191 protein-coding genes and 1 tRNA gene (1 of these 192 running past the window's edge) are annotated in these 230,686 nt (G+C 45.9%); 111 read left to right on the forward strand and 81 right to left on the reverse strand.

Going from position 1 to position 230,686, the window contains the following annotated elements; genetic code table 11:
* Window positions 1-29: 29 nt before the first annotated feature.
* Window positions 30-701: a YceI family protein gene (locus tag V7S65_RS02605; RefSeq protein WP_079468364.1), complete on the forward strand. Its 672-nt coding sequence runs from the start codon at window positions 30-32 to the stop codon at window positions 699-701.
* Between the two features lie 161 nt (window positions 702-862).
* Here V7S65_RS02605 and V7S65_RS02610 read toward each other — a convergent pair whose 3' ends face one another.
* From V7S65_RS02610 to V7S65_RS02635, 6 genes are all read right to left on the reverse strand, one after another.
* Window positions 863-1,738: an AadS family aminoglycoside 6-adenylyltransferase gene (locus tag V7S65_RS02610; RefSeq protein WP_336386307.1), complete on the reverse strand. Its 876-nt coding sequence runs from the start codon at window positions 1,736-1,738 to the stop codon at window positions 863-865.
* A gap of 91 nt (window positions 1,739-1,829) precedes the next feature.
* Window positions 1,830-3,266: a DUF3526 domain-containing protein gene (locus V7S65_RS02615; RefSeq protein WP_336386306.1), complete on the reverse strand. Its 1,437-nt coding sequence runs from the start codon at window positions 3,264-3,266 to the stop codon at window positions 1,830-1,832.
* Window positions 3,263-4,696: a DUF3526 domain-containing protein gene (locus tag V7S65_RS02620; RefSeq protein WP_336386305.1), complete on the reverse strand. Its 1,434-nt coding sequence runs from the start codon at window positions 4,694-4,696 to the stop codon at window positions 3,263-3,265. Before V7S65_RS02620 ends, V7S65_RS02615 begins: the two co-directional genes overlap by 4 nt.
* Window positions 4,697-4,707: 11 nt before the next feature.
* Window positions 4,708-7,068: a TonB-dependent receptor gene (locus V7S65_RS02625; protein ID WP_336386304.1), complete on the reverse strand. Its 2,361-nt coding sequence runs from the start codon at window positions 7,066-7,068 to the stop codon at window positions 4,708-4,710.
* A 102-nt stretch (window positions 7,069-7,170) separates the two neighbouring features.
* A complete protein-coding gene (locus V7S65_RS02630) occupies window positions 7,171-7,506 on the reverse strand; it encodes a hypothetical protein (protein ID WP_336386303.1) in 336 nt (111 codons plus the stop codon).
* 53 nt (window positions 7,507-7,559) lie between these two features.
* Window positions 7,560-8,603: a succinylglutamate desuccinylase/aspartoacylase family protein gene (locus tag V7S65_RS02635; RefSeq protein ID WP_336386302.1), complete on the reverse strand. Its 1,044-nt coding sequence runs from the start codon at window positions 8,601-8,603 to the stop codon at window positions 7,560-7,562.
* A 185-nt stretch (window positions 8,604-8,788) separates the two neighbouring features.
* Here V7S65_RS02635 and V7S65_RS02640 point away from each other — a divergent pair, with 185 nt between their 5' ends.
* From V7S65_RS02640 to V7S65_RS02660, 5 genes are all read left to right on the forward strand, one after another.
* Window positions 8,789-9,112: an ArsR/SmtB family transcription factor gene (locus tag V7S65_RS02640; RefSeq protein ID WP_079468362.1), complete on the forward strand. Its 324-nt coding sequence runs from the start codon at window positions 8,789-8,791 to the stop codon at window positions 9,110-9,112.
* 7 nt (window positions 9,113-9,119) lie between these two features.
* Window positions 9,120-9,587 (forward strand): SRPBCC family protein, encoded by a 468-nt coding sequence (locus V7S65_RS02645; RefSeq protein WP_336386301.1) that lies wholly within the window; start codon window positions 9,120-9,122, stop codon window positions 9,585-9,587.
* A gap of 6 nt (window positions 9,588-9,593) precedes the next feature.
* Entirely contained in the window at window positions 9,594-9,974 is a 381-nt protein-coding gene (locus tag V7S65_RS02650; RefSeq protein ID WP_079468360.1) for a DoxX family protein, read from the forward strand.
* Between the two features lie 12 nt (window positions 9,975-9,986).
* A complete protein-coding gene (locus V7S65_RS02655; RefSeq protein WP_336386300.1) occupies window positions 9,987-10,565 on the forward strand; it encodes a YdeI/OmpD-associated family protein in 579 nt (192 codons plus the stop codon).
* 201 nt (window positions 10,566-10,766) lie between these two features.
* Entirely contained in the window at window positions 10,767-11,663 is an 897-nt protein-coding gene (locus tag V7S65_RS02660) for a hypothetical protein (protein ID WP_336386299.1), read from the forward strand.
* 79 nt (window positions 11,664-11,742) lie between these two features.
* On the opposite strand, the gene V7S65_RS02665 is transcribed toward V7S65_RS02660, so the two are convergent.
* From V7S65_RS02665 to V7S65_RS02700, 8 genes are all read right to left on the reverse strand, one after another.
* On the reverse strand, window positions 11,743-12,207 hold the full coding sequence (locus V7S65_RS02665) for a hypothetical protein (protein WP_336386298.1): 465 nt from the start codon (window positions 12,205-12,207) through the stop codon (window positions 11,743-11,745).
* Between the two features lie 102 nt (window positions 12,208-12,309).
* Window positions 12,310-13,308: a M12 family metallopeptidase gene (locus V7S65_RS02670; RefSeq protein WP_168771426.1), complete on the reverse strand. Its 999-nt coding sequence runs from the start codon at window positions 13,306-13,308 to the stop codon at window positions 12,310-12,312.
* 463 nt (window positions 13,309-13,771) lie between these two features.
* Entirely contained in the window at window positions 13,772-14,518 is a 747-nt protein-coding gene (locus V7S65_RS02675) for a LytR/AlgR family response regulator transcription factor (protein WP_336386297.1), read from the reverse strand.
* Window positions 14,518-17,382: a sensor histidine kinase gene (locus V7S65_RS02680; protein ID WP_336386296.1), complete on the reverse strand. Its 2,865-nt coding sequence runs from the start codon at window positions 17,380-17,382 to the stop codon at window positions 14,518-14,520. The genes V7S65_RS02675 and V7S65_RS02680 overlap by 1 nt, the downstream gene beginning before the upstream one ends.
* Window positions 17,383-17,545: 163 nt before the next feature.
* Window positions 17,546-18,664 (reverse strand): cellulase family glycosylhydrolase, encoded by a 1,119-nt coding sequence (locus tag V7S65_RS02685; RefSeq protein WP_336386295.1) that lies wholly within the window; start codon window positions 18,662-18,664, stop codon window positions 17,546-17,548.
* Window positions 18,665-18,709: 45 nt separating this feature from the next.
* The gene (locus V7S65_RS02690) at window positions 18,710-19,513 is read right to left on the reverse strand and encodes a hypothetical protein (protein ID WP_336386294.1); all 804 of its coding nucleotides are present in this window, start codon (window positions 19,511-19,513) and stop codon (window positions 18,710-18,712) included.
* Window positions 19,514-19,560: 47 nt separating this feature from the next.
* On the reverse strand, window positions 19,561-20,307 hold the full coding sequence (locus V7S65_RS02695; RefSeq protein ID WP_336386293.1) for a hypothetical protein: 747 nt from the start codon (window positions 20,305-20,307) through the stop codon (window positions 19,561-19,563).
* Between the two features lie 69 nt (window positions 20,308-20,376).
* Window positions 20,377-20,535 (reverse strand): hypothetical protein, encoded by a 159-nt coding sequence (locus V7S65_RS02700; RefSeq protein ID WP_336386292.1) that lies wholly within the window; start codon window positions 20,533-20,535, stop codon window positions 20,377-20,379.
* 48 nt (window positions 20,536-20,583) lie between these two features.
* Between V7S65_RS02700 and V7S65_RS02705 the strand changes: the two genes are divergently transcribed.
* Together V7S65_RS02705 and V7S65_RS02710 are read left to right on the forward strand one after the other, a co-directional pair.
* Window positions 20,584-21,492 carry an AraC family transcriptional regulator gene (locus V7S65_RS02705; protein ID WP_336386291.1) on the forward strand — a complete coding sequence of 303 codons (909 nt, stop codon included), beginning with the start codon at window positions 20,584-20,586 and terminating at the stop codon, window positions 21,490-21,492.
* 70 nt (window positions 21,493-21,562) lie between these two features.
* On the forward strand, window positions 21,563-22,459 hold the full coding sequence (locus V7S65_RS02710) for an alpha/beta hydrolase (protein WP_336386290.1): 897 nt from the start codon (window positions 21,563-21,565) through the stop codon (window positions 22,457-22,459).
* A 20-nt stretch (window positions 22,460-22,479) separates the two neighbouring features.
* Here V7S65_RS02710 and V7S65_RS02715 read toward each other — a convergent pair whose 3' ends face one another.
* A complete protein-coding gene (locus tag V7S65_RS02715) occupies window positions 22,480-23,337 on the reverse strand; it encodes a sulfite exporter TauE/SafE family protein (protein ID WP_336386289.1) in 858 nt (285 codons plus the stop codon).
* Between the two features lie 115 nt (window positions 23,338-23,452).
* Here V7S65_RS02715 and V7S65_RS02720 point away from each other — a divergent pair, with 115 nt between their 5' ends.
* From V7S65_RS02720 to V7S65_RS02735, 4 genes are all read left to right on the forward strand, one after another.
* A complete protein-coding gene (locus V7S65_RS02720; protein ID WP_336386287.1) occupies window positions 23,453-24,085 on the forward strand; it encodes a Crp/Fnr family transcriptional regulator in 633 nt (210 codons plus the stop codon).
* 82 nt (window positions 24,086-24,167) lie between these two features.
* Entirely contained in the window at window positions 24,168-25,568 is a 1,401-nt protein-coding gene (locus V7S65_RS02725) for an MBL fold metallo-hydrolase (protein WP_336386286.1), read from the forward strand.
* A 30-nt stretch (window positions 25,569-25,598) separates the two neighbouring features.
* Window positions 25,599-26,162 (forward strand): YeeE/YedE family protein, encoded by a 564-nt coding sequence (locus V7S65_RS02730; RefSeq protein WP_079468350.1) that lies wholly within the window; start codon window positions 25,599-25,601, stop codon window positions 26,160-26,162.
* 17 nt (window positions 26,163-26,179) lie between these two features.
* Window positions 26,180-26,698, forward strand: a complete 519-nt coding sequence (locus tag V7S65_RS02735) for a DUF6691 family protein (protein WP_336386285.1) — start codon at window positions 26,180-26,182, stop codon at window positions 26,696-26,698.
* On the opposite strand, the gene V7S65_RS02740 is transcribed toward V7S65_RS02735, so the two are convergent.
* The 3 genes from V7S65_RS02740 to V7S65_RS02750 are packed head-to-tail and all read right to left on the reverse strand — an operon-like array spanning window position 26,695 to window position 28,696.
* Window positions 26,695-27,300 (reverse strand): hypothetical protein, encoded by a 606-nt coding sequence (locus tag V7S65_RS02740; protein WP_079468348.1) that lies wholly within the window; start codon window positions 27,298-27,300, stop codon window positions 26,695-26,697. The genes V7S65_RS02735 and V7S65_RS02740 overlap by 4 nt on opposite strands.
* 50 nt (window positions 27,301-27,350) lie before the next feature.
* Complete coding sequence (locus tag V7S65_RS02745) at window positions 27,351-28,190, reverse strand: universal stress protein (RefSeq protein WP_336386284.1); 840 nt, start codon at window positions 28,188-28,190, stop codon at window positions 27,351-27,353.
* Entirely contained in the window at window positions 28,187-28,696 is a 510-nt protein-coding gene (locus V7S65_RS02750; protein WP_336386283.1) for a hypothetical protein, read from the reverse strand. Before V7S65_RS02750 ends, V7S65_RS02745 begins: the two co-directional genes overlap by 4 nt.
* A gap of 209 nt (window positions 28,697-28,905) precedes the next feature.
* Between V7S65_RS02750 and V7S65_RS02755 the strand changes: the two genes are divergently transcribed.
* Window positions 28,906-29,754: a universal stress protein gene (locus tag V7S65_RS02755; protein ID WP_336386282.1), complete on the forward strand. Its 849-nt coding sequence runs from the start codon at window positions 28,906-28,908 to the stop codon at window positions 29,752-29,754.
* A gap of 97 nt (window positions 29,755-29,851) precedes the next feature.
* Window positions 29,852-30,232: a hypothetical protein gene (locus V7S65_RS02760; protein WP_079468344.1), complete on the forward strand. Its 381-nt coding sequence runs from the start codon at window positions 29,852-29,854 to the stop codon at window positions 30,230-30,232.
* 26 nt (window positions 30,233-30,258) lie between these two features.
* On the opposite strand, the gene V7S65_RS02765 is transcribed toward V7S65_RS02760, so the two are convergent.
* On the reverse strand, window positions 30,259-31,023 hold the full coding sequence (locus tag V7S65_RS02765) for an LOG family protein (RefSeq protein WP_336386281.1): 765 nt from the start codon (window positions 31,021-31,023) through the stop codon (window positions 30,259-30,261).
* A 134-nt stretch (window positions 31,024-31,157) separates the two neighbouring features.
* Here V7S65_RS02765 and V7S65_RS02770 point away from each other — a divergent pair, with 134 nt between their 5' ends.
* The 5 genes from V7S65_RS02770 to V7S65_RS02790 all read left to right on the forward strand — a co-directional run bounded on the left by V7S65_RS02770 (window position 31,158) and on the right by V7S65_RS02790 (window position 34,737).
* Window positions 31,158-31,556 carry a hypothetical protein gene (locus V7S65_RS02770; RefSeq protein ID WP_336386280.1) on the forward strand — a complete coding sequence of 133 codons (399 nt, stop codon included), beginning with the start codon at window positions 31,158-31,160 and terminating at the stop codon, window positions 31,554-31,556.
* Between the two features lie 69 nt (window positions 31,557-31,625).
* Window positions 31,626-32,708: a hypothetical protein gene (locus tag V7S65_RS02775; protein ID WP_336386279.1), complete on the forward strand. Its 1,083-nt coding sequence runs from the start codon at window positions 31,626-31,628 to the stop codon at window positions 32,706-32,708.
* A 27-nt stretch (window positions 32,709-32,735) separates the two neighbouring features.
* A complete protein-coding gene (locus V7S65_RS02780) occupies window positions 32,736-33,461 on the forward strand; it encodes a polysaccharide deacetylase family protein (RefSeq protein ID WP_336386278.1) in 726 nt (241 codons plus the stop codon).
* Window positions 33,462-33,574: 113 nt separating this feature from the next.
* The gene (locus tag V7S65_RS02785) at window positions 33,575-33,853 is read left to right on the forward strand and encodes a zinc ribbon domain-containing protein (protein ID WP_336386277.1); all 279 of its coding nucleotides are present in this window, start codon (window positions 33,575-33,577) and stop codon (window positions 33,851-33,853) included.
* 65 nt (window positions 33,854-33,918) lie between these two features.
* Window positions 33,919-34,737: a universal stress protein gene (locus V7S65_RS02790; protein WP_336386276.1), complete on the forward strand. Its 819-nt coding sequence runs from the start codon at window positions 33,919-33,921 to the stop codon at window positions 34,735-34,737.
* A gap of 91 nt (window positions 34,738-34,828) precedes the next feature.
* Here the strand turns inward: V7S65_RS02790 and V7S65_RS02795 are convergent, their stop codons facing one another.
* The gene (locus V7S65_RS02795) at window positions 34,829-37,537 is read right to left on the reverse strand and encodes a cation-translocating P-type ATPase (protein WP_336386275.1); all 2,709 of its coding nucleotides are present in this window, start codon (window positions 37,535-37,537) and stop codon (window positions 34,829-34,831) included.
* A gap of 282 nt (window positions 37,538-37,819) precedes the next feature.
* On the opposite strand from V7S65_RS02795, the gene V7S65_RS02800 reads away from it, so the two are divergent.
* Genes V7S65_RS02800 through V7S65_RS02810 form a run of 3 tightly spaced genes read left to right on the forward strand, consistent with a single transcriptional unit; the run spans window position 37,820 to window position 41,076 of the window.
* Window positions 37,820-38,776: a 1-phosphofructokinase family hexose kinase gene (locus V7S65_RS02800; protein WP_336386274.1), complete on the forward strand. Its 957-nt coding sequence runs from the start codon at window positions 37,820-37,822 to the stop codon at window positions 38,774-38,776.
* Window positions 38,773-40,017: an NRAMP family divalent metal transporter gene (locus tag V7S65_RS02805; protein ID WP_336386273.1), complete on the forward strand. Its 1,245-nt coding sequence runs from the start codon at window positions 38,773-38,775 to the stop codon at window positions 40,015-40,017. Before V7S65_RS02800 ends, V7S65_RS02805 begins: the two co-directional genes overlap by 4 nt.
* Before the next feature lie 54 nt (window positions 40,018-40,071).
* Complete coding sequence (locus V7S65_RS02810) at window positions 40,072-41,076, forward strand: zinc-dependent alcohol dehydrogenase family protein (protein WP_336386272.1); 1,005 nt, start codon at window positions 40,072-40,074, stop codon at window positions 41,074-41,076.
* A gap of 12 nt (window positions 41,077-41,088) precedes the next feature.
* Here the strand turns inward: V7S65_RS02810 and V7S65_RS02815 are convergent, their stop codons facing one another.
* The gene (locus V7S65_RS02815) at window positions 41,089-42,219 is read right to left on the reverse strand and encodes a site-2 protease family protein (RefSeq protein WP_336386271.1); all 1,131 of its coding nucleotides are present in this window, start codon (window positions 42,217-42,219) and stop codon (window positions 41,089-41,091) included.
* A 55-nt stretch (window positions 42,220-42,274) separates the two neighbouring features.
* On the reverse strand, window positions 42,275-43,096 hold the full coding sequence (locus V7S65_RS02820; RefSeq protein WP_336386270.1) for a hypothetical protein: 822 nt from the start codon (window positions 43,094-43,096) through the stop codon (window positions 42,275-42,277).
* Between the two features lie 225 nt (window positions 43,097-43,321).
* Here V7S65_RS02820 and V7S65_RS02825 point away from each other — a divergent pair, with 225 nt between their 5' ends.
* Window positions 43,322-43,714 carry a hypothetical protein gene (locus V7S65_RS02825; RefSeq protein ID WP_336386269.1) on the forward strand — a complete coding sequence of 131 codons (393 nt, stop codon included), beginning with the start codon at window positions 43,322-43,324 and terminating at the stop codon, window positions 43,712-43,714.
* Here the strand turns inward: V7S65_RS02825 and V7S65_RS02830 are convergent.
* Together V7S65_RS02830 and V7S65_RS02835 are read right to left on the reverse strand one after the other, a co-directional pair.
* Window positions 43,694-44,752: a response regulator gene (locus V7S65_RS02830; protein WP_336386268.1), complete on the reverse strand. Its 1,059-nt coding sequence runs from the start codon at window positions 44,750-44,752 to the stop codon at window positions 43,694-43,696. The two genes, V7S65_RS02825 and V7S65_RS02830, sit on opposite strands and share 21 nt — an antisense overlap.
* Complete coding sequence (locus V7S65_RS02835; RefSeq protein WP_336386267.1) at window positions 44,749-46,344, reverse strand: sensor histidine kinase; 1,596 nt, start codon at window positions 46,342-46,344, stop codon at window positions 44,749-44,751. The genes V7S65_RS02830 and V7S65_RS02835 overlap by 4 nt, the downstream gene beginning before the upstream one ends.
* Before the next feature lie 170 nt (window positions 46,345-46,514).
* Between V7S65_RS02835 and V7S65_RS02840 the strand changes: the two genes are divergently transcribed.
* Window positions 46,515-46,913, forward strand: a complete 399-nt coding sequence (locus V7S65_RS02840) for a hypothetical protein (protein ID WP_336386266.1) — start codon at window positions 46,515-46,517, stop codon at window positions 46,911-46,913.
* Between the two features lie 24 nt (window positions 46,914-46,937).
* Window positions 46,938-49,352, forward strand: a complete 2,415-nt coding sequence (gene ppsA / locus V7S65_RS02845) for a phosphoenolpyruvate synthase (protein WP_336386265.1) — start codon at window positions 46,938-46,940, stop codon at window positions 49,350-49,352.
* Between the two features lie 21 nt (window positions 49,353-49,373).
* Here the strand turns inward: ppsA and V7S65_RS02850 are convergent, their stop codons facing one another.
* The 5 genes from V7S65_RS02850 to V7S65_RS02870 are packed head-to-tail and all read right to left on the reverse strand — an operon-like array spanning window position 49,374 to window position 58,328.
* Window positions 49,374-49,832 (reverse strand): pyridoxamine 5'-phosphate oxidase family protein, encoded by a 459-nt coding sequence (locus tag V7S65_RS02850; RefSeq protein ID WP_079468329.1) that lies wholly within the window; start codon window positions 49,830-49,832, stop codon window positions 49,374-49,376.
* A gap of 19 nt (window positions 49,833-49,851) precedes the next feature.
* Window positions 49,852-54,045, reverse strand: a complete 4,194-nt coding sequence (glgP, locus tag V7S65_RS02855) for an alpha-glucan family phosphorylase (protein ID WP_336386264.1) — start codon at window positions 54,043-54,045, stop codon at window positions 49,852-49,854.
* Window positions 54,008-55,054 carry a polysaccharide deacetylase family protein gene (locus tag V7S65_RS02860; RefSeq protein ID WP_336386263.1) on the reverse strand — a complete coding sequence of 349 codons (1,047 nt, stop codon included), beginning with the start codon at window positions 55,052-55,054 and terminating at the stop codon, window positions 54,008-54,010. Before V7S65_RS02860 ends, glgP begins: the two co-directional genes overlap by 38 nt.
* Before the next feature lie 17 nt (window positions 55,055-55,071).
* The gene (locus V7S65_RS02865) at window positions 55,072-56,358 is read right to left on the reverse strand and encodes a glycosyltransferase family 4 protein (protein WP_336386262.1); all 1,287 of its coding nucleotides are present in this window, start codon (window positions 56,356-56,358) and stop codon (window positions 55,072-55,074) included.
* Window positions 56,359-56,369: 11 nt separating this feature from the next.
* The gene (locus tag V7S65_RS02870; protein ID WP_336386261.1) at window positions 56,370-58,328 is read right to left on the reverse strand and encodes an amylo-alpha-1,6-glucosidase; all 1,959 of its coding nucleotides are present in this window, start codon (window positions 58,326-58,328) and stop codon (window positions 56,370-56,372) included.
* Between the two features lie 188 nt (window positions 58,329-58,516).
* On the opposite strand from V7S65_RS02870, the gene V7S65_RS02875 reads away from it, so the two are divergent.
* The gene (locus V7S65_RS02875; protein WP_336386260.1) at window positions 58,517-59,671 is read left to right on the forward strand and encodes a S1C family serine protease; all 1,155 of its coding nucleotides are present in this window, start codon (window positions 58,517-58,519) and stop codon (window positions 59,669-59,671) included.
* Between the two features lie 24 nt (window positions 59,672-59,695).
* Here the strand turns inward: V7S65_RS02875 and V7S65_RS02880 are convergent, their stop codons facing one another.
* Both V7S65_RS02880 and V7S65_RS02885 read right to left on the reverse strand, forming a co-directional pair.
* Complete coding sequence (locus tag V7S65_RS02880; protein WP_336386259.1) at window positions 59,696-59,869, reverse strand: hypothetical protein; 174 nt, start codon at window positions 59,867-59,869, stop codon at window positions 59,696-59,698.
* Window positions 59,870-59,889: 20 nt separating this feature from the next.
* A complete protein-coding gene (locus V7S65_RS02885; RefSeq protein WP_079468323.1) occupies window positions 59,890-60,726 on the reverse strand; it encodes a universal stress protein in 837 nt (278 codons plus the stop codon).
* A 191-nt stretch (window positions 60,727-60,917) separates the two neighbouring features.
* On the opposite strand from V7S65_RS02885, the gene V7S65_RS02890 reads away from it, so the two are divergent.
* The 5 genes from V7S65_RS02890 to V7S65_RS02910 all read left to right on the forward strand — a co-directional run bounded on the left by V7S65_RS02890 (window position 60,918) and on the right by V7S65_RS02910 (window position 65,144).
* The gene (locus tag V7S65_RS02890) at window positions 60,918-61,370 is read left to right on the forward strand and encodes an Hsp20/alpha crystallin family protein (RefSeq protein WP_079468322.1); all 453 of its coding nucleotides are present in this window, start codon (window positions 60,918-60,920) and stop codon (window positions 61,368-61,370) included.
* 64 nt (window positions 61,371-61,434) lie between these two features.
* On the forward strand, window positions 61,435-62,268 hold the full coding sequence (locus V7S65_RS02895) for a hypothetical protein (RefSeq protein WP_336386258.1): 834 nt from the start codon (window positions 61,435-61,437) through the stop codon (window positions 62,266-62,268).
* A 21-nt stretch (window positions 62,269-62,289) separates the two neighbouring features.
* Window positions 62,290-63,126, forward strand: coding sequence for a universal stress protein (locus tag V7S65_RS02900; protein WP_079468320.1), 837 nt, complete (start codon window positions 62,290-62,292; stop codon window positions 63,124-63,126).
* A 12-nt stretch (window positions 63,127-63,138) separates the two neighbouring features.
* Window positions 63,139-63,654 carry a flavodoxin domain-containing protein gene (locus V7S65_RS02905; protein ID WP_336386257.1) on the forward strand — a complete coding sequence of 172 codons (516 nt, stop codon included), beginning with the start codon at window positions 63,139-63,141 and terminating at the stop codon, window positions 63,652-63,654.
* Entirely contained in the window at window positions 63,654-65,144 is a 1,491-nt protein-coding gene (locus tag V7S65_RS02910) for a L,D-transpeptidase family protein (RefSeq protein ID WP_336386630.1), read from the forward strand. The genes V7S65_RS02905 and V7S65_RS02910 overlap by 1 nt, the downstream gene beginning before the upstream one ends.
* On the opposite strand, the gene V7S65_RS02915 is transcribed toward V7S65_RS02910, so the two are convergent.
* Window positions 65,145-66,647, reverse strand: a complete 1,503-nt coding sequence (locus tag V7S65_RS02915; protein ID WP_336386256.1) for a DNA polymerase III — start codon at window positions 66,645-66,647, stop codon at window positions 65,145-65,147.
* Between the two features lie 37 nt (window positions 66,648-66,684).
* Window positions 66,685-67,554 carry an ATP cone domain-containing protein gene (locus tag V7S65_RS02920; RefSeq protein ID WP_336386255.1) on the reverse strand — a complete coding sequence of 290 codons (870 nt, stop codon included), beginning with the start codon at window positions 67,552-67,554 and terminating at the stop codon, window positions 66,685-66,687.
* Between the two features lie 158 nt (window positions 67,555-67,712).
* Between V7S65_RS02920 and V7S65_RS02925 the strand changes: the two genes are divergently transcribed.
* Genes V7S65_RS02925 through V7S65_RS02930 form a run of 3 tightly spaced genes read left to right on the forward strand, consistent with a single transcriptional unit; the run spans window position 67,713 to window position 68,575 of the window.
* Window positions 67,713-68,165 (forward strand): DUF2267 domain-containing protein, encoded by a 453-nt coding sequence (locus V7S65_RS02925; protein WP_159454199.1) that lies wholly within the window; start codon window positions 67,713-67,715, stop codon window positions 68,163-68,165.
* A 1-nt stretch (window position 68,166) separates the two neighbouring features.
* A complete protein-coding gene (locus tag V7S65_RS32215; RefSeq protein ID WP_445223249.1) occupies window positions 68,167-68,385 on the forward strand; it encodes a DUF4256 domain-containing protein in 219 nt (72 codons plus the stop codon).
* A complete protein-coding gene (locus tag V7S65_RS02930; RefSeq protein WP_079468314.1) occupies window positions 68,363-68,575 on the forward strand; it encodes a hypothetical protein in 213 nt (70 codons plus the stop codon). The genes V7S65_RS32215 and V7S65_RS02930 overlap by 23 nt, the downstream gene beginning before the upstream one ends.
* 225 nt (window positions 68,576-68,800) lie before the next feature.
* On the opposite strand, the gene V7S65_RS02935 is transcribed toward V7S65_RS02930, so the two are convergent.
* Genes V7S65_RS02935 through V7S65_RS02955 form a run of 5 tightly spaced genes read right to left on the reverse strand, consistent with a single transcriptional unit; the run spans window position 68,801 to window position 76,811 of the window.
* Window positions 68,801-69,976 (reverse strand): IPT/TIG domain-containing protein, encoded by a 1,176-nt coding sequence (locus tag V7S65_RS02935; protein ID WP_336386254.1) that lies wholly within the window; start codon window positions 69,974-69,976, stop codon window positions 68,801-68,803.
* A 16-nt stretch (window positions 69,977-69,992) separates the two neighbouring features.
* Window positions 69,993-70,730 carry a DUF4397 domain-containing protein gene (locus V7S65_RS02940; RefSeq protein ID WP_336386253.1) on the reverse strand — a complete coding sequence of 246 codons (738 nt, stop codon included), beginning with the start codon at window positions 70,728-70,730 and terminating at the stop codon, window positions 69,993-69,995.
* Between the two features lie 19 nt (window positions 70,731-70,749).
* On the reverse strand, window positions 70,750-72,450 hold the full coding sequence (locus V7S65_RS02945) for a hypothetical protein (protein WP_336386252.1): 1,701 nt from the start codon (window positions 72,448-72,450) through the stop codon (window positions 70,750-70,752).
* A gap of 20 nt (window positions 72,451-72,470) precedes the next feature.
* Window positions 72,471-75,740 carry a TonB-dependent receptor domain-containing protein gene (locus V7S65_RS02950; protein WP_339545118.1) on the reverse strand — a complete coding sequence of 1,090 codons (3,270 nt, stop codon included), beginning with the start codon at window positions 75,738-75,740 and terminating at the stop codon, window positions 72,471-72,473.
* A gap of 60 nt (window positions 75,741-75,800) precedes the next feature.
* Window positions 75,801-76,811: a FecR family protein gene (locus V7S65_RS02955; protein ID WP_336386250.1), complete on the reverse strand. Its 1,011-nt coding sequence runs from the start codon at window positions 76,809-76,811 to the stop codon at window positions 75,801-75,803.
* Window positions 76,812-77,007: 196 nt separating this feature from the next.
* Here V7S65_RS02955 and V7S65_RS02960 point away from each other — a divergent pair, with 196 nt between their 5' ends.
* The 14 genes from V7S65_RS02960 to V7S65_RS03025 all read left to right on the forward strand — a co-directional run bounded on the left by V7S65_RS02960 (window position 77,008) and on the right by V7S65_RS03025 (window position 98,008).
* Window positions 77,008-77,568, forward strand: coding sequence for an RNA polymerase sigma factor (locus tag V7S65_RS02960; RefSeq protein ID WP_336386249.1), 561 nt, complete (start codon window positions 77,008-77,010; stop codon window positions 77,566-77,568).
* 221 nt (window positions 77,569-77,789) lie between these two features.
* On the forward strand, window positions 77,790-78,389 hold the full coding sequence (locus V7S65_RS02965; protein WP_168771423.1) for an RNA polymerase sigma factor: 600 nt from the start codon (window positions 77,790-77,792) through the stop codon (window positions 78,387-78,389).
* An 84-nt stretch (window positions 78,390-78,473) separates the two neighbouring features.
* Entirely contained in the window at window positions 78,474-79,685 is a 1,212-nt protein-coding gene (locus V7S65_RS02970; RefSeq protein ID WP_336386248.1) for a FecR family protein, read from the forward strand.
* 295 nt (window positions 79,686-79,980) lie between these two features.
* A complete protein-coding gene (locus tag V7S65_RS02975; protein ID WP_336386247.1) occupies window positions 79,981-83,361 on the forward strand; it encodes a SusC/RagA family TonB-linked outer membrane protein in 3,381 nt (1,126 codons plus the stop codon).
* Window positions 83,362-83,372: 11 nt separating this feature from the next.
* A complete protein-coding gene (locus V7S65_RS02980) occupies window positions 83,373-84,776 on the forward strand; it encodes a RagB/SusD family nutrient uptake outer membrane protein (RefSeq protein ID WP_336386246.1) in 1,404 nt (467 codons plus the stop codon).
* A gap of 24 nt (window positions 84,777-84,800) precedes the next feature.
* The gene (locus V7S65_RS02985; protein ID WP_336386245.1) at window positions 84,801-86,966 is read left to right on the forward strand and encodes a redoxin domain-containing protein; all 2,166 of its coding nucleotides are present in this window, start codon (window positions 84,801-84,803) and stop codon (window positions 86,964-86,966) included.
* A 247-nt stretch (window positions 86,967-87,213) separates the two neighbouring features.
* On the forward strand, window positions 87,214-87,801 hold the full coding sequence (locus tag V7S65_RS02990; protein WP_235015926.1) for an RNA polymerase sigma factor: 588 nt from the start codon (window positions 87,214-87,216) through the stop codon (window positions 87,799-87,801).
* 71 nt (window positions 87,802-87,872) lie between these two features.
* Window positions 87,873-89,063 (forward strand): FecR family protein, encoded by a 1,191-nt coding sequence (locus V7S65_RS02995; protein ID WP_336386244.1) that lies wholly within the window; start codon window positions 87,873-87,875, stop codon window positions 89,061-89,063.
* Between the two features lie 277 nt (window positions 89,064-89,340).
* The gene (locus V7S65_RS03000) at window positions 89,341-92,856 is read left to right on the forward strand and encodes a SusC/RagA family TonB-linked outer membrane protein (protein WP_336386243.1); all 3,516 of its coding nucleotides are present in this window, start codon (window positions 89,341-89,343) and stop codon (window positions 92,854-92,856) included.
* 20 nt (window positions 92,857-92,876) lie between these two features.
* Window positions 92,877-94,325 carry a RagB/SusD family nutrient uptake outer membrane protein gene (locus V7S65_RS03005; protein ID WP_336386242.1) on the forward strand — a complete coding sequence of 483 codons (1,449 nt, stop codon included), beginning with the start codon at window positions 92,877-92,879 and terminating at the stop codon, window positions 94,323-94,325.
* Window positions 94,326-94,383: 58 nt separating this feature from the next.
* Window positions 94,384-94,902, forward strand: coding sequence for a TlpA family protein disulfide reductase (locus V7S65_RS03010; RefSeq protein WP_336386241.1), 519 nt, complete (start codon window positions 94,384-94,386; stop codon window positions 94,900-94,902).
* Window positions 94,903-94,944: 42 nt separating this feature from the next.
* Window positions 94,945-95,658, forward strand: a complete 714-nt coding sequence (locus V7S65_RS03015; protein WP_336386240.1) for a DUF4369 domain-containing protein — start codon at window positions 94,945-94,947, stop codon at window positions 95,656-95,658.
* Window positions 95,659-95,782: 124 nt separating this feature from the next.
* Entirely contained in the window at window positions 95,783-96,793 is a 1,011-nt protein-coding gene (locus V7S65_RS03020; RefSeq protein WP_336386239.1) for a TlpA disulfide reductase family protein, read from the forward strand.
* A gap of 78 nt (window positions 96,794-96,871) precedes the next feature.
* Window positions 96,872-98,008 carry a TlpA family protein disulfide reductase gene (locus tag V7S65_RS03025; protein WP_336386238.1) on the forward strand — a complete coding sequence of 379 codons (1,137 nt, stop codon included), beginning with the start codon at window positions 96,872-96,874 and terminating at the stop codon, window positions 98,006-98,008.
* Between the two features lie 110 nt (window positions 98,009-98,118).
* Here V7S65_RS03025 and V7S65_RS03030 read toward each other — a convergent pair whose 3' ends face one another.
* Window positions 98,119-98,712: an alpha/beta fold hydrolase gene (locus V7S65_RS03030; RefSeq protein WP_133256218.1), complete on the reverse strand. Its 594-nt coding sequence runs from the start codon at window positions 98,710-98,712 to the stop codon at window positions 98,119-98,121.
* A gap of 403 nt (window positions 98,713-99,115) precedes the next feature.
* Here V7S65_RS03030 and V7S65_RS03035 point away from each other — a divergent pair, with 403 nt between their 5' ends.
* From V7S65_RS03035 to V7S65_RS03075, 9 genes are all read left to right on the forward strand, one after another.
* On the forward strand, window positions 99,116-99,388 hold the full coding sequence (locus tag V7S65_RS03035) for a DUF4242 domain-containing protein (RefSeq protein ID WP_079468299.1): 273 nt from the start codon (window positions 99,116-99,118) through the stop codon (window positions 99,386-99,388).
* 171 nt (window positions 99,389-99,559) lie between these two features.
* Entirely contained in the window at window positions 99,560-100,636 is a 1,077-nt protein-coding gene (locus V7S65_RS03040; RefSeq protein WP_336386237.1) for an alpha/beta hydrolase, read from the forward strand.
* 128 nt (window positions 100,637-100,764) lie between these two features.
* Window positions 100,765-101,571: a helix-turn-helix domain-containing protein gene (locus tag V7S65_RS03045; protein WP_336386236.1), complete on the forward strand. Its 807-nt coding sequence runs from the start codon at window positions 100,765-100,767 to the stop codon at window positions 101,569-101,571.
* Window positions 101,572-101,641: 70 nt separating this feature from the next.
* Window positions 101,642-103,045 (forward strand): S41 family peptidase, encoded by a 1,404-nt coding sequence (locus tag V7S65_RS03050; protein ID WP_336386235.1) that lies wholly within the window; start codon window positions 101,642-101,644, stop codon window positions 103,043-103,045.
* A 131-nt stretch (window positions 103,046-103,176) separates the two neighbouring features.
* Window positions 103,177-103,767, forward strand: a complete 591-nt coding sequence (locus V7S65_RS03055) for an RNA polymerase sigma factor (protein ID WP_079468295.1) — start codon at window positions 103,177-103,179, stop codon at window positions 103,765-103,767.
* Between the two features lie 78 nt (window positions 103,768-103,845).
* Window positions 103,846-105,021 (forward strand): FecR family protein, encoded by a 1,176-nt coding sequence (locus V7S65_RS03060; protein WP_336386234.1) that lies wholly within the window; start codon window positions 103,846-103,848, stop codon window positions 105,019-105,021.
* A gap of 405 nt (window positions 105,022-105,426) precedes the next feature.
* Window positions 105,427-108,741 carry a SusC/RagA family TonB-linked outer membrane protein gene (locus V7S65_RS03065; RefSeq protein WP_336386233.1) on the forward strand — a complete coding sequence of 1,105 codons (3,315 nt, stop codon included), beginning with the start codon at window positions 105,427-105,429 and terminating at the stop codon, window positions 108,739-108,741.
* A 10-nt stretch (window positions 108,742-108,751) separates the two neighbouring features.
* Window positions 108,752-110,155, forward strand: coding sequence for a RagB/SusD family nutrient uptake outer membrane protein (locus tag V7S65_RS03070; protein ID WP_336386232.1), 1,404 nt, complete (start codon window positions 108,752-108,754; stop codon window positions 110,153-110,155).
* A gap of 27 nt (window positions 110,156-110,182) precedes the next feature.
* Window positions 110,183-111,310, forward strand: coding sequence for a TlpA disulfide reductase family protein (locus V7S65_RS03075; RefSeq protein WP_336386231.1), 1,128 nt, complete (start codon window positions 110,183-110,185; stop codon window positions 111,308-111,310).
* Window positions 111,311-111,432: 122 nt separating this feature from the next.
* Here the strand turns inward: V7S65_RS03075 and V7S65_RS03080 are convergent, their stop codons facing one another.
* The 5 genes from V7S65_RS03080 to kynU all read right to left on the reverse strand — a co-directional run bounded on the left by V7S65_RS03080 (window position 111,433) and on the right by kynU (window position 116,390).
* A complete protein-coding gene (locus V7S65_RS03080) occupies window positions 111,433-112,200 on the reverse strand; it encodes an ABC transporter permease (RefSeq protein ID WP_336386230.1) in 768 nt (255 codons plus the stop codon).
* A 1-nt stretch (window position 112,201) separates the two neighbouring features.
* Window positions 112,202-112,957: an ABC transporter ATP-binding protein gene (locus tag V7S65_RS03085; protein ID WP_079468290.1), complete on the reverse strand. Its 756-nt coding sequence runs from the start codon at window positions 112,955-112,957 to the stop codon at window positions 112,202-112,204.
* Window positions 112,958-112,969: 12 nt separating this feature from the next.
* Window positions 112,970-113,908 (reverse strand): pentapeptide repeat-containing protein, encoded by a 939-nt coding sequence (locus V7S65_RS03090; protein WP_336386229.1) that lies wholly within the window; start codon window positions 113,906-113,908, stop codon window positions 112,970-112,972.
* 215 nt (window positions 113,909-114,123) lie between these two features.
* Window positions 114,124-115,083: a tryptophan 2,3-dioxygenase family protein gene (locus V7S65_RS03095; RefSeq protein ID WP_336386228.1), complete on the reverse strand. Its 960-nt coding sequence runs from the start codon at window positions 115,081-115,083 to the stop codon at window positions 114,124-114,126.
* An 8-nt stretch (window positions 115,084-115,091) separates the two neighbouring features.
* The gene (gene kynU, locus V7S65_RS03100; protein WP_079468287.1) at window positions 115,092-116,390 is read right to left on the reverse strand and encodes a kynureninase; all 1,299 of its coding nucleotides are present in this window, start codon (window positions 116,388-116,390) and stop codon (window positions 115,092-115,094) included.
* Window positions 116,391-116,793: 403 nt separating this feature from the next.
* Between kynU and V7S65_RS03105 the strand changes: the two genes are divergently transcribed.
* The 6 genes from V7S65_RS03105 to V7S65_RS03130 all read left to right on the forward strand — a co-directional run bounded on the left by V7S65_RS03105 (window position 116,794) and on the right by V7S65_RS03130 (window position 127,667).
* Window positions 116,794-117,369: an RNA polymerase sigma factor gene (locus V7S65_RS03105; RefSeq protein ID WP_159454192.1), complete on the forward strand. Its 576-nt coding sequence runs from the start codon at window positions 116,794-116,796 to the stop codon at window positions 117,367-117,369.
* A gap of 42 nt (window positions 117,370-117,411) precedes the next feature.
* On the forward strand, window positions 117,412-118,554 hold the full coding sequence (locus tag V7S65_RS03110; RefSeq protein ID WP_336386227.1) for a FecR domain-containing protein: 1,143 nt from the start codon (window positions 117,412-117,414) through the stop codon (window positions 118,552-118,554).
* A 272-nt stretch (window positions 118,555-118,826) separates the two neighbouring features.
* Window positions 118,827-122,087: a TonB-dependent receptor gene (locus V7S65_RS03115; RefSeq protein ID WP_336386226.1), complete on the forward strand. Its 3,261-nt coding sequence runs from the start codon at window positions 118,827-118,829 to the stop codon at window positions 122,085-122,087.
* 11 nt (window positions 122,088-122,098) lie between these two features.
* Entirely contained in the window at window positions 122,099-123,748 is a 1,650-nt protein-coding gene (locus V7S65_RS03120) for a RagB/SusD family nutrient uptake outer membrane protein (RefSeq protein WP_336386225.1), read from the forward strand.
* 65 nt (window positions 123,749-123,813) lie between these two features.
* A complete protein-coding gene (locus V7S65_RS03125) occupies window positions 123,814-126,513 on the forward strand; it encodes a glycoside hydrolase family 2 protein (protein ID WP_336386224.1) in 2,700 nt (899 codons plus the stop codon).
* Complete coding sequence (locus V7S65_RS03130; RefSeq protein WP_336386223.1) at window positions 126,510-127,667, forward strand: glycoside hydrolase family 130 protein; 1,158 nt, start codon at window positions 126,510-126,512, stop codon at window positions 127,665-127,667. The genes V7S65_RS03125 and V7S65_RS03130 overlap by 4 nt, the downstream gene beginning before the upstream one ends.
* 362 nt (window positions 127,668-128,029) lie before the next feature.
* Here V7S65_RS03130 and V7S65_RS03135 read toward each other — a convergent pair whose 3' ends face one another.
* From V7S65_RS03135 to V7S65_RS03180, 10 genes are all read right to left on the reverse strand, one after another.
* Window positions 128,030-128,584, reverse strand: coding sequence for an RNA polymerase sigma factor (locus tag V7S65_RS03135; protein ID WP_079468278.1), 555 nt, complete (start codon window positions 128,582-128,584; stop codon window positions 128,030-128,032).
* A gap of 164 nt (window positions 128,585-128,748) precedes the next feature.
* Entirely contained in the window at window positions 128,749-130,131 is a 1,383-nt protein-coding gene (locus V7S65_RS03140) for a SusD/RagB family nutrient-binding outer membrane lipoprotein (protein ID WP_079468277.1), read from the reverse strand.
* 28 nt (window positions 130,132-130,159) lie between these two features.
* Entirely contained in the window at window positions 130,160-133,201 is a 3,042-nt protein-coding gene (locus V7S65_RS03145) for a SusC/RagA family TonB-linked outer membrane protein (protein ID WP_336386222.1), read from the reverse strand.
* Window positions 133,202-133,498: 297 nt separating this feature from the next.
* The gene (locus V7S65_RS03150; protein WP_336386221.1) at window positions 133,499-134,416 is read right to left on the reverse strand and encodes a helix-turn-helix domain-containing protein; all 918 of its coding nucleotides are present in this window, start codon (window positions 134,414-134,416) and stop codon (window positions 133,499-133,501) included.
* Window positions 134,417-134,443: 27 nt separating this feature from the next.
* On the reverse strand, window positions 134,444-135,184 hold the full coding sequence (locus V7S65_RS03155; protein ID WP_336386220.1) for an SDR family oxidoreductase: 741 nt from the start codon (window positions 135,182-135,184) through the stop codon (window positions 134,444-134,446).
* A 245-nt stretch (window positions 135,185-135,429) separates the two neighbouring features.
* Window positions 135,430-135,930, reverse strand: coding sequence for a heme-binding domain-containing protein (locus tag V7S65_RS03160; RefSeq protein ID WP_336386219.1), 501 nt, complete (start codon window positions 135,928-135,930; stop codon window positions 135,430-135,432).
* A gap of 48 nt (window positions 135,931-135,978) precedes the next feature.
* Complete coding sequence (locus V7S65_RS03165) at window positions 135,979-137,199, reverse strand: DUF3570 domain-containing protein (RefSeq protein ID WP_336386218.1); 1,221 nt, start codon at window positions 137,197-137,199, stop codon at window positions 135,979-135,981.
* A 16-nt stretch (window positions 137,200-137,215) separates the two neighbouring features.
* On the reverse strand, window positions 137,216-137,437 hold the full coding sequence (locus tag V7S65_RS03170) for a DUF4266 domain-containing protein (protein ID WP_336386217.1): 222 nt from the start codon (window positions 137,435-137,437) through the stop codon (window positions 137,216-137,218).
* A gap of 1 nt (window position 137,438) precedes the next feature.
* Window positions 137,439-138,335 carry an FAD:protein FMN transferase gene (locus V7S65_RS03175; RefSeq protein WP_336386216.1) on the reverse strand — a complete coding sequence of 299 codons (897 nt, stop codon included), beginning with the start codon at window positions 138,333-138,335 and terminating at the stop codon, window positions 137,439-137,441.
* Window positions 138,336-138,381: 46 nt separating this feature from the next.
* Window positions 138,382-138,819, reverse strand: a complete 438-nt coding sequence (locus V7S65_RS03180; protein WP_079468270.1) for a thioredoxin family protein — start codon at window positions 138,817-138,819, stop codon at window positions 138,382-138,384.
* 108 nt (window positions 138,820-138,927) lie between these two features.
* Here V7S65_RS03180 and V7S65_RS03185 point away from each other — a divergent pair, with 108 nt between their 5' ends.
* The 3 genes from V7S65_RS03185 (at window position 138,928) to V7S65_RS03195 (ending at window position 140,532) form a co-directional block, all read left to right on the forward strand.
* Window positions 138,928-139,227: a hypothetical protein gene (locus tag V7S65_RS03185; protein ID WP_339545133.1), complete on the forward strand. Its 300-nt coding sequence runs from the start codon at window positions 138,928-138,930 to the stop codon at window positions 139,225-139,227.
* Between the two features lie 245 nt (window positions 139,228-139,472).
* Window positions 139,473-140,033, forward strand: coding sequence for a YybH family protein (locus V7S65_RS03190; protein WP_336386214.1), 561 nt, complete (start codon window positions 139,473-139,475; stop codon window positions 140,031-140,033).
* A 31-nt stretch (window positions 140,034-140,064) separates the two neighbouring features.
* The gene (locus V7S65_RS03195) at window positions 140,065-140,532 is read left to right on the forward strand and encodes a hypothetical protein (protein ID WP_336386213.1); all 468 of its coding nucleotides are present in this window, start codon (window positions 140,065-140,067) and stop codon (window positions 140,530-140,532) included.
* A gap of 124 nt (window positions 140,533-140,656) precedes the next feature.
* Here the strand turns inward: V7S65_RS03195 and V7S65_RS03200 are convergent, their stop codons facing one another.
* Complete coding sequence (locus V7S65_RS03200; protein ID WP_336386212.1) at window positions 140,657-140,953, reverse strand: hypothetical protein; 297 nt, start codon at window positions 140,951-140,953, stop codon at window positions 140,657-140,659.
* 320 nt (window positions 140,954-141,273) lie between these two features.
* On the reverse strand, window positions 141,274-142,152 hold the full coding sequence (locus V7S65_RS03205; protein WP_336386211.1) for a LysR substrate-binding domain-containing protein: 879 nt from the start codon (window positions 142,150-142,152) through the stop codon (window positions 141,274-141,276).
* Between the two features lie 126 nt (window positions 142,153-142,278).
* On the opposite strand from V7S65_RS03205, the gene V7S65_RS03210 reads away from it, so the two are divergent.
* Complete coding sequence (locus V7S65_RS03210) at window positions 142,279-142,836, forward strand: hypothetical protein (RefSeq protein ID WP_079468265.1); 558 nt, start codon at window positions 142,279-142,281, stop codon at window positions 142,834-142,836.
* Between the two features lie 227 nt (window positions 142,837-143,063).
* On the opposite strand, the gene V7S65_RS03215 is transcribed toward V7S65_RS03210, so the two are convergent.
* Complete coding sequence (locus tag V7S65_RS03215) at window positions 143,064-143,294, reverse strand: hypothetical protein (protein WP_339545136.1); 231 nt, start codon at window positions 143,292-143,294, stop codon at window positions 143,064-143,066.
* Between the two features lie 223 nt (window positions 143,295-143,517).
* On the opposite strand from V7S65_RS03215, the gene V7S65_RS03220 reads away from it, so the two are divergent.
* Together V7S65_RS03220 and V7S65_RS03225 are read left to right on the forward strand one after the other, a co-directional pair.
* Complete coding sequence (locus V7S65_RS03220) at window positions 143,518-143,967, forward strand: Hsp20/alpha crystallin family protein (protein ID WP_336386210.1); 450 nt, start codon at window positions 143,518-143,520, stop codon at window positions 143,965-143,967.
* 10 nt (window positions 143,968-143,977) lie between these two features.
* On the forward strand, window positions 143,978-144,268 hold the full coding sequence (locus V7S65_RS03225) for a hypothetical protein (protein WP_079468263.1): 291 nt from the start codon (window positions 143,978-143,980) through the stop codon (window positions 144,266-144,268).
* Window positions 144,269-144,686: 418 nt separating this feature from the next.
* Here V7S65_RS03225 and V7S65_RS03230 read toward each other — a convergent pair whose 3' ends face one another.
* The 6 genes from V7S65_RS03230 to V7S65_RS03255 form a co-directional block, all read right to left on the reverse strand.
* Window positions 144,687-145,490: a helix-turn-helix domain-containing protein gene (locus V7S65_RS03230; protein ID WP_336386209.1), complete on the reverse strand. Its 804-nt coding sequence runs from the start codon at window positions 145,488-145,490 to the stop codon at window positions 144,687-144,689.
* 14 nt (window positions 145,491-145,504) lie between these two features.
* Entirely contained in the window at window positions 145,505-146,407 is a 903-nt protein-coding gene (locus V7S65_RS03235) for an SDR family NAD(P)-dependent oxidoreductase (protein ID WP_336386208.1), read from the reverse strand.
* A gap of 758 nt (window positions 146,408-147,165) precedes the next feature.
* Complete coding sequence (locus V7S65_RS03240; RefSeq protein WP_336386207.1) at window positions 147,166-147,717, reverse strand: VOC family protein; 552 nt, start codon at window positions 147,715-147,717, stop codon at window positions 147,166-147,168.
* A 58-nt stretch (window positions 147,718-147,775) separates the two neighbouring features.
* The gene (locus tag V7S65_RS03245; protein ID WP_336386206.1) at window positions 147,776-148,498 is read right to left on the reverse strand and encodes a helix-turn-helix transcriptional regulator; all 723 of its coding nucleotides are present in this window, start codon (window positions 148,496-148,498) and stop codon (window positions 147,776-147,778) included.
* A 150-nt stretch (window positions 148,499-148,648) separates the two neighbouring features.
* Window positions 148,649-148,722 (reverse strand) — tRNA-Pro (locus V7S65_RS03250).
* A 77-nt stretch (window positions 148,723-148,799) separates the two neighbouring features.
* Window positions 148,800-149,339, reverse strand: a complete 540-nt coding sequence (locus tag V7S65_RS03255) for a sigma-70 family RNA polymerase sigma factor (protein ID WP_336386205.1) — start codon at window positions 149,337-149,339, stop codon at window positions 148,800-148,802.
* Window positions 149,340-149,537: 198 nt separating this feature from the next.
* Here V7S65_RS03255 and V7S65_RS03260 point away from each other — a divergent pair, with 198 nt between their 5' ends.
* Genes V7S65_RS03260 through V7S65_RS03270 form a run of 3 tightly spaced genes read left to right on the forward strand, consistent with a single transcriptional unit; the run spans window position 149,538 to window position 154,013 of the window.
* On the forward strand, window positions 149,538-150,230 hold the full coding sequence (locus tag V7S65_RS03260) for a hypothetical protein (RefSeq protein ID WP_336386204.1): 693 nt from the start codon (window positions 149,538-149,540) through the stop codon (window positions 150,228-150,230).
* A 43-nt stretch (window positions 150,231-150,273) separates the two neighbouring features.
* Window positions 150,274-152,736 carry a TonB-dependent receptor gene (locus tag V7S65_RS03265; protein ID WP_339545141.1) on the forward strand — a complete coding sequence of 821 codons (2,463 nt, stop codon included), beginning with the start codon at window positions 150,274-150,276 and terminating at the stop codon, window positions 152,734-152,736.
* A 26-nt stretch (window positions 152,737-152,762) separates the two neighbouring features.
* Complete coding sequence (locus tag V7S65_RS03270) at window positions 152,763-154,013, forward strand: hypothetical protein (RefSeq protein ID WP_079468241.1); 1,251 nt, start codon at window positions 152,763-152,765, stop codon at window positions 154,011-154,013.
* Between the two features lie 62 nt (window positions 154,014-154,075).
* On the opposite strand, the gene V7S65_RS03275 is transcribed toward V7S65_RS03270, so the two are convergent.
* Window positions 154,076-154,612 (reverse strand): class I SAM-dependent methyltransferase, encoded by a 537-nt coding sequence (locus V7S65_RS03275; RefSeq protein WP_336386202.1) that lies wholly within the window; start codon window positions 154,610-154,612, stop codon window positions 154,076-154,078.
* 335 nt (window positions 154,613-154,947) lie between these two features.
* Between V7S65_RS03275 and V7S65_RS03280 the strand changes: the two genes are divergently transcribed.
* Genes V7S65_RS03280 through V7S65_RS03295 form a run of 4 tightly spaced genes read left to right on the forward strand, consistent with a single transcriptional unit; the run spans window position 154,948 to window position 157,126 of the window.
* Window positions 154,948-155,229 carry a YHS domain-containing protein gene (locus V7S65_RS03280; RefSeq protein WP_336386201.1) on the forward strand — a complete coding sequence of 94 codons (282 nt, stop codon included), beginning with the start codon at window positions 154,948-154,950 and terminating at the stop codon, window positions 155,227-155,229.
* Entirely contained in the window at window positions 155,229-155,852 is a 624-nt protein-coding gene (locus V7S65_RS03285) for an SCO family protein (RefSeq protein WP_336386200.1), read from the forward strand. Before V7S65_RS03280 ends, V7S65_RS03285 begins: the two co-directional genes overlap by 1 nt.
* Before the next feature lie 32 nt (window positions 155,853-155,884).
* On the forward strand, window positions 155,885-156,220 hold the full coding sequence (locus V7S65_RS03290) for a hypothetical protein (RefSeq protein ID WP_079468237.1): 336 nt from the start codon (window positions 155,885-155,887) through the stop codon (window positions 156,218-156,220).
* A 36-nt stretch (window positions 156,221-156,256) separates the two neighbouring features.
* Window positions 156,257-157,126: an AraC family transcriptional regulator gene (locus V7S65_RS03295; RefSeq protein ID WP_336386199.1), complete on the forward strand. Its 870-nt coding sequence runs from the start codon at window positions 156,257-156,259 to the stop codon at window positions 157,124-157,126.
* A gap of 6 nt (window positions 157,127-157,132) precedes the next feature.
* Here the strand turns inward: V7S65_RS03295 and V7S65_RS03300 are convergent, their stop codons facing one another.
* Window positions 157,133-159,391, reverse strand: coding sequence for a M60 family metallopeptidase (locus V7S65_RS03300; protein WP_336386198.1), 2,259 nt, complete (start codon window positions 159,389-159,391; stop codon window positions 157,133-157,135).
* A gap of 172 nt (window positions 159,392-159,563) precedes the next feature.
* Between V7S65_RS03300 and V7S65_RS03305 the strand changes: the two genes are divergently transcribed.
* Both V7S65_RS03305 and V7S65_RS03310 read left to right on the forward strand, forming a co-directional pair.
* Window positions 159,564-160,124 (forward strand): flavin reductase family protein, encoded by a 561-nt coding sequence (locus V7S65_RS03305; RefSeq protein WP_336386197.1) that lies wholly within the window; start codon window positions 159,564-159,566, stop codon window positions 160,122-160,124.
* Window position 160,125: 1 nt separating this feature from the next.
* Window positions 160,126-161,721: a Na+/H+ antiporter gene (locus V7S65_RS03310; RefSeq protein ID WP_336386196.1), complete on the forward strand. Its 1,596-nt coding sequence runs from the start codon at window positions 160,126-160,128 to the stop codon at window positions 161,719-161,721.
* Between the two features lie 90 nt (window positions 161,722-161,811).
* Here V7S65_RS03310 and V7S65_RS03315 read toward each other — a convergent pair whose 3' ends face one another.
* Entirely contained in the window at window positions 161,812-162,237 is a 426-nt protein-coding gene (locus tag V7S65_RS03315; protein WP_336386195.1) for an SWIB/MDM2 domain-containing protein, read from the reverse strand.
* Window positions 162,238-162,411: 174 nt separating this feature from the next.
* Here V7S65_RS03315 and V7S65_RS03320 point away from each other — a divergent pair, with 174 nt between their 5' ends.
* The 5 genes from V7S65_RS03320 (at window position 162,412) to V7S65_RS03340 (ending at window position 169,125) form a co-directional block, all read left to right on the forward strand.
* Complete coding sequence (locus tag V7S65_RS03320) at window positions 162,412-162,927, forward strand: hypothetical protein (RefSeq protein WP_079468231.1); 516 nt, start codon at window positions 162,412-162,414, stop codon at window positions 162,925-162,927.
* A gap of 62 nt (window positions 162,928-162,989) precedes the next feature.
* Window positions 162,990-163,868 (forward strand): LytTR family DNA-binding domain-containing protein, encoded by an 879-nt coding sequence (locus V7S65_RS03325; protein ID WP_111578861.1) that lies wholly within the window; start codon window positions 162,990-162,992, stop codon window positions 163,866-163,868.
* Between the two features lie 137 nt (window positions 163,869-164,005).
* Window positions 164,006-166,756 carry a TonB-dependent receptor gene (locus tag V7S65_RS03330; protein WP_336386194.1) on the forward strand — a complete coding sequence of 917 codons (2,751 nt, stop codon included), beginning with the start codon at window positions 164,006-164,008 and terminating at the stop codon, window positions 166,754-166,756.
* A gap of 24 nt (window positions 166,757-166,780) precedes the next feature.
* Window positions 166,781-168,052: a parallel beta-helix domain-containing protein gene (locus tag V7S65_RS03335; RefSeq protein ID WP_336386193.1), complete on the forward strand. Its 1,272-nt coding sequence runs from the start codon at window positions 166,781-166,783 to the stop codon at window positions 168,050-168,052.
* A gap of 26 nt (window positions 168,053-168,078) precedes the next feature.
* The gene (locus V7S65_RS03340; RefSeq protein ID WP_336386192.1) at window positions 168,079-169,125 is read left to right on the forward strand and encodes an SO2930 family diheme c-type cytochrome; all 1,047 of its coding nucleotides are present in this window, start codon (window positions 168,079-168,081) and stop codon (window positions 169,123-169,125) included.
* A 13-nt stretch (window positions 169,126-169,138) separates the two neighbouring features.
* Here V7S65_RS03340 and V7S65_RS03345 read toward each other — a convergent pair whose 3' ends face one another.
* Window positions 169,139-169,609, reverse strand: a complete 471-nt coding sequence (locus V7S65_RS03345; RefSeq protein ID WP_133256216.1) for a hypothetical protein — start codon at window positions 169,607-169,609, stop codon at window positions 169,139-169,141.
* Between the two features lie 115 nt (window positions 169,610-169,724).
* Here V7S65_RS03345 and V7S65_RS03350 point away from each other — a divergent pair, with 115 nt between their 5' ends.
* The 7 genes from V7S65_RS03350 to V7S65_RS03380 all read left to right on the forward strand — a co-directional run bounded on the left by V7S65_RS03350 (window position 169,725) and on the right by V7S65_RS03380 (window position 179,008).
* Window positions 169,725-170,696 carry a DUF6528 family protein gene (locus V7S65_RS03350; protein ID WP_336386191.1) on the forward strand — a complete coding sequence of 324 codons (972 nt, stop codon included), beginning with the start codon at window positions 169,725-169,727 and terminating at the stop codon, window positions 170,694-170,696.
* A 29-nt stretch (window positions 170,697-170,725) separates the two neighbouring features.
* Window positions 170,726-172,057, forward strand: coding sequence for a DEAD/DEAH box helicase (locus V7S65_RS03355; protein WP_079468224.1), 1,332 nt, complete (start codon window positions 170,726-170,728; stop codon window positions 172,055-172,057).
* Window positions 172,058-172,186: 129 nt separating this feature from the next.
* The gene (locus V7S65_RS03360; RefSeq protein WP_111578856.1) at window positions 172,187-172,759 is read left to right on the forward strand and encodes an RNA polymerase sigma factor; all 573 of its coding nucleotides are present in this window, start codon (window positions 172,187-172,189) and stop codon (window positions 172,757-172,759) included.
* A gap of 91 nt (window positions 172,760-172,850) precedes the next feature.
* Window positions 172,851-173,864, forward strand: a complete 1,014-nt coding sequence (locus tag V7S65_RS03365) for a FecR family protein (protein ID WP_336386190.1) — start codon at window positions 172,851-172,853, stop codon at window positions 173,862-173,864.
* Between the two features lie 66 nt (window positions 173,865-173,930).
* Window positions 173,931-177,404: a TonB-dependent receptor domain-containing protein gene (locus V7S65_RS03370; protein ID WP_336386189.1), complete on the forward strand. Its 3,474-nt coding sequence runs from the start codon at window positions 173,931-173,933 to the stop codon at window positions 177,402-177,404.
* 23 nt (window positions 177,405-177,427) lie between these two features.
* Window positions 177,428-178,222 (forward strand): hypothetical protein, encoded by a 795-nt coding sequence (locus V7S65_RS03375; protein WP_336386188.1) that lies wholly within the window; start codon window positions 177,428-177,430, stop codon window positions 178,220-178,222.
* A 9-nt stretch (window positions 178,223-178,231) separates the two neighbouring features.
* Window positions 178,232-179,008 (forward strand): hypothetical protein, encoded by a 777-nt coding sequence (locus V7S65_RS03380; protein WP_336386187.1) that lies wholly within the window; start codon window positions 178,232-178,234, stop codon window positions 179,006-179,008.
* Between the two features lie 97 nt (window positions 179,009-179,105).
* Here V7S65_RS03380 and V7S65_RS03385 read toward each other — a convergent pair whose 3' ends face one another.
* The 4 genes from V7S65_RS03385 to V7S65_RS03400 form a co-directional block, all read right to left on the reverse strand.
* Window positions 179,106-179,759, reverse strand: a complete 654-nt coding sequence (locus tag V7S65_RS03385; protein WP_336386186.1) for a hypothetical protein — start codon at window positions 179,757-179,759, stop codon at window positions 179,106-179,108.
* 20 nt (window positions 179,760-179,779) lie between these two features.
* Window positions 179,780-180,286: a hypothetical protein gene (locus tag V7S65_RS03390; RefSeq protein ID WP_336386185.1), complete on the reverse strand. Its 507-nt coding sequence runs from the start codon at window positions 180,284-180,286 to the stop codon at window positions 179,780-179,782.
* Between the two features lie 138 nt (window positions 180,287-180,424).
* The gene (locus V7S65_RS03395; protein WP_336386184.1) at window positions 180,425-181,426 is read right to left on the reverse strand and encodes an NADP-dependent oxidoreductase; all 1,002 of its coding nucleotides are present in this window, start codon (window positions 181,424-181,426) and stop codon (window positions 180,425-180,427) included.
* A gap of 13 nt (window positions 181,427-181,439) precedes the next feature.
* Window positions 181,440-182,243, reverse strand: a complete 804-nt coding sequence (locus V7S65_RS03400) for an SDR family NAD(P)-dependent oxidoreductase (RefSeq protein WP_336386183.1) — start codon at window positions 182,241-182,243, stop codon at window positions 181,440-181,442.
* 86 nt (window positions 182,244-182,329) lie between these two features.
* Between V7S65_RS03400 and V7S65_RS03405 the strand changes: the two genes are divergently transcribed.
* Window positions 182,330-182,737: a winged helix-turn-helix transcriptional regulator gene (locus V7S65_RS03405; RefSeq protein WP_079468219.1), complete on the forward strand. Its 408-nt coding sequence runs from the start codon at window positions 182,330-182,332 to the stop codon at window positions 182,735-182,737.
* A gap of 360 nt (window positions 182,738-183,097) precedes the next feature.
* Here V7S65_RS03405 and V7S65_RS03410 read toward each other — a convergent pair whose 3' ends face one another.
* Complete coding sequence (locus V7S65_RS03410; protein WP_336386182.1) at window positions 183,098-183,451, reverse strand: ADP-ribosylation/crystallin J1; 354 nt, start codon at window positions 183,449-183,451, stop codon at window positions 183,098-183,100.
* Window positions 183,452-183,491: 40 nt separating this feature from the next.
* On the opposite strand from V7S65_RS03410, the gene V7S65_RS03415 reads away from it, so the two are divergent.
* Both V7S65_RS03415 and V7S65_RS03420 read left to right on the forward strand, forming a co-directional pair.
* Window positions 183,492-184,430: a helix-turn-helix domain-containing protein gene (locus V7S65_RS03415; RefSeq protein WP_336386181.1), complete on the forward strand. Its 939-nt coding sequence runs from the start codon at window positions 183,492-183,494 to the stop codon at window positions 184,428-184,430.
* A gap of 81 nt (window positions 184,431-184,511) precedes the next feature.
* Window positions 184,512-185,231: an SDR family oxidoreductase gene (locus V7S65_RS03420; protein WP_336386180.1), complete on the forward strand. Its 720-nt coding sequence runs from the start codon at window positions 184,512-184,514 to the stop codon at window positions 185,229-185,231.
* A gap of 5 nt (window positions 185,232-185,236) precedes the next feature.
* Here V7S65_RS03420 and V7S65_RS03425 read toward each other — a convergent pair whose 3' ends face one another.
* From V7S65_RS03425 to V7S65_RS03435, 3 genes are read right to left on the reverse strand one after another with little or no spacing between them, the layout of a single operon-like run.
* Window positions 185,237-185,827 (reverse strand): TetR/AcrR family transcriptional regulator, encoded by a 591-nt coding sequence (locus V7S65_RS03425; protein WP_336386179.1) that lies wholly within the window; start codon window positions 185,825-185,827, stop codon window positions 185,237-185,239.
* A gap of 49 nt (window positions 185,828-185,876) precedes the next feature.
* The gene (gene pepE / locus V7S65_RS03430) at window positions 185,877-186,584 is read right to left on the reverse strand and encodes a dipeptidase PepE (protein WP_336386178.1); all 708 of its coding nucleotides are present in this window, start codon (window positions 186,582-186,584) and stop codon (window positions 185,877-185,879) included.
* Window positions 186,585-186,623: 39 nt separating this feature from the next.
* On the reverse strand, window positions 186,624-187,157 hold the full coding sequence (locus V7S65_RS03435; protein WP_079468213.1) for a hypothetical protein: 534 nt from the start codon (window positions 187,155-187,157) through the stop codon (window positions 186,624-186,626).
* Between the two features lie 347 nt (window positions 187,158-187,504).
* On the opposite strand from V7S65_RS03435, the gene V7S65_RS03440 reads away from it, so the two are divergent.
* The 7 genes from V7S65_RS03440 (at window position 187,505) to V7S65_RS03470 (ending at window position 197,971) form a co-directional block, all read left to right on the forward strand.
* The gene (locus V7S65_RS03440; protein ID WP_336386177.1) at window positions 187,505-189,055 is read left to right on the forward strand and encodes an alpha-N-arabinofuranosidase; all 1,551 of its coding nucleotides are present in this window, start codon (window positions 187,505-187,507) and stop codon (window positions 189,053-189,055) included.
* 111 nt (window positions 189,056-189,166) lie between these two features.
* The gene (locus V7S65_RS03445) at window positions 189,167-190,840 is read left to right on the forward strand and encodes a ribulokinase (RefSeq protein ID WP_079468211.1); all 1,674 of its coding nucleotides are present in this window, start codon (window positions 189,167-189,169) and stop codon (window positions 190,838-190,840) included.
* Window positions 190,841-190,847: 7 nt separating this feature from the next.
* The gene (locus V7S65_RS03450) at window positions 190,848-191,546 is read left to right on the forward strand and encodes an L-ribulose-5-phosphate 4-epimerase (protein ID WP_079468210.1); all 699 of its coding nucleotides are present in this window, start codon (window positions 190,848-190,850) and stop codon (window positions 191,544-191,546) included.
* A 10-nt stretch (window positions 191,547-191,556) separates the two neighbouring features.
* The gene (gene araA, locus V7S65_RS03455; protein ID WP_079468209.1) at window positions 191,557-193,035 is read left to right on the forward strand and encodes an L-arabinose isomerase; all 1,479 of its coding nucleotides are present in this window, start codon (window positions 191,557-191,559) and stop codon (window positions 193,033-193,035) included.
* 92 nt (window positions 193,036-193,127) lie between these two features.
* Window positions 193,128-194,810 (forward strand): sodium:solute symporter family transporter, encoded by a 1,683-nt coding sequence (locus tag V7S65_RS03460; protein ID WP_079468208.1) that lies wholly within the window; start codon window positions 193,128-193,130, stop codon window positions 194,808-194,810.
* Window positions 194,811-194,900: 90 nt separating this feature from the next.
* Window positions 194,901-195,620 (forward strand): NUDIX hydrolase, encoded by a 720-nt coding sequence (locus tag V7S65_RS03465; RefSeq protein ID WP_079468207.1) that lies wholly within the window; start codon window positions 194,901-194,903, stop codon window positions 195,618-195,620.
* 368 nt (window positions 195,621-195,988) lie between these two features.
* On the forward strand, window positions 195,989-197,971 hold the full coding sequence (locus V7S65_RS03470; protein ID WP_336386176.1) for an alpha-L-arabinofuranosidase C-terminal domain-containing protein: 1,983 nt from the start codon (window positions 195,989-195,991) through the stop codon (window positions 197,969-197,971).
* 76 nt (window positions 197,972-198,047) lie between these two features.
* Here V7S65_RS03470 and V7S65_RS03475 read toward each other — a convergent pair whose 3' ends face one another.
* Entirely contained in the window at window positions 198,048-200,417 is a 2,370-nt protein-coding gene (locus tag V7S65_RS03475; protein WP_336386175.1) for a beta-L-arabinofuranosidase domain-containing protein, read from the reverse strand.
* A 197-nt stretch (window positions 200,418-200,614) separates the two neighbouring features.
* On the opposite strand from V7S65_RS03475, the gene V7S65_RS03480 reads away from it, so the two are divergent.
* On the forward strand, window positions 200,615-201,766 hold the full coding sequence (locus V7S65_RS03480; RefSeq protein ID WP_336386174.1) for an aldose epimerase family protein: 1,152 nt from the start codon (window positions 200,615-200,617) through the stop codon (window positions 201,764-201,766).
* 71 nt (window positions 201,767-201,837) lie between these two features.
* Here V7S65_RS03480 and V7S65_RS03485 read toward each other — a convergent pair whose 3' ends face one another.
* The 5 genes from V7S65_RS03485 to V7S65_RS03505 form a co-directional block, all read right to left on the reverse strand.
* Window positions 201,838-202,386: a hypothetical protein gene (locus tag V7S65_RS03485; protein WP_336386173.1), complete on the reverse strand. Its 549-nt coding sequence runs from the start codon at window positions 202,384-202,386 to the stop codon at window positions 201,838-201,840.
* Window positions 202,387-202,577: 191 nt separating this feature from the next.
* Window positions 202,578-204,041 carry a RagB/SusD family nutrient uptake outer membrane protein gene (locus tag V7S65_RS03490; RefSeq protein WP_111578840.1) on the reverse strand — a complete coding sequence of 488 codons (1,464 nt, stop codon included), beginning with the start codon at window positions 204,039-204,041 and terminating at the stop codon, window positions 202,578-202,580.
* Window positions 204,042-204,067: 26 nt separating this feature from the next.
* Complete coding sequence (locus V7S65_RS03495) at window positions 204,068-207,121, reverse strand: SusC/RagA family TonB-linked outer membrane protein (protein ID WP_159454183.1); 3,054 nt, start codon at window positions 207,119-207,121, stop codon at window positions 204,068-204,070.
* A 478-nt stretch (window positions 207,122-207,599) separates the two neighbouring features.
* Entirely contained in the window at window positions 207,600-209,057 is a 1,458-nt protein-coding gene (locus V7S65_RS03500; RefSeq protein WP_111578839.1) for an amino acid permease, read from the reverse strand.
* A 93-nt stretch (window positions 209,058-209,150) separates the two neighbouring features.
* Window positions 209,151-210,059, reverse strand: a complete 909-nt coding sequence (locus V7S65_RS03505; protein WP_079468200.1) for an AraC family transcriptional regulator — start codon at window positions 210,057-210,059, stop codon at window positions 209,151-209,153.
* A gap of 190 nt (window positions 210,060-210,249) precedes the next feature.
* Here V7S65_RS03505 and V7S65_RS03510 point away from each other — a divergent pair, with 190 nt between their 5' ends.
* From V7S65_RS03510 to V7S65_RS03555, 10 genes are all read left to right on the forward strand, one after another.
* Window positions 210,250-212,388 carry a S9 family peptidase gene (locus tag V7S65_RS03510; protein ID WP_079468199.1) on the forward strand — a complete coding sequence of 713 codons (2,139 nt, stop codon included), beginning with the start codon at window positions 210,250-210,252 and terminating at the stop codon, window positions 212,386-212,388.
* A 3-nt stretch (window positions 212,389-212,391) separates the two neighbouring features.
* Window positions 212,392-214,122, forward strand: coding sequence for a DUF885 family protein (locus tag V7S65_RS03515; RefSeq protein ID WP_445223248.1), 1,731 nt, complete (start codon window positions 212,392-212,394; stop codon window positions 214,120-214,122).
* A gap of 252 nt (window positions 214,123-214,374) precedes the next feature.
* Window positions 214,375-217,560 (forward strand): SusC/RagA family TonB-linked outer membrane protein, encoded by a 3,186-nt coding sequence (locus V7S65_RS03520; RefSeq protein WP_336386171.1) that lies wholly within the window; start codon window positions 214,375-214,377, stop codon window positions 217,558-217,560.
* A gap of 19 nt (window positions 217,561-217,579) precedes the next feature.
* Window positions 217,580-219,151: a RagB/SusD family nutrient uptake outer membrane protein gene (locus V7S65_RS03525; RefSeq protein ID WP_336386170.1), complete on the forward strand. Its 1,572-nt coding sequence runs from the start codon at window positions 217,580-217,582 to the stop codon at window positions 219,149-219,151.
* Window positions 219,152-219,172: 21 nt separating this feature from the next.
* Window positions 219,173-219,844 (forward strand): fasciclin domain-containing protein, encoded by a 672-nt coding sequence (locus V7S65_RS03530; protein WP_079468195.1) that lies wholly within the window; start codon window positions 219,173-219,175, stop codon window positions 219,842-219,844.
* Window positions 219,845-219,857: 13 nt separating this feature from the next.
* Window positions 219,858-220,817 (forward strand): hypothetical protein, encoded by a 960-nt coding sequence (locus tag V7S65_RS03535; RefSeq protein ID WP_336386169.1) that lies wholly within the window; start codon window positions 219,858-219,860, stop codon window positions 220,815-220,817.
* Between the two features lie 7 nt (window positions 220,818-220,824).
* On the forward strand, window positions 220,825-223,077 hold the full coding sequence (locus tag V7S65_RS03540) for a putative Ig domain-containing protein (RefSeq protein ID WP_336386168.1): 2,253 nt from the start codon (window positions 220,825-220,827) through the stop codon (window positions 223,075-223,077).
* A 360-nt stretch (window positions 223,078-223,437) separates the two neighbouring features.
* Entirely contained in the window at window positions 223,438-225,852 is a 2,415-nt protein-coding gene (locus V7S65_RS03545) for a glycoside hydrolase family 127 protein (RefSeq protein WP_336386167.1), read from the forward strand.
* Window positions 225,853-225,855: 3 nt separating this feature from the next.
* Window positions 225,856-229,821 (forward strand): M61 family metallopeptidase, encoded by a 3,966-nt coding sequence (locus V7S65_RS03550; RefSeq protein ID WP_336386166.1) that lies wholly within the window; start codon window positions 225,856-225,858, stop codon window positions 229,819-229,821.
* Window positions 229,822-229,922: 101 nt separating this feature from the next.
* A protein-coding gene (locus V7S65_RS03555; protein WP_336386165.1) for an XrtN system VIT domain-containing protein crosses the window boundary here: on the forward strand, window positions 229,923-230,686 show its beginning. Its footprint extends 1,753 nt past the window's final position; the window shows 764 of its 2,517 coding nt (coding positions 1-764); the start codon lies at window positions 229,923-229,925; its stop codon lies beyond the right edge, outside the window.

The raw sequence follows: 230,686 nt of genomic DNA on the forward strand, positions 1-230,686 counted from the left end.
AACTTATATATAATTTTAATTTGAAATTTATGAAGCAAACAGTACCTGCCTTTGCCCTGCTGCTTACACTTGCAGCATGTGGCGGTGCTTCGACTGATCAGGCGAAGACCGAAGAAAAGAAAGAAGCAGCTGTGACCGCCGGCGCAGCTTATACAATTGACACTGCCACTACAACTGTACAATGGCGTGCTACTCACAAAGGTGGATTTGCCCCCCGCTTTGGTACTATCAAAGTTGCAGATGGTAGTCTCAACGTTGAAAACGGAGCGGTTACCGGTGGTAGCTTTGATGTAAACCTGACTACCCTGTTGGCAGATCCGGCTTCTGTTACTGAACCGGATAAAAAGGCTTCCGATCTGGAAGGGCACCTGAAAAGCCCCGACTTTTTTGATGTAGCCAAATATCCATCAGCTAAATTTGTTATCACATCTGTAGCTCCTTTCGACAGCACCAAGCAGAAAAGCCTGCTTCCAGGCGCTACCAATCTTATTAGCGGCAACCTGACCCTGAAAGACAGCACCCTGAACATTACTTTCCCTGCACAAATCACTGTTGGCGAAAAGGACGTTACTGCTAATGCAAAATTCGTGATCGACAGATCTTCATGGGGTATCAACTACAAAACAGAAGGTAGCCCTGAAAACTGGATGATCAGTAAAGATGTTGAAATTGGTTTCAGCCTGAAAGCAGCAAAGAAATAAATTCTTTACTACGGCTTAAAGGCCTGATATATCAATATCAAAATAAAGCAGCCTGGCACGATCATGTGCCAGGCTGCTTTATTTTAGGTAGTTGCTACCAAAAACTCTTCTCCGTACTGACGAAGGATGTGGCGCTTTACCGGATCAGAAATTATAAATAGTTATCTGCTATCATTACACTTCGCTCTTATCTCTTCCAGATATTTCCTGATATTTTTTTCCAATTCCGCCGGGTAACTATATCCCAGCTTTTCAGACAGTTCAACGCCCAGGAGATGCACCAGGTCAGCGTAAGCAAACAGGGCATTCCAATTTTCCCCGATGTCACTTCCCGAAAATGTGGATTCGATTTTTTCCCACAAACCGGAGGGCAGGTATTTTTTGAACAGCCTGCCGTGTTTGTTGGTAGTGATATCCCAGTTGTGGCGACTGGCGATATACCACTCTATCATGGGAACTAAATAATCCGTTCTTATCATATTTTCGGTCATAAATTTGGCATAGAAAATTTCATCACGGGCGAGGCATTTAGCCACGTAGGTCATGTCCCACCAACAATCATTCATCACCTGGTTGAACTTTTGCACTGCAGGTTTTTTAATGATGACAGATTGGTAAGTGGGCGCTTTTAGTTGTTGAGTAAGATGGTGCTTGTCAACAAGAACTTTGTAACCCACGTCCCAATCCTCCGGTAAGGTGTCACTATGGATCTCTTTTATAAACTCAGATTTTTTATATAGCTTGAAATCTACTTTTACATAATCATCATACAGCACCATTTTCATAGCGTGTTTATTGTCAAATACGGTTTCATCTTCTTCAACCATTGAAACAGGTGTTCCAAAGGTATGCGTCCATTCATTGTTCAGCTGATAGGGTTCCATGTTTTCAAAAACCAGTTCAATATCAAGGTCGCTGAAGTCGTCGACCGGGGCCAGTGGGTTTACCAGGGAGCTGGTGAGGAGCATTACGCTGACATCTTTATTATCTTTAGCCCAATCAATAATTTGCTGTAGTTTTTCGTCTCTTACCTTCATCGGATGAAATTAGCTTTAGTACTAAAGATAATGCATTTTTAAACTTATTGGGGACAGCCCATAGCCTTATCCCGGTTGAGTATTACAGGTTTTACGATGTACGGTTTTTATGAGTGAAGATATAAACCCCGGCGCCTGTTAGTAGTAGTACCAGGCATAACAGGTATCCCGCCTGGATTATTAAACGGTGGACAGGCAACGCTGGTGCGTGGTATTGAAAAACCGGGAAGTTTTTATAATCTGCCGGCGTAAGGTGTTTCTCGGGGATATGAAAACCGTAGAGGAATGTTTTCCATTTTTGCTGATAGATATCAGACTGCCGGGAGAAATCCTGGTATGCTGTTAACTGGGTGCCGGCTAAGCTGTTGAGCCATTGTTGTACCAGGGAAGACGGGTTCCGGTCGGAAAGCGTTTCAAAATGAAGATTGCGTTGCTTTATCTTTTCCTGGAAGGGAGTAAGCACCCTGTTCATCCGTTTTTCCAGCAGATCGTAATAGCCGGCTATGTACCGTGTACTGAGCGGCAGCGTATCCCTGGCAGGGTTGATGCTGGCGGCGTACTGCGGATTATACCGGTTGAAGCTGTCGGCTAACACCCGGGCCGGCGTATTCCATATTTCTTCTCCCTGGTGGCGGCGATATGCGGCAATTTCATCTTTCATCGGCAGGGGATGTTTTTTTTGCACATAGGTATTGATGAGCGACGGCAGGATAATGAGTACTAACATCCAGCAACTCACCAGGTATAAACCCGTGCGGGTACCGCTGAACCGGAAGGCGAGCACAACATAGGTGACCGTGATCCAGAACAGGAGATATAACAGGGTGGCAGAACACCATAGCAGCATTGTGATGAAGGAAGGAAATGATTGTTTATAAGCCAGGATAAATCCCAGTGCGTTAACGGTGAGCAGGAGCGTAGCCAGCACCAGCAAGCGGAAAAGCAGCTTTAGTGCAATGATGCGGTGAATGCTGCCCGCATGGATCATGAGCATGGTTAATGTGCCGGTTTCTTTCTCGGAAGCATACAGGTTATAACAATATACCAGGACGAGCAGCGGCAGTAAATAGATGATCACGAATGCAAGATCGAAGTTACCTGCGAACAGCATCACCGGGTTGCTGACAGGTATATTGTTTGCTTCCTCAAAGCTTTTGGTGTACCTGATTTGCTGGTACCAGGGCTGGATATCGGTGAGGCCCAGTGAAAGGGCCGCCAGCGGGGCCGGCAAATTAACGGCATTTTGCGGCAGCCAGTAATTGACCATAACTGCCAGCCCCGCATTTTTCGCAGTTGCTTTGCCCTTATCAGTGAGGGTATCTGAAAACCGCTGTAGCGCAGTCACATAGTCGCGGTGGTATCCTTCCCTGATACTATCAGCCTGGATAAACCGGCTTTCAATAGTGCGATTGGAGGAGCGGATGGATAGTAAGCTGATCAACATAAACAGCAACAGGCTTACCAGCATCCATCGTTGCCGCAGTAATTGTTGCCATTCAAACAGGAAAATAGTTTTTAACAGCATCATAGCTTTATTTTAATAAGTTGTTTTGCAGTCAGGTTTATAAGTATCATCACCAACACACACCAGGCGCTCAGGGCAAGCCATGCCAGGTGATGCCAGGCAACGGCGCTTTTCGCCGGAGGAGGATTATAGGTGAAGTCTTTCATTCTCTTGAAAAAATCCGGCCCTGCTTTATAATCATAGGTAAGATATTGCGCCCCGCTGTTGGCCAGGTCCATATTCAGTATGCGGATGAACTCATCCCGGTACTTTTTCGCCTGGTGATGAAAGGAGCGGTGATGATAATAATCAGATCCGGAAAGTCCCATCGACACCTGCTGGATAGCGATGAACGGAGATCCCAGCCCGGCTTTTTCCAACTGCTCCTGCTGCAGTTCGATGATCTCTTCTACTTCACCGTTGTAGTGTTCATATACTTTGGTGTTGTAGTCTTCTCCATATTGCATGGAGAGGCCATCAAAGTTGACCGGCAACTGCTTCACAGAATCCACCCCGTATTTTTTCAGCGTGCTGTCGAGGTAGCGCTGGTGGCGTTGTATGCTGGTGCCATCGCCATTCATGCCTTTGCTGTATCCCTGCGATATCCGTTTGTTTAATTCATAGCGGGAGGGTAGCGGATGTCCTTCATCGATCAGGCGTGCCGTTAGCCTGGGCGCCAGTACCGACAGCAGGAACCATATGCCGATGCAGGCCACCATGGCGGCGCCGGAGCTACGGCTCCACGCCGATACCAGTGTTCCTATGCTGGTGAATACGAAAAAGTAAACCAGGTAGGCCATGGCAAACAGGCCGTAACGAACGGGGATATCCGGCTGACTGCCTTGTTGAAATACGGGTAAGCCCAATAGTATAAAGGCCGGGACAACAATCGTAAGAACGATCGCGTAGTTGCCGGCAATTTTCCCCCAGATAAGTTGCTTCGGCTGTATGCCCTGCATTAACAATAAGGGCAGGGTGTTGCCTTCCCGTTCACGGGTAATGGTACTGTAGGTGATGAGCAGGATGAGTAGAGGCATCAGCAGCTGTAAAACCATCGACACAGATAATTCCCCGAAGCGCAGCTGACTGTCGGTAGTCTGTGCTTCCGCCTGGTTTACCTCATGCTGAACATGCGCTTCCACCCGGTAGGTAACACCGAGGTAGCGGTTAAGTCCATAGTCATATATGCTGAGAAAGGTGTTGGGCTTAAACAGGTACGTGCCGAAATGAGCGGCTGAATGGGGATTGGCTTGTTGCTCTTCCCATTCATGACGGAACATGGCGGCGGCCCTGTTTTTTTGCAGCGCTGTCTGCTGCCCGCGCTCCCACCCGGTATACGCGGCAGCCGCCAGTAAAATCCAGGCGATCATCGCCAGCAGCAGCACGATCCTGTCTCTGTAAATCATCACATACTCATGAGCTGCAATAGTAAATAGCGGTGAGCGTTTTTTCATAGGGAGATGTTTTACCTGAATGAGCAATTCAATGATACCAGCAGATTTCTTGGTGCGCCGGGTGTATAGGAGTTGACAACTCCGCTGGCAGCATACCGTTTGTTAGCCAGGTTATTACCATTAACCTGGAGGCTGTATTGTTTATACCGGTACCCAATGAGGGCATTGAAAATAGTATAGGCAGGCATTTCCAGCACATCTGTACTGGTTTCTTTTTTATTACTGAAATAACGGGCATCCACATACTGGAAACCTGCACCTATGAAAAGTCCTTTCAGCGCGTTGGTAGTAAAAGTGTATTTAGCCCAGCCATTGGCTGAATTTTCGGGAGAGTTGGCAAAGAGCTGACCGATATCTTCCGGCTTTACACTTTTTGTAATTTTTGTTTTGTTGTAGTTGTAATTGACATTGAGGAAGAGATTGCCCAGTAACGTACCTTTTGCGCCTATCTCAATTCCCCGGCTCTGTACCTGCCCGATAGCCTCTCTCCAATAGGGCAGATCAGGTTTGGGAACCGACTGCAACACATTCTTCCGGTCGCTCTGGTAAATTGATATAAAAGGCTGAAACGTGTTTTGGAAGAATTCTCCCTTAGCGCCGAATTCATATTGCCTGGAGGTTTCAGGGGCAAAGGGTCCACCGTTTTCAACGTTATTGCTATAGTGGGGCGAAAAGCCTTCGTTATAATCCAGGTAAATGGAAACGGTGCTTACAGGCTGGTAAACAACTCCCAGTCGCGGTGAAAAGTTTTCCGTGCGTAAGGGGCGTTCATCATTCTGAACGGTACCATCCGGCTTATCAGCAAAATAGCGCCGGAAGTAGTTGTTATATCTCAGGCCGGCCAGTATTTTCCATTTGGAAGTAATTTCAACCTGGTCCTGCACATAGGCGCCGAATGTATTATAGGTGAATTTTTCTGTTCTTGATTTACCATAGAAGGTCATTCCTGTAGTATCGTAGCGGCTTTCCTGTTCTGTGTCGAATACCGGTAACCGTGTGGCGGCATACTGCAGGATGCCGTTGGGATAATTGTTGCGCGACAGCATGGCATCGCCACCGATGGTAACCTGGTGGATGATCTTCCAGGTTTTAACTTTTACGTTCGTGTAAATATTAACGGTGGTTTGTGGAGAATTGATCTGTTGCCAGCTATAGGAACGGCTCACGGTATTGTCGGTGGGCCGTACAAATCCGGAAGCGGTATATTGATTACGGTCGGCCCTGGATTCGCTGTAAGCTGCCAGCAGTCCGATTTTCCAGTTGCCGGAAATACGATGTTCCATCACGGATTGCAGCTGGTAATTATTGCCTTTATAACGGCTGTCGTAGCCCGGGTTAAAATCATAAGGCACCAGGAAGATGCTGTCTTTATCCTTGCTTTTGTAAATGGGAACGCGGGGCTGATAATTATTGCTGGCGTCTTCATTTACATAGTTACCATTTATCTGCCAGCTGGTTTTGGGATTTACTTCCCATTTCAGCGAGCCATATACCTGGATGCTGCGGCGGTCAAAATGCCGGGTAAAGCTGCCTCCGTTTTGCCATCCGGCGCCGGCGAGAAAGTAGAGGTTTTTCTTTTTATTAATGCTGCCGGTGATATCGGCCTGCGCCCTGATAAGGTCAAAAGAGCCCGCGGCAACAGTGGCGTTTACCACCCGGTATTTCTTCGGTTGTTTAGTGACCATATTGATATTGCCACCCATTCCGCCTTGTCCGTATAGGATAGCGGACGGACCGTGTATCACTTCCACGCTTTCAATATTGCCGAGTAAGGGAAGCTGACCTTCCGGGTAGGGCGAGCCGGTTATGCCATTGGTGGTAACTCCGCCAATGCCGGAAGTGTAACCCCTGGAACTGAAGCTGCCGTAATAGTCGGTGGAAGTGAAGCCTGCCACATTCCGGAGCGCTTCATCCAGCTGGAAAAGCTGCTGATCGTTGATAGTAGTGCGGTCTACCGACTGGATATTTTGCGGAATATCTCTCAGCGGAGTGTTGGTTCTGGTGAGCGCGCTGGATTGAGCGGATGGCCGTTTACCTGCAATATGTACCTCTCTTAACGTGGAGGTGGCGATATCAAGTTCCAGGCGAAGAAATATTGTTTTATTATTTTCTACTGTTATGCGGCTGCTTTTGGCTTTATATCCAACGCCGCTTGCAATCAGCACATAATTGCCGGGTTGCATACCCGTGAAGAAAAAGTTCCCGTTATCATCCGTTTGCGTAGCTTTTGGCCAGCCTTCCATACTGATGGTAATGCCCGCCAGTACTTTCTGATCGGGGCCGGAGATATTTCCCTGGATTTTGCCATGCTGGGCATAAATTATATTTGAAGCTACGCAGAGTAGCAGTATAAAACAGAAGCGCTGAATCATTGTTTGTAATTAATAAAGGATAAATGGAGATATTAATGTGGCATAGGTGTGCAACCAAACGCGCGGGCGCCGGCGGCATACATTGAAGTAGTGGACTCAGTATCAGGGAGCAGCAGGAGGGCCTTTATTGGAGCAGGCAAAAGAGGGTATTTCGCAGGTAGCCACAGCGGGGAAGGCGTAACGATGCGTGGCCGGCGTAAGCACAGGGCCTGCATACATATCCTGCTGATTATAATAAACTGTATACTGATGATCGCATACTTTACATCCGGCAGGAATATATTTGCAGGCTTTAGTAATGCCCGGATCAAAAGATGTTGCTGCTGTTTTTATCGTTTCCGGATGCGAATGCCAGTAGTGAACAGGCATGGCAATAAACGCATATAGCGCCAGCAATATGCTGGCGACCCATGACCGATATTTCTGTGGCAGTATCAATTTTGATGCAACAGGGTATAAAATTAATTGTTGTTTTTTAGCAGATATCCGGCTTACAATGCCCCAAAGCTGAACAGTATTTCTCCTTTATTTACCGGTGGCGTGGCGATCTGGTAAACGATAAAGCCATCAATGGGCGAATAGATATCGGTTAGCAGGTTCCCTTTAAAATCGGTGATGTAGCCTAACTTCATCCCCTTGCTGATCAGCTGTCCGCTTCTGCAATCGCTGTAAAAGATACCGGTGTATTCACTGTTAATGGAACTGCGTTTGGTGATTTCCAGCGGATGATTGGGCATTTCAACTTTGCCGGGTAAGAATTGCAGGCTTCGCATTAAATTCAGCAGGCCACTGTTTATTTTTGTTACTTCAGCTGTTGAAACGTTTCCGAGCCTGCCACATTCAATTGCAACAGTTGGTATCCCCTGCCGCACGGCTTCCTTTGAGCAATACAGCGTTGGCGCTCCATTTACAAAGCTGGCTTCAGATTTCATGATCCAGTCAAAGCCCAATGCTTCCGCCATCTGCCTGGCTTTGGCGGTTTGCCCGCCATATACATAGTATCCCACATAATCGTGCAGGTCTTCCGGGGCATCGCCTGCATGTATATCTACGAGGTAATTACATCTTGGTAATATCTTCTGTGATAGTACCCAGGCAATGCAGGGTGTTTGACTTCCTTTATTATCTCCCGGAAATTCCCGGTTAAGATTTTTCCCGTCAACCGGGTTATAGTATACGGACCTGCCGAGAAATGCATTTACGTTGGCTATATGAACAATGATGACCGTGCCGCTTAATACAGCGGGATTAAGCTCCCGTGCCATTTGTTGCATGGCCATAATGGGTGGGTATTCAAATCCATGAATGCCGGCTATCAGCCCGATTACAGGACCTGCATTTTTACCATGTATTATAGTAACGGGGATAAAGGTGCTGTCTTTTGAAGCCGTGATAACCGGTATATCAAACGAAGCTTTTTCTCCTGCCGCCACCTGGTGGCCTTCTATTCTAAATGGAGCCTGCCGGGCAAATATCTCCGGCGCCCGGAAACTTAACAACAAAGTAAAAATGTAGAAAGGAACAGATAATCGCATACAGTAAAGCCAGATTGTAAACATATCATTTGCAACAATGATGCAAATATATAGTATTTCCGGAATTACCAATATTTAAAGGATCACTGGTAAAACGGGATGTTGTGCTGCCAGGCAGAGCCGGGCAAAAATAAATTTGTGTAGTTAAATAACTACATTTATATTTGTAGTCAAATAGCTACACAATGAATTTACGACGAGATGTATTTCAAGCCATAGCGGACCCGACAAGACGGGCTATACTTCTATTGGTAGCTTCGCAGGCCATGACAGCAGGTGCAATAGCCTCAAACTTTGACACGGCGAGACCGACCGTTTCAAAGCACCTGCAGATACTCACGGAGTGTGAACTACTTGAACAAAAGCAAAACGGCAGGGAGATTTATTATCACATCAACGCAAAAAAAATGAAAGCAGTAGCAGACTTTATTGAGCCATTCCGCCAAATGTGGGATGACCGGTTTAACAAATTGGAAGCCATCATGAAAAAGTACAAATCAAAAAAATAACACCCATATGGAACGTAAAACAAAAGTTAATGCCGAAGACGGCAAACAGGAATTAGTAATAACGAGGGAGTTTGATTTGCCGGTGGATCTGCTTTTTAGAGCCTATGTAGAGCCCGAAATTGTGGAGCAATGGATGGGAACCAAAGTGCTGAAGCTGGAAAATAAGAAGCACGGCGGCTGGCATTTTGAAACAAGCGATGCCAGCGGAAAGGTAGTGTTTGAGGCCAGTGGCACCATCCACGAGTTTGTTCCGGATCAGAAAATTACCCGGACATTTGAAATGGAGAATGCGCCTTTTCCCGCCCAACTCGAATTCCTGGTATTTGAACCCCTTACAGACGACACCAGTAAACTCAGTATGCATATCGTATATAAATCTGTTGCACTCAGGGATCAGATGATACAAATGGGTTTTGCCCCAGGTCTGAATATGGCACATAACCGGTTACAAACTATTGTAAGCAAATTAAAATAACACATCATGTCAAAGAGAAATAAAATTATCTACTGGATTGCTACGCTCTGGCTTGCATTGGGAATGGTATCTACCGGAATAGTACAATTATTCAAAGTGAAGGCGGAAGTAGATTTTACAGAGAATTTAGGCTATCCCACCTATTTACTGACAATACTGGGTGTCTGGAAATTGTTGGGAGCTGTGGCAGTACTTATTCCTAAATTTCCTTTATTGAAGGAATGGGCGTATGCAGGCTTTTTCTTTGCCATGTCAGGAGCGGCCTTTTCACATCTGGCAACAGGCACCACGAACCATATATTTCCCTCGTTGTTATTACTTGCACTGACTGTAATATCCTGGTACTTCAGGCCGGCAGATAGGAAAACCATTTTAGTTAATCAATAAAAATGAAATAAAATGAATCCCAAGGTTGATTTTTATTTTGACAAAGCTAAAACGTGGAAGAAAGAAATAGAGAAGTTGAGAGCGATTGTGCTCGACTGTCACCTGAGTGAAGAATTGAAGTGGGGGTGTCCTTGTTACACCTTTGAGAAAAGTAACATCGTTTTAATACATGTTTTTAAAGAATACTGCGCAGTGTTATTTTTCAAAGGCGCGCTGTTAAAAGATCCTAAAGGTATCCTGATCCAGCAAACAGAAAATGTGCAGGCTGCGCGCCAGGTGCGGTTTACCAGCCTCCAGGAGATCACCAAACTGGCATCTACCCTGAAAGCCTACATTTACGAAGCCGTTGAACTGGAAGAAGCCGGCGTGAAAGTGGAGTTTAAAAAGACCAAAGAATACCCCGTTCCGGAAGAATTTCAAAAGCAACTGGATAAAACGCCTGCTTTGAAAACTGCTTTTTATGAACTGACACCAGGCCGGCAAAGAGGATACCTGCTTTATTTTTCTGCTCCTAAACAATCTAAAACACGGGAGTCGAGAGTGGAAAAATATATAGAACAAATTCTCGATGGTAGAGGATTAGATGATTAAGAAGAACAGCCTGTAGCAGCCAAAATAAATACCCGACCTGAATCACAGAACTTTGTGGATCTGATGCTGTAGATTTTTAACCTGGAGAGAAGAAATATTTTTTCCCTGAAACTTATGTTTTCATTTTCTTTTCCCGGAGAAGCATGTATCTTTAGTAAGCATGAAAACACAGATTTGCATCTGTTATCTAATCCCAATAACATGGCCAGTTTCAAACCCTCATGGTCGGGTGTTACCCTCATTATTATCACGCTGTTTAGTCAATTGCCGGTAAATGCACAGTCCCGCCAATTCTCGGTATCAGGCGGTGGCGCCCTAAACGTAAATAATTTCGACTGGTCCATTGCAGGCAATTCAGAGGGGCAATCCCCCAATGTTTTATCAGAGCTGCATTTTAACAGCATTACCTCTCCTGGTTTTTATTTAAATGGCGCCTACAGGCCGGTGAAATACCTGCGGTTTGATGCGTACTATCAAAGAAACGGTGTAGTCGGTGGTAGCGGGATGGACACGGATTATAAAGGCGATGACCGTACAGATCCTACGTTTCAGCAATCCTTTTCCAGCGACAGGGGCTATTTGGAGGTATTCAGGATAGGCGTCAGCGTTATATTTCTCCAACGTACAAAGTTCAGTTTGGGGGCCGGCGTATCCTATAAGAACACCCGGCAAAACTTTGTTATTCTCAGCCCGGAGTTAACAGACCTGCAAAGCACTTACACTGCAAGGTGGCGTGGACCAGCATTCTCCCTGGAAGGCAATTACCTGATCAGCCGGTCGCTGTCAGTTGGCGCCAATATAGCCTATACGTTGATCCGTTACCGGGGAGAGGCAGACTGGAACCTGATAGATATATTCATGCATCCATTGAGTTTTGAACAAACCTCAAAGGGGCACGGCATGGATTATGGTTTGAATTTCAGGTATGCTGTTAACGGTTTTCTTTCGTTTTCACTTGACGGAATGCTGGGGAATGCAAGGATTTCCAAAGGAACCGATATATCTTACCTGACAAACGGTACACAGATTTCCACACAGTTCAATGGTTCCGGTAATTACTTTTATGGCGCCCGCCTGGGAGCCATGGTACAGTTCTGATTAGCTTAAATGAACCGGCTATAAACACCTAAAGCCAGTTTTAATAACCGGCAGTTTATAATTTTTTAAGTAACAGTGCTTACTTTTCCAGTTTGTATTTTATCGTAATCGCCGGCGATACTGCTGTGTTGAGCACCACTAATGAAGTATCCGGGGAATAGGTTATTTTCCCTTTCAGATCTGTTCTTGGCTTGCCGTTTCCATCCATGAAATAGATACTGTCGGCAGTCAGCTTAATTGCAAATACAGAATCTTTCCGGATAGTATATACAAAATCCGTTTTGATATTTGTGCGAAGACCGTAAGCCGCGAAACTGGTGCTTTGCAGCGTGTTGTCTTTTGCCAGCCAGGAAAATACGTTGCCATTACTGATTTTTGTCCAGGCCCCTTCCTGTTGTGTCTTTATAGAATCTTCCCGCCAATCGAATTTAGCGCCATAGGTAAAAGGGTCTACCTGTAAATCATCATCCTTATCGTTCTTATCGCAGGATTGTAACAACAGCAACGTCACAATTGGACATAAAAAAAAGAAAAAGCTTTTCATCCGTCGATATTTTAGCTATGTTGAAAAGTAAATTACGTTTTTATCTTTTAAATGAGAAAGAAGCCCGTCGTTTGTGACAGGCTTCTTCCCGGTATTGTTAACTTAAGGACAAGTAAACTTTCCCAGATCATTGGCCAGCGTACAACAATTAGGAGGCGTTGGATTGCCGTTGTTCAGGTATGCCTGAAAATCGAGTCTTTCACTCGGCGTCATGATCGTGTTATCCGACTTGTACACCGTAGGCGCTAACTCAGCATACACATCTGTTCTTGCCATATACGGAATATAGAAGTAGTTTATCCAGGATCTGTCGCTGTTCGAAAGAAAACTACCCTGGTAAATATCTGTGCCGTCTGTTTTAGTGTACATCGGCAGGCTGGTGTTATGTACAATGGAGGTACTGCTTGTATAAGAGCTGTATCCCATTACAGAAGTGTAGTCGTAAGTACCTGTCTGGTAGTAATTGGTGGACGGGATATTAAATTGCGCCAGTCCGGATGAAGTAAGATTGGATGTATTCACAGTAACAAACGAGTTCCTGTCGAGGCGCGTATGTTCATGTCTTAAACCCAGTGCATGGCAGATTTCATGAATAATTACACTGTTATCCCATGAATTAAAGGCAAAATCAGCGAGGTTGATACGTTGTACACCGCCTGTTCTTCCGAGGTTTGATTCACTGACATCGGCGCCATCTGTAGACCAGAATTCGATGTTGGGGTAGGTAAATCCATAAGTGGGGTCAACGAGTGGTTCGCAGGTGGCATTGTAGAATCTTACGTTGGTATTGGACTGCATTTCAAGCAGTGCTGAACGTACTTTCTGTTTCTCTGCCAACGTTAAATTTGATCCGTATATAATCCTCACCATTGCCCATAAATTATAGGCGGTGGGGTATATACTGAATGCGCGTGGAATGGTGCGACCCTGAGCGGTGTTTTGAAAGGGCACGTTGTAAACCGGGTGTGCGTTCTTTTCAGCGCCTACATAGTCGGGCTTCTTCGACTGTAACTGACCATAGAGATCCAGGTTTTTGTATTGTTCTTTAGTAAGGCGGATGTCACCTTCCCAAAAATAATCAGCGCCCTTTTTTTCGACCATCACACCGGATTTTAAAGTGATGGGGCCGTCTTTCTGGTTATCTGATTCATTAGATTGCTTATCCTTACTACAGGATAAGAAAAACAATACTGCTAACAATGGGATTGTTTTCAAATAGTGGGTACGTTTCATGGGTAATTTTTATTGGTTGAAAAAATACTTGGGTTATTGTGAGACTATAGCAAAAAAATGAGAAATAGGTTAAGCAAATCAGTTTCGTGATACCTGAGGGTCAGTAGCACGTATAACGATATCTAAAGTAAAAGAATATTTCTAATTACAGGGAATTTATTTTTAAGCAGATGATCTGTAGTCCTAATAATAAGAAAGGTTCGTATTGAAATCGGCCTGTATATTTTTGATAATCAATTGTTTTCCTGCTGATTGATTTTTCCCGGGCCGGGTGTAAATAGTTTTGAGCCATGCCGGCGCTAATTTTATCAAGCAGGTAACATTGACTTATCTACTTCTTATACCTGAACTTTTTCAGCAGCTCTTCCTTTTTACGTCGCGATACGGTTACATACACTCCGTTTTCCAGTTCTATCTGCCCGCCTTCTCCGCGGATGTAGCGCTTGATGTAGTGCAGGTTGATAATATGTGAATGGTGCGTGCGAAAGAAGAGGTTTGTAGGCAACAATTCCTCAAAATCTTTCAGGGTGCGGCTGGCAAGCAGGCCGGGATGATTGGAGAAGTTGATAGCAGTGTAGTTGCTTTTCGCTTCCAGGGATACGATGTCGGATATATTGAAGAAAAGCAGTCCTTCTACGGTTGGGATGGCGATCTTGCCCTGCAGCGAGCCCGTGTCGAGGTTTTGTTGCAGTACCTGCAGCTTTTCTTCTGTATGTTCCTGCGACTGCCCGCTGACCCTTGCAATGGCCGATTTCAGTTCTTCAATATCAACTGGCTTGAGTAAGTAATCAAAGGCTGCGTAGCGGATAGCTTTGATTGCGTATTGGTCGTAAGCGGTGGTGAAAATAAGATGGAAATCTTTTTGCGGGAGCATGTGCAGCATTTCAAAACCACCCATACGCGGCATTTCAATGTCCAGGAAAACAATTTCAGGTTTTTGTTCCTGGATAAGTTTCAATCCTTCGGCGCCATCTGCCGCTTCGCCCAGCAGGCGTACTTCCGGGCAGTAGTCGCGTAGTTTTTCACGTAAGGCAAGGCGTCCTTTTTGTTCGTCGTCAATGATTATAGCTGATAGCATTACTGAATTTTTAATAGTACCTGAACCCTGGTGCCGGTGGGCTTTCCATTGTTCTTTAAATCTGTTACCACTACAGAGGCATACTCTTCGTTGTTAAAAAACTTAACCCGGTCGCCGCTCATTTGCATGCCATAAGAATAGTCATGTTTCCGGCTGCCGTTCCTGAGCGCATCTCTGCCTACTCCGTTATCTTCAATAACATATTCAATGTGTTCTTCGTTTTTGGTGACTGTAATCGTCAGCCTGCCATCGCTATCCGGGCGATGCCTCAGGCCATGCAGGATGGCATTTTCGATATAAGGTTGTACCACCAGTGGCGGCACCTGGTAGTCGTCCTGCAGCAGGGATTCATCCGCTTTGATGGAGGCGGTGAATTTATTTTCGTCCCTGAGCTGCTCCAGGTCGATATACAATTGCAGCGTTTCCAGGTCTTTTGCGAGGCTCACGGTATTTTGTTTTGAGCTGTCCAGCACATTGCGAAGCAGCTTGGCAAATTTGTTCAGGTAAACGGTTGCGGAGTATTTATCATTGCTTTGGATCAGCGCATCGATGCCGTTGATACAGTTGAAAATAAAATGAGGATTCATTTGCGCCCGCAGCGCCATCATTTCGGTTTCGGCTATGCGGTGTTTTAATTCCGCTTCCCGCCAGATGTTTCTGATCCTTCTTTTGATCAGGAATGCGACCAGTCCGATGAACAGGATCAGCGCCGCAATACGGAACCGCCAGGTTTGCCACCATGCCGGATGGGCTTTTACAAACAGCAGCAACGTTTGTTCCTGCCTGTTCGCCAGGTTGTCTGACACCTCTACGGTAATGTTATACTCTCCCGGGGTGATGTGATGAAGAGAGAGTTCCGGCCGGTGTCCCAGGTCATGCCAGTTATTTTCATCGCTATATTTATACCTGAAGTAAACCTTATGCGGATCCAGGTACGACAGGTCAGAGAAGTACAGGTAAAGGGAGGTTTCTTTCCTGGATAATTCGATACGGTTGGCATTTTCATTTCTGTAAACGCCGTTTACACTGGTTTGCGTAAGGCGCAGGCGGTTGGTTAACCGGGTTTGCAAAATCTTTTCAGGATCTATTAATACTATTCCGTTGGGAATACCCAGGGCAATTTTGCCGTTGAGTAATTTTTTATGGGCATTCACCAGGTAGTCTGTAGGCAAACCATCTATCTGTGAAAGCCGGACTACCTTGTCTTTTCCCTTCAGCCAAACATGCAGTCCTTCGCGGGTACCAAAAAAAACATTTCCGTGCCGGTCTTCAGAAATTCCCACCACATAAGTATCTGCAATATCGTATTCGTGCGTATCTACTTTCTGGATTATTTTCCCTTTCTCATCTGTACGGTTCCATCCGCCGTAGGCGGAAAACAAAAGGTTATCATCTGCAGCCAGCCCTATACTGTTGTAATAGTCTCCTACAAAAACGCCTAATGTTTTTTTATTGATGGTGGAATCGGATATCTCCACAAACGCATTTTTAGCGGCATCATAACGGGCAATACCCCACGCTTTGGGCATCCATCCTGCCAGCCAGATGGTGCCGTTGTTATCTGTCAGCATATCATTCCATGTATTGCCGGTCCAGAAAGTGCTGTCGTTGATAAATGCCCTGGAGAATTTTTCAAGACCTGGATAACTGTATCGTGCGATCTGCTGACCGGAGAAAACAACCCAGCACTCGTTTTGCGGTGTCACCAACACTTTTCGTATGGCGCTTTTTATTTGCAGCCCAGGCAAATGCAGCAGCTGAAACCGGTTGTCCTGCCACCGGAATATTCCTTTTTGGGTAGATAATATGATTTGATGATCCACTTCATCCAGCGTATAACAGGTATTATCCGTTTGTTTTGAAAAGCGCCTGTTCAGGGAACCGTTTTCATAAAACCAAACTTCTCCTGCACGGGTCAGCATCCACAGTCCGCCGGCTTTTTGTTCTACAATAGATATTACCGCATCATTTTTATCATTTGTTCCGGGAATCGGGATGGTTTCAATAGCTTCGGGGCCGGGTGTTAATTTTACCAATCCTTTTGTGGTGGCAATCCAGAACAGGTTGGTACGCGGATCAAAACTGGCGGAATTGATCACCGCATCATCGATGCTGCAAATTTCCCGGTAATCATTTTGTTCTTTCCGGTATATTTTCCGGGAAGTGTAAGGAAACAATCCCTTTTTGGTATGCAGGAATCCTTTCACCACATCGTGGGTGGGCAATGAAGGGAGATATTCAAATTGCCCGGTAACCGGGTTTACGCGGATCAACTTCCCATCTGTGGTGGCAAGGAGCACTTCCCCGGGACTCACCTGAACGGCGCTTTCATAACTCAACCGGTTGATGGCTGTTGCAGGGTGCAGCTTTAGCTTGTTGCCGGCTTCGCTCCAAACCCAGAGCCCTGATCTGGCGGGTACCCAGATGTTTCCTCCTGTAACTTCGAGTATATCTGTATTTATCTCCGCATCTTTATTGTCGGGTGCAATGAGGAATGAAGAGATCCTGCCATTTCCCGGCAGGTAGTATTTCACATAGTTAAAGTCTGTGGACCATATTCTCTTCTTTTTATCGATGAAAATATTCCTGTAGGCATCGTTATTGGGATCGGTATCCGTAAAGACATTTGCTGCCAGCAGTTCGGGGGCGGCCTGGAAACTTTGTAAGCGATTCAGTCCCCTGTCGTCATAAAAATAAAAGGTATGGTGATCCTGGTATAAATCACTGATTCCTCCTTGCAGGGACGGGTGATTGACGAACCGGTAACCATCATAAACTGACACTCCTTTTTGGGAAGCGATATACAAATATCCGGATGAATCAGGGATGGCGGCGTATACATAATCGGACGGAAGTCCGTCCATGTAGTTCAAAATTTGTTTTCTGTAATGATCCTGGCTGTGAAGGCTCCCTGTATAACAGCTACAGCATATCAACCCAAACAGGGTATGTGATATAGTACGTGGTAACGCCAAGGGTTTTTATTTAAATTTACAAACATTTATAGTTATCCTGTTGTATTCCTTTCTAATCCTCATTGGGCAAGGGCTGAGCTGCGCAGGCTCCTCCGGATAATAATCCGTATGCGCTGTTGTGAATGATATCACTACCATAGGGAGTTAACGTATTAAACTCTCCATTGGTGGTCATTTCGCGTGGTTTGCAACAATCCTGGCTAAAAGTCCAGGCGAGCCAGCCGATATTATGTTTACAGGCTTCGTTCAGCACAATGCGATAGAGGTTACTTATATCATAGGCACAACAGGTATTACCATCCTGCCAGTTACCTACTTCTCCAAAAACGAAGCATACGCCTGTTTTATCAATTTCGTCCAGTTTTGCTTTAATGGCGGCTTCGTTGCTGGCATAATCTGCCCAATAGGTATGTGCAGAGAAAATAATATTCTTTGCGGGATCGGCATTCAGAATGTCTTTCGCCACTTTGGCAAGCTCCGAAGAGGAGGTGCCGCAATCCGGCGCATCAATCATAAACGGGATGGTGATGCCTGCACTGCGGAGTCGCTGCACTGCCTGGGTGTAATTGTTTTTGAATGTTTCCTGTGCAGCCGCCGGATCTGCAGCCCACAACACGTTGCCGAATTCGCAGGCGATGTTGGCGATCAGGTATTTTTTATGTTTATTGATAAGGTCGAGTACCACTGGTTGCTGCCACCAGGCTACGGCTACATTGTTAAAATAATTCCAGTCGCTTTTGCACACGGTGTTCTGGACTACGAGGATAGGGATCATGCGTTTCTGGTGGCAATACCCGATGATATTACTCAGCGTTCCGTCATTGAGCAGGCCATCTACTGTTCCGGGTGTTCCGGACCCTGTTTTATCCAGCCAATGGGTGCCGTTGGTGTACCATTGAATGCGGATAGCGTTGGCGCCGGTTTTCGCAGCTTCATCAATCTTAAACTTGTATTGAGTGGGGTTGCCCAGGGTGGGCAGGCCCTCATCGATAATGGGGTAATTGATGCCGCGCAGGAGGAATGACTGGCCGCCAGGCAGCACCAGGTTTTTTCCTGATACGGTGATGGTGGGTGAGGAGTGCCCGACATCGACAGGATCTTTATCGCGGCAACCTGTTATGATGGCCAGTGCCACTATAAGAACGGTGAAGGTTTTCTTTGTCGTTTTCATTTTTTGGGTTTTTAGTTTTCATTAAGATATTCCGGATATGCTGATTCAATTACACGAGTATTGGAACCTCATTTCGCTGCTGTTTGCTGCGGTACTACCAGTAAGGGTTGTTGTTTTGATCTTTCCTGTTTCATCATACTCATAATTTATGTTTACAACGGTCGAGCCGTTTGATGATGATTTGACCAGGTTTTTATTTTTGAATGGATTGATACCAGTAATCACTAAGCTGTTAATGGCGATGGGATCTCCCTTTTGAACAGGTTTATCGGTATAGTACTCATAATTTGTTGTCACGCCGCCTGCTACTTCTTCTTTTATCATATTGCCATTGGCCCAGGTATAAGTAGTGGTACTGGTGGTATTACTGGCCGGTCTGCCGATATATTCGTTTTTTTGAGTGGTCAGTTGTAGTTCTCCCTGGCTATTGTATTCGTAAATATAGGTGGTAGTAGCGGTATGTTTGAGTGGTTGACCGGTGGGGGTATAGTCGTAACTCTTCCGGGTGATAAGTGTAGGTAGCCCCATACTGTTAAGTTCTGCCCGCAGTTCACTTGTTAGTTGTCCGTCCCAATGATCGAAGTAGCCATTGCGGGTGAGTAAACCCGGTGCATAGTTAAAATTGTAGCGGGTTTTGTAAAAGTCGTCCGTACCAATTTTACTTACCCTGCTGTCGTTGTCGTAACTGAGCGTATAGGAGACGGCGGTACTGCCGGACTTTGATGTGATGGCTGCTATACGGCAGCTTTTGTCAGGTGGCGGCGTTGGGCTGTTATCGTCTTTACTGCAGCTTGCCAGGATGAAGGCCGGTAGTAAAAGGGTACATTGGAGAAGCGATTTGATTTTCATGACATTAAATTTTGAATTTGTGATTATTGGGGTTGTTGATGATCAGGTTATGCTGCCAGCCAGGTTTGCATTTTTGTAAACAGCTGGTTTGTCCAGTTGCCCCCGCAATGGCTGTTACAGCCTGTATCGGTTATTCCTTCGCTGTTGAGCTTGAAAGGAGAACTGTTATTGATGGCGTCGTACAGAGCTTTACCAGCGAGCCCGCCGGGATCGGGTGAGCCGGAGCAGGTAATGGTATATATGGGCAGATGAAAATAGGTGGCGCCCTCTATAGCTCCGCAGGCCGCAAGTACGCCTTTGCAATAGGCCAGTTTAGCCGTCCATGCGGTATTGTTCAGGAGCATATAGGCCGCGTAGGAATAGCCTCCCACCACGGATCGGTTTTTATCCAGTCCGAATTTGCCCGCCAGTGTGGTTATACATTTGTCGTAATCCTCAGCTACTATGTTGGAGCTGGCGTCCCAGTCGGCAAGGCCGGGCGTTTTCCGGTATTGCACGATGGCGGCTATATAGTTATTTTCCGCTGCTTTGCGGCAAAGCGCTATCTCAGGGGCGCCATCCAAACTGCCCGGTCCGGGGTTTTCGGCGTCATTACCGCCGCCCATCACCAGGATGCCATAGGAACTTGTGGCGCCTTCTTTTACAAATAGCTTGTAGGTAACGCCATTGGTGGTTTCAACGGTGACTTTTATTCCGTCATTGGGCTTATTGTCAGATTCTTTGCTGCAGTACGAAATAAAGAAGGCCAGTAGCCCTGTGCAGCAGGCAAGCTTAAAAAAGAAAGGTGTTTTCATGATTTCACGATTTTAGTGTTATCTGCCATTTGCCGCGATCAGCTTCCCAAACCGGATATCCGGACGCCATTAGAGGAATGCCGGCTCAAAAATGCCATACAAACAGGAAGGCAGGAAGTGCCATTTAGCAGATGGGGGAAGTGAGTGAGCCGGCGGGGAATTATACCGGTAGCCGGCAGGTAAAAAAGGATGACCGCTTTTGAGCCCCGGTGTCAAAACAAATTTCACGGGGTTATAGATTTAATCGTAATATTAGATCATTGAACTACGCAGTATATGTATTTTACCAGTGTGCCTGATCATACGGAGCCAGGATTTGATGAAGCATTGTATTTCAGCAAATTCAAAAAGCATAATATTATTATTAATGCGGAAAGCAGTGGTAGTCGTTGCGATGATCATGTTGGATGTCTTTCCGTTAAAACGGTACTCAGCGGAGAGGAGTGGTATGGAATTGATCGTCGCAGGCTGGTTATAAGGCCGGGGCAATTCCTGGTATTGAATGACGACCAGCGTTATTCCTGTCGTACTGAAGGGAACGAAAAAGTGAAATGCTTATCCGTATTCTTTCAAAAAGAATTTGCTTCATCAGTGTTTGATGATATGCTTAACAGTGAGGAAACACTGTTGCAGTACCCATCTTCAGATAATAAAACCGCACCTGAATTTTTTCAAACACTTAATACTATCACACCTGATTTGCAGGCGCAGCTGACCGGGCTTATCACCACCATTGAAAACAGGGGATATGATGCTGCAATGGCAGATGAACGCCTGGTTTTTTTATTGCGGCACCTGATCGGGGTACATAAGTCCGAAATGGTTCGTGGGGATAAGGTAAATGCGGTGAAGGCAACCACGAGAAAGGAGATCTACAAACGGTTATGCATAGCCAGGGATGTCCTGCATTCTTCTTATACGGAAAATCTTGATTTATATAAGATCAGTCATCTGGCCTGTTTATCTGTACCTCAATTAATCAGGCAGTTCAAAGCGGCGTTTCATTGTACGCCTTATCAATACCTTATCCGCATCAGGCTGGAGCATGCTGCCCGGTTGCTGCAACACACCAACAAACCTGTGCAGGAAATCACTTGGATATGCGGGTTTGAAAATACGAGCGCTTTCTGCCGGGCATTCAAATCAGCTTATGGCATTCAGCCTATGATTTTCAGGAAAAAATAAAATTGAGCATTTCTGCACATCTCATCGGCTGGCGTATGTATAATTTGGGTGTTATATGATGTTTATAAAGATGAAAAGAATAATATCAGTATTGGCTTTTTTGTCATTTTTACAGTTGGCCCATGCGCAGGAAACAATGATACCGCTGTATGAGCAACATATTCCGAACTCCAGAAAGATACCGCCGGATTATATAGAAGAAACAGATACCTCGGGTTTAATAAGAAAAGTAACGCAACCGGGCCTGATACCTTTTTTCCCAAAGAAGGGAACCGCCACCGGCACGGCCGTACTTATTTTTCCCGGAGGAGGTTATTTTGTGCTGGCGCCGGCTACCTGCTATGAAATAGCCAAAGCGCTCACTGAAACGGGCGTCACTGCGTTTGTAGTGAAATACCGTTTACCGCATGATACGATCATGATTGATAAAACAATTGGCCCGTTACAGGACGCCCAGGCAGCCATCCAACTGGTACGTAAAAGAGCCGCGGAGTGGGGCATTGATCCTCACAAGGTGGGCACAATGGGACTTTCAGCGGGCGGTCACCTGGTGTCAACAGCAGGTACGCAGTTAAACAGGGTGGTTGTTGAAAATACGGAACGGGTCAATCTCCGGGCAGATTTTATGGCACTGCTGTATCCTGTTATCATCTATGATCCTGCTATTCCAAGAACCCGCGAAAACCTGATCGGTAAAAATCCGTCCGCAGCATTGCTGGATCTGTATAGCACCGATAAACAGGTTACCGCAAATACGCCGCCAACGTTCCTGGTGCATGCTGTTGACGACGATGTGATACCTGTCAGAAATTCACTCCTGTTTTTTAATGCGTTGCTGAATGCGCATGTAAAGGCCGAAATGCACATACTGCAATCCGGTGGTCATGGTTTTGGTTTAACAGATCTTAACAGCGGGAATAACTGGTTTAATTTGTTCAAAAGCTGGCTGGCAGAGAATGGGTTTTAGGAGCAATGTTTTTAGGCATGTTATAGCGCACCTGCAAATTCCTTAACCAGGATATAGATACCCATCGCCAGTACAAACCAGCCGAATCCCTTTTTTAGTCCGCCGGCAGGGATTTTCCGGTTAAGGTAGCTCCCCGCTAAAATACCTGCTATGGCCAGTGAAGTAACTGTTAACAGGAGCTGCCAGTCTATTCCCTTATCATACAGGTTGCCGGTAAATCCTATCAGGGAGTTTAAGGCAATCACCAGCAGGGAAGTACCAATAGCCTCTTTCATAGGAAGATGTAATAACAGTACCAGTGCAGGGATGAGCAGGAATCCACCGCCGGCTCCCAGTAAACCGGTTACTAACCCAATGCCTGCGCCAAACAGGATCATTTTCCCGGTACTGATTTTCCGGTCAGCTATTCCTGTTGAGGGAACAGATTTGTTGCGCATCATGGATACAGATGAGATAACCATCAGACAAGCAAACAAAATCATTGTAAGCCAGTTTTCTGTAATTACAAATCCATGTATAGTGGCGATGTGCTCCGGTATAGCCGGTACCAGCCATTTACGGGTGAGGAAAACAATTGCTGCAGAAATGGCGGCCAGCAACAAGGCTATCCTGATGTTCACAAATCCTTGTTTATACTGCTTTGCTGCGCCTACAAGACTGGCGGAGCCCACCACGAATAAAGAATAGGAAGTAGCGGTTACCGGAGACACGCCAAACAGGTAAACCATGAGGGGCATGGTTAGTATGGAGCCGCCGCCGCCAATCAATCCTAATGATACGCCGATCAGTAAAGAAGCTATATATCCGAGGAGGTGCATGTTATGTATTTTGACACAAAGGTCGCTGCCCCTGTTGTTGCTATCAGTGATAATAGTCACGCAGCGTTATTAAAGATTTTTCCCGTCAGTGTGACCAAAGTCACTGAAAACTTACCCATTAGGACAAGGAATAGCACCGTATTTTTAAAAGACCTAAAGTTGTAAATTTGAAACTATGCAGGAACAATATCCCATCCGGAAATTATTTCCCGGACTAGAAGAAGGTCTTTATGAAGAAATGATGCAATATGGCGACATCCGGGAAATCCCGGCAGGCACCGTTATGTTACGCAAAGGACAATCCATCAGATCTACTATGCTGATACTGCAAGGGATTGTTAAGCTTTACCAGGAAGATGAAGAGGGCAATGAGTTTTTCATGTATGATATAGAACCCGGAGAGGCCTGCGCAGTATCTATGGTATGCACTTACCGGCAGGAGAACAGCCAGGTAGTGGCTAAAGCATTGACAGATGTGACCGTGCTCACCATCCCACTTCAATACATGGATGAATGGCTGGGCAAATATAAAAGCTGGCACTACTTTGTGATAAGGACGTGGCGGGCCCGCTATGAGGAATTGCTGAATACCATCAACGAGATTGCATTCAAAAATATGGATGAGAGACTGGAATTTTATATTAAAGGGCAGGTTAAGAAAATGGGGCGGCAAATTAAACTCACGCACCAGGAAATAGCCACCGATCTCAATTCTTCACGTGAAGTGATCAGCCGCCTGATGAAAAAGATGGAAAAAAATGGCTGGGTTATTATTCACCGCAATTCTTTCGAATGGATTAAGCCGTAGATTTTTTTTTCTGTGTGACTGGTATCACCTATAGACTGAAATAGAGGGGGCATCTTTGTAGTCAACAGAAAAACAAAACACTATGTATTTTCAGCACATTTATGATAAGAGCCTGGCACAAGGCAGTTATTTCATCGGATGTCAGAAAGCGGGAGTAGCCGCTGTAATCGACCCTAAAAGGGATGTGGATACTTACCTGGAAATTGCACAGGAACAAAAAATGCAAATTACCCATATCCTGGAAACGCACATCCATGCGGATTTCCTCTCGGGATCACGGGAATTGGCCGCCCTTACAGGAGCCGGCATATACCTCTCTGATGAAGGCGGCCCTGAGTGGCAATACGAATTTGATCATATTGGCCTCCGGGACGGCAGCCGTATCCAGGTGGGCAATCTTGAACTGACAGTACTACATACGCCGGGACATACACCGGAAAGTATCAGCTTTTTATTAACTGACAAACCGGCCAGTGAAGTTCCCGTTATGTTATTTACAGGAGACTTTGTGTTTGTAGGTGATGTTGGCCGTCCTGATTTACTGGAAAAGGCTGCCGGTATGAAAGGCACGGAGATAACAGGGGCACACCAGTTATTTGCCTCTCTTAAAAAATTCAGCGCCCTGCCGGGCTTTGTACAGGTTTGGCCTGGACATGGCGCCGGTTCTGCCTGTGGAAAAGCGCTGGGTGCAGTGCCTTCCACCACTACCGGGTATGAGCTTATCAGGAACCCCGCTTTCCGTTTTGAACAGGATGAAGAGGGTTTTGTGCAGTACCTGTTGGCGGATCAACCCGAGCCACCGGCATATTTTGCGATGATGAAAAGGCTCAATAAAATAAACAGACCACTGCTTACCCAGGTACCGGAGCTTAAAGAAATTGGCAAAGACGAACTGAAAGCAGCTCTGGATAAAGGCTACAAACTGATCGATACACGTAATAAAGCAGCCTTCGCGGCGGGTTATATTCCCGGCAGTATTAATATACAAAACAATAACTCCTTCAATACCTGGGCCGGCTGGTTCCTGGATTATGAAACACCGTTTATTTTACTGGCAGACCCTTCTGAATTGAACGGACTTACCCGCAAACTGATGCGGATAGGTCTTGATAATATTCATGGTTACATTCCTTCCGTAAAAGTATGGGAAGACACCGGCGGCAAACTTGAAAAAGCCTCCGTCATTTCTATAGATGACTTCAAAAACCTCTATCAGAGTAATGGAATCCAGGTGGTGGATCTGCGCGGCGCCACGGAATATAGTTCCGGGCATATCAAGGGAGCTGATCATGTGTTTATAGGCACCCTGCTTAATAATCTCGACAAGATCAGCAAAGATAAAAAAGTAGTGATTCATTGCCAGGGCGGCGACCGTGCCACAATAGCCTATTCATTGCTTGCCCAAAAAGGGTATAATAATGTACTGAACTTTTCAGACGGTATGAACAAGTGGATACAGGAAGGGAATCCTGTAGTTCATTAATGAAATCAGTAGTTCAATAAATCAATACAAATGCTTCATATATTACAACAACCCTGGCCCTGGTATGTGGCGGGTGTGCTGATCGGGCTTATAGTGCCCGCACTTCTATTATTGGGGAACAAACATTTTGGAATATCAGCCAACCTGCGTCATGCCTGTGCGGCCTGTTTTCCTGCCGGAATAAGTTTTTTCCGGTATGATTGGAAAAAAGAGATCTGGAATTTCTTTTTTGTGGGTGGAATATTGGCAGGCGCTGTTATTGCCGCTCAATTATTACCAGACCCTAATCCGGTAGTGTTGCACCCGGCCCTTACCAAAGAACTGATGGCATACGGAATTACCGACCACAGCTCCTTATTACCGAAAGAATTGTTTTCCTGGAGTAGTCTTTTTTCCCTGCGTGGTTTGATCATGCTGGCAGGTGGTGGTTTCCTGGTAGGCTTTGGCGCCCGGTACGCGGGAGGTTGCACGTCGGGGCATGCCATTATGGGCCTCAGCGACCTGCAATGGCCTTCGCTGGTGGCTACTGTTATGTTCATGGCAGGTGGCTTTATAATGGCCAACCTGATACTTCCCTTTATTCTTCATTTATAATTTTACAGAACAACTATATGCAAACTACAACGCAAGGCATAAAGCAGTCACCGGAAAATACAGATTTTGAAGTCCGTTCACTGGATACGATTTGTGTCAATGAATCAAAACGGCAACATCCCTGGTGGTATAATTTCAAGTATATGGCAGTAGGTATCGTGTTCGGTGTGGTGTTTGTTAAAGCAGAGGTCATCAGCTGGTTCCGCATCCAGGAAATGTTCCGGCTGCAAAGCTTTCATATGTATGGTGTGATCGGTACTGCTGTAGTGGTGGGAATGATTTCCGTATGGCTTATCCGGAAGTTCAACATTAAAACCATTCATGGCGAAAAGATTGAATTCCATCCCAAGAAATTCAACAAGGGGCAAATTTACGGCGGCCTGATCTTTGGTTTAGGCTGGGCCCTTACCGGGGCCTGTCCCGGGCCTTTATTTGCGCAAATCGGCACCGGCGCACTGGTGGCGGTTGTTATACTGCTAAGCGCTATTGCAGGTACCTGGACCTATGGTTATTTCAGGGAGAAGTTGCCCCATTAGTTTCCAGGGTATTTATGTGGTTGAAGGATATTATTCCGGATGATGTTTTTTACAATAATACGGGCATAACCGCTACTCAGATCTTCCCGGGAGAGTGGATCGAAAGAGGCTGTTTGTACCGCGTAAACCAACGCCCCGCTGGTAACGTCATAGATATTGCTTTTCCAGAACCAGGCCGTATGTTCCTTGTAGTCTCCATAAAACGGATGATACTCATTCATCGCGGCGTAATACATCCAGAAATCATTCTCCCGGAAAGGATAAAGTGAAAACAGAACCTTTTCGGTGACGTCGTAGATTTCCCTGGATTTATCCCGGAGGTCAATAGTTAATACTACGTTTATACTATCCCGTTGAAGTATCTTTTTGATGGAATCAGCAGGCAGGGAAACAAAAGCGCCCTGTCCGTAATAGGAACAGGCGGAAACCGCCCTGCAACCATGCGCTGTCAGCTGGTTTACCATATGTTTTTCCATAATTTCCCGTAAGCTGCTGTCTGGTCCGTGTATTATCGCCAGGACGAGGATATTTTTATAATGTTCAGGATGGATGTCCGTTCCTTTCCAGGTTCCTGTAATCCGGGAGGTGGTACACTGACACATGAATATTGAAATACTGATATATAGAAGTAGCCTTGGCATCCTTTATTTTTCTATTTACAATGAGCTATAAACAAGGGGCATGCTAATGCCGACATCAGGGCATCTGCCATGCTGGGGTGAAACCACCTGGACAAACGGCTTCTATGATAAGCGCCTAAAACAACAATAGTACTGCTATGGCCTTTTTGTAAATACTCAGGGATCACTTCCCACGGAATTCCCTGTAATACGTGATAGCTGGCATCGGGATAGTGTCTTTTCATAAATTCCTTCATCAGCTTTCCGTCCGGCAAATGCAGATCGGACGACGGACTTTTTACAGAAACTACTTTAACCGGTTTATACTTTAAGCTGGGCAGGGTATAGTCAAACATCCTGATAGCATAAACTGATGACGGGGATCCGTCATACAGCATCACAGATTTATCAAGCCCTTTAAATGCTGATGGTACCAGCAATATGGGGCATACTGCCTCGGCAATCAGGTGTTTCAGGAAGTGGGAGGGCGGATCTTCTTTACGCCGGTTAAATGTTTCTTTTGACGATATTATCATCAGATCCGCATAAATGCTTTCATGTAATATGGCATCTAAAGCAATATCCTGGTCTTTGTGCACAGAGTAGTTAAGTCCCGCTTCCTGGCATGCCAGTTCAAACCGTTCTACGCTTCGCGCGCGTGTTTGCTTATCCTTATCTGCATAATCCCTTATCCGCTGATCTGATACGCCTGATTCATCTACGAGATCATAAAGTGCATAACTCCTGTAAGTTATATCTTCAGGGAAAACACCTACAAGATGGGCCATTTCCTGTTGGGCGATAAACACAGCATATTCAACAGCACTGCTGGAATAATTCAGTCCGTCTAAAACGGTAATCATTTTTTTCATATTTCATTCTTTTTGCCTGAAAGAAAATGATGGAACCCGAACCGTAAGGGGTGAGCGGAAAGATATCTTTCCTTAAAGAGCAGCACGACAGCTGCTGCCGTCAGCAAAAGCGTGGATGGAAAGGCGGAGCCGGCACCTAGTGGGGCTATCGCTATCAGGAACGTAGTGGCAGCAAGTAACCCCAGCTTCATCAGTGCGCCCCTGGCAGCGATAAAAACCCCTGCCGCCAGCTGGCATATTGAAATAGACACGACAATTGCGGTAATGTTATCCCGGAAAGCCCCATAAATGAATTGTTCGTAAACAGGTGAAACGGTCATTGCACCGTAGACCATAAACAGTTCTGGTTCCCGGATGGCCATAACAGCGTTAAAAAAGGCCGCCCCGATGAATATCAGCGCCAGGAGAAACCTGGCAATAAGAGGCCAGAAAATAGCTGCTATCAATACTACCAGGCTAATTACATTGGCTATCAGGTAGGCGGGGGAAAAGATATTAGCGTGCATGATATCAGGTTTTGAAGTATGAATGACCCGGAATAATTTTCTTCTTTCGATAATAAAATTATAAGAGTATTTACTGCGGGTGAATGATACCGGTCATACCCGTTCTTGATTCAGGTCATGACCCCAATGATGACGAAAATCAGGATCCGGACTAATCCGGGTCATAGGTCATTTTTCCTTCCGGCGCTACTTTTGAGCAAAACAATGCCATGCAAAAGATCGCAGCTATATTTGATGGCCTCAGATTTTCAGAAAGTACCCTTCATTATTCCATTTGGATAGCGAAACAACAGCACGCACATCTGACCGGAGTTTTTTCCGATGACCTGACTTATAATAGTTTTAACTTATACCAGTTATTGAAAGCAGGAACGGACGAGGCTACTCTCAGGAAACTTGAAGCCGCTGATGAGGAACGGCGGGAAGCTGCTGCCGGCATATTTGAAGCTGCCTGCCAGAAGGCGGAAATAGCCTACAGCGTTCACCGCAATAGAAATATTTCCCTTCAGAGTGCCCTGGAAGAAAGCATTTATGCAGATTTACTGATCGTAGACGGGCATGAAACATTTGTACACGATGTTATGAAGCCGCCTACCCGTTTTATCCGCGACTTGCTGACGGATGTGCAATGTCCTGTGCTGATTGTGCCCGCCCAGGTGCTGGTGCCGGCCGTTTTTAGCGATATCAGGAATGTAGTGCTGTTATACGACGGTGAACCATCTTCTGTATATGCGATAAAAATGTATAATTACCTGTTACCCTCCCTGCAAACATTGCCAACAACTATTGTATCTGTTAATCCCGAAGGAAACCACCTCGAAAATAAGCACCTGATCAAGGATTTCATTAAGAGGCATTTCCCCAAGGCGGGGTATAAAGTAATGGATGGCATACCCGAAGAGGAAATTGTGAGCTATATGCTTGAACAGCCGGAGGGGACCATCGTAGTATTGGGGGCTTACAGGAGAAGCGCAGTTTCCCGGTGGTTCAGGGAAAGCATGGCAGATGTACTGATGCAAACATTATCATCTCCCCTGTTTATAGCCCATAATAAATAATGACTATGATCATAAACAGCCAGATTACTGATCGTGGTCATGTTTTGTGGACCCGGCCCGTAATAATTTAGCGTATTAGATATTAAAAAATAAGATGATGCCAGATAGTTTGAACGGACATGTGCCAGCGCATGAATCCTGGAGATATATATTGAGAGTGATGGAAGATGAAACCATTCTTTTTAAAACAAAACTAGCACATATACTCTCTGATAATTTTGAAAGAAGTCACCTGAGACATCTCGAAGTTTTTCAGCAGAGGTTCCTGAAAATGGATGAACAGATAAGTTTACTCAGACATGAAGTAAGAGATCTGCAGGAAGCAATGCTATGTAGTAATGAACAAACCACCCGTCCGGCAAGTGTTACAATATTGCAGAAAATGTTAACCGAAAAAATGGACCGGATACAGAGCAGCTTTGACATACTAGCCTCAGACTTTCAGCTGTATTTAAAAGAACATTTTCCTTCCAACTGATACCTCATATTGGCTGGTTTTACCGGTTATTCGCCTAAAAGGGCAAACCGGCGAAACTCTTTCCTGCGTTTTACATGGTATTGGGCCACTGCGTATTTTTGAAGATGCTCCATGGCTTCTTCAACGGAATCTGTCAGTAAGATATATTTCAAATCTGCCGGTTCTATCATGTAGCTTTCAATCATTTTATGAAACAAAGGCATCAGTGGTTCCCAATAGCCGCGGTTCAGCAGCACCAATGGGAAGTTAAGGATCTTATGGGTTTGTATCAAAGTAAGCGCTTCAGAGAATTCGTCGAGGGTGCCGATCCCTCCCGGTAGTATTACAAACCCATAGGAATATTTGAACATTAATACTTTGCGGACGAAAAAGTACCTGCAATTAAATTGCAGGTCAAGGTATTTATTGGCGGCTTGTTCCCTGGGCAAACTGATATTACATCCCACTGATTTGCCACCGGCCTCTTTTGCTCCCCGGTTTGCAGCTTCCATAATACCAGGGCCTCCGCCTGTCATTACTGTAAAACCAAGTTTTGCAATACCGGCCCCGGTTTTCCTGCCAGTTTCGTAATAGTTGGATCCTGGCTGTACCCTCGCAGAGCCAAATACGGCTATACAAGGTCCTGCAAAATGTAATACCCTGAATCCCCGGATAAATTCAATCAACACTTTCACGGAAAAGAAAAATTCCTTTGCCCTCGAACGGGGACCTTCCAGGAAATATTTTTCTTCATGACCTGGCAATTCGGCCAGTGTAGCGGATGGTTGCTGGTTTATGTTTACTGCTTGCATAACTAAATATTGAACCATCAATTTCCGGATATCTTCTTTCCTGTTACGTGACCGCTGTCATATAGCAGGATGATTATCCTCATTTGCCGGTGACAGCAACAATGGTAAACTTGTATTAATTAAAACGCCTTTTTATGCAGATATATATTCGTGAAGACGCGATGGTAAAGGATATACAGGATAAATTTCAGACAGTATATCCGTACCTGAAACTGGAGTTTTACAGGAAGCCACACCGGAAAGGGGAGTATTCTTCTGAAGAAGAAAAAATATCTCCGGATACTCTACTTGAAAGCATAAGGATACGGAATGATTCCGGATGGCTGGACATCAGCTATTACCGGACAGCCGCTGCGGTGGAACATGATTTTAGCTACATTTTTGGATTGAGCGCACAGGTACTCCGCAAAGCAGGAACACTATGGCTGGAAACTACCAGCACCGATAGCTGGACGTTGGAAGAATTGAATAATGCGGGAAAACCGCCAAAGAGACGCGCTTTCCAGTTGCCGGAGCGTCCGGAGGACGATTGATTTCAATACCTCCGGTACTACAGCCAATCCCACTTAGCCATTGGCAGAAACTCTTTCAAAATTCTGTATATGAAACTGGTACTGAAATTTGTAAATGGAGTATTTATTACCGTCATTTTTTTATGGACAGGGGTGCTGATGTTGTATATTTTTGCTTCTATAGATCTGTTGTCTTTTAAGCAAGCGGATAATGTGAAGAAGGTAGGGCATTCGCATAGAGTAGATGTATCACCTGCCAGCGATGAAATGAGGGTTGAAAGCGATAAGGCTGAAGTTACAGATACAGCCCGGTATAATAAACTCCTGCTGCACCTGGTACATAACAAGCCATCCGTTAAATGGCCTGTGAATGCGGGCTATCCATTGCCGGGAGCATTATTACCCTATAATCGTATTGTTGCTTTTTATGGCAATCTGTATTCCACGCGCATGGGTATACTGGGTGCGTTGCCAGAGGCTGAACTATTAAAGCAGCTGGCAGAAGAAGCAGATAAATGGAGGCAGGCAGACACCTGTATGCCGGTGATTCCTGCTTTGCATTATATCGCCGTTACAGCCCAGAGAAATCCGGGGAAAGACAGGAAGTACCGGTTACATATGCCCGCGACGGAAATAGATAAAGTACTCCTTTTGGCTGAAAAGGCGCATGCCATTGTTTTCCTGGATATTCAGCCGGGATGGAGTTCATTGCAGGAAGAACTTCCGCTACTGGAAAAGTACCTGGCACGGCCGGATGTACACCTGGGTATTGATCCGGAATATTCCATGAAAAACAGACAGGTACCCTGTACCGCCATTGGCACCTTCGGTGCGGAAGATATTAATTATGCGATATCCTGGCTGGCAGCGCTGGTGCAGCAATACAACCTGCCGCCCAAGATGCTGGTAGTACACCGCTTCACGCAGGGAATGGTTACAAATTACAGCAACATTCGCATCAAACCTGAAGTACAGTTTGTGATGAATATGGATGGTTTTGGAGGTGTGGCAAAAAAACTGGACACCTACCGGTCCTGGATTTCGGGAGAGCCTGTGCAATTTACAGGATTCAAATTATTTTATAAAAATGATGTGGAAACCGGCGGACATCTGATGCAGCCGGCAGAAGTACTGGCATTATTTCCGAAGCCGGTATATATCCAGTATCAGTGATTGTTTTGTTGATGTTATAACCGCCATATGAAGTACTTTATTTTATTTTTTGTGATGGCCCTTGCCGCCAAAAATACATCAGCTCAGAATATACCCGTATTGTGCTATCATCAGATCTATACAGGAGGAAATCATAAGAATGATTTGCTGCATATCAGTTGGGAACAATTGAATAACCAGTTGAAGACCCTTGCAGATAGTGGCTATCATACTATATTACCAGATGAACTACTGATGTATTTAACTGAAAAGAAAACAATATCTCCCGGATCGTTCATAATCACATTTGATGATTCACATAAAGAACATTTTTCTATAGCCGATTCTTTACTGCGTCGTTACGGATTCAGGGGTGTTTTTTTTGTAATGACAGTTACCATTGAAAAACCAGGCTATATGACAGCCGCACAGATAAAGGCACTTGCCGGCCACGGACATATCGTTGCAGCCCATACCTGGGATCATCCGCATTTATATACTACCGGTAAAATGGATTGGGAGAAACAATTGATCCGCCCCCGGAAAGTACTGGAGAAAATTACCGGTAAACCAGTATGGTATTTTGCCTACCCTTTCGGTGAGTGGAATGATACCATCATCAGTTACCTGAAGAAAAATGGGTACAGGGCGGCATTTCAGCTAAACGGGCGGCGTGAAAATACAGTATATGCTATCCGGCGTATGATGGTAGACGGGCGCTGGTCAGGGACCAGGTTGCAGCAAGAGATGACCAGATTTAATAAAGGTGATTGATGTGGTAGTGCAGGACTGACAGAGAACGAAAATCAGGATGAAGAATGACGATGATCATTCCTGGTTTTTAAGATTGCTTCTAACTTTATCCGGACAAATAAAAAATGAAAATCATGGAAAACGATAAAATTTGCCAGAGTTGCAGTATGCCCCTGAACGAGGTGGCGCTTTTGGGAACAGAAAAGGACGGTTCCCCAAGCCAGGAATATTGCAAATATTGCTATCAGCAAGGTGAGTTCACCCATCCTGATTTGTCTCTTGAAGAGATGAAGGAACACATGACCAGGATGATGGATAAGGAAAAGTTGCCGGAAGATATATTGGAAGCGGCAATCAACCGTTTGCCGCATTTGAAGAGATGGGCCGGCAAAAAAGTGGATCATCTTTCGTGAAGCAGGGTACTATACAGATACGAGTTCGCTGTTACCATCATTAAGTATATTTTAATTAAAAAGTCATGAAAAAAATATTGCTGGCCTTAGATGGCTCCCATTTTTCTAAAGGCGCTTTTGACTTTGCCTGTCAGTTGAATGATATGCAACCACTGTTGCTGACCGGTACATTTTTGCCTAAAATGGATTTCTCTCCTTCCTGGAATTCTGCCCTTGTAACCGGTTCTGTATTTGAACCTTCGTTGGAAGAATATAGTGATGAACTGGTAAACGAAAATATAAAAACCTTTGAAGAAGCCTGTATCCGGCATCATATTGAATACAGGGTACATAAGGCGCCATACGACTTCACTTTAGCTGATCTGAAGAAGGAGACACGCTTTGCAGATCTGCTGATACTGGGCAATGAGAAATTCTACGAAAATCTGGGTACCGACATTCCCAACGATTATTTAAAAATGGCGTTACATAACGCAGAATGCCCGGTGCTGCTGATACCGGAAAATTGCCATTTCCCGGAAACAATTGTTATGGCCTATGATGGCAGCAGGGATGCCACGTTTGCTATTAAATCTTTCTGTTACCTGTTACCGGAGCTGTCAGCTAAAAAGGCTATCCTGGTATACGCCACCGATAAAGAGAAGGCTATCCCTGAAATGCAACTGATGGAAGAATTAGTAGCAAGACATTTTCCAGATCTCACCATTCAAAAGCTGGAAGGCGACCCCCGAAAATATTTTGATACCTGGCTTGCAGATGTTGATCACCCTATGTTGGTGTGTGGGTCTTTTGCCCGGTCGGATCTTTCAGAATTATTCAGGAAAAGCTTTGCCACCGAAGTTATGGGTGAACATAGGATGCCTGTTTTTATTGCACATTCTTAAATAATGAACGCCTCTTTTTAGAAAATGGAAATGGAAAAATGCGCTCTCCGGAATATGGAGAGCGCATTTTTTTATTTGTTGCCTATCGTTATCAGATGGTTATTTTCATTTTCTTAATGATCCTTATAATAGCTACCGTTAGTATGGAGTATAATAATATAATACACCAGTCTCCCTGGCTAATCGCAGTTATACCTAAAATTCTTTTTACCGGCATAATCCAATAAGCGGCTAATGACAGCCCAATGCAGCCTCCTATGGAGTACCATATGGCCGTATTGCGGAACACATCTGTTTTATGGAAAGGGATGTCTCTCTTAAAAGTCATATTAAGCACCTGGAACAACTGGGAGAAGATCAATGTATAAAAGAGGATATTATTGTATACCAGGTTATTCCATTTATCATTGTAGTGAAATATCAGATGACTGGTAGCTACTGCTCCTAAAGTAGTAGCCGTGATTACAAATGAGTAAACAAAAATGGCAGTCCATCTTTTTCTATCGATAATGAGGGTTTCAGGGGGATAAGGTTTTCGTTGCATAATTGAACCACCGCTGTTGCTGACTCCCAGCGCAAGTGCCGGCATTGAATCTGTTATGAAGTTAATGAACAGGATCTGCAGCGGGAAAAGCTGGAACGGCAGGTTAAACAGCGCACATATGGCAATTACAAGCAGTTCGCTTAAGTTACACGATAATAGAAAGATTACGAATTTCCGGATATTTTCGAAAATGATTCTTCCCTGCCTGATAGCGGAAACAATGGCGGTAAAGGCATCATCTTTCAGTACCATATCTGCTGCTTCCCTTGCCACCTGTGTTCCTCTCAGGCCCATAGCAATACCAATATCTGCTTTTTTCAGAGCCGGAGCATCATTTACACCATCACCGGTCATGGCTACTATCATTTTTTCATCCTGTAAAACACTGACCAGGTGTTGTTTTTGTTCCGGGCTAACCCTGGCAAATACGCTGGTTCTCAGCCATTGCGCCCTGTCTGATGCCGTTAACTGGTTATAGGGCTTCATGGAACTGCCCAGCATTACATCTTCTCCGGGAGTGGCTATTCCTAATTGCAGTGCAATATTTTTTGCGGTTTCCGGATGATCTCCCGTAATCATGATCACCCTTATCCCTGCATTTTTACATTCTTTGATTGCTTCTGTTACACCGGCTCTTGGAGGATCGCTGAAGCCAATAATTCCGGCCAGCGTCAAGTTATGCATGAAAGATGGCTCCTGCTTTGATGTTTCCCGGTAGGCAAATGCCAGCATACGGAATCCGGATTGCGCATGTTTAGTGGCAATAGCTTTCCATTCTTCTTTTTGTTTTTCACCCAAATGACTTTTACCGTTTTCATCAAGTACGGAAGAGCAATATTTCAGTATATCTTCCACAGCTCCCTTTGCAGCTATATAATAAAACGGATACTGCTCTTTGCTTTTGTGCAGGGTTGCCATAACCCTTGTTTCGGAAGAGAAAGGTATTTCATCTGTTTTGCTGAATTGTTGCTGATACTGCACTGGTTTCATCCCGGATGCGTGTATCATTTTAAGTAAAGCTATCTCCAGGGGATCACCGGAAGTACTTGCTTCATTACCATTGAGTTGATAGCTGGCTGTATTGCATAATGCGGATATACGGCATAAATGAGCGTAAGCGGCTGTTCCCGGGATGCTGTTATTTTCCATCCAATGCATTGCGGTACCTGCGGCATTGATCCGGACACGGGCGGAAAGGCTTCCCGCCTGAATAAGGGATACTTCAATTTTATTTTGTGTAAGCGTACCCGTTTTATCGGTGCAGATAACATTCGTTCCTCCCAGTGTTTCTACGGCAGACAACTTTTTTACAATGACATTATGCCTGGCCATCCGCAGCATGCCAAAGGACAAAGCAAGTGTAGTTACAACGGGCAGTCCTTCAGGAATGGCTGCAACGGACAATGCTATTGCTATTTTTAACACGGTTGTAACGGGCGTGCCGTAAAAGATGCTCCCGGTAAATATGGCGACAATCAATCCCAGGGTTATCCAGATCAGCTTTTTACTCAGGATCCGGACTTTTTTCTCTAACGGCGTAGCTACCTGTTCTGCCTGTTGAACGATACCGGCAAGTTTGCCGAGTTCTGTTTTCATGCCGGTATTCACAACAATAGCAAAGCAATTGCCTTTCGTAATAAAAGTACCTTTGTATAGCATGTTGCTTCTTTCAGATAGCGGGATCTTTTCCGGCAGGAGGTTGTGGCCTTTATCTACCGGAAAAGATTCGCCGGTAAGCGTTGATTCATCGACCTGAAGTTGATTGGCGTTGATAATCCTCGCGTCGGCAGTCACCATTTCCCCGCTTTCTGCAAACAGCAGGTCACCGGGTACCAGTAATTCAGATTTTATTTCCATCATCTCTCCGTCCCGGATAACTCTCGCCTGAACAACACTCATTTTTTTTAGCGCTTCCATGGAACGGTGTGCCTGGTATTCCATCCAGAAACCAATTGCGGTATTCAGGATCATCACCATCAGGATGGCAAAACCATCCAGCCATTCTTTAAAAAAGAAGGAAAGAATGGTAGAAACTCCCAGCAGCAGTATAAATGGACTGGTAAACTGCCGGAGTAATATTAGTAATGGTTGCGTGTTTTCAGATGTGGTGATGCTGTTATGACCGTGTTTGGCCAATCTTGTTGCAGCTTCTTCCTTTGTTAGCCCCCTGATAGGATCTGTGGAAGAAACTTTAGCAATAGTTTCACCCGATAAGGCCCAGTAATTACCAATTTTTTCTATGTGAGACAGCGGCATCTTTCTTGTTTTTCATCAGCAGACAGCGCCGGTACAGCAGCGCATCAATAGACATCAACTTTATTCACCGCAAATGTTCCTTAAAGATATCTGCACGGCAATGATACCCGTCAGAAGATCCGGTGATATCCGTCATATCAAAGATGACAGGGTCATTTCCTGTACTCCTGATGAAGATCAGCGCGATTACTAATTCCCGTCATTGCAGCCGGAGATGGCAGCGGGTATCTTTGAAGTACTGCTCCTAAAAGCAGATTGCTGTTTCATTTAAATTTAACTGGTATGTCCGCAATTGTCACCATTACATTAAATCCCGCAATAGATAAGAGTACAAGCGTTCCTGTACTGGTACCGGAAAGAAAGCTGAAATGCAGTGTGCCTCTTTTCGAACCCGGCGGCGGTGGCGTTAACGTAGCCAGGGCCATTATACGGCTGGGCGGCGACGCAAAGGCGGTGTACCTCGGGGGAGGGCACAGCGGTAGATTTTTCGAGTCACTGTTACGTGCAGAGGGTGTTCCGGGAATATCCGTTCCCATTGCAGGGCACACCCGGGAAAACCTGATCCTTACAGACAACAGCAACCATGCGCAATATCGTTTAGGCATGCCTGGGCCGGTGGTTGACACTTATGAGTGGCAGCACTTGCTGGAAGTGATCCGGCAGATGGAAGGGATAGAATATCTTGTTGCCAGTGGCAGCTTGTGTCCCGGTGTGCCGGCGGATATATTTGCCTCTTTCAGTGCTATAGCAGCCATCAAGGGGGCCCGTTTTATTGTAGATACTTCGGGCGATGCATTAAAGGAAGCCCTGCGGGAAGGAGCTTACCTGATTAAACCCAATATCAGGGAGCTGGCAGGCTTTGCAGGCGCAAACACCCTTAATGCATTGGAAATTGTGGATGTGGCCAGGGAGATCATCAGCAAGCATCGCTGTGAAGTAATAATAGTATCTATGGGAGAAGCGGGGGCAATGCTGGTAACAGCAGATCTTTCGATAAAGGTACCCGCGCCTGTGGTCCGCAGGGTGAGCACGGTTGGCGCCGGAGACAGCATGCTGGCCGGCATTGTTTATAGCCTGTTTGCCGGCAAGGATATCCTTGAGGCCGCGCAGTTTGGAGTTGCCTGTGGTACAGCAGCCACGTTAAATCCCGGTACAGCGCTATGTAAGAAGGAAGATGCGCTGATACTTTTTGAAGAGGTACGCAGGAAGCAATCATTAACCACGGGTATTAAAAGATGAAAATTGAAGGAATCAGAAAGGCATTTAAAACATTAGGTCCCGGTCTTATTACCGGTGCGAGTGACGACGACCCCTCAGGAATTGCCACCTATTCCCAGGCTGGTGCCGGTTTTGGTCTTTCCACATTATGGACGGCATTGTTCACATTTCCTTTGATGGCAGCCATGCAGGGAATGTGCGCGAGGATAGGTCTTGTAACCTCGCAGGGACTTACGGCCACTCTCAAACAGTATTATCCGAAGCCTATTCTTTATGGAATGCTGCTGTTCAGTTTTCCTGCTATTACGTTGAATATCGGGGCGAACATCCAGGCTATGGGAGCAGTTTGCCATATGATACTGCCGGCCGTTCCGGTATCTGTGTTCTGTGTGGCGATTACACTTTTGCTGATGGTGGTTATTATACATTATCCCTATCAGAAAATTGCGATGATCCTGAAATGGCTTTGTATTTCCCTGTTGCTATACATTATTGTTCCTTTCCTTTCAGATCAGAACTGGAAACTGATCGCAAGGGATACTTTTATTCCGGTGATCCGCTACGACAAAGAATTCTTCTCTATCATTGTAGCAATCCTGGGAACCACTATTTCTCCTTATCTCTTTTACTGGCAAGCAAGTATGGAGGCGGAAGACAGGCTGCATAACCATATAATTGTGGTGGATAAGAAGATATTAAATAGTATGAAGGCAGATGTCAATACAGGCATGCTGTTTTCCAATGTTGTGATGTTCTTCATTATTCTTACCACCGGTACGGTACTTTTCCCGGCAGGTATCCGGCAGATTGATACGGTAGATCAGGCTGCCAGGGCACTGCAGCCGCTTGCGGGCAACCTGACCTATCTCATTTTTGCGGCCGGGGTACTTGGAACCGGTTTGCTGGCAGTTCCGGTACTGGCGGGCGCGCAGTCTTATATGCTGGCAGAAACACTGGGCTGGGAGGAAGGACTGGATAAGAAATTTGCACAGGCAAAACCTTTTTATATATCCATTATTATTTCGCTGCTGGTAGGTTTGTTGCTCCAGTTTTCGGCTGTAAGTCCACTCAGGGCTCTGCTGTATACGGCTATTGCGTATGGTTTGACGGCCCCCGTTTTAATAGCGGTTGTTTTGCATATCGGCAATAATAAAAAGATTATGAAAAGCAATACTAATTCGTGGTTTTCTAACCTTTTAGGCACTATAGCGTTAATAATAATGACTGCAGCAGCAATAGCGCTAATCTATTTCCTGCTGTAGTAAAACTTAAATCACCGACCTGATAATCCCCGGTTGACAGTTAAAATTGCTACGATGAGTATCCAAAATATGCAGGCAATGGTGTTCATCCAGCCAGGTGCACCGCTTCAGCTTAAAACGCTTCCTGTTCCTGTTCCGGCTGCCGGTCAGGTGTTAATAAAAGTAATCGCCTGCGGGGTTTGCAGAACAGACCTGCATATACTTGACGGAGACCTGCCGCCGGTGCTGCTCCCGGTTATTCCCGGTCATGAAATAGTTGGAGAGGTGGTTGAATTGGGAGAAGGGGTTACGCTGCTGAAGCAGGGCGATAAGGTGGGGGTACCCTGGCTGGCCCACACATGTGGCCATTGTAAATATTGCATGCAGGGGCAGGAGAATCTTTGTGAAAATGCACTTTTTACAGGATATAGCGTGAACGGCGGCTATGCAGAATATACAGTCGCCTGGGAAGCATTCTGTGTTACACTGCCTGCTGTTTATGATAACGCAGCCGGTGCGCCGATGTTATGTGCCGGATTAATTGGTTTCCGTTCCTGGCGGATGATGAATGAACATGCGCAGCATATTGGGATGTATGGTTTTGGCGCAGCCGCGCACATTCTCACTCAAATTGCAACGTTCCAATATAAGTCGGTATATGCTTTCACAAAACCGGGCGATGGCGCCGGTCAGCAGTTTGCCCTGGAAATGGGTGCAACATGGGCCGGCAGTTCCCTGGAAGCGCCACCTGTAAAGCTGGACGCTGCCATTATTTTTGCGCCGGACGGCAGCCTGGTGCCTATTGCATTATCTCACCTGGATAAGGGCGGAACGGTGGTATGCGGAGGAATTCATATGAGCGGCATCCCGGGTTTCCCTTATAGTATGCTTTGGGAAGAAAGAGTTATTAAATCCGTAGCTAACCTTACACGGGAAGATGCAACGCTTTTTTTCAGGATAGCGCCACTGGTGCCTGTCACCACATCTACACAACTCTTCCCGCTGCACCAGGCAAATGAGGCACTGGAAAATCTGCGGGCCGGAAATATTAAAGGTGTAGCTGTATTGGTAATGCCATAGTTGTAAAAAATATTAGCCGGTCTGCAGGAATTTATACATGGCGCCACTGTGATTATGTTCTTTCAGATTTGTATCATGAACTGTCAGGTATTCTATAATATTTTGCATATTAACGGTCCCGGTTATCCGGCCCTCAGACACTACCGGTAATGCTGCTGCTCTATTTCCCGAAAGCTTGTCAATCACTTCCGTCACCAGACTTTCTGCATCAAGCTTTGGCACATTGGCTGTCATGAGTTGCCTGATAGTTTCTCCGTGCTTTCCTCCTGATAGCGCGCGAAGGATAGTACTCCGCTCAATGATACCCGCAACAGTTGCCTGATCCATTACAAGGAAATATTTGTCCTGGTGCAGCAGCATTTTTTCAGCAGCTTCGCCAATGGTCATGCCTGCGGGAAAGGAGCTATAAGAGGTTGTCGCCAGATCCTTTAAATGCAAACCTTTTGCTGCTGTTTTCAGGTAAATCAGTTTTTCCTCGCCCGCTCCGCTGGCTATAATAAAAAGACCGATAAGCATCAGGATAATATCAAAAATAATCAGCCCGGCTACGATAAACAGGGCTGCTATTACCCTGCCTGTAAAGGCAGCTATGGCAGTTGAGCGGGTTGTGTCCATACGCAGCTCCAATATTCCTTTCAGTATTCGTCCGCCATCCATAGGAAAGGCCGGGATCAGGTTAAATAAAGCCAGCATGATATTAACAACATACAGGTAATAGAGAAAATTGCCCTGGTCCACAGATTCGATTACTTCCGCTGCTTTCCAGAATGGTGGATATCCGGAGATGAAAGGGAGCAATATCAATGCGATCAACAGGTTTACCATGGGGCCGGCCGCACTCACAATAATTTCGGGTACCGGTTTGTCGGGCATTTTTTCCATAGCGGCAATACCTCCTATTGGCAGCAACGTAATACTTTTGGTACGAATACCATACCTTCCCGCTGCCAGTGAATGGCCAAGTTCGTGAAGTACTACGCATGTGAATACGGCAATAATCGCCATTGCTGACCACAATATTTCGCTATTTGCTGTTCCTGTGGCACTTTGTATAAATAATATCAACGCCACAAACAGCCCAAAAGACCAATGCAGGTAAATGCTGGTATGTTTGACAGTGAATAATTTTAAACTGTTTTTCATTTCGTAATATTTAACTAATAAGGTAATCAGACAGCAGTTACGAATGATGAAGCGATCAACGGTGTGCCGTGAAAACCGGTATCTTATGTTCATTCAGTATTCCGGCCACAAAACTCTTTTTAAACAACTGCGATAGTTCAGACCGGGCAAAAGATCCGCAAACCAACATGGGAGCATCGACGGCTGTAAGCCAGGTGTCAAAATATTTTGCCGGCGTAGCCTCCAGCGTATGGATGGTGAGATCTGTGAAATGCCTTGTTACCAGTTCCTCTATAGATGAAAGGTCCGGAATAGCTGCTTTTTTCTTTGATGTTGCGTATACCAGGATAGTTTTTTTATTGGAAAACTCCGGGAAAAGGTAACAAAAGCTTTTAATGGCGAAAGCTGCATTTTCGCTGCCATCGTAGGCAAGTACAGTACTTTCAGGAAAAGCCGATTCTTCAGGTATCAGCAAAGAGGGGCATTCTGCGTCATGTACGGCCATCCTGAGATATTCATTGGGAAGTTCCATGCTGATGTCCTCAAAGAATTTGCCGCTGTCCAGTATCAGCAGGTCTGTGAAACGGGTTTCTTTCTTCAGCTCGTACATGGCGGCGTCATAAGGATGTTTGTGGACGCGGTATTCAATGTGCCGTTTGATACATTCCTGCTCAAATGTTTTCACGTTTTGCGCTATCTGCTCTGCGGTATATGCTTCCAGCGTTGGTATAAATGCAGTGCCTCCGCCAGGTGAATAACTCCAGGAAGCAGAAAGATCTACCCGGGGTAAAAATGCGCCGGTCAGAAGAATGGGTTGTATCTCATTGAGCCGGGAAGCGAATTCAAAGGCGCCTTTAGCGAAATGAGCGCCATCAAAAGCCAGTAATATCTTTTTCATACATCGGTTTTGCAATAAAAGTACACGCTTGTGCTTCGGGGAAAAATGATTTCCGGCAACCCTTGTATTGATCTTAATCAGGTGGGAAAAATATGATGAGGATCAGAGAAAGGACTAACAACTGTCATTTGAAACAGGATAGGAAGGAGAGTATATTCGGGTATGGGAAGTTGGCAGGAAAATAACAGATGTCCTATAACCATGAATATATAAAAAAAGCAGACGATGAAAAATGAGTTGTGTGAAATGCTGCATCAAAATGAAGCCTGGAGAGAAATATTAAAGCAACTGGAAAATGAGAATATCATCTTTAAAACAAAATTGACAGATATTCTGACAACAGATCTCCCCAAGGTGCAATTGGCACACCTGGAGTTTTTCCAAAGCAGGTTTCTGAAAATGGATAGCCGGATAGATTTACTCCGGCATGAGATCCGGGAGTATACCATTTTGCTGAAACAGCAGACAGGTAGCCCAGAGCAGGGGTTCCTGAACCGGTATAAGAGCCTGATGGAAAACATCTTTTCCATCAGGGAAAGCTTTCAGCTTTTAAGGGCTGACTTTCAGGACTATTTGTCGGATGCGTTTCCGGGTATTTCAGCAAAGCATATTGGATAATTTCTTTTCATCCAGGAGCACTACGGCGCCATCCCTGATATCAATCAGTTTTTCGTCGCGGAAATCACTCAGTGTGCGGATAAGCGACTCTGTAGCGGTGCCTGCAATAGTTGCCAGGTTTTCGCGGCTTACGTTGATGATGAAAGGCTGCTCTTTTTGAGCATTGTATTTATTGTGAAGACTGATCAGCGCATCGGCCACTTTTTTTCGAAGCGAATTGTAGGCAAGCCCCAGCAGCTGCTGCTCTTTTGCGGCTACATTTTTGGCCAGCATGCGGATAAGCTGAACAGCTATTTCATGATTATTATGAATGAGTTCTTCAAAGTCGTTGAGCGGAATCATGGCTACTTCGCTTTCTTCCATGGCAATGGCTGTTTCCTTGTAAACGCCGCCTTCCAGTAAAGCGGTGTAGCCAATAAAGTCGCCGGCGGTGAACAGATCTATGACCAGTTCTTTACCAAGATCATTGGTTTTTATCGTTTTTATTTTACCGCGTTGCAGATAGAATAGGCGGGTAGGGTGATTGCCTTCCGTGTAAATGGCCTGCTTCTTTTTAAATTTATCAATATTCCTTCCTTCTGCCAGCGCTTTCAGCGACTCTTTACCAGTGGCTTCGTACATCAGTTTGTTCAGTCCCTGCAGATCAGGCGCGAAATGTTGTTTTCTGATAGCGGCTTTTTTCAACCGTCTTTCTATGGCATCCCATAACTCGGTTCCGCTGAATGGTTTGGTGATATAATCATCTGCTCCCATTCCCATTCCTTTGCGGAAGTCGCCTCGTTCAGTTTTGGCGGTCAGGAAGATAAACGGGATATCTTTCATTTCTTCGTGCTGTTGCATCAGGTGCAACACGCCAAAGCCATCCAGCACGGGCATCATAATATCACATATCACCAGGTCGGGCTTGTGGCTGAGGATCATTTCCACTCCGATCTTACCATTTTCTGCCGTGATTACATTATACCCCGCTATAGCAAGAATATCTACTGTATTTTCACGTAATTCTTCATTATCTTCAATTAATAAAATAGTTTTCATGACTGATAGGGGATGTTTTTAGCATCTAACTGAAAATTAATTGTAAAGGTAGTACCCGCATTGAGTTCACTTTCGCAGGAAATGCTGCCGTTCATCAATTCGGTGTATTTATTTACAATATGTAACCCAAGACCTGTTCCCTGTATATTACTTACATTGGTGCCCCGGTAAAATCTTTCGAAGAGATGTTGCTGGTCTTCGTGCGACATACCGATGCCACTGTCCTTTACGGTGAGCGAAAAAGCATGGTTACTTTTCACCGTAAAGATCTCTATCACACCATCGGACTTTGAAAATTTGATAGCATTTCCCACGAGGTTCATGGTAATATGCTTAAGCAACGAAGGATCCAGCAATACTGTTGGCTCCCCGCTGTGGCGGTATTCAATTACCTGCTTTTCTTTGGCCAATTCCTGCATCTCCTGTATGATGTTATTGAAATAGTCTTCTATGTCGAAATCAGCAAGACGAACCTGTACTTTCCCTTCCTCAATTTTACCTACGGAGAGGAAATCGTTCAGGGTATCGGTCAGCAAAGTCACCGAGTTAACAATCCGTTGTATATGTTTGTTCCGGGTTGGCTGGTCTTTTTCCTCTGCATAATGTTTTACCAGGAATGCAGAAGAAAGGATGGTGCTGAGGGGAGTTCTGAACTCGTGGGAAGCCATAGATACAAAACGTGACTTCAGGTCTCCCAGTTCTTTTTCTTTACTCAATGCTACCGTCAGTTCTTCTTTTGATATTTTGAGTTGCTCCAGCGCTTTTGTGAGCTGCTGGGTGCGTTCTTCCACCATGCCTTCCAGCTCATCGTTCAGTCTTTCTATCTTTTCTTCCGCCTTTTTTCTTTCTGTAATATTATTGACATAGGCGATTACAAAGTGTCCTTCTTCGTTGGCGTAATGACTAAGACTGATTTCCACCGGGAATTCTGAGCCGTCTTTCCGAACGGCAAACAGGTCCATGCCAATACCCATAGGTCTGCTTTGGGGGTGGGCATTGTAGCGGTTCCTGTGTTTTTCATGCCTGTCATGAACGCGCCTGGGAATAAGCACTTCCACTTTATGACCTAACAGTTCTTCCCGCCTGTATCCAAACTGGTCAAGGGCGAAGTCGTTGATCAGTATAATTTCCCCCTGTTGATTAGTTACCAGGATACCTATGCTGGCATAATCGAACAGGGCGCCAAAGCGCTCCAGCTCCCTGTTTAGCTGCTGCTTGAATTTGCGGTCTGTAAGGGAATCCGTGATGCGGAAAAAGCAATATTCTTTATTGTTATTACGTAGTAATATTTCTTCATAAAGCCCCTGAAAGGTTTCTCCCCGGATGTTTTGCCATTGGCGCTCTTTGGTCAGAAGATTATCTTGTGCTGCCTGTGCACTGAAACTGCCTCTACCCAGCTGATTCTGGTCAATCAGTAATTCAAGTTCAGCATAATCATCTGTTCCCAGCATTTTCATGCCGGCGTCATTGATATAAATCAGCTTACCGTTTTCCAGTTCCCTTATAGCTACAAGGCCCGGCATACGTTCCATAATAGCGGCAAACATTCCCAGTTGAAAATTGATGTCCAGATCGCTGATAGAAAAGCTCATAGGCTTACATAGTAGTTGTTACCGGCGGAAAGATAAGGATTTTATCTGTTTGAATCAAGATCAGGGCGGCGAAACAAGGGGATATGACCGCTATCATACGGCCGGCTGACTGATCTCATTTTGGAAGAACCAGCCGTGGGCTAATATTGTAGTAACATAAACTTTTTATCATGGATATCTATATTAGTGAAGAAGCTGTGGTAGGGGATATACAAAAGAGGTTCAGGGAATTTTACCCCTATCTCAGGCTGGCATTTTACCGCAACCCGCACAGAACAGGGGAATGCTCACCTAAGGAGGAAGCGGTGCCACCTGAAACGCCTATCGATAAGATCAGGATGATACATAATTCCGGATGGCTGGACGTTAGCTATTACCGGCTGGCGGCAGCAGTGGAACACGACTTCAGCCACGAGTTTGGTTTGAGTGCGCAGATCCTGCGCAGGTGTGGCGACTTGTGGCTGGAAACCACCACCACTGATAACTGGACACTGGAAGAATTGAATATCGCCGGCCGGCCGGTAGAACGGCAGCGATTCCGGCTGCCGGATGAAATGGAAGAAGAATAGTATTTACTGGTTAAAAACAAACTTATGAACGATATTATCAGGAACTTCTCAGCTATCAGGATCACTGATACAGCGATTGTAGGCGGTAAGAACGCTTCGCTCGGTGAAATGACCGTTACCCTTACCGGAAAGGGAATTAAAGTGCCGGAAGGATTTGCCACAACAGCTGCTGCCTTCTGGATGTACCTTGATATTAATGGTATACGGCAATCGTTGTTACAGCTGATGCAGCAACTGGACCGGGAAACATTTTCAAATCTGGCAGAAACAGGGGCTGCCTGCCGTAAACTGATACTGGAAGGAACGATACCAGCGGAAGTGGAAAGAGAGATTTTAAGAGCCTACAACGTGCTTGGCAAAGGGGCTCCGGTAGCAGTGGCTGTCCGGAGCAGCGCAACAGCGGAAGACATGCCAGAGGCCAGTTTTGCGGGGCAGCATGAGTCGTACCTGAATATCAGGGGAGAGCAGGCGCTATTAAAAGCAGTACGCCGCTGCTTTGCCTCGCTGTATACCGACAGGGCCATTAAGTACCGGGAAGATAATGGCTTCGAGCACAGCAAAGTAGCCCTTTCTGTAGGGATACAACTGATGGTGCGCACCAATGGATCCTGTTCGGGGGTTGGATTTACGCTGGAGCCGGAATCGGGTTTCCGGGATGTAGTCCTGATATCCGGCATATGGGGATTGGGAGAAAATATTGTGCAGGGAACCGTGGCGCCGGATGAATTTTATGTTTTCAAGCCAACGTTATTAGAGGGGAAACAGGCTATCATACAAAGGAAGTTGGGGGATAAAGCTAAAACGCTTTGTTTTTCCGATGATCCCAATGCTGAAGAAAGTACGGTGAATACGGATACACTGCTGGAAGACCGGCAGCGTTACGTGTTATCTGATCCTGAAGTATTGCAGCTGGCCCGCTGGGCGATGCAGATAGAAGAGCATTATAATTGCCCGATGGACATAGAGTGGGCCAGGGATGCTGTTACCGGGGAGTTATTCATATTGCAGGCCCGCCCGGAAACGATCCATACAGCGAAGAAGCCGCAGCAGCTGAAAATCTATAAGCTGCGGGAGAAGGGAAATTGTCTTGTAACAGGAGAAGCTATTGGCGAAAAAATGGCTACCGGCATAGCCCGCGTATTACAATCGCCTGCCGATATCGGGGAACTCCGGCCTGGTGATATTGTGGTGACTGACAATACCAGTCCGGACTGGGATCCTGTACTGAAAAAAGTGGCTGCTATTGTAACCAATACCGGCGGAAGAACCAGTCATGCCTCCATAGTGGCCAGGGAGCTGGGAGTACCGGCTATTGTTGGTGCAACGGATGCCACGCAGAAGATCAGGGACGGCGCTGCAATTACGGTATCCTGCAGTGAGGGGAAAATAGGGTACGTATATGAAGGAGCATTGCCATTTGAGGTAATAGAAATGGATCCTGGAAATATAGCGTTACCGGAAAGTACAGAGGCATGTTTGATTATCAGCGACCCCGATAAGGCCTTCCAGCTGTCGTTTTATCCCAACGATGGGGTTGGCTTGCTGAGAATGGAATTTATTATTACGCATGCAATAGGTATTCATCCGATGGCCCTGGTGAAATATGATGAACTAAAGGATAAAGCCGCGTGGTCGGCGATAACCGAAAAAACTTTACTTTATCCTGATAAGAAGAAGTTCTTTGTTGATAAGCTTTCGCAAGGTATTGCCACTATTGCTGCCGCCTTTTACCCTAAAGATGTAATTGTACGGATGAGTGATTTTAAAACCAATGAGTATGCGCAACTGCTGGGAGGAAAAGAGTTTGAGCCGTTGGAAGAAAACCCTATGCTTGGGTTCCGGGGTGCCTCCAGGTATTATCATCCTTTGTATAAAGAAGGATTCGGGCTGGAATGTGCCGCTATAAAGATGGTAAGAGAGGAGATGGGATTAACAAATGTGAAGGTGATGATACCTTTTTGCCGTACAGTGGAAGAGGGCAGGAAGGTGCTGAATGTAATGGAGTCGTTTGGTTTACGGCAGGGAGAAAACGGTCTGGAAGTTTATGTAATGGCGGAAATACCTTCCAATGTATTGCAGGCCGCTGCCTTTGCTGATATATTTGACGGATTCTCCATCGGTTCAAATGACCTTACACAACTTACCCTGGGAATAGACAGGGATTCGGCGCTGGTATCCGATCTTTTCAGTGAAGAGGATGCTGCTGCGCGGATGATGATCAGTATGATGATAACTGCTGCAAAAAAAGCGGGCGTGCGTATCGGACTTTGTGGTCAGGCGCCCAGTGATCTCCCTGATTTTGCGGCTTTTCTCGTGGCACAGGGCATCACCAGTGTTTCTTTTAACCCCGATGCTTTATTGAAAGGAATTGCCAATATCCGGAAAGCGGAAGATGAATATGGCATCAATAACAAAAATGCGTTACCCGTTTTAATTTAAAATAGTTGACCGGCAGGCAGATCAGATGCTTTCAAACCTGCCGGTTTTTTCAGTAATCCTTATCCGGTAAACAATAGGCCGGATAATATTTTCAGGCATTCTTTCCGTTGCTATTTCCTCATGCATGTCGGATACTCCTGCGGTTTCGCTTACCTGCAGATGTGCCAGCCGGCTTACAAGGAACTTCATGGCGTAAAATCTTTCCTTCGGATCTGTTATCTCTTCATAATCTCCCCATAAAACAACACTGCGCCAGTTTGCCATATCTGTAATTTCATCCACCTGAAAACAAACATGCGGGTGCTGCCGCATCATATCAATTTTCATCCCTTCCCTGGAATGTATTACCAGGTAGGCATTATTGAAAGCGTAACTAACGGGCACTATATATACTTTTTGCCCATCGGTACATCCGATGCGGCCTGTTACATTTTTGGCCAGTACCTGGTCAATCTGATCTAAGTTTAATTTGCCTAACATAAAGTCTGTTTTATAATGATTAAATCCAGGTCATCAACGGAAAGTCCTGCCGGTTAGGCAGCAGCGGATGCCTGGGGAAAATTCTGAAGCCATAAACAGCAGCACCGGAAAACGGCAGCTGTATCTGGCAGGAATAGGTAATCCTGTTATGGTCGACTGCTTCAACCGTTAACTCCTGTACAGTTATGTAATTGTCTGGTTGTTCTTTGGTATAGAAAACGACTTCCAAACCTATTTCATCTGCATGTAAAGTTCCGATAGAGAGGTTTATCCTTGCCCGGAAAGTTTCCCCGGGGGATTGCAGGTGATAACTTCCCTGAGGTTCTTCGATTGTCATTACATGTATTTCCTGCCATGTGCTGCGGACTCTTTTTTTCCAGGCTACCAGGTCCCTGGTGTTTTTACAGTCTGCTGCCAGTAAAAGTTTACTCCTGTTGTATAATTGCCCGTAACTGCGGTTATATTCATTGATGGCGCGATTCATGTCAAATTGCGGTGTTATACCGGATAAGCCTTTTCTAATCATATTAATCCATTTTTCAGGCAATCCTTCGGTATTGCGTTCAAAGAAAAGCGGTATGACTTCTTTTTCCAGCAGATCGTATACTACGGCTGCATCGCATTGATCGCGGTATGCATCCTGTTCCGGATGGCTGCTGATTTCTAATGTCCATCCTGCATTTTCACGGTTTGCCTCTGCCCACCAGCCTTCCTTCGGGCTGCAATGGAGAACGCCGTTGCAAACGGCTTTCATACCGCTGGTACCGGAAGCTTCCATGTTATGTTCTGGTGTGTTTAGCCATACATCCACTCCTTGTGTCAGCAATGCCGCCAATTCCATATCATAGTCTTCCAGGAACAAAATGCGCCCGTTTAATGCCGGCATCTGTGATGCCGTTATCACTTTTTTTAACAGCGCAATGCCATCCGCGTCATTGGGATGAGCTTTGCCGGCAAGAATAATTAACACCGGATATTGGGTATTGTTGACGATGGCAGCCAACCGTTTTATATCGGTAAACAGCAACCAGGCTCTTTTGTAGGAAGCGAACCGTCTTGCAAAGCCAATCACCAACGTATCCCGGGTTATATCTTCCCCCAGGAAATCATTTTTTTTAATAATTTCATAAAGCGCGGGAGCTGTTGGTTGTCTGTTGATAATGCCCTGCCACATATCCCTTTTCAGTTTTTTCCGTATGTTCCATATCGTGTTATCGGGGATCTGATACGTTTTGTCAGCCATGATATCTTTATAATAAGGCTGCCAGGCAGGAGCCATCCAGGTAGGCAGGTGTATGCCATTGGTGATGCTGGTGATATGCAGTTCATCGGGTTTGAAATGCTTCCACAGGGGATTCAGTATGTTGCAGGATATCCCGCGGTGCTGTTTGCTTACTGCATTTATTTCCTGTGAAAGACTGGCTGCGAAGTGTAACATGGAAAATCCTCCGGAGGAGTGTTCCTCTTCCGCGCTGCCAAGTTTCATCAGGATATTCCAGTCGATGTTAAAATCTTTCGCCAGGTAAGACAGATATGTTCTGAGTAATATTTCGTCAAAAACATCCTTTGCTGCCGGCACGGCAGTATGTGTAGTGAACTGGGTGGTGCATTTAACAATCTCCATCGCTTCGTCAAAGCTCAGATGACATTGCTGCATGATGTTACGTATCCGTTCCAGGACAGTAAATGCTGCGTGGCCTTCGTTGATGTGATACAGATCAGGTTGAATGCCCAACGCATTCAGCATTTTCACACCGCCTATGCCAAGCAGGATCTCCTGTTTCAATCTCATTTCAGGATCACTGCTGTATAGTTGCGCTGATATCAGCCGGTCTTCCTCATTATTAGCTGCCAGGTCTGTATCCAGCAGGTACAGGGTGATACGTCCCACATCTACCTTCCAGACGGTAGCATGTATAATGCGGCCGGGGAAGGCCAGTTCAATACTTACCGCCTCACCCTGATTATTTTGCGCAGGGAAAACCGGCAGATTTTCCGTTTCCGTTATATCCGGTATGGCCAGTTGCCCGCCGGCGGGGGATATTTTTTGTTTAAAGTACCCGCGCTTATACAGGAGTCCGGCTGCCACCATGTTCAACCCGTTATCGCTTGCAGCCTTGATATAATCACCGGCCAGCACCCCAAGTCCCCCTGCATAAAATTTCAAATCCGTATGCAGGCCATATTCCATACAGAAATATGCTATTAGCGGCGCCTGTTTATCAGGTGACTGCATATACTTTTGATAGGCATCTGATATTGTTTGCTGCATTCCCAGGAAAGCAGTGTCTTTTTCAAGCGTGTGGAGATTGCCGGGGCTGATCGTTTTCAGTAAGAGGCGCGGATTTTGTTTGCACCGGTCCCATTCTTTATTACCGGCGTATGCGTATAATGTGCGTGCCTCCGGATTCCACGACCACCAGAGATTTCGGCTGATGTCCTGTAATGGTTGCAGGGGAGCAGGCAGTACCGGTTGCACATTTATCTCTCTCCATACAGGCGTTGATTCCGGTATGGCCTGAGCGGTTACTTCGGCCGGAGACGCCTGGGGTTTATTGCAGAAGAGTTGTTCCCGCTGAGTACTTTTCTGCAGCGCAAGGTCATAAGCCCGGTAGTAATAAATAAGAAGATGATCCCAAAGGAACTGTTCTGCTATATGCGCAGCGTCATCCCTGGCTGCAGCTACGGAAGATGCTGTTTGTGCGGCATAGTTGCTGATAATTCCGGCGATGCCGGCTGCGGCTTCGCGTTCATTATTATCATTTCTCTCTATTATAAATATCCCTTTGCCGTTAAACCCGGGCAATTTACTCACTGCGCTGCCAAATCCCGAAATATTGGTAGAAACGGCCGGAATATGGAATGCGGCGCTTTCCAGCGGAGTATAACCCCAGGGCTCATAATAGGAGGGGAATATCGCCAGGTCGAAGCCTATAAGCGTATCATAGTAGCTGAGGTTAAATATTCCATCTGCTCCGTTGAGGTAAACAGGTGCATAAATAATCTTTACATGATTGGCCGGTGCATTGTCCAGTTGCTGTTGCCGGATATGATTTAATATAGGGTCTGTGTCGGCCCCCAGCAAATTATGCGTCAGTATTTCCCCGGTCCGGGAAACAGGCGGCGTTTGCAGTAATAAGTTATCCTGCAATATTTTACGGGGACCGGTATGATTGGCAGGAACAAAAATAAATGCCAGGATGTTCCGTTTTATTTCTTTTGATTTATTTACGAGTGAAATGGCGTCAATAAAAGTGTTAATCCCTTTATTCTTATATTCATATCTGCCGCTTTTGATAATCAGCAGCGTATCTTCCGGTTGTTGCTGACCGAAAAGAGCAGTGGCCACATTTAATAAAATACTTCTTGCTTTGGCGCGCCTGGTGTTATACAATAGAGGACCGGGCACTATATCCGCATCAAATCCGTTTGGCGTAATAAAGTCGGGATATTTACCAAGAAATTTTTCGCATTCTTTTGCCGTGAAGCTGCTTACACATGTGAAGCAATCGGCCGTATGGGCTGCAATTTTTTCCAGGGAATGTTTGGAGATGATATGGAAGTCCCTGGCAGACTGTTCTGCATTAAAGCTTTCAAAGCCGGTATAAAAGGGCATACCGCTGCCGGCTATTGCCCTGCCGCATACAGTGGCATGTGTGGTAAATACCGTGGCTATCTGGGGGATGTTTTCTTCCAGGTATAAAATCCCTGTACCCGTCATCCATTCATGGAACTGGGCAATAATATGATCTGTAGCGTTGAGATGGCAGTAGTAAAACCCTTCTATAATCTTACCCGCTGCGTATCCAAACATGGCGGGTTCTATATAGTCCCATTGACCGGACAGGGAATCTAAACGGTACTTTGTCCAGAAATGTGTAAAAATCTCATTCTTCTGCTGGAAAAAAGGAGTAAAGTCTACAAGGATAACCAATGGATTCCCGGCAATATTCCATCTGCCTGTTCGTACTCTCATCCCGGTTTTCTGCATATGTTTTTTCCAGTTCGGAAACAGGTTTTTGTCTTCTGTAAATTCCGGGTTGCCGGTAATACCGGCCGGCAGGTCGGGCCCGATCATAATCAGCCGGTTGCCCCATTGCTCCTCCAGTAAGCGTGCCTTGGTTGCCAATACGGTGTGTATACCACCCACTTTATTGCATACTTCCCAGCTTACCTCAAATATATAATCCGGCTTCCAGCGTATGTCGCCCATGAGGAGTGATTTTTTTCTTTTCCAGAGAGTTGTCTGTGCGCAGGGAGAAATCTGTCAGCACATTCATATAATTAATGAAGGCATCAAAAGGACTATCATAAGGACTCAGGGAATTCCCGGGGTCCTGGATGCCCATATAATAGAAGTGATCAGCGCTTTGGAGGTATGCCCAGTCCTGCTTCAGCTGGTCATCGTCAGTGGCGCGCACTTTTTTTCCGAGTGCGTACAAGGTATCGAAGGCATCCTGTTGCATATCATTGTTCAGCCAGGGACGCAGATCATAATTTTCTTCCTGCGGGATGGTGATTTGCGGCCTCATAAGGGAAGCTACTGCCGGCAATAGTTTTGTTACACCTTCCGGTCGCAGCAGATGATTGTTTTGCAGCAATATTTCATTGGGTAAGTATTGGGCAAAAGTGCTTATCACGTCTGCATGTTCATGAAATTTGCCAAAGGTCTGGTAATCTATGAACAGGTTGATGATTTTATTTTCCGGGGAAGCACCATTGGTGAGTGTGGCAACAAAACCCATCGCTGCTGCCATATCAGCAATTTTATTATTGTAGATCTGTTCTGTGTTACGAAATACCCGGGGTGTTTTTCCAAATAAAGCAGCTACTCTGGTGGTATGTTTTTTTACCTGGAGATTAAATTCCTCACTGCTTTTTAATGCAGCAAGTGAATGGCTGTAAGTGTCGGATATAAATTCCACGCAGCCTGTATCCGCGAGCGCCCGGAAGCTTTCAATCAGTTCGGGCATATACCTTTCAAATTGATCCAATGCTGTACCTGAAATGGAAAAGTTTACATGAAGCTGCCGGTTACCTGCCTTTATTAGTTTCATCAATGCGCGGTTGGCCGGTAAATAGGATTGCAGTGATACCTGCCTGAGTATTTCACTGTTTAACATTTCATCGTAATAGGGCACTCCGTTGCCTATATCCATAAATGAAAACCTGTTTAGCCGGAAGGGCTGGTGTACCTGGAAGTAAAGACAGATATTTTTCATAGAGAATAATGATTAAATTAATAAGTAGAAGTGAGATGTTCATATACTTTTTTAATATAGTAAGCTTGTTTTTCCCAGTTAAGAGCGTTCAGTTCCTGTGTACTTTCACGTTTCAGTAAGCGATGTATACCCTTGTAGCTGGCCAGTGCATGTATACAATTGGCCATATCGGAAATATCCGGACTGTCTATTTTCAATGCATACTGTAATACTTCCTGGACGCCTGATTGCCTCGAAATAATAACGGGCACGCCGGCCCTGATGGCTTCCAGCGGGATAATGCCGAATGGTTCTGAAACCGAGGGCATTACAAATACGTCACTGATAGCCAGTAATTTCTCCAGTTCTGCGCCTTTGAGGAAACCTGGAAAATGAAAGTAGCGTGAAATACGCAGCTGGGCTGCATATGAAATCATCGCTTTTAACATATCTCCGCTTCCGGCCATCACGAAGCGGAACGACTTATCTACTTTCAATATCTTAGCTGCGGCCTCAATGAAATAGGCAGGTCCTTTCTGATAGGTAATTCTGCCAGCAAAGGTGATCATCTTTTCTTTGAAGGGTTTTGACGGTAGGCTCTTATGTTCTTCAGCGACCGGCAATACTGCGTTATGAATAGTCACCACCTTTTCAGGAGGAATGGAATAGCGATCGATGATAATTCTTCTTGTCAGTTCACTTACCGCGATAACTTTGTCGGCTTTCAGCATTCCCAGGCGTTCGGTTTCATACACCTGCATATTGATATTGCTTCCTGAGCGGTCAAATTCGGTGGCGTGAACATGTACCACCAATGGTTTTCCACTTGCAGCGCTGGCCATGATACCGGCAGGGAAGGCGAGCCAGTCGTGCACATGGATCACATCAAAATTATGTTGGGTGGCAATAGCAGCAGCTGTTAAAGCGTATTGCCATACTTCTTTCATCAGGTTTTTTCCATAGCCTCCTGTAAAAGGGTATCGCATTATTGGTCCCTGGCTGGTTTGTTTGCTTTCAACAGTGGATGTTTTAGCCGATACAGCAAATGTTTCCGGGCTGTGATAGGGCACCACCGGGCTATTCACTTCAAAGTACGAGAATGTTTCCTGTAATTTTTCTGTATGTGCATAAGGCAATGGAATTTCTACGTCGCTGGCGCCAACTACTTTGATTCCCCCGGCATCTTCATTGCCATGTTTTTTGGGTACCACAAACAGTACCTTCACGTTATTAGCTGCCAGTCCGGTTGCTATGCCAAGACATGCCGTACCTAATCCTCCGGAAATATGTGGTGGAAATTCCCAGCCAAACATTAGCACCTGCATATAAAATATATTTATTGTTTATGATTATTTAATATATTCCTGAACCGTAAAAGTTCTGCTACACTCCATGCCTGGGAAACGGCGCCGCCGGCCCGGTGAGGGAAGTCGCCGTCAAATACTTCTGCCATTGTATAAAGGCAGCTTTCGGCAAGGGCCGGCGCCAGGCCCTCGTATATTTCTTCCAGCAGCCGGCGTCCTTCCTGCCCGTATACCTTCAGGTATCCTTCGGCAAAATGACCCAGCATCCACGGCCAAACGGTGCCCTGGTGATAGGCCCTGTCGCGGGTGGATTGATCACCGCCATAATGCCCCAGATAACACGTATCATGCGGGGATAAGGTTCGCAGCCCTCTTGGCGTGAGGAGTTCTTCTTTTATTTTATCCATCACCGCCTTTTGCTGTTCTTCCGTCAGCGGAGAGAAAGGAAGTGAAACCGCAAATAATTGATTGGGACGTACGGACCAATCCATGTATGAACCATTGATGCAATCAGCCAGGTATTTTTTTTCAGGATTCCAGAAGCAGTTTACAAAAGATGTCCTGATTTTCTCGGGATAAGCGGCCCACTTTTTTACAAAGCTCTTATCACCGGCTTCTGTGGCAACCTGCAGGCAGAAACAAACGGCGTTGTACCAGAGGGCATTTATTTCTACCGCTTTTCCGCTGCGGGGAGTAACCGGCTGGTTATTTATTATTGCGTCCATCCAGGTGAGGGCATATCCTTCTTCTCCGGCATATATTAATCCATCATCCTCCATCCTGATGCCAAACAGGGTGCCTTGCCTGTAATGTTCCAATATACTGGTGAGAGAAGATCCATAGATCTCCCAGAGTTTTTCTCCGTTTACATAGTACCGCACAAATTGCTGCATGGCCCAAACCAGCCAGAGGGAAGCATCAGCCGTATTATAAGTGGCATGGGTGCCACTGCCGGTGTTAGGGATTATGCCGTCTTTCATGTCTTCCAGCAAAGTGTCCGCTATTTTCCTGAAGTAGTATACATCTCCGGTCAGTAAGGTTAGCCCGGGAAGTGATATACAGGTGTCCCTTCCCCAGGAGCCAAACCAGTAATACCCGGCTTTGATAATAGTTCGTTTATCTTTTCTGATGATAAACCGGTGGGCACTGTTCCTCAGATAATCACATATGGTTACCGGTGTTTTTTGTTCTCTCAGCAAGTTGGTGACCCGTATTGGTATCCTTTCCATATTGGCTGCTTTTACCCCTGCAGCAAAGAAAACGGATTGACCGGCTTCCAGTTTCAGTTCAAAATAGCCTGGTGTATACAGATCTTCCAGGTATTCATATCCTCTTTTTTGTTCTTCCGGGTAAGTAAAGTTATAGTACCAGTTGGCCGCTGGAATGAATTTTCCATTGACTGAAGTTTGCAGGTAAAGCGGTGTGTAACCAGGATATAATTGGATAGAGCATCCGTTTGTAACCGGGGTAATAGTACCGTTTACCTGGTTATTGTGATGCGTGAGGGCATGCATATTCCTGAATGCCAGTAAAGGCATCAGCCGGAGCGTGATAGCTGAATCGGCCTCCTGCAATGTATACTTAACATATAAGGTATTGTCCATTGTAAGAAACAGCCATTCTTTCACCAGCACCATGTTACCAAATCTGTAGGTCCAGGTTGGAATAATGTTGTTACCGAATGTATGAATATGACGGAATCCGTCAGGATAATATGTATCCGGGTAGCAATGTGTATTTAACTGCCAGGTTTGACCATCTTTTAGTACCGACTCGTCCAGGGAGGATAACAACACGTGGTTGTCTTCACCCAGCTGTGGCTGCGGCGTTACAAGCATTCCGTGATACTTTCTGCTGTTATACCCGCACAAAGTGGTTGCTGCATATGTACCGTTATCACTGACCAGCAGCAACTCCCGGCAGTCGGGTTGTCCTGTATGATCCAACACCAGTTTGTTAAACAGCGGTTGTTTTTTTTCAGTGATTTGCATGAGTGAAATAAATTCAGATATATCCCAAATGTATTAAGGTGGCGTATGTTTATTCATGACTATGATTAGCCGGGTATATGATTATTATCAATCTTCCGGTTACTTTGATCAGCATCATCAGGAAGGGTGACGAATGTCATTACCAGGGCTGAATGGGTACATTACTTTTAACGCTTAAAAAAAGAAGTATGAAAAAGTCCCCCCTGTTATTCGCCTGGTTTTTATGCTGTTATTTTTATGCCGCCAATTGTATGGCCCAGGAGAAACCAATGATCATTACTTCTCCGGGGATGCCATTTGTTTCGCTGGAAGAAAGGCAGCTGATACAAAATGAACCGGTTGACTTCAATTTGCCAAAACCAACCGGTATCAATACCAGTTTCCGGTATGCCGCCGCCAGGGCTATACCTGGAGTGGTACATATTATTGCCACCTATGAACCAGGTTTTAAGGGATTGGACGAATACGGTTTCCGGGCCAGGGAAGATCATCCCGGTATGTCTCCGGCTGTTCTTGAACAGGGACCTGTAACAGGAAGCGCTTCAGGCGTGATTATAACACCCGACGGCTATGTGGTAACTAATTACCACGTTGCCAACCAGGCGGAAAGCCTGGAAGTGGTATTGGCAAACAGGCGCTCTTTCAAAGCGCGTATAATAGGAATGGATTCTCTTACGGATATAGCGTTGCTGAAAATCAGTGAGCAGTCATTGCCTTTTATACGCTTTGGCAATATGGATTCTGTGGCAGTGGGAGATTGGGTATTGGCTATCGGAAGCCCGATGGGCATGAATTCCACCGTTACTGCCGGAATAGTGAGCGCCAAATCAAGGATTTTTACCAGCCAGGAGGAGCAAGGCCAGTTGTCTTCTTTTATACAAACAGATGCAGTAATGAACAGCGGCAATAGCGGTGGTGCATTGGTAGATATCAATGGCAGGCTTATCGGTATAAATGTCGGTATACTTACGCCAACAGGAAATTTTGCAGGTTATTCTTTTGCCATACCGGTGGAAGTGGTAAAAAAAGTATGCAATGATTTATTGCGCAACGGACGGGCTATACGCGCTTCGCTGGGTGTATATATTACCAACACACCTGGCATGCCGGGTGTGTTGGTGTATAAACTGGTGGACAAGGGCGCCGCTGCAAAAGGAGGTATCCAGGTAGAGGATATCATTAAAGAAATTGACAACGGAGAGATACGAAGTGTTGGAGATATCCAGCAAACATTGGTACTGCATCACCCTGGTGATAAAATACACCTGAAAGTGATACGGAAGGGGAAACTGGTTAGCTGCGAAGTAATACTGGGTGGCACGCAGGGAGTAATGGAAATGTAAGGGCAGGGCCTGACAGCGCCTGCCTTAGTATTGATACCGGATAAATATTTCATACAGCAGTTCCATAAAATAAACGGCCAGCCTGATAAGCAAAGTGTATGTTGCAACAGGAAGCAGCAGGGCCGCCGCCCAGGACAGTATCTTTTCCACATAGGCAGATACATGATGTATTGACGGAAGGTGAAGTACGCGTTGCATAAATCTACTTTTTAATGATTTTAATAATGGGTGATGAAAACGGGATATGCCAGCGTTTTAATGAGAAGATCTGCATGACTGTGTCTGAATAGTCTTGATACCATATTTCTGCCATAAGCGCCCATTACTACCAGTGCATGTTGTTTCCTGAGCAGGTAGTCGAACAGCGCTTTTTCTGAGCCTCCTTTTATGGTAGTGATATCTGCATACTCAAAGTGTTTGCTGAGCCAGTTGGTTATCCTTTTCTTTTCATCACCCTTAATTTCTTCTTCTTTAATTTGTACTACAGTGGCCCTAGCTTCACCAAGTTCAGGTAAAGTATAAGTTAATTGCTTCATGGCAAATACCGCGGATGGGCTGCCATCGTAACAAAATACAATTTCTTCTATTGGTGTAAAGGAGGACGGGGCGATAATTACCGGACACTGAGCGGAAATAAGAAGTTTCTGGAGAAAGGGAGAGGGTGCTTCCTGGATTTTTGAAATATCGGAAACTGCTGCATCTGCGATGATCAGGTCTGCAAACCGGCTTTCTTCTATAATATCCTCCAGTGCCGGTCCATTAATATATTTTGAATACGCCGCTATTCCCTTTTCATCACATGTTTCTTCGAACAGCCGGATATGGTCCTCTGCTTTTCTGGTTTTTCTGCCGTATTCCGGGAGATCGCGGGATGTAATACTTTCCACATAGGGCATTCCGTAAACTTTTTTTATTTCCGGTTTATCTGCGTATGTATCTTTTTCAAAAAAGAGCCCGGTGAGTCTTGATCGCGTAATGTCGGACAGGTAACAGGCGAAGTTTATTGCGCTGAGGGTAGGAGTAGCGCCGCATACCACCAATAGTATTTTTTCCATAGTTTTTTTTCTTAAAGTTAACCCGGAAGACTCCCGGCAACTATGATTGCGGTCAGCCTGTAGTATGATTATGGACACAACGGGGCAGGTATGATTACAATCAGGATCTCTATTGAGATTGATCATTTTTTCATGCCCCGGTACGCGATAGTTTAGCATAAAATTATTAACCAAAAACAAGGAGGTATTTTATGTCATCTCAAGCACTAACCAAACGCAGCACACTTTTCCCATCATTATTTGATGATTTCTTTAAACCGTGGCGGGAATGGACTACTGATTTTAATGGTGGCCGGTCTTTAGCGGAGCTAACTGTTCCGGCAGTAAACGTGAGTGAAGACAAAGAGAGTTACAATCTGTCCGTTGCTGCTCCCGGTATGAAAAAGGAAGATTTCAGGATTAACCTGGAGGGCAATGTGCTTACTGTAAGCGCGGAAACAGAAAATGAAAAGGAAGAAAAGAATGAGAAGTACAGCAGACGGGAATATAATTACAGCAGTTTTTCCCGCAGCTTTAATCTCCCTGAAAGCATCAGTAAAGAGAAAATTGAAGCACATTATGAAGAAGGGGTGTTAAAATTGAAGCTTCCCAAAAATGAGGATGCAAAAAAGAATGGTAAAAGCGTCCAGATAGCTGTTAAATAGATGCTGATCTGCAAGGCCCGGCCAGCCCATCTGACCGGGTTTTAAATCCTGAAAAAATAGTGTTATGAAAAAAATATTATTTGTAACAGATGCGGTAAGCTTTAACGGACCTAGCCTTGAATTTGCCTGTTATCTCTGTAATCTCACGCATTCAAAACTTACAGGTGTGTTTCTTGAAAACCAGGTATTGGAATTGAGATCGGCGGAGGATATCCGGGAAATTGCGGTCGGAAAACCAGTTCCGGGAATTGAATTGGAAGATCAGAAAAATCTCTTTAGAGATAAAAATATAGACCGGTTCAAAAATATCTGTGAGTCGAATGGCGTGAACTGCCTGGTACACCTGGATGCAGGTATGCCGGTTACGGAAGTGGTAAAGGAAAGCCGTTATGCCGACCTGATAGTATTGGATGCTGCTACGTCATTTTCATGGAAACCGGAAAGCATTCCAACAACATTTGTAAAGGAGGTACTGGAGAAATCGGAATGCCCGGTGGTGATAGCACCGGAAGATTTTGACGGAGTTGACGAAATTATCTTCACTTACAACGGTAGCTGCTCATCAGTATTTGCGATGAAACAGTTCACGAACCTGTTCCCTCAGCTTGGAACATGTAAGGCAACCGTGCTGAGTGTAACAGAAACCGGTAAACCTATTAAAGGCGACGAAGCAAGGCTGCGGGAATGGCTGGATACGCACTACAATAACGCGGAGATCCAGGTGGTGGAAGATGAAAGCGTTAGTACCCGTTTATTGGAATTTATGTTCAGTAAAGAAAAAGTATTTATTGTAATGGGAGCTTACGGACGGAGTGTTTTGTCCACCGCATTTGTTCCTAACCCGGCTACGCTGGTAGTAAAGCTGGTGACGCAGCCTGTTTTTATCACTCATTATTAATTGTTTAAAACTATAATCACTATGAAAAAGATTATTGCTGCAATAGATGCGCTTCACTTTTCAGACGAACAGGTAGAAGCGTTTAAGTATATAGCCAGAGAGGCGGAAAGTCCTTTAACGGTGGTATGCCTGGATGATATTGTAAGTGAGCTGACACCAATGGGCACCATGTACCCGGGAGGTTATGCTTACAATTATGAACAGATTACTGCTGAGAGCAGGGCAGCGTTGGAATTCCAGCGGGATAAAAACCTGAAACAACTACATGAAATCTGTGATGGCAGTAATGTGGATATTAAGGTCCGGGAAACTGCAGGAGTACCGGCAGAGAAAGTAGTGGAAGAAAGCAGGTTTGCTGATCTTTTACTGATTGGTAACAGCACGTCATTTGCTACATTGTACGATACAGACCCTCCCCGGTTTGTAAAAGATTTGCTGGCAGAAGCAGAGTGCCCGGTGATGGTTTTGCCGGAAGTGATGTCGCCGGTCAAAGAGATTATATTTTCCTATAATGGCACTTTTTCTTCCATGTATGCCATCAGGCAGTTCACCGAGCTTTTCCCGGGATATGCTGATATGCCGGTGAAAGTGGTGTATGTAGCGGAGAATAATAACAAGGTAATGCCCTGGGAACCCCAACTCCGGGAATACCTGGATATGCATTATGACACAGTGGAGTACATCATCCTGAATGGTGAGCCGGCAACGGAGTTCCTGGCATTACTGATTCACCGGAAAGACTGTATTGTTACTTACGGCGCGTACGGCAGGAGTGGTGTTTCCCGTTTTTTTCATCGCAGCGATGCTGATAATATTCTGCGTACAGTGAATATACCTGTATTCATTACCCATCCTTAAAATGAGCTGATCATGAAAGGTCTTATTATTTACAAAGGCAAATATGGCGCTACCCGTCAGTATGCGCTGTGGCTGGGAAGTATGTTGGGATGGCCGGTTATTCCGGCTGGTTCGGAAACCGCGCAGCAACTGGCAGATGCAGATTTCATTATCCTCGGTTCCAGTATTTACATTGGTAAACTACAGCTGCGTAAATGGCTGAAAGAGCATGGGGATATAATTATCAGTAAACGCCTGTTTCTTTTCCTGGTGTCAGGAACACCTTCTTCAGATAAAGAAAAGCTGCAGGGCTACCTGACCACAAATATATCGGAATCCCTGAGGAGCAGGTGTGTGCCTTTCTTCCTGCCTGGAAAACTGGAATTCAATAAGCTTTCATGGATAGACAAGCTGCTACTGACCATTGGTTCCAAACTGGCCAGCGATAAAACGGATGACATCTCCATGGAAGATTATAATGACGTTAAAAAAGAACACCTGGAAGCCATTATCAATGCTGTCAGGAAGCTGAGTGAGGTGGCCGCGTGATGAAGTATATTATTTCACTCATAACGCTGCTGTTGTTTTCTCTTTTCACAACTGCCAGTGAGCTGCATTTGCCGGATGATTCTGCTGCTGTGACTGTATTTTACGGCAGAATGCAACAACAGGTGGTGTGGTTGTCGCCCGGCAGGAAACCCGTTTTACAGCAGCTGAGGGTTTTTTTAAAGCAGGCTCCTTTCCTGGGATTAGAAGAGAATGATTATCAGTCGCAGTTTATATATTCGATGGCGGAGGATACTCTGCGTACTTTACCCGATACCGATGCCGTTGCAGCCGACCGGCGTATTACGGCAGAAGCTATCCGTTTCTTTTGTGATGTTGCCTACGGACCGGTGAATAGCGCGGCAGTAAGATATAATGGTTTGACCGGATTGCCGGACAAACGCCCTGAGATGGCCCGTTTGCTGGCGGATTGTTTGCTGTCCGACAGTTTTTCTTTTTTCCTTCAACATATTGAACCGGAGGTGGCCGCTTATGCGGCGGTTAAGAAGACCCTCACTTATTTTTATACTGCACTTTCAGATAGTGGTTTTGCAGAGACGCCTGTGGTATCGCTGAAAGCCGATACCACCAATATTGCCCTGATTAAAAGGTTAGGGCAGTTAGGATTCGGGGACAGTATAGAGGCCGGCCGGCTGCAGGAGAGCATCATAGAAGCGCAGGAAAAGTTCAATGTATTGAGTGACGGGGTATTGCGCAGCGGCTTTTTGCGTGCACTGAATGTTCCGTTTGTTTCCCGCATCAGGGAATTGAAAGTTGCATTGAATCATATCCGTTGGTTGAACAGCTACCGGCCATATACAAGCGTGGTGGTCAATATCCCATCCACCGGGCTGCAATTGTTCCAGGATAATAAACCAGTATTATATTCCCGGGTTATTACCGGAAAGAAGAGCACACCAACGCCTACATTGGCAAGCCGTATTACTGAGGTGGTATTATATCCCTATTGGATGGTTCCTCACAGAATTGCCACCAGGGAATTACTCCCCCGGATAAAACTGGATCGCAGCTATCTTGAAGACAACCAGTTTGAAATACTGGACAGGAAGGGCAGGATAGTAAATGCCGCTGATATTAACTGGCAATCTCTCAGTGCCGGCAATTTTCCTTATGTTATCCGTCAGAATACCGGTTGCGATAACTCCCTGGGCATTGTAAAGCTGAATTTTTATAGTCCGTTTACGGTGTACCTGCATGATACGCCTGGCAAAAACCTGTTTATGCTGAAGCAGCGGTTTTTCAGTCATGGCTGCATCAGGGTAGAAGAAGCGGCTTCGCTGGCACGTTTATTACTGGATGAGGCCAATGCTCAAACAATGGATAATCTTATTAAAAGCGGGCCGCAGGCGGATCAGAAACCAGTTGTGCTGCCGGTGAAAATACCTGCGCTGGTTTTTGTATTGTACAATACAGCCTGGCCGGATAATATGGGCGAGATCAGGTTTTATGAAGATGTTTATAACAGGTACTGATTATCCTTTTTTCAGGAGTTGTATTTTATTCTTTTTGAATTTTTCAATTTCTTCCCAGCTTCCGGTGTTCAGGATATCATGCTTACCACAGGCAGCTCTTCTTGCTACCCATACTCCCAGTTGCATAAAATCGAAGTGAGGCAGGGTATGTGCATCTGTATCAATCACCAGTTTTACATTATTTTTTATCGCCGTTTTAACCAGTTCATCATTCAGGTCCAGCCGGTTTGGGCGTGCATTTATTTCCATAGCCGTGCCGGTGGCAGCGGCCCGTTCAAAAATGAGGTTCCAGTTAACCGGTGAGGGTTTCCGGGCGCCAATCAACCGGCCGCTGGGATGCCCTATACAATGCACATACGGATTTTCGCAGGCTTTTATGATCCTGTCTGTATTGTCGTGAGAGAAGCCGCTATGGATGGAGGCAATTACCCAGTCGAACTGCTTAAGCTGCTCATCTGTGAGACTTAAACGGCCATCTTCCAGGATATCTGTTTCTATACCTTTCTTTATAAAGTTAAAGCCCAGGTATTGATTAACCCGGTCTATTTCAGCGGATTGCCCGGCGAAATTTTCCGGTTGCAGTGAACCTGTTGTTTTTTCATCAGATGCGTGGTCTGTAACTACGATGTACTGGTAGTGTGGAAAAACATGCAATACATAATGGGCAATGCGTTCAATGCTCTCTTCGCCATCGCTCCAGTTGCTGTGGATCTGCATATCCCCTTTTATCTGGCCGAATGTGACCAGGGAAAAGAGGGAATGTTTTGCCGCTGTAGTAATATTTGTTTCGTCTTCTCTTAATTCAGGATCCGGACATGTCATTTGCAGTTGTCCGTAAATATCTTCTTCGGTGTCCACGGCTATAAGTTTTCCTGTTTGCAGGTCCGACAACCCATTGGGACTAAACAGGAAGCCTTTTTCCCTGGCCTGGTTTTCAAGCCATTTATTATGCCATACCGGTCCGGTATAGTATAAAAGAGCGGCGGCATAATTTTTCTGGTCAGCCAGCCGGATATCCACCTGCATATGATTCTGTAAAAGGATGCTCACCCTTTCCCTGCCTGCTGCAATGATCCTTGTTACAGAAGGAAGCCTGCTGATTTTGTATATTAAATGTTTCCTGAGCGGCGCTTTTACCTGTAGCACCATATCGATATCGCCGATGGTGTCTTTTTTTCTTCTCAGGCTGCCGGTGAGTGCAGCCTTTTCTACTTCAGGGAATTGCTTTACGGCTCTCAGTATTTCTTCAGCAGCCAGCAGCGCGTCCCATAACTGAACGCGGGTATCTTTGGCGAGTTTCAGGGCCCGCCTGATATTTTCTACCTTTCCTGCAGTTAATCCTTTTATGTTGGCCAGCTGTCCTGATGCGACAGCGGTGTTACATTCATTGATGCTATTTATGCCCAGTTGTTCATGTATAGCCATAACATTGGTGGTACTGATCCCTTTAATCTCCAGCAGTTCAGACAACGCCTCGGGGATTTTTTTTACCATGTTTTTCATATTGGTAGTTTTAATAGTTATTTGTTCCGGTGACTGTTTAAGCCATTTCCGGTTTTGTAAGTTCTTTGCAGAGATGCTGGGCTTCAGCTATCGCCAGATCTCTCCTGGGCGCGGCTATCCCTGCTTCTTCCAGGTATGACGCATGTTCCGCTAAAGTTTTGCACAGTATAATTCCTCTCTCCAGTAACCTGCACTTTTCGCTCCGGCTGAGTGTAGTAAGACAGGTAACCGGATATAAACCTGCCTTGTCAATGATATCCTTCAGGCTTTTCCCTGCGGGAAAGTCCCATGACATGAGATGTAATCCCATACATTGTGCATATTGCACGGCGTCCGTTGAGAAGCGGGTATTGGTAATCAGCCATGCCTCGCAGTGTTGTTGTTTTTTTTCATGCGTGCTTTTCCATTGCCGTTCTATATCCCTGAATCTCGATTCAACATAAAGCGGGATCTTTACATCACAGAAAGTTCCCCGCTGCTGATGATATTTGCATTCCATGATATTGGTGATATTGTTTTTAACCGCCAGTATATCTACCTCATGTTTAACACAATGTCCTTCCAGTATCTGGTTGGTTGTTGCCGTGAAACCTTCCTGCCGGAATAGCTCGGCTACGTATTGTTCAAAGGGAAATCCTGATGGCCCCAGTTCAAATATGGCCTGTTTCAACTGGTATCTTCCGGCTGAAGGTTTCGACAGTTTCTTCAGCAACCCATATGCAATCTTGTATATCATACGGGTCGGCATATTGGGATATACCTGCTGATATAACTCATCCAGAACCGTATCAATCACTTCTGGCCGGGCGCCGGACCTTTTCAGGGATTGCCTGATCTTTTCTGCAGAAAAAGGTACTGTAACTCCGGACGCTTTGGTGACCAGTATTGATGGTTGTTTTGTTCCCATATGGATCTATGTTTGATAATACTAAAATTAGGATTTGATTCGGGGCTGTTAAATGACCGGTATTAGGTACTTATCTGATTATAATCACCTGCCGGTATGAGATGGGTCATTTATTTCAACCGCTGCAGGCAATAATTTGGTACCTTAAATCAGAGGTTATGTCAGGTTATTTTGATCATTACTCAGCTAAAGGAAATCACCTGTTAAGTGAGCTGGCAGCAGAACTCGGGGAGCGTGATAATATACCACGCGCTGCGAGGGTGTTACGATGCACACTGCATACATTGCGGCGTTGTTTAAGTATAGAAGAGTCACTTCACTTTATATCACAGTTGCCTTTAATTATTAAAGGCGTGTATGTTGATGGCTGGAAGGTAAGTCACAAGGAGCGCATAAAAACCTGGGATGAATTTTTGCTGGATTTATTTGATGCAGACGGGGCACCGGCAGGCAGTGATTTTGAAGACAGGGAAAGTGCCGCCATAGCGGTTGCAGCGGTGCTAAGGGTATTAATGGCGCATGTTTCGGCAGGAGAGATGTCTGATATTATAGCACAATTGCCGGCGCAGTTAAAAAGCGCGCTCTTAGCGCTGATGACTAACGATTTTTAGGATTCCTTCCCCCGGAGAGATCCGGAAACCCGGTGGCGCGCTTTTTTGTGATCGCCGTTACGATCATGTGTTCCTGTATAGTCCGGTTGTTAAGCCATCGCCATCAATGCCCCGTTTTATCGGCACATTTTCCCGGCACGTCTACTCCCTGAAAATAGCTAAACATAGCAGGCTAGTTTTGTGGTACAAACATTTTTATGAAAGCAGCCACAGAACGTAAAATAATCCGCTGGTTACATATCATACTCAGCATCCCCATCCTGGGGTATATTTATGGGCCGGTAGCGGCCAATCCACCCGCGGCCAATGCAGTGCGTTGGGTGTTTTTGCCGGTAGTGGCGTTAAGCGGTATATGGATGTGGAAAGGGCATTTGCTGAAGAAGAAATTGAACAGGCAGCGAAAGCCGTGAGGGTTTGAATATCGTGAAACTCTGGTCCCTGAATTTCTATATATCAGCTACAAATGTTTGAGGGTCGACGTTTTATTGGATACGGGTTGTAGTATACGCCTGAATCAGGAGTGATGTAGTATCCGTTTCCTACCGGAAGATCTTTTATTGATGATAGCGTTACATTAAATAAGTAATTCGATATAATTTACCTGGTAACTATGGCTTTCTTTTTATTATCTTCTTTTAGAAATAAATAATGCCCAGTTCTCCATCTGTTTCAAAGATGGTAGCATTACCCACCTGGTGACTTCTTAATATTTTAACAGGTGGATTTGTTTCCCCGTAAATGCCTGTCAGTTGTGCATATTTTTCGCCTTGCTGTTCTATAATTGAAACAGTATTCCCGGATGCGTCATCGTAATCATTTCCATATACCATTCTCATGGTGTAGGCGGTAGGGAACGCATCCCCCGCCTGCAGGGTTTGCAGCTGAAGCTGTCGCCCGGGAACAATTGCGGTAATCAGTAAAGTGTTATAATTATAAGGCCTAGCCATTATTTTATTCAGAAAGGTTTCCTGGCTGATATTATTCCGCCGGTAACTGTCGCTTGCCGGGAGAAAGATCGTGTAGGACCGGTTGGTATTTGCTATATACAGCAACACAGAATCGTAGATCCTTTTGTGAACATCCGGATAGTTCCCACCGGCCAGTACAGGATAACCGCGCACCAACGTATCCATATAAGAAAATGCAGGGTCCAGGTGCAGCCAATCCTTTACGGTATTGACTGCATAGCTGACATGCCTGATAGGGAAAGGGACAGGAAAAGTATCTGAAGGGCCATCGTATGTATGCCAGGATAAAAGCCCGGTATTCGTATTTGCTGGCAGTTTAACAAAGAAGGTATCCCTGTCTTTTTTTGAAACAAGCTGTAGTGCATCGTTTCCGATATAGAAAAAATTATCGTTATTCTGTTCACTGAAATTCTCCGTATATAAAGCAATGGTATCGCCTGCATACGCATAGCTTGGCCAGTAGCTTTTTATCAGCGGAGTAGGCTTTACCGCTATTTCAGGACCATTGGCGCTTTTAAATTGCTGGTTGCGGCTAATCGTTACCAGGATCCGGCCGTTCAGTACTTTAGGCGGAATGATAATGGCAAGACTGTCTGCGGACTGCCCCACTATTTCGCCGGGACGCCCGCCGATAAATACTTCCGTAAGCAGGCCGTCCTGGATAAGCGCATGCCCATAAATGGTGAGGCGGTCGCCGGCCTGTACAAACGTTCTGCTTAGTTTGCTGATCAGCGGTGTTTGTATAACAGGGCCATCTGCCGAAGACGAATCTTTCTTACAGGCAAAAAGCAAACACAATAGTAAAATGCCGGGTATATATTTAAAGAAGAAAATTGTTTTCATGATTGCGGTTGTAAGGTCAGAAATTGGTGATGGTAGACAGGTTGATGGTTTTATTTACATTGCCATCCATAGGCTGCCGGTAGCCCCGGAGGATCACAGTATAGCATTTGCCTGCCTCTAGTGGAACCGATTTGCGGACCAGCGTTCTTTCTTCACCCGTAGTATCATCCCGGTACATGATCCGGATAGCTGGCTTTGGACCCGGGGAAACGGTGGCATAATCACTTACACCGTGGAAGGCAAGGTGGTTAATAGTGTTAATGGCGGTAGTATCTATCTTCACATATACGGCGCCCATATCCGGGCTTAGATGTACCAGTCTTATTTTTGCATGATCCGGATCTGGCTTTACATCATCCCGGGTATAAAGTATTTCATAAAATCCCAGGCTATCCAGCAGATAGAGCGTATAATGTTGCTGGTCTTCAAATTTTAGCAGGGTCTCCGAAATTTTATGAGCATTGAGGGGCAGATTTGTTGTATCGGTAAACCCGATTTTAAAAATGCCGGTATCAGTGTAAGTATATTTGGAGAAGTTAAAGGCGCCTACCAGCCCATTACCATTATCATTATAGCTACGGGGGCCATAAGGCGCGTTATTCACCAGCACCATACTGTTGGTGCCATAAAAATCCGGCACCCCATTGTATACCATCAGGTAGGCAAGGGGAGGAGCAGTTGGTAATTCACTATCCTTCTTGCATGATATCAGTAACCATCCTGCTGTAAAAACCAGGAGAAGATATTTTTTCATAGTTATTTTTGACTTTAGATTATTTTCCAATGGCTATTTTTACGATCCTCACATCTGCGCCACAGCACAAATAGTCATAACCTACATACAGATCGCCAAATTGATCAAACACAATCCTGTTGGGCCTGCCGAGAATACAGTTATTGCCCGGATGTGCATCCTGCATAAAAGCTCTCTGGGATTTGTATTCCGGGGGAATAGGATTTTGCATAGGGCCTCCGGCAATTACCGCAATCGTTTCTGACCTGAGATCCATTTTGTAAATAGTGGTGAACCCAAAAACAATGTTCCCGTCGAAATCGGTATCATAAGTGGTGATCGTGTAAGGTAAACTCACTTCTTTGAAAGTACCGGTTTCGTAATCACTACGCTGTGTGTCCGGTAACCCCACAATGGTGGATACTTCACGGGTATCCAGGTTTACTTCTGCGATATTGGTGCCCCAGCCGGCGCCATTACTAAGAATATAGAGCTTGCCATTGCCTGCCATCACCATGTTGGTGGCATTATAAAAACGTACTTCATCACCAAATCCATCACTATGTTCTACGAGATCGGTATAAAATACAGTATGATAGGTAATGCCATCTGCATCTTCAAAATCATACGCTTCCCTGCTAACTTTTCCCATCACCGTTTGTATGCTTCCATCTGGCTTAAGCACCCGGAGTAATGTGCCCTGATCCAGGAAGTAGAGATCTCCCTTTTTATCAAAAGTGAGGCCGGTGGGTGAAGTAATCATTGCTGAATCTGCCGGGCCATCTTCCAATCCGCGGTAGTTCATAATTTCATTGGAATAATACACATCTACGCTGCGTTTGTTATTACCGGCAATGGTGGCTACTTTACCGGTAGCAGGGTCCAGACTCTGGAGCAGTGTATAGTCGGCTGGTTTTTCGTTGGGGGATGCAGGTGTTATTCTGAACTGGTTCCTGAAATATAATTTGCCGTCGGGTCCGGGTTTCATGTCCACGGTGTTGCCCCCGGCAACGCTATAATCATCTGCACTCAGTTTGAGCTTACCGGCAGTGGTAGCAAAATAGTCATTCCCACCGCCTGCAATGGTGGTGACCATTCCGTTTTTGATCATGCGGATGCGTAAGGAGTGATCGCTTTCCTGAAAATCGACAAAGTAAAAGGTCTGGGTATTGCGGTCGTAGGTCAGCTGTTTTACTACGTTCACTACTGCCTGTTTGGAAGGACCGTCTTTCAATTCAACAGGGAAAATGTATTCAAATACACCGTCGCTGTTTTTTATGCTATCGGAATAGGAGAAGAGGAAAGGGATTACGGTCACCTGGTTTGGAATAAGGATATTCGGCCGTTTTACCACAAATGGGAGCGCGGGTTTGGTGATCCCGTTCACGGAGAAGTAAATGTTACCCGGACCAATACGGGCCGCTTTAGGAACCGTGATATTAAAGGTATCCATAGGTACCTGTACGTGTTCTCCGGTAGATGTTAGAAGTGTACCAGTGCCTTTCCCATGGGTAACTACCGGGGCTTCTGCATCTGAAACAAATATTTTGACAGCCGCTGAAGGATCACCGATCTTGGCGTATACCGTAATTGTTTCATCGATCTGTGCTTCTGTAATGTTCGTCCCGGCTTTTACTACTTTAATAATGCCGGATTCATTATTCTGAACATCCAGCTTTTCCCTGAATTTATTACAGCAGCATAAAAGGAGCGGAAGGAGAAGGAGGTATTTTGTTTGCATATGAGTAAATATCATGACAATCAGAGAATAATGTTTAACGCAAATGAATAGTAAGGATGCTGGTAATACCTGCGGTAGATAATGTCTGCCTCTTCAAAAGGCAATACCTCGCCGGGTTTGGGGGATGCACCTTTTAACTGATCATAGTGATAGTTGTGTTTCCAGTCCTGGTAAAGCATTACGGGAGTGTTTAAAATATTCTGTACACCGGCGCCGATGCTCCAGGTTTTATTGATGCGTTGCCGCCAGGTAAGATCCAGTTGATTCCGGGCTTTCATCATGATGTCGGTATCCGCTCTTTTCCCTTTGTTGGCGCCTACTGCATAGATGTAGTCGGCGGCGCGGTTGTAGGTAGCGGAAATTTTTGTGCCGAGACCGGGGTTTTCGTAATTGAGCGCGGCATTGATCAGGTAAGGGGATTGCCCTTGCATGGGTCTGGACCTGGTGCCTTCATAACCTACATACTGCGGCATGGAAGGTACGTCCACATTGCTTTTGAACCAGGAGCCATTCAGTACCACCGATAAATTCCGGAAGAAATTACCGGAGATAAAATCCAGGTTTTTCCTCAATTCCGCTTCTATGCCATATACCTGCGCTTTCCCGGTATTCACGTATACAAACTGGTCGAAGCCTTCACTGAAGATCATCCTGAAACGTTCAATGGGCCGGTCGAGTTGCTTATAAAAGAAGCCTACATTTATCAGTTCATTGCTACGGGCGCCATGGGGATACCATTCCAGGCGTAATTCTGTATTGTGGATATTGACTGTTTTCAGATTGGGGTTTCCGTTGTAGGTTTCCTGGTCCAGGTAGTTAATATATTGCATGGGGGCGGCCTCTCTGAACTCTGGCCGGTTCAGCGTTTTGCCATAACCGATGCGGATGATCAGCGAACTGTCGGCCTTGAAGGACGCATTAACGGAGGGCAGCACGCTGGTGAGTGGCTGGTCTACGATAAGCGGGTAGGCAGCCAGCCCGTTTTCGTAGGAACCCAGGATGCGGAAGTGGTTGTCTTCAATTCTAACGCCGCCGAATATATTAAGCCGGTCGTGTAACAGGTTGATGTCGGAACTGATGTAACCTGCTTTCAGTGTATTATCGGCGTAGTATTGATTATTGGGGGTTGTTTTTTCCAGCCACCGGTACCCGGTTCCGTCTGCGCGGAACATGGAGGGGTCAAAATAATGCTGCAGGTATTTTTCTTCAATGACGTGGCCATTTCCTATTACCTCGCCGTTGTCGCCGTCATATTTTGAACCCCGTATGGCCAGGTTGGGATCGTAGAGGTTTACACCGTTTACGATAATAAAGATACGGTTATTGAAATCCCTCATTCTCGACTGGTAATAGCCACCGGCTTTGAATCCCCATACATCCGTGATCCGGTAGTTCAGGTCGATTTTGCCCTGGTAGCTTTTTTCGGTAATGTCGTTGAAAGAGCGGGACAGGGTATAAAAGGAGATGAGTTCCGTGCTGAGGGCCCACGGGTTTCCTCCTGCATCGGATAGCTGCCTGTTTAAGGTATAGTCGCGGTTATCCGGCTCCTGCTTGTGGATGGTGGAATAGCCTGCATTTGCTTTCAGTTCATTTCTTTTGTTTTTTCCAAAATTGTAGGTTCCTGCAAGCTGACCGGAGTACAGGGTATTTTGTACATAATAAAGATTGGTATGGCGAAATTCCTGGCCCGGGTAATCATCCAGTTTCCGGTAATCTTCTACAGCAATACGTTGATTATTGACGTTGAAAAAATTATGGAGCGCCAGTGTTAGCCGGTCGCTCACCTGCATCTCATTATCCTGTATAACAGAAATCCTGGCGGCATGAATACCCTGCGTAAGCTGGCCATCATAAAACTTATATAACGAACGTTGTTCTGAAAGCCTTTGTTCATGTGTATTGGAGTAAGAAACGGAGCTAAGGTTTTTCAGGTATTTCCGTCCTGTTTTCCAGGCATCATAATAATTGAGATTCAACCGCAGGTCCGGCAGCGCCTTATAGGTTTTATCCAGTACATAAATGTTTTTGAACTGTTTTGAATACCCGGCATTTTCTGCAGGGGTAAGGTGATTGAAATTCGCAGCTCTTGGTATGCCTGAGGGTAGTTTGCGTGTACCATCATCAAACCCCAGGAAATCATATTTACCGCCTGCATAAGACCATACGTTATCGAATGTAGAACCGGAACGGTATTGAGTAGAAAGCTGAAGATCCACCTGCCGGGTCATCTGGCTTTTCTTGGTATATATTTTTACAAGGCCGCCTGAAAACTCGCCGGGCAGGTCAGGGGAGGGCGATTTATACACCATCATACGATCAATGGCATTACTGCTGATCACATCATAGGAAAATGAGCGGCTGTCGGCATCATTGGCAGGAGCAATTGCATCGTTGAGATAGGTAAGGTTATATCGCTTGTTTAATCCCCGGACAATGACAAAATTATCTTCCGAGATATTTACACCCGGTACTCTTTTTACCACTTCAGCCGCATCACGGTCCAGCGTTCTGGCTATTTGTTCGCTGGAAATACCGGATACTACTGATTTGGCGTTGTATAATTCCCGGATCAGTTGTGCATCTGTGGTGTTGGCCACCCGTTTCCGTTTAATGGCAGTTACTACTACCGTATTGGCGGTGGTGGATTTCACCTGTAACTTTACATCTACCGTATTATTTCCTGTTTCCACCCGGATCATCTGATGGGTAGTAGCATAGCCGGTATAGGTAACCGTAAGGGTGTATTTGCCGGCCTGTATACTATTGAGGTTATAATAGCCTTTGTCGTCGCTGATGGTAACTTTGCTGGTCCCTTCCAGTCGTACCGTTGCACCGGGCAGGGGCTGTGCATTTTCGAAATCAACAACTCTCCCTTTCAGCATTCCTTCTGTGGATGCAGGTTTTTTGGGAGAAGCAGCCACTTTTCGTACGGCAATATTTTTTCCGGCTACGGCAAATGCAAGACCATAATGTTCTTCCAGGTATTGTAATACTTTTCCCAGGCTTATTTTGGTGAAGTGTACATCGCGGACGGTGATGCTGTTTAATACGGCTCTGTCTATAGAAAAAGTATAGTCCGTTTGCTTTTGTAAGGATTCGAGTAACGCCGGTGCGCTGACAGCGGCAGACGAGTAGTCAACTTTAGTAGTAAGTCCCGTGAATTTTTCCTGTGCCTGTAAACTGAAAATGCTACAACACATCAGCAGGCTCAAACACCATCGCTTTATTTGTATAGGAAGGAATTTAAACGGCAAAGGAATTCCTCTTGCCTTATAGTGCATAAAAAGCATACATTAATTTATTTTAAGAATAGATGATAGCAGGCATGTTGTCCTGCTACTGGTATTGGTTTAAGGCATATTGTAAACGGTAATGTCCTGGCCGCGTTGCTGCATATAGCAGTTGGAAATGAAGAGTATATTATTTAAGATCTCACTACTGCTTTCTTTCCGGAAGATGGCGGTTATCTTTTTATCTGACAATGCTGATTGTGTTCCTTTTGCGTAGTGTATAACCAGGTGATAGCGTGCGGCCACTCTTTGCAACGCATCGGTAAGCAGCAGGTCATTGAATACGAGTGAGCCTTTCATCCATTCTTCCGGATCGCTGATCCTGATCTGTTGCCGTTTAAAAGTGCGGCTGCTTTTTTCGTAATCCATTACATCGCCGGGGTGAAGCTGTGCCACCACCTGATCAATGCTGTCTGCCGGCGCTACTGCCACCATCCCGGTTACCAGTGATACCCGTACTGCTGCTTCATGCGGGTAGGCTTCAATATTAAAGGTGGTACCCAACACACGGGTAGCCAGCTCGCCGGTATACACTACAAATGGCCGGGCAGCATTTTGCGCTACATTAAAGAATGCTTCTCCATCCAGTTTTATACTACGTTCGGCTTTACCGGTAAACGGCGTATAGGATAATTTACTGCCCGGAGCCAGCCACACCTTACTATTGTCGGGTAATACGGCCAGTTCCGGGTTGTTATGGTGGTTGTAAATGGTGGTCCAGGTAATGGGTACGGTGTGCTTCCTCTGCGTAATAAACCAGTATGTGGCGCCTGTTACAATGAACACCAATGCAGCTGCCACACGCAGCCAGTTTTTCTTCCATCCCAGGTAAACGTGTTCAATAGGAATAATTCCCTTTCTGCCATACGTTTTCATTTCCAGCTGCAACAGCATCCGCCGGGTAATGTCTTCGCCGATGTTATCGGCAGGCACTTCTTCCCACGATTGCTCCATGAGAGCAATAAATTCCTGGTGATCCTGTCCTGCCAGGTAACTGAGCACCCGCTCTTCCTCCTGTGGTGTGCATGTCCCGTCAAAATATTTACTAAGCAATGCTTTATCTATCTTCATGAAGTGCATTTAAAACCTCCGCTTATAATAACACAGCACGGGCACAGCAAAACCCTACCGCGAAAAGTGGAGTTAACATTAGGATAACATTGGGGAAGATGGTGTATGAATTAATCATTATCTTTTACCGGAGCAGCAACAAAAGATAAATCTTTTCCAACTTTGTGGCTCCCGGATAACGGGAAGCATCAGCAATATGGACACGCAATCACTTCACCTGGAGGAAAGGTTTAAGCGGATCTACCTGGAGAATAAGGACCGCCTTTATCATTTTGTAAAGCGATATACTAAAGATCCCCTTATAGTGGAAGACCTTGTGCAGGAGTGTTTCATTAAGGTATGGGATAACCTGCCTTCGCTGAAAGACGATGCTATGATCTATCCCTTGTTACGCACCTATGTTTACCGTATTGTAGTGAATCATAATCAGAAAGAAGCAAGACGTTTGTTACGCGATGCCGCCTTTAATGAAAAGCAACCGCTTTCTGTATCTTTTGAAGAAGACTTCCTGTTTAAAGATGGATGGCGTAGTTTTCATGAAGTGATTAACACCCTACCGGAGAAGCGCCGTAAGATATTCCTCCTCAAACAGCAACATGGTTACACGCACCAGGAAATTGCCGACCAGCTGAAGGTGAGTGTAAAAGCAATTGAGAAACACCTGAGCCTGGCAAACCAGGTACTGCGCGAGAAATTTGTGGCGGATAAGTTAGTGGTGGTATTAATATTGTTAAGTATGCAGGCGGAGTTTATGTAGCTATGTAATCTGAGTACACCTTAATCATACCCCAGCTGTCACATCCATAATTTATCAACATTCCTGTTTAAAATCCGGTGATGGATTAGTAATTTGCAGGCGATGCCGCTTTTTGAAGCAGCTATTTTATAGAAATTCATTTGTCTTTGGTATACCTTCCTGCGAAAATTCATATTCAGGGATTATTCTATTTTTACTGACAAACTGTTAACGACATAGGATTGAGCAACAATAGTTTAGACACGAAACAGGATGAGCAGGAGGTGCTGAAACAGGTTGCACTGGGGGACGAGCGGGCATTCAATCGGATCGTCAGAAAATATTCCCAGGTAATCTATCCCTATCTCCTTTACTGGCTTAAATCGCCTCAACTTGCCGAGGAGGTGGCCCAGGATGTTTTTCTGCGCATCTGGAAAAACAGGCATAAACTCCCTGACATCAGCAATTTTTCAGGCTATGTATATGTGATCACCCGCAACTGCGTCAACTCCCAGTTTGAGCGTGGGTTACCGGAAACGGAAGCCCCGGATATCATTCAAATCGATCAGACGCTGACTAATCCTCAAACAGATCTGGAAACCAAGGAGCTGGCAACCATCATGAGCCGGGCCATTGACTCCCTGCCGCCACGGCGCAAAGAGGTATTCCTGTTGAGCCGCAACGAACAGCTCACATACGAGGAGATTGCCGCACGATTAGGCATTTCGAGGAGTACGGTGCGGGAGCATATGGTGGAAGCATTGGTTTTCCTGCGAACCTATTTAAAGAGAAATGCCGGGGTCATTATTACCTTGTTATATGCGTTAATTAACCAGTGGTGAAGCAGCCATTAAATAATTGTCAATATTTTTTTTATTCCGACCCGTCCTACCCCTGTTTAAACCGGGTCTTTATTACTGATTATAATGACTGAACAGCAACTGACATATTATTTTGAACGATACGCCCAGGGAAAACTGAGCGAAGAGGAGCGTGTTGTTTTTACCGGTTTGCTTAAAGATCCGGCCAATAAGGAAATGGTAGAGCAGATTTTGGACAGGGATTGGCCATTATGGGAAAACAACCAACTGGACTTCTCGGAGGAGATTGCCCGGATTGAACAGGGCGTGGCTTCCAGGATCCACGCTGATACTGCTGTTTCCGGAGTACGCCCGGCGCATCGTATACGTTTCCTGCAAAAATGGGGCTGGGCCGCTGCAATATTGATCCTGCTGGGAGCCGGGACTTACTTCTACACCACCTCAAAGAAAACCGGAAAGGATTTCGTGAAAGGGAAAGCAATATCAACTCCAGGTATTTTACCCGGATCCAATAAGGCGCTGCTTACTTTATCAGACGGAACAACCATTCCACTCGACAGTGCCGCCAGGGGCGCTATTGCGCAACAGGGGAGTGCTTCGATTGTTAAAACGGCCAATGATGAAATTATCTACGATGCCAGGGGCCTTTCCCAGGGCGAGGTGATGATGAATACCATGTCCACGCCACGCGGCGGACAATACCGCCTCACGCTTCCTGACGGAACAACCGTGTGGCTGAATGCGGCAAGTGCTGTTACGTTCCCGGTTGCATTTACAGGAAACAACCGCAAAGTGAAAGTAAGCGGTGAAGTATATATGGAAGTTGCGAAAAACGCCAAAATGCCTTTCATCGTGGATGTTGATGGAAAAGCCATCGTTGAAGTGTTGGGAACCAGTTTCAATATCAACTCCTACACTGACGAAGGCGCGATCGCAACAACGCTTGTTGAGGGCAGGGTGAAGGTGTTATCAGCCAATGCTGCGCCGTCTGGTGGTGTGACGCTACTTCCCGGTCAGCAGGCATTGCAGCAGCATAATATAGCCACCATCACCGTCAATGCTAACGCCAACCTGGAGCAGGTGCTGGCCTGGAAAAATGGCACTTTCAGTTTCACGGGCAAATCCTTTTCATCTGTTATGAAAGACGTTGAAAGATGGTACGATATCCAGGTCAGGTATGAGGGGGCTATTCCAACAAGGAAATTGAAAGGAGAAATGGACAGGGGCGTTCAGTTAACTGATCTGATCCGTTTTCTGCGGGGTTTCGGCCTGCATGTTGAATTGAAAGACCGGACATTGATTATAGGAGAAAAATAAATGTTGAACCGAAATCTGATTCAGGCCGGTAAATCCCGGTATGCTGTGATATGTTCGTAAAATAATTTGCCAACAAACCAACCATATAATCTATCCCTGAGGCTACCAGTCCCGGGCAATGAGGATATTGAGCAATTATCCTGATAATTCCCCTTGATGGGGCCACATATACAACTCCTTACTCAAAGCAAAAAGCCAATGATGGGGAAACATCATTGGCCGAGTAGTTTAGGTAACATTCAAAAACAAAGTCTGCACAGACTGTTTATTCAGCACCTAAATCAGTTTCAAAGGTATGACAAAAACTGCTTTTTGTGGATGGCCTGCCCGTGGCGGTACCCATCCCTTCACCAAAATCGTGTTAGTGATGAAACTAACTTTCTTTCTTCTTACAGCCGCTTTTTTTAATGTGGCAGCCAACGGATTTTCTCAAAGTGTGACCTACTCAGGTAAAAATGTATCTCTCGAGACGGTTTTTTCTGCTGTAAAAAAACAAACCGGCTATTTATTTTTATACCAGGAAACAGATTTGTCGGGAGCAAAACCGGTTACTGTTCAGGCTACCAACGAACCACTTCTGCAGTTTCTTGAAAACGTGTTCAGAAACCAGCCATTAAAATACCTGATTGGAAGCAAAACGATCAGTATATATCCCATCGCGCAGCCTGCCGGAAATAATACCACGGCCGTATCTTCCGACCAGCTTTCATTATTTCCTGTCAGTGGTATTATTCTTAACCGTGAGGGAGAACCCCTTCCCGGCGCGAACGTACTTATTAAAGGAACAAAGACCGGCGTTGCAACGAAGGCCGATGGTTCCTTTACGCTTAACGCCAATGCAGGCGATGTGTTGGTGATAAGCAGGATCGGGTACGGAAGTATGGAACTGAAATTAATCTCCGCCACAAATGCTGTGGTAGTGGCTTATCCCGACAGTAAAGCCGATGGGGTAGCGCTTAAAGCCGGTCAATCCATCTTCACCGGTTCAGGTTTTAGATTAATACTCCCTCCGTCTATCTCTAAACTTGACGAAGTACAGATCATTGCTTACGGCACCACTACGCAACGTTTTAACACGGGTAGTGTTACCAGTATAAAAGCAGAAGAGATAGCGAGACAACCGGTAAGTAACGTCCTCGAAGCATTACAAGGCAACGTGCCGGGCCTCTTCATCACGCGTTCCAGTGGCAATCCCGGTAGCCAGATGAATATTTCTATCCGGCAACAACAATCCATTCAGCTGTCCACCGGCAACAAAAATATGCCGCTATTCATTATCGATGGGGTACCGTTCGTGGAAACGCCATTTTCCAGCGCAGGGGCTTCCGGACCGATAGACCCTATGAACTCCATTAACCCGGCAGATATCGCAGATATATCCGTATTGAAAGACGCCGATGCAACTGCCATCTATGGCTCCAGGGGGGCGAATGGTGTTATCCTCATCACCACGAAAAGAGGTAAGGCATCAGAAGCACATTTCGATTTCAACGTTTACACGGGCGCCGGTAAAGTAACCAACTATTTACCGATGCTGAATCTTTCCGAATACCTGGCTATGCGCAGAACCGCTTTCGCCAACGATAATGATACGCCCGGTTTTTCCAATGCCCCGGACCTCACCGTTTGGGATACTACAAAATCCAGGAATTTCCTGAAAGATTATATCGGCAACACCGCCAATCAAACGGAGGTTACAGGCGCATTTTCAGGAGGAAATCAATATCTACGTTACCGCTTCTCCAATACGCTGAGGCATGAATCCACTGTATTTCCCGGCGAATGGGGATACAACCGCTATTCTTCTCACCTCAGTATAGACAATACTTCGCGTAATGGTAAATTCACGCTGGGGGCTTCTGTTATGTATACGAAGGAATCCAACAACCAGGTTGCTACTGATCTTACCCGTGTTGTGTATATATTACCGCCCAACTATCCTGTACATAACCAGGATGGCAGTTTAAACTGGACCGGCGGATTCACCAATCCTGATTCCTACCTGTTGCAATCGGCCAGCTTCAAATCGGATAACCTGTTGGCGAATGCTAATTTAAGATATAACATATTACCAGGATTAGATGCAAAAGTGAGTCTTGGATACAATAAAATAGCACAAACAAACGAAACACATCTTCCTAAAACCTCTCTTGATCCCAATGGCAGCTCAGGAGAATCGGCCGCTACATATACATCAGACTACATTGAAAGCTATATCGTAGAGCCACAATTAACTTACAACAGAACATTGGGCGATGGCCGGCTTAGCGTGCTGGCAGGAGGAACCTGGCAGCAATCCAGCTTTGCAGAACCATATTATGTAAGAGCTACTGGCTTCTCCAACGATAAGCTGATGAGCTCCTGGACAGCAGCCTCCAATATCAGTTACAAAGGCAGCAGCTTTAAAGAGTATAAATACGTTTCCGCATTTGGACGTATCAACTATATCCTGAAAGACCGTTATGTTTTCAATCTCACCGGCCGTAGGGATGGCTCTTCCCGTTTCGGTCCTAACCGCCAATTCGGTAATTTTGGCTCTGTTGGTACCGGATGGGTATTCAGTAGTGAGCAATGGACAAAAACAACCCTTCCCTGGCTGAGTTACGGTAAGCTCAGGGCCAGCTACGGAACAACCGGGAATGACCAGATCCCGGACTATGGATACCTGGCATCCTATGGCAATCTTTTTTATCAATATGGCAGCACAGGAATTTATCCTTTGCGGAGCGCCAATCCTGATTACGGATGGGAGTCTAATCGCAAATTGGATATTGGCCTGGAAACCGGGTTCCTGGATGATCAGCTCTTTCTTTCTGCTTCCTGGTTTTCCAGCCGCACAGATAACCAGCTGGTGAATTCTCCATTATCCTCCCAGTCGGGATTTACTTCCTTTACCGGTAATATGCCGGCATTACTGCAAAGCTCGGGGTGGGAGTTAGAGTTGAAAACAAAGAATATCAGTCGTAAGAATTTTTCCTGGAATAGTTCTTTCAACATTACCATACCCCGTAATAAACTCATCTCCTTCCCCGGTTTAAAAACAACAAGCTATGCTTATGTATATATGGAGGGGCAGCCTATCAGCAACTATGGCGGGTATCATTATACCGGTCTGAAAGACGGTATCGCTACTGTTGCGGATCTCAACCATGACGGGAAATTTACAACAGGGTTGTTGGAAACCGCCAATGGAGATTACCAGGTTATAGCCGCCAGTATCCCCGATTTCTATGGTGGATTCAGCAACTCTCTTAAACTCGGCAGGTTTCAGCTGGATGTCCTGTTACAGTTTGTGAAACAGACCAAATCCTCTGTTCGCTCATCAGTAGGCACACAACCGGGGGGATTGTCTAATCAGGATGATCAGATTATTGCTGATGGTTTCAGGCCATCAACACTATCCGGCAGTGAGGCTACCTATGCCTATAAAAATTATTACCTGCTATCAGATGGTAGTTATTCAGATGCCAGTTTTATAAGACTGAAAAACCTGAACCTGTCTTATGAGCTGCCATCTTCCTGGGCAAAGTCAATCCGGTTAATATCAGCCGGGGCATTTATCAGGGCACAAAACCTGTTTACCATCACCAACTACCTGGGATTTGATCCTGAAACCGGCGGCGCTGTATTGCCACCGATAAGACAAATTGCAGCCGGTATTCATTGCTCACTTTAAACAATAGGGAAATGAAAAAACAACTCTTTTTATATACTTGTATAATGTTATTGACGGGATGGATGATGAGTAGCTGTAAGAAATTGATTGAGATAGGACCACCGAAAGACCAGCTAATGTCCAACAGCGTATTCCTGGATTCAACTACGGCGGAAGCAGCGATGATAGGCTTATATGCCAACGTGGCGAATCCGAATCCAGGCAATGACATGGGTACTTCTATTACCATGTTCAATTGTCTGTCGGCGGATGAAGCGTACGGATATTCTATGAATTATTATGACGACTTTACGAATAACTCCCTAACGCCCATGATCTATTATGTAGATGGGTTATGGAGTACGATTTATAAAAATGTTTACATCGCCAATTCTGTTATAACCGGGCTCGCTGGATCTCCCTTATCCGAAGCATACAAACAAAGAGCTACGGGGGAGGCTAAGTTTTTACGGGCGTTATGTTATTTCTACCTGGTGAATGAGTATGGAGCCGTTCCGGTGGTAACGGCTACCGATGTACATATCACTACCAGCCAGGCCCGCGATAACGTGGATGCAGTTTATGATCAGATAGAAAAAGATCTTACAGATGCGCAAAAAGTATTGCCCGCTACATTAGACATCTATGGCGGCAAGCGTATACGCGCTACTACCTGGGCTGCTGATGCATTATTGGCCAGGGTATATCTTTACAGGGGAAAATGGCAATTGGCCGAAAGTACGGCTACTGCCGTTATCAACAACCCTGGGTTGTTTAGTATGAATGACTCCCTCAACCAGGTATTCTTAGCCAACAACAAAGAAGGCATCCTTCAATTTGTAAATAGTATCACCAGTTCCTGGATTGCCAACAGCTTCGTTCCTTCTGCATTAAGTACAACTCCCAAGTTCGTGCTTAAAGATGGCCTCTATAATGATTTTGAACCTGGAGATAAGCGAAAAACCAGCTGGGTTGGGTTTAAAAGTTACGGGGGCATCGACTATCCATATCCTGCAAAATACAGGTATATGGCAGGTGTTGGCGCAGTGGAATATAACCAGGTATTACGCTTGCCGGAACAGTTTTTAATCCGTGCCGAAGCGCGTACACAACAATCCAATTATATACAGGCCGCAGCCGATATTAATATGGTCCGGTTAAGAGCCGGTTTGCCAAACACTAAAGCCACCGATAAAGGCACGCTAATGGCTGCTATTGAACATGAACGCCGCATTGAATTTTTCTGCGAATGGGGATCCCGCTGGTTAGATCTGAAAAGATTGCCCGGCATCAACAATCCTTCTACCTCCAGGGCGGATGAAGTATTATCCCAGCTCAAAGGAAGTCAATGGCAGTCGACGGATGTTCTTTATCCCATTCCGCAATCGGCCATCAATTCCAATGTAAACTTAACTCAGAACAAGGGATACTTTTAGAGCTAAACAGAAACCAAACATATTATGCGTTATCAATTATTATTCAGGCAATGGCTGCCTGCCGCCCTCCTCATGACCGGAACGGTTGTGGCAAAGGCGCAACCTGGCCATACAAAGCCGTTTACATTAAAAGGGCAGATAACTGCCCCGCAATACCCGGGCAAACTTTATCTTCAATATGAGCTGAATGATAAAGAGATGGCAACCGATTCTGTATTGCTGCAAAAGGATGGACATTTCGTATTCAGGGGCAGGTTGAGCAGACCGGTATTGGCAAGAGTATTTATGAAACCACCGGATAGCAGGTATGTTGCCAGGCGTTTTTATTTAGAACCCGGGGAAGTTGAAATCAACGCCACCGGCTCCCTCGATTCAGCAACTGTAACAGGTAGTCCGGATACCAAGACCCTCGATGAATTTGTTCAGCATGGAGATAAATATGCCGGTACTTTTACCGCTCTGAATACAAGAGCTTACTGCAACCGTGGCATGAAAGACTCCATACGGGCTATTAATGCGGAACAGGAGCAGGTGAGGAAGAAATTTAATGATGAAATAGCCGGTATCATCAGGCGGCATCCCGGCGCTTATGCCTCCTGGGATATGGTGTATAATTACCGCATTGCTTTAGACCCTGAAACGATTACACCGCTATTCGGGGCGCTCAGTCCCGTATTTAAGAATTCGGAAGCAGGAAAAGCCCTGGCAAAGCAGATCGCCCATGTGAAGAAAATAATGGTTGGCTCACCCGCCCCGGACTTTACACAGGCAGATGTAACCGGGAACGCCGTGAAACTGTCCTCCTTCCGGGGCAAATATGTGCTGGTTGATTTCTGGGCCAGTTGGTGCGGTATCTGCCGGGCTGAAAACCCCAACGTGCTGCGTGCCTACGATGCCTATAAAGACAAAGGCTTCACCGTGTTAGGTGTATCCCTGGATGATTCCCTGCACCGCCAGCAATGGATACAGGCCATCAGAGAGGATAATATGCCCTGGCAGCAAGTGTCTGATCTGAAAGGAAGAAATAATGAAGCTGCCGTTGAATATGGCATCAAAGGAATTCCTCAAAATGTACTCATAGATCCGGATGGCAGGATAATAGCCAAAAATAAGCGCAACAACGATCTGATGAACACACTGATGGAAATCTTTGACCACGGTTATAATATGCGTATGGATGGAGATATAAAAGGCAGGAACGACAGCGTTATTGTTTTTAAATATTATAAAGACAACGGGTACCAAAACGATACCGTATCCATTCACGACGGCAAATTTACCTGGCTGGCTGAAATGCAGGAGCCACAGCGGGTGAATGCTACTATCTTACCAGAACGCAAACAGCTTACCTTCTTCTCTGATATCGGTTACCTGCAATTATCAGTTAACATGGATTCGTTGCCGGACTTCACATTAAAAGGCTCCAATATTCAGCTTGAAGCAAATCAGTTCTTTGCTGCTGCAAGGGAACTGAATCATGAGCAAAAGGAATTGCTGCAACAACTCACCGATGCCCCGCAGGAGGAAAGGCCCAAAATAGGAGAACAACTGCTTTCCTTATCCAGAAGCCGGTATACGGCGAATGTTAAAAAGTACGTTGAAGAGCACCCCTACAGCCTGTTTTCATTGCAACTGGTAAAGGATATGGCGGAAGATATTTCGGGTCCGAAATACAATACCGTTTACCCGCTTTACACATCGCTTCCGGAAGTAATCCGCGGAACGCCCGCCGGCAAAAGAATAGACGCGATGTTACCCATGATGAAACGAAGCGCCGAAGGAGCAATGATTGCAGATTTATCTCAACCCGATACCAGCGGACAGGAAATATCTCTTTCCAGCTTTAAAGGAAAATATGTACTGATAGATTTCTGGGCCAGCTGGTGCGGGCCTTGTCGTGCAGAGAATCCCAATTTGCTGAAGGCATACAATATTTACAAATCCAAAGGGTTCACAATAGTGGGTATCTCCCTCGACAGCGATGCCGGCAAATGGAAGAAGGCCGTTAAAGATGATCAATTACCGTGGACACAGTTATCTGATCTGAAAGGCCGGGAAAATGCGATTGCACAGTATTACAATGTGCGTGGCATCCCCTGGAATATCCTGATTGATCGTGATGGCAGGATCGTCGCTAAAGATTTAAGAGGCTTTGCTTTGGAGAAGGAACTATTGGAGTTGATAAAATAATTTATAACCCTAATGTGTGCAGCCGCGAAACTTCCGGAAGGGAGGACGCGGCTGTTTTTTTGAGAGATATGGAATTTCAGAATTTAATGGAATGAATGAGAATTTTAAAGAAGCCGTTACCCGGATTGTTGCGCAAAGAGCATGATGATTTACAGGAATAGCGTATTATGCTCCGGGAATTAAAAACCACCTGACATGTGTCTATTTTCCTATAACTTTACCCTCCAACCAATAAACACTGCATTTGGTGTACTTACAGAAAGATAGCGAAAAAGAACTGCTCCGGCAGGTGGCCGCTGGTTCTCACCAGGCATTTGAACAATTATTTTTGGAATATAAGGACAGGGTTTATCACGTTGCCGGACTTTATTCAAAGGACGATACGATTGCAGAGGAAATTGTTCAGGAAGTATTTCTGACTGTCTGGAAAAAAAGGGAGTCACTGGAGGAACTGGACGATTTCAGGTCCTGGTTATTTATTCTCAGCCGGAACCAGGTGATCAAATACCTGGAAAAATGGGCAAATAACAAAGCGCTGGAACATGCCTGGGGCAGCCAGGCCGGTCCAACCCAGCCTATAACTGAAATAGCGCAGCACCAGGAGCAGCTGCTCCTGGTGCTGAATGAAGCGCTCCTTTCTCTTCCGCAGCAGCAAAGGATGGTATTCTCCCTGGCCAAACAAGAAAAGTTAAGCTACGAGGCTATTGCAGACCGTCTCGGCATTTCGGTTTTAACTGTAAAAACTCATATGCAAAGGGCCCGGCAAGGTATCCGGTCTTATCTTAAACAGCGGGGCGACCTTTTTATAATTTTATTTATTTTAATGAATTATTAAAAAATTTTTGCGCTCCCTGTACTCCATTTATAACACCTGCCGGTCTTTAGTCTTAAAAGGGGAACTTCCGGATGGATACACGGCATTATTTTCTTGAACTACTGGATAAATATGTAGAAGGTACCCTTCTTCCGGAAGAGGAGCGTGAGTTTGCACTCATGTTGCAGAATCGCAGCTATCATGAGTGGTTATCTGTAGAGATATTAGATAAATTAGAAATGGACCCCGTGGGTCTGAAAAAAATCCCGGAAGAAAGAACTGCAGAAATACTATCAGCAATATTGAAATCAGAACCAACCACTGGTTTGTTGCCTCTAACCGCAGACACTGAGTCTGCGGTTAATCATCGTTCTCCTTTCCCGCTCCGAAGCACCTGGCTCCGTTATGCAGCCATGATTCTACTATTGGCCGGAGCCGCAACCGTATTATATTTGATGTACCAGTCGCCCAAAAACGAAATGGCCCACGTTCCTTCAAAGGTGCAGCCGGATATTCTTCCGGGGGGCAATAAGGCTACGCTGACGTTGTCTGATGGCAGCACTATTGTTCTCGACAGCGCAGCGAACGGATCCCTCGCCAGCCAGGGAGGTTTAAAGATCATTAAGCGGGATGCAGGCATGCTTGCATATGAAGGCCGGAACACCGGTGGAGAGCAATTGTATAATAAAGTCAGTACGCCAAAAGGGGGGCAATATCAACTGATCTTACCCGATGGCACCAAAGTATGGCTAAACGCCGCATCGAGTGTGCGATTCCCTACTGCATTCACCGGGCACAGAACAATAGAGATTTCCGGCGAATCTTACCTGGAAGTAGCGCCTGATCACAACAGACCCTTCTTCGTAAAAACCAGGGGAACCACCATCCAGGTGCTTGGCACCAGTTTCAACGTAAATGCCTATGCTGATGAGGTTGCAGATAAAATATCGTTGCTGGAAGGAAGCGTGAAAATTGGATCCACGGTATTGAAACCGGGACAAGCCTACCGCTCCGGTAAAGTGATGGCTGCCGATCTTGAACAGGACCTGGCCTGGAAAAATGGAGTATTTAATTTTGATAATAAGCCGTTTGAAGAGGCCATGCGGCAACTGGCAAGATGGTATGATATACAGGTTGTGTATGAACGGCCTGTTCGTGAAATTCAGTTTGGAGGTACTTTTAAAAGGAATTTACCTTTGTCTGAGGTGCTGCATTTCCTTGAAGGAGTGGGCCTGCGTTACAGGCTGGAAGCTAACAACAGGCTGGTTATATTGAATAACTGATTTCAGAGATATTAATTCCTGTGCCATAACAACCATTACAATTTCATAGTAAGTAAACCAGGGGGATCAAATAAAAAACCGAAGATGCTGGTAACATCTCCGGTAGGATTATTTGGTTAACCAATAAAAACAATTTTCACTCGAAGAAGTACTGCTTATTTATCAACCAAACCAGGACAAAGTTATGCAATTTTCTGCTTTAAACCAGCCGTCAGGAGCCGGTGTATCTCCGAATGAACGCACGGGGCCGGGGCTATCAACCAAAATACTGTTAGCTATGAAACTAACAATCGTTTTTCTAACTGTCGCTTTTTTTCAGGTGCAGGCATCAGCCATAGCTCAATCAGTCACTTTGAGCGCAAAGAAAATGCCTTTATCAAACGTTTTTAAAATTATTGAGAAGCAAACCGGTTTAAGCGTTTTTTACAATAGTGAACAAATCAAAAACGCCGGTCCCGTTACCTTAGAGGCACGTAATATGCCTGTAGAAGATTTTTTAAAAACTGTTCTGAAACAGGAGCAGCTGAGTTACGAAATTTCTAAAGGAAATATTTTAATCAAATACCGGGAGAAGCCGGTGAAGGCATCGGATTTTGTCGTTCCCATAAAAGTTTTCGGTACTGTTTTGGGCGACGACAAACAACCATTGATAGGCGCAACAATCCGGGTAAAAGGGCAAAAGGTAAGCGCCGTCAGCGATGAGCACGGGAACTTTCAGATAGCTGTTGAACCGGGGGCAGTTATTGTAGTAAGCTACATTGGCTTCGAAGAGAAAGAAGTAAAAATCACCGGCGAGGAAGCCATAAAGATTACACTCAATGCAGTTGAAACAGTATTGGAAGCCGCGGAAATAGTTTCTACCGGGTACCAGAAAATTTCAAGGGAACGAAGTGCAGGTTCTTTTTCCAAACCTAATTTGGATATTATGAAGAACCGTTCCGGTAGTGCAAATATCCTTTCGAGATTAGATGGACTTGTACCCGGACTGGTTGTGAATAACGCGCCCAGTGCCAGTCAGAACCCTTTTTTAGTACGGGGACTGGCAACAATTGGCCTATATGATGAGTTTGGCAACGCCGTACCAGGCGGCGCCAGCAGAAGCCCGTTGATTGTGGTCGACGGTGTTCCCCAGGATAATATATCCGCTATCAATACACAGGATGTGGAAGATATTACGGTGCTAAAAGATGCAACGGCCGCTTCTATATGGGGTACAAGGGCCGCTAATGGCGTTATCGTGGTTACCACAAAAAAAGGGAAAGCAGGTAATAAGCTGAGTATTGAATATGATGGATTTGTAAATTTTCAGGGAAAGCCGGACCTGAACTATATCCAAAGGCTGAACAGCAGGGATTTCATTACCGCCTCCGGAGAGGTATTTCAGCAGAGTAAAGCCAGTTATCCCTTTGGTTTGGCATCACAGTTAGCATCGCTACGCCCTCATCAGGTTATCCAGTACAACAGGGAGGCCGGGCTGATTTCCGCTGCGCAGGAAACCAAAAGCCTGGATAGCCTGGCTGCCATAAACAACACAGGTGAAATTGCAGACCTTTTTTACCGGAATGCCACACTGACCAACCAAACCATTTCTGTATCCGGCGGGGGAAAGGCGTATGCATTTTATGGATCCGTCAGCTATACCGGAACCAGATCAAATCAACCCGGTCAAAAGGATGATCTTTATAAAATCAACTTTCGCCAGGATCTTGTTCTCAACAAAAGCATCTCGCTTTTCCTGATTACCGATATCAGCAATAGCCAAACTTCATCTCCCATTGATATATCATTAAGTCCAAACTTTGTTCCTTATCAGTTATTCAAAGATGCTGCCGGTAATCCCTTAACCATTAATCATATGGGGGATTTCAGCGACGCAAGAAGACTGGATTATCAGAACCGGAGCGGGATTAACCTTGAATATAACCCGCTCAATGAGCGTAACCTCGGCTATAATAAAAGTGACCAGCTATACAGCAGGATAGTAGGAGGAGGTACCGTTAAGATTCTGAAAAACCTGCGTTTTGAAGGAAACTATGGGTACAATATTTTGTCGGCCAACGCAACAGGGTTTTTGGACGCCAACAGTTATTCCGTGCGTAGGGAATTGCTGGACTTTACCGTGGCGGTGCCCGGAGAAGCCCCTGTTTATTATCTGCCAAACAGTGGCGGCAGACTAACAGAGAATAACTCCTACCTGAAAAATTACTCCATCAGGAACCAGCTTGTTTTTGATCAGAACTGGCAAAAACATCAGTTAACCGTGCTCGCCGGACAAGAGGCCACTTCACAGTATGGAAGAGCAACACAGATCATTGTAAGAGGCTGGGACGATAAACTGCAGATTGGACAGCCGATAGATTACAAAACATTAAACGCCGGAGTGGATGGTACAATAACCAATGCCTCTACATTTTTAGATCAGAATTTTACCGGGGGAGAATCACCTGTAGTCAGAACCAGCTCTTATTATTCAAACCTGAGTTACAGCTACATGGGTAAATATACACTGAATGGTAGCTGGAGAAATGATCAGAGCAATTTGTTTGGCAGGGATAAATCTGCACAAAACAGACCGGTGTGGAGTATAGGCGGAAAATGGAGACTTGGTGAAGAGTCATTTATGCCGGGTAATGACTGGTTAAACAGACTTGATCTGAGGGCTACTTACGGCGTTGCAGGAAATGCGCCGCAACCGGGTACAGCTGCATCTTACGATATTTTAAAAGCGGATGCAGGCCCGTATTATGTAACAGGCATGGGGCTGATTATCGGCACGCCGGGTAACGATAAACTAACCTGGGAGAGTACCGTCATTAAAAACGCCGGGGTAGATTTTGGTTTGCTTGGAGGAAGATTAGGCGGATCCATAGATGCTTATATCAAAAACACAACAGATCTGTTGGGTAACCTGCCGGTGAGTCCTTTTTCAGGCTATCAGAATGTGGTAGGGAACCTGGGATCCATACAAAATAAGGGGTTTGAAATTGGTTTGAACTCGATTAATGTGGTTGGTAAGAATTTTTTCTGGAGTACTAATTTTACCCTGGGCTATAATAAAAACAAGGTTATCCGGATAGAATCCCTGGGTACAATTGCCACCGGAACGGAAATGATCAGCCAGCGTTATGTGGCAGGCTATCCTGCTTTTTCATTGTTCGCATTTGATTATGCAGGACTGAACAACAACGGGGATCCGCAAATCAGGCTCGCAGATGGAACCATCACCACTGATCCTGTTGCTTCAAAGGCCACAGATGTAAAATTTATGGGAACCACGCAACCGCTTTGGGCCGGTGGATTATCAAATGGCTTTAGTTACAGGGATTTCTCTTTAAACGTTAACCTGGTGTACAACCTGGGTCATGTGATGTTCCGTGATGTTAATACGTTTTGGAGCGAACCAATGTATGACAACGTTCATGCAGAATTTGCCGACAGGTGGAAAGTCCGCGGAGATGAGAACAAAACAAATATTCCCCGCTACATAGGCAACAAGGCTGAGAACAGCGATAGAAATACCACTTACTATACTGCTGCCAACATTAATGTGTTCAATGCCTCATTTGTTAAAGTGAGAGATATAACACTGGCTTACAATCTTCCGGAAAAATTAATCAACCAGCTGAAGGTCCGGGCAATAACCTTTAGGGCACAGGTGTCAAACCTGATGCTATGGAAAGCAAATAAACTGGGAATTGACCCGGAATTCCAGGATTCCGGACTCTATGGATCCGGTAGAACCTTACGTACTGGTCAGGGTAGCCTTACCCTGGGTGCACATGTTTCATTTTAGGCCTGATAAACGTTCAAATTATGCGTATTCCAAACAGACGATATATTTTACTCTTTCTCACAGCAGTGATTGTAGTTACGGCCTCCTGTAAAAAAGGATACCTGGAAGTAGAACCTAAAGGGGCGCTTATTGCAAAGGCCACCCAGGATTATGAAGCATTGCTGAACACCACTAAAGTAGACCCTTCAACAGCCGCAGGGTTTCTGGGAGACGAGGTGGCTGCACAGCAGAGCTATTTTGGCGGGGCATCTGTATACAGGCAGCGCCTGTTCAAATATATTGGCGATGCCTTGCTGCCGGACGATCTGCCGGAAATGGGGTATCTTAAATCGAACTATGCTTTTAATAAGATCATTGAAGAGATAGATGCTTCCACCGGCGGCACTGAACAACAAAAGGCCCAGATCATGGCGGAAGCTAAGGTAGGCAGGGCGGTTTGCCATTTGCTCTTTTTAAATGATTTTGGCAAGCCTTACAATGAGGCAACAGCAGCTACTGATTGGGGCGTACCGATTATTACCGCTGCTGATGTAACCAAAACTGATTATAAAAGGGCTACTGTAAAGGAAGTTTATGAGTTCATCATCAATGATATCACGGAGGCATTACCAAATTTATCGAAACCTTTCTCCCATTCACTTAAAATATCAAAGCCTGCTGCCGAAGGAATTCTTGCAAGAGTTTATCTCTACATGCATAATTATACCGCATCCCGTGAGCACCTGGATAAGGCTTTCAGTGCCTTAACAGGAGCAACAAAACCTGTCGGTTTATACGATTATAATGTTACGCTTAGTCCGGATGGAACCTGGCAACCAGCTGATCCTGCATATTTTGGACCTGCATTAATGCCAAATTCTTTTTTGGGAGAGGATCAGGAAAGTATATTGAATATGAGTTTAAGCGCTTTTTATATTGGCTCGGCCAATGCATTTGTATGCAGACCGGAAGTTGCAGCCCTTTATGATCCCTCTGATTTCAGGTTACAGATCTATTCGAATACTGAACTTTTTGGAACGGTTATTTTTCCCAATGGAATGAGACGCTATCCAAGATTTAGTGCAGAAGTAGGAATTTGTTTGCCGGATATGTATTTAATGCGTGCTGAACTGAAAGCACGTGCAAATGATTTGGCAGGTGCAAAAGCCGATGTGGAATTACTAAGGGCCAACCGGATGCCTGCTGTGGCGGCTGCTGTTCCGGCCGGCATTGCGGCTAATCAGCAGCAGTTGGTCCGCTTTATCCTGGAAGAACGGATCAGGGAATTTGCCTTAAAAGGTATGAGATGGTACGATGTACGTCGTTTATCTACAGATCCGGTTTATAGCAATACAATTAATTATACCCATAAACTGTATTCAGTTACCGGCGATGTAGTGGAATCTTATACCCTCACTCCGGAGCGGCTGGTGTTGAAGTTTGGAAGAAAACTTACCTCTCAGCATCCGTTACTTATTGAGAACCCTTAATTAAAAGACTGTTTGGAAAAATGATCCGGCAATAGCAGAACACTAAAAAAATATACAAATGAAAACAACAATAGTATTGGCATTGCTCCTTCTTGGAGCAGTTACCTGTTCTCATGCTCAATCGAAAAGTGAAGCCGGGAAAAAAAAGGTGTCAAAAATGATAGGAGGACTGCCTGTTGGTACGAAAGCGCCGGCATTGAAAGTGGAAGAGTGGCTTTCTGAGATACCGGATATGAAAGGGAAATTTGTGGCGCTGGATTTCTGGGGAACCCATTGCGGACCCTGCATTTCCGGGTTTGCTCATGTTAATGAACTACATCGCAAATACAAAGATAAGATAGCATTCATTGCCTCAACTACAAATGAAGCGCCGGAGGACGTATATGTTTTTGAAAAAGCTCCCATTGAATTTTACAGTATGATGCAAAAGGCCAAAGCGTGGAACGACGATTATAAGATCGTAGGAATACCCCATATGATCATAGTCGATCCTAAGGGTATTGTTCGCTTTTCCGGAAACGGTCATGATGTTACAGATGAAATGCTGCAGGATCTGTTTGAAAAATACGGCAGGTAAAAAAACATGGCTCAAAGAATTTATCTTTTAAAGCATTGCAAAATGAAAATTATCCCATTGTTTATATTGGTTTTAACAGCCATCACTACGAATGCACAGGAATTGGAATTTACCGGGGAGTTGAAAGACCTGCAACCTGGTACAAAAGTAATCTTAACCGACCTCCGGCCCCGTTCTGATCTGAAAGGAAAGAGATTTCATGATACTGCGGTTGTAAGCAATGATGCTTTCAGGTTTAAAACCAAACTTCCCGGCGCAGGTATCTATGTGCTTCGCATAGGGTTAATCGGACAAAATCCTGAACACCGGACATTGTACCTGGATGCAGGAATAGTGCGGCTAACCGGGAAACGTGGCGAACTTAAAAAGGCTGTCGTTTCAGGTAATGATAGGTATATGAAAGATTATACCCGGTTCACGGAGATAATGGAAAGTCAGGAGGTGTTCGGCAGAAAGAAAGCGATTTACGATACCGCTATGGCGCTGATGGCCAGCACAGGTTCTTATGAAGGTCTTTTTAAAGATAAAGCTTTCCTGGAAAGGGAAACCAAAGTGGATCAGGAAGCCCGTGATAAAACCCTGGAAATAGCTTGGCGGTGGCTGGAAGAAAATCCCGCTTCGGACATCAATGCTTACGTGATTTACACTTATCTGGCCAGGCAGGATGAGGATAAGAGGTATAAAGCAGCAATGGAGAAACTTAGTCCATCGGCGCGCAAATCCTTTCCCGGAAAAATGCTGACTGATAAGTTTTAATTGAAAGCGCTAAAAACGAAAACCATGGAAAATCCCGGCTGCCGGCCCCGGACACGATATGGATGCAATTCGTGCTGCGCTCAAATAAGGATAATCAAAAATCAATGAGAGATAAAACATGCATATGAATAGATTATTTTTTCTGACAGTAACCTCTTTTATGACTACATCCGTGTTTGCACAGATGAGTTTTAATATTAAGGGGAAAGTTGCTCCCAATATATCTGCTACCCGTGCAGTATTGACATATGGAGGCGATGCTAAAAGTGATACCGTTAACATTAAGAATGGAGTCTTTGGATTTAAAGGAAATACCCGGAGACCTGAGCTGGTAGTGATAGATTTGATGACTCCCGGTTCATCCGGAGAAGAAGAATACGCTGCATTCTTTTATATGGACCCAAATGCTATCACGGTCGATTTTGATAAAAGTGGTACCGCAAAGATCATAAGCACAGGTAAAGAGCAGAAGATTTTCCGGGAGTATAGCGCCCGGGAACAGGATCCCAAAAATTTCGGTATGGATACTGAACAGGATATCGCCAAATTGATTAAGCAGTATCCCGACAGTTATGTTGGCTTGGATAAGCTGACATATAATTCCGTAAAGATGCAACCCACGAGGGCTCAACAATTGTTTGGCAGCTTAAGCAAAAGAATACAGCAGACAAAAGATGGTATCGCTTTTAAAAAGGAACTGGAAATAGCCCTTAAGTTTGATGTAGGCCAACCTTCGATAGATTTTACACTTCCCGATACGGAAGGTAAACCGGTATCACTGGCTTCTTTCAAAGGACGGTATGTATTGCTTGATTTTTGGGCAAGCTGGTGCGGTCCATGCAGAGCAACTCATCCTGAGCTGAAAAATACTTACAATAAGTACAAGGATAAAAATTTTCAGGTCCTGGCTGTTTCGCTCGATACACAAAAAAATCTCTGGCTGAAAGCAATCAAAGAGGATCAATTGCCCTGGACGCAGGTCATCGATTTGAAGACTGCTTCTAATCAGGTGGCAAAAATGTATGGGATTACACAAATTCCGCAGAGTTTTTTGATTGACCCCAACGGAAAAATTGTAAGCAGAAATCTGAAAGGAGAGGCTTTGGACGCCAAACTCTCACAATTGCTTAAATAAGGATCAATACACGTTTAATATACCATTTACTATCATCAGATTGCGACCTTTAATAGCAATCAGTCAAAAAAAAATATTATGAAAAAGTTGCTAATATTAGTTTACGCGTTGACAGCAATGCTTACTGCCAATAGCCAGAATTTTACGGTTAAGGGAAAATTATCCGGACTTAATATACCTGCTGATATCAGTCTCCAATATGACGGGAAAGTACTGAAACAGGTTTCAAATAATGGCACTTTTGAATTCAAAGGTTCCGGTCGTCCGGCTGATGCCTTGCTTAAAGTCATCCTTCATCATCCTAACCTGACCATGTTGGATACTGCATTTTGGTCGTGGGTAAAGCCCAATATACATTTAATGGGCGCCAGGAGTTTTTTCCTGGAAGGTGACGTAACCATTAAAGGCGAAACAATAAATGATGTAGTGGTGGAGGGTGGCAAACAAGCTGTTTATGAGGGATTCAGAGCCAGGGAGGATGCGCTCAAACGTTCTTTGGATTCGATAAGAGGAATGGAAAGAGGAAATGAAAGTAACGATGAGGACGATGAGAACGCGGAAGAGACTGTGGAGAGAGAGCCCTCAGCAGCTGAAAAACAGTTATTGAAACAGATAAGTGATTTGAAATTGCGTTTTGTAGAGCAGCATCCGGATAGCTACTTCAGTCTTAATTTAACCGGGGAGCAAAGTAATGGAGATGTACCCACCTTTAACCGGATGCTGGACCTATTAAGTGAGCGTATGCGTAAAACTTCCGTATATGCTGGTTTGAAGTCAATGTCTGCAGGGTTTTCCATGAAGAAAATCGGTAATGCTGCAAAAAATTTTACATTAAATACCGCGGATGGAACACCCGTATCTTTGGCATCTTACAAAGGGAAATATGTATTGGTTGATTTCTGGGCCAGCTGGTGTGGACCATGCAGAGCCGAAAACCCCAACGTATTACGTGCCTACAATCAATTCAAAAGCAGGAACTTTGAAGTATTGAGTATTTCGGTAGATGCTAAAAAAGAGGAGTGGATAAAAGCGGTGAAAGAAGATAAGCTTCCCTGGACGCAGGTATTGGATTTAAAAGGGAACAATTCAACGGCGACGGCGTACGCGGTTACGGGTATCCCTGACAATGTTTTGGTAGATCCTAATGGTATCATCATTGCTACAAATCTCCGGGGTAAGCAGCTGGAGAAAACGCTTGAAAAAATGCTTAAATAAAAAATACTGCTATCGTGATAGGCAACAGTAACAGCCGGGCACTTGCCTGGCTGTTGCTTTTCAGGAAAGAGTTGTTCCAAACACGCATTTACCTTCCGGCAGGTCAAATATTATTCACGAAAGTAATTCATGATGATTTTACTAATGGGATCCGCTTTATTAAAAACCATGAGATGTCCTCCGCCCTTAATGCGATAATCGGGATGCACAAGTCTGCTGGCTATTACCCTGTCGGCCGTTCCATGAATTTGAATAGTTTTTTCAGGCGCTTCTTTATTATTCCAATGACCAATGCTTTTCAGTGCCCAGCGGAAAAAGGTGACATCTGTATCTTTCAATAATTTCGTCAGCGCTTTTTTGTCATTCTGTGACCGGGCGCCAAAGTAGCGATAGGTAAGAAAATTGGTACGGTTTATTAATGACGCGGGAATGATCCGGTATAGTCCCAGTTTTATGAAAAAAAACTGCACTTTGTTCAACTCTTTTTTTGTTCTGACCGAAGAGATCAATACCATTTTCTTTACCCTTATCTGTTTGGATACTTCTACCGCCACGATGCCTCCAAAAGAAAGACCGATTATATACGGATTTTCAACGGTGATCTGGCTCTTTATCCTGCCGGCATACTCCGTTATTGATTCATCCGGCAACGCAGGGATCCAGGAGACGTAAACTTTATGGTAGCCCGGAAGTTTCAGGTTCATGAAGATGCTTGAATCTGCCCCGATACCACTAAAAAAATATACTGTCTTTTGTTCCTTTTTAGCTGTATCCTTCGTGGTTTGGGCACCAGCCAGGAAGCTGCAGAACATTAATAAAACAAAAAAAATCACTTTCACATTTTGCGTCATAAATTTCCCCGCTTCTTGTAATGTAGGTTACGATATTATTAGAAAAAGTTACTCATTAAAACAATCATATGTTGGCCCATCGGCAGAGTTAGCATATATACAGGCATGGTCACCACGGAAATCCGGCGGATCTTAAAATAATTGCTTACATTTAGGATATGTTACTCCATTGGCTATTCCTAAAATGCCAAACCTGTAAAAGCCCCTACAACGAGCAAGATTTAACTGTCATAGGATCAGCATTAAAACTAAAATTATGCCTAAGTATGTTATTGAACGCGAAATCCCTGGTGCAGGTAAATTATCAGGAGAACAATTAAAAGCAATTTCACAAGCTTCCTGCGGTGTACTAAGTAATATGGGCCCACAAATCCAATGGGTGCATAGTTATGTGACAACCGATAAGATCTATTGTGTTTATATTGCCCCTAATGAAGAAATGATCCGCGAACACGCCAAACAGGGCGGATTCCCAGCCAACACTATCAGTGAGGTGGCTGCCATTATTGATCCTGCAACTGCAGAGTAAAACATAACTATATCCTTTAAAACGCCCCTGTGTCGCAAAGGGGAATCACCCGTAAATAGGAGTATTTACCGGCGCTTAGCTTTTTTTGTTTTTTTGTGGGCCACCCCATGCTACATTTTGGTGTCCAAATTTGTATATTACCTCCGCTAATTATAACCCAATTGTAGTCTTATGATAAAATACCTGGCCTCTCTTTCTATTGCTTTCGTCTTTATATTATTGTCTTGTTCCGTACAAAGCCTGGCGCAGCAGCCGAGAATTGCAAAGGGTACAGTACAGCGGATAAAAGTTCACAGCAAGTTGCTGGAAGGTAATCTCAGTGGCGACAGTGCCGACCGCTATGTGTCTGTTTACCTGCCTGCCGGCTATAGTTCCGGTACTAAGAAACGCTATCCGGTGGTTTACTTCCTGCATGGCTACACGGACAATGATGCAAAATTTTATGGATTTCAAAAGCACTGGATGACGCTGCCCCCCATATTGGATACCGCGTTTTCCCAAAGCCCGGGTCATGAAATGATTGTGGTTACTCCCGATGCCTATACACTTTTCCAGGGAAGTATGTATTCCAATTCAGTAACAACCGGAAATTGGGAAGACTTTGTAGCCAGCGAACTGGTAGGTTATATTGATAGTCACTACCGCACCCTCGCACAGAAAGAGAGCAGGGGCTTATGCGGTCACTCAATGGGCGGCTACGGCGCATTACGGATCGGGGAGAAGAATCCTGGTGTATTTTCAACGGTATACTTGCTGAGCCCCTGTTGCCTGAACTCTCCTGCAATGTCATCGGAAACCTTGCTGCCACAACTTCTCCGGGCAGACAGCATTAAGACGATAGAAGAATTTCAGAAATCAGATTTTTTCACTAAAGCGCTCTTTGCGTCTGCGGCGGCCTGGTCGCCTAATCCGGGAAATCCACCATTTTATCTTGATCTTCCGGTAAAGAATGGAAATTTGCAACCGCAAATATTACAAAAGTGGGACGCGAACCGTCCAATAAACAATTTGGATCAGTATATCTATAACATCAGAAAATTAAAGTCTATCGGTTTTGATGCGGGCGATAAGGATAGGGCCATAGCGGAGAGTATTAAAACGCTGGATGAAGAACTAAGCAAATACAGGATCGAACATTTCTTCGAAATTTATGAAGGTGACCATATCAACCGCATTGCAAACAGAATTGAAGAAAATATGCTGCAATTCTTTTCAAAGCATTTATTGTTTAAACAAAATACAAAGTAGCAAACTGTGCTGCTTCGTCTGGCAGACCGTTTCTTCCTGCTAAATGTTATATTTGCATCTCCTTAAAAAAACATACACGCGGGTCCTGCGCTCATGATGCGGGACAGGAATAAAAATTTAACTGGAAGATGAAAATGGAATTTTACAGGCCGGTAAATGAGATCTTACAAAGATATATAGAAGGTTATTATTTTATTTCCCCCGGTAAAAATTCCGAACAGCTACATTACTGGACATTTCCGAACAACTACTTTATCGTATCAGTGAGCCGGGATATTGAGATTGAAGCAGGGAATAACAAAATCACCGTCAGACCTTCCCGGCAGGAGAACATTGTAGCCAACTTTGTATCGCGGTATATCGCTCCGATCGAAGTTATATTTGAGGGCGGGGTAAACGAGATTACGATTTATTTCAAGCCGTTGGCCATCAATTATTTCCTGGATAATGCCCACGAGCTTTTTGAACAGGAAAATGCGGTGGATTTTAATCCCTTTGCCGATTTTATACCGGCGATGAAGCAGATCCTGCTTGAAGATGACAGGATCCTTCAGCGGAAAAGCCTGGAAGACTACTGGATTTCAAAACTCAATCCACGGGAACCCGGATTGATGGAGAGAATTATATCCGATATCGAATCTGGTTTGAAGATAGAGGAGATTGCCCGTAACAATAACTTTTCGAGACAATATCTCAACAGGCTTTTTACCAGGAACGTCGGTAAATCGCCCTCAGAATTCTACAGAATCCACCGGTTTAGAAAGGCGATAGCAAAACAGAGAGATGTCAGGAACCTTACGGAACTGTCTTATGAGAGCCTTTTTTATGATCAATCACACCTGATAAAGGACTTTAAACAACTTACCAACGTTAACCCCTATACTTTCTTTAAGAAGGTGGATACAGACAGCGCCTCCATCTGGCTGTTTATCTAGCAGTTTACATTTTTACAATTTTAGCCATAGTGACGGAGCTATATTTGCGGCTCGATCAATAGATATTAATATGAAGAAATGGCTGCTTTGTCTCGCTTTTAATATGTTTTCATTTTCGATATATGCGCAGCAATCAGGCTGCAACTGCGCGGTGACATTGGAAAAACTGGTAAAGAAAGTGGAGACCGAATATCCGGGTTTTGCGGACAAAACGAAGGAAGGATTACCCTATGAAGAACTAAAACAGCATCTGACCAGGGAGGCTAAAACAGCAGATAAGCCTGGCTGCGAAAAAATCCTGAAGAGGTATACCGATTTCTTCAAAGATCCCCATTTATGGGTGGGTTCAAACGGATCTCCTTTTTCTTCCGGTAACAGTGGCCCTGCAGAATCCATATCCTTTGATATCAGGGATTTTCAGGATAAAATTAAGCTCACAAAGGATCCGCTGGAAGGGGTATGGTCTACAGAAGGCTACAGGATTGGGATTAAAAAATTGAGTGGAAATGAATATACCGGGTTTATTATCGGGGCAGAATCTGCATCCTGGAAAGCAGGAGATATAAAGTTCAGGTTGTTTCCGGACGGTTCTTTCGAGTATTCAATGCTTGACCGGTCGAAGAAAAAGGGACGTTATACCATGCATAAGGAGGGTATCCTGTTTTTGGACGCTGTTGGTATGGCGCTGGTCAGGGAACTTCCGGCACCAACGACAAGCGCAGCCCAACTGGAAGAAAAACTAAAGGAGCTTGCGGGTTTTTATTTCAGGAAACTATCTCCCAGGACATCGATCCTTAAATTGCCAAGTTTTGAATACCGGTACCTGGAAAAAATTGATGAGCTGATCTCGCAGAACAGAACGCAAATTGAAGGTAGCGAGAACCTGATCATCGACCTTCGTGGCAATCCCGGGGGAACTACGGATGCTTATCAGAAACTTCTTCCGTACATCTCCGGAAAATCAATACGCAACACCGGGGCGGAGTTCCTGGCTACGCAAACTTATATCGGAAATCTCGAGGCATACAAAAAGAGCCTGGATAAGAATACCCCAACAGATGAAATCGACAAACAAATAGATCAGTTAAAAAAGAACCTGGGTCATTTCGTGAACTTTAGCGATGCAGGTAAACCTGTGTATATCGAAAACGTTGAGCCGGCCGCTAAAAGTCCCCGGCAGGTTGTTATTCTTGCAGATAAGGGAACAGGAAGTTCGGCCGAGTATTTTTTGTTCATCGCAAAGCAGAGCAGGAAGGTCAAGGTATTGGGCGTACCCAGTTATGGTGCATTGGATTACGGCAATGCCTACCTGGTAGATTTCGGATGCCCGGGTTACCAGGTATTCATGCCTACCTATCGCGCAATGCGCCTGCCTGACTACCCGATAGACAATATCGGCATCCAGCCGGATATCTATCTTGACAGTTCTGTAGAGGACTGGGTAGCATTTGCATGGCGATACATAGAGGAATGAGATTGGCAAAGTAAGACCTGTACCACCGGCGGCCTTTATCCATCAACCAGGCGCTCAGCATTAATCCGGCCCCGGTATTATTTATTTTGGGATTTTTATTATAGTTTGCAGCTTTGGAAAAAAACATATAATTGTCAGGAATTAAGTCAATTGAGGAGACGGAGTTGTTATCTCTTATTGAAAAGGGTAACAGGAGAGCTTTTGAGCTGGTGTACAAGGACTATTTTGGGCAACTTAGCTACTATGCCTTTAAAATTATTGACAATCCTGAAGAATCAAAGGATATCGCCTCTGATATTCTTGTGCAGATAATTGCACGGCCCAAACAATTCAAGAGTCTGAGCCACCTTAAAAATTACCTTTTTTTAGCTACGCGCCACGCTTGTCTGCATTTTCTGGGGCAACAAAAGAGAGAACAGTTCACCTTTGATGAACTGCATAATCTTGCAGACGAAGCGGACTGGGAATCGGATGTAGAACGAGTCCGCGCCAGCGTGGTTTCAGCCGTATATGAACAACTGAACGCACTTCCAAAAGGCTGTGCCGAGGTTTTCAGACTAATATATTTTGAAGGAAAAAGTATCACCGAAGTAGCAGAACAATTAGAGATCAGCACCAAAACTGTATTAAACCAAAAGCAAACTGCCGCAAAACTGCTTAAAGCGGCACTCTTAAAGAAAGGCCTTCTCGCTCTATTCGTGGTCTTTTTTGGGGAATTATAATTTTTTTTAGAAAATTCATGGGAATTTGGGTGACTTCCTCCTATATATATTGTGGGGGAAGAAAACCGATCTTGTATTATGCAAATTGATGATATAATTATTAAGTACATAAATGGTGGTCATGTAACAGAGCAGGAGGCAGCTTACCTGCAGCAATGGCGTGTTTCCTCCGAAGCGCATGAAAGATTGTTCCAGGAATTGAATAACGAAGACTTACTCAAAAAAGAATTGCAGATTTTAATGCAATTCGATAGTAATAAGGCATGGAATGAACTCCGGGAAAAGCGTACAACGCCGGTAGCGCGTCTTAGAACCAATGTAATTAAATGGATGGCAGCTGCTTCGTTACTATTATTGGCGGCAGTTGGCGGTTATGTATTGTTCAGTAACAGAAATGCGGTTACTCCTAAAACAATAACCCACAGTGAGATAAAGGCGGGCACGGAAGGGGCTATACTTACCTTGGCCGATGGGTCGAAGATATCGTTGGACACAATAAAAAGCGGCGTCATTGCACTTCAGGGCGGGGTTACAGCTAAATTGGTAAATGGCGCCCTGGTATATGAGGGCGCTACTGATCAGGTAGTATACAATACCATTACCACTCCTAAAGGACGCCAAATGAAAGTAAGATTGCCGGATGGATCAATGGTTTGGTTGAATGCAGCCAGCTCAATTCATTTCCCTACTGCATTTCCTTCATCGGCGCGTAAAGTAGCCATGACCGGCGAAGCTTACTTCGAGGTTGCCAAAGAGCAAAATGCCCCATTTATCGTGAGCGTAAATGATATGACTGAAGTGGAAGTTTTGGGAACTTATTTTAATGTCAACGCTTATCCTGACGAGCAATACACCAAAACAACTTTACTGGAAGGAAGCGTAAAAGTCGGATGGCAGGGAGGTCGGTTTTTAAAGATCAGACCTGGCCAGCAAGCTCAGATGAACCATGACAATATTGCGCGAGCTCAAAACAACATCGAAATCAGAAGTCTTGATCAGGAGGAAATAGAAAATGTGGTGGCATGGAAGAACGGATACTTTGATTTTGATAACTCGTCATTTGTGGAGATCATGCGTCAGTTAGAGCGTTGGTACGATATCCAGGTGATTTATGAAAATGGAATTCCAAATGTGGAATTAACAGGAAATATGACACGGGACGTGACGCTGAATGATCTTATGGAAGGGCTGGAAAAACTTGGTGTTCATTCAAGACTGGAAGGAAGAAAATTAATTATCAGTAAACAACCATAGCATGCTAATATATAAAGAGAGTATTGTTGCCGGAGGTTATTAGGGTCATTTCAGCAGGATTCCCTCTATCGCAAAAAACGAAGTGCTAATCAATTATCAACCAAACTACCTAGAAGTATGCCAAGAATTATTTTCAGGTCCGGGCGTCCTGTGTCCGGATGTTTCAAAAACGGCCGTTTTCGGGCCAGCGTCAGGATTTTTCCAGGAATGAAATTTACCTTTTTGCTAATAGCGATTTCACTTGCATGTTTCGCCAGAAGTTTCGGGCAGACCGTTTCAATTTCGGGGAGGAATTTAACATTGCAATCCATCGTTAAATCTATCCAGAAACAAACCGGGTACGCGGTTCTCGTTAACAGGAATATTTATAATGAAAGCTCAAAAATTTCATTAAACGTTGTCAATATGCCGTTAACTGAAGTGTTAGACCGTGTAGTTAAAGATCAATCACTCCAATATGTCATCAAAGGGAAAACGGTTTTCATCTCCAAAAAAATCCCGGACACTCCTTCTGATAGCCCGGCAAAAGAGTATATCAGGGATGAACCTGTGAAGGGATACATTATAGATTCAACCGGTAAACCTTTAGCCGGCGCTTCTATCAGTTTGAGAAATAAGCCAGGTAAGACAATGACCGGGGAAAACGGTGGGTTTACTTTGGATGTTTCACCGGGAGATATATTGGTGATAAGGTTTCTGGGATACGAAACAAAAGAGTTGACGATAACAAACCTGCATATTGCGAGCCCGGATGGTTTTGCTATCCGCCTTGATCCAGCCATGAATGAACTGAGGGAAATTGCGGTAGTAAATACCGGCTACCAGAAAATAAACCGCACCAATCTCACCGGTTCCGTGGTAACGGTTGGAAGCCAGGAATTAGAAAAGCGAAACGCGCAAAATGTATTACAGAACTTGGAAGGTATTGTTCCCGGGCTTGTTCAGTACAGGGGCAATGCCACCATTCGCGGAGTCAGTACCTTACAGGCCAATACAAACATCCTGGTGGTTGTGGATGGGCTGCCAATTGAAGGATCCATTGCGGATGTAAATCCATATGATATAGATAACGTTAGTGTATTAAAAGACGCGGCGGCATCTGCCATTTATGGTGCGAGAGCTTCTAATGGCGTAATCGTTGTTACTACGAAGAAGGCAAAGGAAAAGAATAAAATTGCGGTGGAGTTTTCAGGTAATATCACGATTACCAACAAACCGGATTATAGTTACCAGAATTACATGACTCCTGCCCAGCAGGTGGATTGGGAAAGAGATTACTATAGCTGGTGGTTTAATGGCGGAGACGGAACCGTTTCCAACCCCATAGGGACTTTCGAGAATAATCTTGTTTTAGGAAATGCTGCATCTCCCGTCCAATATGCTTATTATCAGTTTAAGACTGGTAAAATCGATCAAAATCAGTTGGATAACCTGCTTGGTGAATACCGGAAGAATGATTTTGTTACCCAATATAAAGATAATGCCTTATTGAACCAGGTTCTTCAGCAGTATAACGTTGCTATACGCACGAACAATGGCAAATCCCAGAACAGCCTGGTGGTAAATTATACCACAGACAATACAGGGATCATTAACGGGTACAACAGGCAAATAAACCTCTTTTATAAAGGTGGGTACAGTTTTGCAAAGTGGCTGGATATTGACTATGGCGTGAATAGTATTATCGGAAAAATCAGGACTCACAACAATGAATTTGCTACAACGCCGTATTCAGTACCATCTTACTACAGCTTATTCAACGCCGACGGAACAAGAGCACAGTATTCCACCAACCGGTTCAATATCTATAATACAGTAACAGAAACAACGCCGGGACTATATTCTTCCAAATTTAACCACCTTGATGAACTGGAACGGGATTTTGCAAATACCTCCACACTGAACACCAGGTATTACCTTAATATGAGCTTTAAGCTGGCTAATGGACTTTCTATTCATCCGATGGTTCAGTATGAAGATTTGCGCAGAACTGTTTCTGCATATTCAGAGGCAGAAAGCTATACAATGAGATGGTTACAGGATGTATATACCACCCGCACCGGCACAGCAGGTAATTACAAGTATACGAATTTGTTGCCCCAAGGAGGAAAGCTGGCCACTTCCGAACTGAAAAGTCCCAATTATACGGCACGCCTGCAGGCCAACTATGATCATGAATTTGGAAGTCACGGTATCATTGCTATTGCTGGTGCAGAATTCAGGCAAACACGCAATTATGGTGTAAATGGAATGTTGTTAGGCTATGATGACCAATTACAGACCCAGTCTACACAAAGTGTTAACTTCGGCAACCTGTACAACATTAACAGCGGCACTTTCTGGAACCCTAATTATCCTGTCAGACAGTATCATTTTAATGACATCGCGGATATGAGTTTGGTTCGTGACGAAATGCACCGGTTTGCCTCAGGATATGCCAACGTCACTTATACCTACGATAGAAGATATAATATCTTTGGATCATTGAGGAAAGATTACGCAGACCTTTTTGGGGGAGATGAAAAATACCGTGGCCGCCCCTTATGGTCAGTTGGCGTTTCGTGGGTAGCGTCTAACGAATCTTTCTTAAAAGACGTTGCAGCACTCGATTATCTTAAATTGAGGGCAACTTATGGCCTTACCGGCAACATCAGGAATGTTACCGCGGTTCTTGCGGCAACCACAGGGCTAAATCAGGTAACTCAACTGCCTAATGCAACGGTTACAAATCCACCTAACCCGCGACTGAGATGGGAGAAAACAGCTACTATAAATATTGGCGCTGATTTCAGCTGGTTCCAAAACCGCCTGAGAGGTTCATTCGACTGGTATAAACGGAAAGGAACTGATCTGTTTGCGCAGAAGCGTTTAGATCCATCAGAAGGATTTACTTCTATGGTGATAAACAATGCCAGTATGATCAACCACGGACTTGAAGTCAATCTTGGTTACGATTGGATAAGATCCTCCTCCGCAAATGGATTCAGGTGGTCATCTGTTTTAACAGGCGCATGGAATAAAAATAAAATAACGGATGTAGATGAATTAACAAGAGATCCGTTGACATTGGCCGCCGGAGAATCCTACAGGGTTGGATATCCTGTGCATTCATTGTTTTCATTCCGCTTTGCCGGACTTGACGATACCGGAGTGCCAAAGTGGTACGACACCAAAGGAGTTGCTACTAAAGCAACATTGGGAGCAAATGATGCGGATGCAGTGGAGTTTTCCGGAAATGCGGATCCTGTCATCAATTTTGGATTGAACAATGATTTTTCATTTAGGGGAATCAGCCTGAGCGTATTTGCGGTTTATTACGGAGGTCATTATTACAGGGCCCGCCCTGTACCTGTGCCTTATCCATATGCTAATTACGGACCATTGCCTTCTTATTTGTTAAACAGCTGGACGCCAACAAATACAGATACCGATATTCCGGGAAGCGGGCAATATTATCAGATTCCAATTAACAACCAGTATTACTACTCAAACAACCTGGTGAGGCCGGCCGACTTTATAAAGATCAGGAATATCGTATTGGGATATTCAATACCACAAACCGTTTCGTCAAAGATCAGGGCAACCAATCTTAAAGTAAGAGTACAGGTAAATAATCCCAAATCCATCTGGATAAAGCAAAAAGATGTACATGTAGACCCTGAAACCGGGGCTGCGCCAATCCCTGCCTCTTTTGTTTTTGGTATCAATGCTAATTTTTAATTCAATGAACATGAGAAGACAAATTTACTTTTGGGTAATCACCATTTCAATGGTTATCGCTTCCGGATGTAAAAAATATACTGACATAACTCCTAAAGGACAGAACTTGCTGAAAAGAGCAAGTGATCTGGACTTACTGATGAATGTTGACTATTCCGGTACGGCCTTCACCTGTGTAAAGCAGGCAATATTGGATAATGACATGTATTTGCATGCGTATAATGTACCAAATACTATTTCGTCCAATGTGCAAACCATGAACAAAATCCTCATTACCTATGATGAATCTGCAGACAGGGCAGCGTTGACGCTTACGGATGGACCCTATGAAGGCCTTTACCGGATCATTTCAACAGTAGCAAATATTGTATTAACCAATGCTGATAAAGCCAGCGGAGATCCCGTATTGTTAAAGCAGTTGAAAGCTGAAGCGTATATCCAGCGTGCCTATTTACATTACCTGCTGGTTAATATTTATGCCAAAGCATATGATCCGGCAACAGCAGATAAGGATGGCGGGATATCCTATGTAAAAGATATCGACTTTGAAGCTGTTAACACAAAAAATACAGTTAAAGAAGTTTACGACAATATACTTACCGACATCGATGCAGCACTTGCTTCCGATGCACTGCCTGATCAACCTAAAAATGCTATGAGGATAGGCAAAGCATTTGCATTGGCGGTGAAAGCAAAGGTATTCATGTCTATGCGCAATTATACAGCTGCTCTTGCCGCCACGGAAGAAGCATTGAAATATAACAGCGTACTGGAAGATCACAGATCGCTGCTGTCATTGCCAAAGGCTTCCAGGGTACCGGTTCGCAATGGCTTAAGCGCAGCTGATAATTTGTTCTATGCCGTTAATTCCGGCTTTTTACCAACCACCTTTACACCTACTTATGAAATTCTGCATGATTGGTACGAGCCAGGTAACATCATCAGGGATTCTTCCGCCGTTTACAACTATGATTATGGGTACCTGTACATTGGCTTGCCGGGTATCCCTGTCTGGATTGCACCATCTTATGAGTCGAACCAGGCTGGTATGACAACCTCAGACCTTGTTTTGATGAAAGCGGAATGCCTGATCCGTACAAATAAAATTGCGGAAGGAATGGAAGAAGTGAACAAAATCAGAATCCGCCGGATAGTACCGTATACGCAGCTTATAGCAGCAAACGAAGCGCAGGCTATGGCCTGTTTACAAAAGACATCCCGGATAGAATTTCTATTCACCTGGCGAAACTTCATCAACTTAAAAAGATGGAACAGGGATGGTAAATATGCTGCAACGATTGAAAGGACTATCAACGGGGTTAAATACATATTACGGCCTGACTCTCCTTTATGGATATTTCCTTTCCCCCGGAGTGCTACACAGTTCAACAGCACGTTGACACAGAATTATTAAGGATCATTGAAAATTAATTAAATTAATATGAAGAAGATAAATTTAGCAGCATGGATGCTGCTGGTATCAGCGTTTGTATTTTCCTATGCAGGAACGGCAACCGGGCAAAGTAAAAACAAGCTTTCCATCGGTGATCAGGCGCCACCGCTAAAATATTCAAAGTGGATTAAAGGAAAGCCGGTTAAATCCTTTGAAGGCGATCATCTTTATGTGTTAGAATTCTGGGCAACCTGGTGTGGCCCATGTAAAGCTGCTATGCCACATCTTACCGAACTTCAGAAAGAGTATAAGGGGAAGGCCACCTTCATCGGAGTAGGGGTTTGGGAAAAAGTTGAGGAGGGTAAACCTTATGAATCTTCATTGCCAATGTTGGAGAAGTTTGTAAAGGGAAATGACGCCAATATGGGCTATTCGGTGGTGGCTGATAATAATGAGCAATTCATGGGGAACAACTGGTTAAAAGCGGCCGGCGAGAATGGCATTCCATCTACCTTTATCATAAAAAATAACCAGATTATCTGGATTGGTCACCCGGGTTCGTTAGATAGCACGTTGCCAGGTATCTTAAACGGAACTTATGATATGGCAGCATTTAAGGCTTCATTTGATCGCAAAGCTGAGGCCAGAAGAGGCGAAATGGCTACCATGCAGGCGGCGCTTAAACCCATACAGGATGCTATTACAAACAAAGATTACAAGTCGTCACTGAGTTTAATGGACAAACTGGTAGCAGATAGTCCACAGTATAAGTTTATGGTTGATCAAATGAGATTCGGGGTATTATTAAACTATGTGAATCAGCAACAAGCTATTGAATTTGCCAAAGAATTGCAGAAAACGAATAAATCAGTACCAGGAATAGCACTTAGTGCGGTTTATAACAAAAATGGCTTCGATAAGAGCACTTACTTATGGGCAGCTAAAACTTTCGAGGAGGCAAATCCAAACCTCACTAATCCGGTAGCATTAGACGCGGTGGCCAGCTGTTATGCTAAAGCCGGGGACTACGCCAGTGCCATAGCGAATGAAGAAAAGGCAGTGGAAGGCGCACGTAAAGCGTTGAAGAATGGCGAAATGGTTGGTACTATAATGGATTACACGGTGGTGGAGTACGAAAAAACATTAGAGAACTATAAGAAAATGAAAGGTATCTAGTCGTTGCGCTGTCCGAAATCCTGATGGATGGCGGAATGACATTAACCTGATCCCTGTCGCTGTAAAATAATGCCTGGCATTGCCAGGCATTATCAATGGGAGACGCCCGGACAAGCAAACCTTTACGCCTGTTTTTTATACACGCGCATCGCAATGATATAAGCTACAAGTATAATCCCGATACACCAGGCAAGCGCCACCCATATTTCATTGCCCACCGGCTGGTTTGAAAGTAACGCGCGAATGGTTTCCACTATGGAGGTTACCGGTTGATTTTCGGCAAAGGCGCGAACCGGCCCCGGCATCGTAGCTGTTGGTACAAACGCTGAGCTGATTAACGGCAGGAAGTGAATCGGATAGGCAATTGAAGTGGCGCCATCCACCGATTTGGCAGACAATCCGGCAATCGCTGCAATCCAGGCCAGTGCAAGTGTAAACAATGCGAGTATGCCAGCCACGGCCAGCCACGACAATATACCGGCCGGCGAGCGGAAGCCCATTATTAACGCTACGATAATAATAACAGTGAGTGAAATCAGGTTAGATACCAATGAGGTCATGATATGCCCCCATATTGCAGCGGAACGGGCAATTGGCATGGAGTTGAAGCGCTCAAATATTCCCCGTTGTACATCATTAAAGAGCCGGTAAGATACATAGCCGACACTATTTGCAATAGCAATTAACAGTATACCGGGCAACAGGTAATCCACATAATTATCTGTACCGGACTGAATGGCGCCGCCGAGTACATAGACAAATAACAGCATCATGGCAATTGGCATGATAGTGACGGTGATGATGGTATCCATGCTGCGGAGAACATGGCGCATGGAACGTCCGAGCATAACGCTCATATCTGCAAAAAAATAGTTTTTTATTGTCTCCATGTTATTTTTCTTTTTTTCCAACAATTGCAAGAAAGATCTCTTCCAGGGTTGGTTGTTTTTCAATATATTCTACCTGTGTGGGCGGGAACAGCTGTTTGAGTTCCGCGAAAGTGCCGCTCACGATGATCCTGCCCTCATGAAGAATGGCAATTTTATCAGCGAGCTGTTCTGCTTCTTCTAAATACTGGGTGGTCAGGAATACGGTTGTGCCGTTACCGGAAAGTTCCTTAACAATCTTCCAGAACTCAATCCGTGCTTCAGGGTCAAGCCCGGTGGTTGGCTCGTCGAGGAAAATAAGCGGCGGGTTTCCCACGAGGCTCATGGCGATGTCGAGCCTGCGGCGCATCCCTCCTGAATAAGTGGAGGCGCGGCGGTCGGCAGCATCGGTTAAGCCGATGCGTTCCAGGAGATCAGCGGCTACCTGGCGCGGATTGCTGAGGTGCCGCAACCTGGCAATCATTGTAATATTTTCCCGCCCGGTTAAAACCTCATCTATGGCCGCAAATTGCCCGGTCAGGCTGATCGACTGCCGCACGCTTTCTGGTTTTAAAAGGACATCGAATCCATTCACGGTCACATTTCCACTGTCCTGTTTGAGCAGTGTGCTGAGGATTCTGACGATGGTTGTTTTGCCCGTACCGTTGGAGCCGAGCAGGGCAAAAATACTGCCCTTTTCGACCTCGAAATCTACGCCCTTCAGGACATGAAGCTGCTTATAGGACTTTTGGAGTCCTTTCACTTGAATTGAGTTTTGCATATACTTCGCTCTTTATATAAATGTAACCTTCGACAGATCGGCCCCCATGCCTTTGAGTTCGGCATAGGTCAGCTTATCCATCATTGCACCATCAAAGCAGATGGTTTTAATGGCACGGTAGTATTTATTGGTTAAGGCATACGTTGGACGAAAAGATACATTCCTGAGTGTCGCACCATTGAACGTAGCTTCGTTTAACGCCGTTTTGTCGAACCTGACGCCGATAAAAGTCTGCCCGTCGAGGCGTAGCCCCCGCATATCGGAATACTTAAAGTCCACGCCTTTGAAGATGCAGTTTTCAAAGACGGTTTTTCTAAGGTCGGTCTTGGTCAGCTTTACATCGGTCAGTTCTGCATCAATGAATTTCGCCCCCGCCAGTCCTGAGGTGCTGAATACGGTGCGTACGAGAATAGCTTTGTTGAAGCTTGCACCTGTAAGGTCGTTGGATGACAGGGTGCAGTCTGTCAGGTTTGTCCCATCGAAATTGGCAGCATGTATATCGCTACCGGTAAACGAACTGCCGGTCAGGTCCGCCCCTGCAAAGTCGGAACCTTTTAATGCACTCCCGTTAAATTTCCTTTTATGCGCGGTAACGCCGGTGAAGTCGCTTTCTGAAAGGTTGCCGCCGCTGAAGTTCGTTAGTAGCTGCCGCTCCTCCGGCGGGGAGGGAAGGATGGGAACCTCCGTTTGGCCCGTGTCGTTACTATTCTCAATGGTCTTTAAAAATGTGCTATCGTCCACAGATTGGAAGTTCTCTGAAAAATAATTAAGGTCGACACCCAGGATTTCGGCCAGCCGGTTAATAGTAACGATGTCCGGAATTGATTCCCCGCGCTCCCATTTTCCAACAGCCTGGGGGCTGATAAACAGAAGCTGGGCAAGTTGCGCCTGGGACATATTTTTATCCTTGCGCGCTTTGGCAATTTTGCTGCCGATCATTTTAGTGTCCATGTTTTTGTTTTAGGTTATCGACCCTGTAAAGGTATAGGGATGTATTTCCTCAATCAAAAAAATGCAAACACTCATAGTTGTATTTACGCTACTTAGAGTTGTTATTAATAACCTACGGTGGTATATGGGGGATTAACTGCCTGGAAAGAAGGGGAGGATGAGAAATTTAACGCCAGGTCTTCACGCCGGCGCCGTGAAGACCTGGTATTATGATACTAAGTCCGGTAAGCTTTTAACACATTCATTACCCAGGATTTGCCCCATTGTTCAATCTGCTCTTCAGTCCACAGATAGGGATAGAAAATCCTTTTCTGGAATCTCGGCGGCAGGTATTTCTGCCAGTTGGTGCCGCCCGTAGCGGCGATGTCTACCGGGTCGCGCTCGAGGTAACGAACGGCAGACTTATAGTGGGACAGCGGCCACTCCACGTTTACAAACAGATCCAGCTTTCTGAGTTCGGCTTCCACAGCACTCATATCTTCTCCGCGCTGGACCAGCGTTTTGTACAGCGAGGAAAAATTGTGGTCAATATTGTTCTGCGCCAGCTGCAGGAGTTGTCCGGCATATTTCACAATAAACTGTTGCAGGGTAAGCGTCTGTTTGCCGGTAGATAATTCAGAAGCGCCGTATTTCCAGTAAATATTTTCAAACTGTTCTGCTGGTGTGGCATGTTTTAATTGCTCTCTTTTGCTCAGTGTTACCAGTTGAATGAGGTCGGTTGAATAGATCTCTATCATACGGTACTGTGCCGATTGGAAGCCACTTGCGGGCAGCAGCGACATCCTGAATTTCAGGAATTGTTCTTTGTCCATTCCATCCACCATAATATCGAAAGATGATACCAGGGCGGTGAAATAAGCATTAATTCTTTTAAGCCTGGAAGCAAAAAAGTCAGGCGTAAGTGAGGTATTGGCGCTTATCTGCCGGCACTCGTGCAGGGCAAGCTTAAAATAAAGTTCGGTGATCTGATGATACATGATGAAGATCTCCTCATCCGGATAAGAAGTTTTCGGATGCTGGAGGCTCAACAATGTATCCAGGTGAATATAATCCCAATACGTCAGGTAATCTGCATAAAGAAGGCCATCAAGATAGGCGGTGATGTCCTGTCCCATTGCAGCGTACTTCTCCTGCAGCAGGGATAGTCTGTCTTTGATTTCAGCGGTTATTTCCATTGCTGCTGTTATTGTTTTGGTGTGATCAGTTCTTTACTTATTGTCAGCATTCTTTCTGCTGTCAGGAAAACATCCTCGAAGCTATTATACAATGGTACCGGGCTGAGTCTGATAACATCAGGCTCGCGCCAGTCGCCCAGGATATTGTTGGCTACGAGTGCCTGGAATACCTCTTTGCCTTTGTATTTGGCTATGATAGACAACTGGGCGCCTCTTTCATTTTCGGCAGAAGGTGTGATGATTTTGTATTGTTCAAAGCCGAGTGTTTTATTTACTTCGCTGATGAGGTAGTACAGATAGGCCGTTAACCGGAGGCTCTTTTCCCTGAGCGGGCCAATGAAGCCGGCTTTTTCGAAAGTTTTAAGAGAGGCGTGATACAGCGCCATTGGAATGACCTGCGTGCAGCTTACCTGCCAGCCGTCGGCGCCAGCTTCCGCAATAAACCCTTTCTCCATTTTAAACCGTTGTTGTTCCTGGTAGCCCCACCATCCCGCAAAACGGTCGGACGATTTATCGGAAAAATGTTTTTCATGTACAAAAATTCCGCTGATTCCTCCCGGGCCGGCATTCTGATATTTATAAGAACACCAGCAGGCGAAATCAATATCCCAATCGTGCAGTTTCAGCGGTACGTTGCCTGCTGCATGTGCGAGGTCGAACCCAACAACAGCGCCGGCATGGTGCCCTGCTTTTGTAATGGCAGGCATATCAAACCACTGGCCGGTAAAATAATTTATACCGCCAAACAACACGAGCGCAAGCTGTTCGCTATTATCGGCAATAGCAGCCAGGATATCTGCTGTTTGCAAAGTAGCTTCACCAACCCGGGGCGCTACTTCAATAATGGCGTCTTTCGGATCATAGCCGTGAAACCTGACCTGGCTCTCTACTGCATATTGGTCGGAAGGAAACGCGCCGGCCTCCATAATGATTTTAAATCTGGTTGCAGTGGGACGGTAAAAGCTCACCATCAGCAGATGCAGGTTGACAGTAAGTGTATTCATCGGGCATACTTCCCGGGGGCCGGCGCCAACGATATGAGCCATCAACCCCTTCAGTTCTTTGTGATAGTACATCCAGGGTGTTTCTCCTTCAAACCATCCTTCCACTGCCAGGTTTTCCCAGTTGTTCAGTTGCTGATCCACATAGCTGCGTGCCGCCCTGGGCTGTAACCCGAGGGAGTTGCCGCACATATAAATGAAAGGGGTACCATGCTGCTTTGGGAAAAGGAAATCGGCTCGCAGGTGGTGTAATGGATCTTGCCGGTCCAGGCTTTGCGCGAAAGCCAGATTGTTTTCAAAAATCATATTGATAATTATGTTAATGGTTGGAAATCGCGTGCATAGACATTGCTGTCGATGGCATCAAAAACGATATACTGGTAAGTTGGATGATCGCAGCAAAATGCTGCCAGCAGAAGGAGCTCCTGCTAGGAAGGCCGGTTGATTATATTTTTATAGATATCTACCATTGGCTGGAAAGTGCGACAAAAAAAATACAAATTGTTTACACTGCCAAATAATATTTACCTGTTATAGGAGTTTGCACACAACGGAGCCTGACCTCATCAACGGCGCTCACCGGCATTTCACGGAACTAAAACAGTCCATGCTGATCTTCACTGTATGATATGTCATTAAAACGCGCCTGATTTTTTAGGGGGTAGAAATTTTTTATCTATTTTTAGCTCTGCCAAAGCTTGCACTTATATTGCCAGACAATTTCCTACATACAGAGAAAGATATTTTCCAACAGATTGCGAACGGCGATCATGATGCCTTTACCCGGTTGGCGGATCAATACTGGAATAACCTGTATGGGCAGGCGATGGCTTACCTGAAAGACTCTCATAAAGCCCAGGATGTAGTCCAGGAAGTGTTTCTCACCATCTGGAAAAACCGCAGATCCCTCTCAGATGTAGAACGGCCGCAGCACTATTTATATACAATGGCCAAGAACAGGATACTAAGTGAATTCAGAAAGAAGCTGGTAGTCCCGATCCCGGACGATATCGGGCAGCTGCCGCCGGCATCCGATTCCCCGGCCGATGAACAGCTGGCGACCAAGCAGCTCCGGGAGCTGATCCAGGTGGTGATAGAACAGATGCCGCCGCAACGCCGGACGGTTTTTGAACTGAGCCGGCAGGAGGGACTAAAATATGAAGAGATTGCGGCGCGGCTGGGGATTTCCCGGGAAACGGTGAAAGGCCATATGATAAAGGCCCTGGCGCAGATGCGAACCTTTATGCGGCATGCGCTCCGGCTGCTGTTCCAAATTTTTTTTTAAAGAGAGCAACCCTCTTTTTACATTTGTGCGTCTTTATAGTATATGCACATCGACGAATTCAAGGATCTATTGGAAAAATACCTGGATGACAGGATCACGCCACACGAACGTCAACGGCTGACAATCGCGCTGGAAGACCCGGATTACATGCAGCTATTGGACGAAACGATTTACGGTGAACTGGTGGCGCGGGCCTATGAAGGAGAGCCGGATGAAGGAATCAGGCAATTGATTCAGCAGCGTCTTGACCAGGAAGTGACCCCGGTGCATACCATCAGGCCCCGGCGATATCGATGGGCGGTGGCCGCGGCGATACTCGCTCTCGTGGCCGGAACATACGCATGGCTGCAGCGACCCGCCAAACATCCGGCGGCGCAGCAACTCATCGCCAATGCGATGCCCGGCACCCACAAAGCCATCCTGACCTTATCGGATGGATCCAAAGTAACATTGGACAGTACCGGCAACCAGGTGATCCGGCAGGGCGCAACCGCCATCCATCAACAGGGAGGCCAGCTAAAATATGATGCGCAAAGCACCGCTACTTCTATTCAATATAATACACTAGCCACCCCACGGGGCGGCCAGTTCCGGATCACACTCCCGGATGGTACAAAGGTGTGGCTGAACGCGGCTTCCACGCTACGTTATCCGACCGCTTTTACAGGACCGGAAAGACTTGTGGAGGTCAATGGGGAGGCTTATTTTGAAGTAGCAGGTAATGCATCCCACCCATTCAAGGTGAAGATTAAAGATGCTGAAGTACAAGTGCTGGGAACGAGTTTTAATGTGAATGCCTATGCAGATGAACCAATCATACAAACTACGCTGCTGGAAGGCTCCATTAAGTTCTCCGCCAATAATAACCAGGTATTACTTAAACCGGGACAGCAGGCAGTTCTGGCAACTAATAAGGAGTTCCACATCAATGAAGTAGATCCCAACGATGCCATTGCCTGGAAAAACGGCTATTTCCTCTTTAAAAATGAGGGCATCGAAAGCGTTATGAGAACCATTGCACGATGGTATGATGTAGATGTCAGCTATGAGGGCGATGTGAAGAAGCAGCGCCTCGGCGGAACCGTTTCCCGTTACGAAAATCTGGAAGATTTATTAAAGACAATTGAATTAACAAAAAGCTTAAAATTTAAAATCGAGGGAAGGAGGGTAACAATTATGCCGTAAAATCTTTACTCTACATTGCTATTGCTTAAAATAAGGCAGGATGCGGCGCGCGACGTATCCGGCCAAGCCTCAGCGGCCCTTGTCATGGAATAGCTAACTGCCAGCTAGTTTATCAAACCAAACATTTATTTGTAAGATATCTCTAATGCATACGTATGCAGGGGATGTTCTATGCGCTCTTTAAACGTTCCTCAGTTATGAAACTTACAATAGTTCTATTGCTTGCAACAGTATTGCAGGTCAGAGCGGCTACATACGCTCAATCGATTAATTTGAAAGTTAAAAATGCATCCCTCGAAGAAATATTTACCCAGATAAGGCTGCAAACCGGTTTTAATTTTTTATATAACCCCAGCGCACTGGAAGAAACAAAAAAGGTTTCATTAACCGTTACTAATGCGTCGTTAAAAACAGTGCTTGATCAATGTTTCAAAGACCAGCCCGTAACATACGTGATCACTCAAAACAATGTGGTAATCAGCCGCAAAACTTCAGAACGGGAAATACTGGCCGTCCCTAACGCGGCCATCAAAATAACTGGTCAGGTTAATGACAGTAAAGGCTCGCCCGTTCCCGGCGTATCGGTAACCATTAAAGGCGCCACCACCGGCGCTATTGCAGATGCTTATGGCAAGTACAGCATTTCGGTACCGGATAAATCTGCTGTCCTGGTATTCCGCTCTGTGGGTTTTATAACCCAGGAAATAGCGGTAAATGATCAAACGGTGATCAATGTAACTTTAGCTGAAAAGCCGTCGGCGTTGAATGAGGTAATTGTTGTGGGTTATGGTTCACAAAAGAAAGCGGATGTTACCGGCTCCATTGCATCGATAGATGAAGAAGCTCTAAAAAGCGTACCGGCAAGTAACCTGGTAAGCGCGCTGCAAAGCCAGGCGCCAGGTATTGATATACAAAAAGCAGGCGGCAACAGTCATCCCGGCGCTACGCCATCCATCTCTATCAGGGGGCAACGTTCTTTGGGCGCCACCAACGATGTGCTGTATGTTGTGGATGGTATACCGTTCAACGGCAACTATATTAATGATCTCAACCAGGATGATGTAGTGGCGGTACAAATATTAAAAGACGCATCTGCAACCGCTATTTATGGATCAAGAGGAGCAAACGGCGTAATACTCATCAGTACTAAACGAGGCAAAACAGGCGCACCTGTAATTACTTACAGCGGTTATGCCGGCGTGGTAAGCCCACTGGGTTACTATGACGTGATGGATACCAAAAGCTACGAGACCTATAAAAAATGGGGCAACTATAATGCAAACAACCCGAACACCATCGGCACACCTAATCCTTATAATGGAATAGATGATCCTAAGTTCTATACAGATGGTATCACTTTCCTGCCCGCCGAATTAGCCGGTATGAAAAACGGAACTGCTACCGACTGGCAAAAGCTGATTTTTAAGAACGGCTTTAAAACCAATCATCAGCTCGGCGTGTCCGGTGGTACGGCATCAACAAAATATGCGGTTTCCGCCGGTTTTTATAATGAAACCGGCCTGTTTCCCGGCCAGTCATTCAGGCGTTATAGCTTCAAAGTAAGTGTTGACCAGCAATTGGGTAAGATATTTAAGATTGGCGTAAGCTCAATGAATACCGTGAGTAAAATTAATGGAGAAAGTATCAACCCGGTGGCCCAGGCGCTTACATCCAGCCCGCTTACCGTTCCTTACGACGAGAAGGGTAATCTCATTCCATTCCCCGGCGGCGGCTCTTTAACATATAATCCACTGGCCAACCTGAAGGAAGGCGCAGTTGTTCAAAACCGTTCCAGGTATAACACTTTTACAACTGTGTATGCCGAGGCACAGATCACGCCACAGCTTAAGTACCGTTTTAACGGGGGCGTAGAAATTACTCCGGAAACCTACGGCGAATTTTATGGCAGTGCCACCTATCAGAATCTGAGCGGCCCTTCCACTGCTAAAAATACCAATTACGACTATCACGACTATACGCTGGAAAACCTGCTGGTGTATGAAAATACGTTTGCTAAAAATCATCACTTAACAGCTACCGGCCTGTTTAGTTACCAGGATGATTATAAAGCCTCCACTACATTCAGCTACAACAATATCCTGGCAGATTATATTCAATATTTTAACCCGGCACTGGGCGCCAATCTCAGTGGTTCCGGGAGTTATTCGAAGTTTAATATTGTTTCATTCATGGGACGTATTAACTATGATTATATGAGCAAATACCTGTTAACCCTCACCATGAGGTCTGACGGCTCTTCCACGCTGGCGCCGGGAAATAAGTATCATATCTTCCCATCCGCAGCTGTTGGCTGGAATATCACCCGCGAAGATTTCATGAAAAATATTCCTGCGATATCAAGCCTGAAATTGCGCGCCGGTTATGGAACAGTAGGAAATGCTGCAGTAACACCCTACCAGACACTTGGCGGCATGGCATCGATCAATTACAATTATGGCTCTACAAACGTTACAGGCACTTATCCCAACAACGTACCCAATCCAAAACTCGGTTGGGAGTATACGGCAACGTTGAACCTTGCCCTGGACTTCAGCTTGTTTAATGACCGCATCAGCGGGTCCGTTGATGCTTATCGGCAACGCACCAGCAATCTGATACTTCCGCAAAATCTGCCTATTACAACGGGCTACACCTCACAGTTCCTTGCCAACGTGGGTAAAACGGAAAATAAAGGTCTGGAGATCAATCTTGCTTCAACCAATATCAGGGCTGTTGACCGAAATGATTTTGGCTGGACCACCAATTTCAACATCACCTTTAACCGCAATAAAATTACGGCGCTGCAAAATGGCGTAACTCAGGACATTGGCAATAACAGATTTGTAGGGGCTCCTATTAATGCGCTTTATAACTATGTAAGACTAGGCATCTGGCAAAATACGGCTGCCGATTCAGCCCTGGCCAGGAAGCTTAACCTGACGTTAGTGGGATCAGGTTCCGTGATTGGTACCATAAAAGTGGAAGACCTGAATGGCGACGGTGTGATCAACTCGAACGACCGTACAATTGTAGGCTCACGTCAGCCTAAGTTTTTCGGTGGCTTTACCAACCGTTTCAGTTATCGTGGTATTGACCTGACAGTCGTGTCTACCTACCGCGTGGGAGGAACACAGATCGCCTATTGGCTTCAACCCGGCAGCAACGTAAACGCGCTGAACGGAAAAATGAATAACCTGAATGTTAATTACTGGACCCCTTTTAATCAGGAAAACACTTACCCTAAACCTAATTTTAACGTAGGCTCGCCCGTTTATGGCGACCTGCTGGGTTATTATGATGCCTCTTATCTTAAAATAAGGACAATCAACCTGGGCTACACACTGCCGTCTCATATTGCAAAGAGAATCAGTGTACAATCACTCCGGGTTTATAGCAGCCTGAATGATGCCATCATCTTATTCTCTCCATTGCACGACCGGTTTCATGGTGTAGATCCTGAATCGGCAGGTACGTTAGGCGTAGATACACCGCCGAATAAATCGATACTCTTTGGTTTAAATGTCACATTTTAATTTTTATCACGATGAGATCCAGCATATATAAATCTATTCCACTGGCAGCAATTACTTTTTTTAGTTTGAGCTGTAACAAACAATTAATAGAAGAACCACATTCGGGGCTGACTCCACAGTATTTCAATACAGCGCAGGGCTTTCAGTCCGGCTTGGATGCCGCGTACGCGGGTAACCGGAATATATGGGGAACCGAAAACTTTATGACGATGACTGTACCGGGCACTGATGAGTTCAAATCCGGCGGTGGCGGCAATAATGATTTCAATATTTATTCAAGCAGCTTCGACGCCAGCAGTGGCTGGGTTTCCGGCATCTGGAATGCCTGTTACACCTACATCAATAACTGCAATGGTATTATTGACAACGGACCCGCAGTTACCGGTCTTGATGCGGCCACGGTTAAACAAAAAATTGCGGAAGCTAAATTTCTGCGCGCAAACTATTATTTCGTGCTTGTCCGTTTTTGGGGGCCTGTTACGCTTAATACCCATTTTATTGCAGAACCCAGTACAAGCGCTACCAGGGCGCCTGTCAGTGATGTTTACAACTTCATTATCCAGGACTTAAAAGATGCGATTGCCGGGTTGCCGCCAAGTCCTGTGCAAAACGGCGTATTGCCTGGTAAGGCTACCGCGGCTGCTGCATCACACTTGCTGGCAAAGGTATACCTGACCAGGGCATACTCTGAAGCCAAACAATCTGACGATTTTCAGAATGCTTATTCCACCGCGAAGGGGCTGATTGATAATAGTGCGGGCTTAGGTCTTGCGCTGCTGCCGGATTTTGGATCTGTATATGCAGAAGGTAATGAAGGAAGCAAGGAGGTACTTTGGAGTGTACAACATACTACCAATCTTACTTATAATAACAATAGCAGTGAGTTGAATTTTCACTATGTAATGGGGTATGAAAATTTCCCGGGCCTGGTTCGCTCTATGGCCTATGGCCGTCCGTTTGCGCGCGTAGAACTGACCCGCTGGATGAGCGATACCTGCTTTGCCGATAAAACAAACGACACCCGGTATTACAAAACATTTCAGTCGGTATGGCTATCTAATGCTGCCGACAAAATTCCTAAGGTAAATGGTGTTCCCAAATATGCACTTGGCGATACGGCTATTTATATGCCCGGAGTGGATGTCAGCAATGCCGATATTACCGCTTCACGCTACCTGCTTGTGCCGCCACGGAATTATACCCTGCAGCTATTTCCAACCATGCTCAAATACCAGGATACCAAAAGGGCGAGTATTAATGATCCGTCGGTAAGGCCGGTGATTGCTTACCGCCTGGCCGAAACCTATTTGCTGGCAGCCGAAGCGGCTTTCAATATTGGTGATAATGCCAGCGCTGCCAAATATATTAATGTTGTACGCGGACGCGCAGCATATCCCACCGGAAACGCTGCAGCCATGTCTATTACGCCGGCTGACGTTACACTGGACTATATCCTGGATGAGCGTGCACGTGAGTTAGCCGGTGAACAAACCCGCTGGCTGGATCTGGTAAGAACAAAGAAACTGATAGAACGGGTGAAATTACATAACCCGGATGCCGGGGTGAATATTAAAGACAAGCATATGCTTAGACCAATTCCTCAAAGTCAGATAGACAGAACCATCACCGGCGACAAGTATCCGCAAAATGCCGGGTATTGATCTTATAACAAAGTCCGCGGATCATTTCCGCGGACGTTTCTTCCTTTATATCGGATGCTTTTACAATGAAACGGAACGTTTTTTTCTGGCTGGTTTTTATAGCGCTCGCCTGGTTGCCGGCAGGCGCTCAACAGCCAGCGTACCTTTGCCGGCCCACGGCAGATCTATCTCTCTTTCTAAACTCCGGGGAAACCATTCGCTGGCAGATGCAGCAAGCGGCCAAAACAGGGAAAGGCGATGACATATCATCTGTTAATTACGATAGCAAAGCATGGTTGCCGGCACAGGTGCCCGGTACCGTATTAACCAACCTGGTAGCGAATAAAATTTATCCCGATCCTTACTATGGCGACAACAACCGCAAAAAGCGAAATCTCATTCCGGATATAGCCGATGCCGGCCGGGAGTTTTACCATTATTGGTTCAGAACCGATTTTCGTGTTCCTGCTTCCTATAAAGGGAAACGTATCTGGCTTAAGTTCAATGGCATTAATTACCGTTGCACCATCTGGTTAAATGGCGCCAGGCTGGGTGATATGGCAGGCATGTTCAATGACCGGTCTTTTGACATTACAACCCTGGCTGATTTAAAGGGTAAAAATGTGTTGGCGGTAGATGTGCAGCCGGTAGATTTTCCGGGTGCATATGATAAAGCCGGCGCAAAACGAACCGGCGCTGTTGGCGAAAATCATAACGGTGGCGACGGTGAGATGGGCAAAAACGTGAGCATGCTGATGAGCGTGGGCTGGGACTTTACCGCGCCCGATGGTATTCGTGACCGCAATACCGGAATCTGGCGGGATGTTGAGCTTTTTGCTACCGGTGATGTAATCCTCGCGCATCCATTTGTAAAAACTTCACTGCCGCTGCCCGATACAACATCGGCCAGGGAAACCATTTCGGTAGAAGTTAGTAATGCATCAGATCAGCCGAGGCAAGGTATCATTACCGGCAGCATCACCCAACCAGGTATTAAGTTCTCAGCGCCTTTTTCATTAGCGCCTCATGAAACCAGGACACTGGTATTTACACCGGAGGAATTTAAAGCGCTGACACTGCAGCATCCCAGGTTATGGTGGCCGGTTAATAAGGGCGAGCCTTATCTCTATGATCTTGATCTGCGTGCAATTGTGCAGAATAAGGAAAGCCACCATGTGCATACACAATTTGGTGTACGTACTGTCACTACGGATCGGCAAACACCCGATAAATCGCGTCGCTTCCTGGTGAATGGTCAGCCGGTATTTATCCGCGGCACAAACTGGGTGCCCGAAGCCATGCTGCGTAACAGCAGGCTACGAACGTATTCCGAGCTGCGCTATACACGTCAGGCGGGCATAAACCTGTTGCGGCTCTGGGCCGGCGGCGTTGCCGAATCTTATTATTTTTATGAGCTGTGCGACCGCTTTGGCTTGCTGGTCTGGAACGAGTTCTGGATAACGGGAGATACCCGGATGCCTGCAGACACTGCATTGTACCTGGAAAACGTGAAAAGCACCGTCAAAAGAATACGCAACCATGCATCGGTGGCTTATTACGTTGGCGCCAATGAATCTAAAGAGATGCCGGGAGAAGGTAAGCTGATTCTTTCTTTGGATGATACGCACGGTTACCAGGAACAATCCGAATGTTGCGGTGTGCACGATGGCAGCCCCTACAAATATGAAAATCCGATGCAATATTTTGAAAACACTGCATCGCGGCGGGGCAGCCGGGTTGATGGCTTTAACCCGGAATACGGAGCGCCCTGCACACCGGTGTATGAATCGTTAAAGCGCATGATGCCGGAAAAAGACCTGTGGCCGATTAATGATTCCGTGTGGACCTATCTTGATGGCAACGGGTTTCACCAGGTGAACACCCAATACCGGCAGGCTGTAAATGAGTTTGGTGAATCTTCTTCCATACAGGAATATGCAAAAAAAGCACAGCTGGTTGGCGCGTTGAATTTCAGGGCTATATGGGAAGTCTGGAACTACAATAAATTCAGTTATGGAGATCGCTGGACTTCGGGCTTTCTGTTCTGGTATCATAACAGTCCGCTTCCGCAAACCGCTTCCCGCATGTACGACTGGTACCTGGAACCCACTGCTGCCCTGTATTATTCGCAGAATGCCCTGGCTCCGCTTCATCCTCAGTTCGATTACCTGAAGAATTCCGTTTCGGTTTACAATGATTATCGCAGGCCGTTTACCGGTTACACGGTAGAAGCCACAGTTTATGACCTCGATGCGCAGCCGGTAAGAAAAAAATTGACAACTATAAATATTCCTGCAGATGGCGTAGTGAATGATGTTATTAAGATTGATTTTCCTGAGAATATCACCCAGGTACATTTTATCAAATTAACACTAAAAGATGAACATGGCCGGTTGATCAATGATGCATTCTACTGGCGTTCAAAAGATAGTTATAAAGGTGCATGGACAATGACGGGGCCCGCTGTATCAGGGTTTGCAGACATCAATAAACTGAAAAAGGCAAATCTGAATGTATCGGTTAAAAAGGAGATCAGGGAGAAAAAGATGTTGCTCAAAGTAACCGTTGCTAATCCTTCAGCCGCACTGTCTTTCTTCACCCGGTTAAAATTAGCGCATACCGACGGAAGCAGTGTTACACCAGCTTTTTATTCAGATAATTTCTTTTCCCTGTTACCCGGTGAAGTTAAATATGTTGATATTGAAATTCCGGCGGAAATCAATTATAAAAACCTGGTGCTGGTCACTGGTGCATTTAATTCAAAAAGTATAAAGATTACCTTATGATTAAAAGATATTTCAGCAGCGTTCTTATGCTGTCGTTTTTTATCACCCAGATAACGCTCGCTCAAACTGCCAATACTTTGCCTGATTGGGCTTTGGGTGGTTTTTCAAGACCACCGGGGAAGAATCCCATCATCTCACCGGATTCTACAGCCATCTTCACCGACCCAATGAGCATGTCAGAAATAAAGTGGGAGATCAACGATACCTTTAACCCGGGGGCGGCGGTTAAAGATGGTAAAGTAGTGGTCATTTACCGGGCTGAAGATAACAGCGGCGTAAAGATTGGTACCCGTACATCACGCCTTGGCTATGCCGAAAGCAAGGATGGCCTTCATTTCAAACGAAAAAGTGAACCCGTTCTTTTCCCGGCAGATGATGATCAGAAAACATTTGAATGGCCTGGTGGTTGCGAAGATCCGCGAATAGCAATGACCGAAGATGGCACCTATGTAATGCTGTATACCCAATGGAACCGTAAGGTGCCGCGTTTGGCAGCAGCTACCTCAAAAGACCTGGTGCATTGGACCAAGCACGGGCCTCTTTTTCAGGACGCCTATAATGGAAGATTCTTCAACATCGCTACTAAATCGGCATCTATCTTAACCCAGGTTAAGGGTAATAAACAGGTTATTGCCAGGCTAAACGGCCAGTATTTCATGTATTGGGGCGAGCGGCATGTGTATGCTGCCACATCTACTAACCTTACCGATTGGCAACCTTTGGTTGATGACAAAGGCGAGTTGCTGATCCTGGCATCTCCCCGGAAAGGTTATTTCGATAGCGACATGACCGAATGCGGCCCTCCTGCCTTGCTTACAGATAAAGGCATCGTCCTGTTATACAATGGCCGGAACGATGCAGCCAAAGGCGATAAACGCTTTGGGGAGGGATCATACAGTGCCGGTCAGATGCTATTTGACAAAGCCGAACCAACCCGTTTGATTGCGCGGCTTGACGTGCCATTTTTCAGGCCCCGTGAGGCTTTCGAAAAACGGGGCCAGTATTTAAGCGGAACCGTTTTTATTGAGGGGATGGTATGGTTTAAACATAAATGGCACCTCTACTACGGCTGTGCCGACTCAAGGGTAGGAGTTGCCATTTATGATCCAAAGCACCCGGCAGATTCGGATCCTGTTGAGGACGTTGCCCGGTAAACATTTTTCACCTTTTCATTCTCCTGAAAAACTTGCCAATACTATACGATACACTCATAGTAATGCAGAGGGGGCACACCCCGAAACGGAAAAATGTTAAGGTCACTTTCTTATACCAGGGCAGATGAGCGGGAATAAGAGGGCAGGTCTTACCATCTCCCTCATATTCCCTTATTCCCCAAATATTGACAGCTGTTTTCATTTTAACCGTTTTTTTATCAACCAAAGAAATGATAAAGGCAAATACCTGTTAATACCAAAGAGACAATACAAAGCGTGATTTTTGTTTTTGCAGACATAATTTAACCGTTTAAAGATGATTTCCTATTAATACCGGTTCCCGGAATTTATCACCCAAAAAACTATCTGCCTTCTTCTTTTGCCTTTATTTTCTTCACCTGTTGAATGCATTTATATTGCTGGTTGGCGGCTGTATGCCTGTTTTTCCAGCCCATTCTTTTCATTAATACCTCTATGGGGTCCCGGTAAAAGAAGATGGCTTTTAAAATGCGCTGGCAATGCCCTGTGATCCTGGATATCCAGGATTGTACTTTTTCATCCTTACTTTTTTCCTGGTGCAGTTCTATTGGAAAATCTTCTGTTGTGCATGAATACACGGATACATCTTCTACGGGCAGCAACTTATTATCCCGCAGATATTTTAGCCAGAGGTTCCTGGCAATGGAGAAAAGATACGTTTTCAGGGAGGCGGTAAGTAAGAAACCGGGTTGTCTCACTTTTTGAAGCAATACAATAATTGCTTCCTGGAAAATATCTTCCGCATCCTCATTTTGCCCGTAGTTATTAATAATATAGGTGGCAATAGTAGGAAAATAGTATTGATACAATATCTCAAAAGAAGCGTTATCCTCACTTCTAAGCATATTAAGCAGGGCATTGTCTGATATTGTTTGCATACAATTATGAACTTAGTCAATACTATATACCGGAAAGCGCGTTTTATCACCCACAAACTTAAAATTATTTAACGGATGATTTGCCGGGGCTTTCCCTGGTAGTGGCTAAAAAAATAAAATCCGCTACTGGAGCGGATTTTAAATGTATGCCGGGAATGCCTGTTTTAATTATCCCACCAAATCTTTGTACTCTGGATAGCTGTTTGTTGCGGTTGTGCATTTGTTAATATCTCGCTTTGCGGATATAATAACCGGCGGGGGATATCTATCAATGCGCCGTCTACTTTCTGCAATTTCGGGAAACCGGTTCTTCTCCAGTCGTTGTACGTTTCAAAATTGAAGATATTAGCTACTGCTTTTTCTTCCATGATCAGCTGTAGTGCATTGCTGCTGGTTAGTTTACGGCTGTTTACATAGGCGGTGGCGGCAGCGGAGGTAGTATCAATCCCGAGTTTTGACAGATGGGAGTTGATCGCATTTACATACACCGGCTGTGCTGCGGCGTAACCACTGGTGATCAGCAGGGCTTCTGCCTGTATGAATAGTGTTTCAGAATAATTGAATATATAATTGGAAGATGCTTTGGCGCCATAGAATGCAGCGGGGTAAGAGTACTTCGCCAGGTCTCCTGTGGGCGTACCGATCTTTCTGCCGGTATATAATCCTGTTGCCGTGGCGGGAGCAATCATCTTTGACAGCCGGGGATCATTCCGGTTACGCAATGAATCTATCAGTGTGGCATTCATCACGTAGGTGGTTACCGGCGTAAAGGTGAGGTACCAGATATTTTCCGATCCTGCTGCGCCTGCGTAATTGAATTTAAGATCGTCTGTGTTGGATGTCATGCCTTGCTTTAAAGCAGCTATCGCACTTTCGGCCTGCGCTTTGGCAGTATACCCGGGTGCTTTGGTGAGATGCAGGTAATACCTGGCTTTCAGCGACCATGCGAGCTTGCGCCAGGCGTTCATATTGCCGTTGTAGAAGTAGTCGTCGCCGGTGGGGCTTTTGGGACTGCTGTTTTTATCGATATTAGCAATGGCATCGGTGAGCAACGACTGGATATTTTTGTAGATATCTTCCTGTTTGTCGTAAGGCACTGTGAAAACGCCGCTGGTAAACGCTTTGGAATAAGGAATATCTCCCCAGAAATCCGTAGCCGTGCCCAGGGTGTAAGCGGTGAGTATTTTGGCAATGGCCGCATAATTCCAGTTGTTATTCGCTTCCGCTTTTTTATTCAGGGTGATCAGGTTGTTGAGCGAGGTTACGTAGAAGTTGGACCAGTCGCCATCCATATCAATATTAAATAACTGGTAACTGCCTACATAAGGATTCAGCTGGTTGGCAGCAATGTTCTGTACATAGTTTTGTATAATGATACCGGCGTTGCCACCCTGGATATTGTCGGAAATGTTCAGTTCCGCCGGCGCCAGGATCAGTGATTCCTGCACATCTACCGGATTGTTGGGATCGGTGTTTACGTCCAGGAATTTTTTGCATCCCTGTAAACAAAGACCCGTGAGCAGCAGTATATAAAGAGACTTTTTCATGTTGATAAATTTTAGTGGTGCTGGCATACTAAAAACTGAATTTCAGTGAAAAGTTGATAGAGCGTGCTGTAGGCGTGGAAAACGCATAGATGCCCTGTGAGCTGTTGCCCGTGCCATAGGAACTTACTTCCGGATCAGCACCGGTAAAATGCGGACTGTAGATCCAGAGATTTCTGCCGGATACTGCCAGCGAAGCAGATTTGAATGGTGTTTTAGCCAGGAAGGAACCCGGCAGGAGGTAAGAGAGACTTACATTCCGCAGCTTGATATAAGTACCATCCTGGATGGTAGATTCGTATTGCCTGGTTTGGTAGTAAGTTTGCGCGTCTACTGCCACAGTGTTAGGCTTTCCATCCACTTCGCTGATGCCTTTCACCACCATGCTACCGCGGGTAGCAGTTACCTTCGCAGTGCCGTAGTAGAAACCGGCTGACTCTACATCATTTTGCACATCGCCGCCTTTTTTCATGTCGAAGAAAAAGGAAAGGCTGAACTGTTTATAGCGGAAGCTGTTATCCATACCGGCCAGCCAATCAGGGTTAATATCTCCTACAATGCCCTGTTGCGGATCTACTACCGGTAAGCCACCGGCGTCGATAAGCAGTTCTCCGTTGCTGGCACGTTTATAACGATTGCCATAGAAGACGTTATAAGGTCGCCCTTTGATCAGGCGTCCCAGCTGGTCAATGTCTGGTCCCAGGGTAAGCACTTCGTTTTTGATCTTCGAAAAGTTCAGGGTAATATTCCAGCTGAAATCTTTTGTCTTCACCGGAGTAGCGCCCAGCAGCAGCTCTATCCCTTTGTTGGATATTTCTGCTGAGTTAAAAGTGGTATTGCTGTAGCCGGTGGCATTGGTGATTTGTGAACCTGGTATGAGTCCATTCTTGGAGCGGCGGCTAAAATAAGATCCTTCAAAGCTGATCCTATCGTTCAGGAAACGCATTTCAAGTCCTGCTTCATATTCATTGAGCCGTTCATTGATGAGCGTTGGGTTACCCAGCGCGGTTGTCAGTAAAAATCCCTGCTGCCCCTGGAACGGGAATTGGAAAAAACCGGCATTCGTGTTCCTGCCTGCCTGTACATAAGGAGTAGATAACGCGTACGCCCCTACGCCGTCGTTACCTACTGTAGCATAACTCAGCCGCACCTTTCCGAAGTTTATGATATTGGAAGCCTTCGGCCCCAGGAATTCGGAGAAGATAAAGCTGGCAGCAGCAGATCCGTAAGGGTAGAAGTTTTTATCGGGATTGAGCACGGAACTGCCGTCGTACCTGCCGGTTAAAGACAGGTTAAGGAAGCGGTTGTACTCAATATTAGCCTGTGAGTAGAAGCCTACTTTCCTGGTCTGGGTATAACTTTCAGTACCGGTGATGGTGCTGCCGGATGATAAGTTGTTAAAATCGTTGATGTTTAACCCGGTGCCATTAATATTCATATACTGGATGTAAGTAGTATAGATATTATTGCCGAGCAGCAGGTTCACATTGAATTTGCCAAATGTTTTTGTGGCGTTGATGATCAGGTCATTATTGAATTGCCGGAAGTTGATGTTCTGGTTCCTGATCTGTCCTGTGAGCCCGATCTGCGGACTTGGATGTTCTATGTACTTATCGGACTCCGTGTAAATATCCGCGCCCAGTCTTTCTGTAATTGTAAGCCAGCTGGTAGGAGTGATATTGGCCGTAAATACCGGGAGAAACCTGTTAACTTTTGAATCGTTGCTGATATTGTCGAGCGTCCACAGGGGCATATTCCTGGAATAGCGGTAGCCGCGCTGGGTGCCGTCCGGCATGAGTACCGGGTACGGATTCCACGATACCGGCTGCAGCAGCAGTACAAACAACGGCCCGTTGCTGGCGCCTTCCGGGAGCCTGTCCTGTTTTGAGTTGTTGTATCCCATCTGGAAAGTAGTGTTTACATACTTGCCTATCCTGGAATTGTACTTGGCAAAAAAGGAATGCCGCTTAAAGTCATTTCCCGGCATTACGCCTTTCTGGTTGAAATAGGAGTAGCTGAGAAAGTAGTTGGAATTATTGTTACTGCCGGAGGCAGAAATAGTATTGTTGGTAGTAATACCGGTACGGAAAAAATCGTACGGGTCGTAGGTAGGAGCCGGTTGACCGTTTACTTTGAGGGTATCCATGCGTGGGCCCCAGGAAAGGCTTGTTTTCCTGTCGGCATCCTCACCGTTATAAAAGATACTGGTGGTACCCTGTCCGTAAATATTTTGGCGTTCCGGCAACAGCGGATGCTCAAACGAAGCATCTGACGAAAAATTGAACACCGGTTTTTTATCCACACCGCCGTTTTTGGTGGTAATGAGTACCACGCCACGGGCGCCGGAAGAACCGTACAACGCAGTAGCGGCGGCACCTTTCAGGATGTTCACATTTTCAATAATAGCAGGATCAATATCTGCGATGCGGTTTACGCCGGAGCCCGCCGCCCCGCCGCCGATATTGCCGGTTTCACTGTTATCCACCGGCACGCCGTCAATTACAAATAACGCCTGGTTTTCCCCGGTTGGAGAAGAGTTGCCCCTGATAACGATGCGGGAGGAGGCCCCTGCATTGCCGGAGGAACTGGTGATCTGTATGCCCGGTACCTTGCCGGCCAGTGTATTCACCAGGTTGGGTTCCTTCGTTTTTAACAGTTCCTCGCCATTCAGTTGCTGGGAGCTGAAGGTAAGGTTGCGCTTTTCCCGTTTTACGCCCAATGCCGTTACTACCACTGCATTCAGCGCGGAGGTGTTGCTGGTTAAAGTAATGGCGAACGTTGTTTTGCTGCCTACCGGTACTTCCGTATTGAGGAACCCGATACTGGAAATGACCAGCGAATTTTTTTCATCTACAGTTAATTTAAAGGTACCGTCGGCGCCACAGGTGGTGACGGCCTTGCCACCTTTTTCCCTGACGGTGGCGCCAATAACAGGCGTGCCGGATGAATCGGCGACAGTGCCCGTAATCGCTCTCTTCTGCGCAGACGCAGAAAAGGAGAAGAGAACGAGAAAACATACCACACATAGTGGTACGAAGCATCCTGATACTGCTGATTTTGCTGATAGTGCCATTTGATTGAACGTTTGGTTGACAGGTTGAAGGCCTCCATAGAATAGTTAGCAGAATAAAAGTAGGTGTAAGCCGTAAATATGGATTCAGAATAATTAACCAATTGTAAACGTATATTATCCCAAAAACCGTTACGTGTATTAATATACACGTATGTTAAATGTCATATCGACAATAATCTGAATAAGAAGGAGAGTAGCTTTTTTTATAAGCGTTATTTTGACACTAATTTTAGATATTCACTGCGGGCGGGATGGAAGAACCGGGGTAGCATCAGGGTTGCACGCAAAAACGGGCACTCAATTGAATGATTGCCTGTATTCAAGAGGTGAATGGCTTGTTTTGGATTTAAAAAGCTTGTTGAAGGATTGTGGATGTTCAAATCCTAACTGGTACGCTATCTCTGCTACAGATAGTGAGGTAGTGGTTAACAGGTCTTTTGAGTGTTCGATCACCTTGTGCTGAATGTACTGTTGTGTGGTCATCCTGGCAATCGAGCCTAGCAGGTCGCTGAGGTAACGCATGGATAACTGCAACCGCCCGCAAACATACTGCACGGAAGGAAGCCCGTTTTTCAGTCCTTTATTTTCACTGAAATACTGGGCCAGTAAATTATCCAGGGAAGTTACTATTTCGTTGTTAATGCTTTTGCGGGTAATAAACTGACGGTTATAAAACCGGTTGCTGTAATTCAGCAGTTGCTCTATTTGCGAAACGAGGATAGACTGACTGAAAGCATCAATGTTATTTTCTAATTCCGCAGCGATGGTTGCAAATAAATTACTGATTATGCCTTTTTCCTTGTGCGACAGGAATAGCGCTTCCGAGGTGGAATAGGAAAAGAAACCATAATTGTCGATGAAATTATTGAGCGGATAGCCCCTGATAAAGTCAGGATGAAAAAACAGGGCATATCCCTCATAGCTTGATATATCATCCGGCGAAAAAACAATTTGCCGGGGTTTTATAAACGCCAGACCTCCTTCTTCAAAATCATAATATCCCTGGCCATATTTCACTTGTCCGCTGAAAGCCGTTTTAAAGGAGATTTTATACAGATCAAGACAGATCTTCTTTCCCTTCTCCATATTGCCTGGTTGTACCTGGTTATAATCGATCAGGCCAATCAGCGGATGCAAGGGCTCCGGCTGCCCCAGATCACGCATCAGTTCTGAGATGCTGCTGATTATACAGATATCTGGCGTTGATAGATTCATATTACTTCTGTTGTATAAACGAATATACTAATTCTGGCGGGCAGGACGAATAACAATGTCGCCCACTTCAACATCTGCAGGCTGACTAATAGCATACGCCACGGCCCCGGCAATCGCATCCGGACTAATGGCCAGCTGTTCCATAGAAGAAGCAACGGCTTCCCGCATCTGTGGATTTTTCATGTTGTGGGAGAAATCAGTTTTTACAACGCCCGGCGAAATGCCCGTTATCCGGATAGTACCGTCGGATTCCTGGCGGAAGGCTTCTGTGAGGGTTCGTACAGCATTCTTTGTTGCGGCATATACACCTTGCGTGGGTACAATCTTTATTCCTGAAGTGGAAATGATGTTAACAATATGCCCGGATTGCTGCTGCCTGAAAACAGGTATCGCCGCTGCCATGCAATATAGTACTCCTTTCAGGTTGATGTCAATCATATCTTCCCAACCTGCTACATCCAGTTCATCTATACGGCTTAGCTGAGCCACGCCTGCATTATTCACAAGCACATCCAGCCGGCCATACTTTGTCACAGCGGCTGCTATCAATTGCCCGGCATCAGCCCGATATCTTACATCCATCATTACCGCTATCGCTTCACCTCCTGTTTGATTAATTTCTTTGGCTACGGCTTCCAGTAATTCCTTCCGGCGACCTCCGAGAACAACCCTGGCGCCCAGCTTTGACAAATTAATGGCGATTGCTTTTCCAATGCCACTGCCTGCTCCGGAAATAGCGACTACTTTACCTTCGATCAGATTACTCATGATGCTGATATTTATTGAACCACAAAGCTGTTGTATTTTGCTCGGTCGTGAATAGCCGCATTGGTAAATGCTGTAGCCAGGTTGGTAATTGGGGAATTTTTCTCCCACGCCCGTTCCGGGCGATCCGGTGTACAATAGATACTAAATGATCTTTTTTTTAGAAAGGAATACAGATTAACATACTTTTTTCCTTTTTACTAACAAAAAAAGGTTTCAATCTGGCAGGCTTTATTTATTTCTTTGGCTTATGCTTTTCTCTTCTTAACAACAAAGCTATCCGCTGGATATTTTTCCTTCATCTTGCTGCGTATTCCTTCACACCAGTCGATAAGAAGTTTCTTTTCAGGTGCGGTTAATCTGGCATTCGCGTGAATGATGGTATAAGACGACAACGGCATTTCCCCTTCATTTACCATCTCGGCGCTTTCTCCCAGTTTTTTATACTGCCGGGAAATTGGATTGTTTGTGAATTCGTTAAAATTAAGATCGTGTTTTCCATCTTTCACATGTTTGTTCATCCACCAGGCTACCGGTTGTATTTCTGCATACCAGGGATAAACGGTATTGTTACTATGACAGTCATTACAGGCCCGGCTTAATATATTCTTTACTTCTGCAGAAGTATTGTAGGCAGTTGTTATATCATAGGGCTGTGCTGAAGAAGATATATTTCTTGCCGGACGAAAAAATTGTATCAAAACAGCTATCAGCAATATTATCCATAGGATGATTTTCTTATTTTTCATATAAAATCAATCTTGAATATACAATTTTATGTTTTTTAAGTCAGATAACTACTTAAATTTTAATGCTAAGGTTACAATGTCACTATTTAAACCCGTGGAACGCATATAATGTCCATACCTCAACTCTAACGAGTTAAAATGCTGCCAACCTAAGACGCCTTTGGGGGGCGATAACCGTATATTCCCTCCTGCGAAACTGCTATGAAGTGTAGACAGGTCATAATCGCTGGTATAATAGGTGTCTGCAGGATTATGCTGGCCGAAGGGGGCAAAATAACGGGTACCTTGTTGCTTGTTGTATCGATAAAATGGAGTTAAAGATACAAAAGAAGTCAGTTTGACAGGTACCTCAATTTCAGCAGTATGTGCCCTGATACCCCAGCTATCCATATAGTAACGATAGAAGGTGCGTATAATAAAGCGGTCGGCAAGAAAATAATTAAGCCTGATACCTACCGGCAATTTATAGCGATTGTCCGGAAGATTTTCTATCCGTTCCGATCCGTCGGTAAAATAATTACGCTGATACCTGGTTGCCAACAAACCATGCTGATAGGACGGTTCAACAATGAGCATAGCTTGCAGTCGTGAATTGATCACCTGTGATAAACCAAAAGAAGCACTGAAAGAATTCCTGGGCCTATAGTCCAGGGCGCGTTGATCACCCTCTGATCCGGAACCATAACCGGGTGGCCGCAACTCAATTGGTAATATCACCTTCCATCTATCCAGGAACGCCTGTAGCTTGAAATCAAACTGCCGGTTTTTATCTTTGGAAACGCTTGTCAGGTTTATACCTCCACCAAACGATTGATAATCGAATTCATGGGAATAGGAGGCTGTTATTCCAAAAGCATTGCCGGTTTTTATATTTGTATTGGTCCAGTTTAAGGACGGATAGATCCGTGTATCAGAACTGGATGCAGAAGAAATACTCTGGGGATCTATTTTGTCAGACGATGCAGAAGTATAATGATCAATCCCCAATTCGAACAGGAAGGTATGTTTATGTCCCTTTTTGTTAAACTTTGAAAGCTGTACATCGAAGGTATTGGCGAAATCCGTGAGTTTCTCTGTGCCGATGCCACCCGTTACTGCGGAGTTATTTCCATCCTGTGTGTAATAGGCGGACACTATATTTACTTCATCCAAACGGAGTTTCCGCGATTGATAGTTAGAGGTGTCTGTTGTTTGTTTTTCCTGTGCCTGCGCGTGTGAGGTCAATATACCCAGGTATAACGCCAGCACACTCAGATTTAATCGTCTCATTTACTGCTTTTTAAGTTTAGTTACAACCGCATCCACCACCGCTTTTTCCACCATTGGCGCCAGAACCGCCTTCCCTGTATAGCTGAAAGCTTTGCTCAAATTTCTGTGACTTTCGTGCCGACAGATCCATTTCTGCATCATTTAACTTGTTTTTTTGATAAGCCTTCACAGTGGTACAGGAGCTATGAACCAAAGGGAAAAAGGCAACAAGCAGTATTAAGCAAACACTTCTCTTCATATCACTTTTTTATGTTTATATTATTGGAACAAAAAACACGATGGTGTTCATCTATGATTATGCAGGCAATTTGTTGCATCTGATTAATGAGATCGAGGCCCACCTTTACCCCCATTACCATTACAGGGGTAGCCATTGCATCCGCAAGTTCTGCACTGGGGCAGATGATACTGACGCTTTTTATTCCTGATACAGGGAAGCCTGTGGCGGGATCAATCGTATGCGAATACTTCCGGCCATCTATGATAGCATACTTCTCATAATTGCCGGAAGTGGCGATGGCCACGTTACTGATGTTAAGCGTAGAGAAAGGTGTCCTCGAATGATCGGGGTCAGCGATGGCAATAGTCCAGGGTTTACCACCGGGTTGCGTTCCCCAGGTAATCAGATCGCCGGCAGCATTAACAATACCGCTTTTAACGCCCCTGGTCTGAAGAATCATTTTCGCACGGTCTGCCGCATACCCCTTACCAATTCCCCCAAAGCCTATCCTCATACCAGCTTCTTTCAGAAAAACAGTACTGGTATTTGCATCGAGGATAACATTCCTGTAATTAATCAACCTGACCGCCTCTTTTGCAAGGAGCGGATCGGGTAATGTCTTCATATTTATGTCGAAATTCCAGAGGCTTTTATCAATACCTCCGTAAGTAATATCAAATGCGCCCTGAGTGAGGGAGGATATTTTTAATGACCGGTTTATAAGATCAAATACTTCCTTATCAACTTTTACAGGTTGCACTCCCGCCTGACGGTTTATTTCGCTGGTCTGGCTATCCTTACTGAAGGTAGTCAGCAGTTTTTCAATACGTTCAACTTCAGAAATGGCTGCCTGGATATGTTCTTCCGCCCCGGTTTCATCTTCACAGACCACACTGAACTCAAAGCGGTTCCCCATGAGCTTTGTGACCCGTTTATATAGTTGTTGCCCGGTTGTTGAACGATTAGTGTGAATCACGCGCTATGACATTTATTTCTCCAACGAATCTTTCCGGTGTTCCGCCGGGAAATCCATCCCAAACCTTTAGCACCTTGCCATTTTCATCTACCAGCAATGTATAGGGAAACTTTCCTTCCGGGTTATATTTATCTGCGAGGGCTTCGTTCAGTTGCACCTGTGCTTTACTCAGTTGATTTTTCTTCTGGCGGGGAAAGTCTGCCCGCACGAGTAAAAGATGTGAGGCAGCATAGTCTTCAAAAGTTTTCGACTCCAGAATTTCTTGTCTGAGACGGATACATGGTCCACACCAGTCAGATCCCGAAAAATTAATCAGGATCAACTTATGTGACGTAAGGGCGGCCCTTTGTGTTTCCTGGAAATTACCTGACCAGGTCAAACCTGAACCCATGAAAACCAAAAACAAGGAGATTAATAATTTCATATTATTGTTACAATTATTTAAGTGTAAATCCGTAAGTATGATCCCGTGAACTGCGTTTTATATGCAACGAGGGAAAGGTTGGCTGGTCCTGTAGCAACAGAAGCGTTAATGAGCAGAGAAGCGTTAGTGAACGAAGTCAGGTCAGGTGTAAAGTCTGCATTTGATGGGAAGTTGGATGGAGCAATTCTTCTTCCCGAATTCTTTGAACATCCCAAATATGTTGATAAGATCACCGCTGCTGAACTTATACCAGGTTCAGCCAAAAATTTGTTCCTCTTCATTTCCGTTTATTCCTTTGTAGTAATTTGCTCAAACAATGCGAATGGCATTAATTGTTATGATTTCTTTAACAGCTGGTGTACTGAAGATAGTAAGGTAAATGGCGACTTTATTTTATATATGCTATAATAACGGGCAATATCTGAGATAATTCTGAAGAGATTCTGTAGTTTAAAAGCGAAAAGGGCGACCATTTATATCGCGAAGAAAAAGGAGATCAACCGTATTCAGGAAGGGAAGATTAGTAGAGACTCGCCTGGCGCAAATTTCGAACTTATTTTTAATGGATTTAAGACGGCTTACAAAAAAAATCCCCTGCCGCTGTCCAATTTTTGCTTTCCCGGTCATTATTATAATGAAACAAATTTTTGACCATGAACATAAGGAAAGCAATTTCTGGATTGATGATCCTCTGCGGTATTACACTTCCGGGTGTAAACTATGCTCAGGCACCGCAAATTGTAAGCAAATCAAAAAAGGAGGCAATAATGACAACCGGGAAAAACAAAACAAATGATGAAGCCCAGGTTCGGCAACAAATCGACAATTTTATTAAGGCATTTCGTACTAAGGACTTGAATCTGATGATGTCTCTTTACGCTCCGGATTTCGTAGCGTTCGACATTGTGCCCCCGCTGCAGCAGGTGGGAACGGATACGTATAGAAATGTTTGGGAACAAGTATTCGCTTTTTTTCAGCACCCTATCGATTTTGAGACACGCGACCTGAGCATTGTCACGGGTGCTGACGTGGCATTCAGCCGCCAGCTCCTCCGGCTACAGACAATAATGCCGAACGGACAAAAGGTCGATCGTTGGGAACGCCTGACTTTTGGCTTCCGTAAAATTGACGGCGTATGGCTGATTTCGCACGAGCACGTTTCGGTGCCTGCCGACCTTTTCAGTGGTAAAGCGGTACTGGACCTCCAACCTTAAATAATTATCATTCATCGTAAAAATCCGGAAGATGTCAATATTTCACTTTTTACTTATGGTGCATTTAATAGCGCTTATCCTGATGGTGGGCACTACGCTGATCGATTTTATTAACTACCAGACATTCTGGCGACTATTTGGCCGTCAAAATGAACGGGCAATAGGGATACTGACGGCTACTGCCAAATTTCCAAAATTGATTGGAATTGGCGCGGGAGTGCTCGTAGTCACAGGTGCAGGCATGATCATCTTTACTCATGGATTGATGGCGCAACAATTGTGGTTCAGGATCAAAATTGTCTTTGTTCTTCTTTTGATCGGCAACAATATTTTCTACGGCGCACGCCTTGGTATAAAACTCAGAAAGGCGATTGGCTCGAATGCACATGACTTGATCGTTCGGGTGCTGAATTTAAAGGACAAATTACGAACATTCCATATTGTGCAGCTTTGTATTATTCTGATCATTATTTTCCTGAGCGTCTACAAGTTCAATTAATGGATCCTGAAGATAAAAGATCTGCCGCACTGGCGTATATGGATACGGAAAGAAGGCACTTTCGCTGATAAAATTACCGGAATGAAAAGAACAGCACCTTTTTCAAAGCGCTGTTCTTTTTTAATCAGTACTCCTGGAAATCATAGTATGATGGGCTGCCACTGCCTGTTACAGAAACCTCTACATAGGTGTTTGCATTGTCTGCAGCATTACAGTAAACCGGGGTAGATGGTGTAAGGAATCCGTATCCGTTTGCGGAATACACCACGTAACTTCCGGAAGAGACATACAAATAATTTCCTGACCAGCTTAAGCCAGGTACAGGACCATTGCCGAAGGCATAGATGAAATTCCAAGCGAAAGCCGGCGTGTGCAGGCCAGGTATGGAATCAGTCTGTTTGAACGCGGAAGTTGCTTTCATAGTAAAACTGCAGCTAAGAATGACGGCTGCAGTTACAAGTAGCGTCTTTTGGGTCATAAGATAACTTTTAGAAGATTAATGTGATTAAACTTCTCAAAAGTTAATGAGACTTTATTTAATCCCTTCATCAATTTGTATCATATTGTTGCCAATTTGTATCATTATAGACCATACTACTCATGATCTGTTTTTATAAGAAATCTGTAAAATTAAATCCGGCTAACGAAAAGCGCATATAAATATTAAAGGACAATGGCATAAAGACAGATAACCCCTCGCCCCCGGTTAAGACACTCTTCAATCAATCACCTGGCCCCCTTTTATTTCCCTGTTTTTTTTGAAATAATTTCGCGAAAAGCGACTAACGATTTTTTCTGGTAAACGCCCAACGGCAGAGTTATGGTCGCCTGCCTTTGCATGCCTGTTCCTTCAAGTGGTATTGCCTTTAATGATGGAAAATTAAATAGGGAACTACTCATTAGCACAGTGCACCACCTCCCGGTATCCGCCAGTTGCAGCAACGCATTAATATCATTAACCTCAATCGCACCTGGCAACTTTATACCCTCATTTGCAAGAGCCTCGTCAAGATAATTTCGTACGCTATAACTCTTCGCCGGTAGCGCCAATTGTAGCCTGGTTAATTGTTGCAAAGCCACTTTTCTACGCTTAGTCATTTCGTTCGATCGGTGAACAACCAGGGAAAGCGTAGCAGTAAACAATGGTTTTATGTCTAAGCTGTCGCTGGGTTGCACAGGCATGAAGGAGAGCATGCAGTCAATTTTGGCCTTATAAACACATTCAAGCAAATATTCAGTTGAGCCGAAAATTATTTGAATACTAATGCCTGGGTAACGATCATTGAATGCCGCGATGGCCTCCACCAATACCGCTGTGAGACCATATGTCGCCCCAACAGTGAGATTGCCGGTCTTCAAACCAATAAGATCTTGTAAAACCTGCCTCCCTTCATCAGCCTCCCTGAGCGTCTTGCGGGCGTGTGAGAGGAACTGATTACCGGCGTCCGTAAGCCTGACACGTTTACCCAGTCTGTCGAACAGGGGAACGCAAAGGTCATCTTCCAATTGCTTGATCTGTTGCGAAAGCGTGCTTTGGGTGATGTATAGTTCAGCGGCAGCGTTGGTAAAGTTGAGTAGTTCAGCAGCGTGGATAAAATATTTCAATTGTCGTAATTCCATATCATTATCATTTTTATTGCAAATCTATATTTTATAAATCGAAAATATCGATGTATTAAATCGAAAAAATGAGTTTTTACGATTTAGAAATATTTGCAAGCTTTGTTTCAACAAAAACAAAAAATCATGGAAATCAAACAAACGAATGAAAATGCTTTGTCTGCATCAACTGTAAGCGCAATTATCAATGCGCCCTTTGAAAAGGTAAATATTGCTGACTGGCTCCTTAACCTGCCGGACGCCGAATACCAGCGCTGCTCCGCACACCATATCGCAGCGGGCAATACAACTACCTATGATGGAGAGCCCATGTCTATCAATGTTGAAACCATTGGCGATGCCTTGGTTATTCAACATTACGTAGCAACAGTCCATCGTCCGGACTATTGTCGTATGTTGTCCATTTCGGACACACTCACAGCCAGTGGCCGATCCAAAGTACAGGTCCTGTGGGAGCTAAAGGCTGAGCGTATAGATGAAAAGACCACCCGATATACAAACAGTATTCATGCAACTGCTACCCCGGAATTCCAAAAGTTCATCAGCGAGCATGGAATTAGTCTTGCCCAGGCAGCTAAAGCCAGACAGGAAGCCTCAGACGCGCATAATCGTGAAGAAACACCCAACTTTGCAAAGAGCATTGAGAATAAAGCCTTGTTCGGAAAGTATAATTTGCCTTTTTAATTTCAGTATAATGGGAGCAGGTGCCTTTTTTCATTATGCACCGGTGGGTGTCGCCTAAGAGATTCCAGGGTCAGAAGCCAGTATGAAAAGCAGAAATGGGATGACAGATCGACTGGGCATCCAATCAGGTGCGGATTTGCGCCGAAAAGCATTTGGTTCACCAGGTAGTTCCTGCACGTTTTGTGTTAAAATAAGCTGGTAAAATCAAAATGAATTTTGGAATTTCATTACTTGAAATGCTTTCTGTCAGGGCGGCTGTTCAACCAACTGTATTCTCGAAAAAAAATGATGGTGACATGATCGTTTAACAGGCTGATGATTATTTTCTTTTTATAGCCCATCATGGCATATAATCGTGTGATGTCCGATAACAATGCCTTCAGGTCAAAGTGCTTTGGTGTGCTGGCCTCGTTAAATTCGATGACGTTGGTAAGACTATTAGATGCAGTGGTTATCATCTGAAAAATTCCTCTTGAAGGGTTTTATGAAGACAGGCTCACAACATTGCTATACACTTCCCTACTGACAAAAATTTCGCTCCCGGGAAAAAATGACAGGATTACTGAAAAAAGATCAGTCCCGGACCGCCTTGGCATTCTGGTTGCGGAAACAAAGGCGAAAGGTTGGCCAACCGATATTTAAAAACAATTTATTGTTCACTTATTTAAAAGGAGGTTAATTATGTCACTGATCAAAAGAAACGGGAACACATTTCCTGCATTCCCTTCGCTGTTCGACGACTTTTTTGGCCGCGAACTTTTCAACTGGGGAAACAATAACTTCTCATCTACCAGTACCACTGTACCGGCCGTGAATATTAAGGAAACCACGGACGCTTTTGAAGTGGAAGTAGCCGCTCCCGGTATGGAAAAAGGAGACTTCAGCATTACACTGGATGGTAGCCTGCTCACCATTTCTTCTGCAAAACAGCAGCAGGAGGAAAAGAAAGAACAGAATTATACAAGGCGGGAGTTCAGCTACCAGTCTTTCCAGCGCAGTTTTGAGCTGGCAAAAGACGTGGTGGACGAAGACAAAATAAACGCCCGCTACGAGAATGGCTTGCTGCATCTTACTATTCCGAAAAAAGAAGAAGCAAAACAAAAAGGACCACGTACTATCCAGGTAGCGTAAAAATATTCATATGACCTCAGCCAGCTATGAAATTATCATGAATATGCGTGTGCCGGAAGGTTATATTGAAACAGGCAGGTTCTTTATTGGTACTGATAAAGAAACCGCCTGCGAAATGTTCGCCCGGTTGCAGGGAACGCCAGCTCTTACCGGTACTGCTATGCTGCGGATGGATCTTGTAGCTCAGGAGGAAGGCATTGCCACCGTGATACAAACCCTGGGCTGTACCCTGTGTGAAGTATCGGAGAATATGAAGACGATTATGAAGGAAACATTCAAGATGCTTAATCTTAACTCTTAAGAACCGGGCGACAAAGAAATGAATGAAGCTGTCTGTATAAGGCAGCTTTTTATTACATCGTCTGGTGGCTAAACAATCTGGAAAGGAGCTTTACTTGTAAATCAAATCCCGATGAAAGTGGCCTGCTGTAGACGATTTTCGCCGAAAAGGTTGTGAAAGTACAACTGAGTTCCCGCGGAAAAATGCACCCTTTTTTAAATAAAAAAGCATGAAATTTAATGTTTTGAACTTCATGCTTTGATATAGTTGGTCGGGGCGGCTGGACACATTTCGAACTCTTTTATTCAAGCCCTCAGCACAATTCAACATATAATTACATCACTAAACATCAACCTGCATAACCCTACATAAGCTGACATGACTCTGCATAACTCAGAATGAGGCAGTCTGGACAAGTTTCGAACTGCAAACTTTTATTTCATGCTGATCTTTGTCTTTTATCAGATAGATTTGTTGGAGTCATTCCGAATTGCTTTTTGAACGAAAATGAAAAATGCGACAAGGTTTCAAAGCCAAGATCTATATAAATATCTGATGGTTTCATACCTTTTTGTTCAATGAGGAAGTACGCTTCTTGTAGACGCTTCAGTACCAGCCATCGGCCTGGTGTTTCATTGAATATGTGCCTGAAATCCCGTTTGAACGCAGATATACTTCTGCCGGTAAGAAATGCAAAACGTTCTATGTTGACATTAAACGTATAATTACGAACCATAAACCCTTCCAGGTTGATTTTGGCTGGGATGCCAAAATCAAAAAGCAAACCTGCAAGTTCCGGTTGATTCTGTAGTAGAATCAATATTAATTCTTCACGTTTTATCTCCGAAAAGGGTTCGCTTATCTTCCCACGGCTATATATTTGATGCAGCGATCCAATATAACTATCCAGTAATTCGCTATTGTTCACAGGAATGCATGTTTCAGTAGAATCGAATTTTGCTATCGTTGTTTTATACTTGTTATAAAACCTTCTAAGGAAGGGCTCATCGAGGTTAAGAATTACCTTCTCCAGTTCGCCGTCTTCTCTCATCTTATAGTAGCGCCCCAACCTGTTTTTGCGGGCAATACAACTTTGCCCGGACCTCAGTTCCAGGTATTTACTCCCATCATAAAGCACCACTATTCCTTTTACCACGTAGATGAAATAATGCTCATCAATAAAATGCTGAGATGAAATTTCATCAATGACATATGCTGGATTCACATTTGTTACTTTCATCATAATGATTCAAATTACTATACTTTCTGCAATAGTCCTCTCGTTTCTGCAACAACACGATCCTGAAATTTGGGATCACGCGACAACTCTGAACCTTGCATTGGGTTACCTTTTTCATCAAAATAAATCCCTGTCTGGCCCGTTTCATCCATCAGTACCCTTGCAATAACTCTTGCTGACTTCTCAGGTGTGCTACTGTAATGGGAGAAAGGTGGTATAATGGCCATAAGGTGGCCAAATATAAAGCGCACAACTGAATTTGTGCTTTCACCCCCCAGACTGGTGCCACGGGTTATTCCTGGCTCTACGGCATTAAAATGCAATCTCTTACTTTCACGTGCAAGAGCCATTGTAGCGGCGAGTATGCATTGCTTTGATGTGGCATAAGCATCTATGCCTGCCATTTTTGATCCACCCTCTTTCCATTCACCACGAGTACTTGCCTCAGTGGAAATGTAACGGCCTCCGCGCATGCCCATGATTTTTGCCGGCTTGCGTTCAGGGTCTTCAATAGCAGAAGCTATAAACACCACATTTGCCCCATCAGGCAGGTGAGGCGATAGTGCTTCGGTAAATGCGAAAGCACCGAGATGATTGGTGGCAAAGGTCATGTCCCAGCCTTGTACATTTTTGGCAGCTTTTGATGACATGATGCCTGCGTTGTTGAGCATTCCAGTTATAGGAAGCTTTAGAGCAACTATTTGTTCTGCTGCGCTTCTTACTTTTTTAATGTCTGATATGTCGCACACTACACTTAACGCCTTTTGTCCACGTTCCTCAATGGTTTTTTGTACTTGATCGAGCTTATCGCGGTTCCTGCCTACAAGAATTACCGTACCATATTTAGCTAGTTCCAATGCAGTGGCATAGCCTATTCCTGATGTTGGTCCTGTGATTACATACGCTTTTGTTGTTTCCATTGCTGCAAATTTTATTGTACAAAGGTCAGTATGAAATCGTAAAGTGGCTTTCCTGAAAGGTCCAAAGTTACTGTCCTGAAAAGTTCATAATAGCATGCAAAGCCTTGTGATTTAACTCGAACTCAGTTGCAGTTGAATTTTATTTAAATGATCTGGCTGTAGATGCATTGAGATGCTGGATTATGAAGAATTATACAGAATAATATAGAGAAATTCTTTTAGACTCAAATTTTGCGAATGCAATTGATGAGATAAAAAAGAATCGGGATAACTAATGGAATACAGGCTTAAATAAATTGCATTTAAAGCTATGAAATTCTTTTATAAAGGATTGTATTTAATGTTTCTGAAATTCAGTACTCAAAATACTGTGAGGGAGGCTACTATAACTATCTCATTGATCTTGTGTTTTTGATATACACAAACATTGGCTGAAAATTTCCATTCGAATATCCCCAATAGGATTAAGACAAAAGCTGAGGCTTAAAATGCTCAACCAGATTCGAACCCAAAGTAATTGGCAATGAGCCAATTGCAAAAATTAGCAAGTGAATAAAAAAACGCCAAAATCGCTCTTAGAACGAGTTTGGCGTTTTTAGTCGGGATGACTGGACAAATTTCGAACCATTTAAAAGAAGATTTAATTGAAATTCAAAAGATTAAGAATTTTATAAATTATAATAAACCCATCACGGAGTAGGAGTCATAAGGTTCAATAGTTCGGTACTTTTTTCAAAAAAGTACCGAACTATTGACAATCAATCTTCTGTTTTTATTTTCAGGAAGTGTTGTTGGATTTTTACCGCTTCGTCCAGTGATTGCTGAATGTATCCGATTTTTGCTATCGCTTCAGGAGTAGATGCTCTTTTTTGAACTTCTTCGGGATTGGTAAAATCAACTTCTTCAATACGTTGATTAATCCACCACAAATTTCCAAAAGGGTCTAAAACTCTGCAAACCTTTTCGCCAAACCAAAGCGTTGTAATATCTGTTACAGATGTAGCTCCTGATGCCAAAGCTCTTTGATATGATTTGTCGATATCTTCTACATACAAATTCAGAAAAACCGGCGTTGGTGCCCAACCTTCTCTTGCATCAAACAGCAGCAATATGGCATCTCCTATTTTAATAACTGCGTGGATAACGCTTCCTTTTTCGTTTTTGATAATGCTGTTTGGAATTTCTTCAGCATCAAATGCTTCTTTCAGAAACTCAATTAACTTCTCCGTTGATGGAGAAATAACCCAGGGCGTAACAGCAGAATAATTTTCGGGAACTATTTTGATTTTTTTAGCTTCTTTGCTATACATAATTTTAATTTTTTAAGATTATAGCACAAAACTAAAAACGGGTTGTGACAACCCTGTGTCAGGGGTCTGAAAAATTATTTTTTCTGTAATTTTCCAGGTATTGCTGAAGGTTGATTTTGTGTGGCGTAAATGTATCTTCTGTGATTTGCAGTTTTTTTATTCTATCAAACCGAAACAGCCGAAAATCTTTTCTGGTACGGCACCAGGCAATTAAATACCAATTCTCTCCAACTTTATTAATAACGGCAAAAGGTTCAATGCTTCTTTGTGCAATTTCATCTTTTTGTGCAGCGTGATACTCAATTTTAACCACATGGAAATTGGTAATTGCATTTTGAACAACAGACAGCAGGTTGCTGGCTTCATAATTATTATTTGAGGCTTGCCAAAAATCAATTCGCCTGGAAAGTAATTCAACATTGTCTTTTGTATCGTTCCGCAATACAGATTTTATTTTTGTAACAGCCTTACCATAATTTTTTATAAGAGAAATGTCTTTATTTGTCAATACCAGTTTTTCAGCAGTTATCAAAGCATTTGCTTCATCCTCTGTAAGCATTGCCGGCGGCAATTTATAGCCGTCCATAAGCGTATAGCCTTTTCCTTCTTCTGTTATAATTGGAACTCCCGCTTGCTCTAATGTTTTTATGTCCCGATATATTGTGCGTACACTCACTCCCAATTTTTCTCCAAATTCAGGTGCAGTAAATAACCGCTTTGATTGTAACAGTGTCAATAAAGCGATTAATCTTGAAAGCCTGGATGTTTCTGTATCAAACACTAACTTCAATTTTAAGATAGAAGTCTTTGAAAATTACATTTCGAACTTTAAAATTAAATAGGGCATTTGAGCTAATCAAAAACCTGAATCGGGTTTCAGGCAAAAATAAAAATGGGGAAAGTGGTATTTTAACCACTTTTCCCAGTCAAGTCGGGATGACTGGATTCGAACCAGCGGCCTCTTCGTCCCGAACGAAGCGCGCTACCGGGCTGCGCTACATCCCGAAAGAGGCCCTAAATTAAAAATATTTCTTTATCCGGCAAATTTTCACCCACAAATTTTCATCGCACCACAAACAACATTAATACCCTTCTTTTATAAGATAAGCCCGTATACGCCTAAGTGCCAGCGAAAGCTGGTTGCGGACCGTTTTTTCAGAGATGCCCAGTAAACTGGCTATTTGTGGATTGTTCAATGCATGGTTGAAACGCATATGGTATACTTTCTGGTTTTGGTCGGGTAGTTGTTCAATAAAGCCAGTCAGTTTGCTCAGCAGTTCCCTGTGAAGCAGCGGAGCGTCGGTGGTGGTGTGAACAACATCCGGCAATGATGCCAGGGGAATGGTTTCTTTCTTCGACCGGTCCCGGATATAGGCGGCCACTGCATATTTTACAGAACGTTTTATATAGTGTCCAACAGGTTGATCAATCCGCAGGAAGTCTTTTCTTTTCCATAGTGAAATGAAAATGTTCTGTACAATATCTTCTGCAACAAAGTTATCTTGTATCAGTTGCCGCGCTAATGATAATGCGTCATACCAGTAACGATTATATAGCGCAACAAAAGATGCTTCATCAATAATGAAGGTAGATCTTTTAGATACAGGATCATTGTTAACCACAAAGCATGATTGAAATATTTTTGATAAAAAATGCTGCCGGGCATAAAAGTAAACGCATTGCACATACGGTGTTTTACAATTCGGGAAAAAGACTTTCGCATTCGGGAAAATTAAACAGGGAAAGCCATTAAAGTGTCATAAGCAGAATAAAAAGAAAATGCACCGGGACATCGTGCGGGTATTCGATACTATGTTATTATGAACGTAAACAAATCCTTGCTTTACAGGTACTATCATGAACATTGCAATGAGGAGGAAAAACAAGCCGTGGAAGAATGGTTGTTGAAACCGGGCGCTTTTAGCGGCAACCGGGCAGCAGGCGATAGTGAGGATGCGAAACATCGTATGTGGAAGCAGATTCATAAACGTACCATAGGCGGGGAACGGAGAAGAAGATATGTGGAGATGGTTGCCTGTTTGCTCCTGCTTTTCAGTGCAGGTATTATTTCGTGGAATAGATTTAACAGGCTGCCTCCCGAAAGCGCTTACGTAGTGATTGATAACACACGGAGCAACTTGCTGGCGCAGCAACATATCGGGAATCTTTTATTGTCCGAATCGGCAAACAGTGGATTAAGGTATGTGGACAATAAGAACTGCCTGCTGTATACAAATTCTCTGATCATTAATAACCAGAAAGGGGAGGATATATGGGTGTATTTAAAAACAAGTAGTGAGAGAGGGAGTGGTATGATCAAATTTCTGTGCAGAAGAAAAAGAACTTATGTAGCAGGATTTATCACGGAACACCGGGAAAGCGGTAACCGTAAATATCTTTATTCCCAACAATCTGCGCCGGTTCCGGAAGCCATTGCAACGGGTATAAACAGCCAGCTGGATGCGGCGAAGATCAATGCCAAATATAATGGCTATACCACCATCATTATCTGAATATAGTATCTGTCGATTTTTTAAATTTTAAGTGTAAAAGAAGGTGAAACATATTTCTACATTGATATTATCAGGATTTTTGCTCCTGGTAACCGGCCTTGCTATGGGCCAACAACAAGCAACCAAAACAGATAGTCATATTTACGGCGAGGTAAAAAGCAAACTGGGAGAACCGCTGATCGGCGCATCTATTAAAATAAACAACGAACAATATGCGGGCGCAATTGCAGATTCCGTTGGTAATTATGATATCAGTACCAGCCGGTCGGGTAAGGTGACGGTATATGTATCATCCATCGGATATCGTCCGCAAACAAGGGATGTTTATCTGAAAGCAGGACAGTCCACCCATATTGATTTTACATTAACGGAAGATAATCGCCAGCTGAATGAGGTCATCGTTGCAGGAACAGGTAATAATCAGTATAAAGTAAAACAGCTGAAAGAATCGGGGTTTAATGTAAATGTGATAGACGTCAACGAATATGGTAACATATCAACAGATATTAACCAGGTGTTAAAACGTACTACAGGCGTATTGGTAAGGGAGTCGGGAGGTGTTGGGTCTGATTTTACTTTCCAGGTAAATGGACTGGCTGCCAAAATTTATATTGATGATATCCCTATGGATCAATACGGCAGCTCAATGACGTTGAACAATATCCCCGTAAACCTGATAGACCGGATCGAAGTATATAAAGGTGTTGTGCCGGCTCACCTGGGATCAGACGCGATGGGAGGCGCCGTTAATATTATTACGAAACAAAAGAACCGTAAATTTTTGGACGCCAGTTATAGCTATGGCTCTTTCAATACCCACCAGGTAGCGCTTACAGGCGGGATCAGGGATAGTAAAATCGGCCTGAAACTACGAGCCAGCACCTATTATAACTACTCCGATAATAATTATATGATGTACAGCGACTCCGTGTACAACGTGGATTTGCGCATTGTAAAGCGTGATGAGGCAACCGGCACGTACAGACAGGTAAGCATCGATAAAGCCAGGCGTTTTTACGATACCTACCGTTCTGCCATGGGAGAAGTGGAAGTAGGCTATGAAAAAGTAAAGTGGGCCGATTGGTTCACCATCGGCCTTACCTATGGAGAAAATAAGAAGCAGCATCAGTTGGGATCTACTGTTAATTCAGTAATGGGAGGCTTCTGGACGGAAAACAAATATCTCATGCCAACCATCAAATACCGGAAAGATAATTTTATCGTTCCCGGGTTATTTGCCAATCTCTATGCAAACTATTCCAGCAATAAAGATGTGAACAGGGATACAGCCCTGTATCGCTACGACTGGACCGGTCACTGGGCCGCCAACGCCGGAGGAGAGAGGATTCCCGAAGTATTTACAAAATATTTTGATAATAGCTATACGGCAAGGGCCAACTTTAATTATAATCTTGATAAAGAAAATAATCACAGTCTTAACCTGAACTATACATTTAATACAACCCGGCGGAAGATATATGACGAAGCGGAAACCAATCCCAATAAAAAAGATCTTTCGGGTTTACCCAGTAAACAGGGCAAACATATCATAGGACTGGCCTGGCAGGGACAATGGCTGAAGAAGAAGTTGATCAGTGTGGCATCCTTTAAATATTACGGTATGACCACCAAAGCAACCTTAGACGGAAGAGTGTTTGACGATGCCGGGAAACCTGTTGGCGGCGAAATTTATACCCGTAAAGATTTCTTCGGGTTCCCCAGCGGATCACTGGCGCTTCGTTACCGCATTACGCCGGATTGGGGAATAAAAGGTTCCGTGGAAAGAGGATATAATTTACCGGAGATGACCGCCCTGTTTGGTAATGGACAGTTTGTAGTATCCAATCTCGATCTGAAACCGGAGCGTAGCGACAACTTCAACCTCGGCGCCTATTACAATCATTTTATAGGAGAGCATTTTATCAACCTGGATGCATCGGTGTTTTACAGGAATTCTAAAGATTACATCGCATCGCAGGTATTATCAGATAATATTCACACCCAAAGCCGCAATTTCCCCGGCGTAACACTCTATGGTTTTGAGGCGGAAGCCAGGTACGGCTATAAGGATATGATAAGTCTTTCTGCCAACATCAGCTATGATAAAGCAGTGGATAACTGGAAGTATACCGATTCTACCAATTCGCAGATCAGTCTTACCTATAAGGAACAGTTGCCCAACCGCCCGTGGATGTATGGCAACGCCAGTTTAATGCTCGGCAAACGCGACCTGGTTGGAAAGGGAACAAGGATACAGCTAAATTATATGTATCAGTACATGCATTGGTTTTATCTCACCTGGGCAAAATTAGGCAGTCCTGGCAGTAAAAACTTTGTCCCGGGTCAAACTGTACACAGCCTCATTTTGGCTTACAGCTGGAAACAGGATGTATACAACATTTCTATGGAGGCGAGAAACTTTACAGATGAAAGGGTATACGACAATTTCAGGTTGCAGAAACCCGGACGTGCTTTTTATGTAAAGCTGAGAGTATCATTAATGTAGTTCAATATTTAATATAAAATAACAAAATGAAAAAGTTAAATGTAGCAGGTATGTTACTGGCAACTGCATTCGCTATGCCATTCATACAATCATGCAGTAAAACGCCCGATACCGGCAATAAACCGGATGATACGAAACAAACAAAAGAGTACGCTATTTTCGTGACGGTAGGCAATTCATCCAGCAGTGAGAACTATTATACATTAACCACCGCCGATCTCATGAAAGATACCCTGCTTAGCCCGGTGAACTCCGGTATTGAGCCGGATAATATTACTTCCTGGGCAGATATCTACAGCGTTTTTTACCAGGGTAGTTTTTATTATACGCAGGATGGTAACATTATCAGTAAACAACGGATCATCAACGGTAAATATAAAGAGCTGGGTAATATAGTGGCCAGTGCAGGATCCTGGCAGCTAGGGATGATGAAAACCTTTTTCAATAACAGTGGTTTAAACTTTCTCAGCTGGGAAGTAAAATACAACCAGGCAGAAGATGTCATTGAAAAGAACCTGTATATTATTGATACCGCAGCCATGACCATTAAATCGAATAACCCGGTAAAGTTCCCGGTACCCGGCTTTACCATTTATGATAATAACGGAAACCCAATGGCAAAAAAAGATATTCCGCTTACGCCATCCAGTTTTTCTATCAGGGATAATAAGGTATTTATTGGTTTCTATTACGACTGGATTACCAAACTGGATACCGCCTATATGCTGGTTTGCGATTACCCGGCCTTAACCAATGTGAAACTGTTAAAGGACAACAGGTTGGGCCACGTATCCGGCGCCTGGTATGCCAGCTCCTCCAGCTTTACAGATGAAAACGGCGATTATTATTTTTCTACCATCAGCAAAAATAAAACATATGGCCTGCTGCGCATAAAAAGCGGCACTACAGTAATAGATCCTGATTACGCATATGATCTGAAAGAAGTGGGCAATATAAGTGGTGCCGTTAGCTGGGGCGACTACGCCGGCTCGGATCACCATGTGTATATTAAAAACGGTTTGGCCCTTATGGGTTCTTACATCATTGATGTGCGCAATAAAAAAGTAATCAAGGACCTGAACAGTTTTGGATTAGGTAAAGTACAAATAACAATGGACACTTATACTGAGAACGGCAACGAAGTATATGTAGTGCTGAAAACCGACGACGCCCGTTGGTTCGTGGCTAAGTATGATGTGGCTGCCAATACGCTCAAAAGAGGAGTGGAAATACACAGTGGTATTAAAGGTATCAGCAGGATAGGCCGGTTGAAATAGTACGGACACACTGGTTATCCCGGTAAAAACAGCAAGGTGGTACTATCCGCCTTGCTGTTTTTTTATCCCGGCATCCTGCGGCTGAACATCGCTGCATACATATGCCCGGATCCATACAGGGAAGGTCTTTCGTTCAGCTTCACAGCAGATGTAAATCCTGCCTGATGAAACAACGCTTTCAAAGCATGGAACGGCACAGGGTAGGGTACCCAGGGATTGGCTTTTGTAGTTTCATATTCCACTATCAGGAAAGCACCGTTTTCCTGCAGATGCGTACTTATTTTATCAATAAAGGCCGGCTTCCCGGGTACATAGTGCAGGGAGTTGGCCATCAGGATACCGTTTAGCCCTGATACGGGTATATCATCTTTCAGAAAATCCAGTTGCCCCGGTTGAATAGTAATATGATGAGGATTGGGCAGGCTGGATAACGCAGGGCGTGCTTTGTCCCACGCATAAATAGTGCTGCCAGTTGCCAGCAGGTTGGCTAAGGCATAGGTAAACAAACCTGACCCGCATCCAAGATCCGCCCAAACGGTTTGGGCTCTGTCAGTAACCGGTGTATGATTTATCAGCGCAATGGCATCTCTTATATCCATAGCCAATAAAGGTACAAAGAAGGGGGCACCCTGATGCCAGGTTGGTAAATTCCGTATTAAAGCATTAGATAAAATACTGATAAGTTATAGATAAGCCGTATCTCTTTAGATACAGCTTATCTACGGCTTATATACGGCTTATATACGGCTTATATACGGGTTATCTACGGCTTATCCTATAATGGCGTATGCCTGGGCCTGGTATAGGGAGTATAGTCCTGATTAGGTTTACACGTTTCGAATGGAACCTTTTTCTAAACTATTGTCCCGTTCATTTTTCCCCTCCCTTCATTTTAATCCCTATTTTTGCGGCTGGTAATGAAAAATAAACAGGCATGAAGGCTTATATAGGATTATTTTTAATGACTACACTGGCCGCCTGCGGCGGCAACACCAGCCACGAAACGAGCGATTCCTCAATGGCGGCAACCCCGGAGGAAGTTCAGTACGATACCTCGCTGGTAGCCAATCGGAGAGATCCCATATGCAGGATGCCCATCAAGGCAGGGATTTATGATACTGCACATTATCAGGGCGCCGTTCTCGGATTTTGCTCCTCCGCCTGCAAGGATAGCTTTTTATTAAAGCCGGCGGCTTACACACTTGTCATGAAGTAATGAAGAAGATACTCCTGCTGGCTTTACTGGTATCCGGATGTGCATCGCCGGCGAAAAAGCTGCCCATACTGGGCGAGCCTGCGGTAACAGCGCGTCAGGATAACGGGAAAACGGTGTATGACACCATTTACCCGGTCGTTCCACCGTTTTCGTTTACGGATCAGGATAGTCTGGCCGTAAATGAACAGTCCTTTGCCGGTAAGATCTATGTGGCTGATTTTATCTTTTTGTCGTGCCCGAATATATGCCCGAAGATGACTGTGGAGATGAAGAAGGTGTACAACACCTTTAAAACAAACGATGGCATCCGCTTCCTGTCGCACACCATTGATCCGGAAGACGACTCCATCCCGCGGCTGAAGGCATATGCAGCCGGCCTGGAAGTGACAGGCCCCAGATGGCGCTTTGTTACCGGTAACCAGGATACCATTTACCGCCTGGCAGAAAAAGGATATTTTTCCACGGCGTATAAAGACAGCACCGCTCCCGGGGGCTTTGTACACAGCGGCGGACTCCTGCTGGTGGATAAAGCCCGGCACATACGCGGGGTATATAACGGCACAGACCCACAGGAAACAACCCGGCTGATAAACGATATTAACATCTTACTAAAAGAAAATTGAAAAGAATACTATCCATATGGCTTTTGTGTATCATGCTTTTACAAAGCACGGGTAACTGCTGGATAGTAGCCGCATTTTATCTTAACAGGAACTATATCGCCTCCGAACTTTGTATCAACCGGTTCGATCTTATCCCGGTTTGTAAAGGCTCCTGCTTCCTGGAAAAGAAAATAAAAGAAAACGATAAACCCGAAAACACCACAGGCCTCCGGCTTAAAGAAATCACCCTCTTCTGCCAGCAATATGATCTTGCCCCGGTAAAACCCATATCACCGGAAAGCTTCGTCACCTTCTGCGATTACCAGTCGCCCTGCTTCCCTCAACTGCTTATCAGGCAGGTATTCCGGCCTCCCGCTACTATGGCGTAATTCCTCTTCTTACGTTCAACATCATTAAGCTACTACATGAGTATGAAATCCAGCGAAATAGCTGTGTTATCTGCTGACATGTTTGACACCGGTAATGATTTTTTCTGGATAGGCAGCCTCGGATGTATACCTGAAAAGTACCCGCTGCTAGAACAGCCCCACAGGCAAATGTTCTACATGCTGCTGTGCATCGAAAGCGCACACGGCACCGCGGTAATTGACGGCACTGTTATCCGGCTGGATCATCCGAAAATCATTTGTGTGAAACCCGGCAGCATATGCAGCATACATATTAACAACACCGCCCGCGGCAACGTGATCTGCTTTACAGAAAGTTTTTTCTCCCTGAGATATAACAATAATGTACTGCTCAACTTTTCTTTCCTGAACAAAGAAAGCATACACGAAGTATGCCTGGAAGAAAACAAGGCAACAGAATGGAACCAGATCACCCGGTTTATGCACCAGGAATTTTATGGAAGGGACAAAGGCGCCGGTAACGTGCTGCGGTCGTACCTGAATATCCTGCTTTGTAACCTCGACAGGCATTTCAACCCTTCCTCCGGAATAGAGCGGAAAAGTAATAAAGAAGAAAAACTGCGGCAGTTCAAATTGTTGCTGGAGGGGCATTTCATACAGCATAAAACCCCTTCCTTTTACGCGGGGCAATTAAATATCACCACCAACTACCTGAATAAACTGTGCAGGGAATACAACGGGCTGTCCAGCGGAGAGCTGATCCGCAAAAGGATCACGCTGGAAGCACAGCGCCTGCTGCATTACACGGGATTGTCGGTGGCAGAAGTAGCCAAAGAACTGCAGTTTGAAAGCGCATCGTATTTCGTCACCTTCTTTGGTAAAAATGCCGGCATGACACCGGAAAGTTTCCGGAGAAATCAACAGTAAAAATATTTACCTGAGTTCTTCCGGCAACCACGGGGGATAATTACGTACTGCCTTCTTCGCATTTTCAGTAACAGGCACCTGCCACTTTTCAAAGAAGAGGGAAAGATCTTTTTGCGTGGCGGCGCTGATGCACGTAAACCAGTAATCCCTTTTGTCCGCCTCTGATACGGGGTATTGTGAGGCGGGTAAGGACCGGTATTTTTTGAAGACTTCAGCAATCGGCTGCCACCCGAATTGTTCAATTATTTCGATGTACATTTTTAAGGCGAGGAACGGGTCTTCGCAAAATTTGTCGAAGCCGGGCTGGCCTTTCATGTAGTTCTTCACTTCATCAATAACGGCCTGCCTGCTGCTGATGTTTTCATGATTATAAAGTCCTTTATGCAGTACCTGGTCGTATACGTACATGGTGTAGAGGTTTACCGTTACTTCTCCGAGGCCGCTGAAATCAATGCCCCAGAACTGGTGGCGGTGGCCCAGTTCATGAAAATGTCCCCAGGAGCCTTTGCTGCGGAGTTGCGCCTCATCGAGCATCAGGGTGCAGCTTTCATCGTCGGGCGCTACAATTTTATGCGGCGCCGTGTACATATAACCGAAGGCCACCTGTTGATCAATAATAATCCTTTCCGGATGAACCCTGTCGGGAGCAATATCCGCGAGCCTGGCATCAGCATCCATAACTTCATCCCAGAACTTCATGAGTTTTTCAGGGTCGTCCAGTTGACGGATACGGTAGGAAGGCACTGTGAGAATAATTTTATCAGTGGCCAGTTCAGCCCACGGCCCGGGGTAGTTGCGGATGGTGTTTTTCCAGTCGGCCATACTGGTAACGCCCGATTTGAAGTAAGGACTTTTAACCGCTCCGTTTACCTGAACGTTAATTGTTGTCAGCGAAGTGGTGTCGGGCACCTTAATCATGAGCAGTCCTCCAAACGGGGAAAAAATAGTAGTAGTGGTTTTGTCCAGTTCAAAAGTTTTCGTCAGATTATCGTAATGGCGCACATAATAGTCCATATGATTTAGATTGTCTTCATGTACGCCTATCTGCGCTTTCAGCTGTTGCGGAATACAGCCTGGGAAAATGGTAATACTTACGGTATCGCCGGCAGCCACATATAAGCCGGTGCTGTGCCACCTGTAAAAAACGCCGTCGGGTTCCAGTAAACCCTGTGTGCCTTTTTTTATGGGGATAACTACCTGCTCATTCACTCTTTGAGCCGTTTTACTCACTTCTCCGGGAAATATTTTGCCGGCAGGATGGATATACCCGGTGTCGGTATGTCGTTGCTGGCGTTGCATTTCCAGGTAGTTTTGCACATGGTAGGTGAGCCGGTTTTTTATATCCTCTTTCCAGAGAGGATGTGCGGGAGATGGAATGATTGGCTCCTGCCGGTTCCCAAACATTGCCCTGATTTCATTTGATATAGCAGTGGTATCGGGGTTATTAAACAAATAGTTGGCGATGGTACTGCTGTAGCTGTCTGCTTCAGCAGCTGCGGGTATAAATCCGGGTGTTTTAAATGCGGCCAGTAAGGAAGAAATATTAACGTAAGCAGGAATGGAACTGGTCGTCAGCGTTCCTTTTTTATCTTCCGGTTTCAGCGTCGAGGTAACATGAAACATACCTGCTTTAATAAAAAGCTGGTTTAAGCCCATGTCAAAATAATTTATTTTCTGCTGGTTTAAAATGCTGTTAACAGGAGAACCAAATATTAAGGCGCCTCCTTTTCTTACAAATGCTTCCAGGTTATTTCTTTTAACGGTATCGGTAATTTCCTGCGTCAGGATAATAATGCCGGTTGACGGGTTGATACTAACGGTATCGGCTATATTTTTATATCCTTTCAGGAGATGTAAAAATGATGGAAGATCGCTGTTGCTGCCCCATACCTGGATGGTTTTGCTGTTGCTATTGGCAGCCCATGTAATTGAATTCCGCAGCAACTGCTGTATGTGCTTATCCTTTAACAGGGGCTTTTTAAAATATTGATCAGACCCTATAATCAGTATCCGGCCTTTATCCAGCCGGGAGCTGATGATAACAGGGAAGTGCTGCTTTGTTTCTTTTTCGGGCGCCGTGGCAATAACGGTTGGTTTTTCATTTAAAGGGATGGTGAAACTCGCATCATCCGGGGCAGCAGGCATCATTACCAGGGGAACATTATTCAGCAGGCGCTTTGTATCGGTTTGCTGCGCCGGTAATGAATGATGGATGAAAAGAAGAAAGCCGGTGAAAATGACGGATATAAATGTCTTTGATGTCATGGGTTTATTAATAACAGGCGGATGCGCCTGCCTTCTAATTTAATAAGAATAAACACAGCGGCGAAGATCTTCCTTTGCTTGATAGGATTAACGATCTTCCACTGCAGGTCAACAATGTGTGGCGGCCATTGTTGTGTATGATTATTGCAGCCCTGCACTAAAATAGCCTGTTATGAGAAGAGCTTACAAAAAGGCAGATTTGCCGGTAGCGGAGATCCGCAGATTCCTGGAACCCGGTCCCATTGTGCTGGTCAGTTCCCGCTGGAAAAACCACACCAACATCATGACGATGGGGTGGCATACCGTGATGGAGTTTTCCCCGTCGCTGATAGGGTGTATGATCACTGCCGCCAATCACAGTTATGAGATGATCCGGAAAAGCGGCGAGTGTGTGATCAATATTCCTGCTGTTCACCTGGTAGAAGAGATCGTAGGGATCGGCAACACCACCGGCGCTCATTTGGATAAGTTCCGGAAATTCGGTCTTACGGAAGAGGAAGGAAACATGGTGAAAGCGCCATTGATAAAGGAGTGCTATGCGAACTATGAATGCAGGGTGGCCGATACGCAACTCCTGAAAGGATACAATTTCTTTATCCTGGAAGTGGTGAGCGCCCGGGCGGCTGTTTATCCAAAGTACCCGAAAACGGTGCATTACAGGGGAGAAGGCATCTTTATGGTATCGGGAAAACATATTAACTTGAGAAAGAAATTTAAGAACCAGAATCTTTAGTATGCTCACTACCGTTATCCAACACATTTTACTGATCTTTTTTATTTTGGTCCTGGTGATGATTGCGCAGAAGCTGAAAATTGCCTATCCGATCATTCTCGTGCTCGGCGGACTGGGACTCAGCATGCTGAGGCTTTTTCCTTCCATTGAAATCAACCCTGAACTGATCCTGCTGATTTTCCTGCCGCCATTATTATATGAAGCGGCGTGGTATACTTCGTGGAAAGAACTTTGGCGATGGCGGCGGGTGATCTCCATTTTTGCTTTTTTAATCGTGATTGTTACCTCCGGCGTAGTAGCGGTAGTATCGCATGCGCTGATCCCGGGATTTTCGCTGGCATTGGGCTTTGTGCTGGGCGGTATTGTATCGCCGCCGGATGCGGTATCTGCCACTACCATCCTGAAATACGTGAAAGTACCGAAAAGGATTTCCGCCATCCTGGAAGGGGAAAGCCTGATGAACGACGCTTCCAGTTTGATTGTGTTCACCTTTGCCAGAACGGCTGTAACCACCGGTGTATTTGTATTGCATGAAGCGGCAACGGGCTTTGTGGTGGCCATTGTGATGGGTATTGCCATTGGTTTGCTGGTGGCGTTGTTATATTATGCGGTTCACCGCTGGCTGCCTACAGGTACGGAGATGGATGTGATCCTGACTCTTACAGCGCCTTACGTAATGTATATTACGGCCGAATATTTTCATGGTTCTGGTGTACTGGCCGTTGTAAGCGGCGGATTGTTCCTCTCTTCCCGGAGCCAGCATATCCTGAGTTACCGGAGCCGGCTACAGGGCGCCAATGTATGGGCCACGCTGGGATTTATGCTGAACGGACTGGTGTTTATGCTCATCGGGCTGGCACTGCCTGTGATCATCAAAGAACTGGGTACTGTGAGCCTTTCGGAAGCAATTAAATACGGCGTTATTATCACTGTGGTGCTGATTGTGACCCGCCTGCTTTGTACGCTGTCGGCCTCCGCATTCACCGTTTTTATCAGCAGATATATCACTACTGCCGATAGCCGGCCGGGCTGGAAAGGCCCTGTTATCATAGGCTGGGCGGGCATGAGGGGAGTGGTGTCGCTGGCGGCGGCGTTATCCATCCCGGTATACATGGATAACGGCGCGCTTTTCCCGCAACGCAACCTGATCCTGTTCATCACCTTTACGGTGATCCTGCTTACGCTGGTGGCGCAGGGGCTTTCGTTGCCCTTCGTGATCAAATGGGTGGACATGGAAGACCCGGACAAACACCTTCCCGTGGAAGAACAGGAGCGGATTATCCGCGACCGGTTACTGGAAGGAAGCATCCGTTTCCTGGATAATCATTATCCTGAAGAGGTAAAGGCAAATCCCTCGCTGAAACAGCTGCGGGAAGACCTGGAGCATCGCAAAACCGTGTCCATGCACAATAAAATAGAAGGGGTGGACCATCTTTTATATAAGAAAGTATACCTGAAGATGTTGAATCACCAGCGTAGCGTATTGCACGAGCTAAACAAGGATCCTGCTACGGCGCATGAGCTGATCCGGAAGTATCATGAGCTGGTGGATATTGAAGAAGAGATCCTGAGAATGAAATATGAACCTGCTTCCTGAGTGGGGAGGGCATAAAATAACAACAGGGTGCTTCCGGTATTTAGCCGGAGGCGCCCTCTTATTGCCGGTTAACCTTACTTTGCCCGGTATTTATTTCACATGAACGCTGATCACTTTGGCCAGGTCAAACATCGAGATCTGCTTCTTTCCGCCAAATAATTTATTCAGCTTATCATCTGCATTGATCATGCGTTTGTTGGCAGTATCCTGCAGATTGTGCTTCTTAATGTAATCCCATACTTTTTTTACGATCTCGGTTCTTGGCAATGCCGTGGTACCAATAACAGCGGCCAGTTCTGCAGAGGGTGTGAGTGGTTTTTTAAGACCGGAACCGGCAGAGGCGCCTGCTGCTTTTTTAGCGGCAGCTGGTTTTGTGGCGGCTGCTTTGGCTGGTGCTGCCTTCTTAGCGGGCGCTTTAGCTGCAGGTGCTTTGGCTGCAGGGGCCTTTGCAGCTGCTTTCTTTGCCGGTGCTTTTGCAGCAGCCGCTTTCTTGCCGGTAGTACTTTTGTTTGCCATTTTTCTTGTTTTAAGATGATATGATGCAGTTCCTTGAATGATTCCATCAGTTTTTCAGGCGGAACCGTTGGGGATATACGCCCCGTAACATCAACACATATGCCAGATTATTGAAAAGACCGCATTATTCACCGGTGGGCCTGCTTTTATATCACTTAATTGTATCTTTCCGGCATGAAAAGGAGTGATTACCTGCGGCAGGGAAAGTCTGAGAATTACCAGGATGCCGAAGCAAAGGGTTTATTGAAAGCCGGTGAAGTAGCAGTATTGCTGTCGAAGCAATTCAATACTAAAATATCGGCAAAGGAACTGAGCGTATTTTCCACAGAATGGCACCACGCCGGTGTTTTCAAGGGCGCAAAGAATGGCAGGTTGATCGGGCGAAAAGTTTATTTCTTTTCGGCGGCCGCTGTCAGTCACATCTCCCTGGATGCTATACTCGCCAACAGGAATAAGGCCGCAGAAAAACCGCTGCCGGACAACAGCCCCGTTCAGGGCTGGTATCCGCAGTTTTTTCGTATGACCGACCCCGTTACCCGCAGAACCTTCCCGAAGCCTTTCATCGGCATTTACAAAGGACCTGCGGCCAAAGCGCCTAAGGGGTTCAAGGCATTGCCGGACGACGCTTTTGCCACAGCCGAAAAGCTGCGGGGAAAAGAACTGAAGCCGGGAGAGGAGCCCCGGTTTTAACCTTCACTGCATCCGGATTCCGGCTTTTTTACTTAACTTAATTAAAGTAAATCATCCACTACATGAAAAGCTTGCCTACTTTGCCACTCATTTCCCGGTATACTGCAGAGCAACCCCGCTTTACTTTACTGGATTCCGTAGCCAACAGGATTTCCCTGATCGCATTCTGCAGCGTTTTCAGCTTCCTGTTCATGTATATCTTCCTGCCCTTTAATATTAATATGTGGTATGAAGGACAACAGCTATCCCTGATGGCATTGTTCCTCATATTTACCTTATGCGGGGTGGTAGTACTTACCATCTCACAGTTTGGGCTGGCCCGGTTAAAATGGCGCCGCAAGCTCACCAACGCCACTTACCTCTGCTGGTTCCTGGGTGAAATTGTAGGCGTGGCCGTTATGGTTACCATTGTGGATGTAACCCTTACAGATACTTTTTTCCTTACCTGGGCGGAGTTTATCACCACCCTTCGTTATATCGCGCTTATTTTACCGCTGCCTTACTGCATCTCCCTCCTGTGGTTTTTTACCAGGGAGAAGATGGCCCAGCTCAAAAGCCTGGAAAAGGAACAGGTGATCAAAACCGGCGATCCCTGTATCCTGATCCGTGACGAACATGATAAACCCGTACTCACCCTGCACCCTGGGAAGTTACTGCTCATGAAAGCAGAAGATAACTATGTGCAGGTTTTTTATATCTCCGGAAATACGATCAGCAAAGAACTCATCAGAACGTCCCTGAAGAAACTGGAATCGTACCTGTCGCCCGATAATTTTGTGCGCGCACATCGCTCTTACCTGGTGAACATCTCCAAAGTGGTTCTTTTTAAGAAAAATACAAAAGGACATTACCTGGAATTGGAGGGTCTTCATGACATCTGTGTGCCGGTATCGGCTACCTGTTTAAACGCCTTCCAGGAAAGATTCGCCCCCACGTCCTGATTTTTACCCCCAATAGCCCCGGTTTCGCCCCAAAGTCAATGGTACCAATACTTTCAGTCCCGGTATTTTGGTAATATCGCTATGCCCATAAGGCGATAAAATGATACACAACCAAGCCATCTAAATCCCACCTGCCGATGTTAAGATCCATAATTATAAGTATGGTTTGCCTGTTTGGGGTATGCCTTACGGTTAATGCACAGATTGTGATTTCGGGCAACGTTCGTAACAGCGTTACCCAGGAAGTAGTGCCCGTTGTTTCTGTTACCATGAAGGAAGCACAGAACGGCGACTATACCAACGACCAGGGAAACTTCAAATTCTCCACCCGGAAAAATTATCCTGTTACCCTTATACTGTCATCGGTAGGCTTTGAAACAAAAGAAATCATCATTTCGGGTCCCGGCTTCCAGCGCATTGAGCTGTCGCCCGCATCGGTACTGGGAAAAGAAGTGGTGGTTTCTGCCAGCCGGTTTGTACAAAAGAAAATAGAATCCCCGGTTACCATTGAAAGGATCAGCAGCAAAGACATCATCAACTCCCCGCAGCCCAGCTACTATAATATGCTGCAGGGCCTCAAAGGCGTGGATGTTACCACCTCCAGCCTCCTGTTCACCACCATTACCACCCGCGGCTTCAATACCAGCGGTAACACCAACTTCACCCAGATTGTGGATGGAATGGACAACCAGGCGCCCGGTCTCAACTTCCCCATCGGCGCTATTATTGGCCTCACGGAACTGGACGTGGACAACCTCGAAGTGTTGTCCGGCGCCTCGTCTGCCTTGTATGGCTCCCGCGGCCTCAATGGCACAATGGTGATGACCGGCAAGGACCCGTTCAAATACCAGGGCCTCAGCGCGCAGATCACGCAAGGGGTGAATCACGTTAAAAAAGGGAAGGCCAACGATCCGCTGGGGCCATCGCCTTACTACGACTGGACCGTGCGCTGGGGCAAAAAGGTAAACGACAAGTTCGCCTTTAAAATAAATGTGCAGTACACCCAGGCGAAAGACTGGATGGCGAACGATACCACCAACACCAATGGTCCCGGTGGCCCCAGGCAGGACCCTAACTATAACGGCGTAAATATTTACGGCAGCAAAACATCTGTAGACATCAACCCTTTCCTGGAAGGGGCCCTGGCGCAGGTGCCGGAACTGGAACCTATCATTTCGCCCATGCTCGCGGAAGGCAGGCATATGGTAGCCCGCACCGGCTACCCCGAATACGGCTACCTGAGCAGCGATGCCAAAATGTTCAAAGCCAATGTGGAACTGCGTTATAAGATTAAACCGAAGCTGGAGGCCATCGTGTCCGGTACCTACGGGCAAGGCAACGCGGTATACAGCAATGATACCCGCTATGCACTCAAAGACTTCCACCTGGGACAATACCGCGCTGAATTAAAAGCAGAACATTGGTTTGTACGGGCCTATACTTCCCGCGAAAATTCGGGTCGTACCATTATTGCCATGCCCACGGCGCAGCTGATCAACGAAGCCTGGAAGCCCAGCTACGACGGCAACACCGGCGATGGCTGGTACCCGCAGTATACCAGCGCTTTGCTGGAAGCCATGTCGCAGGGCCAAAGCTATATCGATGCCAGCAACCTGGCCAGGGCATTCGCCGACCAGGGCCGCCCCGACGCCGGCAGCGCGCAGTTCCTGCATCTGAAAGACAGTATCTCCAACATCCCCACCTCAAAAGGAGGTACCCTGTTCACCGATAAAAGCCGCCTGTTTAATGCAGAAACGCAGTATAATTTTACGCACCTCGTAAAATTTGCGGAGCTGATTGCAGGACTGAATTACCGTCTTTACCGGCTGGATTCCAAAGGCACCCTGTTCCCGGATAACGACAGCCCCATTGATGTGGCGGAGTACAGCGCATACGCCCATCTCACCAAAAAAGTAATCCGCGAAAAACTGAGCCTGGCTGCCGCCTTCCGGTACGATAAAAATACCTTGTTCGCCAAACCGCGTATCACTACCCGGGTATCTGCCGTGCTGGAAGTAAACAAGGAAAGCTTTATCCGCTTCTCGTACCAGAATGCGTATAGCTTTCCGTCCAATATCCAGTCGCTCCAAAGCACCCCGGTGGATTACAACAGCTTCGCTTCCGGCGGCTCCGACAGGCTGCTCAACGGCGTATACCAGTTTAATAAATACCCGGCCTATACGCTGGAAAGCGTGGATTCTTTCCAGCGCACAAAGAATCCCGCCGACCTGAAACAGTTTGCTTTGAATGACATTAAACCGCAGTCCGTAGATGCGTTCGAGTTAGGTTACTCGTCCCTTATCGCCGGCCGGGTGCTGATAGACGTGCTGGGTTATTATTCTACCTGGAAAAATTTCATCGGTTATGTAAATGTGGCCAACACCCCCGGTACGGCAGATCCCAATGCCTTCCTGGATCATGGCACCTATATCCAGTATAATATTGCGTACAATGGCGCGGAAAAAGTGAATACCTATGGCTATGCCGCCAGTGTGAGCGTGGATTTGTCGCACCACTTCCTCGCAAAGGTGAACTTCTCGTCCGACTTCCTGAAAAACAGGAATAACAGCCAGGTGAATAATTTCAATACGCCCAACTATAAATTCAACGTGGATTTTGGAAATACCGGCTTTGGTAAGAAGGAAAGATTCTCATTTAATACTACCTTCCGTTACAGACCGGCCTATTTCTACCAGATTGGTTTTGGCAGCGGTACGGTACCCGCCTCGGCAGTCATTGATGCACAGGTGAGCTACCGGCTCCTGCAGGCGCATTCCACGATTAAACTGGGTGGGGTAAATCTCACCAATACTTACTACAGAAATGGCTTTGGCAGCCCGGCCATCGGAGGTATGTACTACGTCACCTTCGCTTACAATGTTTTCTGATTTATCTAAATAAATATTTCAAATATGAAACGATATCCTATCTGTTTGTTATTGATTGCCCTGCTGGCAGCCTGCCAGGGTCCGGATGTACAGGAGAAAAGCGGGTATAAAACCCGGCTTCAGTTTGGTCCCGGCGAGGAAACAAAAATTGCGGAAGCCTTTCTGTCGCTGAAAGACAGCAGCAGTATCACCCTAAAAGAAGGGACATATAAATTTGATAACCTCAGTATTGCACAGGTAAATCATATCCTGATCCAGGGCGCCGGTCCGGATAAAACCATCTTCGACTTTTCGGCCCAGAGCCAGGGTGGGGAAGGCATCCGGGTAACGGATGTAAAAGGCTTTACTATCGATGGCCTTACCCTGCGCGACTCCAAAGGGGATCTGATCAAGATTAATAAAAGCGAAAGGGTAGTGGTAACCAATGTACATGCTATCTGGTCTGTGTCCGACTCCACCAGCGGCGGATACGCCATTTATCCCGTGATGTGTAAAGATGTGCTGGTAGAAAACTGCTATGCTCAGGGCGCTTCCGACGCCGGCATCTATGTAGGACAAACCGACAGCGCCATCGTACGTAAATGCAAGGCATTTAAAAATGTAGCCGGTTGCGAAATAGAAAATACCTCGCATGCACAGGTGTACGATAATGAGTTTTGGGGCAATACCGCCGGCTTCCTCATTTTTGATTTGCCCGACCTGTCGAAACGCGGTGGTTTTGTAAAGGCGTACAACAACTATATGCACGATAACAACGAAAAGAACTTTGCCAAATCCGGCAGCTTCGGTTCTACCTGGGGCGTGGGCAACGCCGCTCCCGGCAGTGGTGTGGTGATCCTCGCAGCGTCTGATATAGAGCTGTACAACAACCGCATCATCAATAATAACTCCAGCGCTATTTCTGTGGTATCTGGTTTTTTTATTGATGAAAAAGCAGGGGCCAAAATCAATGATCACTATTTCCCGATTCCCCGCAATGTGCATATACATGACAACATCATGGAAGTGGGCGCCGCTTTCCCGCCGGCCGTATATGAGCATCATACCGGGAAGATCCTGGTGGGCATAGAACAGAAATTAAATGCAGATGATCCCGCGCGTAAAAATGCCCGCCTGCCTTTCATTACCTATGATGGTATTACCACCAATATTCTTACAAAAGGTACGGCTGTGAATCCTGATTCGCTCTGCATCCGGCAAACGGGGCCTAATTTATTTGTAAATGTGGATGCCATGAACATGACATCGAAAAACTGGAAGCCCAGTACCGATGTTGCGCCTTATGTATGTAAATAGTGTTTTTATTAAATTTTTTTAGGGAGATGAGGAAGTCTTGTTTATTGGTGATGTGTTTAATTTTATGGATTGCCGCCACACAGAGCTGTCAGCAACGGTCTGCGCCCGCGGGTCCGTTCCAGTTTAAACAAAAACTATCTGAATACGGATTTTTTACCGGCGCGCTCAAAGCCCTGCAGCCGCGTAAAGGCGTAGTGAATTATGAACTGGTGACGCCACTGTTCACCGACTATGCGGTGAAAGACCGCTTCATTGTATTGCCGGAAGGAAAAACGGCAGACTACACAGATCATGGCGCGCTCGATTTTCCGGATTCTACTTTTATCATTAAAAACTTTGCGTATACCAACCCGGCGCATGAAAAGATCATGATAGAAACGCGCCTGCTGTTCAAAGATCCGGCAGACCAGCAGTGGAAAGTGATGAACTATCTCTGGAACAACAATCAGCAGGATGCAGAGAAATGGATCCTGGGAAAAAAGATCCCTATCACTTTCCTGGACGACAACGGGCATCAGCAATCGACCTTGTACCAGATGCCTAACACCAATGATTGTAAACGCTGTCATATTAATAACAGTGTGCTTACGCCTATTGGTCCCAAAGCACGCAATCTTAATTTTGTGCGCCACGGGCAAACGCAGAACCAGCTGCAGCAATGGGCCGCCAATGGTTTGCTGGCGGGAATGCCTTCACTGGATAAGGTGCCGCAGCTGCCCGATTGGAAGGATAGTATTCATTACACCGTGAATGAACGTGCCCGTGCTTATCTTGATGTAAACTGCGCGCACTGTCACACCAAAGGTGGCGATGCATTCAATACCGGTTTATTCCTGGAATATGAACAAACTACCCCGGATCATCTTGGCATAATGAAGTCGCCCGTTTCTGCGGGTGGTGGCGCCGGCGGACTTGATTACGACGTGATCCCCGGCGACCCGTTGCATTCTATTTTGGCTTACCGCATGAATAGTGTGGAGCCGGGTACTGCTATGCCGGAACTGGCGCGTACGGTTGTGCATACGGAAGGAGTGGAGTTGATCCGGCAATGGATCGCGGAGATGAAGAAATAGGAGGAATGGCGCGTTATTTACACGCGCCTTCCACTAATGGGATATTATCAAATTTCAGCGCTTCATTCCGGGTATTGAACACCGGTAATCCCTGGTGGTCGATACTGTCGGGTAACGCTTCATATGCTTCGTGGTCGGATATTTTGAAGATCACCTGACGGGAGCTTTCCACGCCTTCGCTGAAGAAAACATATTTTCCGCGGACGATGCCGTTGCTGATAAGGCCATTAAATTCACCGGTATTTTTATCTTTTTCAAAATAATTATATACCAGTGTGCCGGTGGCTACACTGTCGTGCATCGTTAACCTGAGCTGGATGGTGTCCCTGCCCAGTACTTTTTCGAAGCAATGGTTGGATTTCTCTTTTTCCACCACCGGTGGTAATGAATCTTTTACAACGTTGGTTTGCTGCTGCTGGCCCTGTTGTTGGCAGGATGCAAAGATGCCTGCGCCAAGCGCCAGTAATATGTAAGGTGTTTTCATATGTTGAAAGTAAGAAAAATGGGGCAATTGCATGCCGGGAGATCCTTTTTATTCCCCGGAAAAAATTGTAATTATGTGGCGCCACAGCCAAATGTGGTGATATATCTTACTAACAATGAAGAAAAGAAGATCCTTTTTGGCCGCCATGATTTGTTTGCTGGCCACCGCCGCTTCCGGCAAAAGCAGTATTGCCCCGGTGGGAAATAACCCGGATACATCTGTAGCGGCATGTAATCAATGCATGGTAATAGCGGAGCAGTCGCAGCACCGGATTGCAATAGCAACAATGCCTGCCGGCACGGTGATCTGGGAATGGAAGCCGGAAAACTCCAATGTACAGCCGGCGCATGTAAAATGGTTCAGCAATCCCAGCGACGCCAAAATGGTATATAACAACGAGTATGTGTTAATGAATGCCTCTGGCGGCGGCGTGGCGCTGATCAGGGTAGCAGATAAGAAAACGGTGTTTTATGCTTATGCAGGCGGTAATACGCATTCTGTTGAGCTGTTGCCGGATGGTAATATAGTGAGCGCTTCCAGCACCGGTAACTACCTGATGGTGTTTAAAACAGATACCATTCATTTCCCCGATAACGTATATACGAAAAAAATACCCATTGATTTCGGGCATAATGTGGTGTGGGATGCGAAGCAGCAAAGACTCTGGTCTGCCGCCAGGGAACATATGCATTCATTCAGGTATAACTTCAACTGCAATGCGCCTGACCTGGTACAGGATACTGTTTTTTCCCTTCCCGGAACAGAGGCGCATGATCTCTTTCCGGTATATGGCGAAAATAAGCTATGGCTGACCAACACCACCAACGTATATAAATTTGATGTTATTACCCAAAAGCTCACGAAGGCAGATGTGTTGCAGGACAACATTAAATGCGTTTCATCCGCCGGGGATGGCCTTCCCACCATTGTGATCCGGCCAAAAGAATCCTGGTGGACGGATGAGGTGCTGGATGCCAAAGGTAAGCGGCTGTTTATCCAAAAGGGCTGGAAGATCTACAAAGCCAGGTGGGTAGTCCGCAATACCTTCAGTTATCCGGCGGGCGATCCGATGCATTTGTGCAGGTAAAACCCGTTAATCTTCGTACTTTTGCGGCAATGCAAAAAGAAAAATACTCATTAGGTAATATTCTTACCAATCTAAAGATCGATTCACTCAATGAAATGCAGCAGGCATCAGTGGACGCAAACAAGCATCACAATGATGTTATCCTGTTGTCGGCTACGGGTTCCGGTAAAACGCTGGCATTCCTGCTGCCCATCCTGGAGAACCTCGATCCAGCCAATAAAAATACCCAGGCCCTGATCGTGGTGCCCTCCCGTGAGCTGGCCTTACAGATAGAGAAAGTGTTCAAGCTGATGGGCACCGGCTATAAGATCACCGCCTGCTATGGCGGACACCTGAGGGAAACAGAAGAGAACAACCTGATACAACCACCGGCAGTGATTGTAGGTACCCCCGGCCGCCTGGGAGACCACATCCGCAGGGAAAATATCACTACCGCAGCTATTGAAACGCTGGTACTCGACGAGTTTGATAAAACCCTGGAACTCGGGTTCCAGGAGGAAGTGTCTTTCATTATTGAATCACTCCCCAATATCAAAAAACGGATACTGACTTCCGCCACAGAATCAGTGGACATCCCTGATTTCCTGGCGCTGGAAAACCCGGAGAAGCTGGACTTCCTCCCGGAAGAAGGCACTCCCGCCGCCCGTTTAACGATCAAGGAAGTGTTGTCGCCGGAAAATGATAAGGTGGAAACCCTTTTCCGCCTCATCTGCTACCTGGGCAACCGCTCTACCATTGTGTTCTGCAATCACCGCGAAGCAGTGGAACGCACCAGTAAAATGCTGTCTGAAAAAAGTATTATCAATACTTTCTATCATGGCGCTATGGAGCAACAGGAACGCGATGCAGCCCTCTGCAAGTTCCGTAACGGGTCTGTAAACGTATTGGTCACTACCGATCTGGCCGCCCGTGGTCTTGATATTCCGAATATCCGTTATATCGTGCATTTCCACCTGCCACATACGGAAGACAGCTGGACACACCGTAACGGCCGTACCGCCAGGATGGAAGCCAGTGGCACAGCGATCCTTATCCTGTCGCCCGATGAAAAACGGATGCCTTACCTCGCGGATGAAGTGGTAGAAAACATCGAATTGCCCGCTACTTCCACCATCCCGGACAAACCCAAATGGACAACTATTTTTATCGCCGCCGGTAAAAAGGATAAAGTGAATAAAGTGGATATCGTGGGCTTCCTGTCAAAACAGGCGCATCTTAAAAAAGAAGATATCGGTTTAATTGAAGTAAAAGATTTCTTCTCCTTTGTAGCCGTGGTGAAATCGAAAGTGCAGAATACGCTGGAGATGATTAAGAATGAGAAGATCAAGAATAAGAAAGTGAAGATTGATATAGCGAGATAAGGGATATAAATAATTCAAAGAAGGCGTCTCAAAGTTATTGAGGCGCCTTTTCTTTTGCACCGGTTACAATAATTTATTATCAATAAACAGGGAATCCATCTAATTTTGTGCGGATATATCAAAAACTAAATGCAGGATACCGGCGCAGAGTTACTTTTATTTAACGCCATTCGTGAAGGCGATGATAAAGCCCTGGAAGTGGTGTTTTTACGCTATTACAGCCTTTTAAGCCGTTATGCGGGGAGGTTGTTGAAAAGTGAAGCGGATGGGCAGGAAGTGGCAGCTGATGTATTTCTGACCTTCTGGGAAAAACGGCAATCTATAGAAGTGAAAGAAAGTTTACGGCAATACCTTTTTGCCATGACCCGGCACCGTACCCTGCGTCGCCTGAAAATGAACGGCCGTGTACCGGCTTCGCTCGAACTCACCAATGAAACAGTTAAGGAATACGAAAACAACTGGATTGAACCGGATGAAGAAACCCATGTTAGCATAGATCACCTGGCTGCTTATATCAACCAACTACCACCGCAACGCAGGTATATTTTCCGGTTAAATAAAATAGAAGGGCTTTCTTACCCCGAGATTGCTCAACGGCTCGGAATTTCCGAAAGAACGGTAAAGAACCATGTGTACCGTGCCATGCTTCAGTTAAAAGGATTGTCTGTAGTACTTTTCCTGCTTTATTCGAGATCGCATTAAGAGTTAACATTGAGTTAATATGCCAGAGTGAGCCGCTGGGGCCCTTTGATGTCTCCATATGAATAAGGGGCTGTAAATCCCGGTAACATCAATGTCTAAAGATAATGAACTGGACTGGAGCCTGATCCATAAAATACTTAAAGGAACTGCTACAAAAAAGGAACTGGCCAAATGGGAAGAACTTACCCGGCAGCAGGCGGCGTATGCTGCATTGATTCCCTGGCTTCGCCGCGTACGGGCAGAACAGCAAGATACAGCCTCTCCTTTTTATGCGATGGATGCCTGGCAGGATTTCAAAACGAAGCTCCCTGCAAAACAACGAACACTATATCCACCAAACGTATTCCGGCTATGGCAGAAAGCAGGTGCGGCGGCAGCTGTTGCAGGGATCATCAGTTTGTGCTGGTGGTTATATCCTTCTTTAAAACAATCTTCCACAAAAGCGATCGCCCTGGTCACTTATACTGTTCCCAATGGTCAAAGAAAGCTTATTACCCTGCCGGATAGTACACAGATCTGGATCAACGCCGGGTCACTGGTGAAAGTGCCGGCAGAGTGGGAAGAAGATTCCATACGGCAAATTTATTTAGAAGGAGAAGGCTTCTTTGAAGTACGGAAAGATCCTGCCCGTGCATTTGTAGTGCATACTCCCGAAGCCACTGTTCGTGTGCTGGGAACATCCTTTAATATAGAAGCCTATCACCAGGTACCTGTTGCAGTAACTGTAGCTACCGGTAAAGTGCAGTTTTCCGGTAAGGGGGGACAATCCGTAACCCTTGCGCAAAACCAGCGTGCTGTGTGGATAGCCGGAAAGGAGGAGTTTCAGACAACTCAAACGGATGCATCCCTGTACAACATATGGCGGGAAGGGATATTACAATTCAGAGATGAACCGCTGCCGGAAGTAATTGGAGCGCTCGAACGCAGATTTAATGTACCCATGAAAGTGATCGGGGAAATTGGTAAGGATCAATATTGTACCGCCAGGTTTGAGGCCGGAGAATCCCTTGATAATATCCTGGAAAGTATGCGGCATATCTACGGATTAACCATTACGCAAAAAGAAGGAGTCATTCTTATTCAATCCAGACAAGCAGGAAAATAAAACACCCGGTACGCATCGCAAATGACAATACCGGGCATTATTAATAATAAAAACCAATTCAAAAGTATGAAAAAAATTGTACCCTGTGCCCGAAACCAGGGAAAAGCGCCATTGCTCAGGTGTTTGTCCCGGATGTTATTTTGCCTATTGCTGCTATCTCCGCAGCTGCACGCACAGGATGCAGGCAAACAGAAAGTGAGCCTGCAGGCAGATAATCAACCATTAGAAAACATTTTTCATTTACTGGAACGGCAAACCGGCTTTACGTTCGCTTACAACAGCCGGGAAATAAAAGATAAACTGGAAGAGAGATTCAGTTTCAAAGAAACCAACAGAGCTTTGCCGGAGATACTGGACGTTATTACAAAACGTACCGGCCTTCAGTTTAAACAATCCGGTAGAATAGTATCTGTGCAAAAAGGTGCAGACCAGGTTACCCCTGCTCCCAAAAGAGGTCCGGGTAAAGTAACCGGCAAGATCATAGATGAAGAAAACGGGCAACCCGTGCCAGGCGCTACTATCCGTATCGGGAATACAGGAACAACTACGGGTGAAGATGGTTCCTTTAGTGTTTTCCTGCCAAAGGGTAGTTATACAGCCATTGTCAGCTACCTTGGTTATGGTACTAAAGAGGTGAATGAAATAGAGGTAAGGGATAATCAGCCTTTTGAGCTGAACGTTGTACTGAAAAGAAAGAAAGGGCAGCTGGCAGGGATTACCGTAGTGTCTTCCGCAAGGAAAGAAGGGGTAGCCGCTTTGTATACCCGTCAAAAGAACACCGCCGAAATTTCCAATGGTATTTCATCTGAGCAGATCTCTGCCACACCTGATAAAAATGTGGGAGAAGTGTTGAAGCGGATCTCAGGTGTAAGTACCAACGATAACCGCCGGGTAGTGATCCGCGGGATTGCAGAGCGTTACAATGTAGCGATGCTGGATGGTGTTACACTTCCCAGCACAGATGTACAGGTGCGTGATTTTGAATTTGATATCATTCCCAGTAACCTGATCGATAATATTATTGTATCTAAAGGTTATACACCTGATATGAGCTTTGGCTTCGGCGGGGGATTGGTACAGATCAATACGCTGACTATACCCACTAAAAATTTTACCAGTATCAACTTCGGCGGTAAATATAATGATGCCAGTACCGGGAAGGAATTTCTCGGCTATAAGCGGGGGAAGCAGGATTATCTTGGGTTTGATGATGGCGGAAGAAAAGACCGCTTTCCTGATGACCTGTTTTACTTTCAACTTGACCGGTATAATCCCAACAGGCCGTATGAAAATGTAACGCCTCCCGGATCCGGCCTTACGCCTATCACGCCTGAAATGATTGCAGAACAAAATAAAAAGATAGGCGGTACAGAACGCCTCGGTACCCGTATCTATACAGCCCGCCCATCGCAAAACTATCAGTTCAGTCTTGGCAGAACATATAGCCTGGGTAAAGGCCGCCTCGGGTTTGTTGGCTCAGCGAGCTATCGCAACGAACAAAGTATCGATGACATCTCACATTTCGAAAGAGGCAACTGGTCAAAGAATGGCAACAATTCTTATGATGCTGAAACAGGTGAAGAAATACATGGAACTACCAGTAAACAATACAATTTTACTACCACCTGGGCAGCCCTGGTGAATGGTGGCTGGCAGACAAAGAACCATAAGATCATTACACGCAATTTTTATTCCCGCGGATTTCAAAGCCGGTTTATACGCACTGAAGGCTGGGGCAATGATATTGGCTTCGGAGATGATCCTGCCGTGCTTGAAAACGACAGTCCTAAATTTATTGAACTCCTGCAGAACAAACTAACAGGTGAACACAAATTTGGACATTTCATAATAGACTGGAACCTGGCGAGGAACAAAATTGCCAATTACGAGTACGATGCCGTTGAAGCAGGGTTAGGACCGGAAAAAACGGCCAATTCCACCGTGTATACGTATGCTCCCAATAATGTTACAGATCCGGGTGTAGGAGCATTTAACAGGGCACAGTACAAATATGATGAAAGTAACCTGATGGCAGATGTTGCACTCAGCTATCACTTCAGAGCAGGCAACCAGGATCAAAAAATCAAGGCCGGCTATCAATACCTGGAACGCCACGGTAAGTATGAGTGGGACATTCTGCCAATTGGTTCATTGAATGGCAACCGGTACAGTGGTATTCCCGTACACGAATGGACGAAGTATTTCGATTTTAAGGACCCTTTAAACGATATATACTATTATCCCGGAGGTTTTTCTTTAAACAATTATGAAGGGAAAAATACCAATGCGGCATTTTTCGGGATGGTAGACAATCGTATCAGTAAATGGCTCCGGTTGATTTGGGGGATGAGGGTAGAATCCTATGTATATGAGGAAATAAAAGACGCTACAAGCACCATCAGCCAAACGATCGAACAACAGGCCGAAGCAAAAAGACGCTACATAAATCCGGAAACCGGAGAGTTGGTACACAAGTATCTGGATGCGGCTACGGAAGAGCAAAAATGGCGCTACCTCCCTTCTGCAAACATTACTGTAACGCCATTACCAAACGTTAATATACGTGTTTCCTATGCGCAGTCTGTTGTAAGACCTTCGCTGATCGAGAACTCCGGTTTCTCCCGGCTTAATCCCACCATCGGGCGTATCCAGCATAATACAGGGGTATTATCTACTATCATTGATCACTATGATACGAAACTGGAATGGTATCCTGCTGTGGGAGAAGTAATATCGGTGGGCTATTTCTACAAATATTTTAAAAACCCTGTGGAATTGTACCTGGACGTTACCAATTCGAGTCAATCTATAGATGCCATAACGGGTAACTCAGACTGGGCTAAGGTTAAAGGGTTCGAATTTGATCTTCGCAAAAGCCTGGGCTTTTTATACGCCGGATGGAAACCCCTGCAGAATATATACCTCAGCGGTAACCTTACATTGCAGAATTCAGAAGTACAGGCCAGCAGGTTTGAGTACCAGGGCTTCGGTGAAGGTCCATACGACAAAGAGGAATTAAATTATTCCTATCGCAAAAAAACACTGCTGAGGGAAAAACGTCCGCTTTATGGCCAGGTGCCTGTGCTGTATAATATCGGTTTATTGTACAATGATGACCGGTTAAGTTTAAACATGGTATTCAACCACATGGGGTATAAAACTTTTACAGTGGGTATGAGGCCCGAATACGTAGAATACGAACGCCCGCGTGGCCAGACGGATGCGCAGATAAGTTATACTTTCCTTAAAAACCGGTCATTAAAAGTGAAACTGAACATGAGCAACCTGTTTGACAACCCTCATCGTTTTTATATTAACTCCGGCGCCACCTATAAAGAGAAAGACAATATGAAAAACGTATACGGCTTCACAGAGTGGTCCGAGAGATACGAATGGAAATTTGGTTTTTCTGAAAAGTATGAAGAAGGGTACTATGAAACTGCTGCTGATGGAAAAACGAAAACACGTATCGGAGATATAGACACCTTTACCAGGAGAGTAGGCCGTTCTTTCAGTTTCTCTGTTTCTTATTCACTTTGATAACCGGTTCAAAAATAAAAAGTATGAAGTTTATATATACATGTATTTCCGCGTTGATCCTGCTGTGTGCCTGTCAGAAGGATGACAACTTCGTAATAAAGGAAGAAGCATTTTCTGTTGTGACAAGTGGCTTCAATGGCAGCAGCAGCGAGTTGGTACTAACGATAGACACACTGAGCTTTGAGTACCTTATTGCTGCCGGTCAAAGCTTTAATCGAACTGATAAATACACCTTTCCTCCTGCAAAGGAAAGTGTAAAGCTGACCATTAAAGAAAAAGAAACCGGTAAACTGGTTTACGAGAAACAAGTAAAGAAAGGTGAATACAGCCTGACGATTCAATTGATATATGTAGGTGGAAAATTAATCGAAAAGCCAACTGCACCAGCAAATAACCCGGAAGGCTTCCGGCTGGCGAGTTACCTGTTTCTGCCTGATATTTCCGGTTATACAGGAGATATAGATATCGCTTACATTAAATATTATGATGTTGTAATCGACGGAAAGCTGGTACGTGAAAAGGAAGAAGAGCTGGCAAGAATTACCGCAAAGCCGTATGTATTTTCTGAATTTTTGAAAGCACCTGTTTTCCAGGGTGGCCGGCATGAAATAGATGGGAAAGTATACTTTATAAATCCTGATACAAGGGTTTTCAAATCAGGTACCAACGTCCGCTATTACGAAGACGCAGGATTCACCCTCCGGGAAGGGGCTTTTTTTCCTTTTCTGAATAGTGTTAAGCCACAAATAGTTGGTGTAGCAGAACTGGGAGAAGCAGGTAGCACGTTTATTAATGATTACCAGCAGATAAACTTTTAAATTAGTTTTATGATAAGAAGATATATACAGGTATTGGCCATTGCTTCACTCACCATATTAGCGCTGGCATCCTGCAACAAGGAAATAGAAACAAAGAAGGCCGTCAGTGTCACCTTTCACGGGTACAACATCAGCAATATGAATATGGAAGTGAGCGTGGATACGGTGTTGTTTGATAAAGATGTACTACCGGAGAATAAAAGAATCTCCTTCAGCAAGGTATATCCCTATTTTGGGGATAAAAAGGAAGCCATCCTGCGTGTTAAAGACCCTGCAAGTGGAAAAGAGCTATTGCAGAAAACGCTGCCGCTATCTACCAGCCAGCTGGAGTTTTTCTTTCCTTTAATAAATATTAACGGCAGCCTTTTAGACGTAACGCCTCCTGGGGCGAATCCTGCCACCAATCAACTTGGGTTTTATATCTATTACCCTGAAAGTAACGACCCGATCGATATCTTAATGTATAATCCAAACACAGGGCAGCAAGTTTATCTGGCCCAAAATGTGATCCCTCAAACCTGGGTGTATATCGATTACTTACCTGCCGAAGGGTTTATGAGTAAAGGTGAGGTAGAAAGCAGCACTATTTATTTCCTCAAAGCCGGAACAATAGATCAGTGGGCCTTTAAAAATGATGAAACCCTTAGCAAGACAGGTGCATTCGGTTGGTATATCCCATACAAAAAATACAACCTGAACAAAGTGCAACCCTACTTTGTACAGCCTCACCCTCAAGGCTGGGAGGCAGAGGGCGTGCAACTGTTTCCCATTCCAAAGGAATATTAGTTCATTTCAATGGTTTATAGATCAGGCACTAATTGTTACTGACATATTAACAGAGAAGAAAGAGGGCGTCTCAAGAATATTGAGACGCCTTTTTTAGTTAAAACGCTTCTTTCAATACCGGCACACTTAGGCCGTTAAAAGCCAGTACCGCAAATTTGCCGTCATTCTCCTTTGTTACAGCAGTTAAAGCGGCAGTGGAAAATTGCTTCTGATATACCTGCTCCCCATCTGTAAAGCCGGTTGGCAGCGGTACTGCCACCGAATTGGTATCTGCAAACTTTACGCTGAACAGGCGATCTATTTCCTTCTTATACGATGCCGCCTCCGGCTCATGGTCGATATTAAATATCCTATCGGCGATCGCATCAATAAATGTGGGGTCGTGGCGCTTGCTGCCGGTGGTATAAATGCAATAGTAAATGCCGTTGGTATCGTTGCCATATATCTTCTTCGCTACACAAACCGGTACGGACGCAATATTATTTATCACCTGCTGCTTTGCACTTTTCTGGATAAGGGCAATGGCTATTATGGAAAACAATATCAGGGCGCCACAAACCAGTGTATAGGTGGAGTAGCTGCTGTCGGTTTTAGAAAGGTCGTAAAAAAAATAGAGTGCAAACGCACTGAAAATTAACACCACTACGGGCAGGAATACAATTTTATTTTGTCCCCAGCTGCCTGCTGCTGCGTAATTTTTTTTCACTGCTGAATCTTGCTCAAGATCATGCAGCATTTGTGTAGTTATCATTAGCTGATCATTTACATGGGTTAGAAGCTGGTATTCCAATATACATCACTGACATTATCCCCTTTTTGTGTTGTGGGTTGCAGTATTACCTCAAAACGGTCCCCTTCGTCTCCGGGAACAAACATTTGCCGTACCATGCAGTGATACCTTCCTGGCGTCAGCGTAATATACAGATCTGCATTTAGCTTATCCGGAATTACGCAATCTTCAAATTGTGCTGCCATAGTAAGGTCTGTATAATTCGTCAGATACAATCTGCCATCCGTTACTACAATGGAACTTTCAAATTGCCGGAATGCATCTTTCCCGGAGGCGGACTCCAGGAATTCAACCGTCCAATCCCCACCTCCCGGTGAAGTTTCCCAAACGATCAGTGTTTCATCGTTAATCGCCTGCGTAAAATGACGGAATAACTGACCCAGTTCCCAGTCGTTGTCAACAAAGGAATGATAAGCGGTGGCATTGACAATCCCAATAAAACCATCTTCATCGCCTATACGGAATTCACGTGCTGTTGTTTCGAACATTACTAACGATTTAAAGGTTAACATTCGCTCAAATATAACAGCAGCCGGTTACAAAAACAATGGTTGGGGTGAACTGGATAAATTTGCCGGGAGGCCGGCAGCGTTGCTGCTAAATTTATTGAGGGCTTAAAAGTAATTTCAGATAACCTTGATGACAACCTTCCCTTTTGCGCGCCCGCTCCCGACATAGGTTAATGCTTCGTTTGTTTTCTCAAATGGAAAGATCTTATCGACAACAGGATTAATGAACCCGGCGTCAATAAGCGCTGTTATCTTGCTTAGCTGGCTACCTTCTGCCCGCATAAAAAGGAAAGAATAATCTACGCCCAGGCGTTTTGCTTTCCTGCGTACGCCAAAGCTCAGCAGCCCCATGACTATCTTCAGCGGCCAGCCCAGCCGGAATTCTTTTGCAAAAGCAGGGTCGGGAGGGCCGGATATCGAGATCAGCTTTCCGCCTGGCTTGAGTATCCGGAGGGATTTTTCGAGTGTTTGGGTATCCTGGCTGTTCAGCACCACATCATAATCGCGGAGAATGGTTTCAAAATCTTCCGTTTTATAATCAATTACTACATCTGCACCAAGTGCTTTCACCCATGCTACGTTTGCGGTACCGGTTGTGGTAGCCACAGTGGCGCCAATGTATTTTGCCAATTGAATGGCAATGGTACCCACACCACCGGAGCCTGCCTGGATGAAAACTTTCTGCCCTTTTTTCAGGTTTGCTTTTTCAACAAGCGCCTGCCAGGCGGTTAAGGCCACAAGGGGGATCGATGCCGCTTCTTCCCAGGTGAGCTTTTGGGGTTTAAGCGCCACATCGGCTTCATTGATGGCAATCAGCTCCGCAAACGTACCGATGTGATGATCTGCCGGCCGTGCATATACTTCATCGCCCACTTTAAAACGGCTGACTTTAGCGCCTGTTTTGATGATCACACCCGCTACATCATGTCCTGAAACAAGCGGCATTTTGTAGGGTAGAATAAGTTTGAATTCACCATTTTTGATTTTTGAATCCAATAGGTTCACACTGGCGGAATATACCTGAATCAGCACGTCATTTTCTTTTACAACGGGTTCCGCGATTTCATGCAGGTGCAATTGTTCTTTCTTGCCGTAGCGATGTATAATAAATGCTTTCATCGTTTTTTAAATTTTATTGCACACCATTCACTCTTTTCAAAATGGTATTTTCAAAAACGCTGTAGGCAAAACGTTGCAGCGTAAGAATAACAGAAGAACCTTTACCTACAGGAGAGCTGAATTTAGGATCTTCTTCATTCACAATTTTCAACACTGTATTTACAACTGGCTCAGGCCCGGCTGCTTTATCAAACTCTTTTTTTGTGTACGCATCCATTTTCTGCCGGAACACATCATAATCGCTAATTCCCCCATTTGATGCAATCGCGTTTTCTCCAATGTTGGTTTTGAACCCCATAGGTTCGACCATACTTACTTTGATGTTAAATTGATTCAGTTCAAATCGCAGTGATTTGAAATATCCTTCCAGGGCATGCTTAGAAGCGGAGTAGTAAGCAACATTAGGAAGTCCGATTAAGCCAAGAAAAGAGCCAATTGTAATTATTTTGCCCTGCTTCTGCTTCCTGAAATAAGGGAGCAATTCATTGGTGAGCTTAACAGTTCCCCAAAAATTTGTTTCCAGTTGCTGTTTTCCCAATTCTACAGAAGTTTCTTCGGCGAGCCCTGTTACCAAATATCCTGCATTATTAATTAATACATCTAACTGATTGATTTCACTGAACAGCTGCCTGGCAAAAGATGCGATGGAATGATCGTCCGCAATATCCAATGGCAATAGCTTAAAAGGCAGTGTGGCTTTATATTTATCCGGATTGCGGCTTGTTCCGATTACATGGTAGCCGCTTTCGTGAAGTTTATTGGCAATGAGGAGGCCAAAACCCGAAGAAGCCCCTGTTACTAAAATTGTTTGTTTCATTTTATGTTGTTTTGTAACTTTACTTGCATTTTGCAAGTGTAAAGATAGTAATTACTTGCAAAATGCAAGTGTTTTTAAATATTTTTATGTCTAAAGTCAAAAAAAGGTCGGATTGCCCGGTTAGTTGTTCCCTGGATATATGGGGAGATAAGTGGTCACTATTGATTGTCAGGGACTTACTATTTGCAAAAGAGTGCACTTACGGAGACTTTTTAAAGTCCGGGGAAGGGATAGCTACTAATATTTTAGCCGCCAGGTTACTGGCACTGGAAGAAAACAAGATTATTGAGAAATTGGCGCACCCGGATAGTAAAGCCAAAGTGCTCTATCGGTTAACCCGAAAAGGGATTGACTTACTTCCTGTAATGATTGAAATAAATTTATGGGCAGAAAAATATTTTTCTATCCCGGAAGATAGAAAAGCGCTGTTGAAAGAGGTGAAAAAGGATAAGGCAGGATTTATTAAAGCAACGATTAAAGAACTGGAGCGTTGATATTGCTAATGTTCTTCTCAAAAAACAACTGCGGTTTCACAAAAGGCGCGAGGTAAACTGCGGCCAGCATTGTTTGCTGTTTCCCAGAATGGTTAAACGTAATCATTCTGTATTTAATAACCTCCCAGGGTCTTCCGTACTGTCCCCTGATATATTTCGACCACCATTTTCTTTTCGGTGTAACTGCAAAGGTCAGATGCGTATGCTCAATTTTAATCAACTCAAAGTTCCTGGAAGAAAGCGCTTTTTTAAAGATCCTGTCGGTTTTTGTATAAGCGTGGCAAAAGAACAGAAAGAGTATTCCTCCGGCTATGCTAACATAAAGAAAGAAGTCAGACAAGAGACTTAAAACCGCGCCTTTCATTTCGCATCCTTATAATACCGCTGTGTCACTTCAATCGCTCCCACAATATTATCATTAAACTCCTCCAGCTCCTCCGCCGGTACCCACAGTTCATTGTGAATGTCGCCGCCTACATTTTCAACATTATACCTTTTCAGGAAATCGCTGTTCACGGAAAATTTAGTGACAAAGCCCGATCCATACGCCGGCACATTCCATTCCACAGATATCTGGATGGCATATGCTTCATTCATCACCGGGTAAAAAATGGGCTGGTCCGGTCTTCTGGGCGGAAAGCGTTTCCAGCCGGATTGTTCAATCAAAACCAGTTCATCTGGTCCTACCGGGCGATACAGGGTGGTTAACTCCATTGGTAATATTTATCTATTTTTAAAGAACGAATATAGGCAAATGACAAGGAAAACCAAGCTCAACAAACCGGAAATACCGCAGTATATATTGAACGATTTCCGTCACCTTCACCGGGAGGAGGCAGATACTTCCAGTTTTGGTTATAATAACCTGGAACCGGAGAAAAAGATTGCGGGCATGGAAATCTATTCCAGTGAAGGATTGCGGCCGGCAGTGGGACCTTTGAAATCCGACTTTTACCGGATTAGTATTACGCTCAGGGGCAGCGTGGATGTGCAGCTGGGACTGGAACAGTTTAAACACCGGCCCGGCACATTGAGCTTTACTTTTCCGGGGCAGGTGTTCAGTAAAAGCAATATCAGTGCAGATACTTTCGGCTATTATATTTTGTTTAATGCAGATTTTCTGCAGGAAATTATCCCGGTAGATAAAATTCCGGAAGAGTTTCCCTTCTTCGATTACGCAGGCGTGCCCTTTATACAATTGCAGGAGGCGGAAATAACAGCGGTGGCGGATTTTTGTAGTAAGATCAATGAAGAGCTGCAACATCACCGGCCGGGATGCGAGAAAGCAATCAGGATGTATCTCTATTTATTACTGCTGGAAGTAAAAAGAAGTTATGTGGCACAGCAACTCCATTTAACGGCTACGGATACACGAAGCACTTACCTGGTGCCCCGGTTTAAGAAGCTGGTCAGCCAGCATTTTCTCTCTAAAAAAAGAGTAGCAGATTATGCCGCTTTGCTGGGTGTAACGCCTAATCATCTTAACCGTGTGGTGAAAGAGGTAACGGGCCACACGGCTTCAGATGCCATTGCTGAGATGCTGGTGCAGGAAGCGAAAGCGGTGTTACGGTATACGGATACTTCGGTGGCAGAAATCTCTTACCAGCTCAATTTCAGCGACCCGGCAGGGTTTAACCGCTTCTTCCGGGAGCAGACCGGGCAAACGCCGCTGGCATTCCGTAAAAATGCATGATCGGGTTAATACGATGCATCATTCCGGTAACAGTGAAGGGCGTATTATACTCCAACTTTGTGGGTATAAAACAGCAATAACATGTCGGACTCATTTGAAAGTAAAAAAGTAATTATTGCCGGTGGCTCCTCCGGAATAGGATTGGCTACTGCCGCAATACTGGTAAAAGAAAAAGCGAATGTAACCGTTACCGGCCGTGCTGCTGCAAAGCTCGCAGCAGCAGCAAAAGAAAACCCCGGTATCCAAACAGCGGCGCTGGACAGCAACAACCGGAAAGAACTGGATGAATTTTTTCATTCGCAGCACAATTTTGACCACCTGGTGATTGCGTTGAGCGGCGCCAAAGGCGCCGGTAACTTTGCGGACCTGTCGTTACAGGACCTGCGCGATGGCTTTGAAGGCAAGTTCTGGCCGCAGCTGAACACGCTCCAGGCGGCGTTGCCTTACGTGAATAAAGGTGGCAGCATTACATTGATCACCGCTATTTCGGCTATCAGCAAGGCGCCGGGCGTATCCGGACTGGCAGCTATCAATGGTGCCCTGGAACTGATGATTCCTTCTATTGCCAAAGAAATACAACCGTTACGCATAAACGCTGTTTCACCGGGTGTGGTAAATACGGCATGGTGGGACTTCCTCCCGGCAGATGCCAAAGCAGCCACCTTTCAGCAGTATGCGTCTCAATTGCCTGTTGGCAGGGTAGGAGAGCCTGAAGAAGTAGCAGATACTATTCTTTTCCTGATGCGTAATGGTAATATAACGGGAACAGTAATACGTTGCGATGGCGGATTGAGTTTGTAATTTCCTTACACCCGCAGTGCCCTCATGGTGCGCTGAAAGGTTAGCAGCAACAACTCATCAGTCAGTGAAAAAGGAACGCCGGACATCGCCGAGTTATCAAGGTGGAATTTAACAAGGGTGTAGAACGGGCCATAGGCAAGGGCCCAGAATACTTCCGGCGGCAGGTTCACTATCTCGCCTTTCTCTGCTGCATTTGCCACAAACCGCCGCATTGCCTTTTTGAAAGCAATTTCCGGTGCATCGTCCTGCCTTTTGATCAGGGGGGAGTTACGGAACTGTTCTGAGAAATGGTAATGCAGCGGATTGCTTAGTACATATTCATACCTGTTTTTCCATTGCAGCCATAAACCTGCTTCAAAGTCCATGTCGGGGTCAAACCCTTTCAGGCTATGCTGCACAAAATTTTCCACTACTGCCGTATATAGCTGGTTCAGCAGATCTTCACGGTTCCGGAAATAGATATAGATGGTAGACACAGAAATGTTGGCCGCCTTGGCCAGTTTATGCATGCTCAGGCCATCAAAGCCTTCATGAACAATCATTTCTATGGCCTTTTCCCGGATGGTCCATTCTTTATTGTCGTCTTTTGCGCGCATGGCGCAAAGATAAAAGAATGATTGTTCTTTTAAAGGGTCGCCCCGATTTTTATTTCAGATGGATCAGGGAGCTGCCTGCGGGTAGTTCGTAAGGGTCTTTACCAGCTTCAAAGATCCTGGCGCTCAGCGTGCCTTTAAGGGTTAACGTATCGCCCTGTGCATAGATCCAGCTGCCTTCCCTGAGGCCCAGTACCGGCGTGGTATTTTGGGTATGGTATTCCCTGATACGCGTTTCACGGGTTTCGCCCATATGCTGTGAGCCGGGCTGCGGGTCCAGATAATGTGGATTAAGATTGAAAGGGATCAGTCCCATTGTTTCAAAACTGGGTGGGTACACAATGGGCATGTCGTTGGTATTTTGCATGGTTACTCCCCCGATGTTGCTGCCGGCGCTGCATCCCATATAGGGGGCGCCGTTGTTCACTGCATCGCGGAGTACAGGCATCAGCCCCTGTTCATGTAATTGCTTTACCAGCAGGAAGGTGTTGCCGCCTCCCGTAAAAAATCCTCTGGCATTTTTAATGGCTGCTGCCGGATCATCAAAGGTATGGAGTCCGCGCACGCGGATGCCAATCTCTCCAAAAGCTTCCGCCGCTCTGCTGGTATAATCGTCGTGGGAAATACCGCCTGGACGGGCAAACGGAACAAACACAATTTCTTCCACTCCTGCATACAATGCCCTCATAGCGGGTTGCAGATACGCCAGGTAGGCCTCTCCAAACAACGTGGACGTACTCGCCAGTATAAAATGCCTCATAGTAAAAAAATTAAGCAAAGGTAATTCTTCCGGCTAAATTTACTTCCCGTCATGTTCCTCCTCATGTTCCAGGAACAAATACCGGCAGTTTTCTGCGGAGCAGCTATAAGAATAGCTATGGTGGCGGTTATACAAACGAAACCAGGAACCGGCATTAATGATATACTGGTAGGTATCGCCGTTAATCATTACCTGTCCCCTTACCTCACATTCCATTGTACTGTACAGGTAGTGGATCACAGTATTCTCTGCCGGCTGGCTGTTACGGAAAATCTTTTCAATATCAGGATTACTGAGCCTCCAGGTATTACACTGTTGTATGTATTCAGGGTACCTGGTGCCGGTTACCGTTTTCGTGGCCGTGAGTATACGTATTTCGGCGTCGGCGGGTATAAACATACTGTCTTCTTCAATGTCCACGGGCCGCGAACCGGCCGGCATAATCATATGTTGTTCTGCCGGCAGCGCAACAGTATCTGCTGTTAATGTTTTTTTTCCGGGAGATGGGGAATGCACACAGCCCGCTAATAATAACAAACAAAGGGACAAGAGTTCCAGGTTGGTGAATGGCATAAGAATGGATTGTGCAGATTTTTACGCAAATATCGAAATTCCGGTGTGAATTGAAAAGCCGCCGCAGTAAATTAATAACGGCAATATTGCTGGTTGGACCGGCGGGCGCTAACGTTCGGCCCAACCAACCATCCCATTTATAATACCCGGTGGTAAATCCGCACTATCTTGATGATTTCCATCTTTCCAGGAAAAATATTTACAGGGTAAAATAAGCCATAGATCGGCCTTTTGTTGCCTTTAAATGTTTTTTTTACTGTTTTAATTGTAAATGTGACAATTATTTTGTTCTTTTGAATTATCGCAGCAAAACAGTGCTGTAATACCGGATTTTTTAAAACCTCGTTATGAAAAAACAATATCGTTATATCCGTACGGGTATCCTGGGCCTGTTGCTTTCCACGCAAACAACACAAGCGCAAAATACAGTTACCTTTCGTCCGGATGCGCCAACTCAAGTTATCAACCGCAATATCTATGGTCATTTTGCGGAGCACCTGGGAAATTGTATCTATGGTGGTTTTTATGTGGGTGATACTTCCCATATCCCCAATACCAACGGGGTACGCAAAGACGTGATCGCGGCGTTGCGTAAAATGAAAATACCCAATCTCCGCTGGCCGGGTGGCTGCTTCGCAGATACCTACCACTGGAAAGACGGGATAGGGGCGAAAGATAAAAGACCTACCATTGTAAATACCTGGTGGGGAAATGTAACGGAAGATAATAGTTTTGGCACGCACGACTTCCTCAACATGTGCGAGGAACTGGGAGCAGAGCCTTACCTGTCCGGTAACGTGGGTAGCGGTACTGCGCAGGAGCTGGCCGACTGGGTGCAGTATACCAACTTCTCCGGTAAAAGTCCGATGTCTGACCTGCGTCAGCAAAACGGCCGTAAAGAGCCGTGGAAGGTACGCTACTGGGGTGTAGGCAATGAAGCCTGGGGCTGTGGCGGTAATATGCGTCCTGAATACTATGCGGATCTTTACCGCAAGTTTGCCACCTTCATGCAAAGCGACTGGAAAAATGCGCCTCTCTTTCGTATTGCTTCCGGCGCCAGCGACGGAGATTACAACTGGACGGAAGTACTCATGAAAAACATCCCTGCAAATTTACTCGATGGCGTTGCCCTTCACCATTACTCTACGGTGGATTGGAACCATAAAGGCGATGCGGTTGATTTTACGGAGAAACAATATTTCGCTACCATGAAATCTGCCCTGCTGATGGACACCTTAATCAGCAAGCATACAGCGATCATGGATAAATATGATCCGAAGAAAAAGATAGCGCTCCTGGTAGACGAATGGGGCGGATGGTATAACGTGGAGGGGGGAACGAATCCCGGCTTCCTGTTCCAGCAGAACACCATGCGCGATGCCATGATTGCCGGCGCTACGCTGAACATCTTTAATAATCACTCCGACCGCGTGCGTATGGCCAACCTCGCACAGGCAATTAATGTACTGCAATCTGTTATTCTTACCAAAGGAGATCAGATGGTACTCACACCTACTTATTATGTAATGGAGATGTATAACGTACACCAGGATGCTACACTCATCCCGGTAGATATTCACTCCAACGATTATACGTTTGAAAACGAAAAGCTGCCGGCAGTTTCTGCTTCTGCTTCCAAAGATAAAAATGGCATCACGCATATCTCCCTCGTGAATATTGATGCCCATAAAACACAGGAAGTAACGCTGGACACCCGCAGCCAGGCATATAAAGCCATCAGCGGTAAACTGCTGGCCTCTGCCAAGTTGCAGAACTATAACAGCTTTACAAAGCCGGATAATATTAAACCGGTGGATTTTAAAGGCGCTACGCTAAAAAATAATACGGTCAGCGTAAAACTGCCTCCTTATTCAGTAGTAGTGCTGGAGTTAAAGTAACGAATAACGGCGTGGTGGATTGACTGAACTGGAATCCAGTCAATATTTTACCCACCCGCCGTCATTCGTAATTTTTTACCTTTTTTTATAAGTGTCAATATAACATTAAATATGAATTCATCCTGGGTAATAGGGGTAGACTACGGTACCGACTCGGTACGTTCTATCATTGTAGATGTACATAACGGGAATGAAATCGCCTCGGCAGTATTTTATTACCCGCGCTGGAAAGACGGCTTATACTGCAACGCAGCCCAGAGCCGGTTCCGCCAGCACCCGCTGGATTACGTAGAAGGGCTGGAAACCACCATCCGCCAATGCCTGCAACAGGCCGGCCCTGGAGCTGCTGCCAATATTAAAGCGATTTCGGTAGATACCACTGGTTCCACACCGGTAGCTGTTGATGAAACGGGTACGCCGCTGGCGCTCACGCCGGCCTTCCACGATAACCCGAACGCCATGTTTGTGTTATGGAAAGATCATACCGCACTGAAGGAAGCTGCTGCCATCAACGCCACCGCCGCTACGTTTGAAGAAAATTATCTCCGCTTTGTAGGAGGTATTTACTCGTCGGAGTGGTTCTGGGCAAAGCTGCTGCATATTCTTCGTGTAGATGAAACCGTTAGAAATGCCACTCATTCCTGGGTGGAGCATTGCGACTGGATACCGTTCCTCCTTTCCGGCGGGAAACATATCAGCCAGCTGAAACGTGGTGTTTGCAGCGCAGGACATAAAGCGCTGTTTGCAGAAGAATTTGGCGGCCTTCCGCCGGATGCTTTCTTCTCCGCCATCGATCCTTTACTGCAGGGATTCACACAAAAGCTCTTTACAAAAACATATACATCCGGCGAAGCCGCAGGTCATCTTTGTCCCGAATGGGCAGAACGATTGGGGCTTCCCACCAGTGTAGTGATTGGCATCGGTGCGTTTGATGCGCACATGGGTGCTGTAGGCGGACAAATAGAACCCTACCACCTCAGCAAGGTAATGGGCACTTCTACCTGCGATATGCTGGTAGCGCCAATGGAGGAAATGAAACATAAACTGGTAAAAGGTATCTGCGGACAGGTACCCGGCTCCGTGATCCCTGGTATGATGGGCATGGAAGCGGGACAGTCGGCCTTTGGCGACGCATACGCCTGGTTCAGCAACGTACTGGCGTGGCCGTTACAACATCTCCTGCCATCGTCTTCCCTGATTGATGCGGAAACCGCCGCTAAGCTGGCGCAGGAAACTTCCGGAAGGATGATCACCGAACTGGCTAAACAGGCGGCGCAGATCCCACCGGAAGAACACAGCGAACTGGGTATCGACTGGCTCAATGGCCGCCGTACACCAGACGCGGATCAGTCGCTCAAAGGCACCCTCACCGGCCTGAACCTCGCTACAGACGCACCCCGCATTTTCCGCACCGTAGCGGAATCTACCTGCTTTGGCGCCAAAGCTATCGTGGAAAGATTTGAAAGGGAAGGCGTTCCCGTAAAAGGACTGATAGGTATCGGCGGTGTAGCCAAAAAATCTGCGTTCATCATGCAAATGATGGCTGATGTAATGAATATGCCGATCCGTATTCACCGCTCAGAACAAACCTGCGCACTTGGTGCGGCCATGTTTGCTGCCACTGCCGCAGGATTGTTTAACAGGGTGGAAGATGCGATGGAAGCAATGGGTCAGGGATTTGAAGTAACCTATCACCCGGATGCCCAACGCGCTGGCATATACGAAAACAGGTACCAGAAGTATAAAGCATTAGGCGCATTTACTGCCGCCATCACTATTGACTAATTTTTGTATGCAACAGTATCAACATATCCGGCAGGCCGCATACGAAGCCAATATGCAACTGCCTGCACTGGGACTGGTCATCTTCACTTTCGGAAACGTAAGTGCGGCCGACCGGGAGCTGGGCGTGTTTGCCATCAAACCCAGCGGCGTTCCCTATGCGGAACTATCTCCCGAAAAAATGGTGATCGTGGACTTTGATGGTAAAACAGTAGACGGGCAACTGCGCCCTTCTTCTGATACCCTCACCCACGCTGTATTGTATAAGCATTGGGAACATATTGGCGGTATCGTGCATACCCACTCCACTTATGCTACCGCATGGGCACAGAGTCAGCGCGATATTCCCATCTATGGCACCACCCACGCCGATCATAATACAGTAGATATTCCCTGCGCCCCGCCCATGTCTGACGAGATGATTGCCGGTGACTACGAATACCAGACCGGCTTCCAGATCATGAATGCACTGACGGAACGGGGACTCACCTACGAAGACATTGAAATGATCCTGGTAGGAAACCATGCGCCCTTCACCTGGGCAAAAACTCCCGCCAAAGCGGTATACAACAGCGCCGTACTGGAATCAGTGGCACAAATGGCGTATCTCACGGAGTCGATTAACGGCAATGCACCACGACTGAAAGATGCGCTGATCCGGAAACATTTTGAACGTAAACACGGCCCCAATTCCTATTACGGGCAATAAACCAAGCAACATGATTAATCTGAAAAATTTCGAGATCTGGTTCGTTACCGGCAGTCAGCACCTGTACGGAGAAGAAACATTGAAACAGGTAGCCGCTCACAGCCAGGAAATAGCCGCCTCCCTGCATAAGGATGCACGTATACCCGTTACCGTGGTTTACAAACCTACTGTAAAAACACCCGATGAAATATACGCCGTATGCATGGAAGCTAATGCTGCTCCCAACTGTATCGGTGTGATCACCTGGATGCATACTTTCTCCCCGGCCAAAATGTGGATCCGCGGCCTGAAAGCATTATCCAAACCCATTTGCCACCTGCACACCCAATTCAACCGGGATATCCCCTGGAGCGAAATAGATATGGACTTCATGAACCTGAACCAGAGCGCGCACGGCGATCGTGAGTTCGGATTTATGATGAGCCGCATGCGCATGAGCCGCAAGGTGATCACCGGTCACTGGCAGGACCCGGAAGTACTGGATGAACTGGGCGCCTGGGCAAGGGTAGCCGCCGGCTGGCACGACTGGCAGGGCGCACGCTTTGTTCGCTTTGGTGATAACATGCGCTTCGTAGCAGTAACCGATGGCGATAAGGTAGAGGCAGAGTCCAAACTGGGCTTCTCCTGCAACACCCACGGTATAGGCGATCTCGTAAGTGTGATCAATGGTATTTCCGATGGAGCCGTGGCTTCCCTCGTAAAAGAATACGGTGACGCATATACGATATCTTCCGCACTGCTGCAGGACCCTGCATTGAAAGATGCAGCACGCATAGAACTCGGCCTGAAAGCATTCCTGGAAGATGGAAACTTCAAGGGCTTCTCCGATACCTTTGAAGACCTGCACGGTATGATACAGCTGCCGGGCATTGCAGTGCAACGCCTGATGAAAGCCGGATACGGTTTTGCCGGTGAAGGCGACTGGAAAACAGCGGCGCTGGTGCGGGCCATGAAAGTAATGGGCAGCGGTTTACCCGGCGGCAACTCTTTCATGGAAGATTATACCTATCACTTTGATCCGTCTAATCCAATGGTGCTGGGATCCCATATGCTGGAGATCTGTGAGTCTATTGCCAGCGGAAAACCATCATGCGAGAAGCATCCGCTGGGCATAGGTGGAAAGGCTGATCCGGTAAGACTGGTATTCAACTCCGCTGCAGGACCGGCTATCAACGCCTCTTTAGTAGACATGGGCAACCGTTTCCGCCTGCTGGTAAATGAAGTAGAAGCGGTGGAACCACCACAGGATCTGCCGAAGCTGCCCGTAGCCCGCGTGTTATGGAAGCCTTATCCCGACATGAAGAAAGGTTGCACCGCCTGGATACTGGCCGGTGGCGCCCATCATACCTGTTACAGCCAAAACCTTACCTCCACACATATGCAGGACTTTGCAGAAATGGCAGGTATTGAACTGGCACTGATAGGGAAGAATACCGACCTGCGCGAGTTCAAGAATGAACTGCGCTGGAACGATGTATCCTATAAATAATTCCACCCACCGGCGGCAGGTGCTTGGGCATCGCCGCCGGCTGCTTTATAACATGCCATCTTCTTAAAGCAAAAGCAAATAAACTGCCCGTTATGCAAAACATCCTTTCCACCGGCGATATACTCGTCTTCATTACTTATTTCATTATTGTTTCCGTATATGGTTACTGGATATACAGACGAAAAAAGAAAACAGAAACGAATACAAAAGACTTCTTCCTCGCTGAGGGAACCCTTACCTGGTGGGCAATTGGTGCTTCACTGATTGCGTCAAATATTTCTGCGGAGCAGTTTATCGGCATGAGCGGAGATGGCTATTTCGTTGGGATTGCTGTAGCGGCCTATGAATGGGTTGCCGCGATCGCTCTTATCATTATTGCAGTTTGGTTTATTCCTATCTACCTGAAGAATAAAATTTATACCATGCCGCAGTTCCTGAAAACGCGGTATAATGAAACGGTAGCATTGATCATGGCTATCTTCTGGTTATTTCTCTATGTGTTCGTTAACCTCACCTCCATTTTATATCTCGGCGCATTGGCCATCAACGGCCTGTTAGGCGGGGAATACCTGCATGTGGTAATGATTGCGCTCTCTGTATTTGCCATCATCATTACGCTTGGTGGTATGAAAGTAATCGGTTATACAGATGTGATCCAGGTAGGGGTGTTGATCATCGGCGGACTGGCAACTACCTACATGGCCTTAACGCTGGTGAGTGAAAAGTTTGGCCTGGGACACGACGCCCTGGCTGGTTTCAACGCCCTTATGAAAGATGCGCCGGATCACTTTCATATGATCCTCGCAAAGCCTGATGCTAATTCTTCGCAGGAATATATCAACAAGTACCTGGTGCTTCCAGGCATCCTGATGTATGCCGCCGGCCAGTGGATTGTGAACCTCAACTACTGGGGTTGCAACCAGTACATCACACAACGTGCGCTGGGAGCCAATCTGCAAACTGCCCGTAACGGTATCCTCTTTGCGGGTTTACTGAAGCTCATGATGCCCATCATTGTGATGCTGCCGGGTATTGCGGCATATGTGCTGCAAAAAAATGGCCACCTGCCTGGCCTGTCCAGTAAAGACGGCGCCTATACAGCAATTCTCGGCTTCCTGCCGTCCGGGCTGAAAGGCCTATCTATAGCGGCGTTAACCGCTGCCATTGTAGCATCTCTGGCAGGTAAGGCCAATAGTATCTCCACTATTTTTACACTGGATATTTACCGTAAATATATTAAGAAGGATGCCTCTGAAGCAAAGTTGGTATGGACCGGTCGCATCACCGTGGTAGCTGCCATGTTGCTGGGCATCCTCTTTACCTGGAACGATTTACTGGGTATTGGCGGAGAAGGCGGATTTACCTTTATCCAGAAATATACCGGCTTTATCAGCCCCGGCGTATTTGCCATGTTCCTGCTGGGCATGTTCTGGAAACGCACTACCGGCGCCGCTGCGGTAGCAGGGGTTATTACCGGCTTCACGCTGTGTGTTTTCTTCAACCAGTTTGCACCTGCCGTACTCGGTCATGAAACTATTTTCTATACCGCTTATCCAAATGGCAAAGGCGGGTACGAAATTCCTTTCCTCATCTGTATGGGACTGGCCTTTATGTTTACCATGATCGTAATGATCGCTATCAGCTTTGCGGGACCAAAAGTGAATCCGAAAGCCTTTGTACTTGATAAGACCATGTTTAAGATCACCCCGGCTACTACCGTGCTGATTGTAATTACATTGCTGTTGTTATCTGCTTTGTACATCAAGTTCTGGTAAGATTTTCAAGGGTTTTGTTTTGCCACGGCAAGACAAAACCCTTGAAAATACCCGCCATTAATTTGTACTTTCACCGCCTAATTTATCGTTATGAAAAGATATTCGCAGCAGACCCGGTTATTATTCGCCGTTGATTGTATCATTTTTGGGTTCGATGGCCAGGAAATGAAACTGCTGCTGATACAAAGAGGGTTTGAACCCTGTAAAGGGCAGTGGAGCCTCGTAGGCGGCTTTATACAGGAACACGAAAGCGCTGAAGATGCCGCCAGCAGGGTACTGAAAAATCTCAGCGGACTGGATGGCATTTATATGGAGCAGCTCCATACTTTCAGTTCTCCTTCCCGTGACACCGTGGAACGTACCGTATCAGTTGCCTATACCGCACTGATCGATATCCAGAAATACAAACAGCAGCTGAATGAAGATTTCCACGCCGTATGGTTTCCTATTAACCATCACCCGGACCTGATCTTCGATCATAAAGCGATGGTTGACCTGGCAAAGGAGAAGCTGCGCTATAAAGCCGCATTGCACCCGCTGCTGCTGGAACTGTTGCCGGGCAAGTTCACCATTCCTCAATTACAGCACCTCTACGAATCTGTTTACAACATCTCTTTTGATAAGGGTAATTTCAGCCGCAAGATCCTGTCTACCAAACTGCTGGTAAAGCTTACGGACAAAGACAAGCTAAGCTCCAAGAAGGGCGCCTTTTACTACCGGATCGACCGGAAAAAATACAACGCCAATTTCCATGCCTTCCTGAACTTTGTGCCTGATCCGCACATGCTGCAGCATAACAATGGAGGGTGAGGGAGGGCCCGGAATATTTAATTGTAATTTTGACAATTAAAAAAGATCCCTTAATTTAGTCTTGTTGTAGAAATAATCGATCGTCGTGTTCCCGCGGAACACTTTTTAGCCAATATTACATAGTTGTTTAATTGACAATTGAAACGCAAGGTGCCATAATCTGATGCCATTGTCCGGTGCCGTTAACAGGCAGGATCAATTTAGAGCAGTCTTCGTAAATTCCGGTGTATTCCACCAGGATATCAGTATCCTGTGTAAAGAATGAATTTCCGTTATGAAAAGAACAAATGCACTCCATGCAGTTGCGGGAAGCCATTGAATAATAATGGTACCGCTCTCCGGGCAAGAAAAAACTGGAATAATTACATATGAAAGCACAACGTATTATTGCGGCATTCACCATGCTGACGGGCATATATACGATCCCGTTAGCAGCGCAGCAACCACTGAATTTCACGGTGAAGGCCGGCGAAATAAAAACGCCGGTATCGCCCAACATGTGGGGTATTTTCTTTGAAGACATCAACCTCAGCGCTGACGGCGGTATTTATGCGGAGCTGGTCAAGAACCGTTCTTTTGAATTCAGTACGCCGCTCATGGGCTGGAGCATTCCAAAGGATGCGGTATCCAACGGGCAGATACTGGTTCTTAACCGTAAGGAAGAGCATCCCTCCAATCCCCGTTTTGCCAGGATAACGATGCCGGCTACACGTAGCTTTGAAATAGTGAATGAAGGTTTCCGTGGTATGGGCATTAAAGCCGGCGAGCAGTACAATTTCTCTTTGTATGCCCGTCAACAGGAAGGCGCCGCCGTAAAGCTTACCGTTACGTTACTGGATGATGCCGGTAAAGAAATAGGCAGTACCACCGTAGCGCCCAACGGCAGCAGCTGGCAACAGTATAAAGCCAGTTTCACCGCCACCGCCGCAGCGGCAAAAGGCAAACTGAAGGTAGCTTTCAGCGGCCAGGGGGTAATAGATGTTGATATGATATCCCTGTTCCCGCAACATACCTGGAAGGAACGGAGCAACGGGCTGCGCGCCGATCTGGTACAATTGCTGGCCGACCTGCATCCCGGCTTTATCCGGTTTCCCGGTGGCTGCATCGTGGAAGGGCGGGAGCTGGTAAACCGCTACCAGTGGAAAAAAACAGTAGGAGATGTGAACGACCGCGAATTGATCATCAACCGCTGGAACAACGAATTTGCGCATCGCGCTACGCCGGATTACTTCCAGTCGTTCGGACTTGGCTTCTTTGAATACTTCCAGCTGTCGGAAGACATAGGGGCGTCGCCGTTACCGATCCTCAACTGTGGCATGGCCTGCCAGTTTAACAGCGCGGAAGTGGTAGCCGTAAATGAACTGGATCCTTATATCCAGGATGCACTGGACCTGATTGAATTTGCGAATGGCGATGTAAATACAAAGTGGGGCGCACTGCGCGCAAAGATGGGCCACCCGGCGCCATTTAACCTTAAAATGATGGGCGTAGGCAACGAGCAGTGGGGGCCGCAATATGTAGAACGCTACACCATTTTTGCAAAAGCCATTAAAAGCAAATACCCGGATATTAAGCTGGTGAATAGTCTTGGCCCCGGTCCGGACGGTGATAAATTTACTTTCCTCAACGATACGCTGCGTAAACTGAATGCGGATATCCTCGATGAGCACTACTACAGTTCCCCGGAATGGTTCCTCAGTAATGCAGCACGCTATGATTCCTACGACCGTAAAGGTCCGAAGATTTTTGCCGGTGAATATGCAGCGCATGTCAAAGGAGTAAACAATGGCGAAAATAAAAACAACTGGCAGTCTGCATTGGCAGAAGCCGCCTTCATGACTGGACTGGAGCGTAATGCCGATTTGGTGGTAATGGCTTCCTACGCCCCCCTGCTGGCGCATGTGGACGGATGGCAGTGGTCGCCCGATCTCATCTGGTTTGATAACCTGCGTTCTTATGGCACGCCTAACTACTATGTACAGAAATTGTATGCTAATAACAAAGGCACTGATGTGGTGCCAATGCTGAAAGGCAACCAGGTGATCAGCGGACAGGATAGCGTATATGCGTCTACGGTAGTAGATAAGGCCACTGGTGAACTGGTGATAAAACTGATAAATACTGCTGCTACTGTTAAGCCTGTAGCAGTGGCGGTGCAGGGTGTAAAAAGCATTGCTGCCAACGGGAGGTTAATTACCCTGGGAAGCAATGACCTTCAGGGCCTCAATTCGCTGGATCAGCCCACCAGCATCTCTCCGGAAGAAAAAAATATAGACATCAAAGGAAAAACAATCCGGACGGATATAGCGCCGTGGTCTTTTTATGTGATCAGGGTGAAGATAAATAAATAGTGATCTGAAGCGCATATACCGGCGGCAGGGAAATAAAACAGGCGTTAGCGGGACCACTCCGCTAACGCCTGTTTCTTTATTCTTTTACCATTCTGCAACCATACAGCGGACCTGCGCTGTTATTGGCTTTTGGTACAAAACGGATATTCACGCTTTGCTTTCCTTTTGTGAGATGTTCAGGGATGGCGTAAGAGACAGGATAAAACCTGCTTTCCTTGAATTTGTTGATATCTTCTGTAGCAATGGTTGTGCCGTCTACGATGATATCAAAGGTGCGGCCCCGGTTATCCATGCCCCAGTAAGTGCATTGCAGCGAATGACGGGAGTTGGGATCTACCTTCATGTTAAAGGAAAAATATCCTCCGGGCCAGGCGATGCGCCATTTACGTCCGTGCTCTTCTTCAGTGCTGGTTTTTTCGCCGGTGAATTCATGATCACGTTCCGGTTGCATTTCACCCGGGCGAAGAATATCTGTTGTGCGTGCATCCAGCTCCTGTTGCGCTTTTTTGGCAGCAGCATATTTCACCTGTTGCTCCTCCCAGCTTTGCGGTGTAAATACATCCCAGTATACGGTGTAGTATTCATTGCGGGTCTGGTAAAAAGGAGTGAGTGCAACATCCTTTGGTTGCGCGGTACCGGCAGTGCGGAAAAGTAAAGTGTTATGATCATCGGTACGGTTGATCCAGGTACCGGGTTGCTGATTGGGTGTTACGAGTACGGGTACGCCGCTTACCGGATCGGGTTCTTTCTCCCCGAGAATACCGGATAATAACACCGGACCATAAAATAATGCCTGCCTGTTGGGATTATCGGGAAGTGCTTCTGTATAAACATCGGCTGGCAGGGTAAGCGTTACCCGGTCGTTGTTTTTCCAGCTCCGTGTAATAATGAAGTAACCGCTTTCATCTGTTTGTAATGATTGTTCAGTACCATTTACTTTCAGCGTAATACCCGGGCGTGCCCACACCGGTTTACGGATGCGCAGGGTAAATGACGTTGTTTTCTTTGTGCTAACGGTGAGGGTTACACGATTATCTGCCGGCAGGTTGTTTTCCTGTTTTACTTTGATGCCTTTATCTTTCCATTCAAGTATGGAAGGAATAAAGAGGTTCACAAACAGGCTGCCATCGGCGCCGCGGTAGTAGATGCTTTCGCCGTATTTTACATGATTCTCCATTCCTGAACCCACGCAGCAGGTAAAGGTTTCAAACTCATCGCTGTATTCTTTATGGCCACCCATGCGGAGCGGAACAAAGTAACACATCATGCCGGTTTCGTGATGTTGTGAAGCAAGAATATGATTGTACAATGCTTTTTCGTAGTAGTCCATTAAACGCGCCTGTGGCTCCAGTGCAAACAGGTGCCTGGTGAGCTTGAGCATGTTATAGGTATTACAGGTTTCGGTGGTATTGTCTGTCAGCGCTTCATTGAGCTGTCTTGCAGGCCCGAAGTATTCATAGTTGCTGTTACCGCCGTTGGCATAGGAGTGATCCCTGGTTACTACCTCCCAGAAATACCGGGCAATAGCGGCGTCTTTGGGATCTTTATTCAGCTCATACCTGCGGATGCTGGCAATGGCTTTAGGGATCTGGGTATTGGAGTGTTTACCGGGTAAGATATCTTTCCCGATAGCCAGGGAATCGAGAATACGTTTATCATAAAAGCGGTAGGAGAGATCGAGGTACTTTTTATCACCGCTGAGGGCGTAAGTATTTACCAGTGTTTCCGCCATCCCGCCGTATTCGCAGATCAGCATTTTCTGCATCTGTTCTTCCGACAGGTTTTTGATGATGTTACCGGTCCAGTCGGCGATGCCTTTGTTTACCTGTAATGCTTCGGCGTTATTGCAATAAAGCCATGCATCCAGTAACCCGGCCATAATTTTGTGTACGGTGTACCAGGGCGACCAGCCGCCGTTGAGGTCGAAGCCCCTGGAGCGGATATCTCCTGCAGCAATTTCGGACCAGAGCTTATTATCGTTGGGGAAAGCCCCGATGTAGCCGTTGCGGCGGTTTTGCTGGCACAGGGCCAGCTCGCTTACCAGGTAATTCACGCGGTTAAGATAGGCGGTGTCTTTAGTAGCCGCATACTGCATGGCGCAGGCCGATAAATAATGTCCCATTGTGTGGCCTGCGAGTCCGCCGGTTTCCCAGCCGCCATATTGCTTCCCTTTGGCTGGCAGTCCTGCATTGGTGCGGAAAGCCGACAGCAAACGATCGGGATCTATCTTTAAAAGGTATCGGGCATCCGCCTGCATGGCCGTTTTAAAGGGACCATCCAGGAGGGTGACTTCCGTTATCGGGAAGGGATATGCTTTAATGGTGGCTGTTGGCAACACTTTCATCTTGCTTTCTTTCCACTCCGGTACATAAGATTGGGCACAGGCGCTATAGTACAGGGGAAGGCTGCCGGCCAGCAACAATCCCGTAATGATCAGTCTTTTCATTTCATCAGTATTTAACAGGTTAAAGCTAATTCGCCCGCAGTATACTTACTTTCCCATTATTGACAGAAAGTACACGTATTTTAATCAATAGCGTTTTAATTGTTCTTGTGACAATAAATTTTAAATAAAAATATTTGACTTTAGCCGGATTATCCCGATATTTAATGACTCTTTTTCACTTAACATCAAAATACGTTATGGACATGAACTTTAAGGCGCTAACCGCCCTCGTTATCTCCGGTGGCACCATGCTGGCTTCCTGCAACAACAATGCTGCGAAGACGGAAGAAAGTAAGGATTCCACAGCAACGGCTGTAACAGCTGGTCCGCAAAGCTTTGGCCAGGTTGATGGCCAGGAAGTTTTGCAGTATACCCTGAAGAATGCAAACGGAATGGAAGTAAAGATCCTGAACTACGGTGGTACCATCACGGATATCATTACTGCCGACAAACAAGGACAGAAAGGCAATGTGGTATTGTCTTACGACTCACTTTCCGGCTACCAGCAAAAAGGACAACCTTACTTTGGCGCACTGATAGGCCGCTACGCCAACCGTATTGCCAACGCGAAATTTACACTGGATGGCAAGGAATATAAACTGGCTCCTAACAATAACGGCAACACGCTTCACGGCGGACTGAAAGGATTTGATAAAGTAGTATGGGCTGCCACTCCTGCGGGCGATAGCAGCCTGCAACTGGTATATAACAGCAAAGACGGTGAAGAAGGATATCCCGGTAACCTGCAGGCTACCGTTGTATACACGCTTACACCGGACAACGCCCTGCAGATCACTTACAAGGCTACCACCGATAAACCTACGCCGGTAAACCTGACCAACCACGCGTATTTTAATCTTTCTGCCGGAAAAGACAGCACCATCCTCGGACATGAACTGTCGCTGAAGGCAAGCCGTTATACCCCGGTAAATGATAAGCTGATCCCCACCGGCAAACTGGACCCGGTAAAAGGTACCCCAATGGATTTTACTACTGCCAAAAAGATTGGTGCTGATATCGGTAAAGTAAAAGGCGGTTATGATCATAACTGGGTACTGGACAAACAGGAAGGTGTGCTGGAAACCATTGCCACCCTGTATGATCCTATCAGCGGCCGATATATGGAAGTAGCTACAACCCAGCCCGGTATTCAGTTCTATACAGGCAACTTCCTGGATGGCACGCTCACGAATACACGCAACGGACAAAAATATGTGCAGAACGCTGCACTTTGCCTGGAAACGCAACACTTCCCTGATTCTCCCAATCAACCGTCTTTCCCGAACGTAGTCCTGAAACCAGGTGAAACGTTTTCACAGACGACGGTATATAAGTTCTCTGTAAAATAAAGAAGTAATATAAAAAGAAGAGGGCGTCTCAAAAATAATTGAGGCGCCCTTTTTATATTTAATCCCCCTTGTTAATAAGCATTTTTAATCGTTAACGTGTAGGTGTTGGGAGCTCCGGGAATCCCTCCGCCTGTTACCCCTGCTTTAACCAGTGTTACCGGGGTAGAGATGTTAATATGGTATTTTCCATTGCCATCTACCGTTACATCAGCGGTGCCTCCGGAGGTGGCAGTTGCTGCATAACCAACGGCGCCTGTGGCCACCGCGGTACCAACCACACAGCTAAGTGTCATATAACGTACGGCTGGATTGGCCGACATAACACTGCTGGTCGTCAGCGTATATTTTCCAGCTCCTAATGCCCCCACAAAAACAGCCGTTAATGAACTACCGGAATACACGCCATGATTACCACCATCACCAGAGGTGGTAACTGTCATTCCTACCAAAGCACCGGTAGCAGTTTGTGCAGAGGCGCCTCTCGTATAAGTATAGTTACCCAGTTTCCAGGTGGATTCACCGGCAGGTGGTTCAGGTGTTGGGTCATCATCTTTTCCGCCACAGGAAAACAACATCATGGAGAAGGATAGCAAAGCAATAAATGTGAGTGATTTTTTCATTCTCTTTATTTTTATTCGTTGGCATAAAAATACTCAAAGAATGTACCCGGACGGGCTTTTCGATTGAAAATACTGGTTTGCGGGGTTGTTTGTCTACCTGATAACAGGTAGTATCCACGTTGTTTTTTTGAAGAACAAAAGAGGGCGCCTCAATTTGAGACGCCCTCTTTTGTTATAAAGAATAATGAAGATTAATAATTCGGATTCTGGACCAACGTTCCTTTACTTCTGTCGATTTCCTGTTGCGGCATCGGGAAGAAGTAGTTCTTGGGCTTTGTAAAATTGCGTGCAGCCCCGCCTCTTGTAATCACAGCACCATTGTATGCCAGTTTTGGTTTTTTATACAGCGCCACAATATCTACCAGGTTTGCCTTATCCCAACGCAGCAAGTCCTGATGCCGCTCGTTTTCCCCGCATAGCTCTACTCTGCGTTCGTGCATCAGTGCTGGCATACCGGCATTGGTTACCGCGGGTAAAGCGGCGGAAGCGCGTTTGCGGACTGCATTCAATTCTGCGTCGCCGGCGCCCGGGCCGTTTAGGCGGATCTTTGCTTCTGCTACCAGCAGGTAAATATCTGCGGCGCGCATTAGCGGTGTTTTGAGGGAGTAGTCCAGTCCGCCGGATGGCTTCCAGCTACAGAATTTTTTATAGTGATAGCCACTCCAGGAAGCCGACGCTTCGTAGGTGGCAATACCGGTACCAATATTCACCTGGTCGCCGGGCTGCATGATGCAGATATTTTTGCGGGGATCGCCTGCTTCAAATTCATCGACCAGTCCTTTAGTAGGGTAGAAGAAGCTCCATCCGTTCCAGTTACGCGGTGCATGGTAGGTGATGAAATCGGAGTAGCCGTTTCCATCTACTGTTTGAACGGCGAGCAGCATTTCTGAATTGTTGCCGGTAGCTACACTGAAATTATCCGCGTAGTTAGGTGCCAGTTTATAGTTTGCATTACTAACTACTTTGCTACCGAATTCAATGGCTTTGTCGAGTTTCGACCAGTTCATGTACAGCTTGCATAACAGGCCCCAGGCGGTTCCTTTGCTTACGCGGCCTTTGTTGGCATCATCGTAGGTTTCAGGCAGCTGGTCGGCGGCAGCCAGCAGGTCGCTTTCTATCTGGGCACGCAGTTCATCTGCCGTTACTTTGGGTTTGTTATAGAAAGATTTGAGCACGTCATCTTCTGTGATGATAGGAGCTTCACCATAAATCAGCAACAGGCGCCAGTAGGCGAATGCACGGAAGAAATGTGCTTCTCCGAGACAACGGTTCTTAATGGCCGGATCGATGTCTGTAATTTTAGGAACATAGATCAGCACGTTGTTGGCGCGGTTAATGGTTTCATATTTCCATCTCCATCCTACTCTTACGCTGTAGGTAGAAGCATCATAGGTGAAGTCTTCTATCACGCCGTCATAATCGTGGTCACCGCCGCGTACCTGGTCGTCCGAGCAGTTATCGAATACAAACTCATTAAAGCCGGTATAATCTTCTTCCAATAAAATATTATAAATACCGGTTACCCCGTCGAGCGCATCGCTTTGATTCCGCCAGTAGTTACCGGTGCTGTACATTCCTTTGGGAGATACATCCAGCACGCTTTTACAGGCGGTAAAGAGTAACGTTGCGACTAATATATATTTGATCCGTTGCATAGTAATTAATTTAAAGTTCCCGTGAATTAAAAGTTGAGGGTAGCGCCAAAGGTGAAGGTCCTGGCCTGCGGATAGGCGGCTACGTCCACGCCTCTCTGCCTGTTTCCGTCGGAGGTGCCTTTGCTGCCATCTGAAGAGCCGCTATAACCCAGCTGTGGTGTTAAGCCGGAGTAGTTAGTGAGCATAAAGAGGTTTTGTGCGGCCACATATACGTGTATATCTGAAATGCCGCTACGGCCCCATACTTTTGATGGAATGGTATAACCCAGCGATGCGTTTCTCAGCGAGAAGTAATCGCCGCTTTCCACGAAACGGTCGGAGGTACGGTTATTCTGATTGGCATTGCCCAGGGTCATTCTTGGTACAGAGTTGCTGGTACCGGCGCCATGCCAGCGGTTCAGCGCATCTGCATAAAGGTTGTACGGATAGTTTGGATCCATACCCTGCATTTTATCGGCGTTGTAAAGCTTTACGCCGCTTACACCGGCAAAGGAAAGGCTTAGGTCAAAACCTTTGTAACCGGCACTGGCCTGAATGCCATATACCATTTTAGGATTGGGGCTGCCCAGGTTTACACGGTCTTTATCATTTACAATATTATCGCCGTTGGTGTCGAGGAAACGTACATCACCGGGTTGGATATTGGCTTTGTTGGGATCTTTGCTGATGTTGGGATCATTGTTGATTTCATCTGCTGTCTGATAGATTCCATCTGTTTTCCAGCCATAGTAGGAAGCCAGCGGCTGGCCCACATAGGTGCGTGAAATTTCCTGTCCCTGTCTGCCATAAGGGGTAGAGCCGATGTAAGAAGAAGGGTCATATAGTTTGGTCACTTCATTTTTAATAAACGAAGCGTTGGCGCTTACATTATAATGGAACTTGTCGTTGCCGCCCTGGTAGCCTACTTCTATTTCCCAGCCTTTGTTATTCAGCTGGCCGAGGTTCCGGTCGGGGATAGCGGAAGTACCGTGGAGGTCCATTTCAGGAGCAGGTACCAGCATGTCGTTGGTATTTTTATTAAACCAGGTGATGGTGGTAGTCAGTTTATCCTGGAAGAACCCTGCTTCCAGGCTGATGTTGGTCATTTCGGCTTTTTCCCAGGTAATGTCCGGGTTGGCGAGCCTGGAATTCCATATGCCGGTGTAGGAAGTTTCCCCGAAGTTATAGCGGCGGTCTTTGTTTATCTGTGCGAGGTACTGGAATTCAGTAACGTTTTGATTACCCAGCTGTCCCCAGCCGCCTGTAATTTTCAGGTTGCTGACAGCTTTTACGTTGTCTTTGAAAAAGCTTTCGTCCGAAATACGCCATCCTGCGGAGAAGGCGGGGAAATAGCCCCAACGCTGATCCGGTGCGAACCTGGAAGAGCCGTCTGCACGGAAGGTAACAGTGAGCAGGTATTTATCTTTGAAACCGTAGAAGCCCCTGATGAATCCGGATGCAATGGCGTTGGCATTAAAGTAATTGCCTTTCGCATCGTGGATATCATTACCATTGCTCAGTACCAGCTGGTCTTTCGATTCATCATTAAAGCCCCATCTTTCCGCCTGGTTCCAGGAACCATTGAAGGTTTGCTGGGAGTAGCCACCGGTAACAGTGAGGTGGTGTACGTTTGCCAGCACTTTATTATAGGTGAGGAAAATTTCGCTCAGCTGGTTGTTATAGCTTTCGCTGCGGTTAAAAAGTTCCGCATGATCGCGGGCCCTGGTTTGGTCCAGTACTTTTGGCGCGAAGTTGAACTGGTTTACCATGCTGCCGTCAAAGCCGTAGTTGGCGCGGAGGGTAAGGCCATCCATGATTTCCAGTTCAGCGTATACGCTGGCCAGCATGCGATAGTTTTTTGTCCAGGTGTCGGTGGTTTCCGCCGTGTATACCGGGTTGTTGATATCGCCGAGTTCATTGCTGGCTTTGGAGGTGCCCCAGCTGCCATCAGGATTGTGAACGGGGATGGCGGGGTTAAAGCGCAGGGCGCTGAAAATAAGACCTGTTTGAGAAGAGTAGGTATCCGGGCCACTGTTTTGTTTGTACGTAAGCTGCAGATTTTCACCTACTTTCAAACGCTTACCCAGCTTGTGTTCCGAGTTAATGCGTACGGAGTATCTTTTGAAATAGGAATTGGTGATGATACCATTTTCATTATAATAACCGGCGCTGAGCATATAATTGGAGCTGCTGTTACCACCGCGCAGACTTACATCCGCATTGGTGATATCGCCGGAACCGAATAATGCCTTTTGCCAGTCGGTGCGTTGTGTGGCGTAATAAGGGTCCTGCCAGATAGGTTCAATTGGCACGCCATCGTTGGTATAGCGTTCCTGTTTCAGTTTCACCAGGTCTGGTGCGGTGAGCAGCGGGATATAGCGAACGGTATTGCTAACGCCGCGATAGAAGTTGACCGATGCTTTCAGTTTTTCCCCGTAGTTGCCTCTTTTAGTGGTAATGATCACCACGCCGTTGGCGGCGCGGGTACCATAAATGGCAGATGAGGAGGCATCTTTGAGTATTTCCATAGAGGCGATGTCGTTGGGGCTTACATCTGCAAGTCCGCCTGCGGGCACGCCGTCTATAATGATCAGCGGGTCTGAATTATTGATGGTACCTGTACCACGGATGCGGATGGAGGGCGTGCTGCCGGGGGCTGCATCCGACCGTACGATATCCACACCTGTTACGCGGCCCTGGATGGCCTGTGCGGCGTCTGATACAGGCAGGTTTTTGATATCCGATCCTTTTACGGAAGCGATGGTACCGGTTACATCGCGGCGGCTTTGCACACCATAACCTACTACCACTACTTCGCCTAATCCTTTGGTGGCAGCGGCTAGCGATACGTTGATAACGGTTTGTTCACCGATCGTGACAGTTTGTGGTTCGTAGCCGATAAACGAGAACAAAACCGATTTAGCACCCGGTGGTAAAGAAAGGGTGTAGTTCCCTTTTGTATCGGTACTGGCGCCGCTGGCGGTGCCGGGTACAGTTACGTTTACACCTGGCAGGGGAGCACCGTCTGCCGCTCCGGTAACTTTTCCGGTAAGGGTCTTTTGAGCAAATACTGCGCTGGTGGCTGCGCACAGAAAGACCATCAGAAAGCATAATTTTCCAGTGAATGAATACCTCATAATTAATGAATAAGACGTGAACTTGAATAGAAACGTGAATGGAACAGATATACGGCCTGTCTTTCGTGTTGTTGCTTTAGTGTTTTTGGTTGTGATTGAAATAATTTGCTAAATCGTTATTGCACATTTGCCCGCTAAAGGCAGTTTTTTACATAACTCACCGGATCCCCAAAAGTGATGAAATAAAGTTGGTCTTTCACATGATCAATATGGCACGTCGTAATGCTTCGTCAGAAAAGGAATTACATGTCTCTACATAACATCGTATCAGTTTCTGTCAGAAAGGTAACGAATTTTGTAAATGTACAAGTATAGTTTTTTGCCCGGTTATGATGCTGGATTAATTATATATTAATACTTTGAAAAGGCGTAGGGGATACGCTTATAAGGGAAAACAAAAAAGGGGAACTGTTTTAATAGTCCCCCTGGTTGACAGCATTATTCAGTAAGAAGATTCGGCAGTTGTTATATTTTCTTTCCGGGAGATAGGTGAATCGCCGTTACGTTTATTCCTGTTGGCGAAATAGTACACGGGTATACCGGACAACGTGATAAATAATCCCGGCCAGGTAAATCGTGGTTTATATACAAACAGCAGTCCGCAGAAAGCCAGGCCCATTAAAATGTACAGCACCGGCAGCACCGGGTATCCAAATGCTTTGTAAGGCCGGTCGGCATCCGGACGCTTCTTCCGCAGGATAAAAATACCCGCAATAGTAAGCATATAAAAAGCCACCACCACAAAAGAGATCATATCCAGCAAATCGCCATAACGGCCGCTGAGACACCATAAGCATGCTACGAGACATTGAATCCACAATGCAAAGGAAGGTACGGCGGAACGGTTTAAACTACCGGCTTTTTTGAAAAACAAGCCATCTTTTGCCATCGTATGATACACCCGCGCACCGGCAAGTATAAGCCCATTGTTACAACCAAAAGTGGATATCATGATCATCACGGCAATAATGACGGTACCTATATTTCCCAACACAGCCTGAGATACGGAAACGGCTACACGATCTTTTGGCGCATGGGCAATTTCAGATAAAGGCAATACGGCGAGGTAAGTAATATTAGTAAGCAGGTAGATGACGGTTACAATAGCTGTTCCTAAAAAAAGACTCAGCCCGATATTTCTCCGGGGATTCTTTATTTCACCGCCTACAAAAGCCACATTATGCCAGGAGTCACTGCTGAACACCGATCCCACCATTGCAGAAGCAATAGCGCCAAAAGCAGCAATGGTACTGTAAGATCCTATACTGCCATCTGTGGTAAGCGGGTGCAGCTTCCATGCATCCTGCCAGTTGGCCTGCCATATTTCCGGTTTAACCGCCAGCAGTCCGCATATGATCAGTGCCGCAAGGCTCACCAGCTTAGTCATTGTAAACGTAGTCTGGATCATTTTACCTCCTTCAATACCCCGCGTATTCATATAAGTGAGCAACACAATTACCCCGATGGAAAGCAGTTGCGCAGCGGTGATATGAAGTGTGCCTACCGACAACAACACATTTTCTTCACTGAACACCGGCAGGAGGTAGGCGGTAAATTTGGCAAAGGCCACCCCCACCGCCGCAATGGTAGCGGTTTGTATCACGGTAAAAAAACTCCAGCCGTACAGGAAGGCCGTCATAGGGTTGTAAGCTTCTTTCAGGTAGATGTATTGTCCGCCTGCACGTGGAAACATACCACTCAGCTCCCCGTAACTTAATGCAGCGGTAAGGGTCATAAAACCGGTGATCAGCCATACCAGCAGCAGCCATCCGGCGCTTCCGGTATGACGGGTAATATCTGCGCTGACAATAAAAATTCCCGAGCCTATCATGCTGCCGGCCACAATCATGGTGGCATCCAGCAGTTTAATGGACGGTTTAAAGGTAGGAGCGTCTGACATAGTAGCGAATCGTAGTTTGGTTGATATTACAGGTTTATCTCCCCTAAAACTACAGTTACTTTGCTGGCTATTCTATTCGCTTTTTGATCAATACTATGCAGATTTTGTTGCAGTGCCCGGTGCCCCGTTTTCCAATTGCTCATATTCCCGGAGGTAACTGCGGGGCGATTTGCGGGTAATACTCTTAAATACCCGGTTAAAATTGGCAATGCTGTTGAAGCCACAGTTATAGGCCACGGTAGCAATGCTATCATACGATCCGCCGGCCAGCTTTTTGCAGGCTTCGTTGATCCGCACTTCGTTCAGGAACGAAACAAACGTTAGCCGTGTATGTTTTTTAAAGTACCGGCAAAAAGCCTGCGGCGTCATGTGCGCCTCCCGTGCAATATCTTCCAGCTTTATTTCCGCATCATAATGCTGCATAATATAATTATAGATATACCCGATACGAATACCTTCCTGCTCATTTACAGCAGATAATCTTGATCCCGTGATCAGCGGCTCCAGGTTTTTTATAGTAAGAAAGAAATTGATCAGCTCCACAAATGCAAGGAACTGCGCAATGCCCTGCGACTGGTGGATTTTCAGCAACCGGCTGGAGATTTCTACCACATGCGCTTCCGGTACCTTAAACCCGTTCTGCGACTGATCTATAAAAGACTTTATCTTTTTAAATTCCGGTAACCCGAAAAGGGGCGCCAGCTTGCCTTCCGGGTTGAAGAAGAGGGTGAGTGCCTGCACATTCTTTTTGTTCTTGCTGCCAAAAGGCAGTTCCTCACTTTTTAATACATGCGGCTGGTTACTGCCTATCCAGTATATTTCGTTGGACCAGAAAGCATGCATATTATTTTCTACGATCAAAGTACCATGGCCATGCTGGATCCAGGTTAACTGGATTTCCTCATGACGGTGAAGATGCGGATAAAAAGCCGGCAATATGTCCTTTTGTGTGATAATGGTTTTATCGTGCGCAACAGGTATCGTAAACTGTAATACTTTCATGTAGTTACATTATTCTTTTTTTAACACCTTTGAAGGGATTGTAACCAAATTTAGGTGAAGATATGAGAACAAGTTATTAAAAAACGTTTAAAATCTAATCAATGCCTGATGTACTTTTAAAAAATAATCGGACAGGCAGTATATATTAACTGTCCAATGTACATTTAATTACAGGGGATCAACACAACTTATGAAATACCAACGATTTCTTTACCTGCTGATTTTATGGAGCCTGCCAACCGGGCTGTTGCTCGCACAGCAAAGTAAGCCAACGCCTTACCTGCCTTCACATGCAGAGATATTGCAGCGATATAAAAAGGTACAACTGCTGGACAGTATTACCCGGAAAACCATTTCCCGGCATAACGTGGATGCCAACTGGATGCCGGACGGAAAGTCGTTCTGGTATGTTATTACAGGGAATGACAGTAGCAAAACAGCTTATCTTGTGACGGCTGCCACCGGTAAAAAAGAGGTGATCACCGACACCGCAAAAATTGCGCAACTGGCTAAAAATCATACAGGCGCACGTCCGGTAAGACAGCATGAGCCCAGTCGCTGGGAGGGATTTGCAACAGACAGCGTTTCCCCGGATAAACAATGGGTAGCCACCACCATCGATGGCAACGTGTATGTACGCTCAGTGGCTACCGGCGCCCTCACACCGTTTACCACCGACGGGAAAGCCACCGGCGACTACTACGGCGCCCTGGCCTGGTCGCCCGACAGCAAATACCTGGTTGGCTACCGCATTCACCCCGTGGAAGATTCCTCCGTGTACTATGTACTCACCGACGTGGCAGGAACCACCCGCGGACAGCTGCGCTCCCAACCCTATAAGCAACCGGGCGATCCTTTTACCACCTTCGATATGTACCTGTTTACCCTGGCCGGTAAAACCACCGCTAAAGTAAAAACAGAACAGATCGATTTCTTTGATGCCCCAATGCTGCACTGGCGGCATAAAGACCCGCGCTACTTCCTCTATGAAAAAGTAGATCGTGGTCATCAACGCTTCCGCGTAATAGAAGTAGATGCCACCAATGGTAACACCCGCACCATACTGGATGAAAAAACGCCTTCCTTCATCTACGAATCGCGCCTCTATACCCATTACCTCCCGGAAACCAATGAACTTCTCTGGACGTCTGAAAAAGACGGCTGGCGGCATATTTACCTGGTGAATACCCTCACCGGCGAAATTAAGAACCAGGTGACAAAAGGAGATTGGGTAGTGAGGGAAATAGACAGCGTGGATGCAAAGAAAAGAGAGATCTGGTTCAGGGCAGGAGGCAGGAACGCCGGCGAAGATCCTTACTTCCTCCACTACTACCGTACGGACTTCAGCGGACAGCACCTGCTGGACCTTACTCCGGCCGCCGGCAACCACCAGGCATTCTTTTCTCCCGATAAAAAATATTTTATAGATAAATATTCACAGGTAAACGTGCCACCGGTAAATGAACTGCGCCGCACTGCCGACGGTAAGCTGATCACCGTACTGGAAAAAACAGATGTGAGCGGCTGGGAAGCCACCGGCGTGCCTTTCCCCATACCTTTCACCGCGAAAGGCCGCGATGGCAAAACAGATATCTGGGGCGTGATGTGCCGGCCCACGGATTACGATTCCACGAAAATGTACCCGGTAGTGGAAAATATCTACGCAGGTCCGCAGGATGCTTTTGTACCCAAAAGCTTTATGAGCTATTATATCGATATGCAAAGCCTGGCCGATCTCGGATTTATTGTAGTGCAGATCGATGGTATGGGCACCGCTAACCGCTCGAAGGCATTCCACGATGTATGCTGGAAAAACCTCGTGGATGCAGGATTCCCGGACCGCATCCTCTGGATCAAAGCGCTGGCTCAAAAATATTCTTTTGTGGATACCTCACGGGTAGGGCTATACGGAACTTCCGCCGGCGGACAAAACGCATTGGGCGGCTTGCTCTTCCATCCCGAATTTTATAAAGCAGCAGTGGCTTCCTGCGGCTGTCATGATAACCGTGTGGATAAGCAATGGTGGAATGAACAATGGATGGGATACCCCGTAGGCAAAGAGTATGAGGAGCAATCCAATGTAACCAACGCCGGTAAATTGCAGGGCCGCCTGCTCCTGATAGTGGGAGAGGCCGACACCAATGTGCCGCCGGAATCTACCTACCGGGTGATCAACGCACTGATCAAAAAGGGAAAGACCTTCGAGTTCCTGCCGGTGCCCGGCATGGGACACAGCGACGGAGGCCCCTACGGCCGAATTAAACGCCGCGATTTCTTTGTGAAAAACCTGTTGAATATCAATCCGCCAGACAGAAATATAAACGAGTAAAATATGCCTCTTTTGAAGAAATTATACATGCTACTTGCCTGCGTGCTGTTGCAGCAGGCAACAACTTCCGCCCAATCTGCGGATAATGACCTGTACCTCCAGACCAGCGAAGTGAATAACATCATGGTGCAATACGAAGCGGACGCAGGTAATCTGCGCCGGTTTTACTTTGTAGACAGCTCACCGGAAGGACTCACCCGCATGGCCACCCTGGTAAAGAGCTATCAGCAGCGGCTGGAACAACTGAAGTATGCCGCGCTGAATGTAGGCGCACAGGTAGATTACACGCTTTTTAAACGCCGGCTTTCACAGACGTTGGAGGAGCTGTTGCTCGCACAACAGGAAAGCGCACAGGTGAAAAAATGGTTTCCCTTTGCAGATAAGATCTACCAGGCAGAACAACATCGCCGCCGCGGAGAGAAGCCGGATGCAGCCGCACTGGCCGCCCAGCTGAGCGAAACGGCAAAGGAAATCATCAAAAAAAGACAACAACTGGAAAACGACAGCTCACTCACCCTGCCGGAGATTCGCCGCAGCATTTCCACGGTGAGAGGTTTACGGGAAGCACTGGGCAATGTATTTACTTTTTATAACGGATACGATCCGCTGTTTTCCTGGTGGGTGCCGGCTCCGTATAAACAGGTGGACAGTCTCCTGAAAACTTACAGCACTGCTTTTAACAACAAGGAGAAAAGTACTGCCCGCATGCCGGAAGACGGCAGCGGCATTGCCGGTCACCCTATCGGAAGAACCGCGCTGATAAAAGGATTGCAGGAAGAAATGATTCCCTACACACCGGAAGAATTACTGGCTATTGCCAATAAGGAATTTGCCTGGTGCGACGCGGAAATGGAAAAAGCCACCCGCGAAATGGGACTGGGAACAGACTGGAAGGCAGCGATGGAAAAAGTAAAGAACAGTTACGTGCCCCCGGCAGATCAACCTGCTGCGATGATGAAGCTCTACAACGAGTCCGTGGATTTTATAAAACAGCATGACCTGATAACCCTGCCGCCTCTCGCAGAGGAAACCTGGCGTATGATCATGATGACACCGGAGCGGCAGCTGGTGAACCCATTCTTCACCGGCGGCGAAGAATTTAGTGTATCCTATCCCGTTAGCAGTATGAGCCATGAAGATAAAATGATGAGTATGCGTGGCAACAACCCGCACTTTTCCCGTGCCACCGTTCACCACGAGCTGCTGGCAGGACATGCTCTCCAGGAATTTATGCAGAACCGCTATAAAACGTACCGTCACTTTGAAACGCCTTTCTGGATTGAAGGATGGGCGCTTTACTGGGAACGGTTGCTATGGGACCAGGGATTTGCAAAGTCGCCGGAAGACCGTGTTGGTATGTTGTTCTGGCGTAAGCACCGTTGCGCGCGCATCATCTTCTCTATTAACTATCATACCGGTAAATGGACGCCACAGCAATGTATCGACTTCCTCGTAGACCGCGTAGGACACGAACGGGCGAATGCAGAAGGAGAAGTGCGCCGTTCTTTCGTGGGCGGTTACAGCCCTTTGTACCAGATTGCTTACATGATCGGCGGATTGCAGTTTGAAGCCCTGAAGAAAGAACTGGTTGACAGTGGTAAAATGTCGTTTAAACAATATCATGATGCCGTGCTCCGGGAGAATATGATGCCCATTGAAATGCTCCGGGCCATCCTGTTGAATAAGCCGGTGCCAAAGGATTTTACGTCCAGCTGGCGCTTTTATAAATTATAATCTTATTGGTAACGTCTCCGTGTGGGAGACGTTACCCTTTTCCCTCCCTACCTGTTAAAATCAGCAACCTATCAGTTAATTTCCGGGAAGTAATATCCGGTCCTTTTAGATAGATTTGTAATAACAATTGTCAACAATACAATTAAAATAAATCAACCGGAATAAAGTTTAATATTTTGTAGACGCACCGTGTGCGGACCTGTAACATCGTATATCAACCAGAATTTTTCAACATCGCTTAAACCTAATCCCATGCAAAAAATTGTCATGGCCTTTATCGCCTTACTGGCGGTCTTACCATCTGTTGCCCAGAACGTAAAAGTCAGCGGCAAAATTACAGATGAAAGAAGCGGGCCTCTGCCGGGCGCCTCGGTCAAAATTAAAGGGAATTCCCAGGGGGTGGTCACGGATGATAAGGGAGAGTTTTCCCTGTCGGCGCCACCTGATGCCACTTTGGAGTTCAGTTTTATTGGTTATCTCAAACAGGAACAGAAATTAAAAGGCCGCACGCATCTTAACGTAGTGCTTACCGCACAGAGCGGCGCACTGGGCGATGTAGTGGTGATCGGCTACCAGACAGTGAACCGGCGCAAAGCCACTGCGGCGGTTTCCAGTATCAAAGGAAAAGACATTGAAAACATTCCCGCCGGTAGTTTTGAACAACTCCTGCAGGGGCGTATGGCCGGCGTAAATGTGCAGAATTTCACCGGGGAACCTGGCGCTGCACCCACCATCTCCGTGAGAGGTAATACCGCTATCGGCACTTCTTACCAAAGCAATCAGTATAAAATATTAAACAAACCGCTGTATGTGATTGATGATGTACCGCAGTTCAATGATGATATGGTGGGGCCGGACATCGGTACCGGTACCAACAACATCGCCGGTTTGAACCCCAATGAAATTGAGTCGGTGGATGTACTGAAAGATGCCGCCGCCGCCGCTGTGTATGGCTCCCGCGGCGCCAACGGGGTGATCATCATCAAAACAAAACGCGCCCGCACCGGTGCGCCACGCTTCAGCGTATCGGCCTATGGCGGTTTAACGCAGATCCCTAAACTCCGCCAGGTACTGGTGGGCGCAGCGGAACGCCGCGAAAAGATCCGCCTGTATGATGATGCGTTTGAAGGCAACTACGACAGGCTGACGCATAAGAACCTCATCATGACGGACAGTCTGAACCCTGACCTGAATAAATCTACCGACTGGCAACGCCTGTTTTACCGTAATGGTCTGGTGCGAAATGTGGACTTTAACGTGTACGGGGGAACGGAGTATAACACCTACCGCCTGTCGGCCGGGTTATATATGGAAGATGGAATTGTGAAAGCCTCCGGGTTTAAACGCTATACGCTCAACTATTCCTCCTCTATACGTACCAAAAACGGCGCGTTGGAAGTAGTACCTAATATCAGGCTGGCCCGCATGGAGAGAGGACGCGGTTCCGGCAGCGCCGACCTCTTTGGCGCTGTGGGACAAAGCATGCCTTCCTCCCTGTTTGCACCGGATGAGAACAGCTTGCAGCGTGTGTTAGGGCGATATTCCAGTAACATGGATATCAACACCGATAACCAGGTGAATGGCGATATCTCTGTGCAGCTGCGGTTATCCAGCCAGTTGTCGTTCCGCTCCCGTAACTCCGTATCTATGGTGATGAGCCGCCGTGATGTATCAGTACCCGGTGAACTGAATTCTGACCTCGGCAACTCTGCTTCATCTACCAGCGGTCTGCAGCAAAGCTATACTACCTCCAATGACCTGAACTGGAACGCTGTATTCGGAAAAGGAAAAGAACATACCATCAACGCCATCGTAGGGCAGGAGGTGCAGTACAGCACTTATCAGAACACCTATGCGCGGGGCGACCGTGGCGCCAGTGATCAGATCCAGGTGGTGAATGGTTTCCCGCAGGGGCCTTATCTGTACGGCAGTTCTTCCTACGCCGCCTTTGGTATTCTCTCCCTGTTTTCAAGGGTGAACTACGATTATAAAAGCACCTATCTCTTCTCTGCATCCCTGCGTGGTGATGCAGCTTCCAGCTTCGGACCGGATAACAAGTGGGGATATTTTCCCGCTATCTCCGCAGGCTGGATGATCAGCAATGAACCTTTTATGCGCCGTTATTCCAGCTGGCTGTCCATGCTGAAACTGCGCGGTAGTTATGGTGTGCTGGGTAACCTGCCCGGCGATTACTATTTGCAGTACAGTCTTTATAACGTAGGCGCCGCCGGGTATAACGGCAGCGGATTAAATCCCAATACTTACAACGGCGCAGTAACCATTACCCCGCAATTTGGCTCTGGTGGCGTAGCGCAGAAAGATATCAGCTGGGAGAAAACCGCCAGCTGGAACGGTGGGATAGAAGCAGAGCTGATGAACGGTAAATATTATTTCAGTGCCGATGTATATGTGAAGAACAGTAAAGCAGGACTTATTGATATGAACCTGCAGAGCACTACCGGTATCGCCACCGCTAAAACAAACGGTGCACAATTACGTAATTCCGGTATTGATATCAATTTCCAGTTCAGGAATGTAATGCCGGAGAAAAGCGCGCTGCGTTGGGAAATAATGTGGAATGTAAGCATGAACCAGAACCTGGTGGTAAGTATGCCTAACAATAACCGGGATCTTACATTTGGTAACCTATTTAATACCACGCATATCCTTACCCGTGGAAAAGCAGTGAATACTTTTTACCTGTTGAAAACATTGGGTGTATATGCTACCGATGATGATGTGCCAACGGATAAATACACCGGTAAGAAATTCCAGGTAGGAGCCGTGAATGATCCTGCTTCCAATAACCCTTTCAGGGCCGGCGAGTTTATTTTTGCTGACCTGGATGGCGATGGTATTATTGATGCCTTTAATGGCGGCATCACCGGCGATAAAATTCCTTACGGAAATCCTAATCCTTTCCTCACTGGTGGTATCACACAAAACTTTTACTGGAAGAATTTCACTTTTGGATTCCTTTGCACTTTCACGTTTAAAAGAGATGTGCTGAACCTGTATGAATCCGACACCTATGGCCGCTATGGCTGGGATGGTTCAGGTAATGAATTCTCCAAGTATGCGGTATCAGACCTTTCGTCTATGAATATCTGGCGCAAGCCGGGTGATAAGGCCCAGTATGCAAGAATGGATATTGGTACTTACCGTTATTATTACCGTGCAGATCAAACCTTCTTCCTGGAGAAAGGAGATTATTTCAGGATCAAGAACGTATCATTTGGCTATACCCTCAAAGAAAAGGCCCTGAAACCACTGCATCTGAACCGTCTGCGGTTTTATGGCCTGATGGACAATGTATACATGTTCCAGGCATCCAAAAGATTGCCGGATGCGGAAAATGTGAATCCTTACGGGGAGTATAACGGTGTCGGCTATCCGAGCCCGCATAAGTATACACTGGGCATCGATGTAGGATTTTAAAAACAGCTAAACACTTTTTATGAAACGGACTTTAATTATCATTATTATAGTGGCAGCATTTTTATCGGGGTGTAAGAAAATGCTGAACCAGGAGCCAAAGGATACTACTTACGAGGAGAAATTCTGGAAGTCGGAGAATGATATGAAGAAGGCGTTGGCAGGCGCATACGCTTCGCTGCGCGCCAATATGCTCGACCAGGATTACTTCCATAACCTGGGCGATATGACGCTGGGAGACCAGTTTATCATCATCAGGAGCGGACCTTATTTTTCCAATTCCGACTGGAACATACAGGTGGGGAAATTTGAAATGAACTACCTGGATGTTTTTCGCAACTGGTCGAGGTTTTACAGCACCATTCTGCAAACAAACCTGATACTGGAAAAGCTGCCGCTGGTACCGGACGATACCTTTGCAGATGATCCGGAAAAAGGCCGGAAGAACATTGCCGGGCAAACTCTTTTTATCCGCTCCTATGTGTACTTTCAGCTGCTTCGCACTTTTGGTGATGTGCCGCTGGTATTAACACCGGACCCTGATCCTATTGCGAATAAACCGCTGGCGCGTACAGATAAAAATATAGTAGTACAACAGATCCTGAACGATCTCGACTCGGCAGCTAACTGCCTGGATATGACTTATGAAGTGGAAGCCAACAGGGGGACCGTTCCTAATAAAGCGGCGGTGATGGCGCTGCAATCACAGGTATACCTGTGGCGCGCCTGCGTAATTAAAAAGCCCGTATTTGAAGCTACGCCGGATATGGCAGATGTAGCAAAAGCTTCTGCGCTGGTGGAAAGCATTATAGGCAGCGGGTTGTACGGTTTGCCGGCTCCCGGTGGGAAGGTGGACAGTATTCAGTATGCAAAGGTATTTACCGGCAACACCCGCGAAAGTATCTTTGAATTATATACGCGCTATGCCTATAACGAGGGTTCAAACAACCTGATGCCCATGAAGTTTCTGAGGATCCCGGTACTGGCAAAAACAGACTGGAGCCCCCTGTTGCTGGGCAACAGCATTGTTAGTAACCTGTACCCGCGCATTATCCAAACGGGTCCTAATCCGGAAGATACGCTACCTAATACGGATATACGAAGAAGTTTGTTTCTCTATGATGCAGACGGCTCCCAACCCATCTTAACAAAATACAGTAACATCATCTACAACAATCCAAATCAACAGGCGGAACCTTACCTGGATAACAATGTTTCCCTGATCCGGTATGCAGATGTATTGCTGAACCGCATGGAAATCGCCGTATACAAAGGAGAATTGGGACAAGCCTACTCACAGCTGCGGAGTTTCCGCCGCTCGCGCAACCAGCCGCAGATGGACTCAGCGCTGTACGTAAGCGAATCGCCGCTCACTTACAACAGCCTGATGGATGAAATCATGACAGAGCGTTCGCGCGAACTGTTTATGGAAGGCCAGCTTTATTTCGATGATGTAAGGATGAAACGGTCGGTGGTGCCCTGGCTTACGCCCGCCAGGTACAACCAGGAAGGCTTCCTTATGCCGCTGGACCCTGCACTGTTCAACAACAACAGGTTGCTGGTACAGAATAAATACTGGGCAGGTAAAATTTAATTTTTATCCAAATTATTTATCATGAAGATCATTCATCTGCTACTCGGATCACTGCTGATCCTGGCAGCGTGTAAAAAAGATAACTACCTGGTTGATGAAGGCAATACCAACCTCGAAAGGATCAGGAAGATGCCGACCTACGATTTCCTGAAAGAAAGTAAAGTGCTGGATACCGTGGTAATGCTGATAGACCGCGCAGGAATGAAAGACGAGATCAACGGGGATATTACTTTCTTTTCGCCCACAAATTCCGGTGTAGCCAATTTCCTGGCGCAGCAAACACGCGCGTTACAACGGAAGTATAACAACGAAAACATCAAATTTACATTGGATAGTTTGACGACCGACAGTATTAAGTTTTACCTGCGGCGGCATATATTCAAAGGTGTAATTGATAAGAAAGCCATGAGCTATACGAAGAAGAGTTTTACCAACATCAACAGCGAAGGGAATTATTTCCTGCTGCTGGAAAAGTATTATATCGATGTAAGTGGTATCCGGTCTACTACCAACAGGATACAGATACGACGGGTATTCGGACTGGCAGATGAAGATGTACCGGATGGCACGGAGAACAGGGAGCCGGATTTTTATGCGTATGTGCAAACTTCTGAAGTACGTACTGCTACAGGTATGGTGCATGTATTGGAGGCCAACGCCAACATGGGATTTTACATTTACAGGGAAAACTAAAAATAAGATGACTATGAAATATATCTTATTCGCCATCAGCGCATTTGTATTGATGAATGCTGCATGTACCAAAGTGGAAGAAGGTTTTCTGAGCGATGGTATCCGTTACAAAAGCCCGGAGATATTTATTCCGAAAGGAATTACGGCCCGTTATCCCGGCATTTTATTCGATGGCTCCACGCCACCGGTAACATTTGAAATGCTGGATATACGGCCGGTAGGCGGAGGTAAGTTACCAGCCGCGTTTACCACCAAATACCCGGTATGGGTATTTAAAGATAAAATGTCTTTTGACCCGGATACCGATACCACAATTGCTGAGTTGCGCGCAAAGCAGGACAGTTTGCAGGAGTTGCCTTTTGAGTTTAACCCGGTGAATGGCGGGTTCCTGTTTAAATCGCCTTCCGCTAACATTCCTAATGGTGTGTATGAATTTGATGTGAAAGCAACCAATGTTAACGGGAGTAAGGTGTATAAGAACCTCGCGCGCCTGCATATTGAAGATCCTGAGTATATCCGTATGACGGAAATACCGGTGATTCCCGGGTACGATTCTGTTACCAATACTTTTCCCGGCGAGATGAAAGGCACGATGGAGTTAAAACGTATATCCGCTTCCGGTACCAAAGTGATGTTAAAGATCATGGATAAGAACGGGAAACTGTTTAACCCAAAGAAAGGGGAGGTGATTACCCGTGGCGACCGGCCGTCTTTTGCTTCCTATGCAAGATTTAACCCGGTGGTGGTAACGGATACTGCATTGATCACAGATTATGCCATTGCTCCTTATCCGGCGAAGCTGATCCCCGGTTATGTCAATTACCTGATCTATTACCGTATTCCCGCGTGGTTTATTAAAATGGACGGCGCTGCACCCAAAGCCTGGTCGGCCAACCCGCGGTTTGGTTTCCAGATATTATTTGAAGGCAGTTATGAAGTGATAGTGCGATTGCCAAATGTGACGAAGTTATAAACGACAAATGAAAGATGCGATGACCGGATGTATGAAGCATGGATGGTATGTAGTATTAATGATTTGCTTTGCTTTGCCGGCGATGGCCCAGCATCCCGATGCACTGATATTGAAAGAAGCTGCGTTTACAACAGGCGACTCCCTGCAATGGGCGTCGCCGGGTTATAGCGATCAGCACTGGAAACGTATAAAGGCCGGTGAAGTGTGGCAGTCGCAGGGATTCCCGGACTATCACGGGTATGGCTGGTACCGTATGAAGTTAGTTATTCCCCGTAGCCTGAAACAACAGGCTGCCTGGAAAGACTCGTTGCGTATTTACCTCGCGCATGTAAATGATGTAGATGAAACCTGGCTGAATGGCGTACGGATAGGGCAAACCGGGAGCTTCCCGCATGATATGGGCGGCTACGTTAGTAAGTGGCCATACATCCGGGAGTATCATATTCCCACTGCGGATAAAGCTATCCGCTGGGATGCAGAAAATGTGATAGCTGTAAGAGTGTTTGATGGCGGTGGTACCGGCGGTATTTTTATGGGTACCCCTTATGTGGATCTGCTCCGGAAAATAGATGGTATCCGGTTAACGCTGCCGGAAGATCAGATCATTTTCAGTGATAAGAAGACTGCGTTACCTGTACGGCTCACTAATTTGTTCAATACTACGGTAAAGGGTACACTCCGCAGTGATATATTTGACTTAGCGGCTGGAAAGAAGATATCAAGTCATATGCAGACGATGATACTTACGCCGGAATCAAAAGGGGCGTTTGTCATGGAGGCGCCTCACAGAGCGGGTATCCGTTTACGTTATTGTTTCACGGAAACGGCTACCGGGCACCAGCTGAAGGGAGAACTGGAGGTACCTTATCTTCAAACACCGGCGCCTGCGCCTGCACCACGGATCAACAGTGCCCCGGTGTATGGCGTTAGTCCGGGTACGCCCGTGATCTTCAAAGTGGCCGCCACCGGAACGGCCCCGTTGCATTACCACGCATCCGGGTTGCCGGAAGGTTTAATGATTGATAGTACCAATGGGGTAATTACCGGCGTGATAAAACAGGCCGGTAATTATCGTATAGGAGTTACCGTGACTAACGTACTCGGTGTAGCTGCACAGTCGCTGTTGCTGAAAGCGGGTGGCACTATTGCCTTAACGCCGCCAATGGGATGGAACAGCTGGAATTGCTGGGGCCTCAGCGTAAGTGAGGATAAAGTGAAAAGCTCTGCACAGGCACTGCTGGACAAAGGCCTGGCAGATCATGGCTGGAATTATATTAATGTTGATGATGGCTGGCAGCAACCCCAACGTGCAGCTGACAGCAGTATCCTTCCTAACGGAAAGTTTCCCGATATGAAAGGACTGGGCGACTGGCTGCACAGCCGCGGACTGAAATTTGGAATGTATTCTTCTCCGGGTCCGCTTACCTGTGGCGGATTCCTGGGTTCTTACCGGAATGAGGAGAAGGACGCTGCTACCTATGCAAACTGGGGAATTGATTATCTTAAATACGACTGGTGCAGTTATGACCAGGTAATGCCTGCGGACACCAGCCTTGAAACATTCATTCATCCGTTCCGGGTTATGCAGCAAGCCATCCGGAAGTATCCCCGCGATATTGTGTATAATCTTTGCCAGTATGGACTGAGAGAAGTGTGGAAATGGGGACCGCAGGTAGATGCGCAAACCTGGCGCACCACAGAAGATATTGATGATACCTGGGAAAGCATGGCTGGCATCGGATTCGGGCAATATCCACTTGAGAAGTACGCCCGTCCAGGTAACTGGAATGATCCGGATATGATGATTGTAGGACAGGTGGGTTGGGGCGAAAATCTGCATCCCACGCGGCTTACGCCGGACGAGCAATATACGCATGTGAGCCTGTGGAGCCTGCTCGCGGCCCCGTTGCTTATCGGGTGCGACATCAGCAGGATAGATACTTTTACGCTTAACCTGCTCACCAATGACGAAGTGCTGGCCATCGACCAGGATACGCTGGGGGTAGCTGCCGGACGGCGTATTGCCACGGCGCACTACGAAGTGTGGGTGAAACCCCTGGCTGATGGAAGTAAGGCGATAGGCATCTTTAATAAAGACCGGCAATACCGGCATCTTACGGTACCGTGGAAAGACATTAACCTGTCTGCGAAGCCACGGGTAAGGAATGTATGGACCCAGCGCGACCTCGGTGTTATACCTGTTGCTTACACCGTGGATGTTCCTCCGCATGGGGTAGTGCTGCTCCGCTGCAGTGAATAATAAATGCTGATGGGATGCTATGCGCCGTAAGATTGACAACAAAATTATCCTGATGCCTGTAGTAATCGATTGCAGAAAACTTCGCTACAGGACAAGGTTTCGGGGATTGACAAAATGTTGGGAATACTCGTTAATATATACGCAGTATTCCTCTTTTTTTATCAATACTTTTAAATGTCATTATGACAATTATATTCAACCGGCATCCTTGTCCACCGTAAATCCAACTAGTGTTATGAATAACTATTTATTTCCCGGCAGGTGGCTGTTACCTGGCCCCTGTATACACCCTGTATTAGACATAATTGTTATCTAGACAATTATAAAATATTATATTGTAAGACTATAAAGATAAAAGGTATGAGATCATTTTGGGGAAAGGCGGCGCTGGCCGGCGCCGGTATGCTGATGGCCAACACTACAGTGCAGGCGCAGTTACAGAAAGATTATCCGATTAAACCGGTGGCATTTACACAGGTGCGGGTGAATGATAATTTCTGGGCGCCGAAGATAAGGACCAATGCCAGTGTGACAATTCCGTATACACTGGAGCAATGTAGAAAGACAGGCCGCATCGATAACTTTTTACGTGCGGCGGGTAAGATACCGGGTGATAAACTCACCGAATACACCTTTGATGATACTGATCTGTATAAGGTAATTGAAGGGGCTTCCTACGGATTGCAGATGCAGCCCAATCCTGGTCTGGAAAAGTACCTGGATACACTGATCAGTATTATCGGCGCCGCCCAGGAGAAAGATGGATATCTCTATACTTTCCGCACGGTGAAAGCAGCAAAACCACATGAATGGATTGGCAGTAAAAGATGGGAGAAGGAAGAAGACCTGAGCCATGAATTGTATAATTCCGGTCACCTGTTTGAAGCGGCGGTAGCGCATTACCAGGCCACGGGTAAAAAAACGCTGCTGAATATTGCCATCCGTAACGCCGATCTTTTGGTGCGGGATTTCGGCTGGGGCAAGGAAGAAAAATTCCCCGGTCACCAGATCGTGGAAACAGGGCTCACGCGCCTGTACCGGGTAACGGGCAATAAGTCGTATCTCGACCTGGCCAAATTTTTCCTGGACGTTCGCGGTCCGGGTACCCACTACAGCCAGGAGTATAGCCAGTCGCACAAGAAGGTAACAGACCAGCACGAAGCCGTAGGGCATGCCGTACGCGCCACTTATATGTACACCGGTATGGCCGATGTGGCCGCTTTAACCGGCGACCGAAAATACCTGACAGCCATTGATGATATCTGGGATGATGTGGTGGACCGGAAACTTTATATCACCGGCGGCATTGGCGCCACCGGTGCAGGAGAGGCATTCGGAGCTGCGTATGAATTGCCGAACATGTCGGCCTATGCGGAAACCTGCGCTGCCATAGCCAACGTATACTGGAACAGCCGTATGTTCCTGCTGCACGGCGATGCAAAATATATTGATGTGCTGGAACGCACGCTGTACAATGGTTTGCTCTCCGGGGTATCCATCAGCGGCGACCGCTTCTTTTATCCCAACCCACTGGCCTCTATGGGGCAGCACCAGCGAAGCGCCTGGTTTGGATGCGCATGCTGCATTTCCAATATGACCCGCTTCCTGCCTTCCATGCCGGGGTATGTATATGCACAGAAAGACAATGATCTGTACGTAAATCTTTTCGTGGGCGACTCCGCTACCATCCAGCTGAAAGCCGGTAAAGTAAATATTGTTCAGCAAACGGATTATCCCTGGAATGGAAAAGACGAAATCACGATTAATACTGCCAAACCTACTACTTTCACGCTCCGGGTACGTATTCCGGGCTGGGCAGAAAACAGGCCGGTACCGGGAAACCTGTATTTTGAAGAAGACAGTTCAGCCGTAAAAATTCCCATCCTGCTCAATGGTAATCCCGTTGCCTATACGACGGAAAAAGGCTATGCTGTTATTAACCGTTCGTGGAAGAAAGGGGATAAGGTAACACTGGAATTCCCGATGGAAGTAAGAAAGATCCTGGCTGCCGCTGCGGTAAAGGACGACCACTCCCGCTTTGCGCTGGAACGCGGACCTATTATGTATTGCCTGGAGGGACCGGATAATAAAGACGCCACCGTGCAAAATATCGTGGTGGATAAACAGGCGGTGGTTTCTCCTGTATATCGTCCGGATCTGCTCAGCGGGGTAATGACCCTGCAAATGCCCGGTAATTCTGCCAGCCGTCAACTGAATTCTGACTCGCTGATTAAAAGCAGTCAAACGGTAACGGCTATACCCTATTTTTCCTGGGCCAATCGCGGTCCCGCTGAAATGACGGTGTGGATTCCGTTTGAAGCTTCGGCTGCCCGTCCAAAACCTGCACCCACCATCGCTTCTAAAAGTAAAGTAACGGCTTCTGTAAAAAATCAGCGCATGTATATGGCCCTGAATGATCAGTATGAACCGAAAGACTCAAAAGATAACAGCGCCCTTTACCTGCATTGGTGGCCGGCCAAAGGCACCAAGGAATGGGTACAGTATACGTTCGATAGCAGTCATACCGTAAGCAGCTCCAAAGTATACTGGTACGACGATGGCCCTTTTGGCGGCTGCAGAGTACCCGCTGCCTGGAAGCTGTATTACAAACAGGGAGGGGAGTGGAAACCGGTAAATGCGAAAGCACCTTATACTGTAGAAAAAGACAAGTATAACGTGATCACTTTTGAGCCGGTTACCACCACCGCCTTAAAACTGGAAATACAACTGCCGGCAGATAATGCCGCCGGGATACACGAATGGATAGTTGAATAATATATGAACCGCATAAAACAAGGCTTTCTGGCCGTTATCTGCCTGCTTGCAGGGAGTAGCTCCGCCATTGCCCAGAAAAGGGCTGAAATCACCATAAATACCACCGAGAAGGGGGCTGCTATCCCGGCTACCCTGCACGGTATTTTCTTTGAAGAAATCAGTCACGCCGGCGAAGGAGGACTATACGCTGAAATGGTGCAAAACCGCGGCTTTGAAGATCACCGCATTCCGGCTGGTACTAAGCTGGAAAACGGCTGGCTGGTGCCTTTCCCGCAAAAGCCGCATTTCATGCTGCACGGACAGGTATCCGACTGGAAAATGGAATGGCCGCTGCAAAGCCGGTGGCCGGCGTGGCATGCGGAAAACAATGCGCAACTTTCGCTGGTAACGGATCATCCGTTGAATGCCGCCACGCCGCACGCGATGCAGGTGAAAGTAACCGGTAAAGACGCAGCTCTTGTTAATGAAGGCTTCTGGGGCATGAACGTGGAGAAGGGAGCCGCTTACCGGTTGTCCTTCTTTGCAAATAACGTTAAAGGATACACGGGAAAAGTAACCGCTTCCCTGCAAACGGCATCAGGACAAATCCTGGCAGACACGGTGTTGCAGATGGGCGGCACCGCTTCCTGGAAAAAATATAATGCCACTCTTACAGCGAAAGGAAGCGACCCTGCCGGACGGCTGGTGCTTACCTTTCACCAAAGCGGCACCCTGCTGCTGGACATGGTATCGCTGTTCCCGGTGCATACCTTCCGGGATCGCCCCAATGGTATGCGTGCGGATATTGCCACCCTCATCCAACGAATGAAACCGGCCTTTGTACGCTGGCCCGGCGGCTGCTATGTGGAAGGGATTACCGTGGAAAGTGCGCCCGACTGGAAAACCACGCTCGGCCCGGTGGAACAGCGTACAGCTTCGTATAGCCCATGGGGGTACTGGAGCAGCAACGGCTTCGGATATCATGAATACCTGCAGTTTTGCGAAGATATCAACGCCGCGGCGTTGTATGTTTTTAATGTGGGCATTTCCTGTGAGTACCGCAGCGGCACCTTTGTGCCGGATGATAGTGTGGCGCCGTATATCCAAAGCGCACTGGACGCCATCGAATATGCGATTGGTCCGGTTACTTCCCGCTGGGGAAAACAACGCGCTGCTAATGGCCACCCGGCGCCGTTCCCGCTCAGGTACGTAGAAGTAGGCAACGAACAGCATGGTCCGGATTATGCAAAACGGTACAATGTTTTTTATAACGCCATCCACAAAAAATATCCGCAGATTGAAATCATTGCCAGTATGGGCATCGGCGACGTAAACCGGCATACCCTCGATAGTATGCAGCATACAGATATCGTGGATGAACATGCCTATAAAGATGCCGGCTGGAGCCTGCGCAACTTTGATCATTTCGATAAATACAAACGGGGCAACTGGCAGATGTACGTAGGGGAATATGCTACCAATGCAGGCGTAGGAAACGGTAACATGCAGGCCGCCCTCAGCGATGCAGTGTATGTAATGAGTATGGAGAAGAATGCCGACCTGGTGAAGATGAGCAGCTATGCGCCTTTACTGGTGAATGAGCATGATGTGGATTGGCCCGTGAACCTCATTCATTTCAACGCAGGCGCCAGCTTTGGAAGGATCTCCTATTACGCGCTGAATATGCTGAACGATCATAAAGCCACTTTCAACTATCCGGTAACAACCACGCTGTTGCCGGAAAAGAAGGTAACGCCAAAATTTTCGGGAAGTATTGGCCTCGCTACCTGGGATACGGAAGCGGAGTATAAAGATATTACCGTCGTGCAACAGGGCGATACTGTTTACAACAGCCGCCTTGATCCGCAGCTGACAGACTGGCTCCCGGTAAGAGGCAGCTGGAAGAGACAAACCGGTGTACTGGCGCAAACAGCTGCCGGTGCGCAGCAACTGGCTATCCTGAAAGGTCATCACTTTAATGCCTATACGCTGTCGCTTAAAGCCCGTAAAACCGGTGGGGTAAATGCTTTTATTATTCCTTTTGCTGTAAAAGATACCAATACCTGCTTACGTGCACATATTGGCTCCTGGCTGAATTCCAATGCCATGTTTGAAAGTCTTACCAACGGATACGATGTGGCTGGTATCAGCAACCCGGTGCGGTTGAAAGCCCCGCTGGAATCCGGTCGCTGGTATGATATCCGCCTAGAAGTAAACAATGATGAAGTGAAGTGTTTCGTAGACAATTCACTGCTCATGACTTACCGTGAACCACAGAAGTTATTTTCTATTGCAGGCAAAGATGAAAAGAACGGCGACATTATCCTCAAAATCGTAAATGCCGGCGAAAGCACTGTAGATGCGGATATCCGCCTGAACGGAGCCGCGGTGAACCCTGTTGCGCAGGTGATCACGCTAACGGCCGGCAAGCCGGACGCGGAGAATTCATTTGCATCCCCCGAAGCTTACACGCCGCATACTTCCACGATTCAGAATGCAGCGGCGCAGTTCAGCTGGAAAGTACCTGCGTTGTCGGTAAACATTATCCGCCTGAAATCACTGCGTATAGCATTTAACGTGCGCATGCCCGAACCGGCTGCAGGCGTATATGAAGTGGAAATGAATTACAAGGCGGACAGCGCCACCCACACCACGCTGAAGCTCCCGGTGTGGACGCCCGGTTATTATCAACTGATGGACTATGCCGGCCAGGTGAAAGATTTTCATGTATATAGCGCCACCAATGATACATTACCGTGGCATAAAACAAATACCAACAGCTGGGAAATCACCCATGCTCCCGGCGCTGAAGTAAAGGTTACTTACAAAGTAACTGCCCGCCGTAATTTTGTAGCCACGAGCTACCTGGATAAGGACCACGGCTATATTACACCCGCCGGCGTTTTCATGTATCCGGCGGGGAAAACTGATTGGCCCGTTCTGCTCACTGTACAGCCATATGGCAACTGGCAGGTGGCTACGGGAATGGATACACTGAGTAAGCATACTTACACCGCCGCGAGCTTTGATGTGCTATACGACAGCCCCTTACTGATGGGCGACCTGGAATCGTTTCCCGCGTTTAAAGTAAAAGGGATCCCTCATTATTTCACCGCTTTTCAGCCGGGTAATTTTAACCGCGGTCAGTTTATGAGCGACCTGGAAAAGATAGTCGGCACAGCAGCCGGGATCATCGGGGATATTCCCTATGATCACTATACCTTTCTGGGAATCGGGCCAGGGCAGGGAGGCATAGAGCATTTGAATTCAACGGCCGTATCTTTTACCGGGGAAGAATTAAATGATAAAGCAGCACGTCAGAGAACCTATAGTTTCCTGGCACATGAATATTTCCATCATTATAATGTAAAGCGGATCCGCCCTGTGGAACTGGGACCTTTTAATTATGATGCTGCTAATCGTAAAAAGCTGCTGTGGGTATCGGAAGGATTCACAGTATACTATGAGTACCTGGTGCTGCAAAGGGCAGGGCTGATGTCTGGTGCCGACTTATTGCAGGCATTGAACCGGCATATACAGTCGTGTGAACAACGGCCGGGCAACAAGGTACAATCTGTTACCGCTGCCAGCTATGAAACCTGGGATGATGGACCCTTTGGCGGTGATCCGGCCAAAACCATTTCCTGTTATGAAAAAGGGCCGGTGCTTGCCTTTCTGCTGGATCTGCGGATCCGTTATGCTACACATAATAAGCAATCGCTCGATGATGTGATGCGGGCTTTATACCGGCAGTATTACCTGCAACTCCAACGCGGATTTACACCAGCCGAGTTCCGGGAAACATGTGAAACCATTGCCGGACAATCCCTGGCTGACTTCTTTGTATATGTGGAAACGCCCGCTCCTGTTAACTATCAGCAATACCTGGCTTATGCCGGTTTAACGATAAATAAGACGGGTATACATACACTTCCTGCTCCCAACATATTGCAACAGGATATCCGTAAGGCATACGGTATAACTGATTAGTTCCTGGCGATGATTTTCTAATCAAGCTGATTTTTATTAATACTTTGTAGTGCAAAGTACTTTTTATTTTATATCTTTGGGGCGTATTCAAATCATCTATAATGGAAGTCAATACCTCCAGAACCCTGCCGGCGCCTTATGTGTTCGGCCTTACATTGCTATGTTTCGCCCTTATCGCCAGGTGCTATTCCGCCTTTCCACCGGCAGGTACAAATTCCGACGGCGTATTCATCATTACACACCTGATCACCTTACTTTATTTTTTCAGTTGCTGGATCGGCGGCTTTCTTAAACCCTGGGAGGGAAGAAGAAAAGTGATGTCTGTATTCGTAGTGCTGCTGCTCACAGATGCCTATACGGTGAATGAGTCCATTCGTGTATTTGAATCATCTTCTACCTGGTCGGCGGTTATGCTGATTTTTATCTGCGCCAATATACTGGCATTTGGATTTTTTGAAAGATGGCCGGAATGGGTAAAATACCTGCAATGCGCGGTACTTGGCTTTACATTGCTGCTGCCCTTTTACCTGGCTTTTTACCTGTTGCCGGTGTACCTGGTAAGCCTGATCGGCCTGTTGGCCATCGGACTTTCCATCGTTACATTTTCACCCATTTTCCTGCTCTGGTTTAACTTCCGGATGGTGAGAAAACTGGTATGGCCGGTGCGCAGCTACCGGCTCACCTATTTGTGGTCGGGCGCAGTGGCAGCACTGGCAGTAATACTATACATGGTGGCATATGCGAACGACAAAAGCAAAATGGAGCACGCCTATACGAAAAGTAATATTGCAGTAAGAGAGGAGTTGCCACCCTGGATCAAGGCCGCGCAGGAGGCCGGGACCGGGTTCATAACAGCGCAGCTGCT

It is taken from the genome of Chitinophaga sp. CCNWYY40 (assembly GCF_037483205.1).
GTDB lineage: Bacteria > Bacteroidota > Bacteroidia > Chitinophagales > Chitinophagaceae > Chitinophaga > Chitinophaga ginsengisegetis.

Bases quoted from the DNA above. Each gene is read 5' to 3' on its own strand.
- V7S65_RS03370 (WP_336386189.1), top strand. From the start codon at position 173,931: ATGAAAAAAATTGTACCCTGTGCCCGAAACCAGGGAAAAGCGCCATTG.
- V7S65_RS03175 (WP_336386216.1), bottom strand. From the start codon at position 138,335: ATGGGGAACCGCTTTGAGTTCAGTGTGGTCTGTGAAGATGAAACCGGG.
- V7S65_RS03040 (WP_336386237.1), top strand. From the start codon at position 99,560: ATGATAAAATACCTGGCCTCTCTTTCTATTGCTTTCGTCTTTATATTA.
- V7S65_RS02900 (WP_079468320.1), top strand. From the start codon at position 62,290: ATGAAAAAGATTATTGCTGCAATAGATGCGCTTCACTTTTCAGACGAA.
- V7S65_RS03150 (WP_336386221.1), bottom strand. From the start codon at position 134,416: ATGAATCTATCAACGCCAGATATCTGTATAATCAGCAGCATCTCAGAA.
- V7S65_RS03435 (WP_079468213.1), bottom strand. From the start codon at position 187,157: ATGCCATTCACCAACCTGGAACTCTTGTCCCTTTGTTTGTTATTATTA.
- V7S65_RS03090 (WP_336386229.1), bottom strand. From the start codon at position 113,908: ATGGACACTAAAATGATCGGCAGCAAAATTGCCAAAGCGCGCAAGGAT.
- V7S65_RS02815 (WP_336386271.1), bottom strand. From the start codon at position 42,219: ATGAAAAACAGTTTAAAATTATTCACTGTCAAACATACCAGCATTTAC.
- V7S65_RS03380 (WP_336386187.1), top strand. From the start codon at position 178,232: ATGATAAGAAGATATATACAGGTATTGGCCATTGCTTCACTCACCATA.
- V7S65_RS03075 (WP_336386231.1), top strand. From the start codon at position 110,183: ATGAAGAAGATAAATTTAGCAGCATGGATGCTGCTGGTATCAGCGTTT.
- V7S65_RS03020 (WP_336386239.1), top strand. From the start codon at position 95,783: ATGAATAGATTATTTTTTCTGACAGTAACCTCTTTTATGACTACATCC.
- V7S65_RS03525 (WP_336386170.1), top strand. From the start codon at position 217,580: ATGAAACGGACTTTAATTATCATTATTATAGTGGCAGCATTTTTATCG.
- V7S65_RS03135 (WP_079468278.1), bottom strand. From the start codon at position 128,584: ATGCAAACAATATCAGACAATGCCCTGCTTAATATGCTTAGAAGTGAG.
- V7S65_RS03205 (WP_336386211.1), bottom strand. From the start codon at position 142,152: ATGGAATTACGACAATTGAAATATTTTATCCACGCTGCTGAACTACTC.
- V7S65_RS03080 (WP_336386230.1), bottom strand. From the start codon at position 112,200: ATGGAGACAATAAAAAACTATTTTTTTGCAGATATGAGCGTTATGCTC.
- V7S65_RS03475 (WP_336386175.1), bottom strand. From the start codon at position 200,417: ATGAAAAGACTGATCATTACGGGATTGTTGCTGGCCGGCAGCCTTCCC.
- V7S65_RS03160 (WP_336386219.1), bottom strand. From the start codon at position 135,930: ATGAAAAATAAGAAAATCATCCTATGGATAATATTGCTGATAGCTGTT.
- V7S65_RS02905 (WP_336386257.1), top strand. From the start codon at position 63,139: ATGAAAGGTCTTATTATTTACAAAGGCAAATATGGCGCTACCCGTCAG.
- V7S65_RS02950 (WP_339545118.1), bottom strand. From the start codon at position 75,740: ATGCTTTTTATGCACTATAAGGCAAGAGGAATTCCTTTGCCGTTTAAA.
- V7S65_RS03085 (WP_079468290.1), bottom strand. From the start codon at position 112,957: ATGCAAAACTCAATTCAAGTGAAAGGACTCCAAAAGTCCTATAAGCAG.
- V7S65_RS03350 (WP_336386191.1), top strand. From the start codon at position 169,725: ATGAAGAAAAGAAGATCCTTTTTGGCCGCCATGATTTGTTTGCTGGCC.
- V7S65_RS02720 (WP_336386287.1), top strand. From the start codon at position 23,453: ATGCAGGAACAATATCCCATCCGGAAATTATTTCCCGGACTAGAAGAA.
- V7S65_RS02955 (WP_336386250.1), bottom strand. From the start codon at position 76,811: ATGAAGATAGATAAAGCATTGCTTAGTAAATATTTTGACGGGACATGC.
- V7S65_RS03500 (WP_111578839.1), bottom strand. From the start codon at position 209,057: ATGTCAGACGCTCCTACCTTTAAACCGTCCATTAAACTGCTGGATGCC.
- V7S65_RS03465 (WP_079468207.1), top strand. From the start codon at position 194,901: ATGAAAAGATATTCGCAGCAGACCCGGTTATTATTCGCCGTTGATTGT.
- V7S65_RS03185 (WP_339545133.1), top strand. From the start codon at position 138,928: ATGAGCAGAGAAGCGTTAGTGAACGAAGTCAGGTCAGGTGTAAAGTCT.
- V7S65_RS03140 (WP_079468277.1), bottom strand. From the start codon at position 130,131: ATGAAAAAGTCTCTTTATATACTGCTGCTCACGGGTCTTTGTTTACAG.
- V7S65_RS02980 (WP_336386246.1), top strand. From the start codon at position 83,373: ATGAAAAAACAACTCTTTTTATATACTTGTATAATGTTATTGACGGGA.
- V7S65_RS02665 (WP_336386298.1), bottom strand. From the start codon at position 12,207: ATGAAAAGCTTTTTCTTTTTTTTATGTCCAATTGTGACGTTGCTGTTG.
- V7S65_RS03060 (WP_336386234.1), top strand. From the start codon at position 103,846: ATGCAAATTGATGATATAATTATTAAGTACATAAATGGTGGTCATGTA.
- V7S65_RS03320 (WP_079468231.1), top strand. From the start codon at position 162,412: ATGAAAAGGAGTGATTACCTGCGGCAGGGAAAGTCTGAGAATTACCAG.
- V7S65_RS03315 (WP_336386195.1), bottom strand. From the start codon at position 162,237: ATGGCAAACAAAAGTACTACCGGCAAGAAAGCGGCTGCTGCAAAAGCA.
- V7S65_RS02640 (WP_079468362.1), top strand. From the start codon at position 8,789: ATGAATTTACGACGAGATGTATTTCAAGCCATAGCGGACCCGACAAGA.
- V7S65_RS02740 (WP_079468348.1), bottom strand. From the start codon at position 27,300: ATGTGTCAGTGTACCACCTCCCGGATTACAGGAACCTGGAAAGGAACG.
- V7S65_RS02975 (WP_336386247.1), top strand. From the start codon at position 79,981: ATGACAAAAACTGCTTTTTGTGGATGGCCTGCCCGTGGCGGTACCCAT.
- V7S65_RS03440 (WP_336386177.1), top strand. From the start codon at position 187,505: ATGAAAAAACAATATCGTTATATCCGTACGGGTATCCTGGGCCTGTTG.
- V7S65_RS02870 (WP_336386261.1), bottom strand. From the start codon at position 58,328: ATGCAAATCACTGAAAAAAAACAACCGCTGTTTAACAAACTGGTGTTG.
- V7S65_RS02750 (WP_336386283.1), bottom strand. From the start codon at position 28,696: ATGCACGCTAATATCTTTTCCCCCGCCTACCTGATAGCCAATGTAATT.
- V7S65_RS02835 (WP_336386267.1), bottom strand. From the start codon at position 46,344: ATGAGCTTTTCTATCAGCGATCTGGACATCAATTTTCAACTGGGAATG.
- V7S65_RS02925 (WP_159454199.1), top strand. From the start codon at position 67,713: ATGTCAGGTTATTTTGATCATTACTCAGCTAAAGGAAATCACCTGTTA.
- V7S65_RS03225 (WP_079468263.1), top strand. From the start codon at position 143,978: ATGACCTCAGCCAGCTATGAAATTATCATGAATATGCGTGTGCCGGAA.
- V7S65_RS02705 (WP_336386291.1), top strand. From the start codon at position 20,584: ATGTATTTTACCAGTGTGCCTGATCATACGGAGCCAGGATTTGATGAA.
- V7S65_RS02930 (WP_079468314.1), top strand. From the start codon at position 68,363: ATGAAAGCAGCCACAGAACGTAAAATAATCCGCTGGTTACATATCATA.
- V7S65_RS03405 (WP_079468219.1), top strand. From the start codon at position 182,330: ATGTCTAAAGTCAAAAAAAGGTCGGATTGCCCGGTTAGTTGTTCCCTG.
- V7S65_RS03505 (WP_079468200.1), bottom strand. From the start codon at position 210,059: ATGAAAGTATTACAGTTTACGATACCTGTTGCGCACGATAAAACCATT.
- V7S65_RS03530 (WP_079468195.1), top strand. From the start codon at position 219,173: ATGAAGATCATTCATCTGCTACTCGGATCACTGCTGATCCTGGCAGCG.
- V7S65_RS03365 (WP_336386190.1), top strand. From the start codon at position 172,851: ATGTCTAAAGATAATGAACTGGACTGGAGCCTGATCCATAAAATACTT.
- V7S65_RS03450 (WP_079468210.1), top strand. From the start codon at position 190,848: ATGCAACAGTATCAACATATCCGGCAGGCCGCATACGAAGCCAATATG.
- V7S65_RS03035 (WP_079468299.1), top strand. From the start codon at position 99,116: ATGCCTAAGTATGTTATTGAACGCGAAATCCCTGGTGCAGGTAAATTA.
- V7S65_RS03235 (WP_336386208.1), bottom strand. From the start codon at position 146,407: ATGGAAACAACAAAAGCGTATGTAATCACAGGACCAACATCAGGAATA.
- V7S65_RS02780 (WP_336386278.1), top strand. From the start codon at position 32,736: ATGAAGTACTTTATTTTATTTTTTGTGATGGCCCTTGCCGCCAAAAAT.
- V7S65_RS02760 (WP_079468344.1), top strand. From the start codon at position 29,852: ATGCCAGATAGTTTGAACGGACATGTGCCAGCGCATGAATCCTGGAGA.
- V7S65_RS02605 (WP_079468364.1), top strand. From the start codon at position 30: ATGAAGCAAACAGTACCTGCCTTTGCCCTGCTGCTTACACTTGCAGCA.
- V7S65_RS02865 (WP_336386262.1), bottom strand. From the start codon at position 56,358: ATGCAGGTGCTAATGTTTGGCTGGGAATTTCCACCACATATTTCCGGA.
- V7S65_RS03490 (WP_111578840.1), bottom strand. From the start codon at position 204,041: ATGCAACGGATCAAATATATATTAGTCGCAACGTTACTCTTTACCGCC.
- V7S65_RS02730 (WP_079468350.1), top strand. From the start codon at position 25,599: ATGCTTCATATATTACAACAACCCTGGCCCTGGTATGTGGCGGGTGTG.
- glgP (WP_336386264.1), bottom strand. From the start codon at position 54,045: ATGGGCGACATACGCTGGAAGCCGGATTATATATTTGAGGTAAGCTGG.
- V7S65_RS03495 (WP_159454183.1), bottom strand. From the start codon at position 207,121: ATGGTCTTTCTGTGCGCAGCCACCAGCGCAGTATTTGCTCAAAAGACC.
- V7S65_RS02885 (WP_079468323.1), bottom strand. From the start codon at position 60,726: ATGGAAAAAATACTATTGGTGGTATGCGGCGCTACTCCTACCCTCAGC.
- V7S65_RS02805 (WP_336386273.1), top strand. From the start codon at position 38,773: ATGAAAATTGAAGGAATCAGAAAGGCATTTAAAACATTAGGTCCCGGT.
- V7S65_RS03485 (WP_336386173.1), bottom strand. From the start codon at position 202,386: ATGAAAAAATCACTCACATTTATTGCTTTGCTATCCTTCTCCATGATG.
- ppsA (WP_336386265.1), top strand. From the start codon at position 46,938: ATGAACGATATTATCAGGAACTTCTCAGCTATCAGGATCACTGATACA.
- V7S65_RS02670 (WP_168771426.1), bottom strand. From the start codon at position 13,308: ATGGTCGAAAAAAAGGGCGCTGATTATTTTTGGGAAGGTGACATCCGC.
- V7S65_RS02960 (WP_336386249.1), top strand. From the start codon at position 77,008: ATGGACACGCAATCACTTCACCTGGAGGAAAGGTTTAAGCGGATCTAC.
- V7S65_RS03195 (WP_336386213.1), top strand. From the start codon at position 140,065: ATGTCAATATTTCACTTTTTACTTATGGTGCATTTAATAGCGCTTATC.
- V7S65_RS03400 (WP_336386183.1), bottom strand. From the start codon at position 182,243: ATGAAACAAACAATTTTAGTAACAGGGGCTTCTTCGGGTTTTGGCCTC.
- V7S65_RS02800 (WP_336386274.1), top strand. From the start codon at position 37,820: ATGTCCGCAATTGTCACCATTACATTAAATCCCGCAATAGATAAGAGT.
- V7S65_RS02785 (WP_336386277.1), top strand. From the start codon at position 33,575: ATGGAAAACGATAAAATTTGCCAGAGTTGCAGTATGCCCCTGAACGAG.
- V7S65_RS03545 (WP_336386167.1), top strand. From the start codon at position 223,438: ATGAGATCATTTTGGGGAAAGGCGGCGCTGGCCGGCGCCGGTATGCTG.
- V7S65_RS02695 (WP_336386293.1), bottom strand. From the start codon at position 20,307: ATGAAAACACCTTTCTTTTTTAAGCTTGCCTGCTGCACAGGGCTACTG.
- V7S65_RS03110 (WP_336386227.1), top strand. From the start codon at position 117,412: ATGCACATCGACGAATTCAAGGATCTATTGGAAAAATACCTGGATGAC.
- V7S65_RS02635 (WP_336386302.1), bottom strand. From the start codon at position 8,603: ATGCGATTATCTGTTCCTTTCTACATTTTTACTTTGTTGTTAAGTTTC.
- V7S65_RS02915 (WP_336386256.1), bottom strand. From the start codon at position 66,647: ATGAAAAACATGGTAAAAAAAATCCCCGAGGCGTTGTCTGAACTGCTG.
- V7S65_RS03240 (WP_336386207.1), bottom strand. From the start codon at position 147,717: ATGTATAGCAAAGAAGCTAAAAAAATCAAAATAGTTCCCGAAAATTAT.
- V7S65_RS02675 (WP_336386297.1), bottom strand. From the start codon at position 14,518: ATGCTATCAGCTATAATCATTGACGACGAACAAAAAGGACGCCTTGCC.
- V7S65_RS03425 (WP_336386179.1), bottom strand. From the start codon at position 185,827: ATGCGCGCAAAAGACGACAATAAAGAATGGACCATCCGGGAAAAGGCC.
- V7S65_RS03480 (WP_336386174.1), top strand. From the start codon at position 200,615: ATGGACATGAACTTTAAGGCGCTAACCGCCCTCGTTATCTCCGGTGGC.
- V7S65_RS02680 (WP_336386296.1), bottom strand. From the start codon at position 17,382: ATGGACGGACTTCCGTCCGATTATGTATACGCCGCCATCCCTGATTCA.
- V7S65_RS02690 (WP_336386294.1), bottom strand. From the start codon at position 19,513: ATGAAAATCAAATCGCTTCTCCAATGTACCCTTTTACTACCGGCCTTC.
- V7S65_RS02685 (WP_336386295.1), bottom strand. From the start codon at position 18,664: ATGAAAACGACAAAGAAAACCTTCACCGTTCTTATAGTGGCACTGGCC.
- V7S65_RS03390 (WP_336386185.1), bottom strand. From the start codon at position 180,286: ATGTTCGAAACAACAGCACGTGAATTCCGTATAGGCGATGAAGATGGT.
- V7S65_RS03515 (WP_445223248.1), top strand. From the start codon at position 212,392: ATGCCTCTTTTGAAGAAATTATACATGCTACTTGCCTGCGTGCTGTTG.
- V7S65_RS03385 (WP_336386186.1), bottom strand. From the start codon at position 179,759: ATGATAACTACACAAATGCTGCATGATCTTGAGCAAGATTCAGCAGTG.
- V7S65_RS02985 (WP_336386245.1), top strand. From the start codon at position 84,801: ATGCGTTATCAATTATTATTCAGGCAATGGCTGCCTGCCGCCCTCCTC.
- V7S65_RS03330 (WP_336386194.1), top strand. From the start codon at position 164,006: ATGTTAAGATCCATAATTATAAGTATGGTTTGCCTGTTTGGGGTATGC.
- V7S65_RS03305 (WP_336386197.1), top strand. From the start codon at position 159,564: ATGAGAAGAGCTTACAAAAAGGCAGATTTGCCGGTAGCGGAGATCCGC.
- V7S65_RS02745 (WP_336386284.1), bottom strand. From the start codon at position 28,190: ATGAAAAAAATGATTACCGTTTTAGACGGACTGAATTATTCCAGCAGT.
- V7S65_RS03200 (WP_336386212.1), bottom strand. From the start codon at position 140,953: ATGAAAGCAACTTCCGCGTTCAAACAGACTGATTCCATACCTGGCCTG.
- V7S65_RS02645 (WP_336386301.1), top strand. From the start codon at position 9,120: ATGGAACGTAAAACAAAAGTTAATGCCGAAGACGGCAAACAGGAATTA.
- V7S65_RS03510 (WP_079468199.1), top strand. From the start codon at position 210,250: ATGAAATACCAACGATTTCTTTACCTGCTGATTTTATGGAGCCTGCCA.
- V7S65_RS03325 (WP_111578861.1), top strand. From the start codon at position 162,990: ATGAAAAGCTTGCCTACTTTGCCACTCATTTCCCGGTATACTGCAGAG.
- V7S65_RS02920 (WP_336386255.1), bottom strand. From the start codon at position 67,554: ATGGGAACAAAACAACCATCAATACTGGTCACCAAAGCGTCCGGAGTT.
- V7S65_RS03070 (WP_336386232.1), top strand. From the start codon at position 108,752: ATGAGAAGACAAATTTACTTTTGGGTAATCACCATTTCAATGGTTATC.
- V7S65_RS03335 (WP_336386193.1), top strand. From the start codon at position 166,781: ATGAAACGATATCCTATCTGTTTGTTATTGATTGCCCTGCTGGCAGCC.
- V7S65_RS03395 (WP_336386184.1), bottom strand. From the start codon at position 181,426: ATGAAAGCATTTATTATACATCGCTACGGCAAGAAAGAACAATTGCAC.
- V7S65_RS03125 (WP_336386224.1), top strand. From the start codon at position 123,814: ATGAAACGGAACGTTTTTTTCTGGCTGGTTTTTATAGCGCTCGCCTGG.
- V7S65_RS03045 (WP_336386236.1), top strand. From the start codon at position 100,765: ATGAAAATGGAATTTTACAGGCCGGTAAATGAGATCTTACAAAGATAT.
- V7S65_RS02725 (WP_336386286.1), top strand. From the start codon at position 24,168: ATGTATTTTCAGCACATTTATGATAAGAGCCTGGCACAAGGCAGTTAT.
- V7S65_RS03285 (WP_336386200.1), top strand. From the start codon at position 155,229: ATGAAGAAGATACTCCTGCTGGCTTTACTGGTATCCGGATGTGCATCG.
- V7S65_RS03550 (WP_336386166.1), top strand. From the start codon at position 225,856: ATGAACCGCATAAAACAAGGCTTTCTGGCCGTTATCTGCCTGCTTGCA.
- V7S65_RS03260 (WP_336386204.1), top strand. From the start codon at position 149,538: ATGAACGTAAACAAATCCTTGCTTTACAGGTACTATCATGAACATTGC.
- V7S65_RS02850 (WP_079468329.1), bottom strand. From the start codon at position 49,832: ATGTTAGGCAAATTAAACTTAGATCAGATTGACCAGGTACTGGCCAAA.
- V7S65_RS03220 (WP_336386210.1), top strand. From the start codon at position 143,518: ATGTCACTGATCAAAAGAAACGGGAACACATTTCCTGCATTCCCTTCG.
- V7S65_RS02655 (WP_336386300.1), top strand. From the start codon at position 9,987: ATGAATCCCAAGGTTGATTTTTATTTTGACAAAGCTAAAACGTGGAAG.
- V7S65_RS02940 (WP_336386253.1), bottom strand. From the start codon at position 70,730: ATGAAAAAATATCTTCTCCTGGTTTTTACAGCAGGATGGTTACTGATA.
- V7S65_RS02825 (WP_336386269.1), top strand. From the start codon at position 43,322: ATGAAAAATGAGTTGTGTGAAATGCTGCATCAAAATGAAGCCTGGAGA.
- V7S65_RS03360 (WP_111578856.1), top strand. From the start codon at position 172,187: ATGCAGGATACCGGCGCAGAGTTACTTTTATTTAACGCCATTCGTGAA.
- V7S65_RS03420 (WP_336386180.1), top strand. From the start codon at position 184,512: ATGTCGGACTCATTTGAAAGTAAAAAAGTAATTATTGCCGGTGGCTCC.
- V7S65_RS02810 (WP_336386272.1), top strand. From the start codon at position 40,072: ATGAGTATCCAAAATATGCAGGCAATGGTGTTCATCCAGCCAGGTGCA.
- V7S65_RS03095 (WP_336386228.1), bottom strand. From the start codon at position 115,083: ATGGAAATAACCGCTGAAATCAAAGACAGACTATCCCTGCTGCAGGAG.
- V7S65_RS03270 (WP_079468241.1), top strand. From the start codon at position 152,763: ATGAAAAAGTTAAATGTAGCAGGTATGTTACTGGCAACTGCATTCGCT.
- V7S65_RS03410 (WP_336386182.1), bottom strand. From the start codon at position 183,451: ATGGAGTTAACCACCCTGTATCGCCCGGTAGGACCAGATGAACTGGTT.
- V7S65_RS03470 (WP_336386176.1), top strand. From the start codon at position 195,989: ATGAAAGCACAACGTATTATTGCGGCATTCACCATGCTGACGGGCATA.
- V7S65_RS03120 (WP_336386225.1), top strand. From the start codon at position 122,099: ATGAGATCCAGCATATATAAATCTATTCCACTGGCAGCAATTACTTTT.
- V7S65_RS02765 (WP_336386281.1), bottom strand. From the start codon at position 31,023: ATGCAAGCAGTAAACATAAACCAGCAACCATCCGCTACACTGGCCGAA.
- V7S65_RS02625 (WP_336386304.1), bottom strand. From the start codon at position 7,068: ATGATTCAGCGCTTCTGTTTTATACTGCTACTCTGCGTAGCTTCAAAT.
- V7S65_RS03215 (WP_339545136.1), bottom strand. From the start codon at position 143,294: ATGATAACCACTGCATCTAATAGTCTTACCAACGTCATCGAATTTAAC.
- V7S65_RS02770 (WP_336386280.1), top strand. From the start codon at position 31,158: ATGCAGATATATATTCGTGAAGACGCGATGGTAAAGGATATACAGGAT.
- V7S65_RS03310 (WP_336386196.1), top strand. From the start codon at position 160,126: ATGCTCACTACCGTTATCCAACACATTTTACTGATCTTTTTTATTTTG.
- V7S65_RS03415 (WP_336386181.1), top strand. From the start codon at position 183,492: ATGACAAGGAAAACCAAGCTCAACAAACCGGAAATACCGCAGTATATA.
- V7S65_RS03230 (WP_336386209.1), bottom strand. From the start codon at position 145,490: ATGATGAAAGTAACAAATGTGAATCCAGCATATGTCATTGATGAAATT.
- V7S65_RS02660 (WP_336386299.1), top strand. From the start codon at position 10,767: ATGGCCAGTTTCAAACCCTCATGGTCGGGTGTTACCCTCATTATTATC.
- V7S65_RS03165 (WP_336386218.1), bottom strand. From the start codon at position 137,199: ATGAGACGATTAAATCTGAGTGTGCTGGCGTTATACCTGGGTATATTG.
- V7S65_RS03375 (WP_336386188.1), top strand. From the start codon at position 177,428: ATGAAGTTTATATATACATGTATTTCCGCGTTGATCCTGCTGTGTGCC.
- V7S65_RS03025 (WP_336386238.1), top strand. From the start codon at position 96,872: ATGAAAAAGTTGCTAATATTAGTTTACGCGTTGACAGCAATGCTTACT.
- V7S65_RS02790 (WP_336386276.1), top strand. From the start codon at position 33,919: ATGAAAAAAATATTGCTGGCCTTAGATGGCTCCCATTTTTCTAAAGGC.
- V7S65_RS02755 (WP_336386282.1), top strand. From the start codon at position 28,906: ATGCAAAAGATCGCAGCTATATTTGATGGCCTCAGATTTTCAGAAAGT.
- V7S65_RS02820 (WP_336386270.1), bottom strand. From the start codon at position 43,096: ATGAAAAAGATATTACTGGCTTTTGATGGCGCTCATTTCGCTAAAGGC.
- V7S65_RS03340 (WP_336386192.1), top strand. From the start codon at position 168,079: ATGAGGAAGTCTTGTTTATTGGTGATGTGTTTAATTTTATGGATTGCC.
- V7S65_RS03015 (WP_336386240.1), top strand. From the start codon at position 94,945: ATGAAAATTATCCCATTGTTTATATTGGTTTTAACAGCCATCACTACG.
- V7S65_RS03130 (WP_336386223.1), top strand. From the start codon at position 126,510: ATGATTAAAAGATATTTCAGCAGCGTTCTTATGCTGTCGTTTTTTATC.
- V7S65_RS03155 (WP_336386220.1), bottom strand. From the start codon at position 135,184: ATGAGTAATCTGATCGAAGGTAAAGTAGTCGCTATTTCCGGAGCAGGC.
- V7S65_RS02945 (WP_336386252.1), bottom strand. From the start codon at position 72,450: ATGCAAACAAAATACCTCCTTCTCCTTCCGCTCCTTTTATGCTGCTGT.
- V7S65_RS03180 (WP_079468270.1), bottom strand. From the start codon at position 138,819: ATGAAATTATTAATCTCCTTGTTTTTGGTTTTCATGGGTTCAGGTTTG.
- V7S65_RS03065 (WP_336386233.1), top strand. From the start codon at position 105,427: ATGCCGTTAACTGAAGTGTTAGACCGTGTAGTTAAAGATCAATCACTC.
- V7S65_RS02875 (WP_336386260.1), top strand. From the start codon at position 58,517: ATGAAAAAGTCCCCCCTGTTATTCGCCTGGTTTTTATGCTGTTATTTT.
- araA (WP_079468209.1), top strand. From the start codon at position 191,557: ATGATTAATCTGAAAAATTTCGAGATCTGGTTCGTTACCGGCAGTCAG.
- V7S65_RS03190 (WP_336386214.1), top strand. From the start codon at position 139,473: ATGAACATAAGGAAAGCAATTTCTGGATTGATGATCCTCTGCGGTATT.
- V7S65_RS03000 (WP_336386243.1), top strand. From the start codon at position 89,341: ATGAAACTAACAATCGTTTTTCTAACTGTCGCTTTTTTTCAGGTGCAG.
- V7S65_RS02970 (WP_336386248.1), top strand. From the start codon at position 78,474: ATGACTGAACAGCAACTGACATATTATTTTGAACGATACGCCCAGGGA.
- V7S65_RS02935 (WP_336386254.1), bottom strand. From the start codon at position 69,976: ATGAAAACAATTTTCTTCTTTAAATATATACCCGGCATTTTACTATTG.
- V7S65_RS03460 (WP_079468208.1), top strand. From the start codon at position 193,128: ATGCAAAACATCCTTTCCACCGGCGATATACTCGTCTTCATTACTTAT.
- V7S65_RS02775 (WP_336386279.1), top strand. From the start codon at position 31,626: ATGAAACTGGTACTGAAATTTGTAAATGGAGTATTTATTACCGTCATT.
- V7S65_RS02890 (WP_079468322.1), top strand. From the start codon at position 60,918: ATGTCATCTCAAGCACTAACCAAACGCAGCACACTTTTCCCATCATTA.
- V7S65_RS03300 (WP_336386198.1), bottom strand. From the start codon at position 159,391: ATGACATCAAAGACATTTATATCCGTCATTTTCACCGGCTTTCTTCTT.
- V7S65_RS02735 (WP_336386285.1), top strand. From the start codon at position 26,180: ATGCAAACTACAACGCAAGGCATAAAGCAGTCACCGGAAAATACAGAT.
- pepE (WP_336386178.1), bottom strand. From the start codon at position 186,584: ATGAGGCATTTTATACTGGCGAGTACGTCCACGTTGTTTGGAGAGGCC.
- V7S65_RS03280 (WP_336386201.1), top strand. From the start codon at position 154,948: ATGAAGGCTTATATAGGATTATTTTTAATGACTACACTGGCCGCCTGC.
- V7S65_RS02995 (WP_336386244.1), top strand. From the start codon at position 87,873: ATGGATACACGGCATTATTTTCTTGAACTACTGGATAAATATGTAGAA.
- V7S65_RS02710 (WP_336386290.1), top strand. From the start codon at position 21,563: ATGAAAAGAATAATATCAGTATTGGCTTTTTTGTCATTTTTACAGTTG.
- V7S65_RS03345 (WP_133256216.1), bottom strand. From the start codon at position 169,609: ATGAAAACACCTTACATATTACTGGCGCTTGGCGCAGGCATCTTTGCA.
- V7S65_RS02840 (WP_336386266.1), top strand. From the start codon at position 46,515: ATGGATATCTATATTAGTGAAGAAGCTGTGGTAGGGGATATACAAAAG.
- V7S65_RS03170 (WP_336386217.1), bottom strand. From the start codon at position 137,437: ATGAAGAGAAGTGTTTGCTTAATACTGCTTGTTGCCTTTTTCCCTTTG.
- V7S65_RS02615 (WP_336386306.1), bottom strand. From the start codon at position 3,266: ATGATGCTGTTAAAAACTATTTTCCTGTTTGAATGGCAACAATTACTG.
- V7S65_RS03290 (WP_079468237.1), top strand. From the start codon at position 155,885: ATGCTTTTACAAAGCACGGGTAACTGCTGGATAGTAGCCGCATTTTAT.
- V7S65_RS03535 (WP_336386169.1), top strand. From the start codon at position 219,858: ATGAAATATATCTTATTCGCCATCAGCGCATTTGTATTGATGAATGCT.
- V7S65_RS03540 (WP_336386168.1), top strand. From the start codon at position 220,825: ATGAAAGATGCGATGACCGGATGTATGAAGCATGGATGGTATGTAGTA.
- V7S65_RS02910 (WP_336386630.1), top strand. From the start codon at position 63,654: ATGAAGTATATTATTTCACTCATAACGCTGCTGTTGTTTTCTCTTTTC.
- V7S65_RS02860 (WP_336386263.1), bottom strand. From the start codon at position 55,054: ATGAAAAATATCTGTCTTTACTTCCAGGTACACCAGCCCTTCCGGCTA.
- V7S65_RS03050 (WP_336386235.1), top strand. From the start codon at position 101,642: ATGAAGAAATGGCTGCTTTGTCTCGCTTTTAATATGTTTTCATTTTCG.
- V7S65_RS02620 (WP_336386305.1), bottom strand. From the start codon at position 4,696: ATGAAAAAACGCTCACCGCTATTTACTATTGCAGCTCATGAGTATGTG.
- V7S65_RS02895 (WP_336386258.1), top strand. From the start codon at position 61,435: ATGAAAAAAATATTATTTGTAACAGATGCGGTAAGCTTTAACGGACCT.
- V7S65_RS02880 (WP_336386259.1), bottom strand. From the start codon at position 59,869: ATGCAACGCGTACTTCACCTTCCGTCAATACATCATGTATCTGCCTAT.
- V7S65_RS03030 (WP_133256218.1), bottom strand. From the start codon at position 98,712: ATGAACCTGAAACTTCCGGGCTACCATAAAGTTTACGTCTCCTGGATC.
- V7S65_RS02830 (WP_336386268.1), bottom strand. From the start codon at position 44,752: ATGAAAACTATTTTATTAATTGAAGATAATGAAGAATTACGTGAAAAT.
- V7S65_RS03355 (WP_079468224.1), top strand. From the start codon at position 170,726: ATGCAAAAAGAAAAATACTCATTAGGTAATATTCTTACCAATCTAAAG.
- V7S65_RS02610 (WP_336386307.1), bottom strand. From the start codon at position 1,738: ATGAAGGTAAGAGACGAAAAACTACAGCAAATTATTGATTGGGCTAAA.
- V7S65_RS03275 (WP_336386202.1), bottom strand. From the start codon at position 154,612: ATGGATATAAGAGATGCCATTGCGCTGATAAATCATACACCGGTTACT.
- kynU (WP_079468287.1), bottom strand. From the start codon at position 116,390: ATGATTTTTGAAAACAATCTGGCTTTCGCGCAAAGCCTGGACCGGCAA.
- V7S65_RS02795 (WP_336386275.1), bottom strand. From the start codon at position 37,537: ATGCCGCTGTCTCACATAGAAAAAATTGGTAATTACTGGGCCTTATCG.
- V7S65_RS02650 (WP_079468360.1), top strand. From the start codon at position 9,594: ATGTCAAAGAGAAATAAAATTATCTACTGGATTGCTACGCTCTGGCTT.
- V7S65_RS03010 (WP_336386241.1), top strand. From the start codon at position 94,384: ATGAAAACAACAATAGTATTGGCATTGCTCCTTCTTGGAGCAGTTACC.
- V7S65_RS03005 (WP_336386242.1), top strand. From the start codon at position 92,877: ATGCGTATTCCAAACAGACGATATATTTTACTCTTTCTCACAGCAGTG.
- V7S65_RS03520 (WP_336386171.1), top strand. From the start codon at position 214,375: ATGCAAAAAATTGTCATGGCCTTTATCGCCTTACTGGCGGTCTTACCA.
- V7S65_RS03295 (WP_336386199.1), top strand. From the start codon at position 156,257: ATGAGTATGAAATCCAGCGAAATAGCTGTGTTATCTGCTGACATGTTT.
- V7S65_RS03145 (WP_336386222.1), bottom strand. From the start codon at position 133,201: ATGGCACTATCAGCAAAATCAGCAGTATCAGGATGCTTCGTACCACTA.
- V7S65_RS03210 (WP_079468265.1), top strand. From the start codon at position 142,279: ATGGAAATCAAACAAACGAATGAAAATGCTTTGTCTGCATCAACTGTA.
- V7S65_RS03445 (WP_079468211.1), top strand. From the start codon at position 189,167: ATGAATTCATCCTGGGTAATAGGGGTAGACTACGGTACCGACTCGGTA.